This window comes from Nocardia sp. NPDC056100 (genome assembly GCF_042266325.1).
GTDB lineage: Bacteria > Actinomycetota > Actinomycetes > Mycobacteriales > Mycobacteriaceae > Nocardia.
The window spans coordinates 1,750,583-1,973,539 of the sequence record NZ_JBHJVY010000002.1 but is presented as its reverse complement, the minus strand read 5'-3'; the positions used below and the strand labels follow the sequence as shown (position 1 = coordinate 1,973,539).

At 65.5% G+C, this 222,957-nt stretch carries 230 protein-coding genes and 1 pseudogene (2 of these 231 only partly in view); 115 read left to right on the top strand and 116 right to left on the bottom strand.

Annotated elements, in window-relative coordinates:
* Positions 1-375, top strand: the 3' portion of a protein-coding gene (locus tag ACFC0O_RS21635; RefSeq protein ID WP_375960475.1) for an aldehyde dehydrogenase family protein. It extends 978 nt beyond the left edge of the window; the window shows 375 of its 1,353 coding nt (coding positions 979-1,353); its start codon lies beyond the left edge, outside the window; its stop codon occupies positions 373-375.
* 35 nt (positions 376-410) lie between these two features.
* The gene (locus ACFC0O_RS21630; protein WP_375960473.1) at positions 411-764 is read left to right on the top strand and encodes a VOC family protein; all 354 of its coding nucleotides are present in this window, start codon (positions 411-413) and stop codon (positions 762-764) included.
* A 20-nt stretch (positions 765-784) separates the two neighbouring features.
* On the opposite strand, the gene ACFC0O_RS21625 is transcribed toward ACFC0O_RS21630, so the two are convergent.
* Genes ACFC0O_RS21625 through ACFC0O_RS21615 form a run of 3 tightly spaced genes read right to left on the bottom strand, consistent with a single transcriptional unit; the run spans position 785 to position 1,777 of the window.
* A complete protein-coding gene (locus ACFC0O_RS21625; protein WP_364647547.1) occupies positions 785-1,150 on the bottom strand; it encodes a VOC family protein in 366 nt (121 codons plus the stop codon).
* Positions 1,101-1,469, bottom strand: a complete 369-nt coding sequence (locus tag ACFC0O_RS21620) for a hypothetical protein (RefSeq protein WP_375960471.1) — start codon at positions 1,467-1,469, stop codon at positions 1,101-1,103. Before ACFC0O_RS21620 ends, ACFC0O_RS21625 begins: the two co-directional genes overlap by 50 nt.
* Before the next feature lie 26 nt (positions 1,470-1,495).
* Positions 1,496-1,777, bottom strand: coding sequence for a DUF4242 domain-containing protein (locus ACFC0O_RS21615; RefSeq protein ID WP_375960469.1), 282 nt, complete (start codon positions 1,775-1,777; stop codon positions 1,496-1,498).
* A gap of 116 nt (positions 1,778-1,893) precedes the next feature.
* Between ACFC0O_RS21615 and ACFC0O_RS21610 the strand changes: the two genes are divergently transcribed.
* Positions 1,894-4,470, top strand: coding sequence for an AAA family ATPase (locus ACFC0O_RS21610; protein ID WP_375960467.1), 2,577 nt, complete (start codon positions 1,894-1,896; stop codon positions 4,468-4,470).
* A gap of 9 nt (positions 4,471-4,479) precedes the next feature.
* Here ACFC0O_RS21610 and ACFC0O_RS21605 read toward each other — a convergent pair whose 3' ends face one another.
* Positions 4,480-4,728, bottom strand: a complete 249-nt coding sequence (locus ACFC0O_RS21605; RefSeq protein WP_375960465.1) for a hypothetical protein — start codon at positions 4,726-4,728, stop codon at positions 4,480-4,482.
* A gap of 179 nt (positions 4,729-4,907) precedes the next feature.
* On the opposite strand from ACFC0O_RS21605, the gene ACFC0O_RS21600 reads away from it, so the two are divergent.
* Positions 4,908-5,669, top strand: coding sequence for a trypsin-like serine peptidase (locus ACFC0O_RS21600; protein ID WP_375960463.1), 762 nt, complete (start codon positions 4,908-4,910; stop codon positions 5,667-5,669).
* 17 nt (positions 5,670-5,686) lie between these two features.
* Here the strand turns inward: ACFC0O_RS21600 and ACFC0O_RS21595 are convergent, their stop codons facing one another.
* The gene (locus ACFC0O_RS21595; protein ID WP_375960461.1) at positions 5,687-6,313 is read right to left on the bottom strand and encodes an isochorismatase family protein; all 627 of its coding nucleotides are present in this window, start codon (positions 6,311-6,313) and stop codon (positions 5,687-5,689) included.
* 42 nt (positions 6,314-6,355) lie between these two features.
* Here ACFC0O_RS21595 and ACFC0O_RS21590 point away from each other — a divergent pair, with 42 nt between their 5' ends.
* The gene (locus tag ACFC0O_RS21590; protein ID WP_375960459.1) at positions 6,356-7,555 is read left to right on the top strand and encodes a hypothetical protein; all 1,200 of its coding nucleotides are present in this window, start codon (positions 6,356-6,358) and stop codon (positions 7,553-7,555) included.
* Positions 7,539-8,306 carry a hypothetical protein gene (locus ACFC0O_RS21585; RefSeq protein WP_375960457.1) on the top strand — a complete coding sequence of 256 codons (768 nt, stop codon included), beginning with the start codon at positions 7,539-7,541 and terminating at the stop codon, positions 8,304-8,306. Before ACFC0O_RS21590 ends, ACFC0O_RS21585 begins: the two co-directional genes overlap by 17 nt.
* Before the next feature lie 26 nt (positions 8,307-8,332).
* Here the strand turns inward: ACFC0O_RS21585 and ACFC0O_RS21580 are convergent, their stop codons facing one another.
* The 5 genes from ACFC0O_RS21580 to ACFC0O_RS21560 form a co-directional block, all read right to left on the bottom strand.
* The gene (locus tag ACFC0O_RS21580) at positions 8,333-8,992 is read right to left on the bottom strand and encodes a hypothetical protein (RefSeq protein WP_375960455.1); all 660 of its coding nucleotides are present in this window, start codon (positions 8,990-8,992) and stop codon (positions 8,333-8,335) included.
* An 8-nt stretch (positions 8,993-9,000) separates the two neighbouring features.
* The gene (locus ACFC0O_RS21575) at positions 9,001-10,038 is read right to left on the bottom strand and encodes a hypothetical protein (RefSeq protein ID WP_375960453.1); all 1,038 of its coding nucleotides are present in this window, start codon (positions 10,036-10,038) and stop codon (positions 9,001-9,003) included.
* Between the two features lie 87 nt (positions 10,039-10,125).
* Complete coding sequence (locus tag ACFC0O_RS21570) at positions 10,126-10,995, bottom strand: polysaccharide deacetylase (protein WP_375960451.1); 870 nt, start codon at positions 10,993-10,995, stop codon at positions 10,126-10,128.
* Positions 10,992-12,113 (bottom strand): NADH:flavin oxidoreductase, encoded by a 1,122-nt coding sequence (locus tag ACFC0O_RS21565; protein ID WP_375960449.1) that lies wholly within the window; start codon positions 12,111-12,113, stop codon positions 10,992-10,994. The genes ACFC0O_RS21570 and ACFC0O_RS21565 overlap by 4 nt, the downstream gene beginning before the upstream one ends.
* Entirely contained in the window at positions 12,110-12,739 is a 630-nt protein-coding gene (locus tag ACFC0O_RS21560) for an urea carboxylase-associated family protein (RefSeq protein WP_364647515.1), read from the bottom strand. Before ACFC0O_RS21560 ends, ACFC0O_RS21565 begins: the two co-directional genes overlap by 4 nt.
* A 119-nt stretch (positions 12,740-12,858) precedes the next feature.
* Between ACFC0O_RS21560 and ACFC0O_RS21555 the strand changes: the two genes are divergently transcribed.
* From ACFC0O_RS21555 to ACFC0O_RS21545, 3 genes are all read left to right on the top strand, one after another.
* Positions 12,859-14,184: an amidase family protein gene (locus ACFC0O_RS21555; RefSeq protein ID WP_375960447.1), complete on the top strand. Its 1,326-nt coding sequence runs from the start codon at positions 12,859-12,861 to the stop codon at positions 14,182-14,184.
* A gap of 221 nt (positions 14,185-14,405) precedes the next feature.
* Positions 14,406-16,583, top strand: coding sequence for a hypothetical protein (locus ACFC0O_RS21550; protein WP_375960788.1), 2,178 nt, complete (start codon positions 14,406-14,408; stop codon positions 16,581-16,583).
* Between the two features lie 26 nt (positions 16,584-16,609).
* Positions 16,610-17,053 carry a VOC family protein gene (locus ACFC0O_RS21545; protein ID WP_375960445.1) on the top strand — a complete coding sequence of 148 codons (444 nt, stop codon included), beginning with the start codon at positions 16,610-16,612 and terminating at the stop codon, positions 17,051-17,053.
* 10 nt (positions 17,054-17,063) lie between these two features.
* On the opposite strand, the gene ACFC0O_RS21540 is transcribed toward ACFC0O_RS21545, so the two are convergent.
* A complete protein-coding gene (locus ACFC0O_RS21540; RefSeq protein WP_375960443.1) occupies positions 17,064-17,696 on the bottom strand; it encodes a DUF3558 domain-containing protein in 633 nt (210 codons plus the stop codon).
* A 179-nt stretch (positions 17,697-17,875) separates the two neighbouring features.
* On the opposite strand from ACFC0O_RS21540, the gene ACFC0O_RS21535 reads away from it, so the two are divergent.
* From ACFC0O_RS21535 to ACFC0O_RS21525, 3 genes are all read left to right on the top strand, one after another.
* A complete protein-coding gene (locus ACFC0O_RS21535) occupies positions 17,876-18,622 on the top strand; it encodes a hypothetical protein (protein ID WP_375960441.1) in 747 nt (248 codons plus the stop codon).
* Between the two features lie 49 nt (positions 18,623-18,671).
* Positions 18,672-19,433, top strand: a complete 762-nt coding sequence (locus tag ACFC0O_RS21530) for a class I SAM-dependent methyltransferase (protein WP_375960439.1) — start codon at positions 18,672-18,674, stop codon at positions 19,431-19,433.
* An 87-nt stretch (positions 19,434-19,520) separates the two neighbouring features.
* Complete coding sequence (locus ACFC0O_RS21525; protein ID WP_375960437.1) at positions 19,521-20,414, top strand: alpha/beta fold hydrolase; 894 nt, start codon at positions 19,521-19,523, stop codon at positions 20,412-20,414.
* On the opposite strand, the gene ACFC0O_RS21520 is transcribed toward ACFC0O_RS21525, so the two are convergent.
* The 11 genes from ACFC0O_RS21520 to ACFC0O_RS21470 all read right to left on the bottom strand — a co-directional run bounded on the left by ACFC0O_RS21520 (position 20,407) and on the right by ACFC0O_RS21470 (position 34,892).
* Complete coding sequence (locus ACFC0O_RS21520; RefSeq protein ID WP_375960435.1) at positions 20,407-21,594, bottom strand: Cmx/CmrA family chloramphenicol efflux MFS transporter; 1,188 nt, start codon at positions 21,592-21,594, stop codon at positions 20,407-20,409. The genes ACFC0O_RS21525 and ACFC0O_RS21520 overlap by 8 nt on opposite strands.
* A gap of 319 nt (positions 21,595-21,913) precedes the next feature.
* The gene (locus ACFC0O_RS21515; RefSeq protein WP_375960433.1) at positions 21,914-23,413 is read right to left on the bottom strand and encodes a CoA transferase; all 1,500 of its coding nucleotides are present in this window, start codon (positions 23,411-23,413) and stop codon (positions 21,914-21,916) included.
* Positions 23,414-23,436: 23 nt separating this feature from the next.
* Positions 23,437-24,531 (bottom strand): hypothetical protein, encoded by a 1,095-nt coding sequence (locus ACFC0O_RS21510; protein WP_375960431.1) that lies wholly within the window; start codon positions 24,529-24,531, stop codon positions 23,437-23,439.
* Positions 24,532-24,577: 46 nt separating this feature from the next.
* A complete protein-coding gene (locus tag ACFC0O_RS21505; RefSeq protein ID WP_375960429.1) occupies positions 24,578-25,624 on the bottom strand; it encodes a phosphotransferase family protein in 1,047 nt (348 codons plus the stop codon).
* Entirely contained in the window at positions 25,624-27,399 is a 1,776-nt protein-coding gene (locus tag ACFC0O_RS21500) for an acyclic terpene utilization AtuA family protein (RefSeq protein WP_375960427.1), read from the bottom strand. The genes ACFC0O_RS21505 and ACFC0O_RS21500 overlap by 1 nt, the downstream gene beginning before the upstream one ends.
* Positions 27,389-28,567, bottom strand: coding sequence for an acyl-CoA dehydrogenase family protein (locus ACFC0O_RS21495; RefSeq protein WP_375960425.1), 1,179 nt, complete (start codon positions 28,565-28,567; stop codon positions 27,389-27,391). Before ACFC0O_RS21495 ends, ACFC0O_RS21500 begins: the two co-directional genes overlap by 11 nt.
* Positions 28,568-28,600: 33 nt before the next feature.
* The gene (locus ACFC0O_RS21490) at positions 28,601-30,775 is read right to left on the bottom strand and encodes an acyl-CoA dehydrogenase (protein ID WP_375960423.1); all 2,175 of its coding nucleotides are present in this window, start codon (positions 30,773-30,775) and stop codon (positions 28,601-28,603) included.
* A 27-nt stretch (positions 30,776-30,802) separates the two neighbouring features.
* Positions 30,803-31,975 carry a thiolase family protein gene (locus tag ACFC0O_RS21485; RefSeq protein ID WP_375960421.1) on the bottom strand — a complete coding sequence of 391 codons (1,173 nt, stop codon included), beginning with the start codon at positions 31,973-31,975 and terminating at the stop codon, positions 30,803-30,805.
* Positions 31,976-32,009: 34 nt separating this feature from the next.
* Positions 32,010-32,786, bottom strand: a complete 777-nt coding sequence (locus ACFC0O_RS21480; protein WP_375960419.1) for an SDR family NAD(P)-dependent oxidoreductase — start codon at positions 32,784-32,786, stop codon at positions 32,010-32,012.
* A gap of 38 nt (positions 32,787-32,824) precedes the next feature.
* Entirely contained in the window at positions 32,825-33,616 is a 792-nt protein-coding gene (locus ACFC0O_RS21475) for a crotonase/enoyl-CoA hydratase family protein (RefSeq protein WP_375960417.1), read from the bottom strand.
* 58 nt (positions 33,617-33,674) lie between these two features.
* Positions 33,675-34,892 (bottom strand): oxygenase MpaB family protein, encoded by a 1,218-nt coding sequence (locus tag ACFC0O_RS21470; protein WP_375960415.1) that lies wholly within the window; start codon positions 34,890-34,892, stop codon positions 33,675-33,677.
* A gap of 153 nt (positions 34,893-35,045) precedes the next feature.
* On the opposite strand from ACFC0O_RS21470, the gene ACFC0O_RS21465 reads away from it, so the two are divergent.
* The 10 genes from ACFC0O_RS21465 to ACFC0O_RS21420 all read left to right on the top strand — a co-directional run bounded on the left by ACFC0O_RS21465 (position 35,046) and on the right by ACFC0O_RS21420 (position 44,362).
* On the top strand, positions 35,046-36,782 hold the full coding sequence (locus ACFC0O_RS21465; RefSeq protein ID WP_375960413.1) for a class I adenylate-forming enzyme family protein: 1,737 nt from the start codon (positions 35,046-35,048) through the stop codon (positions 36,780-36,782).
* Positions 36,779-36,925 (top strand): hypothetical protein, encoded by a 147-nt coding sequence (locus ACFC0O_RS21460; RefSeq protein ID WP_375960411.1) that lies wholly within the window; start codon positions 36,779-36,781, stop codon positions 36,923-36,925. The genes ACFC0O_RS21465 and ACFC0O_RS21460 overlap by 4 nt, the downstream gene beginning before the upstream one ends.
* Complete coding sequence (locus ACFC0O_RS21455; protein ID WP_375960409.1) at positions 36,894-37,883, top strand: phosphotransferase family protein; 990 nt, start codon at positions 36,894-36,896, stop codon at positions 37,881-37,883. Before ACFC0O_RS21460 ends, ACFC0O_RS21455 begins: the two co-directional genes overlap by 32 nt.
* Entirely contained in the window at positions 37,883-38,281 is a 399-nt protein-coding gene (locus tag ACFC0O_RS21450; protein ID WP_375960407.1) for a DUF6285 domain-containing protein, read from the top strand. Before ACFC0O_RS21455 ends, ACFC0O_RS21450 begins: the two co-directional genes overlap by 1 nt.
* On the top strand, positions 38,278-39,465 hold the full coding sequence (locus ACFC0O_RS21445; protein WP_375960405.1) for a cytochrome P450: 1,188 nt from the start codon (positions 38,278-38,280) through the stop codon (positions 39,463-39,465). The genes ACFC0O_RS21450 and ACFC0O_RS21445 overlap by 4 nt, the downstream gene beginning before the upstream one ends.
* Positions 39,466-40,182 carry a TetR/AcrR family transcriptional regulator gene (locus ACFC0O_RS21440; protein WP_375960403.1) on the top strand — a complete coding sequence of 239 codons (717 nt, stop codon included), beginning with the start codon at positions 39,466-39,468 and terminating at the stop codon, positions 40,180-40,182.
* A 252-nt stretch (positions 40,183-40,434) separates the two neighbouring features.
* Positions 40,435-42,120, top strand: coding sequence for an MFS transporter (locus ACFC0O_RS21435; protein ID WP_375960401.1), 1,686 nt, complete (start codon positions 40,435-40,437; stop codon positions 42,118-42,120).
* A 136-nt stretch (positions 42,121-42,256) separates the two neighbouring features.
* Positions 42,257-42,940, top strand: a complete 684-nt coding sequence (locus ACFC0O_RS21430; protein ID WP_375960399.1) for a TetR/AcrR family transcriptional regulator — start codon at positions 42,257-42,259, stop codon at positions 42,938-42,940.
* 138 nt (positions 42,941-43,078) lie between these two features.
* Positions 43,079-43,579: a hypothetical protein gene (locus ACFC0O_RS21425; protein WP_375960397.1), complete on the top strand. Its 501-nt coding sequence runs from the start codon at positions 43,079-43,081 to the stop codon at positions 43,577-43,579.
* 48 nt (positions 43,580-43,627) lie between these two features.
* Positions 43,628-44,362: a hypothetical protein gene (locus ACFC0O_RS21420; protein ID WP_375960395.1), complete on the top strand. Its 735-nt coding sequence runs from the start codon at positions 43,628-43,630 to the stop codon at positions 44,360-44,362.
* Positions 44,363-44,482: 120 nt separating this feature from the next.
* Here ACFC0O_RS21420 and ACFC0O_RS21415 read toward each other — a convergent pair whose 3' ends face one another.
* Positions 44,483-45,601, bottom strand: a complete 1,119-nt coding sequence (locus ACFC0O_RS21415; RefSeq protein WP_375960393.1) for an NAD(P)-dependent alcohol dehydrogenase — start codon at positions 45,599-45,601, stop codon at positions 44,483-44,485.
* Between the two features lie 167 nt (positions 45,602-45,768).
* Between ACFC0O_RS21415 and ACFC0O_RS21410 the strand changes: the two genes are divergently transcribed.
* Together ACFC0O_RS21410 and ACFC0O_RS21405 are read left to right on the top strand one after the other, a co-directional pair.
* Positions 45,769-47,220: an aldehyde dehydrogenase gene (locus ACFC0O_RS21410; RefSeq protein WP_375960391.1), complete on the top strand. Its 1,452-nt coding sequence runs from the start codon at positions 45,769-45,771 to the stop codon at positions 47,218-47,220.
* Between the two features lie 421 nt (positions 47,221-47,641).
* Positions 47,642-48,481 carry a PucR family transcriptional regulator gene (locus ACFC0O_RS21405; protein WP_375960389.1) on the top strand — a complete coding sequence of 280 codons (840 nt, stop codon included), beginning with the start codon at positions 47,642-47,644 and terminating at the stop codon, positions 48,479-48,481.
* Positions 48,482-48,500: 19 nt separating this feature from the next.
* Here the strand turns inward: ACFC0O_RS21405 and ACFC0O_RS21400 are convergent, their stop codons facing one another.
* The 3 genes from ACFC0O_RS21400 to ACFC0O_RS21390 all read right to left on the bottom strand — a co-directional run bounded on the left by ACFC0O_RS21400 (position 48,501) and on the right by ACFC0O_RS21390 (position 52,242).
* On the bottom strand, positions 48,501-50,387 hold the full coding sequence (locus tag ACFC0O_RS21400) for a YhgE/Pip domain-containing protein (protein WP_375960387.1): 1,887 nt from the start codon (positions 50,385-50,387) through the stop codon (positions 48,501-48,503).
* Between the two features lie 191 nt (positions 50,388-50,578).
* Positions 50,579-51,634, bottom strand: coding sequence for an alpha/beta hydrolase (locus ACFC0O_RS21395; RefSeq protein ID WP_375960385.1), 1,056 nt, complete (start codon positions 51,632-51,634; stop codon positions 50,579-50,581).
* Positions 51,635-51,726: 92 nt separating this feature from the next.
* Complete coding sequence (locus tag ACFC0O_RS21390; protein WP_375960383.1) at positions 51,727-52,242, bottom strand: GNAT family N-acetyltransferase; 516 nt, start codon at positions 52,240-52,242, stop codon at positions 51,727-51,729.
* A 183-nt stretch (positions 52,243-52,425) separates the two neighbouring features.
* Here ACFC0O_RS21390 and ACFC0O_RS21385 point away from each other — a divergent pair, with 183 nt between their 5' ends.
* Together ACFC0O_RS21385 and ACFC0O_RS21380 are read left to right on the top strand one after the other, a co-directional pair.
* Positions 52,426-52,848 carry a hypothetical protein gene (locus ACFC0O_RS21385; RefSeq protein WP_375960381.1) on the top strand — a complete coding sequence of 141 codons (423 nt, stop codon included), beginning with the start codon at positions 52,426-52,428 and terminating at the stop codon, positions 52,846-52,848.
* An 87-nt stretch (positions 52,849-52,935) separates the two neighbouring features.
* Entirely contained in the window at positions 52,936-53,124 is a 189-nt protein-coding gene (locus ACFC0O_RS21380; RefSeq protein ID WP_375960379.1) for a hypothetical protein, read from the top strand.
* 38 nt (positions 53,125-53,162) lie between these two features.
* Here ACFC0O_RS21380 and ACFC0O_RS21375 read toward each other — a convergent pair whose 3' ends face one another.
* Positions 53,163-53,906, bottom strand: coding sequence for an aminoglycoside adenylyltransferase domain-containing protein (locus ACFC0O_RS21375; protein WP_375960377.1), 744 nt, complete (start codon positions 53,904-53,906; stop codon positions 53,163-53,165).
* A 217-nt stretch (positions 53,907-54,123) separates the two neighbouring features.
* On the opposite strand from ACFC0O_RS21375, the gene ACFC0O_RS21370 reads away from it, so the two are divergent.
* Both ACFC0O_RS21370 and mug read left to right on the top strand, forming a co-directional pair.
* Positions 54,124-54,984: an SGNH/GDSL hydrolase family protein gene (locus tag ACFC0O_RS21370; RefSeq protein ID WP_375960375.1), complete on the top strand. Its 861-nt coding sequence runs from the start codon at positions 54,124-54,126 to the stop codon at positions 54,982-54,984.
* A 76-nt stretch (positions 54,985-55,060) separates the two neighbouring features.
* Entirely contained in the window at positions 55,061-55,624 is a 564-nt protein-coding gene (gene mug / locus ACFC0O_RS21365) for a G/U mismatch-specific DNA glycosylase (RefSeq protein WP_375960373.1), read from the top strand.
* Here mug and ACFC0O_RS21360 read toward each other — a convergent pair.
* From ACFC0O_RS21360 to ACFC0O_RS21350, 3 genes are all read right to left on the bottom strand, one after another.
* The gene (locus ACFC0O_RS21360; protein ID WP_375960371.1) at positions 55,561-56,874 is read right to left on the bottom strand and encodes a lipase family alpha/beta hydrolase; all 1,314 of its coding nucleotides are present in this window, start codon (positions 56,872-56,874) and stop codon (positions 55,561-55,563) included. The two genes, mug and ACFC0O_RS21360, sit on opposite strands and share 64 nt — an antisense overlap.
* Before the next feature lie 120 nt (positions 56,875-56,994).
* Positions 56,995-57,315 carry an NIPSNAP family protein gene (locus tag ACFC0O_RS21355; RefSeq protein WP_364647468.1) on the bottom strand — a complete coding sequence of 107 codons (321 nt, stop codon included), beginning with the start codon at positions 57,313-57,315 and terminating at the stop codon, positions 56,995-56,997.
* Positions 57,316-57,927: 612 nt separating this feature from the next.
* Positions 57,928-58,746 (bottom strand): MBL fold metallo-hydrolase, encoded by an 819-nt coding sequence (locus tag ACFC0O_RS21350; protein WP_375960369.1) that lies wholly within the window; start codon positions 58,744-58,746, stop codon positions 57,928-57,930.
* A gap of 111 nt (positions 58,747-58,857) precedes the next feature.
* On the opposite strand from ACFC0O_RS21350, the gene ACFC0O_RS21345 reads away from it, so the two are divergent.
* Positions 58,858-59,463, top strand: coding sequence for a helix-turn-helix domain-containing protein (locus tag ACFC0O_RS21345; RefSeq protein WP_375960367.1), 606 nt, complete (start codon positions 58,858-58,860; stop codon positions 59,461-59,463).
* Between the two features lie 21 nt (positions 59,464-59,484).
* On the opposite strand, the gene ACFC0O_RS21340 is transcribed toward ACFC0O_RS21345, so the two are convergent.
* Together ACFC0O_RS21340 and ACFC0O_RS21335 are read right to left on the bottom strand one after the other, a co-directional pair.
* Positions 59,485-59,820 carry a hypothetical protein gene (locus tag ACFC0O_RS21340; RefSeq protein WP_375960365.1) on the bottom strand — a complete coding sequence of 112 codons (336 nt, stop codon included), beginning with the start codon at positions 59,818-59,820 and terminating at the stop codon, positions 59,485-59,487.
* 69 nt (positions 59,821-59,889) lie between these two features.
* Positions 59,890-60,543 carry a hypothetical protein gene (locus ACFC0O_RS21335; RefSeq protein ID WP_375960363.1) on the bottom strand — a complete coding sequence of 218 codons (654 nt, stop codon included), beginning with the start codon at positions 60,541-60,543 and terminating at the stop codon, positions 59,890-59,892.
* 139 nt (positions 60,544-60,682) lie between these two features.
* Between ACFC0O_RS21335 and ACFC0O_RS21330 the strand changes: the two genes are divergently transcribed.
* Genes ACFC0O_RS21330 through ACFC0O_RS21320 form a run of 3 tightly spaced genes read left to right on the top strand, consistent with a single transcriptional unit; the run spans position 60,683 to position 62,002 of the window.
* Entirely contained in the window at positions 60,683-61,105 is a 423-nt protein-coding gene (locus ACFC0O_RS21330) for a MarR family winged helix-turn-helix transcriptional regulator (RefSeq protein ID WP_375960361.1), read from the top strand.
* 53 nt (positions 61,106-61,158) lie between these two features.
* On the top strand, positions 61,159-61,518 hold the full coding sequence (locus ACFC0O_RS21325; RefSeq protein WP_375960786.1) for a hypothetical protein: 360 nt from the start codon (positions 61,159-61,161) through the stop codon (positions 61,516-61,518).
* A gap of 40 nt (positions 61,519-61,558) precedes the next feature.
* Complete coding sequence (locus ACFC0O_RS21320) at positions 61,559-62,002, top strand: PaaI family thioesterase (RefSeq protein ID WP_375960359.1); 444 nt, start codon at positions 61,559-61,561, stop codon at positions 62,000-62,002.
* On the opposite strand, the gene ACFC0O_RS21315 is transcribed toward ACFC0O_RS21320, so the two are convergent.
* From ACFC0O_RS21315 to ACFC0O_RS21300, 4 genes are all read right to left on the bottom strand, one after another.
* Positions 61,999-62,811 (bottom strand): hypothetical protein, encoded by an 813-nt coding sequence (locus ACFC0O_RS21315; RefSeq protein WP_375960357.1) that lies wholly within the window; start codon positions 62,809-62,811, stop codon positions 61,999-62,001. The genes ACFC0O_RS21320 and ACFC0O_RS21315 overlap by 4 nt on opposite strands.
* On the bottom strand, positions 62,808-63,764 hold the full coding sequence (locus tag ACFC0O_RS21310) for an undecaprenyl-diphosphate phosphatase (RefSeq protein WP_375960784.1): 957 nt from the start codon (positions 63,762-63,764) through the stop codon (positions 62,808-62,810). Before ACFC0O_RS21310 ends, ACFC0O_RS21315 begins: the two co-directional genes overlap by 4 nt.
* A gap of 89 nt (positions 63,765-63,853) precedes the next feature.
* Positions 63,854-65,092, bottom strand: coding sequence for a hypothetical protein (locus tag ACFC0O_RS21305; protein ID WP_375960782.1), 1,239 nt, complete (start codon positions 65,090-65,092; stop codon positions 63,854-63,856).
* 90 nt (positions 65,093-65,182) lie between these two features.
* On the bottom strand, positions 65,183-66,577 hold the full coding sequence (locus tag ACFC0O_RS21300; RefSeq protein ID WP_375960355.1) for a sensor histidine kinase: 1,395 nt from the start codon (positions 66,575-66,577) through the stop codon (positions 65,183-65,185).
* A 109-nt stretch (positions 66,578-66,686) separates the two neighbouring features.
* Here ACFC0O_RS21300 and ACFC0O_RS21295 point away from each other — a divergent pair, with 109 nt between their 5' ends.
* Complete coding sequence (locus tag ACFC0O_RS21295) at positions 66,687-67,133, top strand: DUF4279 domain-containing protein (RefSeq protein WP_375960353.1); 447 nt, start codon at positions 66,687-66,689, stop codon at positions 67,131-67,133.
* Between the two features lies 1 nt (position 67,134).
* Here ACFC0O_RS21295 and ACFC0O_RS21290 read toward each other — a convergent pair whose 3' ends face one another.
* Both ACFC0O_RS21290 and ACFC0O_RS21285 read right to left on the bottom strand, forming a co-directional pair.
* Complete coding sequence (locus tag ACFC0O_RS21290) at positions 67,135-68,400, bottom strand: alpha-hydroxy-acid oxidizing protein (protein WP_375960351.1); 1,266 nt, start codon at positions 68,398-68,400, stop codon at positions 67,135-67,137.
* 28 nt (positions 68,401-68,428) lie between these two features.
* A complete protein-coding gene (locus tag ACFC0O_RS21285) occupies positions 68,429-69,769 on the bottom strand; it encodes a M20/M25/M40 family metallo-hydrolase (RefSeq protein ID WP_375960349.1) in 1,341 nt (446 codons plus the stop codon).
* A 118-nt stretch (positions 69,770-69,887) separates the two neighbouring features.
* Here ACFC0O_RS21285 and ACFC0O_RS21280 point away from each other — a divergent pair, with 118 nt between their 5' ends.
* From ACFC0O_RS21280 to add, 6 genes are all read left to right on the top strand, one after another.
* Positions 69,888-70,499, top strand: a complete 612-nt coding sequence (locus ACFC0O_RS21280) for a TetR/AcrR family transcriptional regulator (RefSeq protein ID WP_375960347.1) — start codon at positions 69,888-69,890, stop codon at positions 70,497-70,499.
* Positions 70,500-70,503: 4 nt separating this feature from the next.
* Positions 70,504-71,358 carry an alpha/beta fold hydrolase gene (locus ACFC0O_RS21275; protein ID WP_375960345.1) on the top strand — a complete coding sequence of 285 codons (855 nt, stop codon included), beginning with the start codon at positions 70,504-70,506 and terminating at the stop codon, positions 71,356-71,358.
* A 14-nt stretch (positions 71,359-71,372) separates the two neighbouring features.
* Complete coding sequence (locus ACFC0O_RS21270; RefSeq protein WP_375960343.1) at positions 71,373-72,164, top strand: alpha/beta fold hydrolase; 792 nt, start codon at positions 71,373-71,375, stop codon at positions 72,162-72,164.
* 75 nt (positions 72,165-72,239) lie between these two features.
* On the top strand, positions 72,240-73,064 hold the full coding sequence (locus tag ACFC0O_RS21265; protein WP_375960341.1) for a hypothetical protein: 825 nt from the start codon (positions 72,240-72,242) through the stop codon (positions 73,062-73,064).
* A gap of 66 nt (positions 73,065-73,130) precedes the next feature.
* Positions 73,131-73,886: an ABC transporter permease gene (locus ACFC0O_RS21260; RefSeq protein WP_375960780.1), complete on the top strand. Its 756-nt coding sequence runs from the start codon at positions 73,131-73,133 to the stop codon at positions 73,884-73,886.
* 42 nt (positions 73,887-73,928) lie between these two features.
* Positions 73,929-74,957: an adenosine deaminase gene (add, locus tag ACFC0O_RS21255; RefSeq protein WP_375960339.1), complete on the top strand. Its 1,029-nt coding sequence runs from the start codon at positions 73,929-73,931 to the stop codon at positions 74,955-74,957.
* 12 nt (positions 74,958-74,969) lie between these two features.
* On the opposite strand, the gene ACFC0O_RS21250 is transcribed toward add, so the two are convergent.
* Entirely contained in the window at positions 74,970-75,917 is a 948-nt protein-coding gene (locus ACFC0O_RS21250; RefSeq protein ID WP_375960337.1) for an SDR family NAD(P)-dependent oxidoreductase, read from the bottom strand.
* A gap of 139 nt (positions 75,918-76,056) precedes the next feature.
* On the opposite strand from ACFC0O_RS21250, the gene ACFC0O_RS21245 reads away from it, so the two are divergent.
* Positions 76,057-76,635 (top strand): TetR/AcrR family transcriptional regulator, encoded by a 579-nt coding sequence (locus ACFC0O_RS21245; RefSeq protein WP_375960335.1) that lies wholly within the window; start codon positions 76,057-76,059, stop codon positions 76,633-76,635.
* Between the two features lie 63 nt (positions 76,636-76,698).
* Here the strand turns inward: ACFC0O_RS21245 and ACFC0O_RS21240 are convergent, their stop codons facing one another.
* Positions 76,699-77,505, bottom strand: a complete 807-nt coding sequence (locus ACFC0O_RS21240) for a LysR family transcriptional regulator (protein WP_375960333.1) — start codon at positions 77,503-77,505, stop codon at positions 76,699-76,701.
* 70 nt (positions 77,506-77,575) lie between these two features.
* Here ACFC0O_RS21240 and ACFC0O_RS21235 point away from each other — a divergent pair, with 70 nt between their 5' ends.
* Together ACFC0O_RS21235 and ACFC0O_RS21230 are read left to right on the top strand one after the other, a co-directional pair.
* Positions 77,576-78,106, top strand: coding sequence for a nuclear transport factor 2 family protein (locus ACFC0O_RS21235; protein ID WP_375960331.1), 531 nt, complete (start codon positions 77,576-77,578; stop codon positions 78,104-78,106).
* A gap of 155 nt (positions 78,107-78,261) precedes the next feature.
* Entirely contained in the window at positions 78,262-79,500 is a 1,239-nt protein-coding gene (locus tag ACFC0O_RS21230; protein WP_375960329.1) for a DUF1254 domain-containing protein, read from the top strand.
* A 19-nt stretch (positions 79,501-79,519) separates the two neighbouring features.
* Here the strand turns inward: ACFC0O_RS21230 and ACFC0O_RS21225 are convergent, their stop codons facing one another.
* On the bottom strand, positions 79,520-80,404 hold the full coding sequence (locus tag ACFC0O_RS21225) for a helix-turn-helix domain-containing protein (RefSeq protein ID WP_375960327.1): 885 nt from the start codon (positions 80,402-80,404) through the stop codon (positions 79,520-79,522).
* 230 nt (positions 80,405-80,634) lie between these two features.
* Between ACFC0O_RS21225 and ACFC0O_RS21220 the strand changes: the two genes are divergently transcribed.
* Positions 80,635-81,621: an aldo/keto reductase gene (locus ACFC0O_RS21220; protein WP_375960325.1), complete on the top strand. Its 987-nt coding sequence runs from the start codon at positions 80,635-80,637 to the stop codon at positions 81,619-81,621.
* Positions 81,622-81,626: 5 nt separating this feature from the next.
* Here the strand turns inward: ACFC0O_RS21220 and ACFC0O_RS21215 are convergent, their stop codons facing one another.
* Positions 81,627-82,553, bottom strand: a complete 927-nt coding sequence (locus ACFC0O_RS21215; RefSeq protein WP_375960323.1) for a LysR family transcriptional regulator — start codon at positions 82,551-82,553, stop codon at positions 81,627-81,629.
* A 137-nt stretch (positions 82,554-82,690) separates the two neighbouring features.
* Between ACFC0O_RS21215 and ACFC0O_RS21210 the strand changes: the two genes are divergently transcribed.
* The 7 genes from ACFC0O_RS21210 to ACFC0O_RS21180 all read left to right on the top strand — a co-directional run bounded on the left by ACFC0O_RS21210 (position 82,691) and on the right by ACFC0O_RS21180 (position 88,380).
* The gene (locus ACFC0O_RS21210) at positions 82,691-83,524 is read left to right on the top strand and encodes an inositol monophosphatase family protein (RefSeq protein ID WP_375960321.1); all 834 of its coding nucleotides are present in this window, start codon (positions 82,691-82,693) and stop codon (positions 83,522-83,524) included.
* 32 nt (positions 83,525-83,556) lie between these two features.
* Positions 83,557-84,153 (top strand): NADPH-dependent F420 reductase, encoded by a 597-nt coding sequence (locus ACFC0O_RS21205; RefSeq protein WP_375960319.1) that lies wholly within the window; start codon positions 83,557-83,559, stop codon positions 84,151-84,153.
* Between the two features lie 106 nt (positions 84,154-84,259).
* Positions 84,260-85,186: a CPBP family intramembrane glutamic endopeptidase gene (locus ACFC0O_RS21200; RefSeq protein WP_375960317.1), complete on the top strand. Its 927-nt coding sequence runs from the start codon at positions 84,260-84,262 to the stop codon at positions 85,184-85,186.
* A complete protein-coding gene (locus tag ACFC0O_RS21195; protein ID WP_375960315.1) occupies positions 85,183-86,418 on the top strand; it encodes a sensor histidine kinase in 1,236 nt (411 codons plus the stop codon). The genes ACFC0O_RS21200 and ACFC0O_RS21195 overlap by 4 nt, the downstream gene beginning before the upstream one ends.
* A complete protein-coding gene (locus tag ACFC0O_RS21190) occupies positions 86,400-87,086 on the top strand; it encodes a LuxR C-terminal-related transcriptional regulator (RefSeq protein WP_375960313.1) in 687 nt (228 codons plus the stop codon). Before ACFC0O_RS21195 ends, ACFC0O_RS21190 begins: the two co-directional genes overlap by 19 nt.
* A gap of 401 nt (positions 87,087-87,487) precedes the next feature.
* Positions 87,488-88,051: a hypothetical protein gene (locus ACFC0O_RS21185; RefSeq protein WP_375960311.1), complete on the top strand. Its 564-nt coding sequence runs from the start codon at positions 87,488-87,490 to the stop codon at positions 88,049-88,051.
* A gap of 20 nt (positions 88,052-88,071) precedes the next feature.
* Positions 88,072-88,380: a hypothetical protein gene (locus ACFC0O_RS21180; protein ID WP_375960309.1), complete on the top strand. Its 309-nt coding sequence runs from the start codon at positions 88,072-88,074 to the stop codon at positions 88,378-88,380.
* 72 nt (positions 88,381-88,452) lie between these two features.
* On the opposite strand, the gene ACFC0O_RS21175 is transcribed toward ACFC0O_RS21180, so the two are convergent.
* The 6 genes from ACFC0O_RS21175 to ACFC0O_RS21150 all read right to left on the bottom strand — a co-directional run bounded on the left by ACFC0O_RS21175 (position 88,453) and on the right by ACFC0O_RS21150 (position 95,818).
* Positions 88,453-89,475, bottom strand: a complete 1,023-nt coding sequence (locus ACFC0O_RS21175) for a CobW family GTP-binding protein (RefSeq protein WP_375960307.1) — start codon at positions 89,473-89,475, stop codon at positions 88,453-88,455.
* Positions 89,468-90,868 carry a UbiD family decarboxylase gene (locus ACFC0O_RS21170; protein WP_375960305.1) on the bottom strand — a complete coding sequence of 467 codons (1,401 nt, stop codon included), beginning with the start codon at positions 90,866-90,868 and terminating at the stop codon, positions 89,468-89,470. Before ACFC0O_RS21170 ends, ACFC0O_RS21175 begins: the two co-directional genes overlap by 8 nt.
* Positions 90,865-91,500, bottom strand: a complete 636-nt coding sequence (locus ACFC0O_RS21165) for a UbiX family flavin prenyltransferase (RefSeq protein WP_375960303.1) — start codon at positions 91,498-91,500, stop codon at positions 90,865-90,867. The genes ACFC0O_RS21170 and ACFC0O_RS21165 overlap by 4 nt, the downstream gene beginning before the upstream one ends.
* The gene (locus ACFC0O_RS21160) at positions 91,490-92,851 is read right to left on the bottom strand and encodes a nucleobase:cation symporter-2 family protein (protein ID WP_375960301.1); all 1,362 of its coding nucleotides are present in this window, start codon (positions 92,849-92,851) and stop codon (positions 91,490-91,492) included. Before ACFC0O_RS21160 ends, ACFC0O_RS21165 begins: the two co-directional genes overlap by 11 nt.
* Positions 92,852-92,858: 7 nt before the next feature.
* The gene (locus tag ACFC0O_RS21155; protein WP_375960299.1) at positions 92,859-94,346 is read right to left on the bottom strand and encodes a nucleobase:cation symporter-2 family protein; all 1,488 of its coding nucleotides are present in this window, start codon (positions 94,344-94,346) and stop codon (positions 92,859-92,861) included.
* A gap of 65 nt (positions 94,347-94,411) precedes the next feature.
* Positions 94,412-95,818, bottom strand: coding sequence for an amidohydrolase family protein (locus tag ACFC0O_RS21150; protein WP_375960297.1), 1,407 nt, complete (start codon positions 95,816-95,818; stop codon positions 94,412-94,414).
* 449 nt (positions 95,819-96,267) lie between these two features.
* Here ACFC0O_RS21150 and ACFC0O_RS21145 point away from each other — a divergent pair, with 449 nt between their 5' ends.
* Positions 96,268-97,254, top strand: coding sequence for an amidohydrolase family protein (locus tag ACFC0O_RS21145; protein WP_375960295.1), 987 nt, complete (start codon positions 96,268-96,270; stop codon positions 97,252-97,254).
* Positions 97,255-97,265: 11 nt separating this feature from the next.
* Here the strand turns inward: ACFC0O_RS21145 and ACFC0O_RS21140 are convergent, their stop codons facing one another.
* Positions 97,266-98,048: a GntR family transcriptional regulator gene (locus ACFC0O_RS21140; protein WP_375960293.1), complete on the bottom strand. Its 783-nt coding sequence runs from the start codon at positions 98,046-98,048 to the stop codon at positions 97,266-97,268.
* Between the two features lie 191 nt (positions 98,049-98,239).
* Here ACFC0O_RS21140 and pucD point away from each other — a divergent pair, with 191 nt between their 5' ends.
* Positions 98,240-100,621, top strand: coding sequence for a xanthine dehydrogenase subunit D (gene pucD / locus ACFC0O_RS21135; protein WP_375960291.1), 2,382 nt, complete (start codon positions 98,240-98,242; stop codon positions 100,619-100,621).
* Here pucD and ACFC0O_RS21130 read toward each other — a convergent pair.
* The 5 genes from ACFC0O_RS21130 to ACFC0O_RS21110 form a co-directional block, all read right to left on the bottom strand.
* Positions 100,597-102,084 carry a PucR family transcriptional regulator gene (locus ACFC0O_RS21130; RefSeq protein WP_375960289.1) on the bottom strand — a complete coding sequence of 496 codons (1,488 nt, stop codon included), beginning with the start codon at positions 102,082-102,084 and terminating at the stop codon, positions 100,597-100,599. The genes pucD and ACFC0O_RS21130 overlap by 25 nt on opposite strands.
* A 73-nt stretch (positions 102,085-102,157) precedes the next feature.
* Entirely contained in the window at positions 102,158-103,069 is a 912-nt protein-coding gene (gene xdhC / locus ACFC0O_RS21125; protein WP_375960287.1) for a xanthine dehydrogenase accessory protein XdhC, read from the bottom strand.
* Between the two features lies 1 nt (position 103,070).
* The gene (gene xdhB / locus ACFC0O_RS21120; protein WP_375960285.1) at positions 103,071-105,581 is read right to left on the bottom strand and encodes a xanthine dehydrogenase molybdopterin binding subunit; all 2,511 of its coding nucleotides are present in this window, start codon (positions 105,579-105,581) and stop codon (positions 103,071-103,073) included.
* Positions 105,578-107,014, bottom strand: a complete 1,437-nt coding sequence (locus ACFC0O_RS21115; RefSeq protein ID WP_375960283.1) for a xanthine dehydrogenase small subunit — start codon at positions 107,012-107,014, stop codon at positions 105,578-105,580. Before ACFC0O_RS21115 ends, xdhB begins: the two co-directional genes overlap by 4 nt.
* A gap of 342 nt (positions 107,015-107,356) precedes the next feature.
* Positions 107,357-108,805, bottom strand: coding sequence for an MFS transporter (locus ACFC0O_RS21110; RefSeq protein ID WP_375960281.1), 1,449 nt, complete (start codon positions 108,803-108,805; stop codon positions 107,357-107,359).
* A 79-nt stretch (positions 108,806-108,884) separates the two neighbouring features.
* Between ACFC0O_RS21110 and ACFC0O_RS21105 the strand changes: the two genes are divergently transcribed.
* From ACFC0O_RS21105 to ACFC0O_RS21095, 3 genes are all read left to right on the top strand, one after another.
* A complete protein-coding gene (locus ACFC0O_RS21105) occupies positions 108,885-109,919 on the top strand; it encodes a sigma-70 family RNA polymerase sigma factor (RefSeq protein WP_375960279.1) in 1,035 nt (344 codons plus the stop codon).
* A gap of 132 nt (positions 109,920-110,051) precedes the next feature.
* Positions 110,052-111,350 carry a TerD family protein gene (locus ACFC0O_RS21100; RefSeq protein WP_375960277.1) on the top strand — a complete coding sequence of 433 codons (1,299 nt, stop codon included), beginning with the start codon at positions 110,052-110,054 and terminating at the stop codon, positions 111,348-111,350.
* A 98-nt stretch (positions 111,351-111,448) separates the two neighbouring features.
* Positions 111,449-111,940, top strand: a complete 492-nt coding sequence (locus ACFC0O_RS21095) for a nitroreductase family deazaflavin-dependent oxidoreductase (RefSeq protein WP_375960275.1) — start codon at positions 111,449-111,451, stop codon at positions 111,938-111,940.
* Here ACFC0O_RS21095 and ACFC0O_RS21090 read toward each other — a convergent pair.
* The 4 genes from ACFC0O_RS21090 to ACFC0O_RS21075 all read right to left on the bottom strand — a co-directional run bounded on the left by ACFC0O_RS21090 (position 111,905) and on the right by ACFC0O_RS21075 (position 114,659).
* Positions 111,905-112,882, bottom strand: a complete 978-nt coding sequence (locus ACFC0O_RS21090) for a zinc-binding dehydrogenase (RefSeq protein ID WP_375960273.1) — start codon at positions 112,880-112,882, stop codon at positions 111,905-111,907. The genes ACFC0O_RS21095 and ACFC0O_RS21090 overlap by 36 nt on opposite strands.
* Before the next feature lie 91 nt (positions 112,883-112,973).
* Positions 112,974-113,564, bottom strand: coding sequence for a TetR/AcrR family transcriptional regulator (locus ACFC0O_RS21085; protein ID WP_375960271.1), 591 nt, complete (start codon positions 113,562-113,564; stop codon positions 112,974-112,976).
* 79 nt (positions 113,565-113,643) lie between these two features.
* The gene (locus ACFC0O_RS21080; protein WP_375960269.1) at positions 113,644-114,069 is read right to left on the bottom strand and encodes a DUF6640 family protein; all 426 of its coding nucleotides are present in this window, start codon (positions 114,067-114,069) and stop codon (positions 113,644-113,646) included.
* Entirely contained in the window at positions 114,066-114,659 is a 594-nt protein-coding gene (locus tag ACFC0O_RS21075; RefSeq protein WP_375960267.1) for a TetR/AcrR family transcriptional regulator, read from the bottom strand. Before ACFC0O_RS21075 ends, ACFC0O_RS21080 begins: the two co-directional genes overlap by 4 nt.
* 89 nt (positions 114,660-114,748) lie before the next feature.
* Between ACFC0O_RS21075 and ACFC0O_RS21070 the strand changes: the two genes are divergently transcribed.
* Both ACFC0O_RS21070 and ACFC0O_RS21065 read left to right on the top strand, forming a co-directional pair.
* The gene (locus ACFC0O_RS21070) at positions 114,749-115,195 is read left to right on the top strand and encodes a hypothetical protein (RefSeq protein WP_375960265.1); all 447 of its coding nucleotides are present in this window, start codon (positions 114,749-114,751) and stop codon (positions 115,193-115,195) included.
* Entirely contained in the window at positions 115,195-118,023 is a 2,829-nt protein-coding gene (locus ACFC0O_RS21065) for a CHAT domain-containing protein (protein ID WP_375960263.1), read from the top strand. The genes ACFC0O_RS21070 and ACFC0O_RS21065 overlap by 1 nt, the downstream gene beginning before the upstream one ends.
* A 17-nt stretch (positions 118,024-118,040) precedes the next feature.
* Here ACFC0O_RS21065 and ACFC0O_RS21060 read toward each other — a convergent pair whose 3' ends face one another.
* The 8 genes from ACFC0O_RS21060 to ACFC0O_RS21025 all read right to left on the bottom strand — a co-directional run bounded on the left by ACFC0O_RS21060 (position 118,041) and on the right by ACFC0O_RS21025 (position 126,902).
* On the bottom strand, positions 118,041-118,865 hold the full coding sequence (locus tag ACFC0O_RS21060) for an alpha/beta fold hydrolase (protein WP_375960261.1): 825 nt from the start codon (positions 118,863-118,865) through the stop codon (positions 118,041-118,043).
* A gap of 174 nt (positions 118,866-119,039) precedes the next feature.
* Entirely contained in the window at positions 119,040-119,822 is a 783-nt protein-coding gene (locus tag ACFC0O_RS21055) for an alpha/beta fold hydrolase (RefSeq protein ID WP_375960259.1), read from the bottom strand.
* A gap of 65 nt (positions 119,823-119,887) precedes the next feature.
* Positions 119,888-120,679, bottom strand: a complete 792-nt coding sequence (locus tag ACFC0O_RS21050) for an SDR family NAD(P)-dependent oxidoreductase (protein ID WP_375960257.1) — start codon at positions 120,677-120,679, stop codon at positions 119,888-119,890.
* An 8-nt stretch (positions 120,680-120,687) separates the two neighbouring features.
* Positions 120,688-121,476 carry an alpha/beta hydrolase gene (locus ACFC0O_RS21045; RefSeq protein ID WP_375960255.1) on the bottom strand — a complete coding sequence of 263 codons (789 nt, stop codon included), beginning with the start codon at positions 121,474-121,476 and terminating at the stop codon, positions 120,688-120,690.
* Between the two features lie 90 nt (positions 121,477-121,566).
* Positions 121,567-124,338 carry a LuxR C-terminal-related transcriptional regulator gene (locus ACFC0O_RS21040; RefSeq protein WP_375960253.1) on the bottom strand — a complete coding sequence of 924 codons (2,772 nt, stop codon included), beginning with the start codon at positions 124,336-124,338 and terminating at the stop codon, positions 121,567-121,569.
* A gap of 212 nt (positions 124,339-124,550) precedes the next feature.
* Positions 124,551-125,492, bottom strand: coding sequence for a helix-turn-helix domain-containing protein (locus ACFC0O_RS21035; RefSeq protein WP_375960251.1), 942 nt, complete (start codon positions 125,490-125,492; stop codon positions 124,551-124,553).
* Between the two features lie 66 nt (positions 125,493-125,558).
* A complete protein-coding gene (locus ACFC0O_RS21030) occupies positions 125,559-126,062 on the bottom strand; it encodes a cupin domain-containing protein (RefSeq protein WP_375960249.1) in 504 nt (167 codons plus the stop codon).
* A gap of 63 nt (positions 126,063-126,125) precedes the next feature.
* Positions 126,126-126,902: an SDR family NAD(P)-dependent oxidoreductase gene (locus ACFC0O_RS21025; RefSeq protein WP_375960247.1), complete on the bottom strand. Its 777-nt coding sequence runs from the start codon at positions 126,900-126,902 to the stop codon at positions 126,126-126,128.
* Positions 126,903-127,210: 308 nt separating this feature from the next.
* On the opposite strand from ACFC0O_RS21025, the gene ACFC0O_RS21020 reads away from it, so the two are divergent.
* Positions 127,211-128,272 carry an alpha/beta hydrolase gene (locus ACFC0O_RS21020; RefSeq protein ID WP_375960245.1) on the top strand — a complete coding sequence of 354 codons (1,062 nt, stop codon included), beginning with the start codon at positions 127,211-127,213 and terminating at the stop codon, positions 128,270-128,272.
* A gap of 122 nt (positions 128,273-128,394) precedes the next feature.
* Complete coding sequence (locus tag ACFC0O_RS21015) at positions 128,395-128,781, top strand: hypothetical protein (RefSeq protein ID WP_375960243.1); 387 nt, start codon at positions 128,395-128,397, stop codon at positions 128,779-128,781.
* Positions 128,782-128,868: 87 nt separating this feature from the next.
* On the opposite strand, the gene ACFC0O_RS21010 is transcribed toward ACFC0O_RS21015, so the two are convergent.
* From ACFC0O_RS21010 to ACFC0O_RS20980, 7 genes and pseudogenes are all read right to left on the bottom strand, one after another.
* Positions 128,869-129,264 (bottom strand): TetR family transcriptional regulator C-terminal domain-containing protein, encoded by a 396-nt coding sequence (locus ACFC0O_RS21010; protein WP_375960778.1) that lies wholly within the window; start codon positions 129,262-129,264, stop codon positions 128,869-128,871.
* A 27-nt stretch (positions 129,265-129,291) separates the two neighbouring features.
* A pseudogene (locus ACFC0O_RS21005) lies at positions 129,292-129,543 on the bottom strand (helix-turn-helix domain-containing protein); the annotation flags it as partial.
* Positions 129,544-129,635: 92 nt separating this feature from the next.
* Entirely contained in the window at positions 129,636-130,553 is a 918-nt protein-coding gene (locus ACFC0O_RS21000; protein ID WP_375960241.1) for an SDR family NAD(P)-dependent oxidoreductase, read from the bottom strand.
* 1 nt (position 130,554) lies between these two features.
* Complete coding sequence (locus ACFC0O_RS20995; protein WP_375960239.1) at positions 130,555-131,352, bottom strand: crotonase/enoyl-CoA hydratase family protein; 798 nt, start codon at positions 131,350-131,352, stop codon at positions 130,555-130,557.
* Positions 131,345-132,886 (bottom strand): class I adenylate-forming enzyme family protein, encoded by a 1,542-nt coding sequence (locus tag ACFC0O_RS20990; protein WP_375960237.1) that lies wholly within the window; start codon positions 132,884-132,886, stop codon positions 131,345-131,347. Before ACFC0O_RS20990 ends, ACFC0O_RS20995 begins: the two co-directional genes overlap by 8 nt.
* A gap of 34 nt (positions 132,887-132,920) precedes the next feature.
* Entirely contained in the window at positions 132,921-134,063 is a 1,143-nt protein-coding gene (locus ACFC0O_RS20985; protein ID WP_375960235.1) for a thiolase family protein, read from the bottom strand.
* Positions 134,060-134,476: a Zn-ribbon domain-containing OB-fold protein gene (locus ACFC0O_RS20980; RefSeq protein WP_375960233.1), complete on the bottom strand. Its 417-nt coding sequence runs from the start codon at positions 134,474-134,476 to the stop codon at positions 134,060-134,062. Before ACFC0O_RS20980 ends, ACFC0O_RS20985 begins: the two co-directional genes overlap by 4 nt.
* A gap of 241 nt (positions 134,477-134,717) precedes the next feature.
* On the opposite strand from ACFC0O_RS20980, the gene ACFC0O_RS20975 reads away from it, so the two are divergent.
* A complete protein-coding gene (locus ACFC0O_RS20975; RefSeq protein WP_375960231.1) occupies positions 134,718-135,542 on the top strand; it encodes a thioesterase family protein in 825 nt (274 codons plus the stop codon).
* Here ACFC0O_RS20975 and ACFC0O_RS20970 read toward each other — a convergent pair.
* Positions 135,503-136,132, bottom strand: a complete 630-nt coding sequence (locus ACFC0O_RS20970; RefSeq protein ID WP_375960229.1) for a TetR/AcrR family transcriptional regulator — start codon at positions 136,130-136,132, stop codon at positions 135,503-135,505. The genes ACFC0O_RS20975 and ACFC0O_RS20970 overlap by 40 nt on opposite strands.
* Before the next feature lie 198 nt (positions 136,133-136,330).
* Between ACFC0O_RS20970 and aroQ the strand changes: the two genes are divergently transcribed.
* Positions 136,331-136,900, top strand: a complete 570-nt coding sequence (gene aroQ / locus ACFC0O_RS20965; protein ID WP_375960227.1) for a gamma subclass chorismate mutase AroQ — start codon at positions 136,331-136,333, stop codon at positions 136,898-136,900.
* On the opposite strand, the gene ACFC0O_RS20960 is transcribed toward aroQ, so the two are convergent.
* Positions 136,812-137,309 carry a hypothetical protein gene (locus ACFC0O_RS20960; RefSeq protein ID WP_375960225.1) on the bottom strand — a complete coding sequence of 166 codons (498 nt, stop codon included), beginning with the start codon at positions 137,307-137,309 and terminating at the stop codon, positions 136,812-136,814. The genes aroQ and ACFC0O_RS20960 overlap by 89 nt on opposite strands.
* Before the next feature lie 265 nt (positions 137,310-137,574).
* Here ACFC0O_RS20960 and ACFC0O_RS20955 point away from each other — a divergent pair, with 265 nt between their 5' ends.
* From ACFC0O_RS20955 to ACFC0O_RS20940, 4 genes are all read left to right on the top strand, one after another.
* Positions 137,575-138,507, top strand: coding sequence for an Ig-like domain-containing protein (locus ACFC0O_RS20955; RefSeq protein ID WP_375960223.1), 933 nt, complete (start codon positions 137,575-137,577; stop codon positions 138,505-138,507).
* Positions 138,508-138,695: 188 nt separating this feature from the next.
* Positions 138,696-139,505 (top strand): class I SAM-dependent methyltransferase, encoded by an 810-nt coding sequence (locus ACFC0O_RS20950; protein ID WP_375960221.1) that lies wholly within the window; start codon positions 138,696-138,698, stop codon positions 139,503-139,505.
* 47 nt (positions 139,506-139,552) lie between these two features.
* On the top strand, positions 139,553-140,041 hold the full coding sequence (locus tag ACFC0O_RS20945) for a nitroreductase/quinone reductase family protein (protein ID WP_375960219.1): 489 nt from the start codon (positions 139,553-139,555) through the stop codon (positions 140,039-140,041).
* 115 nt (positions 140,042-140,156) lie between these two features.
* Positions 140,157-140,504 carry an Lsr2 family protein gene (locus ACFC0O_RS20940; RefSeq protein WP_375960217.1) on the top strand — a complete coding sequence of 116 codons (348 nt, stop codon included), beginning with the start codon at positions 140,157-140,159 and terminating at the stop codon, positions 140,502-140,504.
* A gap of 33 nt (positions 140,505-140,537) precedes the next feature.
* Here the strand turns inward: ACFC0O_RS20940 and ACFC0O_RS20935 are convergent, their stop codons facing one another.
* The 6 genes from ACFC0O_RS20935 to ACFC0O_RS20910 form a co-directional block, all read right to left on the bottom strand.
* Complete coding sequence (locus ACFC0O_RS20935; protein WP_375960215.1) at positions 140,538-140,957, bottom strand: hypothetical protein; 420 nt, start codon at positions 140,955-140,957, stop codon at positions 140,538-140,540.
* Between the two features lie 89 nt (positions 140,958-141,046).
* On the bottom strand, positions 141,047-141,253 hold the full coding sequence (locus tag ACFC0O_RS20930; protein ID WP_375960213.1) for a hypothetical protein: 207 nt from the start codon (positions 141,251-141,253) through the stop codon (positions 141,047-141,049).
* A 148-nt stretch (positions 141,254-141,401) separates the two neighbouring features.
* Positions 141,402-142,436, bottom strand: coding sequence for a YdcF family protein (locus ACFC0O_RS20925; RefSeq protein ID WP_375960211.1), 1,035 nt, complete (start codon positions 142,434-142,436; stop codon positions 141,402-141,404).
* 131 nt (positions 142,437-142,567) lie between these two features.
* Entirely contained in the window at positions 142,568-143,293 is a 726-nt protein-coding gene (locus ACFC0O_RS20920) for a tetratricopeptide repeat protein (protein WP_375960209.1), read from the bottom strand.
* A gap of 57 nt (positions 143,294-143,350) precedes the next feature.
* Complete coding sequence (locus tag ACFC0O_RS20915; protein WP_375960207.1) at positions 143,351-143,554, bottom strand: hypothetical protein; 204 nt, start codon at positions 143,552-143,554, stop codon at positions 143,351-143,353.
* A 145-nt stretch (positions 143,555-143,699) separates the two neighbouring features.
* A complete protein-coding gene (locus ACFC0O_RS20910; RefSeq protein ID WP_375960205.1) occupies positions 143,700-144,305 on the bottom strand; it encodes a TenA family protein in 606 nt (201 codons plus the stop codon).
* Positions 144,306-144,602: 297 nt separating this feature from the next.
* Between ACFC0O_RS20910 and erm the strand changes: the two genes are divergently transcribed.
* Positions 144,603-145,454: an ErmE/ErmH/ErmO/ErmR family 23S rRNA (adenine(2058)-N(6))-methyltransferase gene (gene erm, locus ACFC0O_RS20905; protein WP_375960203.1), complete on the top strand. Its 852-nt coding sequence runs from the start codon at positions 144,603-144,605 to the stop codon at positions 145,452-145,454.
* A gap of 12 nt (positions 145,455-145,466) precedes the next feature.
* Here erm and ACFC0O_RS20900 read toward each other — a convergent pair whose 3' ends face one another.
* A complete protein-coding gene (locus tag ACFC0O_RS20900; protein ID WP_375960201.1) occupies positions 145,467-146,102 on the bottom strand; it encodes a DinB family protein in 636 nt (211 codons plus the stop codon).
* 175 nt (positions 146,103-146,277) lie between these two features.
* Here ACFC0O_RS20900 and ACFC0O_RS20895 point away from each other — a divergent pair, with 175 nt between their 5' ends.
* The 3 genes from ACFC0O_RS20895 (at position 146,278) to ACFC0O_RS20885 (ending at position 148,208) form a co-directional block, all read left to right on the top strand.
* Positions 146,278-146,757, top strand: a complete 480-nt coding sequence (locus tag ACFC0O_RS20895; protein ID WP_375960199.1) for a DUF2975 domain-containing protein — start codon at positions 146,278-146,280, stop codon at positions 146,755-146,757.
* Positions 146,758-146,766: 9 nt separating this feature from the next.
* Entirely contained in the window at positions 146,767-146,973 is a 207-nt protein-coding gene (locus ACFC0O_RS20890) for a helix-turn-helix domain-containing protein (RefSeq protein ID WP_375960197.1), read from the top strand.
* 407 nt (positions 146,974-147,380) lie between these two features.
* Positions 147,381-148,208, top strand: coding sequence for a hypothetical protein (locus ACFC0O_RS20885; protein ID WP_375960195.1), 828 nt, complete (start codon positions 147,381-147,383; stop codon positions 148,206-148,208).
* Positions 148,209-148,330: 122 nt separating this feature from the next.
* Here ACFC0O_RS20885 and ACFC0O_RS20880 read toward each other — a convergent pair whose 3' ends face one another.
* Positions 148,331-149,206 carry a sigma-70 family RNA polymerase sigma factor gene (locus ACFC0O_RS20880; protein WP_375960193.1) on the bottom strand — a complete coding sequence of 292 codons (876 nt, stop codon included), beginning with the start codon at positions 149,204-149,206 and terminating at the stop codon, positions 148,331-148,333.
* On the bottom strand, positions 149,203-149,595 hold the full coding sequence (locus ACFC0O_RS20875; protein ID WP_375960191.1) for a VOC family protein: 393 nt from the start codon (positions 149,593-149,595) through the stop codon (positions 149,203-149,205). Before ACFC0O_RS20875 ends, ACFC0O_RS20880 begins: the two co-directional genes overlap by 4 nt.
* A gap of 170 nt (positions 149,596-149,765) precedes the next feature.
* Here ACFC0O_RS20875 and pip point away from each other — a divergent pair, with 170 nt between their 5' ends.
* Together pip and ACFC0O_RS20865 are read left to right on the top strand one after the other, a co-directional pair.
* Positions 149,766-150,752: a prolyl aminopeptidase gene (pip, locus tag ACFC0O_RS20870; RefSeq protein WP_375960189.1), complete on the top strand. Its 987-nt coding sequence runs from the start codon at positions 149,766-149,768 to the stop codon at positions 150,750-150,752.
* Positions 150,753-150,975: 223 nt separating this feature from the next.
* Entirely contained in the window at positions 150,976-151,812 is an 837-nt protein-coding gene (locus ACFC0O_RS20865; RefSeq protein ID WP_375960188.1) for an SAM-dependent methyltransferase, read from the top strand.
* A 27-nt stretch (positions 151,813-151,839) separates the two neighbouring features.
* Here the strand turns inward: ACFC0O_RS20865 and ACFC0O_RS20860 are convergent, their stop codons facing one another.
* Entirely contained in the window at positions 151,840-152,316 is a 477-nt protein-coding gene (locus ACFC0O_RS20860; protein ID WP_375960186.1) for a MarR family winged helix-turn-helix transcriptional regulator, read from the bottom strand.
* 41 nt (positions 152,317-152,357) lie between these two features.
* Here ACFC0O_RS20860 and ACFC0O_RS20855 point away from each other — a divergent pair, with 41 nt between their 5' ends.
* Positions 152,358-153,254 carry an alpha/beta hydrolase gene (locus ACFC0O_RS20855; RefSeq protein ID WP_375960184.1) on the top strand — a complete coding sequence of 299 codons (897 nt, stop codon included), beginning with the start codon at positions 152,358-152,360 and terminating at the stop codon, positions 153,252-153,254.
* Here ACFC0O_RS20855 and ACFC0O_RS20850 read toward each other — a convergent pair.
* The 5 genes from ACFC0O_RS20850 to ACFC0O_RS20830 form a co-directional block, all read right to left on the bottom strand.
* A complete protein-coding gene (locus tag ACFC0O_RS20850; RefSeq protein ID WP_375960182.1) occupies positions 153,251-153,931 on the bottom strand; it encodes an alpha/beta fold hydrolase in 681 nt (226 codons plus the stop codon). The genes ACFC0O_RS20855 and ACFC0O_RS20850 overlap by 4 nt on opposite strands.
* A gap of 54 nt (positions 153,932-153,985) precedes the next feature.
* On the bottom strand, positions 153,986-154,798 hold the full coding sequence (locus ACFC0O_RS20845; protein WP_375960180.1) for a hypothetical protein: 813 nt from the start codon (positions 154,796-154,798) through the stop codon (positions 153,986-153,988).
* Positions 154,799-154,803: 5 nt separating this feature from the next.
* The gene (locus tag ACFC0O_RS20840; RefSeq protein ID WP_375960178.1) at positions 154,804-155,958 is read right to left on the bottom strand and encodes an SMI1/KNR4 family protein; all 1,155 of its coding nucleotides are present in this window, start codon (positions 155,956-155,958) and stop codon (positions 154,804-154,806) included.
* Positions 155,959-156,293: 335 nt separating this feature from the next.
* On the bottom strand, positions 156,294-157,244 hold the full coding sequence (locus ACFC0O_RS20835) for an NADP-dependent oxidoreductase (RefSeq protein ID WP_375960176.1): 951 nt from the start codon (positions 157,242-157,244) through the stop codon (positions 156,294-156,296).
* A 189-nt stretch (positions 157,245-157,433) separates the two neighbouring features.
* Positions 157,434-158,030, bottom strand: a complete 597-nt coding sequence (locus ACFC0O_RS20830) for a TetR/AcrR family transcriptional regulator (RefSeq protein ID WP_375960174.1) — start codon at positions 158,028-158,030, stop codon at positions 157,434-157,436.
* A gap of 65 nt (positions 158,031-158,095) precedes the next feature.
* Between ACFC0O_RS20830 and ACFC0O_RS20825 the strand changes: the two genes are divergently transcribed.
* Positions 158,096-158,989, top strand: coding sequence for an oxidoreductase (locus ACFC0O_RS20825; RefSeq protein ID WP_375960172.1), 894 nt, complete (start codon positions 158,096-158,098; stop codon positions 158,987-158,989).
* A gap of 22 nt (positions 158,990-159,011) precedes the next feature.
* Here ACFC0O_RS20825 and ACFC0O_RS20820 read toward each other — a convergent pair whose 3' ends face one another.
* A complete protein-coding gene (locus ACFC0O_RS20820; RefSeq protein ID WP_375960170.1) occupies positions 159,012-159,542 on the bottom strand; it encodes a GNAT family N-acetyltransferase in 531 nt (176 codons plus the stop codon).
* Positions 159,543-159,561: 19 nt separating this feature from the next.
* Positions 159,562-159,996, bottom strand: a complete 435-nt coding sequence (locus tag ACFC0O_RS20815) for a MerR family transcriptional regulator (protein ID WP_375960168.1) — start codon at positions 159,994-159,996, stop codon at positions 159,562-159,564.
* 41 nt (positions 159,997-160,037) lie between these two features.
* Between ACFC0O_RS20815 and ACFC0O_RS20810 the strand changes: the two genes are divergently transcribed.
* Positions 160,038-160,997, top strand: coding sequence for an oxidoreductase (locus tag ACFC0O_RS20810; RefSeq protein ID WP_375960166.1), 960 nt, complete (start codon positions 160,038-160,040; stop codon positions 160,995-160,997).
* A gap of 66 nt (positions 160,998-161,063) precedes the next feature.
* Positions 161,064-161,870, top strand: a complete 807-nt coding sequence (locus tag ACFC0O_RS20805; protein WP_375960164.1) for an LLM class flavin-dependent oxidoreductase — start codon at positions 161,064-161,066, stop codon at positions 161,868-161,870.
* 47 nt (positions 161,871-161,917) lie between these two features.
* Here ACFC0O_RS20805 and ACFC0O_RS20800 read toward each other — a convergent pair whose 3' ends face one another.
* The 3 genes from ACFC0O_RS20800 to ACFC0O_RS20790 form a co-directional block, all read right to left on the bottom strand.
* Positions 161,918-163,156, bottom strand: coding sequence for a thiolase family protein (locus ACFC0O_RS20800; protein WP_375960162.1), 1,239 nt, complete (start codon positions 163,154-163,156; stop codon positions 161,918-161,920).
* Positions 163,157-163,244: 88 nt separating this feature from the next.
* A complete protein-coding gene (locus ACFC0O_RS20795; protein ID WP_375960160.1) occupies positions 163,245-164,174 on the bottom strand; it encodes a hypothetical protein in 930 nt (309 codons plus the stop codon).
* 71 nt (positions 164,175-164,245) lie between these two features.
* Entirely contained in the window at positions 164,246-164,644 is a 399-nt protein-coding gene (locus ACFC0O_RS20790) for a DUF4259 domain-containing protein (protein ID WP_375960158.1), read from the bottom strand.
* A 96-nt stretch (positions 164,645-164,740) separates the two neighbouring features.
* Between ACFC0O_RS20790 and ACFC0O_RS20785 the strand changes: the two genes are divergently transcribed.
* Positions 164,741-165,181: a YybH family protein gene (locus ACFC0O_RS20785; RefSeq protein ID WP_375960156.1), complete on the top strand. Its 441-nt coding sequence runs from the start codon at positions 164,741-164,743 to the stop codon at positions 165,179-165,181.
* Between the two features lie 5 nt (positions 165,182-165,186).
* Here the strand turns inward: ACFC0O_RS20785 and ACFC0O_RS20780 are convergent, their stop codons facing one another.
* Positions 165,187-166,296 (bottom strand): protein kinase family protein, encoded by a 1,110-nt coding sequence (locus ACFC0O_RS20780; protein WP_375960154.1) that lies wholly within the window; start codon positions 166,294-166,296, stop codon positions 165,187-165,189.
* A gap of 169 nt (positions 166,297-166,465) precedes the next feature.
* Between ACFC0O_RS20780 and ACFC0O_RS20775 the strand changes: the two genes are divergently transcribed.
* Together ACFC0O_RS20775 and aat are read left to right on the top strand one after the other, a co-directional pair.
* Positions 166,466-167,170 (top strand): hypothetical protein, encoded by a 705-nt coding sequence (locus ACFC0O_RS20775; protein ID WP_375960152.1) that lies wholly within the window; start codon positions 166,466-166,468, stop codon positions 167,168-167,170.
* A 32-nt stretch (positions 167,171-167,202) separates the two neighbouring features.
* Positions 167,203-167,940, top strand: coding sequence for a leucyl/phenylalanyl-tRNA--protein transferase (gene aat, locus ACFC0O_RS20770; protein ID WP_375960150.1), 738 nt, complete (start codon positions 167,203-167,205; stop codon positions 167,938-167,940).
* A gap of 78 nt (positions 167,941-168,018) precedes the next feature.
* Here aat and ACFC0O_RS20765 read toward each other — a convergent pair whose 3' ends face one another.
* Positions 168,019-168,849 carry an SDR family oxidoreductase gene (locus ACFC0O_RS20765; protein WP_375960148.1) on the bottom strand — a complete coding sequence of 277 codons (831 nt, stop codon included), beginning with the start codon at positions 168,847-168,849 and terminating at the stop codon, positions 168,019-168,021.
* Positions 168,850-169,077: 228 nt separating this feature from the next.
* On the opposite strand from ACFC0O_RS20765, the gene ACFC0O_RS20760 reads away from it, so the two are divergent.
* The 3 genes from ACFC0O_RS20760 to ACFC0O_RS20750 all read left to right on the top strand — a co-directional run bounded on the left by ACFC0O_RS20760 (position 169,078) and on the right by ACFC0O_RS20750 (position 170,969).
* Positions 169,078-169,821, top strand: a complete 744-nt coding sequence (locus ACFC0O_RS20760) for a MerR family transcriptional regulator (RefSeq protein ID WP_375960146.1) — start codon at positions 169,078-169,080, stop codon at positions 169,819-169,821.
* Between the two features lie 123 nt (positions 169,822-169,944).
* Complete coding sequence (locus ACFC0O_RS20755) at positions 169,945-170,379, top strand: YdeI/OmpD-associated family protein (protein WP_375960144.1); 435 nt, start codon at positions 169,945-169,947, stop codon at positions 170,377-170,379.
* A gap of 47 nt (positions 170,380-170,426) precedes the next feature.
* Positions 170,427-170,969: a hypothetical protein gene (locus ACFC0O_RS20750; protein WP_375960142.1), complete on the top strand. Its 543-nt coding sequence runs from the start codon at positions 170,427-170,429 to the stop codon at positions 170,967-170,969.
* Between the two features lie 57 nt (positions 170,970-171,026).
* Here the strand turns inward: ACFC0O_RS20750 and ACFC0O_RS20745 are convergent, their stop codons facing one another.
* Positions 171,027-171,722 carry a cysteine hydrolase family protein gene (locus ACFC0O_RS20745; protein WP_375960140.1) on the bottom strand — a complete coding sequence of 232 codons (696 nt, stop codon included), beginning with the start codon at positions 171,720-171,722 and terminating at the stop codon, positions 171,027-171,029.
* Between the two features lie 137 nt (positions 171,723-171,859).
* Between ACFC0O_RS20745 and ACFC0O_RS20740 the strand changes: the two genes are divergently transcribed.
* Positions 171,860-172,198, top strand: coding sequence for a PCC domain-containing protein (locus ACFC0O_RS20740; RefSeq protein WP_375960138.1), 339 nt, complete (start codon positions 171,860-171,862; stop codon positions 172,196-172,198).
* On the top strand, positions 172,198-172,599 hold the full coding sequence (locus tag ACFC0O_RS20735; protein ID WP_375960136.1) for a VOC family protein: 402 nt from the start codon (positions 172,198-172,200) through the stop codon (positions 172,597-172,599). Before ACFC0O_RS20740 ends, ACFC0O_RS20735 begins: the two co-directional genes overlap by 1 nt.
* Positions 172,600-172,731: 132 nt before the next feature.
* Here the strand turns inward: ACFC0O_RS20735 and ACFC0O_RS20730 are convergent, their stop codons facing one another.
* A complete protein-coding gene (locus tag ACFC0O_RS20730; RefSeq protein ID WP_375960795.1) occupies positions 172,732-173,148 on the bottom strand; it encodes a PASTA domain-containing protein in 417 nt (138 codons plus the stop codon).
* Here ACFC0O_RS20730 and ACFC0O_RS20725 point away from each other — a divergent pair.
* Complete coding sequence (locus ACFC0O_RS20725) at positions 173,130-173,699, top strand: GFA family protein (protein WP_375960776.1); 570 nt, start codon at positions 173,130-173,132, stop codon at positions 173,697-173,699. The genes ACFC0O_RS20730 and ACFC0O_RS20725 overlap by 19 nt on opposite strands.
* An 18-nt stretch (positions 173,700-173,717) precedes the next feature.
* Here the strand turns inward: ACFC0O_RS20725 and ACFC0O_RS20720 are convergent, their stop codons facing one another.
* A complete protein-coding gene (locus ACFC0O_RS20720; protein WP_375960134.1) occupies positions 173,718-174,359 on the bottom strand; it encodes a TetR/AcrR family transcriptional regulator C-terminal domain-containing protein in 642 nt (213 codons plus the stop codon).
* A 169-nt stretch (positions 174,360-174,528) separates the two neighbouring features.
* On the opposite strand from ACFC0O_RS20720, the gene ACFC0O_RS20715 reads away from it, so the two are divergent.
* The gene (locus ACFC0O_RS20715; RefSeq protein ID WP_375960132.1) at positions 174,529-176,007 is read left to right on the top strand and encodes an APC family permease; all 1,479 of its coding nucleotides are present in this window, start codon (positions 174,529-174,531) and stop codon (positions 176,005-176,007) included.
* Complete coding sequence (locus ACFC0O_RS20710; RefSeq protein ID WP_375960130.1) at positions 176,004-177,623, top strand: amidohydrolase; 1,620 nt, start codon at positions 176,004-176,006, stop codon at positions 177,621-177,623. The genes ACFC0O_RS20715 and ACFC0O_RS20710 overlap by 4 nt, the downstream gene beginning before the upstream one ends.
* An 11-nt stretch (positions 177,624-177,634) precedes the next feature.
* Here the strand turns inward: ACFC0O_RS20710 and ACFC0O_RS20705 are convergent, their stop codons facing one another.
* Together ACFC0O_RS20705 and ACFC0O_RS20700 are read right to left on the bottom strand one after the other, a co-directional pair.
* Positions 177,635-179,356: a hypothetical protein gene (locus ACFC0O_RS20705; protein WP_375960128.1), complete on the bottom strand. Its 1,722-nt coding sequence runs from the start codon at positions 179,354-179,356 to the stop codon at positions 177,635-177,637.
* Positions 179,357-179,553: 197 nt separating this feature from the next.
* Complete coding sequence (locus ACFC0O_RS20700) at positions 179,554-180,255, bottom strand: hypothetical protein (protein WP_375960126.1); 702 nt, start codon at positions 180,253-180,255, stop codon at positions 179,554-179,556.
* 201 nt (positions 180,256-180,456) lie between these two features.
* On the opposite strand from ACFC0O_RS20700, the gene ACFC0O_RS20695 reads away from it, so the two are divergent.
* Positions 180,457-181,494: a zinc-binding dehydrogenase gene (locus ACFC0O_RS20695; RefSeq protein WP_375960124.1), complete on the top strand. Its 1,038-nt coding sequence runs from the start codon at positions 180,457-180,459 to the stop codon at positions 181,492-181,494.
* Between the two features lie 26 nt (positions 181,495-181,520).
* On the opposite strand, the gene ACFC0O_RS20690 is transcribed toward ACFC0O_RS20695, so the two are convergent.
* Genes ACFC0O_RS20690 through ACFC0O_RS20680 form a run of 3 tightly spaced genes read right to left on the bottom strand, consistent with a single transcriptional unit; the run spans position 181,521 to position 185,268 of the window.
* Positions 181,521-183,353 (bottom strand): glycoside hydrolase family 15 protein, encoded by a 1,833-nt coding sequence (locus tag ACFC0O_RS20690; RefSeq protein ID WP_375960122.1) that lies wholly within the window; start codon positions 183,351-183,353, stop codon positions 181,521-181,523.
* 20 nt (positions 183,354-183,373) lie between these two features.
* On the bottom strand, positions 183,374-184,696 hold the full coding sequence (locus tag ACFC0O_RS20685) for a hypothetical protein (RefSeq protein WP_375960121.1): 1,323 nt from the start codon (positions 184,694-184,696) through the stop codon (positions 183,374-183,376).
* Positions 184,696-185,268 (bottom strand): SHOCT domain-containing protein, encoded by a 573-nt coding sequence (locus tag ACFC0O_RS20680; RefSeq protein WP_375960119.1) that lies wholly within the window; start codon positions 185,266-185,268, stop codon positions 184,696-184,698. Before ACFC0O_RS20680 ends, ACFC0O_RS20685 begins: the two co-directional genes overlap by 1 nt.
* A gap of 26 nt (positions 185,269-185,294) precedes the next feature.
* Between ACFC0O_RS20680 and ACFC0O_RS20675 the strand changes: the two genes are divergently transcribed.
* Both ACFC0O_RS20675 and ACFC0O_RS20670 read left to right on the top strand, forming a co-directional pair.
* Complete coding sequence (locus ACFC0O_RS20675) at positions 185,295-185,705, top strand: hypothetical protein (protein ID WP_375960117.1); 411 nt, start codon at positions 185,295-185,297, stop codon at positions 185,703-185,705.
* A gap of 41 nt (positions 185,706-185,746) precedes the next feature.
* The gene (locus ACFC0O_RS20670; protein WP_375960115.1) at positions 185,747-186,082 is read left to right on the top strand and encodes a hypothetical protein; all 336 of its coding nucleotides are present in this window, start codon (positions 185,747-185,749) and stop codon (positions 186,080-186,082) included.
* A 9-nt stretch (positions 186,083-186,091) separates the two neighbouring features.
* Here ACFC0O_RS20670 and ACFC0O_RS20665 read toward each other — a convergent pair whose 3' ends face one another.
* The gene (locus ACFC0O_RS20665; protein ID WP_375960113.1) at positions 186,092-188,608 is read right to left on the bottom strand and encodes a LuxR C-terminal-related transcriptional regulator; all 2,517 of its coding nucleotides are present in this window, start codon (positions 188,606-188,608) and stop codon (positions 186,092-186,094) included.
* Between the two features lie 46 nt (positions 188,609-188,654).
* A complete protein-coding gene (locus ACFC0O_RS20660) occupies positions 188,655-189,026 on the bottom strand; it encodes a hypothetical protein (RefSeq protein ID WP_375960111.1) in 372 nt (123 codons plus the stop codon).
* Positions 189,027-189,403: 377 nt separating this feature from the next.
* On the opposite strand from ACFC0O_RS20660, the gene ACFC0O_RS20655 reads away from it, so the two are divergent.
* The 4 genes from ACFC0O_RS20655 (at position 189,404) to ACFC0O_RS20640 (ending at position 194,441) form a co-directional block, all read left to right on the top strand.
* On the top strand, positions 189,404-192,775 hold the full coding sequence (locus ACFC0O_RS20655) for a BTAD domain-containing putative transcriptional regulator (RefSeq protein ID WP_375960109.1): 3,372 nt from the start codon (positions 189,404-189,406) through the stop codon (positions 192,773-192,775).
* A 433-nt stretch (positions 192,776-193,208) separates the two neighbouring features.
* Positions 193,209-193,709 (top strand): HIT family protein, encoded by a 501-nt coding sequence (locus ACFC0O_RS20650; protein WP_375960107.1) that lies wholly within the window; start codon positions 193,209-193,211, stop codon positions 193,707-193,709.
* A gap of 77 nt (positions 193,710-193,786) precedes the next feature.
* Positions 193,787-194,092, top strand: coding sequence for a hypothetical protein (locus tag ACFC0O_RS20645; protein WP_375960105.1), 306 nt, complete (start codon positions 193,787-193,789; stop codon positions 194,090-194,092).
* Positions 194,085-194,441, top strand: a complete 357-nt coding sequence (locus tag ACFC0O_RS20640) for a hypothetical protein (protein WP_375960103.1) — start codon at positions 194,085-194,087, stop codon at positions 194,439-194,441. Before ACFC0O_RS20645 ends, ACFC0O_RS20640 begins: the two co-directional genes overlap by 8 nt.
* 591 nt (positions 194,442-195,032) lie before the next feature.
* Here the strand turns inward: ACFC0O_RS20640 and ACFC0O_RS20635 are convergent.
* From ACFC0O_RS20635 to ACFC0O_RS20625, 3 genes are all read right to left on the bottom strand, one after another.
* Entirely contained in the window at positions 195,033-195,530 is a 498-nt protein-coding gene (locus ACFC0O_RS20635; protein WP_375960101.1) for a hypothetical protein, read from the bottom strand.
* 113 nt (positions 195,531-195,643) lie between these two features.
* A complete protein-coding gene (locus tag ACFC0O_RS20630; RefSeq protein WP_375960099.1) occupies positions 195,644-195,919 on the bottom strand; it encodes a GlsB/YeaQ/YmgE family stress response membrane protein in 276 nt (91 codons plus the stop codon).
* A 75-nt stretch (positions 195,920-195,994) separates the two neighbouring features.
* A complete protein-coding gene (locus ACFC0O_RS20625) occupies positions 195,995-196,633 on the bottom strand; it encodes a TetR/AcrR family transcriptional regulator (protein WP_375960097.1) in 639 nt (212 codons plus the stop codon).
* 123 nt (positions 196,634-196,756) lie between these two features.
* On the opposite strand from ACFC0O_RS20625, the gene ACFC0O_RS20620 reads away from it, so the two are divergent.
* From ACFC0O_RS20620 to ACFC0O_RS20595, 6 genes are read left to right on the top strand one after another with little or no spacing between them, the layout of a single operon-like run.
* Positions 196,757-198,127, top strand: a complete 1,371-nt coding sequence (locus ACFC0O_RS20620; protein WP_375960095.1) for a flavin-containing monooxygenase — start codon at positions 196,757-196,759, stop codon at positions 198,125-198,127.
* Between the two features lie 29 nt (positions 198,128-198,156).
* Positions 198,157-199,389, top strand: coding sequence for an NADH:flavin oxidoreductase/NADH oxidase family protein (locus ACFC0O_RS20615; protein ID WP_375960093.1), 1,233 nt, complete (start codon positions 198,157-198,159; stop codon positions 199,387-199,389).
* Positions 199,390-199,405: 16 nt separating this feature from the next.
* The gene (locus tag ACFC0O_RS20610) at positions 199,406-200,206 is read left to right on the top strand and encodes an SDR family NAD(P)-dependent oxidoreductase (protein ID WP_375960091.1); all 801 of its coding nucleotides are present in this window, start codon (positions 199,406-199,408) and stop codon (positions 200,204-200,206) included.
* A 2-nt stretch (positions 200,207-200,208) separates the two neighbouring features.
* On the top strand, positions 200,209-200,988 hold the full coding sequence (locus ACFC0O_RS20605) for an acetoacetate decarboxylase family protein (protein ID WP_375960089.1): 780 nt from the start codon (positions 200,209-200,211) through the stop codon (positions 200,986-200,988).
* Between the two features lie 31 nt (positions 200,989-201,019).
* A complete protein-coding gene (locus tag ACFC0O_RS20600) occupies positions 201,020-202,144 on the top strand; it encodes a hypothetical protein (protein WP_375960087.1) in 1,125 nt (374 codons plus the stop codon).
* Positions 202,145-202,160: 16 nt separating this feature from the next.
* Positions 202,161-203,438, top strand: a complete 1,278-nt coding sequence (locus ACFC0O_RS20595; RefSeq protein WP_375960085.1) for a cytochrome P450 — start codon at positions 202,161-202,163, stop codon at positions 203,436-203,438.
* 237 nt (positions 203,439-203,675) lie between these two features.
* On the opposite strand, the gene ACFC0O_RS20590 is transcribed toward ACFC0O_RS20595, so the two are convergent.
* Both ACFC0O_RS20590 and ACFC0O_RS20585 read right to left on the bottom strand, forming a co-directional pair.
* On the bottom strand, positions 203,676-205,136 hold the full coding sequence (locus ACFC0O_RS20590) for an aldehyde dehydrogenase family protein (RefSeq protein ID WP_375960083.1): 1,461 nt from the start codon (positions 205,134-205,136) through the stop codon (positions 203,676-203,678).
* A gap of 28 nt (positions 205,137-205,164) precedes the next feature.
* On the bottom strand, positions 205,165-206,670 hold the full coding sequence (locus ACFC0O_RS20585; RefSeq protein ID WP_375960081.1) for a GMC family oxidoreductase: 1,506 nt from the start codon (positions 206,668-206,670) through the stop codon (positions 205,165-205,167).
* Positions 206,671-207,062: 392 nt separating this feature from the next.
* Here ACFC0O_RS20585 and ACFC0O_RS20580 point away from each other — a divergent pair, with 392 nt between their 5' ends.
* Complete coding sequence (locus tag ACFC0O_RS20580; RefSeq protein WP_375960079.1) at positions 207,063-208,859, top strand: thiamine pyrophosphate-requiring protein; 1,797 nt, start codon at positions 207,063-207,065, stop codon at positions 208,857-208,859.
* A gap of 56 nt (positions 208,860-208,915) precedes the next feature.
* Here ACFC0O_RS20580 and ACFC0O_RS20575 read toward each other — a convergent pair whose 3' ends face one another.
* The 3 genes from ACFC0O_RS20575 to ACFC0O_RS20565 all read right to left on the bottom strand — a co-directional run bounded on the left by ACFC0O_RS20575 (position 208,916) and on the right by ACFC0O_RS20565 (position 210,867).
* Entirely contained in the window at positions 208,916-209,260 is a 345-nt protein-coding gene (locus tag ACFC0O_RS20575; protein WP_375960077.1) for an STAS domain-containing protein, read from the bottom strand.
* A gap of 347 nt (positions 209,261-209,607) precedes the next feature.
* Positions 209,608-210,564, bottom strand: coding sequence for a YihY/virulence factor BrkB family protein (locus ACFC0O_RS20570; protein ID WP_375960075.1), 957 nt, complete (start codon positions 210,562-210,564; stop codon positions 209,608-209,610).
* A 27-nt stretch (positions 210,565-210,591) separates the two neighbouring features.
* Complete coding sequence (locus ACFC0O_RS20565; protein WP_375960073.1) at positions 210,592-210,867, bottom strand: cold-shock protein; 276 nt, start codon at positions 210,865-210,867, stop codon at positions 210,592-210,594.
* Positions 210,868-211,029: 162 nt separating this feature from the next.
* Here ACFC0O_RS20565 and ACFC0O_RS20560 point away from each other — a divergent pair, with 162 nt between their 5' ends.
* From ACFC0O_RS20560 to ACFC0O_RS20510, 11 genes are all read left to right on the top strand, one after another.
* Positions 211,030-212,157 carry a YbdK family carboxylate-amine ligase gene (locus ACFC0O_RS20560; protein WP_375960071.1) on the top strand — a complete coding sequence of 376 codons (1,128 nt, stop codon included), beginning with the start codon at positions 211,030-211,032 and terminating at the stop codon, positions 212,155-212,157.
* A gap of 65 nt (positions 212,158-212,222) precedes the next feature.
* Positions 212,223-213,302, top strand: coding sequence for an iron-containing redox enzyme family protein (locus ACFC0O_RS20555; RefSeq protein WP_375960069.1), 1,080 nt, complete (start codon positions 212,223-212,225; stop codon positions 213,300-213,302).
* A gap of 17 nt (positions 213,303-213,319) precedes the next feature.
* The gene (locus tag ACFC0O_RS20550) at positions 213,320-213,472 is read left to right on the top strand and encodes a CDGSH iron-sulfur domain-containing protein (protein ID WP_364644286.1); all 153 of its coding nucleotides are present in this window, start codon (positions 213,320-213,322) and stop codon (positions 213,470-213,472) included.
* A gap of 39 nt (positions 213,473-213,511) precedes the next feature.
* Complete coding sequence (locus ACFC0O_RS20545; protein WP_375960066.1) at positions 213,512-214,012, top strand: flavin reductase family protein; 501 nt, start codon at positions 213,512-213,514, stop codon at positions 214,010-214,012.
* A 112-nt stretch (positions 214,013-214,124) separates the two neighbouring features.
* The gene (locus ACFC0O_RS20540) at positions 214,125-214,853 is read left to right on the top strand and encodes a glycosyltransferase (RefSeq protein ID WP_375960064.1); all 729 of its coding nucleotides are present in this window, start codon (positions 214,125-214,127) and stop codon (positions 214,851-214,853) included.
* A complete protein-coding gene (locus ACFC0O_RS20535; protein ID WP_375960062.1) occupies positions 214,828-215,820 on the top strand; it encodes an acyl-CoA dehydrogenase family protein in 993 nt (330 codons plus the stop codon). Before ACFC0O_RS20540 ends, ACFC0O_RS20535 begins: the two co-directional genes overlap by 26 nt.
* Entirely contained in the window at positions 215,805-216,554 is a 750-nt protein-coding gene (locus ACFC0O_RS20530) for a PIG-L deacetylase family protein (protein ID WP_375960060.1), read from the top strand. Before ACFC0O_RS20535 ends, ACFC0O_RS20530 begins: the two co-directional genes overlap by 16 nt.
* Positions 216,551-217,171: a class I SAM-dependent DNA methyltransferase gene (locus ACFC0O_RS20525; RefSeq protein ID WP_375960058.1), complete on the top strand. Its 621-nt coding sequence runs from the start codon at positions 216,551-216,553 to the stop codon at positions 217,169-217,171. Before ACFC0O_RS20530 ends, ACFC0O_RS20525 begins: the two co-directional genes overlap by 4 nt.
* Positions 217,172-217,370: 199 nt before the next feature.
* A complete protein-coding gene (locus ACFC0O_RS20520; protein WP_375960056.1) occupies positions 217,371-217,670 on the top strand; it encodes a hypothetical protein in 300 nt (99 codons plus the stop codon).
* 57 nt (positions 217,671-217,727) lie between these two features.
* A complete protein-coding gene (locus ACFC0O_RS20515; protein ID WP_375960054.1) occupies positions 217,728-218,195 on the top strand; it encodes a response regulator in 468 nt (155 codons plus the stop codon).
* A gap of 86 nt (positions 218,196-218,281) precedes the next feature.
* Positions 218,282-218,575, top strand: coding sequence for a hypothetical protein (locus tag ACFC0O_RS20510; protein ID WP_375960052.1), 294 nt, complete (start codon positions 218,282-218,284; stop codon positions 218,573-218,575).
* 24 nt (positions 218,576-218,599) lie between these two features.
* Here ACFC0O_RS20510 and ACFC0O_RS20505 read toward each other — a convergent pair whose 3' ends face one another.
* Entirely contained in the window at positions 218,600-219,592 is a 993-nt protein-coding gene (locus ACFC0O_RS20505; protein WP_375960050.1) for a TIGR03557 family F420-dependent LLM class oxidoreductase, read from the bottom strand.
* Between the two features lie 199 nt (positions 219,593-219,791).
* Here ACFC0O_RS20505 and ACFC0O_RS20500 point away from each other — a divergent pair, with 199 nt between their 5' ends.
* The 4 genes from ACFC0O_RS20500 to ACFC0O_RS20485 all read left to right on the top strand — a co-directional run.
* On the top strand, positions 219,792-220,340 hold the full coding sequence (locus ACFC0O_RS20500) for a hemerythrin domain-containing protein (protein ID WP_375960048.1): 549 nt from the start codon (positions 219,792-219,794) through the stop codon (positions 220,338-220,340).
* Between the two features lie 40 nt (positions 220,341-220,380).
* Entirely contained in the window at positions 220,381-221,049 is a 669-nt protein-coding gene (locus tag ACFC0O_RS20495) for a hypothetical protein (protein WP_375960046.1), read from the top strand.
* 61 nt (positions 221,050-221,110) lie between these two features.
* Positions 221,111-221,911, top strand: a complete 801-nt coding sequence (locus ACFC0O_RS20490) for an alpha/beta fold hydrolase (protein ID WP_375960044.1) — start codon at positions 221,111-221,113, stop codon at positions 221,909-221,911.
* Positions 221,911-222,957: the 5' portion of a PP2C family protein-serine/threonine phosphatase gene (locus tag ACFC0O_RS20485; RefSeq protein ID WP_375960042.1), read on the top strand. The gene runs 219 nt beyond the window's last position; only the first 1,047 of its 1,266 coding nucleotides appear in the window; the start codon lies at positions 221,911-221,913; its stop codon lies off the right edge, out of view. The genes ACFC0O_RS20490 and ACFC0O_RS20485 overlap by 1 nt, the downstream gene beginning before the upstream one ends.

The following is a 222,957-nucleotide window of genomic DNA, read 5'->3' as shown; positions in this document are numbered from 1 at the left end:
GTGCACGGCGGCCAACCCACCGATCATCTCGTCGACCTCGCCGACGGCTCCGCCGCATTGCGCCCGGTGATCTCGATCGCGACCCCCGAAGAGCCCTTGCGCACAACGGAACTCCCATTCCCCGCACTCCGCCTCCACCCCGCGGTCCCCGACCTCGATCCCGCGCGCCTCGGCCGCACCCTCTCACTCGCCATCCTCGGCGGCACCCCCGACCAGACCACCGCCTACCTGGCCGCGAACAACATCCGCAACGTCTTCACCCACGGAACCCCCACCACCCACTTCACACCCGGCGCGCCTCACGACGGCTCGATCATCGACCACCTCACCGAGCGAAAGACCTCGAATCATCTACCGGCCGAAAGGAGTTCATAGCAGCCACCGACGGCTTACCGCGCAATACTTGCGGGATGGGGAACCGCTGGGTTGGAGTGACCATCGACTGCATCGACGTGGAACGAGTCGCCGACTTCTGGAGCACACTGCTCGATCGCGAACGTGGACCATCCGAGCCCGGGTGGGTCTACCTCGGCAGCGCAGGCGATCAGTTGCCGCGTCTGGTCTTTCAACCGGTGACCGAACCCAACCACGGCAAGGTGCGGATCCACCTCGATATCGCCGTCGACGATATCGAGGAAGGGATCGCACAGGTGATCGCGCTCGGCGGCCGGTTCACCAGTGAGCGGCATGACTACGACGCTGGGGTGGTGGTCGTGATGGCCGACCCCGAGGATCACGAGTTCTGCCTGGTCCAGTACTACTGACCCGCGACGCATCGGGGTAGTCAGTCGAGGCAGAACTCGTTGCCCTCGATGTCCTGCATCACCAGGCAAGATTCATTGACGCCATCGGCGCGCAGCAACTCCACCCGCACCGCACCGAGTGCGACCAGCCGCGCGCATTCGGCCTCGAGCGCGTCCACCCGCTCGTCACCAACCAGCCCCGTCCCGACGCGCACATCGACATGCACCCGGTTCTTGACCACCTTGCTCTCCGGAACCCGCTGGAAGTACAGGCGCGGACCCACACCCGAGGGATCGACGCACGACACACCCTGGTGCTCGTATCCCAATACCTCGCTCCAGAACCGAGCGACCCGCTCAGGATCCGCGCAGTCGAAGGTGATCTGAACCTGTTTGACCGATGGCATTGGTCAAACCTAAAGGCACAGCCGGGTTCTCTCCAGAATTCGACTCGTCCGGTGTCGAAGCGAACACCACGTAGCGCAGATACCAGACCAGCATCAGACCCGAACTGATCGTGTGGAACAGGTGCAGCGCCCAGATCGGCCCCGGGGGCAGGTCCAGCACGTACACCATGTAGACCAGGTTGCCGATGTTGGCCAGCGCGATATTCGCCGGGCTGTACGAGCGCACATCCCTGGTGCGTCGCGCTTTGGCCAGCATCGGCAGCGTGCTGGAGGCGAAAACCGCGCTCGCGACCGCACCCGCGATGACGGGAACCTCCATGGTCGAACTCTCCTGATGAATAGTGGTCAGTGAACGTTGGCGGCGGTATGCGGGCCGAACTCGCCGGCGATCGTCGTGACGAGGTTCGCGGGGAAACCGCCGCGGCGAGCATGCTCGCGAATGGCGTCCTCGTCCTCGGCCTCGTGCAGGCAGTAGAGCTTGTCGCCCGCGACGTAGGTGGTGATCCAGCGATACGGCACACCGAGCGAAGACATTGCGGCATTGGACTTTTCGGCGATCACCGCGAGTTCGGCGGGGGTGAGGTCTTCCGCTCCGGGGATCTCTCGTTCGATGAGAAAGCGCTTCATGATGTGTACTCCTGTCCGGTCCGGCGCTGTCGCGTCCGGTGACCTCTACGCTCGGCCATTCGGGAACGGAATTCATGGGGATCGATTCCCCATCTTGGGCCGGTAACATCCCCCAGGTGAGGCTGACCGAGCGGGAAAACGAGCTGGCAGAGCTCAGCGCTCGAGCGGACCGGGCCCGTACCGGGCAGGGCGGGGCCGTGCTGGTGCGCGGTGAATCCGGTGCGGGAAAGACCGCGTTCGTGGAGACCTTTCTCGACAGCTGGTGTGCGGACGAGCGGGTGCTGTGGGGAGCCTGCGATCCGCTGTCCACACCCCGGCCGCTGGGACCGCTGCACGATCTCGCGGATCGCTTCGATGACCGCACCCGCACGCTCTTGCGCAACGGGGACCAGTCGTACGACATCTTCGCCGCGGTCTTCGACGCATTGCGTGAGGCTCCCTCGGTGCTGGTGGTGGATGATCTGCAGTGGGCCGATCAGGGCACCATCGATCTGTTCCGATTCCTGTTGCGCCGCATAGCGAATACCCGACTGCTGCTGATCGGTATCGCGCGTGATGACGAAGTCGGCGTCGTTCATCCGCTGCGCGGACTGCTCGGCGATATCGCGCGCTCCCCGCACGCCTGCCCGCTCACCGTGCCACCGCTGAGCCTGGCGGCGGTGACGACGCTGGCGGGGGATCGGCCCGTGGATCCGCACTGGTTGTATCGGGTGACCGGCGGCAACGCCTTCTTCGTCTGCGAAATGCTCGATCACCGCACCGGTGAGCTGCCCACCACCGTGCGCGATGCCATTCTGGCCCGCACGGCCGGATTGGACACTGCCGCTTGGGATCTGTTGCATTTGCTGACCTGCGCACCCGGTGCCATCGCCGATCATCTGCTCACCGATCTGGGCGTCACGCTGCCCGCGCTGCGCGCACTCGATGACGCCAAACTCATCAAGCGCGACAACCGAGGTGTGGCCTTCCGGCATGACCTGTGCCGCCTGGCCATCACCAGCGTCATCCCGCCCGGTGCCGAGCCGAGCCTGCACCGCCGTTTCATCGAAGCCCATTACGCGACAGCACAACCCGATCCCGCCGTGATCACCCATCACGCGGTGGGAGCCGGTGATCGTGCGCTTATCACCAAGGCTGCCGCGCAGGCGGGGCACACCGCGGCGCGCTCGGGCGCGCACACCCAGTCGACCGAATTCTTCCGTCTCGCACTGGAAGACCGTGATCTGCCGCCTACGACGGAAGCGGAATTGCTCGAATCGCTAGCTGACGAGTATTACCTGACCGACCGTCTCGATGACGCGATCACCGTGTGCCGCAACGCCATGCGCCTGCGCGAGGCAATGCTGTCGAACGCCGCGGTGAGCGCCGACCATCACGCCCTCGCGGTCTACGAGTGGTACAACGCGAACCGCGTGGTGGCGGACACCCATGCGGCCGCCGCGCTCGCGGTCCTCGACGGCGATGCCGAATCTGCCACCCGAGCTCGCGCCGGGTACGCGTTCGCGTTGCAAGCCTTCCTGGCCGTCCAGTCCAGCGAACTTGGCACGGCCACGCGACTGCTCGCGCGCGCCCGCGAAATCGCAAGCACCGCAGGCGATCCCCTGCTGAGCGTACGAGTGGAGGTCATCGAGGGCATCTGTGGAGTCCTCGCGGGAGTGCCGGTCGCCCGCGAGGACCTGCTGCGCCTGCTTGCCACCGGCCCGAAGCACATCGACGAAATCTATTCCAGCGGTTACACGAACCTGTCGTACTTCGACGTCGAACAGCGCCGACTCGGAGCCGCCACCGAGCTGCTCGACACCTGCCTGCCCCTGATGATCGAGCACGATCTACCCGTATGCCATGTCGTGCAACTGGGTTCGCGCAGCCGACTCAAACTGCTCACCGGCGATTGGCAGGGTGCGCTGACCGATGCCGACTCGGTGCTGGACAGTCCCGGTGCACCCCTGGCCAGGGTCTGGCCGCTGCTGATTCGTGCCATGGTCGCACTGCGCCGCGACGGAAACGACGACGGCGGCATCGATCGCGCCTGGCAGCTCGCCAGCCGTTACGGCGAGCCGGTGCGCATGCTGCCGGTGGCCTCGGCGATCGTCGAGAAGTGCTGGCTGACAGGGGTTCCCGACGACCGTCTCGATCAATGCCGGGCACTGCTCGACACCGTACCCACCCTCGGATTGGAATGGGCACGTGGCGATTTGGCCATCTGGCTCCGCCGAATCGGCACGCGAGTCGACACTGAATCCGTAGCCGAACCCTATCGGTTGCTCGCGGCCGGGCAGTACGAATCTGCCGCCGCGGCCTTCGAAACCCTCACCACCCCTTACGATCTCGCGCTGGCGCTGGCAGACTCCGGCGAAACCGCCCCCGCCCGTCGCGCCCTGGACATCCTCGATCGTCTCGGCGCGCACGCGGTCGCCGCCAAGGTCCGCTACGACCTGCGCGCGAACGGTGCCCGCGATATCCCCGCACCCCGCCGCGCCACCACCCTCGCCAACCCGATGGGTTTGACCACCCGTCAGATCGAAGTGCTGCGCCTACTCGAAACCAGCCTCACCAACGCCGAACTGGCTGAGCGACTGTACCTTTCGGTAAAGACCGTGGATCACCACGTCTCCGCCATCCTGACCAAACTCCAGGTCGCCAATCGCCGCGACGCGGTACGCCGGGCCAGGGAATCCGGACTACTGCCTTGATCGCGAGCGCTAAAGCCCTTGGTTCGAGGTGGCGCAGGCGCTCGCGCTCGCGGGAATCCCGTTTCCGAAGGCGCACCACAGGTCGTGGAACAGCTTGTTGGTGCCCGACCCGGCATCGAGGATGCTGCTCCCGGTAGCGGTGCTTCCGGTTGGGGAGCTTCCGGTTTCGGCGAAGCCGGCCGTGGCGGGACCGGCCAGCGCGGTCAGCGCGGCGGTGACGGCAATGGCGGCGAAAGCGGTGCGCAAAGGTGTTCTCATGCGCGGGAATCCTACTGAAATGAATTGATTTCAGATTGTCGAATCGTTGCCCCCGAAATCGGGGGCAACCGAGCAGAACGCCGCGTGTGCGGAGTTTTGCTCGCCTCCACGGTGTTTCGGGAGGCTGACGCAGCAGTCAAATACCGCGTATTCGCGTGCGGTTCGCTACCGTGCTTGGGGTGCAACGGATAACGGCTCTGGTGTGTGGGGTTCTGCTCGGTTTCGCGGTGCCGCAGGCGGCACACGCGGAGACACCGGCGGCCTATGAGGTCGAGACGGTGCCTTCGGCCGGGGCGCTGTTCTATCCCAGTGTCTCGGGTGTGGGACCGCGTATCGGTGCCCCGCATTTCTGCTCGGCCAGTGTCGTCGCTTCGCCGTCGCATGATCTGCTGGCGACCGCCGCGCACTGCGTCCTCGGACCCGGTGCCCTCATCGAATTCGCGCCACTGATGCACGATGCCGAACTCCCGCAGGGGGTTTGGACGGTGACCAGCATGTACATCGACCCCGCGTGGCAGGAGTCTTTCGACCCGCGCCATGACCTCGCGATTCTGCGGGTCGCCCCGCGCGACGGCAAGCGGATCGAAGATGTGGTGCCGGGACTGCCGCTCGGCACACCGCAGTCCGGCGCACCGGTCACGGTCAGCGGCTACCCGATGGGCAGCCGTGGCCGTCCACTCACCTGCACAGCGCCTCTGGAGACGACCGCGGACGGTTCCGCGCTGCACTGCACCGGTTTCGGTGAGGGCACCAGCGGCGGCCCCTGGGTCCAGAACGGTCAGCTCGTCGGCGTTATCGGCGGACCCGAACAGGGCGGCTGCACCCCCGACGTCGAGTACAGCTCACCCTTCGGCCCCGACACCCAAGCCCTGCTCGCCCGCGCCGCCGCAGGCGGGAAAGGCGACGTGCTCCCGGTCGGCTTCACCGCGAACCGCTGCTGACACCCACTGCGTCTTGCTCAACGCGGCGATGCGAAGTCAGCAGTGGGGATGGCTTGTCCGGTAGATCGGGTGATTTGCGCCAGTGCCAGCTCGTGCAGGGTGGAGTTGTAGTCGGCGACGGCATCGGAAACGACGAACAGTTCGATATCTCGTGCCAGGGCGTCGAAGCTCGTCGCGATGATTCCCTGGGATGCGAAAACCCCGCAGACGACGAGCTGGCTCCTGCCCTGCCGACGCAGCTCCACCTCGAGGTCGGTGGCATAGAACGCGCTGAGGGATCGCTTGCGGACCCAGGGCACCCCGGGCTCGTCCATCCCGCTCAAACATGACCGGGCCGCCTCGCTCGCGTCCGGACCCTGCCCCCACAGCAGTCCGCCCAGACCGCGCTGCCGTGTCTCGGTGGCGGGGCGCGGTGCCGAGGCGATAACCGGCACATTCTGGCTGACAGCCCAATCCACGATCGTTCGACATCGCTCGACCACCACGGTCCTGGTCTGCGGGGCAAGCACGTTCACGTAGTACGGGAGCAGATCGTGCACCAGGACCGCGCAGCTGTCGCCCTCGAGCTCCCAGCCCACTCCGCCACGAAAGTCGGCGAACAGCGTCGGCTCGTACGGCTGAATATCAGCGGCGAAGGTGACCATGCTGTTGATATTTTCAGAGTCGTTCCAGGGGAGGATGACCGTATGCACACAGGCGAAGCCCACATCGACGACGCGGGCAATATCTTGGTTGCGCCCGAGGTGTCGCGGATCGAGGACTTCTTCGGGTCCACGATCACGCCCGAGGAGTTTGCGCGCGGTTCAGACGATCTCGCGCGCACGAGCGTGTATCTGTGCGGTGATGTTTCGGAGATCAACGCTGGCAGATTGCGAACGGCGGGGCGGGTATTCGTCATCCGGGAGCTGTCGCGCGGGTTTCGCGAGGACAGCGACGTGTGGACGCCGATCAACCTCGGCCAGGTTCCGGTTCGTGTTCATAACGCCGGTGTTCTCTACCGCCGTTTCTTCGAGCTCGGCGACGATCACTTCGGGCGGATCCAAGCCGAGCATGAGTTCCAGTCTCTGACGGAGTCGACCAAACCCGGAACGGCTCACCGCAGCGGCATCTACCTGACTCCGGTCACCCGCAATGGTGCGGACCTGCGTTTTCGGCTGCTCCGCTGCTCGACGAATCTGTCGGGCCCGACCGAGACGTTCCGCGCGACCGATACGAGTATCGTCGAGGCCCTGAATCGCGAGGCCGCCACTATCTTTGACGGTCATGCCCCGCTCAATCACGTGCTCGCGCAGATCTATCACAACACCCGTGCCACGGCTGAGCGTAAGCAATCCAAGGCCAAGATCTCGGCGCACGCGGATAAGACCAAGGACATGCCCGGCAACGGCATCATGGCCTTCTGCACGTTCTATGACGGGCTCGACAACCTGCGGCCCATGGCCGACGATGCGTTCGACTTCGGGGTGAAGAATGCCAGCGGGCTGACGAGTCTTCGTTTCCGCCTGAAGGATTCGGTCGAAGCGAGTGACGGGTTGCCTGCGCAGTTCACCGTGACCCTGTACCCCGGGTCGGTGTTCTTCATGCCGCTGTCCACCAATCGTCTGTACACCCATGAAATCCGGCCCTCGATGCTGGACGCGGAGGTGCTGCCGACCCGCTTGGGATATGTGGTGCGCTGTTCGAATACCGAAGCCGTGCACAAGGATGGCCGGACCTTCCTCGACCGGGACGGCGAGCTGGTCGAGCTCGGTCCACCCACCGAGGAGGGTATGGACGAGTTGCGCAGGCTGTACGCCGAGGAAAATCGCACCGCATCCTTCATCGACTACGGCGACCGTTTTCTCTTCAGCATGAATACGGGGGATTACGTTGCTCCCCGAGCCTAGAGTTCTCGACGAGATCGCTTCGTACACACTGACTTCCGAGCAAGACCTATTCTCGGAACTCTCCGAGTCGGTCCAGTGGGAGGAACTGGGAAAAGGTCGCAGAGGAGCCACGCTCGTCAAACCTGATGCGGCGGAGGGTGTTCCGCTGGTCCGCACCACAACCCGATACGGCGCACCCGCACAACGCTTCCGGGCGGTTCATGACTCTCTGGCACAACAGATTCAGGCATGCGCGGAACTCCCGATCGCTTTCAACAACGCTCTCATCGAGACCTACACCAACACCTACGCCACCATGGGCAGCCATTCGGACCAAGCCCTCGACCTGGCCGACGACTCCTTCATCGCCGTCTTCTCCTGCTACCGAAACCCCGAACCGGTCCCGCCGAGAAAACTGATCGTCGAACCGAAGGGATCCACCGACAAGTTCGAAATCCCCTTGGCTCACAACGGAATCGTCGTGTTCTCGGTCGCCTCGAACCGCCGACTCAAACACAAGATCGTGCTGGACGCGCCCGCCCGCGCCATGGAAAACGAATGGTTGGGCGTGACCTTCCGAACCTCGAAGACCCTCATCGCCTTCCGCGAGGGTCAGCCGTACCTCCCAACGGGCGTACCCCTCACCCAGGCCGACGATGATCAGCAACGCGAGTTCTTCCAATTCCGCCGCCGAGAGAACAACGAAACCGATTTCACCTACCCGCCGCTGACATACACCGTCAGCGCGAGCGACCTGATCTCGCCCATTTGATCTGCGCCGCAGCGCAATTCACCGCCCTAGCGGAGCTCGTTCGCAAGTCGCCGAGCTCGCTCACAATTTTCCCCATCCGTCCGGGTGCTGACGCTGGGAACCTCGGCGTACACCACCTTGTCGCCGAATCGCACCACCACGCCGTGAGCGGGGTTGCGGGGGCTCTTGGTGACGGTGCAGAACGCTTCGTCGCCGAACCGGATGTCGTTCAGGAAAAAGGTTCTCAGTGCTTGTGTCTCCTGGGCATCACGGGCGCGGGCCTTGTCCCGCTCGAGTCGGAATACCGCCGCCGCATCGTTCGCTGAATACGTTCTGGTGAACAGCATGCGGCTGCCACCGCGGTCGCCGTCCCCCCATCCGCTGATATCCCGAGTGCAAAGATCCCCATCCGCCAGCACACTCTTGCCGAGCGCCGAATACGAACCCGGCCCGTCGTAATCGAACCTGTCGACCGTCGTTCCCGCACCCAGCACCCGGACGACATCCCTGTCCGAAAGCTTCTGACACCCATCGCTGAATTCGTTGAGCAGCGGAAGCGCGTAGTAGGTAGCCACGATCGACCCGGCCAGCGCAACCGCCGCCGTCACCATGAGCGCCACCGTCGCCAGTGCTTTCCGGGGCGTCAGCGTCCGCTTGCGGGTGACCGGGGCCTGGAAACGCCCGAGCAGCCACTCATTGGACTCCATCGATACCCCTAGCAGCGTTCATACTGACGGACATACGGCTGCGACTCCGGTGCGACTTCGACCCCGGCGCTCTGGCAACCGCCGACCATGACCGCGAAGTTGAGGGCCTGGCGAAGATGAATCGTGTAGTCGACGACGGCACCGGGCCGGGCCAGGTATCGAAGATGCCGATCGGCGAGTTGCGTGACCTGTGCCGCGCTGAATTGCCTTCCGGCAGGCGGAAATATCGAAACCTCGAGCGTGCGGCCGGCTTCGCCGATCGGATCGTATACCGACACCTCGACGAAGAACGGGGTGGGTTTATCGGTCAGCAACCATTCCCACAGTTCGAGTTCGCCATCGGACGGAAAGCGGGGGCGGCGATCCGACTGGTCCAGAGCCGGTCCCAGTTCGGAGTGCATCGGCACTGTCCGATCCTCATGAACGGGCGACACTTTCCAGTCGTTGGACGCCAATTCGGGAAACTCCCGAATGATTCGCCGCATCGCCGCCGTCGCCCGGTGCGGTTCCGAGTCGGAGCCCGCACGGACGCTGATGGATTCGGTCAGACCGTCCGGGTCGCCGGTGGGTTTGAAGCCGCTGGTGGACCAGTGAATCTCCGCGCCGGTTCCGGCCGCTGATACTCGAACCCAGGTGGACGCCGAATTCGCCTGCACATCCACCTGTTTGCCGAATCGCCACGAACCGGAATAGACGTCCGCTCCCCGGTTGAGATAGAGCAGTGTCGAATCGCCCTGGTAATGCTCCGGAAGCTGCTGAGCACCCATCGCGCGCACCACGGCCGCGGCCTCGTCCGGTGTGGCCTCATCCTCGAGCTCCACGTCGAGCCGGGAGGTGTAATACGGGTGACCGTAGACCGTGTGGTACTGGAAACCATGTGACGCGTCGGCCACCCCGGGAAGGCCCCGGATGGCGGTCGCGATCACGCGTGACCAGCTCTCCCGCTCGGCTTGATCGGGTCCCTGTGCCACGCATCCCGTCAGCAGGACCGCCGCCAAAACCATGACGGCCGTGCGCATTCTGAAAGCCCTCACTTCGATGATCATGATCGAAGTGAACGCTGACAGCTCGCTGCGGTGTGCCGATAGACCCCGATTCCAGGGGCAGAACCGCTGCGAGTCAGCAGGATTCGGTTAGTGCGGATAGACGGAGGTGTCGATGTCGTAGGCCGGTAGGGGGCGAGTCGGCGTATCGGCGTCCTCACGCGCCCATTCCGCCACATCTCGACAGCGCGCGAAGGTGACATCACCGCACTCCTGCGCGTATGCGATCAGGTTGCGCAGAGCCAGCATTCGCCCCGGGCGGCCGGTGAGGAACGGGTGCATGCACACGTTGAACAGGCAGCGATAGTGACGCATCCCGTCGAGTTCGGCGCGCCACATTTCCTCGACCTTGACCGGGGATTCGATGACCGAGCCGATGCTCGGTTCGGGCAGGTAGGCGTACTGCTCCCAATCGTCGAGGGACCAGTGCACGGGCAGCTCCACGACCGGGCCGTGCGGGGTCTCCACGTGGTACGGACGGTCATCACCCATCAGCGACGAGTCGTAGCTGAGGCCGTATTCCCTTACCAGGGAGTGAGTTTCGAGGCTGGCGCTCCACATGGCGGCACGATGCCCGGTGATTTCGATGCCCTGTGCGGTGAACACATCCATCGCGCGTTCGAAATCGGCGCGCTCGGCCCCCGGCGGCAGCGAAGTAGGCGCGTGGTGACTGTAGGAATGATGCGCGACCTCATGCCCGCGCTCGACGATCGAGGCGGCCAGGCCGGGCCGGTGTTCGGCGACCCATCCGGGGACGAAAAACGTTGCGGGGATGCTCATCTCGTCGAGCAGGTCGAGAATGCGCGGCACGCCCACATCGGGTCCGTAGGACTGATGCGACATCACCATCGGCTGTTCGGCGAAGCGCCGGCCCTCGGCGAGGATGGGGGTTTCCGCATCCACGTCGAAGGTCAGCGTCGCCACCGCGGCCGCGCCACGGGTCCAGGTCGGGTTGCTCATTCGCCGACGCGTTCCCGCCACGCCGCGGTGGAGTCCAGGTTTGCCATGGGATGCAGCATCTCATGATCGAATGCGGCCAATTCGGACCCGGTCTCGACCCGACGCGGCAGATCCGGATTCGCGAGCGCGCCGGTGCCCAGCGACAGCACATCCGCGTGCCCGCCATTGAGCACATCGGCGGCCTGCGGCAGATTGTGCATGCCGCCATTGGCGATGACCGGGCGGCCGGACACTTCGCGCGCCAGCTTGGTCACGGTGGTGCCGCTGGCGAGTGTGGCGGTCTCGAGGAAATTGCGGCCCTCGCTGGCGATATGCAGGTAGCTCGCATCCCGCAAGGCGGAGAAGATAATGCGCGCGTCATCCTCGCCGCCGGGCCAGCGGTAGACGAAATCGTTGACCTTGGTCTGCGACAGCCGCACTCCGACAGGGAAGTCGCCGAGCTCCTCGCGGATCGCGTGCAGCACCCGCACGGTGAGCCGAATGCGGTTCTCGACCGAACCGCCGTACTCATCGGTGCGCTCATTGGTGTAGTCGGTGAGGAACTGATCGAGCAGATAGCCGTTGGCGCCGTGGATTTCGACGCCGTCGAATCCGGCCGCACGGGCGTTGCGCGCCGCGGTGACGAATCCGGCGATGACCTGCTCGATATCCGCGGCGGTCATCTCCCGGGGTGCGCCCCACGCACCGCCGACACCGCCGTAGTCGACCATCATCTGCCCGCGCGGTGCCACTGCGGACGGGCCGATGGTCTCGAATCCCCGCTCATTGCCCTGGGAGATCGCCCCGGCGTGCATGAGCTGGGCGACTATCGGCGACCCTTCGGCGTGCACGGCATCGACCACCGCGCGCCAGCCGGCGATGTGCTCCTCGGTGACCAGGCCGGGCTGATTGAAGTAGCCCTGGCTGTGGGTGGCGTCGGGATAGATCCCCTCGGTGATGATCAGCCCGAATCCGCCTGCGGCGTAGGCGCGGTAGTACTCGGCCATCTGCTCGGTGGGCGTGCCGTCGGGGGTCGCGGAGATCCGGCTCATCGGCGCGACGGCGAAGCGGTTGCGCAGGTCCAGCGTGTCCAGGCCGGTCGGCGCGAGTGCGGGGTGGGTGAGTTCGGTGGTGGTCATCGCTTCTCCTCGGTATCGGTGGGCAGCACGGTCATCGCCAGTGGTGTGGGTCGAGCGCCGTTGATGGGGTTGTGGTCTTGGGGGCATGCGGAAACCACCACCAGGCAATCCATTTCGGCGCGGAAGGTGATGGCGTCGCCGGGCGCGGTGGCGGCCTCGAGCCAGGTCAGGCTCTCGTCCGCGGCGACCGGAATGCGCATGAAGACATTGATCGGCTGCGGAATGACCGGCGGCGCCGCGTATCCCAGTTCGATGAGCGCCCGCGTCAGGTTGTCCGCACAGCTGGCGTGATCCGGATCCCCGTATGCCGCATAGCGTTCCGGATCGCACGCGGCGATCAGCATGTCGTGCACACCGGGGGAGGTGTCATCGATATAGGTCAGGATCGGCCGCCGCCGATTGGTCACGAACGATTCCCCGAGTGCGGGAAACAGCCGCGCCGTATGCGTACGGGTATGCGAGGCGCTGTGGTATTCGGTGAGATCGTCCGCGTTGTAGGCGAACACATCACCCACCTGGCCGCCGTCGATATCGGTGATCCGCACGCGTTGCCCGGCCCGCACGACCACCGATCGGGCTCGCCCGGCCGGTATGGTCACCGGCTCCGGATAGCTCAGCAATGTCATGGGACTCAGTCAACCGAATCCGAGGCTGCTCGGATATGGATGAGTACACAGTGTCTGGCTTGGAGGGTGGATGTTTCACCATCCCGCGCCGGGAATAATGCTCAGTATGGTTCCGCTGTATGACCACCGCCACATCCATGACCCGGGCGCTCGCAGCGGGTGACACAACCTCGGCTCAGCTGGCAGCCGCGGCCATCGACCGTGCGCGGCAACCGGAATCGACCGCAGTCCTGCTTGCCCTCACCGCGGACCGCGCCCGCTACCAGGCCGAAGCCGCCGATCGCCGCCGCGCCCGCGGCGCAGCACGCGGTGATCTCGACGGAATCCCGATCGCCTGGAAAGACGTCTTCGACATTCAGGGCACCGTCACCACCGCCGGCTCGGCCAGTCACCTGCACGACGCTCCGGCGGCCGTCGACAGTCACCTGGTCCGCCGTGCGCACGACAGTGGCCTGATCACCCTCGGCAAAACCAACCTCAGCGAATTCGCCTTCTCCGGTCTCGGGGTGAATCGGTACTTCGGCACTCCGATCAATCCCGTTGCACCGGAACGGGTTCCGGGTGGCTCCTCGTCGGGCTCGGCAGTCGCGGTAGCGCGCGGCATCGTCCCCCTCGCGGTTGGCACCGACACCTCCGGATCGGTCCGAGTCCCCGCGGCCTACTGCGGCATCATCGGTTACCGCGCCACCCCGGGCCGCTACGGCCCCAACGACTTCGCCCCGCTATCGGCCACCCTGGACAGCATCGGGCTGTTCGCCACCACCGTGGACGACATCATCGCCTTGGACCGAGTCCTCGCCCCCGGTGAGCACGACGACCCACCGCGATCCCGCCGATTCGTCATCCCGGCCGGAGAATGGACCGAGGACCTCACTCCCGAGATCGCCGCCGACTTCCAAGCCGTCATCGCCGAAATGCGTTGCGCCGAAACGGATATCCGCATCCGCTCTATCCCGTCGTTGGACACCGCCCAGAAACTGATGGACAGCCACGGCACCATCGTCGGCGCGGAAGCGCACCGCCTGCATCGCCATCGCCTCGACTCCACCCTGCCGATCGAGCCAGCCACCCGCCGCCGCCTCGAAGACAACGCGCACACAGCCGATTCCCTCGCCCCGGTCTATGCCGCCATGCGCGCATTATGTGCCGACTTCGCCGCCGAACTCGACGGTGCGACCTTGCTGTGCCCGACCGTGCGCCACGCACCCCCGCGCCTGTCCGAGCTGAGCGACCCGGCCCACTATGACAACCTCAACGCCTCCACCCTGCGCACCACCATGGCACTGAGCTATTTGGGCGCGTGCGGAATCACCCTCCCAATCCGGGCCTCCGCCTCCCGCCCTCCCTCCGGCCTGTTGCTCTCCCGCCCGTCCGGCCACGATGCCGAACTCCTCGCGCACGCGGCTGCCATCGGTCCGCAACGACGGATTCTCACCTATCCGTGATGATCGCCGAAAAGCAAGACGCGGTGCTCGAGGCGAATGTGAAGTAGCGAATCCTCCCGCCGTTCACCCGATTCGAATGCGGCCGGAGTAGCTGAGTGGTGATCAGGTGTGCATCGGGCGATCGCGTTCCGTTCACCGAAATGCCTTAGCGTCCCGGGCTCGTGAGGTTTGGCGCGGAGATCGAGCCGCGAAGAGATGTTCGGGTGTGGGGAATCGTCACCATGCTGGGGGTGGTGGCGGGTTATGTAGCGGTGCTGTTGGCGGATGCGCGGCACTACTACACCGATGACACCGAGGCGCAGTACGCGCCGATGTGGGTGCTGCTGGGAAATGAATTGCGGGCGGGCCGGTTTCCGGGACTGGTGCCCTGGGAGTGGATGGCGGGGAACTACTCCCTGGAAGAGGCGGCGCTGTTCAATCCGCCGCAGTTGCTGGTGTATCTGATAGCGCCGTCGGTGGACAATCTCGCGGTGTACGCCACCGCGGTGAAACTGGTGTTCTCGATCATCGCCGGGTTGGGTGTCTATCGAGTCTGTCTCGCGTACGGGGCCGCACCGAGGTGGGGTGCGGTCGCGGGCATCGCGTTTCCGCTGAGCGGGTGGTTCCTGTTCTTCGATCAGGCCAGCTGGTTCACCTCGCAGACGGGCACGACCTGGCTACTGCACGCCTGGGCGTCGGCGGTGTTGTACGCGCGCGGCCGGAGCGGGCCGATTCCGGTGTTCGTCTTCCTCTGGCTGACCTTGACGATTCAGTACGTGTTTCCGGGAGTCGAAGCGGCACTGATGATTTTGGCGGTGGTGGCCGGTGAGCTGATTTACCAACGCAATTGGGCGGGGCCGGGACGGCTGGCGATGGCGGCGGCGTGTGCGGGGCTGGCCGGACTGATCGCGAACCTGCCACTGCTGCTGTCCTCGCAGGTGACCTGGCGCGGGGATGCGCGGATTCGCAACGAATCACTGCTGACGGTGCCGTGGTCGGAGTCGCTGAACGCCAGTTTGCCCAGCACCACACCGGCTTTCGAGGGGTGGTGGGGCTTCGTGCAACCGCTGCCGATGGTGTACATCGCATGGTTCCTGATTCCCGCGCTGGCGTTCATCGATTGGCGGCAGGTGTGGCCGAATGCGCGCGCGTACAGCGGAATCGCGCTGTTCGCGGGCGGCATGCTGATGTGGACGGCCGGTCCCGGCGCGATCGGCCCGCTGCGCTGGCCCGCCCGGGTCTTGCCACTGGTGGCGGCCGGACTGCTGGTGCTGGTGTGTGTATTGCTCAGCCGCCATGGTGTTTTCGCGTCCGTCCGGCGTCGGGGAATCGCCGCGGCCGTGCTGATCGGCCTGTTGTTCGTCCGATCCCTTTCTGCCGCACCGGATTTGTGGTTTCGGCATTTGCTCGCCGTGGCGACGGTGGCCGCGCTCGGCGCGGCCGTGGTGTGGACGGCCAAGACCAAGGGGACCGCGGTGGCCTGCGCACTGACCATACTTGCGATGTTCCCGATAGCCTTCGCGCAGGTGGAAGCCGCGCCGACTACTCCGATGTCCTACAACTTCCCAGCCAAGCGCTCGGACATGGCCGCGGCTTTCCCCGAATTCCCCGGACTCACACTGCAACTCGCGGACCGCGCCCTCATCGCACCCGCGGACCGGAGCCTGGATCGCGCCTACGGTTCCCTGTCGATCGGCAGCTACGCCAAGGCAGTCGGCCCGCGCTACGTGAACGCCTACACCCCGGTCGGGCACGCCGCCTTCAGCGCACTGCTGTGCATGGCATGGGACGGCAGCACCTGCCCCGATGCCGCGCGCCGCGCCTTCGATATCGAATCATCCACGGGCGCACGCATTGTCGATCTGATGAAGGTCGATCGCGTTGTCCTGCACCGCGCCCAGTATCCGAACGCGGGCCAGGACAGTCCGGTGCCGGGCTGGAAATGGGTGCCCTACCCGGGCCACGAACAATTCATCGCGGTCCTCGAACGCGAGAACGGCCCGATCTCCGCGATCGGCGGCGATATCGCCCATACCGAGAACGTGACCATCGGCGCGGCCACGGTCGACGGCGTCACCTCGCACACCCGGGTCAGCTCGTCCACCGGCGGCCGCGTCGTCTTCTCTCGCCTGGCTTGGCCCGGACATCGAGTCACGCTGAACGGCAAACAGATCGTGCACACCACTATCGCGGGCACCTTCTTGGCGGTCGACATCCCCGCGGGCACCGATCGAGCCGATCTGACATTGAGCTGGATGCCCCCGGGGTGGCAGATCGGCTTGTCCACCGCGACGGCCGGTGTCGCCGGGGTGGGTCTGCTGCATTGGGCTCACCTGCGCCCGAGACGCCGCTCACCCAACCTCCCGTCAACCGAGTCGGCTGTGCACGACGTCGCCCGGCCCAGTTTACAGTTCCCTTAGGGAACTCAAAGTGCTACCGTCTGCTGATGAGCTTCATTCAGCGCTTCGACCACATCGGCATCACCGTCGCCGACATCGATGCCGTGACGGCGTTCTTCGTCGGCCTCGGCCTCGAGGCGGACGGCAAAATGGCCGTCGAAGGTGAGTTCCTGGATACCGTGATCGGCACCACCGGCGCCGCCACCGAGATCGTCATGTTGCGAGCGCCCGGCGGTGGAACAACCCTGGAGCTGTCCAGTTTCACACGCCCGCAACACCTTCCGGGCTCCGCCGCGGCCCCCGCCAACGAGCTGGGCCTGCGCAACGTCGCCTTCGAGGTCAAGGATTTGCAGGCCGCGGTGGAACATGTCACCGCGGACGGCTACTCCCTGGTCGGCGGCATCGGCGAATTCGAAGGCAGCTGGCGCATGGCCTACGTGCGCGGCCCCGAAGGCATTATCGTCTCGCTGGCGCAGCGCCTCGGAAACTGAACCGTCGGGCTCAGTTCAGATACCCGGTCAGCCCGTCCACGACCTGCACCGTCGCCGCGCACGGCTCGGTCGCATCCGACTTCAGGTTCCGCGTCACGAACATGGCCTGACCACTCGCTACCGCGAAACTGACGTAGCACCCGGTCTTATTCGTGTCCTGTGCCGCGCGGTACTGGTAGGCATCGTGACCGGCCGCCCGCACCGGAGTGAAACCCGTGTAGCGCCCGGAGTTCTGCAGGTCCTGCAATGTCTGCCGACTGGACACGATGGTCACCTCCGACTTGCCCGAAGTCGACTGCCAGCGGCAACTCGGTTCACCGGCGGACCCTTCTACCACCTGCTTGCTGTCTGCCCGGAACCCCAGCCGCGCGATATCGGCATCGGTGATCCCACACGGATTCCACATCACGGCAGGCGTTTCCGCCTTCGCCGTAGTCGTCACAGGCGTGGCCTTGGCGGATTCCGATGCCGCCGTGGGCACTCCGCCCCCGGTCTCCGCTCCTGCCGCAGAAGTGGTTGTGGCAGAGGCTGTCACCACCTCGCTACTGCTTCCCGCGCTCGTCCCCTTGTCCCCGGAGGTCGTAGAGCATCCGGTGAGTACAAGGGCCACTCCCGCGATGGAGACCAAGAACCCCTTGGACATTGTTGCACCCATAACTCTGAAACCCCTTCCACTGCTGCATATTTCCCAAGCAGTCCATCGCTGTTGCCACCATCCCGTTACGCAACCTAACGAAATCGCTGGTCGGTACAGTGGGCAGCTGTCGGTGAGCTGGCGTGAACCGGCCAGGGTCGGCGTCACACGGAAAAGGTTTGGGCACAGTGGGGTTTTACGACTGCAATTGCATGGTTACCGGTGTCAGCTTGGGGCCGGTCGACGCCACGGCGGTGGTGTTGCGGCGGCAAGGGGCGGAGTACCGGCCGATTGCGCTGGGGATCGCGGGCACCTATGACCGGCTCGGTGGGATCGACGGGGTGGAGGAGGATCTCAATACCGAGCTGATCGTGCGGTATTTCGTCGAGCGGCATCGTGCGGGCAGGTTCTTCGCCGAGAATCAGGTCAACGATGGCGAGGAGTTCGGCGCGGAGGTCGATATCGAGGGGTTGTTGCAGCTCATCGAACGCACGCATCTGAGCTTTGTGGATGACTTCTATGCCGCGTCAACGGTTTTGGACGGTGATGTCATTGCCTTTGCGTTGATAGCTCAGCCCGTGTGGGATGCCATTGTCGACGGCGCACCGGCGTCGGATCAGTCGCCGGAGCAACGGTTTCACGGAGTGTTCGGTCAGGCTTCGGCGGCCGCTGAAATCTATGCGGACCGGCTGACGGAATTGGCTGTGCCCCTGCATCAGCTCACCGCGATCAATGATTTCGTCGTCGCGCACGGACTGCGCTGGGCTCCACCGTCCGAACCCGCGCAACGGTATCCCGGGGACTATGGCAGCCAGCATTTCGAGGAGGTCAGGGAATTCCTGGATCAAGCCAAAAAGGACTACCGGGACGATCCGGTTGCCTTGACCGGCTTGGCCGCGTATGAACGGCTGATCGACTGGGATGACTACGAATAGGCCGTGACCTCCGCGCTCCCCGGTGCGGACCAATGAGGGGAGTGGAATCGTGCTCGGCGATGAACTGGTTTCGCGAGCGTACGCGCGGAACGCGGACTTCTGGATCGGTATCGTTCGCGATGGGCTCGATCCTTTCCAAACCAAACTCACCGATCCCGCCCTGCTCGAGGTGATCGGTGATCCGAGCGGGCAGCGGATTCTCGATGCCGGGTGTGGGGAAGGGCAATTGGCGCGGGCGTTGACCGCGCGCGGTGCGCGGCATGTGCACGGGGTGGACACCTGCGCCGAATTCATCACTGCCGCAAGGGAACATCCCGAGCATCAGGAGGAATCGGCGACATTCCATCACGCCGATGTGGCAGCACTTCCACTGCCCGACGACAGTGTCGATCTCGTCGTGGCGAATCGGCTTCCGCACGGAATCGCGTTCCCACAGCGGCGTTTTCACGAATTCGCCCGAGTGCTGACCCCGACGGGGCGGCTGATCCTGCTGAGTATGCACCCGTGCTTCTACGCCGCGCGTTCCGAGCGTTCTGCCGCGAACGCGGGTGCGTTCGACCTCGACGAGTATTTCGGCGTTCGCACCGTCGAACAGCATTTTCAGGTCGCGGACCGCCGTTCACCGGCGGCGTCGGTACAACAGTTCCACTCGCTCGAGGATTACATCGCCATGGTCACCGGTGCCGGTTTCGTAGTGACTGGACTGCGGGAGCCGCATCCGAGTCCGGCGCAACGCGAGGAAAACCCTTGGTGGAATGAGCATTTCACTCGACCGCTGTTCCTGCTGCTCGAATGTGCACCCCGCCCGTGACGGTAAGTGTCGACTTCCCTTAAGTGGTACATACATACCACTTAACGTGATACGGTCGTACCGTAAAGTGGAGGAAGGGGAGATACGATGCCGAAGATCGGGCGATTCACCAGCGAGGAAGCCAAGGCGACCTTCCTGGGCCTCTATGAGCGCGCCGAAGCGAAGTGGCCGGTGGACTCGACAGCGATCGACGTCGAAACATCGTTCGGCAAGACGCGCGTGCGCAAATCCGGCACCGGGGACGGCGTGCCGATAATGCTGCTGCCGGGTATCGGCGGCAACGGTCTGGTGTGGTCGCGGTTCATCGCGGACCTGGCACGGGACCACGTCGTGTACACCCCGGATGTCATCGGCTGGGCGGGGCGGTGGGAGCAGACCGCGCCACTGCGCACGGCGGAAGATATCGCGACCTGGATGGGGGAGGTGCTCGACGGACTAGGCGAGGAGCGCGTGCACCTGGTCGGAAATTCCTTGGGCGCGTGGGTATCCGGAACGATCGCGAGTTATCGCTGTGAGCGGCTGGCCACCCTGACCATGCTCGAGCCCAGCGCCGCGACCTTCGCCAAACCGCGCTGGAGCCTGCTGTTCAAGTTCATCGTTATGGGCATGCGCCCGACACCGGAACGCATGCGCAAACTCAACAAATGGCTGATGCCCGGCTACGAGCCCTCCGAGGAGGAATTCGCGGCCGCCATGGCAATCATGAAGTTCCGCATGGGAACCCCGTGGGACCGCCAGTTCACCGACGCCCAGTTGGCGGCGATCACTGTCCCGACCCTGGTGCTGTTCGGAGCGGAGACCGTCGTCAACGATCTGGAGGTCGCGGTCCCACGCGCCCGCACCGGCCTCCCGCGAGCGGAGGTCGAGATCTGCCCCGGTATCGGGCATGACCTGCTGTGGGCGAACCCGGAGGAGATCATCCCGCGGTTGCTGAGCTTCACCGACAGCCACGACCCCGCTCGCGCGAGCAGCACTAGATAGATCGGTCGGCACGCACCCGTTCGACCGGGCGGGAGTCACGCCGCTGATGACCCAGCAGCGCGACACCCGCCGCGACGGCGGTGAATACCGCCCCGCACCACAGGGCCGTGGTCGGATAACCGGTCCGGTCGACGAGCGGACCGGCGGCGACCGGCCCCAGCACCGCGCCGATGTTCAACGCGGTGGTCGCCAGCGCCCCGGCGATACGCGGAGCGACAGGCGCGGCGGTCCGCACAATCGTCGCGATCAATGCCGAGCCCACACCGAATGCGAACGCGCCCAGCACAATCGACATGACCGATACCCCGGTCAGCGTGTGCGAGAGAACGGCGGCCAGCATCCAGACCCCGGTGAGCGTGATCGTTCCGGTGCGGATGATCCGAGGCTGATGACCGTCGCCGAAGCGACCCGTGACCATCACCCCGAGGAATGAGCCGACGCCGAACAAGGCCAGTACCAACGGAACCCACCGATCACCCCCGGCGATGCCGTTCGTGATAGTGCCCAGATACGTGAATCCGGCGAAGGTCGCGGCATTCACCAGAATCCCGGCCACGACAGGAATCAGAACCGGCCATTGTCCGAGCACCAACCATTCACGCCGTATCGGCTGCTCCGGCGAATCACTGTGGTGCACAACATGACCAAACATCATCCACACCGAAGCCAGCGCCGCCGCACTCAATATGGCAACCGCCCAGAACGCCGACCGCCAACCCCAAACCTGCCCCAGCAGCGCCCCCGCGGGCACACCTGCGATGCACGCGACCGTCACCCCGGACACCACCACCGAGGTCGCCCGCCCCACCATCGCCGACCCCACCAGCCCCGGCAACGCCGCCAGCACGACCGCCAAGAATCCCGCATTGGCGACCGCCGCGACCACCCTGCTCACCAACAGCACCGCGAACTCGTCCGTCACCGCACCCACCACATGCGCGAGACAGAACAGCCCCAAAAACGCTGTAACCGAATACCTTACGGACAACCGCCCCGTAACCATCGCCATCACCGGCGCACCCACAACCATGCCGCCCGCGAACAGCGAAGTCAGCAACCCGGCCGCCCCGATCGATACCCCCACATCCGCCGCGATCAACTCCAGCAACCCCGACACCATGAACTCGGACGTACCCTGCGCGAAAACCGCAGCAGCCAAAACGAACACCACAATGGGCATAGAGGAACTCCCCGGACACAGAGCACCGCAACATTTTTCGCGGCACTTCAGATGAGCGCGGATCAGATGAACGATCACCTAACCGCGAGAACGGCATCCGGCATCGTGAGACACCCACCAGCACAGTCGATCACCGACAGGGTGGGGAACACACTCACAACGCCGCCCAGCCCACAGGCCGAGCGGCTACCTTCTGGATGCCTCCGGAGAATTCACCCCGCCACCATAACAACTCGCGCACGCGTGCCGGAAACGGCTGCGGTGCAGCCGGGCACACGGCGATCAGGCGGGGGCGGTGGCCGCTGTGCACCGGGCATCGTCAGCTCGGATCGTTTGCGCGAGCAGGTTTCGCTCGCCAGACCGGAGCGCATGAGCCGCGGGGCACGAGGATCGGGGAGTACGCGCCCGGCGTGCGTGACATATAGACCTGGTCGGTGACACCCTGATATCGGCCCAAAGGTGTTTCCGCGGTGAATGTTTCGGGATCACGGTAAACGTGATCGGTGCCGACGCCCGCGGTGGTGCGGGCATAGTCCTTGTCGAAGATCCCCAGTGCCAGGATCCACAGGGCCGCACGGGTCAAGGAAACGTGGACTCGGTAGCTGCCGCCGACCAGAGCCCGGCGGGACAGTGCTTCGACTATGCCGACGGTGGTCAACCAGGACACGATGTAGTCGTTGACGACCAGAATCGGTGGCAGCGCGGGCCGGTCGCCGCCGCCTTCGAGCAGCATCATTCCCGTGAGACTGCCTGCGGTCTGGTCGAATCCGACGTTGCTAGCCCACGGCCCGTGCTCACCATTCAGAGAGGCGGTGGCGTGAATGATGCCCGGTCGCAACTCTGCGGCCTCGGTGGCGGACAGGCCGATCTGTTCGAGGTAGCCCGGTCTGCGGTTGGCGAAGAAGATATCGGCGTCGGTGAGCAGTGCTCGGATCAGTAGTGCGCCGTCCGGATCGCAGGGGTCGATCGTCGCCGAGCGTACGCCGACATTGGCGCTGGCATAGGCCGAGTCATGCTCGAATTCGCTGGGCCGCCACAGATTCAGGACATCGGCGCCGTGCAAGGCCAGTGCACGGCCGATGCCGGCTCCCGCGATGACATGCCCCATTCCCAGCGCTCGGACTCCGGCCAGCGGTGCGGCCGCGAACGGCAGTGGTTCGGGATCGCTGTCACCGATACGTGTTACCTCGATCAGCGGCATATCGGCCAGCGCCAGCCGATAGTGCGGTTCCCGCAGTAGTTCGGCCGTCGTGCGCAGCATCGGCATGACCACACCGGCCTCGGATCCCGCCTCCTCGAGCTCGGCGCTGTCCCATCGGCTGATGGCATGGGCCACGGCGGTTTCGGTGTCCGGCACCCCCAATAGACTCTGGGCGCGGACCTTGATCTTGGGATACAGGTTCAGCGGCATCATCCAGCGGTCGTCGGCGGTCCGATAGAAGCGGAACCCGAAGGCATTGGTCGGATTGGCCGGAGCCGCAGGGGGATAGCCGTTCAGCAGTTCCCAGCGCCGATCGTAAAACGGGCACAGACGGTGCGGCGCGGTGCGCAGATCGACGGCGATGTCCTGGCCCGGGCCGCCGCGCACCCGCCACAGTTTCGCGATCGCGGCGGATTTGGCTGCCAGCGCGATCGCCGCCGCGCCACCGAGCCGCAGAGTGCTGGGCACAATGGGGTCCGCGCCGTGGAAGGTGATCGTTCCCCCGGTGTCGGCGGTATCGATTCCCGCCTCGCCCAGCACCGACGCGAGTTCGGTATCCGGGTCGAAGCCGTCGTGGGTGGCCGGTCGTGCGAGCGCCGTCTCGATCCGTGCGGTCAATGTGGGTATGGTCGGGCGGTCGCTCATCGCGGGGACCCCGCGCCGTCGAGGAATTCCCGGAAGCCATATCGATCGTGCGGTCCGAGAATCACCTGCTCGAGAACACCGAGGCCGGTCTTTCCGCGCCAGGTCGCTCGAACCAGTTGCTGCGTGTGCAGATTCTCGGGCGCGAGCGGATCGAGCGAGGCGGTATCGAACCTGTCCAGGCCGACAGCGAGCTCGTCATGCCACTGTCCGTGGCCCCAGTGCGGATGGCCGTAGCCCAAACCCTTCATCTGGAATCGCATGAGGGGCGTCAAGGCCATCGACTCAACCATGCCATCGAATCGATGCAGGCGCAATGTCGCCGATCGCGTCCAGCGCCCGCCCGGTGTCCACTCGAGATCGTGCTCGACGCGCGCCAATCGGGTAGGTGCTCCCGGACTTCCGTTCTTCGGGACGATGACCGCATCGTGTGCCCACTGTGAACCGTCCGGATTCTCGAACACGAGGAAGTGGAAGCACTGGTCGTCGAAATGAATGGGCGTCCAGAGAAACAGGAACGGTTGCGGCTCCATCGGAGCCCCCGCCGGAGCGCCTCCGGCGGTGCGCTGTCCCCATGATCTGTCTTTGGTGGCCAAGGTGTCGTCTCCGAGAGCGATTGTCTCGCCGTCGATTTCGATCGTTCCGGTCCATTTTCCCCATTGCGTCGCCCGGGTGGAGTCCATGATCGTGCGCCCTCCGACCCGCCAGGTCTGGCGCGCTTCCTCGATCGGCGGTGTGCTCGCGGTGTACGTGATGTCGGCGTGGATCCCGCGTTCCGGGTCATCGACCAGAACGCGGTTGATCCGCATAGGCTCGACGATCTCGATTCGTATCGGCCCCATTCGAGTGTCGACCGGGTTCGGGTTCGCGCGCCCACTGACGAAGAGTGATGTCTGTCGCCCATTTCGAAGGACCGAGAAGGCGCCGTCGGTGAGTGCGCGGTTGGGGTAGTTGCAGAACGCGACGCCGAACATGAGGTCTTCGCGAAAGCCGTTGAACCAGAAGCGGTCGTAGTGGTCCGAGCTACCGGATCCGCCGTGCGCCAGCGGCAGCGCGGTCTGATGCACCGGATAGTCGTCGAACGGAATCAGCATGGATCGCTCTCCTGCGAGGTAACGAGATCGGTGGTGCCGGAACAACTCAGCGCAGCAGGCCGATGGCATCGAGATCGGTGATGTGGCGGGCGGCCCGGCGCACCATATGGGTGAACATTCGGTCTCCGCGCTCGGTTCGTTCGACGAACATTGCCGAGAAGACGCCGCTGAAATAGCCGTGGAACGAGAACCGGATGTAGTCGCGCCAGCAGTCCTCGAACGAATAGTCGTGCACCCCCAGCGTTCGCAGTCGGTCGAGGTAGTGCTCGATCAGCTCGCGCTCGGCGCCCCGGCGTTCCGCGGGCGCGAGACTGCCGCCGAGGAAGTACGACACGTCCAGCATTCCCGGACCGCGCTGTACCGTCTGCCAGTCCACGACCACTACCGGCCGGGTACCGCCCGCCGCATCGAACAGCAGATTGTCCGGCCGGAAATCACCGTGCTGGACCGTCGACGGCGGTTCCGCGTGCCACGCGAAATACTGCGGCAGCCGATCGAATAGCGTTCTCCCGATATCGAGGGTTTCCTGATCGAGAGCGTCCACGTACCGCAGGCAGAAGCCGTCGAATGCTTCGCGCAACGCCTGGATGACGTCGGGGGCGAGGTCGAGAAATGGTTGTGGGAGCCACGCGAAGTTGTCGAGGCCATCCTGATTCCACCAGGGGGCATGGAGTTTGGCGGCCTCGGTCAGCGCCAGCGCGGCTTCCTCGACCGTGCAGCCCACCAACTGGTCACCCGGTCGGCAAGGTGCGAGGTCCTCCAGTAGCAACGCGAAATCGGCACCCGCGCTGTCGATCTCGGCGTGCAGACACCCGGGCACGCTTACACCGAGATCAGGTGCAAGCACCTGGTAGTACCGCACCTCGCGAAGATAGATGCCTTGTCTCGCACCCGTGGCGGCGCTGACGGAGTCCGATGCGGTCACCTTCAGCACCGCCGAATCGCCCGCGGTTCCGTCGGTCGCGAAACGCACGCGATAGGTGTCGGCAACCTGGCCGGTGCCGAGCGGGCTGTATCGGATATCGCGGATTCGGTCCGTGTCCGTTCCCAGCGCATCGGCCAGCCACTGTGCAGTCAAATCTTCGATTCGCATCAGTTCTCTCCGTCGGGCATGAGATCGGCAGGAATCGGGACCTGCTTCGCCCGTAGATATTCACCGACCGCCTTACCGACCTGGTCGATGCGCGTATTCGAGGAGCCACCGGTGCCCAGCAACCCGCGCAGCACGAAATGCACCGCGCGCAGGTGCGGGAATTCATGGCGTTCGATATCGAGCCCGGCTGTTTCCGGTAGCAGCCGCCGGATCTCGGCGGTGGTCAGGAAGCGACGCAGCCACGGCCACGCCTGTTCATGCGGGGTCCAGACGCCGACATTGCTGTTCCCGCCCTTGTCGCCGCTGCGCGCATAGGCGACCTTTCCGAGCGGCGCTCGCCGCGAATTGATCAATGCAGGAAGGGGTTCCGGGTCGGACTCGGCCGGAGGTATTGCCGTTCGGGTGATCTCGGCGGGCGCGATCGTGGAGACCTGCCCGTCGGCCAGCGTCACGCGGTGCTCGATGTCGGACAGTGGCAGCAGTCCCGGCCAGTAGTCGACTCGCGGCGTGGGCGCGATGTTCAGTACGCTCCCGCCGTCGTGGAAGAACCCGGGGATGGTCTGCAAGTAGAGACCGCCGATTCGGCGCGCGAGACCATATCGCGCCAAAGCCTTTTCGGTATCGGCGGTGGCCATGACGCGTACCGCGATCGTCCCCTCCCACTGCGATCGCGGATCATCCGCGACGACACCGATCGGGGTGAGATCGATCTCGACACCGGCGGGCATATCCCGGCCCAGCTGCGCCCGCAGCAGCGAAAGTTTTTGTGTCACATCCAAACCCGTGACGAATACGGTGTTGACGACGCTGTAGCCGAGCAGGCCGAACATCGCGACCTTGGTTGTCGGCGGGGGCGGCGAGCCGCGTGTGCCACGCACTTCGACGCGATCGGGACCGATCGGGGTGAGTTCGATGTGCTCGAGATGTGCGGTCACATCGGGGCTCAGATACCGCGGTCCCTGGATTTCGTACACCAGTTGCGCGGTGACGGTATCGACCGTCACGGCCCCGTCGTCGCGGGCATGCTTGGTGATGACACAGCTTCCGTCGGAAGCGATTTCGGCAATCGGGAAGCCCGGTACGAGCATCTTCCCGATACCGGTGAAACCGGAGAAGTTGCCGCCGACGGCGTGGGCTCCGCATTCGATGATGTGCCCCGCGACGACCCCACCGGCGAGCGCGTCCCAGTCCTGTCGCCCCCAGTCGTGCCACCATGCCGCCGGACCCGAGGTCAGGGCGGCATCGGTGACGCGCCCGCACACCACGATGTCCGCACCCGCGGCCAGCGCCGCGGTGATACCCCAGCCACCGAGATAGGCGTTCGCGGCGATGGGTGTGGCGGGCCATGACGCCAGCGGCGCACCGGAATCCAGGTTGCGGAGGTCACGATCGGCGTCCCGCAACGTCGGCAATCTGGAGAGAATATTGTCGCCGTCCACGTACGCGACCGTCAGATCCGCACCGGCGGAAGCGATGTCATTGCGGAGTTCTGCCGCCAGTCCCGCCGGATTGAATCCACCGGCGTTGGTGACCACTTTGATTCCGCGAGCGGCGATCGTGGTCAAATGCGGGCGTATCTGATCGCGAAAGTATTCCACGAAGCCGCGGCGGGGATCGGCATGATGGCGCGCCGACAACGCGGCCATGGTGATCTCGGCGAGGTAGTCGCCCACCAGCACATCGATCGGATCGCCCGCGATCACCTCGTCGACCGCGGTGTACCGATCCCCGAGATATCCGCTGAAGTTGCCGATCCGAATCGCTCTATTTCGCAACGGTTTTGTCCCACGGAGTGCGACCGCTCAACAGGCCGCGAGCCACCACCATGCGATGGACCTCGTCGGGACCGTCGTAGATGCGCGCGTATCGAGCGTGCCGGTACATGCTCGCCAACGGAGTGTCCTCGCTGACGCCGAGCGCGCCGTGCACCTGAATGGCTCGGTCGATGACGTTGTGCAACATGCGCGCGCCGTAGAACTTCACCAGGCTGATCTCCATGCCCGCATGCCCGTCCTGGTCGTAGCGGCGTGCGGCGTCGAGGGTGAGCAGCCGGGAGGCCTGGATCTCGGCTGCCGATTCGGCGAGGTAGCGGCGGATCTCGCCCTTGTCCGAGAGCGGAGAGCCATGCGCTTCACGGGTTTTCGCGCGTTCGATCATCAGTTCCAGCGCTCGCTGCGCCTGGCCCAGCCAGCGCATGGCGTGGAAGATCCGCCCGGGACCGACGCGATCCTGGAAGATACGGAAGCCCGCGCCGCGCTCGCCCAGCACATGGTCGGCTGGGACACGGACGTCGGTGAAGCGCATCTCGCAGTGGTCACCCTGCTCGGACCCCATCGTCTTGATGACCCGGACGATCTCCATCCCGGGGGTGCCCTTGGGGACCACGATTGCCGATATGCGGCGATGCGGGCTGCTCGCATCCGGATCGGTGACAGCGAACACCGTGGTGAACGCCGAGCCGCTCGCCCCGGTGGTGAACCACTTGTGGCCGTTGATGATCCAGTGACCGTCCTCGAGACGTGCGGTGGTCAGGATCCTGGTGGGATCCGAACCCGCGACTTCCGGTTCGGTCATGGCCACGCTCGGGTAGATGTCTCCGTCGACCATCGGTTGCAGCCAGTCACGCCGCTGCTGTTCGGTGCCGTGCAGGTCGAGCATGATCGCGTCCTGCATGGTGATGCTGCCGACCGCCTGCTGCCCGAATTCCGAGCGGCCGATGATCTCGTTGATGAGTGCGAAGTCGTAGAGCGGAAGACCGCCGCCGCCGAGTCGTTCCGGATGACCCAGGGCCCACAGCCCTTCGGCTTTGGCTTGCTTCTTGAGCGCGTCGACCGTGCGTAGTGCGTCGAGCCCGCCCGCTTCGATCGTGGCTTCGGCGGGGATCACGCGGTCGTCGATGAACGCCCGGGTCCTGGCGCGCAGGTCTTCGATGTCGTAGGTCATGGATGCTTCCTTGGGAGTGCGAAAGGTCGGCTGCTACTTCACGAGTGGATCGCGGGGCAGGCCGAGGATGCGTTCGGCAATTTGGTTGCGGGTGATCTCGGAGGTGCCGCCGGCGATCGTCATCCCGCGCGCGCTCAGCGCCGACAGCACTGCCGGGTAGGAGGACTCGGTCAGGAACGCGCCGTCCGATCCGAGCAGTGTCATCGCGAATGCCGCTCTGTCGACTAGGAATTCGGCGAGCACGAGTTTGGTGATATTGCCCTCGGGGCCGGGAGCGCCGCCGGTCAGCGCGCGTTCCGCGGCGCGGAGGTTGAGCAGGGTCAGCGACTGCTGGCGGGCCAGGAGCGCACCTATCTCGGGCGCGACTTCGGCCAGCGGGGTGTCGGTCCGGCGCGCCAATTCGATCAGGTCCACATCGAGGGTTCCGCCGCCACCCTGTCCGCTGCCGATGCTGACCCGTTCGTTGCCCATGGTGGCCCGCGCGACGGTCCAGCCGTCATTCACCTCGCCCAGCACATCCGCATCGGGCACGAACACCTCGGTGAGGAAGACCTCGTTGAACTCGCTGTGCCCGGTCACCATTTTCAGCGGGCGCACCTCTACGCCGGGCGCGCTCATATCGATGATCATCATGGTGACGCCCCGGTGTTTGGGGGCGGAGGGATCGGTGCGCACGGTGGCCAAGCCACGTCCGGCCTGATGTGCGCCGCTGGTCCACACCTTCTGACCGTCGATGATCCATCCGCCGTCGGTCCGGCGCGCGCGGGTGCGGATACCTGCGGCATCCGAGCCCGCCGCCGGTTCGCTGAACAGCTGGCACCAGATCGACTCACCGCGCAGCGCCGGGCGCACGAATCGCTCGATCTGATCGGGGGTTCCGTGTTGGATCACCGTCAGGATCACCCAGCCGGTGATGCCGAGAATCGGTCGTTCGACCCCGGCGGCCGCGAACTCCTCATCGATGATCAGCTGCTCGGCCGCCGCGGCTCCGATGCCGAATGGCTTGGGCCAGTGCGGCATCAGATAACCGGACTCCACGAGCGCGGTCCGCAGTTCGGCTTCGGGACGGGCGGCCAGGCGGGCGGCCAGCGCCCGGATCGCGGGGCGATGTCGTTCGGCTTCCTCCGGCAGTTCGACCTGGAAGGTGCGGGTCACACCGTCCGCGGCGAACATCGCGACATCGGTGGCGGCTGTCTCGGGTTCGAGGAACGCCGCCAGCGCAAGTGCGCGCCGCTGAAACAGGTGGGCGTCGTGTTCCCAGGTGAAGCCGATCCCGCCGTGCACCTGAATGTTCATGCTGGATTCGGCGGCGAACGCCGGAATCGCCTGCCGCGCGGCGACCGCCGCGGCCTGCGCGAATTGCACCGGTCGCTCGGCATGAGCCCGCGCCGCGTCCCATACCGCGGCGGTGGCGAGTTCGGTGGCCACGAGCATGTTCGCGCAGTGGTGTTTGACGGCTTGGAAAGTGCCGATCGTTCGACCGAACTGCTCGCGGGTCTGTGCGTACGAGACCGCCATTTCCGTGCACGCCGCCGCACCACCGACCGCTTCGGCGGCGGCCAGCAGGCGATAGATCGCCAGCGCGCGTGTGCGGCCATCCACGATCACCTCCTGCGGGCGCACCTGCACCGCGTCCAGCACGATGGTGGCCGACGGCCGGGAGGGATCGATGTTGGCCGGAACCTCGACCGAGACGCCCGCACGGGCGGTCTCGATCACCAGCAGATCCGCGCCCGAGGCGACGATCAGGACATCCGCTCCCGCCGCGCCGAGCACCGACACACGGCCGGAAATCCGCTCGTGATCCCCGGCCGGTTCCATCGTGATCGATCCGCCGAATCCCACCGCCGCGGTGAGGCTTCCGTCGACGAGCCGGGGGAGCAGCGCTGTCGCCAGGCTAGGCCCGCCGAGCTCGCTCACGATCGCCGAGGCGGTGACTGTCGGCAGCAGCGCCCCGGGCGCGATATGGCGACCGAACTGTTCGACGACGATGATCAGTTCGGACATTCCGTAGCCGGTGCCACCGTACACATCGGGAATGTGGATTCCGAGCAATCCCAGCTCGGCTGCCGCGGTCCAGTAGTCCGGTCGGCGAACCGCGTTTGTTTCCAACAGCTCTCGCGCCGCGGCACGGGCCTTGTGGGTGCTCAGGAAGGCGTCCACGGTCTGTGCCAGCAACCGATGATCTTCACTGATGGCGATGGCCATAGTCGGTCCTTTTCGAATGGGTAGAGCTCAGAGCAGTTCGAGGATGGTGGCGTTGGCCTGGCCGCCGCCCTCGCACATGGCCTGAAGTCCGTAGCGAATGTTGTTGTCGCGCATGTGATGCAGCAGAGTCGTCATCAGCCGCGCCCCCGAAGCGCCGAGGGGATGGCCCAGCGCGATCGCGCCGCCGTTGGGGTTGAGCAACTCGGATTCGACTCCCGTCTCGCGCAGCCAGGCCAGGGTCACCGAGGCGAACGCCTCGTTGATCTCGAACGCGCCGATATCGGAGATCTGGAGTCCGGCTCGTCGCAGCACCTTCGCGGTGGCCGGGATGGGGCCTTTGAGCATGGTTATCGGATCCACGCCCACCACCGAGCCGGTGTGGAAGCGCGCGATCGGCGTCCACCCGTTGGCGGCGGCGATCTCGCCGGTGGTGACCAGGATCGCGGACGCTCCGTCGGAGATCTGCGAGGCGTTGGCGGCGGTGACGACACCGTCGTCGGCGAACGAAGTACGCAGCCGGGCAAGGGATTCGGGTGTGCCGTCGCGGCGCACACCCTCGTCGAGGGTTACTTCCCGCTGGCTGCCGTCCTCGTTCCGCACGACCACCGGCGCGATCTGAGCGGTGAAACGTCCCTTGTCGATCGCTGCGGCGGCACGAGCATGCGATTCGAGCGCGTGTGCGTCGACTTCGCCACGGCTGAAACCGTATTCGGCGGCGATGAGCTCCGCGGCCGTGCCCTGGTTGAACACGACGCCCGGATAGCGGTTGGTGATCCCGTCGCTGAACGGGATGCCGAACCGGCCTTCGGCGAAGGCCGCTCCCATCGGAATCCGCGACATCGATTCGACGCCGCCCGCGACGACGATGTCGTACTGCCCGGCGATCACCCCGGCAGCCGCCTGATGCACCGCCTGCTGCGAGGAGCCGCACTGCCGGTCCACGGTGACACCGGGCACCGATTCGGGCCAGCCCGCCGCCAGCACCGCATAGCGCGCGATATCGGCTGTCTGCTCGCCGACCTGGGATACGCAGCCCCAGATCACATCGTCCACGCGGGCGGTGTCGAGACCGGTGCGGGCCTCGAGGTCTTGCAGCAGCTGTGCGGAAAGGTCCACCGGGTGGATCCCCGACAGTGCGCCGCCGGGCTTTCCCCGTCCGATGGGGGTGCGAATCGCTTCGACGATCACAGCATCACGCATGAGGTAACTTCCTTGCTCGATAAGAGGATTCGGCTTACTTGGGGCCCAGGCGCAGCGCGCCGTCGATGCGGATGACTTCGCCGTTGAGGTAGTCGTTCTCGACGATCGACTCCACGAGATGTGCGAATTCGTCGGGGCGACCCAGGCGCGCCGGATTGGGCACCACGCTGCCGATCGCGTCGAGCACATCGCTGGAATCCGTACCGAGAATGGGCGTCTGCATCAACCCCGGCGCGATGGTGAGCACCCGAATGCCCCAGACCGCCAGGTCGCGGGCGACCGGAACGGTCAGGCCGACCACACCGCCCTTGGAGGCCGAATAGGCGGCCTGCCCGATCTGCCCTTCGAAGGCCGCTACCGAGGCGGTGTTCACGATGACACCGCGCATACCGTCGAGGGTGTCGTTCTTGGTCATCTCGGCCGCTGCCAGGCGCAGCACATTGAAGGTGCCGAACAGATTGATGGTGACAATGCGCTCGAAATCGGCCTGCGGGAATGGCTTTCCGTCCCTGTTGACGGTGCGAATCCCATTGCCGGTACCCGCGCAGTTCACCGCGATCCGCAGCGGGGCGAGCTCGGCGGCGCGGGCGACGGCGGTCTGTGCGGCGGATTCCTCCCGCACATCGCCGGGTACGAAATGCACTGTGCCCGAAGTCTGTTCGGCGAGTTCCTGGACGACGGCGGCCCCGTTCGAGCTGGGCAGGTCCAGCAGGACCACGCTTGCGCCGCGGCTGAGCAGGCGCTGTGCGGTGGCCAGTCCGAGGCCGGAGGCGCCACCGGTCACGACGGCAGAGGTACCTTTGATATCCATTGTTCTCCTTGGTGTTTCGAGTCTTCGAGGGTGGCGGGTCAGCGCCCGGTCCACCGGGGTTCGCGCTTCTCGGCGAACGCGGCCGCTCCCTCACGGGCGTCGTCGGAGACGAATACGGGTGTGGTCAAGGCGGCCTGGCGCTCCCACATGTGCTGTTGCGACCATTCGGACGCCTGTCCCAGAACCTGTTTGGTGACCTGCACCGCGAGCGGTCCATTGGCCGCTATCTCCCGCGCCAGCTCGCAGGCGGCTTCGAGGGCTCGGCCCGGGGTGGTGAGCCGGTTGACCAACCCCAGCGCGTGCGCGCGGGATGCGGGCAGGCCGTTGCCGGTCAGCGCCGCTTCCATCGCGACCTGATAGGGAATTCGCCTGGGCAACCGCAGCAGTCCGCCGCCGGCGGCCACAAGCCCGCGCTTGACCTCGGGCAGCCCGAAGCCCGCGGTATCGGAGGCGACGATCAGATCGCAGGCCAGTGCGATCTCGAAACCACCCGCCAGCACATGTCCCTCCACGGCGGCGATGAGTGGTTTGGCGGGCGGCGCTTCGACCAGACCGGCCAGGCCGCGACCGGGCAGGGTGGGAATCTCACCTGACAGGAACGCCTTGAGATCCATTCCGGCACAGAATGTTCCGCCCGCGCCGGTGATGACGATGACGCGTACATCCGCGCGGGCGTCGAACTCGTCCATCGCCGCGGCCACCTGGACCGCCATCGCGTAGTTGACCGCATTGCGGGCCTGAGGGCGGTTCAGGGTTACGACGGCGACGCCGTCGCGGACTTCGGTCAGCACGACCTTGTCGAGTGTGTCGCAGGTGGTGGTATCGGTCATGGTGATGTCTCCGAGCAATGCGGGGGCGGACGAGTGGGATCTATGGCGCACAGCACGCTCAATTGCCGTGGCGCAGTTCGCCGATGGCGGCCGCGCTGTCGGGGAACAACCGCGACAGGGCTGTGTCGAGCTGGCGTTCGCCACGGGCGAGCACCAGGGCGCGACCGCCCGGCAGGCGCGCGATGAGCCCGTGGATCAGCAGATTCGCCGGAACGCGCAGCAGGAAATACCAGGGCCAGGACGCAGTCAGCCCGAGATCGTCATGCATGGCCTGCCGGCCGATGAGCACGCTGAAGATGCTGCGCGTCTTGGCCGTGTGATATCGATGCCGCAGCTGCTGTAGCCGCCCGTATCGAATGTGCGCCCGTGCGGTTTCGAAAGTCGTTGCGAGCAGCCGTGAATTCTCGTCGGGACCGGGCGCGGTCATCGACAGGTGGTAGAACTTGCGGCGACCGTCCATCTCGTCCAGGGGCAGCCAGTAGTCCTGAACCCCGAGCAGCCAGCCGACATAGCGCCAGAAATGCATGACGGCGGTGGAGTCCCGCTTGGTGATCGGCATTCCCAGCAGGCGCGCGCCGAGCAGGTAGTAGCTGCTGTGCAGTCCGAGTGTCGCGCCCTGATCGGCCTGGTTGATCGGCATTCCGTAGGTGGCGAAATCCCATTCGGTATTGCGGGCGTAGTGCCGGTTGATCAGGGCGTGCATGAGTCGCACGTGCAGGGTGAGCTGCCAGCCCTGGTTGTTTCGGTCGAGTCCGCCCGCGCGCACACATTCCACGGTCCACTTGAGCGTTTCGCCCAGGCGCCGAATGGTGCCGCTGGACAGACCGCCGGTCAGGTTCAGCAGCAAGGTGTTCGCCGAGCTGCGATAGCCGTTTACCAGCGCGCTGTCGAGCACGTCGACCATGGTGTTCCCGGCTTGACGCATGACCTCGGCGCCTCGCACGACGAGTCGGTCGTCGACCCAGTCCGGGCGATCCTGCACCGCTTCGAAGAAGGCGCGCAAGGGTTCCGGGCTCTGCGGGTCGAGCCCGTGCGCCAGGACGTTGCGGAACTGCTTGAGCGTCACCTGACGTTCGGCGATCGCCTCGGCGAGCGCCGCACCCAGCGGATCACTGGTGGTCAGTCCCCGCACGATGCGATCGCGTTCGATCGGGGTGGGGTCGGGATCGGGACCGACCAGCTTGCGGATGCCCACGCTGGAGGAGTGGGCCCATTCGGGATCCGCGCAGAAGCGCGAGGGGATGTACACGTCGCCGGTGATGGATGCCGCTTCCATGATGGTCCTCTTCGATGAGTGAATGCAGGTTCTCGTGCTGGGCGATCGCCGCGATGAGTCTTGTTTCTGAACCTGACGTCAGATTACGATAGTGCGCACGGCACCTGCCGTCAATCACCCCCTAACGCAATGCAGCGGAAAGCAGGGCGCTCCATGTCAATCGAGGAATCGGCCGCCACACGCGTGGCCGGCGAGCTCATCGCGGCCGGTCAGCCGTTCGAGATAGTCGAGGAGGTGGTGCGCGGACGCCGAATGCGGGTGTGGCGCAATGCCCCTCGCGCGCTGGCCGACCTGCTCACGAACTCGCTCGCATGGGGCGAGCTGGACTATCTGGTGCACGGCGAGCAGCGCTGGACCTATGCCGCTCATGCGCGGGCGGCGGCCTCGGTGGCCCGATACCTGGTCGACGAGCTGGCGGTCGGTCCCGGAAACCGGATCGCGATCGCCGCCAGCAACAGGATCGAGTGGAGTATCGCGTTCTGGGGCGCCGCGTCCGCCGGGGCGATTGTCGTTCCACTCAACAGCTGGGGCGCGGGCGAGGAGCTCGACTACGCCATTCGCGACAGCGGGGCCACGGTCCTGTTCGCGGACGCGGCCCGGCTGGCCAGACTGGCGGGCCGACTTGCGGGCATCGACGTCATCACCCTCGACGGTCCGGGCCTGGCCCCCGGTGCGTCGAGCGTGCGGGAACTGGCCGCCGCGATCGACCTCGACGCCGAATTCTCCTTACCGGCAATCGAACTCGACACCGATGACGATGCGACCATCTTCTACACCTCCGGCACCACCGGACGTCCCAAGGGTGCGATCGGCACCCACCGCAATATGACCACCAACGTGATGAATCTGCTGTACTGGGGCGCTGCGGCCGCGAGGCTCAGCGATGCATCGGATTCGACTGCCGCGCAACAGGAATCGACGCAGCAGAGCGTCCTGGTGACCGTCCCGCTGTTCCACGCGACCGGATGTCACGCGACCCTGGTCGCCGCCGCGGCACAGGGCTCGAAGCTGGTGTTGTTGAACAAGTTCGACGCGGCCGTTGCCGTAGACCTGATCGAACGCGAGCGGCTGACCCGAATCATGGGTGTGCCGACCACGATTCAGGCGATCGTGGCGGCGGGTGCGGGCCGCGACCTTTCCAGCATCACCTATGTCGGATACGGTGGCGCGCCTTCCTCGCCGAGCTTGCCCGCCGCGATCCGGCGAGCCATGCCCAACGCGACCCTCGGCGTCGGATACGGACTCACCGAGAGTTCGGCCAATGCCACCACCAATATCGGGGATTCCTACGAAGCGAATCCCACCAGCGTGGGCCGTCCGTGCCCGGTCGTCGAGGTCGGCATCGTCGATGAGGACGGCCAATCGGTCGCACCGGGAATCATCGGCGAAGTCGTGCTCTCGGGTCCCAATATCGTTCGCGGATACTGGAAACGGCCCATCGACTCGGCCGCCGCCTTCGTCAACGGCGCGCTGCGCACCGGCGATCTCGGATATGTCGACGAACTCGGCAACCTCTACATCACCGACCGCAGCAAAGACATCGTCATCCGAGGTGGCGAGAATGTCTACTGCGCCGAAATCGAGCACATTCTCGCCGACGATCCGCAGATCACCGAGGCCGCCGTCATAGGCAGGCCGCACCCCCGACTGGGTGAGGAAGTCCTGGCGATCGTCCGGCTCGCCGCACCGTTCACGCCGCAAACCTTCGACGAGCGCGCGGCTCGAGCGCGGATCGGCGAGCGGCTCGCGGCATTCAAAGTGCCCAGCACCATCGCCGTGCACGGTGAGCCATTGCCTCGCACCATCACCGGCAAACTCCGCAAGGACCTGCTGCGGCAGCACTACACGAGCGCGGCGGCGTCGACCGATCACGAGGTGTCGTCCCGATGACGCCGCTGGCCGCATCGATCATCGCGGAGGCCGTCCTCATGGCACTGCGCCGAGATCGGGATTGCCGCATCCACCGCCACCTGCCACCCGTATCGATGAAAGAGCCCACCAATGACAACACCCGTGCTGTCGGCCTTCGCTGAATCCGTCACCGCCGCTCTCCGCGACAGTGCAGACGCTTGCTTCGAGCTGACCGATCTGCGACCACTGACCGGAGGCGCATCCCTCGAGACCTGGCGCGGCGAGATCCGCACCGCCGACCGGGCCACCCCCATCATCATTCGGCGCGATCGGCCGGGCACCCCGACCAGCAGTCGCCGTGATGAGGCCGAACTATTGCGCGTTGTACACGCGGCCGGGGTCCCTGTGCCGCGCGTGCTTGCCGAACACGCTGCGACCGAGGACAGCCCCGCCTTTTTCATCATGGAATTCCTCGAGGGCGAGACTATTCCACGAAAGCTTCTGCGCGATAAGCAATTCGAGGACGCACGCCCGCGGCTGGGTGAACAGGTCGCACACGCGCTCGCGCGCATGCACCGGGTCGATGCCGATCGCATCGAGTTCCTCGGACCGGCGATGAACGCCGAATCCGCACTGGCAGGATTGGTTTCACTGATGCGTGCGTCGGATGTGCGATCACCGGTGCTGGAAGCCGCGGTCCGATGGCTCGAATCGAATCTGCCCGAACCGGTCACGCCGGTACTGGTCCACGGTGACGTCCGCACCGGCAACCTCATGGTCGATCGGGACGGGCTCGTAGCGATTCTGGACTGGGAACTGGCCCACGCCGGTCAGCCCGCCGAAGACCTGGGCTGGTTCTGCGTGCGCGCCTGGCGATTCGGGGGCGATGACAAACCTGCCGGGGGATTCACCGGACGAGAGGAATTGCTGCGGGCCTACGTGCGTGGGGGAGGGGTCCCGATCAGCACGGCCGAGCTTCGATTCTGGGAGACCTACGGCAACCTCAAATGGGCGCTGACGTGTGTGTCCCAGTACGAGATTCACCGACGCGGCGATGTGCGCAGCGTCGAACTCGCCGCCATCGGCCGCCGATTGGTCGAGGCCGAATATGACCTGCTCCTGCTACTGCGAGGACTGTGATGCACATACTCCCCGATTCCGCCGACATGGTCGAAGCGGTCGCGGAATGGCTCGAAGGCGCTGCCGGACAAGCGCTATCGGGAGCCGAACGCTACAACGCCCTGGTCGCTGCCCGCGCTCTGCGAGGCGTCGAACGTGAATTGCGTATCGGACCACAGTATTTCGATGCCGATAGAGCCGAACTGCTTGCACTGCTGCCGGACGCACGGGGCGTCGAGTCCGACGAACACTTGCTATCCGCGCTCGCTCTCGCGATCCGAGACGGCCGGTGCGACCATCGCTCCCCGGATCTGCTCGATGCCCTGCACGCCTACACATTACGACGACTGCGCCTGATCAACCCGGGTTACCCGGCGGCGTGCGATCAGCGCGAGAACACCAAGGAGACCCGGCCATGAATACCTTCGGCGCACCGGTAGTCGATCTGTGGGATCACGCTTTCCAGCGCGATCCCTACCCCACCTTCGCCCGCTGGCACACCGAGGCCCCGCTGATGCGGCTCCGGTATCCCGACGTCTGGGTGATGACCCGGCACGCCGATGTCGCCCAGGCGCTGCGCACCCCGACGGTGTACTCCTCCGCCCAGGGAATCGCCTACCGAGCGGGCGGTGGCGGTTCGTCGATGGTCGCCACCGACGATCCGGCGCACAAACGCCTGCGGTCGATTCTGAGTAAGGAGTTCACGCCCGGAACGGTGAAGTCGCTGAACACGCGCCTCGAAAACGTCACCGGACAGCTCGTCGACCAGCTCGAGGCCACCCGAAGCAGCGGCGGTTTCGATTTCGCCATGCTGTTCGCCGAACAACTGCCGACCCGGGTGATCGGCGAATACCTGGGCATCGATCCCGAACGCTGGAACGACTATCGGCGCTGGAGCGAGGTGTTCAATGCCGCCGCCTGGGTCGAGGAACCCGATGTGCAGGCTCTCACGGTCGCCATCGAGGAGGCGGTGCACTGCTTCGGCGCGGCGATCCAGCAGCGGCGTGAACTCGGACAGGATGATCTGATCAGCCGGATGGTCGTCGCGATGGACCAGCAGTCGGCATTGAGCGAGGTCGAGATCATCGACTTCTGCAGTCTGCTCATGCTCGCCGGGAATGCCACCACCTCTTCGGTGCTCAATCACGCCGTGCTGCTGTTGCTGGCGCATCCCGAACAGCTCGACGAATTGCGAAGGGACAGTTCGCTCATCCCCGCCGCCATCGAGGAGATCATCCGATTCGAGTCGCCCGTACAGGGTTTCGCGCGGCGGCTCACCGTCGATGTCGAAATGCACGGGAGCACCATGAAAGCCGGAGATACCGTGGTGCTGATGTTCGGCGCCGCCAACCGAGACCCGGAAGTGTTCGAGGATCCAGGCCGCTTCGACATCCACCGCGACACCCGTCGGCATATCGGGTTCGGCAGCGGACCACACGTCTGCCTGGGCTCATGGCTGGCCCGAGCCGAAATCCGTTGTGCCCTGGAGAAATTGATTCCTCTCATGGGTGAGTGGTCGATCGATCCGGCCACCGTTGAGCGGCGTCTGGACCTGCCCGCGTTCCGGGACCTGATCTCGGTTCCCGTGCGCTGGACGTCCTGAATGACGGGTGGGCTGGACCACTCGCTCGGCGGTCCGGAAGAGAGGTTCGCGCTGGACGCCGCGGCCATGAACGTATTGCTCTCGGTCTCCGAGCCGATCGCTCGGGGACGGCAGCAACCGGGCAAGCTGGGTCCCCGGGGCGCACTCACTCGGCAACGGTTGTTGTCCTCTGCGCGAACCCTTTTCGAGGTGCACGGGTACGGCAGGGTGAGTGTGTTGCAGATCAGCGAGCACGCCGGCATGAGCCAGGGCACCTTCTATCAGTACTTCAACGACCGCGCGCACATCATGTCCACGCTCGTGGTCGGGTATGTGGCCGCACTGGTCTCCAACGCCGCGCTGGCCTGGAGTGTCGACGACGGCCGCGAGGGCGTCGCGCAATTGCTCCGGTTCTACGTTCGTGACTACGTCGACAACGCGGCCTTCGCCAGTGTGTGGGAGGAGGTCTGCCAGATCGACCCGGCCTTCGCCGACTCCCGTCGCCGGCTCACCCGGTTCATTGAACACGGTGTCGAACAACAGATTCGGCGCGGTATCGCACACGGGCTGCTGGATCCACCCGGAGATATCGGCGCGATCGCGCGCGCACTGACGGCCATGGCGGATCGATTCTGTTTCCTGACCTACAGTTTCGATCGCGGTCGAGTCGAGACGGATTGGCGCGACGGTGCGGAACTGCTGACCGAGATGTGGTGGCGCATGCTCCGGTCCAGTTGAGACCGATCGCGCGGTCCGGAGTGGCCCTTGACACATGCCACGCACTCCGCCAAGATCTGAGACTGACGTCACATACTAATTCGAGGGTGCTGCCGCCTTCGGTCGCCAAACGATCCACCTGCGCGGTCTGCGCATCGGAACTCGTGACGTCATCGCGGCAGGGGCGCATCCGCCCCGGCCCGCCCACCTTCGCCCGATCTCCCCGTACCCCACAGTGGCGTGCGCCGATTCATCGTTGAACCCGGAGTTCCCATGACCATCGCACCACCCGTCCCCCGGCCGCACCGAGAACGTGTTGCCGCTCAACTGTTCCGGCGCGAACTCGAGCACTACCCCGGCAACGGGGTGCGGTATCGAAACCTCGCGCTCGTCGTGCTGGCGACAGTCTCGTTGTACTTCATGGTCTACGTGGTGCCCGCCATCGCGGTTTCGATGATGAAGGACCTGCACATGTCCTTCGCCTTCCTCGCCGGGTCATCGCTGCTCGCGAGTCTGGTGGGCGCGTTCGCGGCGATGGCGGCGGGCATTTCCGATCGGTGGGGGAGGGCCAATATCGTCGCCTTCGGACTGCTCATCGTCGGACTGCTCACCACATTCGGTGTCCCGTACGCGGCGAACAAGGAAATCTTCCTCGTGCTCGTCGTGCTGTCCGGATTCATAGAGGGGCTCGTTTTGGTCGCCTCCCCGGCGATCGTTCGCGACTTCTCACCTCAGCTCGGGCGGGCCACCGCCATGGGAATGTGGAACACCGGGCCGGTGCTGGGCAGCCTGGTCGTCGCGGTGGTCGCCAGCCTTACCCTGGACACCTCGTCGTGGCAGGACATGGTCCGCTATGCGGGCATAGCCGGAATCGTGGTGGCGCTCATCGCGATTGCCGGACTGCGCGATCTCGCGGCGGCGGTCCGCAATCAAGTCATCGTGTCCGCGCGGGACCGCGAACTGATCGATGCCCGCAGTGAGCAGGTCCCCGCCGAACTCGAACGTCCCGGCCTGCGCACGGTCCTGCGCGCGGATGTGGTGCTGCCCGCGCTCGGCGTGGGGTTCTCCCTGCTCTTCTACCTGACCATGGTCGGCAATAGCGTGATCTTCTTCGTGGTCGTGCACGACTGGCCCGAACAGCGCGCGAACTCGCTGAACAACTGGACCTACGCGGTGCAGGCGCTCGCGCTGATAGCGGTGGGCGTCCTGTCCGATCGGCTGCGAGTTCGTAAGCCCTTCATCCTGTTCGGCACCCTCACCTCGATCGTCGTGATGGGTCTGTTCGCGACCATCGCCACCGATAAGGACACCACCTACGGAACATTCGTCGTGCTGCTGGTTGTCCTCGGTGTCTCCGGCTCCGTGGCATACGCACCGTGGCTGGCCGGGTACACCGAGAACATCGAGCGCCACGGGCCCGCCGCAACCGTTGTGGGACTGGCGATCTGGGGCTGGACGACCAGGCTCATCACCGTGTTCGCCGCGGTCGCCATCGCGGTGGTCGTCAGCGGGATCACCCCGCTGGTGGAACATCATCAGGAGGTCACCGATGCGCAGAACCGCGCGGCACCGGCCTTGGCTGTCATCGGTGCGCACCCCGGCCTTTTCGAAGAACTGGGCCGATACCCCGCCGATCGGATTCCGCCGGAGCTGGCCGCACGAGCGATGACCGAGGTCGGCCCGCGGGATTTGGCAACGGTCACAACCGCTTCCGCGGACCTCGAGACATTGACCCGCTTCGGTCCTGACGTGCGCGACGCCGAAGCGGAACTGCCCGGACAGTGGAAATCGTGGTTCTGGGTTTGTGTTATCGGGCAATTGGTGTTCCTGCCGACCCTGTTCCTGATTCGTGGCCGATGGAATCCGCGGCGTGCGCGAGAGGATTTCGATCGCCACGAGCGTGCGGTATCGGCGGAACTCGGCCAGCTCGAGCAGGTGAGAGAGGATCAGATGTCGTAGCGCCGCCTCGGAAATGTCGTAGACCGCGTGCGGTAATCTGAAGCTGACATCAGGTTAGGCAGCGGTATTCAGGCGAAAACCTTCGACTTTCCCGGGAGTGTGCATGGCGGCGAGGCCGAGCAGGACGCGAGTTGCGGTGGGGCGCAAGAGCTCCGAGAGCTCCGAGACGCCGGTCGCGGACAAGGAGCAGTTGCCATTGCGCCGCCAGGACGGCAAACTGCTGGCTCCGGGCAGTAAAGGCGCCGCGACCAGGCAGCGACTGCTGGAAGCCGCTCGTGAACTCTTCGAACGCCAAGGGTTCAGTGCCACCTCGGTGGCGCAGATCAGTCAGCTCGCCGAGGTGAGCCTGGGGACGTACTACCAGTATTTCCAGGACCGCTCGGATGTCATGTCGGCACTGGTGCATCAGTACGTCAACGATGCGCTCAACGGCGGCAGTGTCATGTGGACCGGTCAGGGCGGTATGGCCCTACTGGAGGAAGCGCTCACCGAATACACCACGACCTATGCCGAACACGCGGCATTCAATCAGGTGTGGGAAGAGGTGTGCCAAACCGAGCCTGCCCTGGCGTCGGTGCGGCGCGAGCTCACCCGGACGATCGAAGCCGGGGTCGCCGCCGCGTTGGTGCAGGGCCAGAAAGCGAAACACTTTCCGCCGGTGTCCAATCCGGCCGCGACCGCCCGCGCACTGTGCGCGATGGCGGACAGATTCTGCTATTTGACCTTCGCTTTCGATCCGGCGCCGACACCGATGACTCCGGTCGAGGCCGGGCGGCTGCTCGCCGAATTGTGGGGCAAGGCCATCGGACTCGCCGAGTAGGTTCCCGGTCCGATCGTTTCATCGCTGACGCGTGTACAAAGTGCCGCGAATATCGCGAAACGCGTTGAATCTGAATATGACGTCAGATATACATCTACGATCCGGATCGTTCGACCATCGCTCAGAAAGAAATCGTGAATGAAACAGCTCACCCGGGTGTCCGCGCTGACCGCGCTGGCCTTGACCGCAGTGACAGCTCTCGCCTCGGGAGTCGCTACCGCTGAGGCCGACCCTTCGCCCATCGCGCAGATTCAGCCCATCGATGAACCCGTACCGGCCGCACCCGCGACGGTGGATCCCGCTGTCGAGTACATGAACTCGCTGGCCGCACTGAACACCGCATTCGCGGTCGACTCCAGCCTCGGACGCGTCATCGGAGCCACCGCGGGCGTCGTCGTCGGCTGCCCGCTCGGCGCGCTCACCGGCGGCACCCTGACCCTCCCGATGCCCGTCCTGACTCCCATCGGCTTGATCGGCGGATGCATCATCGGCGCGGGAACACTCGGATTCCTGGCCGGCACCGCGGGAGCCGTACTGTCCGGCTCCCCCGCCGTGGCCGCCGAACTGGGACGCCAATACGACACCTTGCACTCCAAAGGGCTTGTCGCACAACAACTACCGATCAGTGCTCAGGAATAGACACGTACCGCGCCCGCTCGCGGGCATATGCAGAAAATGAGAACAACAATGAAGTTCACATCTCATGGCTCGGCTCTGACCGCGCTCACCGCGGTGGCGTTGGGGTTGGCTGCGGGGACGGCCACGGCCGATCCGGGCGCATTGCCCACTGAATCACCACGCTCCGATTCGATGTCGATCACGCTGGCGCCGGGAGTTCAATTCCAGGACGGCGGCGCGGGAGGCACGGCGTTGCTCACGACCCCGATCGGGTCCGTCGCAATGCGGGCCGGACAGTTCGACCTGCGGGACGTCACCGGGCAGACTCTGGCCGGAACCTCGATCGACACATCTGAATTGGGCGATATCGCGGGCGTGCCGGACCCTCTTGTCGGCGATGGCGTGAATCCGGCGGCCGTCGAACCGGCCGTGGCGTCGGTCGCTGATGACAATGGCACCGCCGTGGATCTCGTGGTGGCCATCAAGACCGCGAACGCGCATATGGCGAGCGCGCTGGCTGTCGGAGGGGTCGCGGGATCGGTGCTGGGCGCGATTGTCGGATGCCCGTTCGGGGTGCTGACCGGAGGCACACTGCTCACCGCCGCGTCCGCGGGCACCATGATCCTTCCGGTGATGGCCGCGACGTGCCTGGTGGGTGCGGTGGCTGTCGGCGGGTTGGGAGCTACCGTAGGTGGTCTGGCCGTCGCGATACCCGTTGGACTCGCGGCGGGGACGGCCACCTTCAACCATATGCAGGCCGAGCGTGCCGCAGGACGAGACCCCTTGCTGACGCTGCAGAAGTAGTGCTGTCGCAGTAGCGGATTCGAGGCGACCACCCGGTCGTCCACGACGTGGCGCGGCAGTATTCCGGCCCCTTTGAAATCCCGGTTGCCGCGTCCGCCGAAGGCCACGCCTCACACGTTGTCAGGTGCGTGTGGGGCGTGGCTGTTCGGAATCCGGCATCAGGAGAACCGGTTTGATCACCGCGCCTCGCAATGCGGCTTCCTCGGCTTCATTGATCTGTTCGAAAGCGTATGTCGTGACGAGCTTGTCGAAAGGAAAGCGACCCTGTCGCCAGAGTTCGATCAGCCGGGGGATGAGTACGCGCGGGACGGCATTGCCCTCCAGGATTCCGGTGAGGGTGCGCCCGACCGCGAGGGTGGCCGGTGCCAGCACCAGATCGCCGTGCTGAGCGCCGACCAGTCCGCAGGTGCCGGTCGCGCGCAGTACCTCGAGCGCGACCGTGATCACCGCCGGCACCCCGGTGGTATCCAGGCAGGTGTGCGCGCCGCCGGTGGCACGGATGATCTGGGCGGCCAAATCCGTTGCGGCGCCGTCGATCGCGTGGGTAGCGCCAACCTCTCGCGCCAGCGCCAGCCGTGCGGGATTGAGATCGACCGCCACAATCGTGTTCGCTCCGGCGACCCGCGCCGCCATGACGGCACTGAGTCCGACCGCGCCCGCACCGAATATCACCACCTCGGTACCCGCCCGCACGTTCAGCGCGATGAGGATGGATCCGGCGCCGGTCTGAACGCTACATCCCAGGGGCGCAAGCATTTCCAGGGGCAGATCGCGAGCCACCACCACCGCATTGCGTGCGTCGACGACCGTGTGCGTGGCGAATGAGGACTGTCCGAACCAGCGCGCCGCGATCGAGGTGCCGTCCGATGCGCTCACGGGCCCCGGTTCGCCGAGCCCGGTACCGCCCAGATTGCGCGGGAAGAAGGTGTCGCAGTACGCCGGGCTGCCGCCCGTGCACGCGGTGCATTCGTGGCACGCGTCGTAGGACAGCACGACGTGATCGCCGACCATCGGGGAATCGACTCCGGTGCCCACCGCCTCGACGATTCCGGCGCCTTCGTGGCCGGTGATGATCGGCGTCGGTGCGAAGCCCGGGGTTCGCACCAGCACATCGGTGTGGCAGTACCCGGTCGCCACTATTCGCACGAGAATCTGACCCGGTCCGGGGGCGGCCAGTTCGAGCTCCCGCAGGTGGTATCGATCGTCGGGGCTATGGAGTACGGCGGCGGTGATCCGCATTCGTCTGTCTCTTCTCTCGGTGCAGGTTGACGGTTGTTGGCACGGTGTTCCCGCTGTAATGTTGTACCTGACGTCAGTCTCAGATTCAATGACGAGGCAGTGCCCGCCGAGCCGGAGCGCGCCCGTCGGTCCGGCCTCCTTTCGGCCCGGACCCGGAGGAGGAATTCATGACCTATGAACGAACCGAGCTGTTCATCGACGGTCGATGGCGAACCCCTGCGGGCGGTGTCACGATTCCGGTGATTTCGCCGAGCACCGGTCAACCCGTCGGATCGATTCCGCTGGGCGGTGCGGCCGATGTCGATGCCGCCGTCGATGCCGCGGGTCGAGCGCTACGGTCGCCGGAGTGGGGTGCGATCACAATCGACCAGCGCGTGGAGTTGTTGTCCAGGCTCGCAGGCGAATTGGAAAAGACCGTTGCCGCCCGCGCCGAACTCACCAGCGTCCAGAACGGAATGCCGATCACCCTCGCGGTGAATGCGGAGGGTGCGGGACCGCCTGCGCTGCTTCGGTATTACGCGGAACTGGCTCGTGCGCTCCCGGCCGAGGAGCGGCGTCCGCGCCTGGACGGTATGGGTGTGACGATCGTGCGCCGCGAGCCGGTCGGAGTCGTCGCGGCGATCGTGCCGTGGAACTATCCCCAATTGCTGACCATGTTCAAACTGGCGCCGGCACTCGCGGCCGGTTGCACCGTAGTTCTGAAACCTGCGCCTGAAACAACTTTGGACGCTTTGGAACTGGCCGCGGCCGCCGAGCGCGCGGGTCTACCACGCGGGGTACTCAATGTCGTGAGTGGCGGAGTCGATGTCGGCACCCACCTGGTGGCGCATCCCGGCGTGCACAAGGTCGCGTTCACCGGGTCCACGAGTGCGGGGCGCGCGATCGGGGAGACCTGCGGCCGCCTGCTGCGACCGGTGACTCTCGAACTCGGCGGGAAATCCGCGGCCATTGTGCTCGACGACGCTGATCTCAGCACGGTCGCACAGGGTTTGGCATCGAGCTCGCTGTTGAACAACGGTCAGACCTGCCACCTGTCCACTCGGATTCTCGCGCCGCGGCGGCGCGAGCACGAGGTCCTGGATGTGGTCGCCGGCGTGGCCGCGGGTCTGCGCATCGGAGATCCGCTCGACCCCGCCACCGAGGTCGGTCCGATGGTCAGCGAACGGCAGCGCCGGCGGGTGGAGGACTACATCGAGCTCGGTAAAGCCAGCGGTACCTTGGCCGCCGGTGGCGGTCGACCCGATCGCGAGCACGGCTGGTTCGTCGAACCGACCGTGTTCGGCGGCATCGGCAACGAGAGCCGGATCGCGCGCGAGGAGATCTTCGGGCCCGTACTGACGGTCATCGGATACGACGATCTGGACGAAGCTGTCGCGATCGCCAACGATTCGGAGTACGGGTTGGGCGGCACGGTCTGGACGACCGATATCGAGCGCGGGCTGGATATCGCCCGCCGGGTCGAGACCGGCACCATCGGCGTCAACTTCTACAACTTGGACCTGGGTGCGCCGTTCGGTGGCGTCAAATCCAGTGGTTTGGGTCGTGAGCTCGGTCCCGAGGGCTTGGCGGCGTATCAGCAGACCAAGTCGATCTATCTGCTCTCCCCGCAGACGACGTAATGAGTGGTGAACCGTGACGGAACTGGCTGCGGCACCGGATGTTTGGTCGGCGAGTTGCTGGCCGCATCCGTCGGCGGACACCGAACGGCACATTCGAGACGCCGCGTCGCGAGTGTTGGGGCAGCCTGGTCGGCTGATCGACACCCTCGACGTTCGCACGTGGCGTCCCGGAGCTGACCGATCCGAGGTCGACCCGGCACTGCAGGACGCGGTACACGAAGTGATGGCCGACGTTCTTCGGTGGTGGGTCGAGGCCAATCTGCGTCGGCCCGGGCAGCGTGTCGAGGTGCGCTTGTCACCGCGACTCTGCGCGGTCGCCGGGGTACTCGTACGGCGCGGGCTGCCGAGCAGCCTTCGCGACACGTTCAGGTTCGGCAGGATGGCCGTATGGCAGCTGTGGGCTGCCATCTGCACCGAGATGGTGACCGATGCCGAGCAGCGCTATCGGCTGCTCGATCTGTCCTCGGTGTCGATGCACACGTTCATCGACGATGTCCTGGCGGCGATTTCGATCCGGGTGGACAGCACCGGGGCGGACCTGGCCGGGGATGCGACCGCTACCCGCCACGCTGCGATCACCGGTCTGCTCGAGGAGGGTCCGGCAGAACGCGGGCTCGTCGAGGCGCAATTGGGCTACAGCCTCAGCGGTCCGCACACCGCAGCGATCATCTGGCGTGAAGGGACAAGGGACACTGCGGATTTCCGCACCGTGGTGGAGGTAATCGCCCGGGGTTCGCACCCGCTGACCGTGTCAGCCGATCCGTCGGCGCTGTGGATGTGGCTGCCGGTCGAACTGTCCCCGGAAGCAACCGAACCTCTGCGCGCGGAACTGTCGCGGTTTCCCGGCCTTCGGGTCGGGATCGGCCGCGCCGGTCGCGATCTCGACGGATTCCGTGCGAGCCATCGCGATGCGCTCGCTACTCGGCAGGTGCTGGCCCGGCTCGGCTCTTCGCGACCGGTGACTCACTTTCGTGATGTTCAGCTCGTGTCCTTGCTGGCGACGGACCTTGCCCGTGCCTCGAGCTTCCTGCGAGACACGCTCGGCGCGCTCCTCGATGCCGATGTCGAGATCCAGCGAACCGTGGATACCTATATCGCGGAGCACTTCAACACCTCGCGCACCGCGGCGCGGTTGTATACGCACCGCAATACGGTGGTGCGGCGTCTTGCCCGTGCGGACGAGTTGCTGCCCCGCCCACTGAGCCGCAACCATGTGGAGGTTGCGGCTGCCTTAGCGATCGTGCGTTTGTCCCGCGAGTAGAGAACGCCGGGTCACCCGGTCACTCGACTGCGCGAGATAGCTCGGCGGCCAAGGGGATCGGGTAGCGGGCCGTCGACGTCCGGGTTGTCGCCAGGCAGATTGCCATGGCGACGAGGGTAATCGCGGCCATGATCGCCATGGCGAGGCCGAATCCCGGAGCGCCGTTGAAGGCTGACAGCAGTCCATCGCGGACATATGTCATCGGCACGACCGGATGTGCCCACCGCATCCAGGCGGGGAGCGTTTCGATCATCCAAATCCCGCCGAAGCAGAAGTACTGCACCATCAGTGCCGCGAGCCCGGCCAGAATTCCTGCGGGATAACCGAATACGGACATCAGCGCTGCCGTGATCGCGCTGTTCATGATCGTCGCCAATGCGATGACCGCGATGACCCTGATGGTCGAATCCGGATGTGGGACGGGGGTGTAACTCGACCACTGCAACAGCGCGACGGCCGCGACCGCGATCGAACTGACCACGGCGACCGCCGCGAAGCGCCGCAACAATTCACGTGCCGCACTGCCGGGGGTGCCGCGGCCTGTACCCCGATGCGGGCGGATGCACATGAACACCACAACCGGAAGCAATGTCGCACAAAGGATCAGGAACAGGGGAGCGCCACCGGGGCCGCCGAATTTGGCGGGCGCCAGATTGTGGGGATCGGTCCCCACCGGTGTGCCGAGTAGCTGCGCGAGGCTGGTGCGATGACCTGCGTCATCGTTGACAGGGACGGCTTGTGCCCCCTGTGCGAGTCCGTTCGCGAGTGCTCCGGCGCCATCGTCGATCTGATGTCCGGCCGCGCTCAACTGTTGTGCGCCATCGCTGAGAGTGACACCGCCGGCTTGCATTCGAGCCATTCCGGTGGATAGGTCCGTGGCGCCGGACGCGAGCTGCTGACTGCCGTCGACGAGTTGGTCGAGGCCGCCTCGATAACCCGCGTCGGGGCTCGTCAACTGCTCGGCGAGCTGGCGCGTACCGGTGCGCAGATCGAGCAGCCCCTTCAGCAGTGCGCCGATCTGGTCGATTCCCTTGCGCAGCTCATCGAGGGAAGGGTCTGCGGGCAGCTGAGTTTTTGCCGAGTCGGCCAGTGCGGCAAGGGAATCCACATTGACCGATTGCACCAATTGGTCGACGCCGTCGCTGATCTGCCGTGCTCCGCCACCGAGTTGATCGGTTCCATTGCGCAGCGCGATCAAACCCGTCGACAGGGCGTGGGCTCCGTCGGCGAGCTGACCGCTGCCGTGGGTCGTCGCGGACAGCGCCGGTACCAGTTGGGTGGTGATCCCCGCGGTCAATTGATCGAGACCGTCGGTCAATTGGCTTGTGCCGCCGTGTAATTGCGCGGATCCGTCGGCTGCCGATCGCAGTCCGCCACCGAGTCCGCGCAGTCCGTCCAAGAGTGTGCCGATCGCGGTCGCCGAGGTGGCCGCACGCACCGCGTTGCCGATCTCGGTCATCGCTTGCGCGCCGATGGTCGAAGCCAGCACGTTGTTGTTGTCGTTATAGGTCACCCCGATCAGCGCGGGCGCGATGGTCGTGGTGCCCATGTCGGCCAGGGTGGCACTGAATCCCGCCGGTATTTCGATGACGAAATAGTAGTCGCCGCGGGCGAGTCCGCTCATCGCTTCGTCATGATCGACGACCTCGAAATCCAGCGCATGCGAGTCGAGGAGATTAGCGGTGACAGTGGCACCCGACGACAAAGTGAGATCACCTTTATGGACCGGCTGATCGGCGTTCACCAACGCGACAGGCATTCGGTTCACACTATGCGTCGGATCCCATCCGGCCCACATATACAGCGCAAGATTGGTCAGCGGTAGCACTACGAGCAGCGCCACGATCAACCGTGCCACTCGCGAATGGAACCAGGGTCTGGCCTCGAAGTTCGGTCGGATTTTCATATGGCCGCCGCGCTGCGGTAAATAGACATCTGTGGAACTCCAGAATGTGTTCGAAATAACAGATGCCGATCATCTCCAACGGTGTGTCACCTCGTCCACAGCACAATGCACCACGATTCTCGGGACAAACGCAGCAAAACGCACCATCGCGAAATAGGTCTATTCGACAGCTATTTCCACGGCAATACTCGTCAGCTCAGCGACAGTCGTCGCCGGTTCAAGAGCAGTCGGATACCGAGCCGCAGTTTCGTCCATGCGGTCGGCGCCTGGAGCAGCGGTCGAGTGGTCGTTGCCGAGAGGTCGAGCGCCGTGCGGAGGTGGGTGAGCCAGAGGCCGATGCTCTGCAATGCCAAAGGTGATGCGGGAGCGTTGATTTCGAAGATATGCCAGGCCCCCGGTACATGGTGGACGGTGACGGGAACGCCGGCGTCCATGAGGCGGCGGGCGTAGTCGAGCCCCTCGTCGCGCAGGGGATCCAGCTCGCAAACCAGGACGAAAGCCGGTGGGAGCCCGGACAAATCGGTGGCGCGAGCGGGTGCGGCGTACACGGGAACCTGGTTGCGGTCGGGCAGGTAATGGTCGTAGATATCGGCGAGGTCATAGGTATTGAGGACCCTGCGGTCGGCGATGCGGCCTGCGGAGACGGTGACTCGGCGGTCATCGAGTGTCGGCGCGTACAGCGATTGGTAAGCGATGGATGGCCCGCCACGATCGCGAGCCATGAGTGCGACCGCGGCAGTCAGCCCGCCGCCCGCGGATTGACCGGTGACCGCGATGCGATCCGCGTCGATTCCGAGTTCTGCCGCATGCGCCGCGGTCCATGTGAGCGCCCGGTAGCAGTCCTCGATTCCGGCGGGGTATGGGTCTTCCGGAGCCAGTCGATACGACACCGAAACCACCACCGCCCCAACCTGTTCGGCGATGCCGATGGCGACATGATCACCACCGGGTTTGCTACGGCCGAACGCGAAGGCTCCGCCGTGCAGATACAGAATGGCGGGTAGTGACCCGGTCACCTCCCGGGGTCGGTAGATGCCGATGGGAATGCGATTGCCATCGGGGCCATCGATATCCAGCGTTCGAACCTCGACCCCCGAGGTATCGAGCGGTACGGCGGTGAGAATGGCATCGAAGATGAAGCGGGTGGCATTCAGATCCTCGAAGAACCCGGGGCGCTGCGGCATTGTGGTCAATGTGGCGGCGAGATCCGCATGAGTGTGGTCGTAGATGTCAGCGATCGAGTCCACGGCGGGACTCCTTTCGGGCTATAGGCCAAGGTGGCGATTCCCACCCTAACTTAAATCTGACGTCAGACTCATAAATGACTGGGAACGGGAGATCAGCTGATCCAGTACCGGCGAATGAGGGTCCCGTCGCTCCAGGTCGGAGTCGATTCCAGCCGACCTCCGCAGGATTCGATGATGCGTTGCGACCCGGTGTTGGTGTCGTCGCAGGTGACGAGGATGTCGCCGATACCGACCTCTCGCGCAATGGGTATCGAGCGCCGCAGGATCTGTGTGCCGTAACCGCAGCGCCGATACTGCCTCAGCACCGCATAGCCGATGTGCCCGCCGCGCCTGCGTAGATAGTCATTGAGGGTGTGACGAATCGATACCCGCCCGATGACCTCGTCCCCGGCGGTTGCCAGGAGGAACGTCTCGGGGACGATGCCGGCTGGCAGGTTGATGCCCCGTCGCAGGTTCTCCAGAGTCGCAAGGTATTCCGGCCACGACATCGCGGGCGCGAGCCCCAGGGCGAAGTCGAATCCATCATCCCGGGCCATCTCCCGATGTGCGGCACGAACAATCCGCTCATCCGACGCCCGTGGCGGACGCAGACGCACGCCCGCGGTCAACGGTTCATATGACTCGTTTGTCACCGACACTGGTGGACCATATGCGCGGACCGCTACCTCGTCGACCGAATATTGGGTGCGCAGCGCCGGGCGTCCGAGTTATCGGAGGATGGCCCTGAATAGGAGACCCAACCCCGGGTACTCGACCGGTGTTCATCGAATGAACCAGGTCAGGAGCACACCATGAGCGCGAGCGGACTCACCGGCGAGATCAACCATCCATTCACGATCAATCCCAGCTCGGACCAGATCACGGTGGTGCCGGGCGGGGAATCGGTCCGTGCGGGTGTGAGCGTGACACCCATCGGCGACGCCGGGACCGGCACGGCGCGCGTCGTCGTCGGGGTCGGTCCCGAATCAGGTCTGACCTTCAGTCGCAGCGAGCTGACGGACAACACCGGGGCCAGCTACCCGGCAGGCACCGACTCCCGAGACGACACCCTCTCCTTCGATGCCGTCACCATCGACTCCGCATCGAACCAGGAGCTGTACATCGAACTGAAGGCCGACGAAAACGCCTCACCGGAACCGTCCACCGTCACCTTCGCCGTCGGCTCCGCCACCTGCTCGGTACCGGTCAAGATCGAGACCCCCGACTCCGACTAGCCGGGCCAGCGGGTTCGAGCGAACCCGAGGCGCAGCCCGGTTCGGTCAGTCTTTCCCAAAGGTGTTTCGCACCACTAGGATTCGAACATGGCTCGACGACGGTACGTCGCGCGCGGCGTGCCAGGGGGCTACCGCGTGTGGGACAACAAGGCCCTCCGGTGGTGGGGTGACCTATACGAGTTGTGCCCCGACGAGCTGGTGGCAGAACTGAACGATTCTCACCGCCCGACGCGGATCACCGAACTCACCCGGCAGGCTCGGGCCCGCAAACGCTGACTCTTGCTCGCCAGCGGCGGGCTACAGCGACGATGTGGTCAGGACCGCTCGAAGATGTGGTGAGCGTCGGCGATTGCCATGTGGCCGAAGGCGATCACATCACGTCTGCGGGTGAATGGGTTGCGGTAGAGGGATATCCGGGAGCTGTTGCGGCGCAGTCGGAGTGCTTCGTTGATGATGCGGTGCCAGCGGTCGGGGAAGGTGTTCAGGGCGTGGCGGCCTGCGCCGTCTTTTGACGTGATTCTGCCGGTGGCGAGGGTGTAATGGAGTCGGGCGATGCCGGTGACCGTCCAGACCGTGCCGAAGTCGGTGAGTAGGCCGAGTCCGGGTTTGCTGATGAGCCGAGCCGCACGAGATAGACCGTTCGCCCAGTAGTCATCGAGGTTGCGGTTCTGCCAGACGGCTAGCGCGGCAGGATCGGTCCATACATCGAGATCGTCGATACCCGGACCGCGTAATGCCACGCCGTGCTCGGCGAGGGTATGCCAGCTGACCGGAGTGTGTCGGCCTGCAATAGATTTCGGTTGCATCAGTCCTTGGAGGACGGTCGGACGGCCGATGGCCGACGCCGGGCCCGCGGTGAGGTCATTCCAGGTGAGGTAGGTGCCGTCGAAGTACGGTCGACGACTCTGCTGACGCAGCCTTGTGTGAACGCGTTGCAGCGCAGCGTTATCCGCAGCGTCCGGCGGATTCGTAGTCACGGCGACGAAATCGATGTCGCTCGCTCTGGGGCGGAAATCTCCGAGCGCCACAGACCCTTCGAGGTAGAGACCTTCGATCAAACCGGGGGATTCAGCGTCGGTCAGCGCGAGATAGGACTCGACGATCTCCGTGACGATCGAGGGTATCGGCATGGCTTCGAGTTTGCCCGAACACGTCCCGTAGGATCAGCCTCCGCACCTGACTGTTCGACGCTCGCGCGCAAGTTTGTCCTGTTCACCGGGCTCGGCTGTGTGGCATCGTGAACCGACGAAGGAGACTGCCGTGCTCTCACGCACGATGCTGACCGCTGGCGCTGCGGTCGCCATGGTGGTGATGTGGTGCCCCGGATATGCGGGTGCACGAGAGTTTCCCGGGGGTGCGCAGTACGTTGCGCTTGGTAGTTCCTATGCCTCGGGGCCGGGGCTGCCTGACATGGTGGATGTTGGTTGTGCGCGGTCGGGGCATAACTATCCGCATCAGGTGGCGGCTGCGGTGGGGCTGGAGTTGGTTGATGTCACCTGTGCCGGTGCGACCACGGCGAATATTTTGCGTACGCCGCAGTCGTTGGCCGGCGGTAGGGCCGCACCCGTGCAGGTGGAGGCCGTCACCGAACGCACACAGCTGGTGAGCGTCACCATCGGTGGGAACGATCTCGGGCTGGCGGGGTCGATGATCAAGGCGAGTGCGTGTGCGCGATTGCTCGAGAGCGTTCCGGCGTTTTGCGAAACAGCGGCCGGTACGAAGCCGCATACGCAGGGCGACTTCGATGCTGTCGAGAGTTCCATCGTCGCCGTGGTGCGCGCCATCGAAGAGCGGGCGCCGCAGGCGACCGTGATGCTGGTGCAGTACTTGCCCGCGCTTAATCCCAGTGGCGCAACATGTTCGGCGCTGACGATGTCCGCCTCGCAGGCCGCCAACATCCGGCGAACCTACGACGGGCTCGTGAGCGCGACCGAACGTGCGGCCCGCCGGACCGGTGCGACAGCGATCGCTGTGCCCGACGCCGACGCGCATTCCGCGTGTGCAGACACTCCGTGGGTCAACGGCCTGCTCGATCCGCTGACCGCACCGGGAGGTTTGGCCGGTGTCGCGGGCAGCGTCCACCCGAATCTCGCGGGCGCCACGGCTGTTGCACACGAGATCATCGCCAGACTTTAAAGCCCGCTGAATGGTCAGCCCGCGAACGACGCCCCCTGGGGCAGGTGCTCAGCCGGGCACCCGGCAGACTGGGCGAATGGGTTCTGGTTCGTCAGCTCGGCCGTCGCCCGCGGATCTGGCCGCGGCGCAGGACAAGACGATTCCCGATGTGATCGGGCCCGGCTTGCGGGTGTTGTTCTGCGGCATCAATCCGGGTCTGTGGTCCGGGGCCACCGGAATTCACTTCGCTCGTCCGGGGAATCGGTTCTGGCCCGCACTACATCGGTCCGGCTTCACGCCACGGCTGTTGCAGCCGAGCGAACAGCATGAGCTGCTCGGGCTGGGCTTGGGAATCACGAATGTGGCCCCACGCGCGACCGCCAAGGCGGACGAGCTGACCGCCGAAGAGTTGCGGGTCGGCGGACGTGCTCTGGTCGAGCGGGTCGAGCGGTATCAGCCCCGGGTACTGGCTGTGCTCGGGATCGGCGCTTACCGAACGGCTTTCGGTCGTCCGCGCACCACTGTCGGCCCCCAAACCGAGCGGATCGGTGAGACCGCGGTGTGGGTGCTGCCCAACCCGAGCGGGCTCAATGCCCACTACACGCTCGACGCTCTCGCGGCAGAATTCCGCGCACTGCGCGAGGCGGTCGGCACCGAGTGACCGAAGGTGGGCGCGGTCTCGGACGTCGGCTTGCCATCGAGCCAGTTCAGGAGCGCGTCGTAGACGCTCTCATGGTTGAGCAGGCTGAAATGGTTTGCGCCGGGCAAATGTAGGCCGTTGGCGTCGTCGAATCCGATGCGGCGGGCACGGTTTCGTCCGGAGCCGCTGCTGGGTAGCACCAATCCGTCGCCGATGATGCGGCCCAGCGGGTGCCGTGGACTGCGGGTGATGGACGCCGTGACGAAGTAGTGGTCGGCGCCGGGCAGCAGCGGAACCTCTTGAATAGCCTTGAGCCGCAGCGCATCCGCGTCGAGGTCCTGCCAGTCCTCATCCACCAGCGAGCCCTGCCGCAGATCGCGGATTCCGGCACTGCGCCGACGCAGCAGCCGCGCGAACGGGCGCGTCTCGGGCACCTGGTTCAGGGCTGCGGAAAGATGGTGTGCCATCTGTTCCAGCGGCGCGCCCAGATGTGGTGAACCCAGGCAGACGATCTGGCGGACTCGCCGTACCCAGCCCCGCTGTTCGGAGTCGGCTCGGTGGCACGCGCCGCGTGCGATCAGACCGCCCATCGAATGACAGACCAGGGCGATCTCCTCGACCTCGACCGGCCAGTTCGCGACAAGTTCGTGTAGGAGCGTGTCGAGTTGGCGGGCGTTGTCGGCGATGTGCAAGCCGCTGTTGTAGCGCACCATGAGGGTCGTGCGGTCGAGATCGGAGTCTAGTCGCTCGGCGTAACTCGGTCTCCCACCGAGCCGCCATGCATGCTCGGTCTCTACCAGCCCGTGGAGGAAAACCACGATCCGCGGGCGCGGATTCCCCACTACCGCGCCGATTTCATCGGCGCCGACAGGCTCGCCGTCAACGCGAAAAGTCATGGGCGAGGCCAGGATCGGCCGCTCCTGCTCGAGACTGTCGCCGATCAGACCCTGAAGCGCGGCGATCAGGCCGGAGCCATATACGGTGCGCGAGGGTGTGGGAAGCGCGGAAACCTCCGCCGCGAGTTCGGCCACTGATCCGGCCGCGACCGCGCCACCACTGACCGTTCGATATACCCCGAAGGTGATGGCGTCGTGCACCACCTTGAACGGCTTCGCGGCCGGGCCGACACCCCACGACACGGCCGCGAAGACATGATCGCTGACGGCGCGGTGCGTGGTCGCGATCCCGTCGATCGCACCGCCCAGTTCATCGCCCGCTAGACGCGCGAGCGCCCGGATCTCAGCCCGCCGCTGGCTCATCGACTCCACCATCAATTCAGTGTACAAGTGTGCACTGAATTGTGCGTGTTGAAGACTGGACTGACATTGCTAACCCCGGGAAGACCGCATGCCTGCGGACCGTGCCAATGGTCGGCTGATGCCGCGGGTCGCTCAACCGCCAGTGTTTCCGGGGAGCAGCGGGCGCATAAAGGTTCGCTCGTAACGAAGCACACAGCCGCTTTCATCTCTGATGCGATCGGCTTCGACGAAGTCGGGGTCGATGCCGAAATTCGCACGGTAGGTCTCGTAAGCGGCGAGGCTGGAGAAGCTGAACAGCGCCAGGGCTTTGTCGCTCGCACCCTCGGCGGGAAGGAAGTAGCCGTGGTGTGTGCCACCATGGCGCTCGACCAATTCCATCCACCGTTTCGCGAAGCATTCGAAGGCATCGATCTTCCCGGCGTCTATGACGTACTCGACGACACAAGTGATCACGTCTCAACATAGCAACGCTCGCGCATCCGCGGCATGAATGTTCTTGGGCCACAGTCGCCGTCGTCCCGCTGGTTCAGCGTTAGCTATCCGCTCACGTAACGCGCGGTTGACGCGAGATTGGGCGGACTTCCGTGTTGCTGTCGAACCAGCTGCCTTGATAGAGGCCAACCTTCCCGTCGTTCCGCCATTCGATTGTGAAGCTGATGGTTGCCTCGAATGACGCCGTGTGTGATATCTCCGCGCTGGGTCAGGGTGCGGGCGGGTCCGGAGAATGTGTTGCCACCGTCGTCCGAGGACACCAGTACGTGGAATCCGAGCGGGTTATCGGTTGTGCCGGAGGGGCGCTGATTCACGTCCCAACCGGTCAGCAGGATGGATCGAGCCGGGTGGGATCGCCGGTGCGGTCGCCATCCCGGAGATGGTGAGGATGGCGATGGTGCCGAGCATGAAGAGTCCTGCGCACAGTAGCCGTTTCAACCGGAGGTGACACCGTGATGTGGGTGCTGCCCAACCCGAGTGGACTGAGCGCCCACTGCACACTCGGCGCTATCGCTATGGAATTTCGCCTACGGCGTGAGGAAGTCGAAAGTGACTTCGGTGCAATATAGGTGGTCATTCGATCCGGGGCGCGAGGTATTGCAGGGTATAGCTTGTGCCGGAAGGGGCTACGCGGGCGATGCCGGGAGAGTCGAGATGCGCACCGGCCACGAAATGATTTGGTAGGGAAAGCCGTTCGAGCAGGGCTGCTCGCGCGACTCGGGCTTTGGCTTGGTCGCTGTCGAATTCCCAGGACACCTCCGGCTGGTCGAACTGGAGCGTCGGAACGTGCACGGTGTCGCCCCAGATAAGGAGATGGCCCGCGCTGCTGGTGATTTCGTAGACCGTGTGACCGGGCGTGTGACCCGGTGTCGGGACAGCTGTGGTCCAGTCGTTGATCGCGATCCGCTGCGAGACGGGTACGACTCGGTCCCGAAGCGGCTCGAGGCGTCCGGTGAATACCCCGGCATCGCCCTGGCCGATCCACACGCGCTCGAGTTTGGCGAACGCCTCCGAACCGTCCGGTGTGATCAGCCCGCTCACATGGTCTTCGTGGTTGTGGGTTATGGCCACATCGGTGATCTGGGCGCTATCGATGCCCGCTTCGTCGAGCGCGGCGTAGATCAATCCCATGGTGGGGTCGTGCCAATTGTCGGACGCACCGGTATCGATGAGAACCGACCGCGTGCCGTCGGTGACGTAGAAGGCGTTGACCGAAAGCCGCAGGTTGTCGCCCACCAGCGGCACGGCGACCGGCAACACGGGGAGTGTGCGCCCTTGCTCGTCGCGGAGCCGGGTCGGCGGCATATCGATGTACCCGTCTCGCAACGAGATCACCTGCAGCTCACCGAATTCGAATCGGGCATGGTGCCGGCCACTCGAGATCAAACGCATGGAAACTCCGTCAGGTTGGCGCATATCGCGTGTCTTCAATAGAAGACTGTATCTTCTTTAGAAGAAATCTACACTGTGGGCGGCGAACGCACCCATCGATCGAGGAGCACGGTGAGCGAGCGAGACGACAACGCGGCCGAACCCCCGCACGATGACGAGCGGGCCGACGTGTTCGGCGGCAATGTGCGGCGACGTCGTGAGGCGGCGGGCCTGACCCTGGAACAGCTGTCCACTCGGTCATCGGTCAGCAGGGCGATGCTGTCCAAAGTCGAACGCGGAGAGAAGAGTCCGACGATCGGCGTCGCGTCGAAGATCGCCCAGGCGCTCGACGCGTCACTCTCGGCCCTGATCGGCGGTCCGGCAGCAGCACCCGGGGTAGCGGTCGTCATGCGCAAGCATGAACGCGCCGTATTCCGTGATCCGGAAACAGGTTTCGAGCGGCATATGGTCTCGGCGGCTCCCGGTGCGGCCGGAGCCGAGATGATCGTCCACTACCTCCCCGCGCAGATCTCCACCGGACTGCTGCCCGCGAATCCGGCGGGCACGGAAAAGCAGCTCATGGTGCTCGACGGCACCCTCACAGTCTTGATCGGCGGAATCACCGAAACCCTGAATGCCGGTGACTCGCTGTTCCTTCAGGCGGACACCGCCCACAGCTTCGCCAACCACACCGGCACGCCCTGCCGATACATCATGTTCATCTCCCGCAGGTCCTGACTTTGCCGAGGCGCGCCGCCGTCAGTGTTCGAAGTAGTCCTGAACTCCGTTGTGGGGAAGCGGTTCCGAGGGCGGCGGGGGAGTGGGTGCATCCTGTACAGGCGCTGCCGTTCGGGTGACCGTCATGGCAAGCAGCGCCAGGACCGTCACGATCAGCACGTGCGCGGTGAGCATGACCAGCATGGGGAGCACGAACCCCTCGTTGGTGAGAGCGCCATGGTCGCCGAGGCAGTACAGGGTGTAGTTGGTCGAGGTGCCTTCGGAATCATGGAAGGTATCCGAGACAACCATGGGCTCGGTGCCGGAGGAACAGAACAGCGGTGCGGTGAGCTTTGCCTCGCCGGGCCAGATCGCCACGGGCACAACGGTGCTCAGGGTACCGACGAATAACCCGGTCGAAAGGGCTGCGAGTACACGTGGCATCGGCTATACCTGCTGGACTCGGAGGAAAGCGCCGGTGTGGTCGAATTCCGCGACCGCTTCCGAACGGGCGGAGACGATATTGGCCACGATGCGGATATCGCGGCCGAAGCGGCTGACCACCAGCGCGGTGACCTGGCCGTCGGGGATACCACTGTGGGAACGGGCGGCGTCGACGATATCTTCGATTCGGGACAGACCGGGAACCTCGCCGATGGTGAAATTCTCGGCGTCGAGGTCATCGAAAGCTGATACCCGTGCCGGAGTCGGGGCACTGAGATCGCCGAGGGTGAACGAGTAGTCGTCCATCGTGCGCGCCGGCCCGGGTGGGCGGACGCGCAAGCGAACGGTGGGCTCGCGCGCCGTGAAATCGCCTCCGGACAGGAACCTGGTCACCTGGGCGGGCTGATTGTTCAGGACGAGCCGGAACCCGCTGGAGTTCGGCGCGGTGAGCAGCATGACGTTCACGGTGGGGTCGGTCACCCCGAGTTCCCGACCCAATGCGGCAACCGCGGCTTCGGGCAGCGCGCTGACCAATCCGCCACCGCGCGTACGAATCCGGTCCTCGAAGTCCGCGCGGTCCACCGCCCCGATGCACGCGCTGGTACCGCAGAGCACGGCCGCGCAGAGCAGGATGCGGAACCAGTTGCCACGGTGCATGTCCCGAATGCTAAGCGTTGCGAGCCGATTGCGCCGGGGAGGAGATCGCTCCGCCGCCCGCATCTCTCGACAAGCCCGAACTAGCGTCTCTTGAAACAGATACCACGATCTCGTATAGTACGAAATCGTGGTATCTGAGATGAACTCATCCGACTGGTCGGCGGTGCTGGCGGTGCAGCGGGCGACTCACGCCACCCTGCAAGTGCTCTCGGCGCAGCTGGTCGACCTGGATTTGACCCCGTCCGAGATCAACGCGTTGGCAAATCTCGCCGACGGCCGCGGGCGCACCGTGTCCGAATTGGGCGCCGCCGTGGGTTCGCGACCCACCACGCTTACCAGCGTGCTGGATCGTCTCGAGCGGCGTGGCCACGTCACTCGGGGGAACCGCCCGGGAGATCGCCGGGCGGTTCTGATCGAGCTCACCTCGTCCGGACTGGAAACAGCCGCCATCATCCGGAAAGCCATCGCCGATCTGGAGCGCCGCGCGCTCGCGGGACTGTCCGCGGAGGCGGTCGCGGGTCTGCGCGCCGCATTACAAGCCCTCACAGAGGTGTCCCCATGATCTCGCCACACTCCGAAGCACCCACCGAATTCGATGATTTGATGGCCGAAGTGATGACCACCGCCGAGCGGTTCGGCCACCGCGAACACGTGCATCTGACGTGGCTCGCCGTTCGCCGCCGCGGCGTGCCCGCGGCAATCGACTTGATCAGCAACGGTATTCAGCGAACCGCACGCTATGCGGGCGCGCCGCAGAAGTACAACGTGACGGTCAGCCGCGCCTGGGTGGAACTGGTCGGGCACCACGCGATCGATTCCGGTGAAGCCGATTTCACCGCGTTCGCCGATCACCATCGCGTTCTGCTCGACAAGCGCCTGCTGACCCGCTTCTACCGACCGGGAACCCTGGCTTTGCCTCGGGCAAAGCGTGATTGGGTCGAACCGGACCTGCGGCCCTTCCCCTGGCACGAATAACAGTCTGCGCCAGGGATGTTCACCTTCGCGGAGGGAATCGATGTCAACCGATAACGCGGGCACCTTGAGCCCTTCCCAAGAAGCGCGACTGCGCGAAAGCATCGGTCGCCAAACCCTGCTCGGCACACTGGGAATCGGCATCACGAGCCTGGCCCCCGGTCGCGTCGTCCTCGAACTACCGTTTCGCGAGGACCTGTGCCAGCAGAACGGTTTCGTGCACGCCGGTGCCATCACCACCCTGGCCGACTCGGCATGCGGTTACGCCGCCATGTCATTGCAACCGCCCGACCGTGACATCCTCACCGTGGAGTTCAAGGTCAACCTCATGAGTCCCGCTGTAGGACAACGGTTTCTGGCGACCGCGACGGTGGTGAAGTCCGGCCGCACCCTCACCGTCTGCACGGCCGAGGTCGTATCCGACACCAACGGCGCAGGCCCGGTCGCTCTCATGCAGGCCACTCTCATGGCGTTGCCGACCTCCTAATGGATTCCCGTACTGGTCTTCTGCGGGGCTGTGGAAGCGGCGCGGATGGAGCTGTGGTGGAGTCTGACCCCCACCACGAGCACAAGGAGCAGCACCGCACTCGTGCCCCAGGTTCCGAAGGCCAGTCCGCCCTTGTCGTGCGGTTTGGACAGCAGATCGCCGACGGTCGCGCCGAGGGGACGAGTGAGGATGAATGCTGTCCAGAACAGCAGCACGCCGGAGATCGGGGTGAGGTAGTGCGCCGCGAGAATGAGAGCCATGATCAGGGCGATGAGCGCGGCGCTGCCCCAGTAGCCGAGGTCGGAGCTGTCGGACAGATAGTCACCGACCGAGGTGCCGAGCGTGTTGGACAGCAGAATCGCTGACCAGTAGAGGATTTCGCCGCGCCGGGTGGTGATCGCGGAAACGTCGTAGGTCTGCCCGCTCAGCTTCCAGATGGTGAAAACGATTGTGAGACCGGTGATCAGGACGACCGCGCCGCCGCCGTAGCCGAGTCCGCCGTCGGTGGAGGTGTCCGAGCCGGGCCCGCGATTGAGCAGATCGGAGATCGTCGTGCCCGCCGTGCTGGTGGCGGCGATGACCGTCCAATACAGGGCGGGGTGAAAGCGGTTCGCACGCAATTGGATCAGCAGACTGATCGCGAAGATCGCCAGGAACAGCACCGAGGCGGCGGCGTAGCCGAGGTTCAGGGTTTGCGCGAGCAGATCGCCGCCGGTCTCACCGAGGGTGGTGGCGGCGATCTTCAGAATCCAGAATCCGGCGGTGACCTGTGGGAGCTTGTAATCGCCCCGGATTGCGGTGGCCATCATCCGTGCAGTCCGAAGTACGCCAGGCTGCCCACGCCCGCGATGAGGCTGTAGATCGCGAACGGGGTCAGGGTCTTGGTTTCGAAGTACGCGGTCAGGAATTTCACCGAAATGTAGGACAGCACACCGGCTACCACCGAGCCCGCCAGTGCGGGGCCGAGGATGTCGTGGTTCTCGGGCTTGAACAGTTCCGGTGTCTTGAGGACACCGGCGGCCAGGATGACCGGGGTCGCGAGCAGGAACGCGAAGCGGGCTGCGTCCTCGTGTCGCAGGCCCTTGAACAGTCCGGCGGCGATGGTCGAGCCGGAGCGGCTGATTCCCGGGCACAGTGCGGCGATCTGCGCGGAACCGATGAGTACGGCGTCCCGCATCCCGAGCTTGGACAGCTGGGTATCGGAGGCTTGGTCGTGATCGACGATCGGCAATACCGTGGTCTCCAGAGTGGACAGATCCGCTGAATACCCTGTCGGAGTGGCTATTTCGGTGACTTTCGGTTCACGCCTGCGCAGCTTCTCGGCGGACAGCAGAACAATTCCGTTGATCGCCAAGAAGATCGATGTCGGAATCGGGGTGCCGAGATGGTTGCGCACGGTCTTCTCGAGTGCCAATCCGGCCAGCCCCACCGGGATCGTGGCGACGATGAGCAGCACGCCCAGCCGTGCCTCGGGTGTGCGAATCCGGCGCGTACGCACGGCATCCCAGAGTCCGCCCAGGATCCGTACCCAGTCGCGCCAGAAGAAGATCACCAGGGCGAGTGCGGTGGCCACATGCATGGCTACCAGCAAGGCCAGGTAGGGAGAGTTCTTGGCGGACATATCCAAATCCTTCGCCCATTGCCCGCCGATCCAGGCGGGCAGCAGAATGCTGTGCCCGAGACTGGAAATGGGGAACAGTTCGCTCACCCCCTGGAGCGCGCCGACGACGATGGATTCCAGATAGCTGATGGCCATGCACAGTCCTATTCGGTGAGTATGAGCGTGCTCGACGACCCGCAGTGGGTTGAAACCGTCTGCGGGCCAAAGTGATTAGTGGAGGTGCGGTGCTGCTATCCCAAGGTGGTGAGCAAAGTGGTCAGCGCCTGGGATTCGGTGATCGGGTCCGGCTTGCTCGCCCGCACAGCCTTCAATGCCGCATCGATCTGGCCATCGATCACAGTCCAGGATTTGCCGTCGATGGCCTGCAACGTGTCCTGGTCACGGTCCCAGGCGGTTTCGAGATCCTTGATTCGAGACTTGGCGTCATTCTGTTGTCCCGCTTGCACTTTGCTGAGGGTGTCCTGGGTGATGGCGCGAAAGTTCGCGATATCGCTCGACGGGAAGTGCGCCCCCGCCTGCCCCGGCGCGAGATCGGACGCGGATGCCGTGGCACCGGGTTCGTCGTCTCCGCCGACCGAAGCGTGCGGTTGCGCCGCGGCCCAGGCCACCAGAGCACCGGCTACGACGGCGACCACCGCGTAGTACCCGAGCATGAGTCGTTCTCGTTCTGGTGTGAAATCACGTGCGGCGGAGGTGTTTTGAGCGGAGATGACGTCGGCGCGGGTGCGGGTGAGGTACACGACGGTGGCCAGGATCGCGGCCAGGAACAGCACGCTGGTGAGCGCGGTGCCCAGCCCGAGTCCGTGGTCCGCGGTGGGTGAGGCGAGCCAGTCACCGAGATTGGCGCCGAGTGGTCGGGTGAGGATGTAGGCGAGCCAGAAGGCCAGTACGGCATTGGCCCCCAGCCGCCAGCCGAGCACGACCGCGGCGATGAGCCCGGCGGGCAGCAGCACCGAAACACCGGGACCCCATCCGGTCACCGACAGCGTCCAGTCGCCCGCGGCGGTCCCGAGGGCGAAGGTGACCAGCACCGCCAGCCAGTAGAACACCTCGCGCGGTGTGGTGACGATCGAGTGGATCGACAGCGTGCGTTCGCGCACGAACCACACGGCGAACACCACGGCCAGCACCGCGGCGAACACGCTGGTGCTCACCACGAGTGGGACCGAGAGGCTGTCGGTGAGGATATCGGTGTAGAGGGTTCCGGTGACGCTGAGCACGACCACCGTCAGCCAGTACGCGAACGGCACGTACCGGCTCAGCCGCAGCTGCCAGCCCAGCACCCCGGCCAGAATCACGGTGAACAGCACCGCCGTCAGCCCGAGGCCGACCCCGAGGGTCATATTGATCCAGTCGGCGAAACTCTCCCCGACCGTGGTGCACAGGATCTTGATGACCCAGAACCACACGGTCACTTCCGGCACCTTGCTCAGCATCCGGCGACCGGTGCCGACCTGCGAATTCGTCATCTCCGTCACGGCTGGTGACCGTAGTCAGCAACCGCTGTGACAACGCTGAGAAGGATCCGACGCCCATCTGTCCGGCCGATGGACAGTGAGCTATTCGTTCGATGACCCGGGCCGATCGACCGGCGCGGCCGGGAGCTCGACAGCCAGCCGGGCACCGCCCTGTGGCGAATCCTCGATCGTGATCGAACCCTGGTGCGCGCGAACGATTTCCGCGACAATCGCCAACCCGAGACCGGTCCCGCCGGAGGTGCGGGCGCGATCGTCTTCGAGCCGGACGAACCGCTCGAAGACCCGCTCGCGCTCGGCGACCGGAATGCCCGGCCCGTCGTCGTCGACGATCACTCGCGCTGTGCCGGAACCGGATTCGACCGTGACGGCGATCCCGGTGCGAGCGTGGGCGGCGGCATTATCGGTCAGATTCCGGATCACGCGGTGCAGCGCACTCGGATCGCCGACGACCCGGGCGGGATGCAGCTGCGCCTCCACCGCCAGCCCGGGGTGGTCGTGGCGCAGTGTCGCGACGGTGTTGGCGGCGAGATCATCGAGGTCGACATCGACTGTGGCCAGCCGCATTCCGTTCTCATCCGCCCCGGCCAGCGTGAGCATGTCCTCGACGAGCTGCTTGATCCGCTCGGCCTCGGGCAACGCGGTCGCGTTGATCATCTCCGCGTCGAGCATCCCGGGATGATCGCGACCGAGCTCGAGCGCGGCGATCACGGTCGCCAGCGGACTGCGCAGCTCATGCGAGGCATCGGCGATGAACCGGCGTCGCGCGGCATCCGATTCCTGAATCCGGTCGAGCATGGCGTTCATCGTCACCGCCAGCTGCGCGATCTCATCGGTGGTCTGCGGCACCGGAACTCGATCCCCCAGCCGCCCGGCATCGATCGCGGCGACCTGACGGCGGATCGCTTCCACCGAGGTCAGCGACCGCCCGACCAGAGCGTATGTCGCCGTGGCGGACGCCAATAGCACCAGGGGAGCCAGCACCGCCACCACGAGCCCGACATTGCGGACGGTCTCCTCGGCCTCCTCATTGCTGACCGCGACCAGCACCGTGAAAACGCCGTCGGGCCCGGAGACGGTGCGGGTGGCCGCCCGCACATCATCGAGTTCGGGCACCTCGACACCGGGCGAGGAGTCCGGCACCGGGGTTATCAGCGGCTTGGACATCTCAGCCTCCGACGAGGCCCGCACCACAGCGCCTTCGGCGTTGATCACCTGCACCGCGACAATCGTCCGATCCCGGGCGAACAGACCCTCATCGGCCTGGGCGGGCGCGCGATGCGCGAGCTGCCCGGCCAACTCACTGGCCCGCCCCGACGCGGTGGAATCCACCGATTCGAGCAGTGACTGATACATCAGCCACAGGCCCGCGAGCGCGCCGAGGGCGAACACCACCGCGAGCACCGCGGTGCTCAGCACCGCCGACCGCACGCGCAATCCCCACCGGGCGGGCCGCAGCAGTACTGACACATCAACCATGTCCGCCATCATGCAGCCCGTTCCGCCCCGAGCGCTGTTCACTCTCAGCGTGTTCACAGCGGTCCGCTGCCAACGTGGTGACCATGACAGCGCCGCTTGCCGAGGGTTCGTGAGAATCCATCAGTACTGCTGCTTCGCCCTCGAGAGCACGACAGTGCCCGCGTCGGACCTCACCGCGTGGCTCGGGGTGCCACCCGATGAGACCCATGAGCTGGGCAGCTGGACAGCGGCGGCGAACGTTCCGCCCTGCCACGCCTGGCTTCTCATCGAGCGCGGTGCGGACCCCGTGGACCGGCAGATCCACGCGCTGATCCGACGGATGAATCCGATCCGTTCCCAGCTGATTTCGCTGTGCTCGGATCATGCCGTCCTACCGGTGCTGCGGATCGTGCGCTATTTCCAGGGCGATCCGGCGGGCATCGCGCCCCGTGGGTTCGACGAGCCGCTGCCGAAGGCATGGCATCTGTCGACGCCTGTGCTCGAGTTCCTGGTATCGACAGGAACCGAGCTCGAGGTGGAGGAATATGCCGTCACCGATCAGGACTTCGCGCGCTGACCTATTCGCGCAGCCTGACATGGGCGGGCGTGAGCTCGGAGAGTCGTTCGACCCCGAGGAGCTGCATCGTCCGCGTCGCCTGTGTTTCGAGGATGGTCAGCGCCCGGGCGACACCCCGGCTGCCGCCCGCCATCAGCCCGTAAAGGTATGCGCGCCCGACCATTCCGGCGGATGCACCCAGCGCGACCGCCATGACAAGGTCGGCGCCATTCATGATGCCGGTGTCGATGATGATTTCGGTGCGATCGCCGACCGTGGCCACGACGTCCGGCAGCAGCCGCAGCGGGGTCACCGCGCGATCCAGTTGCCGCCCACCGTGATTGGACAGCACGATCGCATCCGCTCCGAGATCGGTGACCACCCGGGCATCCGCGACGCTCTGAATGCCTTTGACTATCAGCTTTCCCTTCCACTGCGAACGCAGCCAGGCCAGATCCTGTGGTCCCACACTCGGATCGAACATGTGATTGACCAGCTCTCCGACGGTCCCACCCCATGAGGACAATGACGCGAACTCGAGCGGACGCGTGGTGAGCAGGTTGAACCACCACGCGGGATGCAGCGAGATATCGGCCACCGTGCGCGCGGTCAGCGTGGGCGGAATCGTGAATCCATTGCGGACATCGCGCATGCGCGCACCGGCGACCGGGGTGTCCACGGTGAGCACCAGGGCATCGAAGCCCGCCGCGCGTGCGCGTTCGATCAACCCGAGACTCGCGTCGCGGTCCTTCCACAGGTACAGCTGAAACCAGTTGCGCGCACCGGGCAAGTGCAGCTGTGCGAGTTCTTCGATCGATGTCGTGCCCATGGTCGACAACGTGTACGGGATTCCGGCGGCGGCGGCCGCACTCGCCACGGCCAGCTCGCCTTCGTGATGCATGAGCCGGGTGAAGCCGGTCGGCGCCAGCACCAGCGGCAGGGCGCTGTGCGCGCCGAGGACGGTCGTCTCCGGCGTCGCCGACGACACGTCCCGAAGGATGCGCGGATGGAAGGTGCTGTCCCGGAACGCCTGTCGCGCGGCGCCGATGCTCACTTCGCCCTCGGCGGCACCGTCGACGTAGTCGAACACCGATCGCGGTGTCCGACGGCGGGCTATCGCGCGCAGATCCTCGATCGTGTGGGCGCGCGCCAGTCGCCTGTCGGTGGGATCGGCGATGAAGGGCCGTCTGCGCATGAGCGGGCGGAGTTCGGACCAGCGCGGCAGCTGGCGACCGTGGAGAAGGGTGCCCGTCGCGGTGGGGGCGGACGTGGAGGTCAACGCTGACATGTGCAAGCCGATCTGTGGGTAGTCGAAATCATTGGGTCACAGCCGCTTTGGTGGTCTGATACCGAGCGCCGAGGCGGCGGAGCAATTCGATCTGGGCATGGGTCGCCGAAATCAGCGCCGACTGCGCCACCGATTCGTCCGGTGCGTGAGCCCGGGTATAGGGATCCTGTACGGCGGTCACCAGGACATCGATCTCGGGCATTGTCTCGAGCAGAGCGGCGATGAACGGAATTCCACCCCCGACTCCCAGCGTGACCGCTGAATTGCCGAAAGCGTTGGCGAGCACATCCTGTGCGACGGCGGTCAGCGGGCTTTCCGGATCGGCACGCCAGCCGGACCCCATGGCGACCGGCTCGATATCCACCCGAATTCCTTTGGGCGCGTTAGCGCGGATGTGGTTTTCGACCGCCTGAAGTGCCTCGGTGGGATCCTGTTCCGGAGCCAAGCGAATACTGACCGCGGCGCGAGCGGCCGGGCTAAGAATATTGGCGGCACCGGCGGCCGGTGGCGCGTCGATGCCGGTGACCGTCAACGCCGGTCCATCCCAAAGTCGTTGAGACATGGACCCTTTCCCGACGAACTCGACATCCGGCAGCATGGTGGACTGCGTACGTATATCGGCGGGATCCGGTCCGGCGGTGGACACGCAATGGCCGGGGTGGATACCCGCGATCGACACCGCACCGGTCTCATCGGTCATCGAGGCCAGCAGCCGGCACAGTGTGGTCACCGCGTCGGGCACCGCACCGCCGAAAACGCCCGAGTGCACCGGGGTTTCGGCCGTGCGAACCGTGATCAGGATGTTCAGCAGCCCGCGCAGCGAGACGGTCAGCGACGGAATGCCGACATCCGCGTTGACCGCGTCCGGCGCTATGACAACGTCGGCGCGCAGCGTGTCGGCTTGTTCGAGGAGGAGCGACTGCAATGTGGGTGAACCGATCTCCTCTTCGCCCTCGATCAGCACGGTCACCGTGACCGGAAGATCTGGACCGAGGCAGCGCAGCGTCTCGAGGTGCACCGCGATCGCCCCTTTGTCATCGGCGGTACCGCGCCCGTAGAGCCGTCCCTCGCGGCGGGTCAGCGTGAAAGGATCCGACTGCCAAGCCTGCCGATCTCCGACCGGCTGCACATCATGGTGTGCGTAGAGCAGGACCGTCGGCGCTCCGGGCGGACCTTCACGCCGCCCGATCACCGCGGGCAGCCCGCCGGGCCGGGTCACCACCCGCGCCTGAACACCGACCGATCCGAACGCCTGGGCCACGAGTTGCGCGGACCGTTGTACATCCTGCTCGCGGCTCGGATCCGCGCTCACCGACGGCACCGCGACGAAGCCGGTCAGATCCTCGAGCAGGCGATTCTCGTCAACCATTGCCGAACTTCCTTCGTAGCTGTGAACGCGGTGCGCCGATGATTCGATGGGCCACGATGCCCTCCTGAAATACTGGTGGTACTTGACATACCGTTGGTACGAGTGTTGCCTAGGTTACATGGAAGCAAAGGTTCGTCAACCCCGGGAATCGAGCCGTGACCGGCGCAGTCGCGAAACCCGGCAGGCCCTGCTGGACGCCGCCTACGCGCTGTTCTGCGAGCACGGCTACGCGGGAACATCGCTGGATCGGATCGCCGAGCAGGCCGGATACACCAAAGGCGCGGTGTACCCGCACTTCGCGAGCAAAGAGGAACTGTTCCTGGCGCTGATGGAGAGCAAGGCCGCCTCGCTGACCGCGCGCTGGACCGATGCGGAGCCCGACGACGCACCGAAGTCGATGGGGGAGTGGCTTTCCCAGGCCATGAGCGAGCGCCGCGAATGGTTCCTGGTCTCCGCGGAATTCACGGTCCTCGCCGCGCGCAAGCCCACGCTGGCCGAACGGCATCGCGCGTCGATCACGCAGGTGTGCGATGAACTCGCCGCGCAATTGCGCGAAATCGGCGGTGACATCACCGAATCCGATGCCGCGACCCTCAGCCGTGTGGTGATGGCGATGATGAACGGCCTGGTCCTGCACGCCGCGATCGACCCCGGCCTGGACCTCGCCGCCGACTTCGACTTCGGGCTGCATCGACTCGCCGGCATTCCCGCCGGACCCCGGAAAGGCTGATCCGATGGATGAATTGCGCACGTGCACAGTCGAAAACGGCCGGAGAGTGGCCTGGGCCGAATACGGCGATCCGAACGGGGTCCCCATCGTCTTCAGTCACGGCACACCCGGTGGCCGACTCGGTGTCGCCCACCACCACGATGGATACCTCCGCCAAGGTCTGCGAGTGATCTCCCCCGATCGTCCGGGCTATGGCGCGACCGGCCCCCTACCCGGTCGATCGGTCTATGATGCTGCTCGGGACACCCTCGCGATTCTGGATGTCTGCGGCCTGGACCGGGTTTTCGCGGTCGGCGGATCCGGCGGCGGCCCGCACGCGCTCGCGCTGGCGGTGGCCGCGCCCGAGCGGATCCGGTCGGTCGGTGTGTTCGTGGGAGCGGCACCGCTGCTCGCTGAGGAGATCGACGGTCAGGTCGCGATCAACCAGGCGGTCATGGCGCGGCTGGACGAACCGGCGGCCTTGCGCGAGTTGCTGAATCAGGTGCGGACGTCACTGCTCGAGCAGGGACTCGCCGCGGTCCTGGCGGACGCACCGGACATCGACAAACTCCGGTGGGCTGAACATGCCGAGTCCCGACAGCGGTCCATCGATGACGCGCTCGCCCCCGGCGTTCAGGGCATGGCCGACGATTACCGCGCGATCTTCGGCGGGGCATGGGGATTCGAGCCGTCACAGGTCGCGGTCCCCGTCGTGTGGGCGCACGGCGACCAGGATCGCAACGTACCCGTATCGGCGGCACGCAGGATCGCCGAACAACTCCCGGACTGCCGCTTCGTCAACTGGACGGAGGTCGGGCATTCACCCGGACCCGACCTGCTGGCCGAGTTCTACACGGCCGTGCTGGCCAGCGCGCGGTGAGGACGAACCGAATCATGCGCAACGATGTTCAAATCCACGGCAGCACAGGGACTCCCGTGTTGCTACTGCCCGGCGGCGCGGAATCGAGCGCCGGATTCTTCCCGGGGCTCGTCGAAGGGCTGCTCGCAGCTCCCGGCTGTCGAATCATCGAACATGATCGACCGGGCACCGGCAGTTCGACCGAACCGGGTTCGCTGGCCACCGCCGCATCCCATCTGGCCGGGGTCATCACCGCACTCGAGTGCGGGCCGGTCGTGGTCGTCGGGCAGAGCCTGGGTGGCGCGGTGGCAGTGCTACTCGCGACCGAGTATCCCGAAATAGTCTCGGGCATGGTGCTTTTGGATCCCACGCCGATCACCGACGGCCGCGGCTGCGCCCGCCTCGAGCGATCGATGGGCCTGGTCGAGAAGCTGGGTTCGATCCCGCTGCTGCGTCGCGCCCTACAGCTCCTGGTGCGCTCGGGTATCCGCCGCAGCGTACGAGGAAGCGAGTTGCGACCCGACTGCCAGGCCGCGTTCGACAAACTGGAAGCCCTCGACGTCATCAAGTTGGCGCAGGCCGTGCGCGGAATCGGCCAGATTTCAGCCGAACTCGACAAGGCCGCCCTTCCGCGGGTGCCCGCGGTCTTGGTAACCGCAGACCGTAAACAGGGCCATGAGGTAGCGCAGGCTCACGCCCGTCTCGCCGAACGCCTGGGGGCACCGCTGATCCGCTGGCCCGGCGCGGCGCACAATCTGCACCTCGATCATCCGGACGAAACCTTGGCTACCGTGCGCGATCTGCTGGAACGCACGCGCGAATCCTGAAGGCAGCGGGCATAGTCGAACCGCACGCCCAAGCGGCTCAGCGTCCTCTCAGCGCCAGGTCTCGATACTGAGCCGGTGTCGGAAGTCCTCGAAATGGTCGGAGCTGTGTGTTCGGAAGCCTGGAGCCACGCGGACAGCGTCCATGCCGTGATCGGCACGGTGGCCGTCTCTGCCGGATTGTTCGCAGTGTCGGTGTTCCGCCCGATCGCGGTGGTGCCCGAGGAGTTCTATGCGCCCGGGCGGCGAGCGGGATTGCGGACGATCGCGGTCGCGATGCTGTTCGCACTGGTGACGGTGCAGATCGAACGCGGTGGATGGCTCACGCGCGCTGACCCGTTCGTGAGCAGTTGGTTCGCCCGGCACCGCACCGGCACGTCGACAGCGGTCGCGGGGACGGTCAACAGGCTCAGCGATCCGCGGATCGTCATCGCGGAAACAGTGGTTGTCGCAACGATATTGGTGTGCACGCGTCGTCGGAGCGCGGCAGCGCTGATCACCGCTCCGGTTGTTCTGGTGTTCGTCACCGGGTGGTGCGTGAAACTGCTCGCCGATCACGAGCAACCCGGGGGGACATGGCTGGGGGTGCTGAACGCCGGCACGTTTCCCGGCGCGCCCATCGGTGGCGTGACCGCGCTTGTAGGAGCTTTGGCAATGATGTGCGCGGGAGTCGACGGGCGCTCGTCGCGGCAGGCAGCGGTGATCTGGTCGCTGGTGGTCGCGTCGGTAGGAGTCGTGGGTGTGGCAGCGCTGTCCGCCGGGACGCATCGAGCCACCGATGCCGCCGCCGGTGCGTTGGCCGGGGTTGCTGCGGTGAGCGTTATCGCGATCGTTCGCGCATCCGGCGTGAACCGTGCCCTGCCTGATCACGCCGATACGGTTGCCCAATCGGTGAGTCGGTAGCGGAGTCGAACCGCGCTACCTGTTCACTGGTGATGCACTCGACCGCAGCGCGCTAGGAGGTACGGGATCAGCACAGTAGCGACTCCGGGAGTCGGGCTTGCGATCGTCTGCGTCGTTCTGGTCGCCGGCGCGGCGGTGGTGTACCGGGTGGCGCGCCTCGGACCGATGATCACCGCGCCCGCCGCGGCCGTGCGGGCGGTGGTCCAACTCGCCGCTGTCGCATCGGTGTTGGCGGTTGCGCTCGCGCATCTGTGGTCCTCGCTGCTGGTGCTGCTGGTGATGTTCGGGGCGGCGGTCGTCACGGCCACACGACGCAGTGACGCGGGATGGTCGGGGGCGTGGCTGGTGCTGTCGTTGAGTGCGGGAGCGGTCGCCGCGCTGTTGCCGATGCTGGTCAGCGGGGTGGTTCCGATGACAGGTATTGCGGTGGTACCGGTCGGCGGAATTGTTCTCGGCGGTGCCATGACCGCGACATCGCTGGCGGCCCGTCGTGCCCTGGACGCGCTGATCGTCGGGCACGGGGAGTTCGAGGCCGCGCTGAGTCTGGGGTTCACCGATCGGGATGCCCGGTGGGAAGTCGTCATTCGCACCGCGAGTGACGCGCTGCTGCCCGGTGTCGATCAGACTCGCACCGTCGGATTGGTCACGCTGCCAGGCGCTTTCGTGGGTGTGCTGCTCGCCAGCGGTTCCGCGGTGCAGGCGGCGGCGGTACAGGTGCTGGTGCTGCTGGGGCTGTTGCTCGCGCAATCGGTAGCGGTCGCGGTTACCGTCGAGTTGATCTCACGCGGCTGGATTCAACGGCGCGCGCACGAAAGCAACTGAATCGCACCAGTCCTATCCACCGACCGGAAGGTGATAGCCGTAATGGCCACAGCAACAACAGATCTCGCGGCATTCATTCGAGGACTTCCGAAAGCCGAGCTGCACCTGCACCTGGAAGGGACGCTCGAACCGGCATTGAAGTTCGCGCTGGCCAGCCGAAATGGCATCGAGTTGGCCGAATCCACCGTCGCCGAGGTCGAAGCGACGTACCAATTCCACGATCTGACCTCGTTCCTGCAGGTCTACTACCCGGCGATGCGGGTGCTGCAGCAGGCGCAGGACTTCCACGACCTGGCCTTCGCCTATCTGACCAGGGCACACGCGGACGGTGTACGGCATGTCGAGATGTTCTTCGACCCGCAGGCGCACACCAGCCGCGGGGTGCGATTCGATACCGTGATCTCGGGGTACCGGTCGGCAATTGTGCAGGCGCGCAGGGAGTTCGGCATCTCCGCCGAGCTGATCATGTGTTTCCTGCGCGATCAGTCCGCGGAATACGCGATGGCGACACTGATGGAAGCGCTGCCCTACAAGGAGTGGATCATCGGGGTCGGCCTCGATTCCGACGAGCGGGGCAATCCGCCGAGCAAATTCGCGGAGGTATTCGCGCGCGCCCGCCGCGAGGGTTTCCTGCTCACGATGCACTGTGATATCGACCAGGACAACTCGATCGAGCACATCCGCCAGGCGTTGGAAGATATCGGTGTGGACCGAATCGACCACGGCACCAACATTATCGAGAACGATGCGCTGGTGGAGCTCGCTCGATCCCGGGGAATCGCGTTCACCTGCTGCCCGGTATCGAACTCGTTCGTCACCCAGAGCGGCAAGTCCGAAGAGATCCTCACCCTACTGAACCGCGGAATCCTGGTAACGGTGAACAGCGACGACCCATCGTACTTCGGTGCATACGCCGCGGATAACTATGTGGCCCTGACCAATTCGGCCGAAGTGACGATCGATCAGGTCGTGGCATTGGCCAAGAACTCATTCCAGGCATCATGGATTTCCACTGCCCGACGCGAGCACTTCCTGCTTGAAGTCGACCGATACGTCGGCGATAACACCTGATCGGTGAGGCGCTCAGGCGGAAGCCAGGGTGTCGAGCGAAACTTGCCATAGCCGTGCGGAATTGGCGGGGTCGAGGGCGTATGCGGCGACGCCGCGGCGGACGCCCGGGCGGTGTGGTTCCGCCTCGCTGCAGTCTTCGAAGTAGCGGCCGGTGACGCCCTCGAGCAGCGGTGAGGCGGCCAGCAGGACCGAGGTGGCGGCGCCCTGGGCGGGGGTTTTCCATGACACCGCCGTGCTGTCGGGTTCGAACGATGCGGGTGCGTTCCCCGCGTCGCCGATATGCCTGCTCAGGTTGGTGTCGGGGATGCGTCCCGGGTTCAGGGCGTTGGCGGTGATCCCGTCGGCTGCCCAGCGCTTGCTCGCCTCGACCGCGAACAGGATATTGGCGGTTTTGGACTGCCCGTAGGCTTCCCACGCGTCATAGGGACGGTGCCGGAAGTGGATGTCGTCGAACACCACCTCGCCGTTCACGTGCCCCACCGAACTCACGGCGACGATTCGCGCGTTGCCCGCCGAAGCGAGCGAGTCGTGCAGGCCGGTCGTCAGTGCGAAATGTCCGAGATGGTTGGTGGCGAACTGCATTTCCCAGCCCTGTGGGGTCCGCATTTCCGGCGTGGCCATGATTCCCGCGTTGTTGACCAGAATGTGCAGCGGCCCTTGCCAATCGGCGACGAACCGCGCGATCGAGGATTGGTCGGCGAGGTCGAGTGGAGCGACGAACACCTGCTTGTTGCCGGTCTCGGCGACGAGGTCGCGCGCGACGAGTTCACCCGCGGCGAGATTGCGCACGGCCAGGGTCACTTCGGCATTCGCGCTCGCGAGGGCGCGGGCGGTTTCGGTGCCGATCCCGGACGCGCCGCCGGTGACGATGGCGCGCCGACCGGTGCAGTCGACTCCGGCGATGACCTCGGCGGCGGTCGACTGCGCGCCGAACGGGGTGGTGATGCGATTGCTGCTCATGACAACGCTGCTTTCTGATTCCGGAGAATTCGGATCGAGCGGACCGTCCCCTACACTCATAAACGGAGCCGCGTCCGCTTAACGAGGATAAGCGGAGCCGACTCCGCTTGGCAAGACCGTCCCCGACCGATGAGAGACCATGGCACCCGACAACGCCCGCCCACTCCGCGCCGACGCCCAGGTCAACCACGACCGTCTCCTCGAGGCCGCAGCGCGCGCATTCGCTGCCGACGGGACCGGCGCATCGCTCAAGGCGATCGCCAAGGACGCCGGTGTCGGAATCGGCACCCTCTACCGCCGGTTCCCCACCCGCGAAACCCTCGTCGAGGCGACCTATCGCAATGAGGTCGCCCGGCTGTGCGACTCAGCGCCGGACCTGCTCACCACAATGCCTGCGACACAGGCGCTTCGCGTCTGGATGGACCACTTCGTCGACTTCATGGCGACGAAGAACGCGATGATCGAGGCCCTGCGCACGGTGCTCATGTCCGAAGCCGACATCATGAATACCCGTGCGCTGCTGGCGAGTTCGCTGTCCCTGCTCATGACCGCGGGTGCGGCGGATCACACGATTCGCACCGACGTCGACCCGAGCGATGTATTGATGGGCCTGGGTGGAATAACCCTGATCGCAGGGGAACCCGAACAGCGAGACCTGGCCGGCCGATTGCTGGATCTGCTCGTGGACGGCTTGCGCGACCATAGCTCTTCCGTGTGAGTTGCCACTGATCGACAAGCGGCTCCGCCGGGGCGATATCGGTTGGTGCAGAGCATCATTGGGCTATGCGACGTACGCGGCCCGGCGTGCCTGAGTGATGAGGTCGGCCAAGCGGGGGTGTGTTCTTTCGGGGTGATGTACGAGACCGAGTGTGGTTCCCGGGGCGTCGATGACGGGGACCGCCCGCACGTGCTCACCGAGCCGGGGGATGACATCGTGGCTGGCGAGCGCGGAGGCATTGCGCAGATGGATGTGGTCGATGATCTCATCCAGGTCGAGATCCGGGCATGTATGCAGATGGCCGGGCAGCGCGGTGACCTCATCGAGCTGTAGCGAATAACGTTGCGCGAGTGGATGATTCCTCGGCAGCAGCGCGACGGTTGGCTGTTCGATCAATTCCTCGGTGTGCAGCGGCGCGGGCGCGGTGGTGAGGCAGCTGAGTGCGGCGTCGGCATCACCGTTGAGCACGGCCCGGGCGGGACTGCGGGTGAGGTGCACGCGGATCGGAATCGGGAGCGCCAAGCCTTCGGTGCGAGCCAGAATGTCATGCAGCAGACCGGATCCGATCGCCGGGCGGACCGCAAGACTCAGCGGGCGCGACGCGTCGCTGGACCGTACCCGTTCGACGGCGGCACGGGTGGCGGCGAGGATCGCCCGCCCATCGGCGGCGAAGGTGAACCCGGCGTCGGTGGGCGTGACCGCGCGGCTGGTGCGTTCGAAAAGCCTTACTCCCAGCCGTCTTTCGAGCTTGGCGATGGCCCGCGACAGTGGTGGCTGGGTAATACCCAAGCGCGCAGCGGCCCGAGTGAAGCTGAGTTCATCGGCGACCGCGACGACGTATTCGAGGTCCGCGAAGTCCACCTGATCCATACCCACAGGGTATGGGTAACAGTCGATATCGTGCATAGCTCATCGGCGCGCACGCGGATGTACTCGAGTCATGACCGCAGCACAGATATCAGCACACACCGCCGCCGATCCGGCCGCACAGGACCCTTACCGGCTGATTCCCGAGGTATTCGCCCACTACGTCCGAGCAGCCGACCATCGCGATCCGCAGCGCATGTCGGCACTGTTCGCCCCCGAGGCGACGGTGCGGATTTACTATCGCGGCGCGGGCGAGCCGGAACTGCTCGCGGAACTGACCGGCGCTGCCACTATCGGCGCGGCGGTGGCAGCGGGCATGGCACCGCACCCACCGCTGGGCTGGAGCCACCACACCCTCCTCAACCCGATCATCACCGTCGAGGGCGACCAAGGCGCATTCGACGCGCAGTTCATCGTCTACAACGCCCACGGCCTGGCCCGCCCGGCCGAGGGCTGGCCGCCGACCGCGTTCGGTGCCCAGGGCACGATCGTCCCCATCGAGTCCGGATACGCGCGGGCCCAACTGCAACGCGACCGAACACGCTGGCTGATAACAGAATTGGTGATCGAACACGATCTGCCCTACGCAATCCCCGCCTCGTGACCGTGCCCGCCTGTCGACGATCCTGCTCGCGGTGATCGGCGGGGCCGACTGACGGCCGACTCTCCGCTCGCCTGGCATACTGGGTGCGCAGCTCCGATTGCTGGAGGTGTGCTGGGTCCGTTGACGCTGTTCGATGTGAACTCGGAGGTGATCGTGTGGTGATTCCCGACGATCTGGCCAGGGATGCCTATCTGTACGGGTATTCGATCGACGAGGCGTACAAGTTCCTCTACGAGACGACCATCGAGCCGGGCATCGAGCTCAATCGTTTCCAGCTGTTGCGCGACCTCGCCGATGACACCTACACCGCGCACCCCACCATCAATAACGACACCCTGCACCTGCAGGGCTGGTTCGATGTGGGAGCCGAACCGGTGGTGGTCACCATCCCCGATTTCGATCCCGGCCGCTACTGGATCCTGCACACCATGGACCTGGGCCACTACACCAACGCCATGATCGGCTCGCGTACCCGCGGCACCGCGGGCGGGCGGTTCCTGTTCGCGGGAAGTACATGGACGGGTGTGGTGCCGCCCGGCATCGACGAGGTCATCCGCTCGGAATCGGATCTGATCAAGGTCATGGGCCGAATAATGACCACGGGCGGTGACGACTTGGCCGCGGCCCGTGACCTACAGGATCGGTGGGTTCTGCAAACCCTCTCGGAATTCCTGGATGTGCCCGGACCGGAACCGATCCCGCGCGACTACCCGGATCCGGCATCGACGAACTGGCTCGAACGCGTTGATTTCGTGCTCGCGCTCGGCTCCATGGCCACCGCCGACGCCGACTGGCTCGCACGGTACCGCGAGATCGGATTGGGTTCCGGCACAACAGAGTTCACGGATGGGCAGCGGGAGGCCGCTGATCGCGGACAGCGCCTGGGAATGGCTCGCATCCACGAACTCGCCCCGCAAATGACCAATTCCGAGGAATTGCTGGGCACCCGCGCCGACCTGCAGAACACACCCCGGGAAACCTTCGCGATCGGAACCTTCCTCGGCCAGTGGGGCCTGCCCCCGGTCGAATCGGTGTACCTGAAGATCGAGACCGGTACCGACGGACTGCCGATCAACGGGTCCGGCGGAAAAACCTATCGTGCCCGCTTTCTGCCCCCGCCGGTCAGTGAGTTCTGGTCATTCACCGTGTACGGCAGCGACAACCGGCTCATGGCGCACAACGCCATCAACCGCCACAGTCGCGGCGACCGCACCCTCGCCGCCGATTCCGACGGGTACTACACACTCGAACTCGGCTCCGACGTCACCGCACACGCCGACGACCCGAACTATCTGCCCATCCCTGACAAGGACAGCTACCTCATCCTGCGGATGTACGGCCCGAACCGAGACATCCGAGACGGGAAATACCCGACACCCGACTTCGAGGTCTAGGGCGCAACGCCGGACGACGCTATTCGGGGCGACTTTCCATGGGCCGCTCGCGGCTGGCCGCCCACGATGCCAACAGCGCCAGGCCGTCCGCGGTCGGCGTGCCGGCGGCAGCGGTGTAGACGATCAGGAGTAGACCCGGTTCGGCGGGCAACTCCATCGACTCGACATCCAGGTCGAGTTGACCTACTGCCGGATGGTGCACGCGCTTGCGTCCGGACCGATGCAGCCGGACGTCCCGAGATGCCCACCGCTGCCGGAATAGTTCACTGCGCGTTGATAATTCACCGATCAGGGCGATCAGCTCCCGGTCGTGTGGGTCGCGGCCCGCCTCCATGCGTAGCTTCGCGGCGACATCGCGGGCGATTCGGTCGTAGTCGACGAAGAACGTTTGTGCCGCTTCGGGATTCAGATAGACGAACCGGGCGGTGTTCGCCGGTCGTTGTGTGTCAGCCAGCACCGGTGAAAACAGCGCGCCGGCAAGATGATTCATGGCCAGTACGTCATATCGGCCGTTGCAGATCCACGCCGGTGCGTCGGTGATGGCGTCCAGCACCTGCCGCAGCGCCGGGCGCACCGCTCCGGCCGGGCGTCGACGGCGTATATCGCTGGGCGTCTTGGACTGTCGTGCGAGGTGGAACAGGTGGTCGCGCTCGGCCTCGTCGAGTTGTAAGGCCGCCGCCAAGGCGTCGAGCACCCCTTCGGAGGCGCCACCGAGGCTGCCGCGCTCCATGCGCACGTAATAGTCGACCGATACTCCCGCCAGCAGAGCGACCTCTTCGCGCCGCAGACCTTCGACCCGGCGATTGCCGCCATACGCGGGCAGCCCGGCCCGCTCGGGCGCGATTCGCGCGCGACGCGAGCTCAGGAATTCCTTTATCTCAGTGCGCAGATCGATCACCGTCACCTCCTCACCGTAGGTCCTGTTCGCGGGCCGAGGGAGGTTCTGCCGGTACCCCCGACGCGCTCCGCATCGCCGCCGCGCACCCGGTTACCTCCGGACGAGGGGCACCGGCAGTACCTGTGCCACCAGGGTCTCCCCGCGCCCGCAAAGCGTTCCTAACCTGCTGTTACCGGTTGCGGCCGAAGCGGGAGCAACCGGCCGGATCACTCCTGTTATCGAAGGAGCACTCTGCAATGCGGACACGCAAACTTGGACAGCACCTCGAAGTCTCAGCCCTGGGCCTGGGTTGCATGGGTATGAGCTTCTTCTACGGTTCGCCCCCGGACCCGGCCGAGATGACGACGCTGCTACGGACCGCGGTCGACCGCGGCGTGACACTCTTCGACACCGCCGAAGTCTATGGCCCGTTCACCAATGAAGAACTGGTCGGCCGGGCTCTGGCACCGATCCGCGACCAGGTGGTAATCGCCACCAAATTCGGTATCGCACACGGCGAGCACGGGCCGACCCCGGCGTCCGGGCTCGATAGCCGACCCGAGCAGATCCGTCGAGTGACCGAGGCTTCGCTGCGGCGGCTGCGAACGGATCACATCGACCTGCTGTACCAACACCGCGTCGATCCCGACGTGCCCATCGAAGAGGTGGCGGGCACGGTCAAGGAGTTGATCGCCGAGGGCAAGGTCAAGCATTTCGGTCTGTCGGAGGCAGGTGCGACGACGATCAGCCGTGCCCACGCCGTGCAGCCGGTGGCGGCGCTGCAAAGTGAATACTCGCTCTGGACAAGAGAACTCGACGCCGAGATCGTTCCGACCCTGGAGCAGTTGGGCATCGGCCTGGTGGCGTACAGCCCGCTGGGCAAGGGCTATCTGACCGGCACCATCGACTCACGTACATCGCTGGCCGACAACGACCTTCGCCGTATGCTGCCGCGCTTCACTCCGGAAGCACGCCGGGCCAATCACGCCCTGATCGACCTGCTGCGGCAGATCGCCGACGACAGGGCGGCCACACCTGCCCAGATCGCGCTCGCCTGGGTGCTGGCGCGGCGGCCATGGTTCGTGCCGATCCCGGGCACCACCAAAGCACATCGGCTGGACGAGAATCTGGGAGCGCTCGATATCGAATTGACCTCCGGTGACCTGGGACGCATCGAGGCGGCCGCGAACGATATCCACGGTGAACGCGTCCCCGAGCGGTTGAAGTCGATGTTCGGCCGCTGAGCCCGTTAGGTGCTACGGCTTCGATCCTGTCCCGTCATCGCATTGACCAAAGCGGTTCGCGCCAGATCACGCAACCAGATGTGCGCGGGGTCGGTGTCATAACGCTGATGCCAGGACAGGTACGCCCGGGCCGGGGGCAGGTCGAACGGGAGCGGGAGCATTGCCAGGCCCAAATCCGCGGCGACCGAACGCGTCGTGGATTCGGGGGCGGTGACGACGAGGTCGGAGCCGCGCACGAACTCGAACGCGGCGCGTTCGGTGGGCGCGGTCGCCACCACGCGTCGAGTCAGGTCCAGACGCGCGAGCTCCTCATCGAGGATGTTGCCCAGCTTGCCGCGCCGCGAGACGGTGATGTGCTCGGCGGCGGCATACCGTGCGGCGGTGACGGTCTCGACCAGGGTCAGTGGATGCCCGCGCCGCACGACGATGACCTGCTTGGTCTCGGCCACCCGATGGGAACGAATCTCGGGTGCGGTCGGGCGGTCCCCGTTCGCGGCGAGGTCGACCTCGCCGCGCCGCAACTCGGGGGTGTCGATGCTCGATTCCGCGATGAAACGCAGTCGCACGCCCGGGGCTTGCTCGCGCACGGCAGTCATCAGGGCCGGACCGCTGAGGGAGACAAGTGCGTCGTGCCAGCGCAGCGTGAAGGTGCGGTCCAGCGTCGCCAGGTCGAGTTCCCGGCTCGGCGCGAGCACGCCCTGGACCTGTTGCAACAGGTCGTGCACCTGTTCCCGGACCGCGAGCGCATAGGGCGTCGGGGTCATCGTGCGCCCGGTCCGCACGAGGATCTGATCACCGGTCGTACGGCGAATCCGGCCGAGGCTGCGGCTCATCGCGGGGGCAGTGACATGCAGGCGGTCCGCCGCACCGGCCACACTGCCTTCCTCGAGCAGAGCGTCGAGCGCCGCGAGCAGGTTCAAATCCAATTGCATGAGAGTAATGCTAGCCGTGCTTTACATGCACTTGCTGTTAATGATGAGTGCTTCTAATGTTCGAGGTGCGGGCGTGAGAATCCACGATTCCTCGCCCGGTTGGTCACATTTCCCTTGCTCGGATTGGAGCATTCGCTATGCCTGAAACACTTCGGAACGCCAGTGTCGCAACGACTTCCGCTGCCGACGCCGAGCTGCTCGCACGGACCGCCGTCGCCGTGCGCGAAGCGAGTTCGGTCCTGCGGGAGCGGTTCGGCGACGTGGTCGAATACCGGACCCGGGACGAGCTGATGCGTGCGCTCGCCGCCAACGACGATGCGGTGCTGGACATCCTGCGCCCGCGCCTCGAAGCCTTGCGCCCGGACGCCCAGTGGGTCGGGGAGGAGCAGGAATTGGACGGCGGCGCGCTGCCGTCCGGCGAATGGTGGGTCGTGGATCCGGTCGAAGGCAACGTCAACCACCTGCACGGCCTGTCCGAGTGGGCGGTGACGGCCACCCTCGTGCGCGATAACCAGCCCGTGCTCACCGCGGTCCACCTGCCGCTGACCGGCGAGACCTATACCGCGCTCGCCGGCGGCGGCGCCTACCTCGACGGCCGGCCGCTGCGTGTGTCAGGAACCGCGGATCTGGGGCTGAGCATCGCGGCCACCAGTCAGGCCAGGCCGGATGAGGACGAGAAGGTCGTGCGGCGGGTCGGCGCGTCGATCACCGAGATGCTCATCGACGCACTCGTGGTGCGGATAGCGGTGCCCGCCACCCTGCATCTGCTGAATGTGGCCGCCGGTCGGATCGACGTCTTCTGGCAGTTCTCCGGCGGCCGTGCGGATTTGCTGCCCGGGGCCCTGCTCGTCTCCGAGGCAGGCGGACGGATCTCCGACACCCAAGGCCGCCCATGGACATTGGCGAGCGAGAGCTTCCTGGCGGCGGCACCCGGCGTGCACGCCGATGCGGTCGCCACACTCTCCCGCTGACCGAAAAACCCACAACCAGAAGGACTTTCAGCATGAGCACAATCGCGATCCTCGGAAACGGCCGTGTCGGCGGCGGTCTGGCCACCGCCTTCGCCAAGGCCGGGCACACCGTGACGGTGGCGGACAGCTCGCCGGGCGCTGCCGCCGACGCTGTCCGCACGGCGCAGATCGTCATCAACGCCACGCCGGGCGACAGTTCGTTGCAGCGGCTCGCGGCACTGCGCGAGCAACTGCGCGGCAAGATCCTCGTCGACGTCTCCAACGCCACCATCGACGGACCGGACGGACTGCCCGCCGATCTGCTCTACCCCGGCGCGAGCCTCGCCGAGCAACTCCAGCAGGCGCTGCCCGAGACGCACGTGGTCAAAACGCTCAACACCATGCTGTACTCGGTGATGACCGCACCCGCCACCCTCACCCAGCCGCCGACCGTCTTCCTGTCCGGTGCGGACGCTGACGCCAAGCAGGTCGTCCGAGGCTTGCTCGAGGACCTCGGCTGGCACCCGGAGTGGATCACCGACCTCGGTGGCATCGAGACCGCACGAGCCGCCGAAGCCGCGATCCTGTTCGTACCGCACGTAATTCGATCCACCGGATTCGCGCCCTTCGCGATCTCGATCGCTCGCTGACACCATCGGCCCGTCATGGGTGATCGTTCTCAGGTAGCGCACGCGCTACCCGAGAACGGGCGCGCGGGGTAGGGTCCAGCGCCGAATCAGCGATGAAGCTCGAAGCATGATGAAGCATTCACCGATCGCGGATATTCACCCCGCCTCCGCTCGAACCATCCATCCTGGAGCGGCGGCAGCCGCGGAGCCGTCGGCGTTGCGTCGCCGTGGTGTGATGTGGTTCTTGTTCGTGGCGTTCGCGGGGGCGTGGTTGCCGTGGCTGGGTGTGCATTTGGCGGGTGGATCACTGGATGATCCGCTGACCCAACTCGCCACCGCCGCGTTTGTTCCGGCACTGGCGGCGTGTGTGGTTAGGCAATGGATCACTCGTCAGGGATTCGCGAACTCCGGTCTGCGGCTTGATCTTCGGGAGACATGGCGACACGTGCTGATGGCGGTGACGCTGCCGTGGGGTGCGCTGGCCGTGGCGGTGGGCGTGGCGATCACCGTGGGATGGTCACCGGCCGATCTGGATATGGACGGTGCGGCCTGGTTGTATCTGCTCGCCGGTCCGCTGATCTGTGTTGTGATGGCTCCCTTCTTCTGGGGCGAAGAGTATGGCTGGACCGCGTATCTGCGTGATCGGCTGGTCCCGGGACGGCCGGTGGCGACGACATTTCTGACCGGACTGATCTGGGGGGTCTGGCACTGGCCGCTCCCGTGGGTGGGGTACTTCGGCGGCGGCACCGGCGTTCTGGACGCGGTGTGGGCCATGCTGCTGTGGTTGCCGCTGAGTGTCCTGCTCGAGTTCATCATCGGATGGTTGTGGTCCGAGACGCGATCGGTGTGGCCCGGAGCGATGCTGCACGCGGGTAGCAATTTCATTGTCTCGCAGGGCCTGCACCTGATCGTCGGTGATTCGTTCGGTGTCAATGCGGCGATGTTGTTGCTGTGCGCCGGACTGACCCCGTTTGTTATCGCGATCATTGCCGGCGGGCACACTGGTCGAGTGACCAATGGACAGCGCTATATGGACCGGGGTCACCGATCGTGACCGCTCCCGCACGCGATGGGATCGCTTCGGTGGGTGCTGCCATGCTCACCGGACCGCGCTACCTGCTCACGGCCTGGCCGGTGCGGGCGGTCATTGGCAACATTCTCGCGACAGTCGTCGCGGCGGTGCTCGCGGTCGCGCTGATCCCGCTTCTGCTCCTGGGCATCACAGGAAACCTTCGGACCGCGATCTGGACGCCGGTGATGGAGTTGGAAGCGGCACGCCTGGCGCTGATCGACCCCGAGATGTCCGACCGTGTGCGTCACGATGCGCGTGCCGCCGCCGCCCGGGGCACGCTTCCCGCGCTGCGTCACCTCGCCTACATCACGCTCCTGACGGTTCTGATCGGTCCCGCCGCGTTCTGCGTGACCGTACTCATGCTGGGCCTGGACACAGTGCTGATCGGCGCTCCGTGGCTGCTCGATGACAGGCCGATCAGCGTGCTGTGGTGGCATATCGAGACGCCGTCGCAAGCGTGGATCGCGATGGCCATCGGCGTTCTCGCCGTGGCACTTACGGCCTATCTGCACGGCCTGCTCGCCGCCGCCGGTTCAGGATTGGCAGGGCTCACGGTCGCCGGAGATTCCGAACTGCGGCGCGAGGTGGTTCGGCTCACCGATTCGCGCGCGGCACTTCTCGAGGCTGTCGAGCAGGAACGCCGCCGGATCGAGGCCGAACTGCACGACCGCGTCCAGCATCGGCTGGTCGCCCTCGCGGTAACCCTCGGGCTCGCCGAAGCCACCCATGGTGATGACGACACCGGCAAGCTGGCATCGCTGGCTCACCAGCAGCTCGACGCCGCGCAGGCTGAACTACGCGCGGTCATCCTCGGCGTTCAGCCGCGCGCACTCAGCGAGCACGGCTTGGCCGCCGCGGTCGCCGATCTGGTCGGGCACTACCCACTACCCGTGCACGTCGACCTCCGGAACACGCAGTCCCCCAGTCGATTACCTGCTGCGATCGAGCAGATCGGCTACCTCGTGATCACCGAGTCGCTGACCAACATCATGAAGCACTCCGGCGCTCATACGGCCACCATCTCCGCCGAACGCACCCGTTCCGCGTGGCGCTTGACCATCGCTGACGATGGCCGAGGCGGCGCCGAATCGGTGCCGGGCCACGGTCTCGACTCGCTGGGCAGCCAGGTCGCGGCGGTCGACGGCACGCTTACAATTACCAGCCCACCCGGAGGACGGACCGAAATAACCATGCGATGCCCACTGCCGAACTAACCTCCGCCGGATTGCGAATCGTTCTGGCGGAAGACAGTCCGCTCCTACGAGCCGGAATCGCCGCCGTCGTCGAAACCGACGGGCACACCGTGTGCGCCGCGGTAGCGACCGGAACCGGCCTTCTCGACGCCACCGAAGCGCACAATCCGGACCTTGTCATCACGGATGTCCGCATGCCCCCGACCCATACGGATGAAGGAATCCGTGCTGCCTTGCAACTGCGGACAATTCGGCCCGAGCTGCCGGTGCTCATCCTGTCCCAGTACACGACGGTCGCCTCCCTGGATCAGCTCATCGACAAGAACGCTCGAACCGGTCAGGGCGGCCTCGGGTACATCCTCAAGGACCGGGTCGCTCACGTACGCCACTTCCTGGACACCATGAACGCCATCGCGCACGGTGCGACCGTGATCGACCCCGACGTCATCACCGCGCTCATCGGAAAGTCACGACACCAGGGGGCGTTGTCAGCTCTGTCGCCGCGCGAACAACAGGTGCTCGCCCTCATCGCGCAGGGAATGACCAACAACCAGATCGCCCGAGAACTCGTCGTCTCCGAGGCCGCGGTCCGCAAACACGTCGGAAGCATCTTCGCGAAACTCCCGCTCGACGGATCCGGAGACCGCCGAGTCCTCGCGACAATCGCATACCTCAACAGCCGCCAATGAATGGTTACGCATGACCAACCTCGTCGACATCCGGTAGGAACGCGGACCATCTCCCGGTGCGTGGCCCGCACAATCCGCTGGCGGACTGATTGCCGTCGCGTAACTCGATGAGCGAGATCGTGCCCGAACGGGGACCGCTCTGGGAAGAGCGGCCCCCGATGACGGCAAGGAGAACCCGTCATGGGGATCCGGCATGCGGTTGCGTGACCCCCGGTTTAACAGTAGCCAGAAATATGCCAGCGGCACACCCATGTGGGGGTTTGTGGCACTGGTGGTCGGTCATTGCGCACGTGAGGTCACCGAGCATCGAGAACGGTGGGGTGCGAGACCTCTTGCCCCGTATGGCAGGATCGGGCGGGTGCCGGGCGGAAACCCGGCGGGGAGATTCAACGGGGGAGTTCATGAAGCGTTCTGTTCTATTCGCGTGTGCGGTGGCGGGTGTCGTCGCTGCGGTATCCGGCTGCGGCTCACAGTCTTCGGGGTCGACGACGCCGGTGACCACCAGCGTCACGGTGCCGACGACGACACCCGATCGCGCTGCCGGCTTGGGCATTGCCTCCAAGACCGCATGCTCGGCGTTCTTGGCCAAGAGTCAATCCGAGAAAGAGGCGCTGCTCGAGCAGATCGCCGCCGAGAATCCCGGCTGGCATCGGTCCAGCGACGGTGAGCTCGGCGTCGTTTGGGCGGAAATGAACTGTAAAGGCAAGGGCGAGCAAGCAATTGGTGTCGCCCTGGATGTCAATCCGTCGACCGAGGTGCACGCCGACCACGTCGCCGATATGACCTGTCACGACTTTCTGATCCAGGACACCGACGACGACACCGGTATCGCGTTGATGCAGAAGCTGGCTGCGGAAAAGCCGGGCATCGGCGCTGTCGGCCCGTTCGGGACGCTGATCGAAGTCCGTCTCGAGTGCAAGAAGCCGGGCGCGGACAACAAACCGCTGTCCGCGGTCGCGAAATAGACGATCAAGGGAGACATGGCATGGGCGCGTTGGTAGCGCGAAAGGCCGCCGCATTGCTCGCCGTAGCGGCGGTATTCGGCATTGTGGGGTTCTGCATCGGGATCAAGACACTCGCCAGCTCCGAGGTCAAATGCAACGGAATCGTCATGCACGACGGCGGAAAACCGTGCGGCACAGCAGGACTCGATCGCGATGCCAAACGCGATGAGGATGTCGACAAGGCGTGGAAGGCAGTCGCCGCCGGACTGGGCGCGACCGTAGTGTGTGGTGGCGCCGCAATATCGTTGGCGGTCTACTCGATTCGCCGCGACCGACAGCCGACGCACTGATCGGTCCGTACTTCGCTCGGATGACATTTTGCCGACCGCCGGGGCCGAGGCTCACCGGCGGCCGGTCGAATGTCACCGCGCGCTGCTCCGTGCGGCGGGTGTGAGCGCTCGATCCGCCAGGCAGGAGAGCAGTCCACGCGTGAGTTCGGCACGGTCGAGATCGCGGCCGATGAAGACCACCTTGCCGGTGCGGTCCTGGTCGAGCCACGGGGTCGAGGGGCGGAGTTCGAATACCTCGTGCACGCCCTGCAATACGAAGCGGCGCGGGTCCTGCTCGACCGCGAACAACCCTTTCATGCGGTAGACCTCGGCACCGTGATCGCGCAGGTGCGCGGTCAGCCACTCCTGTAGTGCATGCTGGTCGAGGGCTCCGTCCAGCTCGATGCCGACCGAGGTGAGGGTCGGATCGTGTTGGTGCCCATCATCTTCGAGCCAGTGCGGATCGCCCGCCATGGGGCGCGACAGATCAAAGGCCGCGATGCCGAGCACGTCGGCCAGGTCCACGTCCGCGTAGCGAGAGGCGATGATGTCGGCGGTGGCGTTGATCGCCCGCACTTCGCGTTCGACCGCCGCCAGCTCGGGGGCGTCGACCAGATCGACCTTGTTGATCACGATGCGGTCGGCGAAGGCGATCTGGTCGACCACCGTGGATCCCAGTCCGTCGTGGCCGGTTTCGGCGAGGTGGCCGCGAATGTGCTTGGCGTCCACCAGCGTGACGATGGCGTCCAGGGTGAAGTTCGCGGTGATCTCCTCATCGACGAAGAAGGTCTGCGCCACCGGATTGGGGTCGGCGAGCCCGCTGGTCTCGATGAGGATGCGATCGAAGCGGTCGCTGCGTTCGAGCAGCGAGCGCAGGATCTCGATCAGATCGGTGCGTGCGGTGCAGCACAGGCAGCATCCGTTGCTCATCTCGATGATCTTCTCGTCGGCGTTGAGCACGAGATCGTTGTCGATCGGGATCTCCCCGAACTCGTTCTCTATCACCGCGATTCGATGCCCGTGCTGGGCGGTCAGAATGTGATTGACCAGCGTCGTCTTACCGGATCCGAGGAATCCGGTCAGGACCGTCACCGGGATCTTGTTGTGCTCAGCCATGATTCGCTCCTGTCATGAGGGTGGTGAGGAGGGCGCGCGCACGAGACATCGCTTCGTCGGATATCTCGATGCGCCTGCCCTCGAATTCGGGTCCGCGGGTGGCGTCCAAGCCCATGCGCGAGGTGGTGCCGTCACTGGTGGAGGACGGATCCAGCGGCGATCCGGGCAACCCGTCCACGGTGAGAATGTCGCGGTGCGGCTGGAAATGCGTGGCCAGCGCCCACAGCACCGCCGCGTCATCGGTGAGGTCGATATCGCTGTCGACCGCGATGACGGTCTTGAGGTACGGATCCCAGCCCAGCAATCCGAGCATGATCTGCCGGGCCTGCCCCGGACGGGACTGGCGCACCGCCACATAGCAGTGGAAGTGCGTGCCCGAGGTCGGATAGTGCACCGCGGTCACATCCGGAAAGCGGGCCTTGAGTTTCTCCGCCATCTCCGATTCCCGCGGCACGCGAGCGAGATTCAGATGTTCGGCGGTATTGCCGCCCTCGACGTCGAACAGCATCGGCTGCCGTCGCCGCAGGATGGTCTCGACCCGCAGCACGTTGTTGGTGGAGCGGTTGGACGAGTAGCCGGAGAACTCGCCGAACGGTCCCTCCTGCGCGTGCGCGGCGGGATCGATCACGCCCTCCAGGACGAAATCCGACCACGCCGGAACGCCGATACCGTAGGCGGGGGTCGCCACCACATCCAGCGGTTCGCCGAACAGACCGCCCGCGACCGCCCGCTCATCGACGTCGTACCCCACCCGCGCGGACGCGGCGAGCATGAACAGCGGATGCCCGCCGATCACCATGGCTACCGGCATCGGCTCATCGCGTTCGGCATAGCGTGCCAGCATGCGCCACAGGTCGCCCCGCGAATGCAGGCTGGTCGCCAACTCGGTCGGCGAGTGCACCATGGCCCGGTGGTAACTCATATTGCCCACGCCGGTGTCCGGATCGGTGGCCACGATCACGCCGCTGGTGATGTACGGCGCGCGGTCGGAGGCGAAGTGGCGCAACATCGGTAGCGAACCCAGGTCCACCTCCGCGCCCGAGCGGACATCCTCGAGGATCGGCCCGGAATCGACGTACCGGGGTGGCACCGGCGCGGCCGCGCGTGCGGCGAAGGTCTCATGCAGCTGCTCCGGACGCGTTCCCAACATGCGCGCGATACGGGTGCGGGAGGCGAACATATTGCTCACCACCGGCACCTCGATGCCATTCACCTTGCGGCACAACAGCATTTCCTCGCGGCCGCGCGCGGCGAGTTCGTAGATCAATCCCGTGACGCCCTGATCGGCGGCCACGACATCATCGATCACCAGCACGTCCTCGGGATACTCGGCCCGGTATCGGTCGACGAAGGCGTGCGAATCCTGGTGTGGGGTAAGGGCTTCATAGATCATCGGGCGGCTCCGGTCAGTCGGTCGGCGGGCAGCGGACCCTGCCAGCGGGGAAACAGGTCGTGCTCGATGCCGAACTGGTCGAGGATCTTCCCGCTCAGATGCGCGAGCAACTCCTCGATCGAATCGGGCCGCTGATAGAACGCGGGCACCGGAGGCAGGACGATCGCTCCGGCCTCGGTCACGGCGGTCATGTTGCGCAAATGCACCAGACTCAAAGGGGTTTCGCGGGTCACCAGCACCAGGCGGCGGCGCTCCTTGAGACAGACATCAGCCGCTCGGCCCAGCAGATCATCGGAGTAGCCGTGCGCGATGCCCGCCAGCGTCTTCATCGAACACGGCACCACCACCATCCCCATGGTGAGAAATGACCCCGAGGCGATGGGCGCGGCGATATCGCCGCGCTGATGCGTCACGTCGGCGAGTGCGCCGAGCTCCTCCGGCCGCAGACCTGTTTCGAGTTCGAGGGTGCGATGGGCCGCCCGCGAAATCACCAAATGTGTTTCCACGACCTGCAATCGGCGCAATGCGGTAAGCAGATGGATTGCCAGCTGGGGTGCGCTCGCACCGGTGACGCCTACGATGAGTCGTGGCTTGGCGGGGGCGAATCCGCCATTACGATATTCAGCAGACATGACGATCTTTCTCGGGGGAATGGAAGAGCGCGTTGAGCCCGATCGCGAGGATGGTTCCCGTCGCGACGCCGCTCTTGCAGAACATTTCGGCGAAATCGGGTAGCTGCCTGTAGAAGTTCGGCGCGAACGCGGGCACCAGCCCGACCGCCAGCGACAGCATGACGATGGTCAGATTGGCGGATCGGTCGAAATCCACCCGCGACAGAATCTGGATACCGGAGACGGTGAGCGCGCCGAAGGTCACGATGGCGGCCGCGCCGATCACCGGTTCCGGAATGGCCGCGGCCACCCGCCCGATCGGCTGGAACACTCCGAACAGAATCAACAGCACACCGACCACGACCACCGGATAGCGGCTGCGCACCTTGGTCAGCGCGATGAGGCCGATGTTCTGACCGAATGTGGTGTACAGGAACCCATTACAGAATCCGCTGCACAGCGTCATCAGCCCGTCCACGCGCAGCAGCCGCGCGATATCGTCGGGCCCCACCGGCTTGCCGACCACCTCTCCGACCGCGAGCCCCTGCCCCGAACCCTCGACCATCAGCACGAACACGATCACCAGAAACAGCAGGATCGACGGAATATCGAAGCGCAGCGCGCCGAAATGCATCGGGCCGATGATTCCGATGACGGGTCCGTGTGCGACCTGGGAGAGCGAACCGATCCCGACCGACCAGCCGATGATCGCGCCGACCACCAGCGCCAGCAGGATCGACAACTGTCCGAGCAGTCCCCGAAACAGCCGCCGGAACACCACCATCAACGCCACGGTGCCCGCCGCGAGACCGATATGGCTGAGCCGCCCGTAGTCGCGCGAGCCCGGATCGGAACCGGCGATGAGCCGGATGCCGACCGGAATGAGGGTCAGCCCGATCAGGGTGATCACCGTGCCGGTCACCACGGCGGGAAACAGTCGCAGAAACAGGCTGAAGTACGGTGCGGCCAGCACCCAGATCAGCCCAGCGATCAACAGCGAACCGTAAACCGTTGGTAGTCCGTGACTTTGGCCGACCAAGACCATCGGCACGATCCCGCTGGAGGCGGCTCCCACCACCAGTGGCATGCGAATGCCGAACTTCCACACCCCCGCCGCCTGGATGAGCGTGCCCACTCCGGCGAGGATCAGGTCGATGCTGATCAAGTCCGCGATCTGCGAGCCGGTCAGGCCGAGTGCGGCGCCGACGACAATGGGGACCACGACCGCACCCGCGTACATCACCAGGGTGTGCTGCAGGCCGAGTAATACCATGTGCCAGAACGGTGGTCGCTGATCTACCGCGTGGATTTCGCCGCTGGTCTCCGCTGTATCCCGTTCGGGTACATCGCGTTCGGGCTGTTCCAGTGCCATGACGTGCTCAGATCGCCGGTCGCGGGTGGGCTTGAACGGATCCGTCCACCGCCGGACGCGCATCGGTGGACACCTCCGCGGCGGTGTCGTCGTGCGCATCGGTGCCGGTGTCGTCGTGCGAACTCGTTGGAATGGCTTCGCGCACAGTATGTTCCGCGTCCTGCGAACCTTCCCCGCCAACCCCGTTGAGCAGCAGGTTCAGCAGAAACGCCGCGATACCCCCGGCCGCGATTCCGCTCGACAGCACGGTCTGCATGGGCACCGGCAAATGGCTGTAGAAATCGGGCGCGCCCACCGGCATGAGTCCGAAACCGAAGGCGATGGCGACGATCAGATGATTGCGTGGCCGACTGAAATCCGCTGCGAGCATGAACTTCACACCGATCGCGCCGAGGGTGCCGAACATGACTATCCCGATACCGCCGAGCACCGGCCCCGGCAGCGAGGCGACCACCGCACCGAGCTTGGGCATCAATCCGATGATCACCAGGATCACCCCCGCCCCGGCGACGACATAGCGGCTCATCACCCGGGTGATGCTGACCAATCCGACGTTCCCGCCGAAGGTGACGAAGGTGAAGGAGCTGAACACCCCGGCCAGCGCCGTGCCGAGTCCATCGGCGCGCAATGCCCGGGCGATATCACGCGGTCCGAGCTCACGTCCCACGATCTCCCCGGTGGCGAAGGTATCGCCGGTCGACTCGACCATATTCACCACCTGCACCACCAGCATGGGCAGGATGGCGGCCACCACGAAGACCGGCGCACCGAACGAAAAGGGATGTGCCAGACCGAAAATCGGCGCGGCGGAGGTGGCGGAGAAGTCGGTGAGACCCAGTGGCCACGCCGCCAGCGTGCCCACCGCGAGCGCGATGAGAATGGCGAAGCGGCCGACGGCGGGGCGGGCGAGCCGTTCGATCACCACGACGAGCACCACGGTGCCGAGTGCGAGCAGAAGTCGTTTGGGCGCACCGTGATCCGCGGCCGTCATCGGCCCCGAGATCAGTCGCGAGGTCGACGGCAGCAGCGAGAATCCGATGATCGCGATGGTCGTACCGGTCACGATGGGCGGAAAGTAGCGCGCCAATTTGGCGAACCACGGTGCGACGATCCAGGTGAGAATGCCGACCACGATGGTCGCCCCGAAGACTGCGGGCAGTCCGGCGTTATTGCCGACGATGATGGCCGGGGTGATGCCGGTGAAGGTGGAACCCATCACAATGGGCAGTCGCACACCGACATTGAAGATCCCGATCGTCTGCAGCAGTGTCGCGACACCGCTGACCAGAACGTTCGCGGTGACCAGCGTGGTGACCTGGGCGGGGGACAGACCCAGGCCCGCACCGATGACCAGCGGCACGGTGACCATGCCGGAGTAGGCGACGATCACGTGTTGCAGGGCGAGGGGGATCAGGTGCCGGATCGGCGGGACGGTGTCGACGGGATGGCGGGGTGCGGTGGACCGGTTGCGTTTGAGGGGGAAACGGGTATTCATGGGTGACTCCTGGACGAGCGGTGCGACGCGGGGGACGGCGTCGAAAGAGGTTGGGCGGCAAACACTCAGCGCGATAGCGGCTGACGTAGTGCTTGCATGCCGGCCCGCGCGACCAGTTGCTGTGCCCGCTCCCGGGCCTCGTCGATGGCCGCGTCCTCGTCGATGAGCAGGCAGCGGCCGTGCTGATAGACGATGCGGCCGCCGACGATGGTGACCTCCACATCCGCACCGCGCGCGGAGTAGACCAGCGAACTCACCGGATTGTGGACCGGCTGAATATGCGGCCGGTCGAGGCCGACGACGATGATGTCGGCGAGCTTTCCGGGTGCGAGTACGCCGGCATCGATTCCGGCGTACTTCGCGCCCTCGCGGGTGGCCAGTTCGAGTGCTTCCTCGGCGCGGCACGCGGTGGGGTCCCCGGTGGCGAGCCGCTGCGCGTAGACCGTGAGTTTCATTGCCTCGAACAGGTCTTGGCGATGTCCGCAGCTGGGCCCGTCACTGCCCAGGGCGACGGTGGCACCGAGCGCACGCAGGTCGCGCAGCCGTAGCGTGCCCGACGCGAGATAGGCGTTGGAGGAAGGATTGTGGGCGATCTTGGCACCCGCGATCGCGACCTGTTCGATCTCCTCGGCGTCGAGCCAGATGGCGTGTGCGAGCGTCGCGCGCTCGTCGAGCAGTCCGGCCTTGGCCAGCCATTGCACCGGCCGCACCCCGTAGGCGTCGAGGTAGCTGGTGGGATCACCGCTGCTCTCACAGCAGTGGGTGTGCCAGTGGGTGTCGAATTCGGTGGCCAGGTCCACACACCCGCGCACCACCCGCTGGTCCACATAGGCGAGATTGAGTGCGGCGGGCCAGATTTCGACCATCGAACCGCGCGGCCGCTGCTGCATGGCCTCGCGCGTCATGGCCACTTCGCTGGCGGTGTCGTAGCGGAACAAGCCGTCTGGCTGCCCGCGCCGAGCCGCGATCTCGGTGCGATCACCGAGCATGCCGCGCGCCACCGCACCGCGCAGTCCGGCCTGTTCCATGACCTGCGCGACCGCCATCGTTGTCGTTAGATCACTTGGCGCGTAATGGTTTTCGATGATCGTGGTGGTGCCCGCGCGCAGTGCCTCCACCACGCCGAGCCGCGCGGCCGCTATCGCGTCCTGCGAGGACATCGCGATCGAGTAGGGCCACATGAACTCGCACAGCCACGGCACGATGGACATGCCTTCGCCGAGTCCGCGGGCCAGGGCCTGGGCCAGATGGTTGTGCCCGTCGACCAGGCCGGGCAGTACCGCTTTGCCGCGGCAGTCGATCACCGAATCGGTTCGCCAGTCGGCGAATTCGTGGTCCGGGCCGACCGCGACGATGCGTGATCCGCGGACCGCGACGGTCGCGTGTTCGTGGATGGTGCGGGCGTCGTCGACCGTGATCACGGTCCCGCCGGTCAGGAGTAGGTCGCAATGGGGGGTGGTTGGAGGGGTCATAGCCGCCTGTGCCTTCCCTGGCGGCGCGGCTGTACCGAGCCGGGCCGCCTCAATCCGTGGCGTGGGAGCTGTACTCCCACCAGAACGCGGAGTTCTGGTGTGCGCCGAACGGTTTAACCCAAGTCGGGAGGTCACCGGCAATGCCGTCCGGTTTCGTTGTACCGGAGGCACATACATGTAAACCGGGCGCAAAGTCATTTGTCAACGGCGAATTTTGACCAAGATCACACCTTCGTCGCGAGATGCCATGTGCTGAACTGGCTTTATGCGAAAGCCATGCGATCACGGATTACATGTAATCCGTTGACGCGCTCGCCGTAGCTGTGGTCCACTCGTGCTATCGAGCCCGCCGGTCGGGCCAGGCTCGACCACCGTGGGAGGCGGTGGCCCGAAGGTGCGTGTGATTCGCGGCCGGGGATCTCATCCCGACCTGATCAGGAGAAATCATTGTGATCATCGATACCCACGTACATCCGACCAACCTCGTGGACGAAGCGTGGCGTCACACCGGTGAACCATTCACCGGTGAACGCGTGCTGAAGATGATGGACGGCCCGTTCTGGATCAACGGAAAACCCCGCCGGGTCGACGTCAGTTGCATTATGCCGCCGCCGGGCAATACGGCCTGGCGGGAAGGCAATCGCAGTGGCCGTGAAGGCATTCGCGATTACCAGGCCTATATCACCCGGCTGGTGCAGGAGTATCCGGACCGCTTCGTCGGAAACTTCATCTACAACCCGCGATTCGGCCCGGAGAACGGCGCCGCCGAGCTGGCCTTCCATGTGCGCGAGCACGGCTACAAGATGATGAAACTGCACGCGAACATGCACTCCTACCGCCCGGACCGGGCGCTGGACTGGCTGCGCCCGGCCCTGCGGGTCTGCGACGAACTGGGCGTGACCGTGCTGATTCACACCGGCGACGGCCCGTATTCCATTCCCACCCAGTTCTATCCGATCATCCGCGAGTTCCCGAATGTGAACTTCATTCTGGGGCACTTCGGGGTGCAGACCGGTGGCGTCTACTGTTTCGAGGCGTTCTGGATGATTCAGGATTCGAAGAACGTCATCGGTGAATCCGGATGGCTGCTGCAATCTCGCATCGTGGAATTCGCGAAGGAGATGAAGAAGAGCAAGATGGTCTTCGGCACCGATTCCCCGCCCAACGAACCCGGTATGTGGGCACGGGAACTCGAGGTGCTGTGCCACGAGCCGCCGCAGGGCCTGAACCTGTCCGAGGACGACCTCGAGGGGTATCTCGGAAACAATATGGCCAAACTGCTCGGACTGGCTCCGACACCGCCGCCGAAGGATCAGGCCGAGGCGGAGGCGTATCTGCGCGGTGAGGTGCCGCAGGCCTCGGCCGCCAATACCCACGCCGACCACTACAGCGGGTACACCCCGTCGGCGTGGGCGGAAGAGGCAGCGCTCGGCTGAGATTCAGCGCTTCACCCCGGCGACCCGGCACCCTCGCGTGCCGGGTCGCCGGACGCGCTGGAGGCGTCCGCGCCGGACAGCGAGGGCTTGCGCCGGCGCGGTGCGTCCGGGGTCGTCTCATCGCGGAACTTGGCCTGCGAGAGCCGGATTCGCAGCCGGGAGATATGCCGCCGCGCCGCCGCCTCGGCCAATTCCGGATCACCCGTTGCCATGGCGGCCACGACCTCCGCGTGCTCGTCCAGGGCCAGCCGTGGTGCGTCGGCATTGCGCCACAGCGAATGCAGGGCGATGTGCGAGCGCCCGGCGATCGGCTCCAATGCCGCGTTCAGATGCGGATTTCCCGCCACCTCGCGCACCAGCCGATGGAACCGCACATCCAATTCGATATGGGTGGCCTGGTCCGCACCGGCGGTCAGCGCGCGCTCATGCTCGGCGACCGTGTCCCGCAGCGCGATCAGCCCCGCGCCGTCCAGGCGCTCGGTGGCAAGGCGAGCGGCCAAGCCCTCCAGCACTTCCCGCACCACATACAGTTCCCGCAGGTCGTTCAGGTCGACCTGACTGACCTGAGCGCCGCGGTGCGGTGCGTGCACCGCCAGCCCCTCGTAGATCAGTCGCTGCACCGCCTCGCGCACCGGGGTCCGGCTCACCTCGAGCTGGCGGGCCAGTTCGGGCACGCTCAATGCCGTTCCGGGGGTGAGTTGATTGCGGAAGATGGCGGTCTTGAGCGCCTCGTAGGTGCTCTCGGTGAGCGACGCGGTGGCGGAAATGGCCGCCAGGTCAGGCGAATCCGTCATCACGGCGGCCTTTCTTCGATGCGGTCGGCATATTACATGCAATCATAAGGACCGCCGGTATAGACTGCCCCGAGGGGTCCGGTAGGGATGCACCGCAGGCTGTGGTGGGTGAGTTTTCACGGGGATGGACCGGAACCTTCCGCTCGATTTTCCGGCGTCCAGTACGCCGCACAGCCGCAGGAGCCAGGTCAATGCCCGAAATTATTGGCACACAACCCATCCCGACCGCCCACAGCGGAACACCCACGCTGGTGCGCGAAGCTCGGACCAGCGCCGGTCTCGGAGTCGGGGCCAGTGCCCGGCGTCCGGACGGATTGCTCAAGGTGACCGGCGAATTCGCGTACTCCTCCGATCTATGGATGGAGGGCATGGTGTGGGGGAGTACGGTCCGCAGCCCACACGCCTCGGCGCGTATCCGGTCCATCGATGTGAGTGCGGCGCTGGCGGTCGAGGGTGTCTGCGCCGTGCTGACCCACGAGGACGTGCCCGGCGCGAAGACGTACGGAATGAAGATCGCCGACCAGCCGGTGCTGGCCATGGACCGGGTGCGCTATCAGGGTGAGCCGGTGGCGCTGGTGGCTGCGGACCATCCCGAAACCGCCCGGCGGGCAGCGAAATTGGTGATCGTCGAGTACGAGGAGTTGACCCCGCTCACCGATCCCGAACGCGCGCTGGACCCGGACGCCTCCCCGATTCACGACGGCTCGAACCTGGTGCGGCACGTGAAGATTCGGCACGGCGATATGGAAAAGACCCGTGCTGAAGCCGAAGTCGTCGTCACCGGCGACTACGAGGTCCGCATGCAGGACCAGGCTTTCCTCGGACCCGAATCCGGCCTGGCCGTGCCCAGCCCCGACGGCGGCGTGGAACTGTACGTGTCCTCCCAATGGCTGCACAAGGATCTCGAACAGCTCGCACCGTGCCTGGCCCTGCCGCCGGAGCAGGTGCGCCTGACCATGGCGGGGGTGGGCGGAGCCTTCGGCGGGCGCGAGGATCTCTCGGTGCATGTGCACGCCTGCATGCTCGCCTTGCGACTCGGCAAACCGGTGAAGATGGTCTACAACCGGTACGAATCCTTCTTCGGGCATGTGCACCGGCATCCGGCGAAGATGTACTACGAGCACGGTGCGACGCGCGAGGGCAAGCTCGTCTACGTCAAGGCGCGCCTGGTGCTCGACGGTGGCGCGTATACCTCGACCTCGCCGGTGGTGATCGCGAACGCCTCGTATTTCGTCGCCGGTGCGTACGAGGTCCCGCATGCGGAAATCGATGGCCTCGCGGTGTACAGCAATAACCCGCCCTGCGGCGCCATGCGCGGTTTCGGTGCGGTCCAGTCGGCGTACGCGTGCGAATCCAATATGGACAAGCTCGCCCGCGCGCTGGACATGGATCCGCTCGAGCTGCGCCTGAAGAACGCCATGGTGACCGGTACCGTGCTGCCCACCGGGCAGCCGATCGACGGTCCCGCGCCGGTGCGGGAACTGCTGGAATCGCTGCGGGACCGCCCGCTCCCGCCCGCGGAGACGAGCTGGGATGTGCGGCTACTGCCCGGCGGCGTCGGCAATGTGACCCACGGCGAAGGAATTCGGCGCGGCATCGGCTACGCGGTGGGCGTCAAGGCGATCGGCTACTCCGGTGGGGTCGACGACTATTCGACCGCCCGGGTGACGCTGTCGGTCGCCGCCGGGGAGCCGGTGGTGTCCATCCACACCGCGGCCGCGGAATGCGGTCAGGGCATCACCACCGTCCAATCCCAGATCGCCACAACGGAATTGGGAGTGACCAATGTGGTGGTGCTGCCCGCCGACACCCAAATCGGTGATGCCGGTTCCGCGTCGGCGTCCCGCATGACCTGGATGTCCAGCGGTGCGGTGCAGGGTGCGTGCAAGCAGATCGCGGCCGAGGTGCTTCGGCGCGCGGCCGCCGCGTCCGGGCGCGGTGCGTCCGGACTTGCGCTGCGGGACAACGTCATCGCCGATGTGCTGACGGGGGCGACGGTGGCGACCATCGCCGACACGGTCGGTGCGGACACCCTCGAGCGGATCTTCGAATACCATCATCGCCCGACCGAGGGGATCGATCCCGAAACCGGCCAGGGCAATGCGCACATCGCCTTCGCCTTCTGCGCACACCGTGCCGTGGTCGATGTCGATGTGGACCTTGGTTTGGTGCGGGTGGTGGAGCTGGCCGCGGCGCAGGATGTCGGCAAGGCGATGAATCCGATGGCCGTCGAGGGCCAGATCGAGGGCGGCAGCGCACAGGGGCTCGGGCTCGCGTTGATGGAGGAGATTCTCCTGGATGATCAAGGGCGGGTGCGCAATCCGTCGTTCACCGATTATCTGATCCCCACCATTGCCGATGTGCCGTCGATGCCGATCACGCTGTTCGAATTCCCGCATCCGGACGCGCCCTACGGTCTCAACGGTGTCGGTGAACCGCCGACGCTGTCCTCCACCCCGGCCATTCTGAACGCGCTGCGGGATGCGACGGGTTTGGATCTGCCTCGGGTTCCGGTGCGACCGGAGGATATTGCGCTGGGCGTGCCCGCTCAGCTCAGCGACAGCGCCAGATAGAAGTCGACTCGGTCTTCGAAGCGGGACAGGTCGCGACCGGTGAGCTCCTCGATGCGCGCGATGCGGTAGCGCAGCGTATTCACATGGACGAACATCAGATTCGCGCACCTGGCCCAGGACCCGGACTCATCGAGGAATGTCCGCAGGGTGAGCACCAGATCGGCGTGATGCTCGCGGTCATAGGTGAGCAGCGGTTCCAGCAGGCGCGTGCGGAATTTGCGGCCGATCAGCTCGGGAACGCCCGCGAGCAGCATTGTCCTGGTGGCCAATTCGTGCTGACCGATGATGCAGCTCACCGCCGCGCGGGCGGCCAACCCGCAGGCATAGCGGGCTTCCTCGACCGCGGCGCGCAATCCGGTCCGATCCGTCTCCGCGCTGATACCGACGCAGATCCGATCCTCGCCCAGCCCGGGCGCCAGGGCGGTGACGGCGCGGCGGATATCGGCGTCGACCTCGCCAGCCGGAATCAATGCGATTGCGGTGCCGTCGATTACGCCCGCGACCGCGTGCTGGCCGTCGAGCAGGTCGATCAACAATGCCAGTGTGTGGTCCTCGCGCAGGGTGCCTGCGGTCAGGGCGACCGCGACGTAGCTGCCGCCCGGGCGCAGGCCGGTCAGCTCCAATGCCGAAATGAGCTGTCCGGGTTCGGTATCGGCCACGATCAGTTGGATGAGTCGCTGCGCGACCCTGTTCTCCGCGCCGAGCCGCTCGTCCTGGCGGTCGCGCTCGGAGGCGACCAGTGCGCACAATTCACCTGCCAGAGCGCGCCTTTCAGCGGACCAGTCACTGAGATCGGCCGCGAACACCAGCAGCCAGTCCAGCACCCGAGGTGTGTGCTTTTCGTCGGCGGCCACGATCGAATAGCTGATCTCGTCCTCCCGCAATACCACCGGAAAGCTGCGCGCAGTGAGGAAGGCGGCCGCCGCACCGTGCGGGGGCGGCTGCGGTCCGGCCACGACGCGTCCGGTCGCGGACATGATCCAGCAGCGGATTCCGAGGTCGCGGTGCAGCAGATCCAGTACTGGAGTCAGTCCGTTGCCCGCGATATGGCGGCGGTGCCGATCCAGCATGGCGGTCAAACCCCCGGCATGGCCGGTGGAGAGCTCGCGGTTGAGCTGTTCGACCACGACCGAGAAGCTCACCCGCTCCGGCACGCGCAGCAGCGGTACCCCATGCCTGCGGCACGCGCGCACCACATCGTCCGGAATCCCGCCGTATCGGGCCTGGCCCGCCAGCATGCCCGTGACCCCGGCCGTGGCCAACGCGTGCACGAAGGTGTCGCTGTCCGACGGTTCGTGTCGCCAATGCATTCCGGTGACGACCAGCTCGCCGCCGGACAGGTAGCGGCTCGGATCGATCAGGTCGGTGGTGACCACCCAGCGCACTTCGCGATCGAGATCCGCCTCGCCGGTGACCAATTCGAACCCCAGGTCAGAGAAGGTGAGAACGGATCGCAAACGCATACATCACGCTAACAGCTCGATCGTGAATGCATGACAGAACGGGATAGGTTGTGGTGGAACATGATTCGAGGTTTCAGCGGTCGGTGACAGCCGGGTGCGCCAAGATCGGCGCCGACCGCGCCGACGGTGCCGAACACCGAGGTGACGGCGGCGCGGCGACAGGATCCCGCGTCGGCGCGGTGGCATTCGCCATGGTGCGCAGCAGATCCGCCGCAACACTGACCGCGATGATCGCCGGTTCCTTACCGGTGATCTCCGGCAACCCGATCGGGGTCTTGATGCGGGCGAGCGCCTCCGGTGCGTGCTTGCCCTCGGTGATGAGCCGATGCCGGAATCGGGACCATTTCGCGGAGGATCCGATCAGACCTATGGAGCCGAGTTGATCACGACGCAGCGCCGCGTCGCAGAGCGCGGCGTCCTCGGCGTGATCGTGGGTCATGATCAGCACATGCGTACCGGGCGGGAGCTGGGCGAGGATCTCCTCCGGCAGTAGCGGTGTGTGATGTACGTGCACCCGCGCCACCGCATCGGAGAGCACCCCAAGTCGTTCCGGCTCGAGCATGTCCGGGCGGGAATCGATCAGGTGCAGGTCCAGATCGTGGCGGGCCAGAATGCGCGCCAATTCCAAGCCGACATGGCCGATTCCGAAGATGGCCACCGCGGGCACCACCGTCAGCGGTTCCAACAGGATGGTGACCTCGCCGCCACAGCATTGCACGCCGTGCCGGTTCAGCACCTTGTCGTTGAGGGCGAATTCCATCAGTTCGGGCTCCGGATCATCGGTGCGGCACAGCAGTTCGCGGGCGCGATCGACGGCGACGGCCTCGACATTGCCGCCGCCGATCGAACCCCACGTCCGTTCGACGCCGACAACGAGTTTCGCGCCGGGTCGCCGGGGTGCGTGACCGCGCACGGCGGCCACGGTGACCAGCACACCGGGTTCGCGGCGGTCGCGCAGGTGCGCGACCGCCGTTACCCACGTCATCTCAGACACCGGCCCGGCTCGCGTCGGCGGTGAGTTCGCCGTCGCCTTCGGCCTTGGCGGTTGGTTCGCCCCTGCCGTTGCCGTTGCTGTTGGGGTCGTCTTTGCCGTTGGCGGCGGTCCCGTTGCGGGCCGCTTCGACTGCCCAGTACACCGCCTCGGGGGTGGCCGGGGCGGCGAGTTCGACGCTCGCACCCGCGGGGCCGAATGCCGCCGCGGCCTGGCGCAGCGCCTCGCGCACCGAGAACGCGAGCATGAAAGGCGGTTCGCCGACGGCCTTTCCGCCGAATACCGCGCCCTCTTCGGTGGCGTTCGCCAGCAGCGTCACGTTGAAGGTCTCGGGCATCTCGGAGAAGCTCGGCAGCTTGTAGGTGCTGGCCGCCTGCGTCAGCAGCCGTCCCTGTCCGGGTCCGGCCGTGGTGTCCCAGCGCGGATCCTCGAGGGTGAGCCAGCCCGCGCCCTGCACGAATCCGCCCTCGACCTGGCCGATATCGATGAGCGGGGAGAGACTGTCGCCGACATCGTGCACGATATCGACGCGGCGGATGCGGTACGCGCCGGTGAAGCCGTCGACCTCCACCTCGGTGGCCGCCGCACCGTAGGCGAAGTATTTGAACGGCGAACCGTGCATGGTCGCCGAATCCCAGTGCAGGCCCTCGGTGCGGTAGAAACCGGTCGCGGACAACTGAACTCGTCGCCAGTAGGCGCTGTTCACCAGGTCGTCCCAGTCGATGCCGGTCTCGCCCGCGTCGGCTGCCTCACCGTCCTCAACTCTCTTACCCGCTTCGCCCGCGTCGGCCGCCTCGCCCGCCGCGAATGGCCGAGCCACCCCGTCGACGATCCGCACCTGGGCGGGCTCGAGTCCGAATCGCGACGCGGCGACTTCCACCAGCCGCCCGCGCAGTTGCTCGCACGCGTCCTTCACCGCCGCGCCATTGAGATCCGCGCCGGAGCTGGCGGCCGTCGCGGATGTGTTGGGCACCTTGTCCGTTCGAGTGGGCGCGAGCCGAACCTTGTGCAGCGGAATGCCGAGCGTGGTCGCGGCCACCTGCAACATTTTGGTGTGCAGGCCCTGACCCATCTCGGTGCCGCCGTGGTTGATCAGTACCGAGCCGTCCTTGTAGATCAGCACCAGCGCACCGGCCTGATTGAACGCGGTCAGGTTGAAGGAGATACCGAACTTCACACCGGTGAGCGCGAGTCCCCGTTTGGTATGGGGGTGCGCGGCGTTGAATGCCGCGATCTCGCGCTGCCGCTCGCGAACATCGCCGTTCTCGATCACCTGATCCCAGGTCGCGGCAATGCGTTCGGGATGGCGCACCGGCTGGCCGTACGGGGTGTGCTGTCCCGCCCGATAGAAGTTGCGCTGCCGCAACTCCAATGGATCCAGACCCAGCAGGGGAGCGCAGCGTCCGAGAATGTCCTCCATGACGATCATGCCCTGCGGGCCGCCGAAACCGCGGAAGGCGGTATTGGAGGTCTTGTTCGTCTTGGCGATGCGACCGCCTATGCGCGCGTTGGGAATCCAGTAGATGTTGTCGATATGGCAGAGCGCGCGGGCCAGCACCGGTTCGGACAGATCCAGGCTCCAGCCGCCGTCGGCGGTCAGCGTGGCATCGAGCGCGAGCAGATGCCCGTCGGCGTCGAAGCCGACGCGCCACGCGGCGTGGAAGCCATGCCGTTTACCGGACATGGTCATATCCTGAGTTCGGTTGAGCCGCACTCGAACCGGCCGTCCGGTGAGCCGCGCGCCCAATGCGGCGACGGCCGCGAAACCGTGCGGTTGCATCTCCTTACCGCCGAAACCGCCACCCATGCGCAGACATTGCACGGTCACCTCGGAACTGCGCAGTCCGAGCACATGCGCCACGATCTCCTGGGTCTCGGACGGATGCTGGGTGCTGCTCTGCACGAACACCTGCCCGCCCTCGTCGATATGGGCAAGTGCCGCATGGGTTTCCAGGTAGAAGTGCTCCTGATCGGCGAACTGGAATTCGCCGCTGAACACGTGCGCGGACGCGGCGAATCCGGCCTCGGTGTCCCCGGTTCGCACCACCGGCCGCGCGCCCTGGAAGCTGTCGGCCGCCACCGCCTCGGCGATGGTGATGAGGGCGGGCAGGGGATCGAGATCGACCTCGACGGCCGCCGCGCCGCGTCGGGCGGCCTCCAGCGTCTCACCGAGTACCCAGCACACCGCGTGCCCGTAGAAGCAGATCTCATCGGTGGGGAACAGCGGCTCGTCGTGCTTGACGCCCGCGTCGTTGACGCCGGGGACATCTGCTGCGGTGAGGACCCGGATCACGCCCGGGACGGTCAGCGCGGGTTCGGTGCGCAGTGCGCGGATGCGCGCGTGCGCCCGCATGACCTGTACCGGATACGCGTGCAGCACATCCTTGGTCCGATACACCAGATCGTCTGTGTAGAGCGCTGTTCCGGTGACGTGCAGTGCGGCGGCCTCGTGCGGTATGGCCGCGCCGACGCTCGGATTCTCGGGTCGCTGTGACAGCGTGCTCATGACGGCACCGCCTCGGTGGATTCGGCGAACAGTTTGCGCAGGCTCTGACCGAGCATCGCGGTGCGGTAGTTCGCGCTGGCGCGGTGATCGTCCTGCGGGGTGCCCTCGGTGCACAGCACCCGCGCCGCGGCGGTCACGGTCGCTTCGGTCCACGGCTGATCGGTAAGCGCCGCTTCGGTTTTCAGCGCACGCAACGGTGTCGCGGCCACTCCGCCGAGGCCGATGCGTGCGGTGCGGACCACGCCGTCGTCGATATCGAGGGCGAAAGCGACCGCGACACTGGAGATATCGTCGAAGCGCCGTTTGGCGATCTTATGGAAAGCAGTCAGCGGTGACAGCGGCAGCGGGATGCGGATACCGCGGATCAACTCGTCCGGTCGCCGGAGTGTCTGCCGGTAGCCGGTGAAGTAATCAGCCAGTGCCACTTCACGTTCGGCGTCCGAATCGACCAATACCAGGGTCGCGTTCAAGGCCAGCAGCACCGGCGGGGCGTCGCCGATCGGCGACCCGGTGCCCAGATTGCCGCCCAGGGTGGCGCTGTTGCGGATGAGCCGGGAGGCGAACTGCGGGAACAGCGCCGCGAGCAGCGGGACCCGCCCCGCCAGGCGGCGTTCGATTTCGGTGAGCGTGAGCGCGGCTCCGATATCGATGTGATCGGATTCGATACGCAGACCACGTAGTTCGGGTAGTCGGTCGACCGCGAGCACGTATTCCGCACGGCGCGCACGGATATTGACCTCCACACCCCAGTCGGTGCATCCCGCCACGACCACCGCCTCCGGATGTTCGCGCAGCAGCCGCAGGGCCTCGGTCAGATTCGCCGGGCGCACGAAGGTGTTTCCGTGCTCGTGCAGCACGGTCGGGACGGGCTCCGGGGACGGTTCGGTGCGGCGATGCGCGAGCGGGTCGTCGGCAGCGGGTGTGCCAACGGCGTATGCGGCGTCGCGAATGGGCCGGTAACCGGTACAGCGGCACAGGTTTCCGCTCAGCGCGTGCAGGTCGAAACCGTTCGGCCCATGCTCACCGTGCCCGTCGCAGGACTCGGGCGTCCGGTCGGGCCGGTAATACTCCGCGGCCATACTGCAGACGAATCCCGGAGTGCAATAACCACATTGGGATCCACCGCGCACCGCCATCTCGCGCTGCACCGGATGCGGTGCGGACACCGATCCGAGCCCCTCCGCGGTGACGACCTCCTGACCGTCGAGGGCCGCCGCGGGAATCAGGCACGCATTGACCGCGACCCACTCGGTGAGCTCGGCGACACCCGGCCGGGCAACCAGCACCGAGCACGCACCACATTCCCCCTCCGCACAGCCCTCTTTGGCTCCGGTGAGCCCGCGATCACGCAGAAAATCCAACAGGCTGGTGTGCGCTGTCGCAGCCGAAAGCGATGCGCCGACACCGTTGATGATGATGTGTGCGGCTACCATCTCACGCCGCCCCTGCCGTACCCGGACGTGTGCATATCTGGATTCGCCATTCTAGGCCGCTTTCTATTTCGAGTGCGCGATCGCGAGGCGAGCGCGAATCAGAACAGGACGAAAGCGGTTATCAGATCCCGTGCGCGACGCGACCGGGCACCCAGGCGTCCCGATGAGCAAGGCGACGAAGATCGGAACGAGCAACCATCCTCGCCTCCTCTCGGGCTTTGGCGCCGGTTATGCAGTGAAATTACGTCGGACCAGCGTGTCGGTCAACGCGAAACACCCTGTCGCCACCTGATTTATCGGGGAACTACAGACTTCGGGTTCGCCGGAAACGCTCCGGCTGGATCATCGTACGAACGTCGCCTCCGAAAGGGGCAGGTCGCGGTTGCGGCGTCCGGGTAATGCGAGCGCGGTGAGCGCACCGAGCAGTGCCAGCGCGGCTCCGACGGTCACCGCGGGCTTGAAGCCGGTCACGAACTCATCGGGGGATTCGTAGCCTCCGAATCCCGCGAATACGGCGGCGGCGATGGCGATTCCGAAGACCCCGCCCAGTTCACGCATCATGCTGTTGGCACCCGCGGCCTTGCCGATCGCCGATTGCGGGACCGCTCCCACCACCGAGCTCTGTGCGGAAGGTATTGCCAGCGAGGTCCCGATGCCCGAGAGGATCAAGGGGATGACGAGCGATTGATAAGCCATCCGCGCCTCGGCTACCGATGCGATCCACAGCATTCCGATCGCCATCGATACCAGGCCGATTCCGAGAATTGTCCGCTCGCCGAAGCGGTCGGCCAGTACGCCGGCGATGGGCGCGCAGAAGAAGAGAATCATCGTCCAGGGCAATAGTCGCAATCCCGTGGCCAGCGGGTCGTATCCCAGCACCGTTTGCAGGAATTGGGCATAGAAGAACACCGAGGTGAACAGCGCGGCGAAGGCGAGAAAGATAGCGCCGTTGCCCACCGAGAAACCTCGGGAGGTGAACAGCGCCAACGGCAGCATGGGTTCCGGACACCTCGCCTCCCACCAGCCGAAAGTGATGAGCAACGCGAGCCCGGCGATGGCGCTGACCACCACCTCGATGCTCGCCCATCCGGTGATATTGCCGCACACCAGCGCCCATACGATCCCCGTCGCCCCGCCCGTGATCAAGGCCAGGCCGGGCAGATCGAGTGCGGAGTCCGGACCGCGACTATCGGGAATCCTGGTCAGCACCAATGGAATCGCGATCAACCCGATCGGCACGTTGATCCAGAAGATCCACTGCCACGCCATGCCTTGCGCCACCGCGCCGCCGATCAGCGGACCGCATGCCGTCGCGAGTCCGGTAGCACCCTGCACGATGCCCATCGCCCTGCCACGGCCCTCCTCGGGGAAGGCCGCGCCGACCAAGGCCAGTGCCAGGCTCATGAGTAGGGCCGCGCCCGCGCCCTGCACCGCCCGGGCGGCGATCAGCATCGCCACCGAGGTCGACAGTGCGCACGCGGCTGATGCGACGGCGAAAATTCCGAGACCCAGCGCGAACATTCGGGTGCGCCCGAACCGGTCGCCGAGCGCGGCGGCGGTCATGAGAAGTACCGCGAAGCTCAGGTTGTACGCATTGACAGTCCACTCCAGCGTGTCGATCGTCGCGCCCAGGTCGCGGCGGATGGTGCTCAGCGCGGTCGCGACGACGAGCGTGTCCAGCGCCGCCATGCATGAGGCGATGGCGCCCAGCACGAGTACCCAACGCTGGGTCGCCGGGGTGGGGGAGGTATCGGACCGTGCGGCCCGGTATGGGTACTGCTTCGAACTCATGCGGGGGTGTCCTCGGTGATGTGTGATCGGTGATTTCCGTCCGTAGGTATGACCTCGGCCCTGCGGCAGAATCGTCGCCATGGGCGAAACCTCTTGCGAACCCACCGCTCAGGACGCGGACCTGGCCCGTGCCCGGGCGGGCGATGACGCGGCCTTCACGCGGTTGGTGGCACCGCTACGCCGCGAACTGCATGCCCATTGCTATCGGATGCTCGGGTCGGCGCACGATGCCGATGACGCTGTGCAGGAGGCCATGGTGCGCGCATGGCGCGGGGTGGCGCGCTTCGAGGGCCGCAGCTCGCTGCGCTCCTGGCTGTACACCGTGGCCACCCGCGTCTGCCTGACCGCACTAGAGGCCAGCGGAAAACGGGCGCTGCCAATGGATCTCGGTCCGTCCAGCGCGCACGCCGTGCTCGATCAGCGGCTACGGACCGATATCTCCTGGCTCGGACCGTATCCCGATGCCGATCTCGCACACGATGCCGCAGCACCCGAAGCCCGCTACGCGCAGCGTGAGGCGGTGGAGCTGGCCTTCGTGGCCGCCTGCCAGCATCTGCCAGGCAATCAGCGGGCGGCGCTACTGCTGTTCGACGTCCTCGGATTCAGCGCCGCCGAGATCGCCGCGATGATGGACACCACCACGACGTCGGTGAACTCCGCACTCGCGCGTGCTCGTCGCGTCCTCGCGAAAACACTCCCCGTGCGGAGTCAACAGCAGACGGTGCGCGCCATCGGCGACTCGACAGCGCGGACCCTGGCGCTCGAATTCGCCGGGGCGTTGGAACGCGGCGACGCCGACGCCTTGGTCGCATTGCTCACCGAGGATGTCACCTGGTCGATGCCACCGCTGCCACACTGGTATTCGGGTGTCGACGCGGTCCGTGATTTCGCCGTTCAGGTGCCGATGACTCGTTGTCCGAACTGGCGGCACCGGCTTATCAGCTCGAATGGTCAAGTGGCCGTTGCCTTCTACGCCGGCGCGGATGCCGTGCAGGTGCACAGCGCGTGGGCGATCGCGGTGCTGACCCTGCGTGATCACCGGATCGCCGAGATCACCTCATTCCTCGACCCCGGCTGTTTCGAACTGTTCGGCCTTCCTACGGTGCTCGCCTGACCGGTGAAGCCGACGGAACGTCACAGTGCGGCACATTGTGTGCCGAAACTCGGCCCGTGGGTGCACAGCGCGGTCGGCCGAGGGTGTTTCTCCTACAGTGGCAGTAGCAGCACAACGAGCGAAGGGGCGACCGTGTCCACATCCCTCGTCAAGGGTCAGAACGGGCCGTTGACCGTCGACAATCTGGTGATTTCCGTACAGGTGGCCGCGCCGGCGGATCTGTCGGCACTATTGGTGACCGAGCAGGGGCGTGTGCGCTCGGACGCGGATTTCGTCTTCTTCAACCAGCCCGTCGGACCCGGTGTTCGATTGCGGCCTTCGGCGCCCGGACAGCCTGCGGCACTGGCGGTTTCGCTGGCGGAGGTGCCGCCCGATATCGCCCAGATACGGGCGGTGATCACCCTCGATCAGCCGGGCGCCACCTTCGGAGGTATGCCGGCGCCCATCGCCGTGGTGGCCGAGGCCACGGGAAACCCGTTGTACGACTATCGCATCGGGGATTTGAGCACCGAATCGATCGTCATCGCGCTGGAGTTGTATCGGCGCGCGAACGCCTGGAAGGTGCGCGCGGTCGGACAAGGCTACGCGGGCGGATTCGCCGCGCTGGTCACCGACCACGGCGTCACCGTGGACGATGCGACACATGCCGCGCCCGCGCGCGTCTCGCCTGCGCCCCCGCCCGCCGCGACGGGAACCCGGCCACCATCGCCTCCGGCTTATCCGCCGACCTCACCGCCGCAGTATTCGCCTGGCGCGGCATACCCACCACCTCCTGCGTACCCACCGCAGCCCGGTAACCGGCCGCCCGCCGCACCGGATTCGGCGAATGAGGTGAGTTTGGCCAAGGGTCGTCCGGTCAGTCTCAGCAAGGGGCAGCGCGTCACACTGCGCAAGGAGGGTGGTGTCGAGCTGACAGCGATTCGCATGGGGCTGGGATGGGACCCGGTGAAAAAGGGCGGATTGTTCGGCGGCCGAACCGTCGATATCGATTTGGACGCTTGGGTGGCGATGTTCGCCGGTGCCCATCTGACCGACGTCGCCTACTACGGTGAACTCGTCTCCAAGGACGGATCCATCCGGCACCAGGGCGATAATCTGACCGGCGCGGGCGAGGGCGATGACGAGGTGATCCTGGTCGACCTCACCCGTGTCCCGGCCGGTATCACCACCTTGCTGTTCGTGGTGACCTCCTATCAGGGCCAGACGTTCGAGCAGGTCAGCAATGCCTACTGCCGACTCGTGGACGGCACGACCAATGCGGAGCTGGCTCGGTACAGCCTCACCGGCGGAATGCCGTTCACCGCGTTGGCGATGGCCAAGGTCTTCCGGTTCGGCGGCGACTGGAAGTTGCAGGCCATCGGCGAGGGCTTCCAAGCCAAACACCCGGGCGAAGCGGTGCCACAGCTCGGGCGGTTCGTGAGCAATTCCTGACCGTGGCTCGCGGCCACCCCTGAGGACTCACCATCAGCCCAGCATCGGGGCCGGTTGGCGGCCCAGCTCAGCAGCACGATCACCACGGAGGTCACATTATGGCTGCATCGACGGGAGCGCGCCTGGGAGCGAAAATGCTCCGCACCCGATGGCTCGTGCGAGCGCCGATCCGACTGTACCGAGCCGGGTTCGGCTTCCTGTTCGGGAGCCGAATGCTCATGCTCTCCCACACCGGACGCCGCAGTGGCGCAACACGATTCGTCGTTCTCGAAGTGGTCGATCGCCCGACGCCCGATCAACTGATCATCGTCTCCGGGTTCGGCGCGGATGCGCAGTGGTATCGCAACATCCAGGCCGATCCACACGTCCGGGTCTGGATCGGAACGCGCCGTGGAATACCCGCGATCGCGACTCCGATGAGCAGCGGAGAATCGGCGGCCGCATTGGCCCGCTATGCCGAAAAACACCCGGTCGCGTGGAATCGCTTGCGCGCCACAATCGAAGAGGCCACCCGTGCACCGGTGGACAGCCTGCCGATGGTTCATCTGCAATCGCTATCCGATCGCGACGGTCATCTTGCCTCCGGCTGAACCGGATTCCATGAGCTCGTGTGCGCGGACGATGTCCTCGAAAGCGAAGGTGCGAAACGGTTTTGCGTGATAGGTCCCCGAGGCGGCCTTGGCGATGAAATCGGTGAATGGTACGGCCGAGAGCGGATATTCGGGTGTGCCGAAGTTGAAGCTGCCGAAGAACGACAGTTGAATTCCGCTGGGCAGGTCCGCGATTGGTGCGAAATCGGCGACGGGGCCCAGTCCGCCGAGGAAGCCGGCCTGGCAGACGCGACCCCGCGGGCGAACCGTGGCCACCGAATCTCGCAGCACCGAGTTGCCTACCAGATCCAGCAGTGAGTCGACGGTGATGCCGCGTTCTCGGACCTGGGTGACGAGCTGACCATCATCGATGAGAACTCTTGTAGCGCCGATGCTTTCGAGGAAAACTGCGTTCTTGGCAGCTCGCGTGGTGGCGATGACGGTGGCACCTGAATCCGCGGCGATGTTGACTGCGGCCTGTCCCAGCGCGGAGGTCGCGCCGCGCACCAGCACCGTATGCTCGCGCTCGATCGCGAGGTTGTCGTTCAGGGCTGTCCACGCGGTCGCGTAGACCTCCGGGATCGCGGCAAGGTCGGTCCACTCGAGCGTGGTGTCGACCGGCACCACGTTGTCCGCCGGGACGGTGACCAGCTCGGCGTAGGAGCCGTTGCGGGTACGCCCCATACCGCCCATGATCGCGATGACCGGTGTTCCGGCCGGTAGTCGCCCCGATGGATCCTCGGCCACCACGCCCGCCGCCTCGATTCCGGTAACCTGCGCGACCTCGCCCCACTGCCCCGAGCGCATGTACGTCTCGGCGTGGTTCAGTCCGAAAGCCTTGACCTGCACCAGGATTTCACCCGCACCTGCCACCGGATCGGGCAGCTCGCGAACCGTGAGTACCTCGGGCGCACCGTAGTGAGAGATGGTTATCGCCTTCATGACATTCCTCATTCTTGAGTGTTCATTCAACTATTTGGGCTGAAGAAGGGCCGCCCTGAAAATGGCGGCCTTGGAGCGTTTTTCGTGCGGCTTAGGGTGTTCGCAACCCCGCAAAAGCGGAATCGACAATCGCGCGCAGTAGCGCCTCGTCCGGATTGGCCTTGCCGACCACCATCAGTCCCTGCGAGGTGGCCACCAGCCCTTTCGCGGTGCCGACGGGATCGATGTCCGCTCGAATCTCGCTGCGCCGCAACGCGTTGCCGAGCGCCGCCCGGATTCGATCCTCCAGTCGCGCGTGATGTCCCCGCACCACCGCGGCGGCCGCGTCATCGGTGGCCGCATTCTCGATCGCCGTATTCACCAGCAGGCATCCCTGCCGCCCCTCGGGGGAGAGCAGGTCGGCCACCAGTCCGTCGAAGTACCCTCGAATCTGCGGCACCGAGGCATTCGGGTCATCGAGCTCCCCGAGCTTCTGTGGCACAACGAGATCCGAATACCTGCGCAGCGACGCCAGGAACAGCGCGTGCTTCCCGCCGGGAAACGCACTGTAGAGACTCCCCGGCTTCACCCCGGTGGCTTTGACCAACTCCTCTACCGAGGTGGCCCGATACCCGCGCTCCCAGAACCGATGCATCGCGGCGTCCACCACGTCATCAGGTTCGAACTCTCGGTACCGGGCCATGCGGCCAACTTACTTGAATGACCCTTCAAAAAACAACCGTCTATCGCGGTTGTAGCCCTTGCCGGGCCTGGCGGTGCTGTCAGGAGAGGGCGGTGAGCAGCGCGGCGATGAGTAGTACCGCCAGCAGGATTAGAGCCAGGAACACCTGGGGGTGCAGCCCGGCGACGGGCCTGTTATGGAATTCGGGGTCGTGGATGGCGGTGCCGGGGAACAACAGCGCGCCGAGTAGGCCCAGCCATGGCGTGGCCAGGATCGCGCCGGCGGTGAACACCGCGAATTGTTCGCTGTCCCAGGGTGTTACGAGCAGGGCCAGTGCGATGACACCGAGCAGGATCGACATGACGATGTATTGGGCGTCGTGGAATTTCGCGTGCGGCGGCCATCTGTCGTTGCGCATGTGCTGGGCGGCGGTGGCGGGGATGACGAAGTCGGCGAGCAGTGCGCCGAACGTGGTGACGACTGCGACGAGGGTGGCGAGGACGCGGGCGACGGTGAGAGTTGTCACGGGATTCCTTGTGAGTGCGGTGTTTTCGCGTGGTGACAGCGCAGGAAGTCCTCGACGACCGTGTGTACGTAGTCGAGGTCGAAGGTTCGGTTGGCGACGAGCCTGCGGAAGAAGAGTGGACCGTGCAGTTGATCGACGGCGAGGTCGATATCGAGGTCGTGCGGCAGTTCGGCGCGGGCGATGGCATCGGCCAGGATCGTGCGCACCATGTGGGTGCCCGAGCGGTACAGCGCCTCCTTGACCTCCGCGAATTTCGGGTCGGCACCGGACCTTTCGATCATTACGCGCATCGCCTGCTCGCTGGCCGGTTCGTGCAGCATCTCCCGGGCTGTGGCCAGCGCGGTCAGCAGGTCGGCGCGCAGGTCACCGGTCGGCTGAGACTGGGCGAGGGTGATGTGCAGGGTGATGGTGGCGCGCACCAGATCGGTCGGCTCCGGCCACAGCCGGTACAGCGTGGCGCGGCTGATCCCGCTGCGTGCCGCGACGGCGGCATGAGTCAGACCGGCCGCACCCTGCTCGATCAACAGGTCCCGGGCCGATGCGAGCGCGGCATCGCGACTGCGCACCGTACGTGGATCCGGTGGTCGCACCACACCTCCTGTGAGACAGTTTGTTTCGAAGTTACGAGACAAACTGTATCGAAGTGCGGTGGATGTGGAAAGGGCGATCCGTGGGTCCGATGTCGTCCCTGGTCGGCGGCGCGGCGGTACGCTGCCCCTTATCGCAAGCCGGACTGTATTCGGAGGGGCGTATGGACAGCGCGGGCGCGACGATTGTGGTGGAGTCCGGGTGGATGCCCGTCAATGAGCTACTGCGGCTGTTGAATTCGGGTGCCTCCGATGGTGGCGTCACGGTGTCGGGGGAGGTGCCGGAGCATCGGGGAATTGATCCGGCCGTTGCGGTGGCGTTGATTTCGGGTGGGTTCGGGACGTTGGCACCGTTTCTCATCGAGTTCGCCAAGCGGCTGTTCCGGGCTGAGCCCGATGCGGTGGTGAATGTGGAGACCGAAGCGGGACCGGTGGTTTTGTTGTCGTCGCTGCCGGAGGCGGTGCGAACCGAGCTGGTCAATTCCGCGATCGCGTCCGGGGCGCTGCGGGTGCGGATCACTCTCGAACCGGACGAGTGATGGCCGCCGAGTGGGCGGCTCGGCTCGATGAGTTGGTTGAGCGGGCGCTCGGCTCGGACCCGCCCGATGTGGATGCGCTCAACGCCGCGATCGAACATGCCGAAGAGGTGGATCTCTCCGAGACGCCGGATGTCATGCGCGCTCGGGAGCAAATGCTGTTGCTGGCAAGCACTCTCGGCCGGCAGTACGGCGTCGAGGCGGCTGATCCGCCGTTGATCGTGGCGATGAACGTATCCCTGTCGATCTTCGCCTACTCCGGAGATCCGGATCCGGTGCTGGAATTGGCGCGGTGGCTGCGGGACCGGGGACTGACGACGCGGGCGATCGCGCTGCTCGATCATGCGTTGCAGGTCGAGACACTCACTCTTGCGGACGGACCGCCGCCGAATGCGCGAGTGCATGCGCTGCGCGGTGAAATACTCCGCCGCCACAGGGATTTGGATGGTGCGGACGCATCGCTGAACGCGGCCGTCGAGCAGTTGACGGCCGATGATCTCGAGACGTTGCGGCTGCGCGCCGACGTGCTCAACAATCTCGGGCTGCTGTACTGCGATCGCGGTGATCTGACCGGCGGTAAGCAATTCCTCATCGCCGCACTGGAACTCGGCGAACGGGTCGATCCCGATCCGGTGCACACGGCCATCACCCTGGATAATCTCGGCACGGTCGAAGCGGCCATGGCCGCGGCCTCGGGACCGCTATGGATCGACGAGACGCTGGTGAACGCGGTGACGGCCGAACATCTGCGCGATGCGGAGTATTTCCACGCCCGCGCGGCCGAACAGTTCGAAATCGCGCTGCCCGCGGCGGCGGACGACTACATGGTCTCGCTGCTCAATCGTGTCGATGTCGCCGGGCAACAGCGCGAACACGAGCTGGAGGACGAGTACAGCTTGCGCGCGGTCGAACTCGTCGCGGAGTACGAGATATCGACCGCCACAGCAATATTCGCACTGGGAGTCCGGGGGGAGGTGCTCAATCGCCTGGGTCGCCAGCGTGAGGTTGTCGAGCTACTCGCTCCGCACCTGTCCGAGTGGATGGGCGTCCCGGCCGAGGACCGCTCGATACCCGGCTTGCGCGCATTGATGTCAGCGGCCTACTTCGAGGGTGACCCCGCACTGACGGAACGGGCGGGCCGGGCCCTCGCCGACACCGACGACATCCTGATGGCTCGCAGACTGGCGGGTGCGCCGGAGTCGACCGCCCGCACCATATTCGCCGAATACATGACCCGCACTGCGGCCGTCATCGGTCATTGCCTCCCGCCCGAGCAGTCGGGCGACGCGCCCGAGTGGGTGTACGAGCTGCTGCTCAATCGCAAGGGTGTGCTCGCCGAACGTCAAGGCAGGGCTTGGCTGCGAGCGCGGTCCGAGGCGGGCGAGCTACTCGAGCAGGTGCGCGAGCTGCGAGCCGAGGTCGCCCGGACCGATCTCGAATGGACCGGCGAAAGCACGATCACCGCGGCTCGTAGACGGCAGGATGAGGCAGCGCGTCGGCTCGGAATCGTTGAGACGCAACTGTTTCGGGCAGTCGGCGAGGATTGGCGGTCATTGGTCTCTATCGACGATGTGCGGTCCGCGCTCGGCGCGGACCGCACACTCCTCGATATCGCGACCGAGGTCACCCCGACCGGGGAACGCAATTACGTGGTCTTCCTCGTGGATTCCGACGGGCCGATCCGCTACCGCAGACTGGGCGATGCCCTCGAAACCGATGTTCAGATCGAGCGTGTCTGCTGGGAATTGGGCGCGGTGCCCGAGCCGGGCCTCGAATCGGACTGGAAAGCGCGTGTCACACAGCGTATTCCCGCCGTGGTCGACACCACCACCGAGCTCGCCGATCAGGTCGTGATCTCGCCGACCGGTGCGTGGGGCGAAATGCCGGTCTGGGGGCTGGTGGACTCCGAGGATGTATTCCTCGCAGAGGATCACCTACTGTCCCTGGTGCCCAGCGCCCGCCTCCTTGCTCGGGACTCCGAAACACCCTCGGACACTGGGCCTCCGGTCGTATTCGGTGCACCCGATTTCGATCTGGAGGTCGCCGACGACGAGCCGCTCATCTTCTCCCTGCGACTGGATGCGCTCGAGCATGCCCGCACCGAAGCCATTGATGTCGCAACACAACTCGGCGTTTCTCCGGTTCTCGGTGCGAAGGCCGACCGCGCCCGGCTGCTCGCGGTGCACCGTCCCCGCATCCTGCATATCGCCACCCACGGCATGTTCCTCGATGCCATCGGCCACCGCGCCGAACTCAACGAACCCCGGGGCTACACCATGCGTTCGGTCGGCGGCGTCCCGGTCAAAACCGAGGGCAACGAGCTCCTCGGCGACCGAATCGACAAGGCGCACAACGCCAGAACCCGCCACCGCGCCCGCGTCCGCTGGTTGCAGAAGATCGGCCCGGCCGGGCAACTATCGCGCTCGGCCCTCATGCTCAGCGGCTTCAACGCCTGGCTGGCCGGTGTCGAAACCACCCCCGGCGTGAACGCGGGCATCGTCTCGGCCGGTGAATTCGCACTGCTGGACCTCGCCGGAACCGAACTGGTGGTCCTCTCGGCCTGCGAAACCGGCGTCGGCGCAGTCGATTACGCCGACGGCAGCCTGCTCGGCCTACGGACCGCAGCCCTGGCCGCCGGAGCCCAATGCTGCATCAGCACGCTCTGGAGCGTCGACGACGCCTGCACCGCGCTCTTGATATCGGCGTTCTACCAACATCTTTCAGCCGGTTCGACTCCTGCGGCCGCCATGGATGCCGCCCAGCGCGAGATCCGCCAAACCCACCCCGCCCCCTACTACTGGGCGGGCTGGGCGGTGGAGGGCATCGACTGAGTCGATGCTCGAGCCACTCAGGATTGGATGAAGGCGAGCAGGTCGGCGTTGATGGTCGCGGCCTCGGTGGTGGGCATGCCGTGCGGGAAGCCCGGGTAGGTCTTCAACGTGCTGTTGGGCAGCAGTTCGGCCGAGCGGATGGCGGCGTCCTGGATCGGGACCACCTGATCGTCCTCACCGTGCAGCACCAGGGTGGGAATGGTGATCTTGGTGAGTTCTTCGGTGAAGTCGGTCTGGGAGAACGCGACGACACCGTCGTAGTGCGCCTTGGCTCCGCCGGCCATGCCCTGACGCCACCAGTTGGCGATGATGCCCTCCGAGGGCTGCGCGCCGGGGCGGTTGTAGCCGTAGAACGGGCCTTCGGCGAAGGTGCGGAAGAAGTCCGAGCGGTTGGTGGCGACCTGCTCCTGGATGCCGTCGAACACCGACTTATCCAGTCCGCCCGGGTTGTCGGCGGTCTTGACCATGATCGGAGGGACCGCGCTGATCAGCACGGCCTTGGCTGCCCGGTCCTGGCCGTGCCTGGACAGGTAGCGCACGACCTCGCCGCCACCGGTGGAGTGGCCGATATGCACCGCGTTGGTCAGGTCGAGGTGGTTGACGACTGCGGCCAGGTCGTCGGCGTAGTGGTCCATATCGTGGCCATCCGCGACCTGCGCCGAGCGACCGTGTCCGCGCCGGTCGTGGGCGACCACCCGGAAACCGTGGGACAGGAAGAACATCAGCTGGGCGTCCCAGTCGTCCGAGGACAGTGGCCAGCCGTGGCTGAAGACGATGGGCTGACCGGTGCCCCAGTCCTTGTAGAAGATATCGACGCCATCCGGCGTAGTGATGACAGGCATGTGAAACTCCTTCTGGTCGGATACTCGATGTCGCTTTACAGCTGGAACCTGTTGCAGCACAGAGCTTCTGAACTATTGATCGGCGCGTTGAATGAGTCTGCGCGTTTCGAGGAGCGTGCGCCCCACTTTACGCGCCACGAAAACCGCACTTTCCGCCATGGCCCGGCGTGGTGCCTACCGGGCGGCCTGCTCGATGAAGGCGGCGACCACGCCCGGCTGGGAGACCAGTGACGCGTGTGAGGCGTCGACCTCGGCGGTGTGCGCACCCATGCGCTGGGCGAAGAAGCGCTCCGCAGCTGGCGGGATCACCCGATCCGCGGCCGAGACCAGATACCAGGTCGGCGTCGTGGCCCAGGAAGCCGGACCGCTGGGCTCCAACAGCGCGGTCGCGGCAATGGAATGCTGATGGGTGATCATATTCGCGGCGGTGGCCGACGAAACATCCTGCGCGAAAACGGTATTGAAGGAATCGGGCGCGACCGATCCTTCGATTCCCGACCCCGAGGGCGTCAATGCCAGTGCGGGAGGCTGCAATTGACTGCCGGGGAACCGGAACGGGTCCATGGCGATCGCGATCGGTTCGCCCTGCTGTGGCGCGAACGCCGCGATATAGACCATGGCCTTGACATCGGTGTCGTGGACATTGGTGATGACCGCGCCGCCGTAGGAATGCCCGGCCAGCACGATCGGCCCGTCGATTCCGGCGAGTACCTGTTCGATCGCGGCGGCGTCGTTGGCGGGACCGCGTAATGGGTTGTCCGGCACCACGACTCGATAGCCGTCCGCGCGTAGTGCGGCTGCGACGCCGTCCCAGCTGCTGGCGTCGGCGAAGGCCCCGTGTACCAGCACGATGGTGGGGCGTGGTGCGTCGGCGTGCGCGGGCGCGACGGATACGGTCAGCGCACCGGCCAGGGCAGCCGCGGCAAACGGGATCCGCAGGATTCGTCGAATATGCATGAGGCTCTTATCTGTTCATGTGGGGTCGGCGACGATTCGTCGGTCGACACGGGTAGGCAACGGATTCACAGGGTTTCGATGAGTCCGCCGTCGATCCGGAAGTCCGCGCCGGTGACATTGGCGGTTCGGTCGCTGGCCAGCAGCAGCACAAGGTCGGCGACCTCCTGAGGATGGGTGAAGCGGCCTGTGACGCTCTTGGCTGCGGCTTGGCGGACCACCTCGTCGGGATCGGCTGCGGCTGCGGCGCTGACTACGGCGGCGACGCCCTGATCGCCGAGCCACAGCGCCGTGGTGACCGGTCCGGGTGAGATGGTGTTCGCGCGAACACCTTGGGGTCCAAACTCTTTCGACAACGATTTGCTGAAGTTCGACAAGGCGGCTTTGGCGGCGGAGTAGTCGATGACGCCGGGATCGGGCAGTGTCGCGTTGACCGAACTGATCGTCACGATGGACGTGCTATCGCGCTGGATCAGATACGGCAGTGCGGCGCGGGCCGTGCGCACCGCTACGAGCAGGTTCGTGGTCAGGGACCACAGCCAGTCCTCATCGGTCACCGCGAGGAAACCCTGTACGCGGGGGATGACAGCGCCGACATTGTTGACCACGATGTCTATTCCGCCGAATGCGCTCATTGCCTCATCGATCAGTCGCTGGGGCCCGTCGGCGGTGCTGAGATCGATCAACGGTGTTCGCACGCCCTCGCGGGTGGCCAGTTCGGTCAGGTCGGGGCTCCCGGTGCGTGATCCTGCGACTACTGAAACACCTTCGGCGGCAAGTGCTTTCACTACGCTCAGGCCGATACCCCGGCCTGCTCCGGTCACGACGGCGACTTTGCCCGCGAGGTTCAGGTCGAACATCGCGGTGCTCAGAGCTCCTGGGTCTTCAACCAGGACAGGCAGGCGTCGGCGACTTCGCGCCATCCGTGATCGACGACCAGCGAATGCCCGCGGTCCGGGAACTCCAGGAAGTCGGTGACCGCGTCGGAATGGCGGTACTGCTTCAGGGTTGCCCTGGTGACGGCTTCGGGAACGGTGTGGTCCTTGCCGCCGGTGATCAGCAGCAGTGGGCCGCGCGCTTCGTTGGCGGTGTCGACCTTCGCCGCGGAATGCGGGTTGAAATTGGCTGCCGCCGCTTCGAAGAGCGGTTTGCCCGGGGCGGGCACCGTCCACCGCTCGTACAGCTCATCGGATTCCTCGGCCGGAATCGCGTTTCCGAACGCGTACCGGAACTCTTCGGAGGTGAGCGATACCGCCCGGTTACGGTTGGCGGGGTTCTTGAACACCGGTGTGGTCGAGCGCAGCGCCGAAAGCGGCAGCGGCAGTACGCCTTTGATCTGTGCGGCGTCGATGGCGATGGCGGCTCGGGCACGGTCCTGCCCGAGCAGTTTCTGGGCGACCATGCCGCCGAAGGAGTGCCCTATCAGGATCGGCAGCTCGGGAAGCTCGGCGATGATCGCGGCATAGTGCTCGACTACGTCATCGATGCCATGACCCGCCACGCCCTCGGGTGTGGCCCGGGCCGCCTCGACGGTGTCGAGTTCACCGGGCCAACCGGGCGCGGAGACCTGGTACCCCTGTTCGCCGAAGAGGCCGAGCCAGGGTTGCCACGATGTCGAGTGCAGCCAGAGTCCGTGGATGAAAAGAACCGGAGTCACGATGTCTCCCTGCGATGTCGGTGGAGTTGACCCGTTCATGAGACCTCGTGCGCACCACCCGGCGAATCGGAGAAACCTCCCAGTGTTTTTCTAGTCTCCCGACCCCAGCGTCGTACGAAGTTGCCTGCGGGAGGTCACCGAGAGCTTCCGGAAGATCTTGGTGAGGTGGTATTCGACGGTGGAGGTGCTGATATAGAGCCGCGCCGCGATCTCGGTATTGGTCGCGCCTTCGGCCGCCAACGCGACGATCTGGGTTTCCTGCGGGGTGAGCTGTGGGTCGGGTGCCAGCGTTCTTCGGTGCACGCGTTCACCGGTGGCGGCGAGCTCTGCACGTGCACGTTCGGCGAAGAGCGGTGCGCGTGCCGCGCAGAACATGTCGTAGGCGAGCCGCAGCTGGACCCGGGCTTCGAGTCGCTGTTTGCGCCGGCGCAGCCACTCGCCGTACAGCAGATGGGTGCGGGCCAGATCGACGACGACTGTGGTCTGCCCGAGCCGATCGATCGCTTCCCGATACAGCGCCGCCGCGGTGTCATCGTTCGCGAGCAATGCCTGCGCCCGTGCCAAAGACCCCAGCGCCCAGGGGGTTCCGCTGGCCCGCGCCTGCGCATCGAGTCTGGCCAGGGCAAGCGCCGCGAGCGCGGTCTCCTGCGCGCGAACCCCCGCCTCGACCATATCCGCGAGCACCAGATTGCTGTGACCGGGCACATCATCGTCATAGAGACACCGCGCCCGCTCCAGCGCCGCGCGATAGTTCCCCAGACTCAACTCGAGCACGATCATGCCGCGCGCGGCCACCGCCGCCTGCATGGCCCGCGACGGGAAATCCGCACCCTCCACACTCGCCGCCAGCGCGCGGGCCTGCGCTTCCGCGCCACTCCACACCAGCAGCTCCAGCCGCTGCATGTAGTTCTCCTCCGGCAGCCCGATCACCGTGAGCAACTCATGGGACTCGGTCAGATAGCTCGCGGCCTCCTCGCGCCGACCCGCTCGCAGCGCGTCGGTCGCCTGGCATTCCAGCACGACTCGCAGTCCGACGAGTGCGCCGTTGTCCCGGTCGAAGTTCCGCAGCCGGGCGAACAGGGTCAGCCTGGCGTTGTCGTCCCACAGCTCATCGCTCGCGAAATGGGCGAAAACCGCCAATGGCATGCCTTGTTCGCCGAGCTCCCCGTCGCGCAGGGCCGCCAGCGCGGTACGCCACCGGGGGACGGCGGCGGCATACCCCTCGCTGATCCGGGTGGCCAGCGCGACGATGCACAGGTCGTGCGCCGATGACGCGGCTCGCCCTTCGAATACATCCAGCGTCGCGCGCGCGACCTCCGCCAAAGTGGTGCCCACTGTGTCTTCCCTGGACAGCATTGCCGCGCTCAACGCCTGGGACAGCATGAGCCAGGCCAGATCACCGTCGCCGGGATCCAACTCCGCCGCGGCGGCCAGCAGCAGCGCGGGCTGGTCTTCGAAACGGCAGAAGTAGGTCTCGATCGCCGCTTCGAGCCAGCGCGCCCGTCCTCGTATCGCGGGCACCCGGCTGTCCGGGTGCGATTCGCGCAGCAGCCGCTGAGCCGATTGCGGATCACCGCACATCAGATACACCTGGGCCGCAACCAATCTCCGCTCATCGCGCCGCGATACCGCGGGAGTCAACTCGGCCGCGCGCGCCAGTAACACCGCCTCGGCAGCATAGCCGCCGCGGGCTCGGGCGCGCTGCGCGGCATTCTCCAGATCGCGTGCGACCGCCTCATCGGCACCCGCCGTGGCCGCGGCCAGATGCCAGGCGCGTAGGTCGGGGTCGTGGTCCGGATCGCAGGCCGCGGAGATCGCCTGATGCGCGCGCCGCAAACCACCCGGATGCGCGGCCGCGTGCACGGCGGAACGAATCAGTGGATGGGAGAACGCGAAACCGTTGCCGCGCACCAGCACTCCGGCCTCGACGGCGGGGTCGGCGTCGTCCTCGGACAGTCCGAGCAACGCCGCCGCACGCCACAGCAGCGCCTCATCGCGGATCGGGCTGATCGAGGCGAGCAGCAGCAGATCCCGGGTGCGTTTGCCGAGCGCCTCGATGCGCTCGAGGAAACAGGCGGCCAGGCGCGAGCCGATGGGCAGCGGTTCGGGCAATGCCGCTGTGCCGCCCAATTGTTCGGTGGTCAGCGACGACACCAGGGTCATCAGGGCGAGCGGGTTGCCATCGGTTTGTTCGGTCAGCGTGCGGGCGACGTCGTCATTGAGGAAGCGCTGCGCGGTGCGGGCCAGCAATTCCCGGGCGGCCGGGCCGGGGAGTCCGGCCAGAATGTGCCCCGGCAACCCTTCGAAAAGCGCGCTGTCCGAAGCCAATTCGCGCACCGCGAACAGCATTCCGACACCTTCGGCGTGCAGTCTGCGTGCGACGAAGGTCAATGCCTCACGGGATTCACGATCGAGCCACTGCGCATCATCGATCAGGCAGACCAGGGGACGCTCGCCCGCCAGTTCCGCGAACAGGCTCAGCGTCGCCAGACCCACCAGGAAGCGGTCGGGCGCGGGGCCCGCGACGAGTCCGAAAGCCGCACCCAGCGCGGCTTTTTGCGGCTCGGGCAGGCGTTCGCGGCGATCGAGGAACGGTCGCACCAGGCGGTGCAGCGCCGCGAATCCCAGGGGCGATTCGGACTCGATGCCCGAGGTTCGCAACACCAGCAGGTCGTCGGTGGTATCGGCGATATGGTCGAGCAACCGGGTCTTGCCGATTCCGGGCGCTCCGGCCAGCACCAGCGCTTCGCTCAGCCCCGCCCGCACCTTGTTCGTGAAGGCTTCCAGCACAAGGCATTCCGCCGCTCTTCCGACCAGCGGCGCGCGGGTAGGCGCGGGCGCGTGGTCCACGATATCGGTCATCAGCGCCGCCTAAGCTCGAGAGTCGATCCACCCGAGTCCGGTTCGGCGATGCTTCCGCGTGTGCCGGACTGTCCTCGTACTTCCAACACGTCGTGTCGTCCGGATGTCACGCTAGGGCGGCGCGATGGCGAGGTGAATCATCGGCGCGCCAATCGTGCACGCACAGAACAGTGCCGTGCCGAATCAGGCAGGTCCGTCAAGGGGCCTGCCGGTCATTGGCTCTGCTGCCACTCCCGTGGTGACATGCCGTAGGCGTCGCGGAAGCGGCGAGCGAAATGCGCCGGGTTGGTGAAGCCCCATCTGCGCCCTACCACCGCGATCGGTACGGTACGGCCCTGCCGAGCGAGATCGGCCCGCGCGCCCTCGAGCCGGGCGCCGATGATCCACTGGCTCAACGGGATTCCCCGTGCGGACCAGACATTGTACAAATGCCGGACCGAGATATTGTGGGCCCGCGCGATCTGCTCGGCATTCAGGCCGGGGTCACCGAGATGCTGTTCCACATACGCGGCTATCCGCAAATACAGGGTGTCATGCAGGTCCGCATGCCGGCGCGGGTCGGCGGCCGCGGTGGTGATCAGCGCCCGAACCAATTGGGTGGTCGCCGATTTGAGCATGATTCGGGCGGGCCCGGGTTCGATATCACCCTCTTCGCCGAGTGCGGCGATATGGGCGGAGACCAATCCGTACAGCGGACTCGATTTGAGTCGGGGAGCCGCGCTGCGGACGGTTTCGATGGGCAGCGCGAGCTGGTCGTAATCGAAGATCAGCACCTTGGAGCCGCCGATACCGCTCGACGAATAGTCCGAGACGCTGGTGCCGTCGGTGAGCGAGAGTTCACCGACCTCGATGACCTGATCCGCGCCGCAGTGCGAAAAAGTGCCGGACCCGGTCAATTGCACCCCGAGCCCGACGCGTTCGGGTGCGGCCACGCGCAGCTGTTTATCGCCGCGCAGCACACTCAGACCGGTACCGACCACCTGTGTGGCGTGCACGCCCTCGCCCAGATCCCACACGGTGAACCGGTGCCACAGCTGACCGGCCACCGACCCGAGCCGATTGATCGACGGAATCTCAGTGTCGGACAAAAGGTCCTGCGCCGCCTCGATCCGCTCACTCGCCGGAAGTAGACCGGTATCCAACACAACGACCACGCCGTACCTCCCGCGGACCCGCAGTAGAGATGCGAGTCCGTGGGACAGCCTAGCCAGGATTCGGGCTCAACCTCCACTTATCGGGGATTGATGGATGGGATCCACCCAGAGCACGGTGCTCGGCTGCTCCGCCGCGTCGATATCGAGATTGACCACGACCGCTTCGCTATCGCTGCGCACCAGCACGCATTCCAGCGGTTCATCGGAGCTGGCATTGATTTCCTGATGCGGGACAAATGGCGGAACGAAGATGAAATCGCCGGGCTCGGCTTCGGCGACGAATTCGAGGTGCTCACCCCAGCGCATCCGGGCGCGCCCGCGCACGATATAGATGACGCTTTCCAATTCGCCATGGTGATGCGCGCCGGTCTTGGCATCGGGGTGGATGGTGACTGTACCCGCCCAGAGCTTCTGCGCGCCGACGCGAGCGGCATCGATCGCGGCCGCGCGGTTCATGCCCGGAGTCTGCGGTGTGTTCGTATCGAGTTGATTCGATTTGACCACACGTACCCCGTTGTCCCGCCAGTTACCTTCATCGGGTGAATTCGGCTGCGGTGCATCCACTGTCACGTCCATGCCCCTCTGATCGGTTGGTATCGAAGTCTATTCGACGCTTTCGTATGCCCACGCCGGTCAGAACGACTGGCCGGGTAGCGGCAGGATGCCGAGGTTGGCGTCGAGCCCGCCGTCGACCACGAGGGTGGTGCCGGTGATGTAGCCGGCGGCGGGGGAGGCCAGGAACCAGATCGCCTCGGCCTGCTCGCGTGGTTCGGCGAATCGCCCGAGCGGGATCCGGCGTTCGATCGCGGCCAGCAGGGCCGGATCCTGATGCACGTTGGCGGTGATGCCGGTGCGAGTGAGTCCGGGAGCGAGGGCGTTGACCCGAATCCCCTGTGCCGCATAGTCGATCGCGAATGCCCGGACCAGATTGATCAGTGCCGCTTTGGACGCGTTGTAGGCCCAGTTCCCGGGATCACCGCGCAGCCCGGCGACCGATGCGGTGAACACGGCCGATCCCCGAGATCTGCGCAGTGCCGGAATCGCAGCGCGCAGACCGAGTATCGGCCCGCGCAGGTTGACCCCGAAGATGTGATCGGCTCGATCAATCGCACCGGGTGACTCCAGCGGCGGGGTGCCGCCCGTTCCGGCATTGAGCACGACGGTATCGATTCGGCCGAAGCGGTCGAGCGCTGTCTCGACCGCCGCCCGGTTCACCTCCTCGCCTGAGACGTCGCCGGACAGGGTCACGATGTTCTTGCCCAAGTCATTCAATCCCTGCGGCGAAATATCCACGGCGACAACATGTTCCCCGCGCTCAGCGAACAACTGAGCGGTGGCGCGGCCGATGCCGGACGCGGCACCGGTGACGATCGCGACGCGGCGGTCACCGGTGGGGGAGGGCTCGGTCATGGATGCCTTTCGGACGTCGGCTGCCGGGTTCGCCGGACGACTTCAACACGCACTATTTGCCCGGTCAATGATTTCGACACAGGCGATTTCGAATCGCCGCCCCTGACGGTAGTCGCGGGATAATGCCCGCCACGACCCATTGGGAGACCATCCGGTCACCGGTGCGCGGACTTGGGAATGATCACAGACTTTCGCGGCCGTGCTGGTCAGAGGGCTATCGCATGTCGTTCACTCGAAATCCTGATATAGCCCGGCGTCTTGGTGCGGCGCGGGCGCAGGGTGCTCGGCGGTAGGAATCGAGGTCAGTCATGGTCGCGTCCGGCGTTCTCATCGATACGGGGTATTCGATCGAATCCCGCTGGCGCACAATCAGATACCGAACGCTCGCGGCGTGCTTGGCGTTGCTGCTGTGTGTGCTCAGCGCGGCGATCGGTCATGCCGAGCCCTCGGAACCGGTGCGCGCGCCCGATGGTTCGCGATTGGACCGCATCCAACCGGTGCACGACCGCGTCAGCGATATGTTCGTGTACTCCGCCGCCATGAACACCGTCATCCGCAGCCGCGTGTTGCGCGCGGCCGACCCGAACGCTCCCGCGCCGACCCTGTACCTGCTCAACGGGGCCAACGGCGGTACCGAGGGCAGTTGGTACGACGAAACCGATGTGGCCGAGTTCTTCCATGGCAAACAGGTCAACGTTGTGATCCCGATCGGCGGTGGCGGAAGCTACTTCACCGACTGGGCATTCGATGACCCGATGCTCGGACGCCCCCGCTGGACGACCTTCCTCACCGCGGAGCTGCCACCGATCATCGACCTGGCATTGAATGGCAACGGCGCCAACGCGATTGCCGGTATCTCAATGGCCGGAACATCGGTCTTCCAACTCGCCCTGGCCGCACCCGGCCGATTCCGAGCCATCGGCTCTTACAGCGGCTGCGTGCGCACCAGCGATCCCATGGGCCAAGCCTTCGTCACCGCGGTGGTTGCCCGCCAGCGCGGCAACGCCCTCAACATGTGGGGCCCGCCCGACGATACGAGGTGGGCGGCCAACGACGCCTACCTGCACGCAGACCGCCTGCGCGGCACCGCGATCTATGTCTCCAGCGGCAGCGGCGTCCCCGGGGATCTGGACACCCCCGAGGGCACCCACGGCGACGTGTTGCACCTGACCTGGCAACTCCTGTTCGGCGCACCACTCGAGGCGATCATGAACATGTGCACCAGGGAACTGCGAGAACGATTCTCCCAGCTAGGAATTCCCGCCACCTTCGATATGCGCACCACCGGCACCCACTCCTGGGGCTACTGGCAGGAGGACCTGCACCGCTCCTGGCCGGTCTTCGACAAGGCTCTGACTGCGGTCGGGTGATCGAAACCGACGCGTGCAACCACATCTCCGCCGGATCTCGGGAATAGCGGGTTTCGCCGGGGCCATTGATGGAAAATCTCTTAGGGTAGCCACATCTGTGGTGGCTCGTCGAAAGAGGCACCATGCCAGACCGATTCGCAACGCAGCGACACCCGCGTCCGGAGCTGGACCGGTCCAGCCTTCGGATCGCCGAATTCGTCGATCAGCTCGCCCGCGCCGGAATCCGGCCCGCCGAGCATTCCCGGCCGAGCACACCCGATGGGGCGCAATCGGTCTCGGTGATCGGATGGGGACTGGAGGGCTGCCGTGGCCGTCGACAGGGCTGCGGTCCAGACTGCGTCACCGTGCTGACCACCAACGGGCACCTCGCCCTCACGAGTGAACAACCCGCACGCTCACGCTGGCGGCATATTCGGCCCCGGTACCTGGTCCTGCCTGAACACTCTGTCCTGCACGTGATGCTGGTGCGAGCGGGCGCACTGCTGCTGCCGCGCCCGATGACAGCCTGAGGTGTGGCCGGTCCACTCTGAGGTGGCCGATGATGACGTAGGCGGGAGGATTCACACCGCCCCCGGCCGATCGTCGACAATGCCGCCCTATGGCGCTGTGAGCGTTCGCTTCACGAAGGTTCGGCAGGCGTGCGCCGCCGCGGGCAAATCGAATGCGTCAGGGGCGATGAGGTATTGGGCCGCGATGCCGCGGACCATGCCGATGACCGCGACGGCCGCGGCGGCGGGGTCGATGTCCGGGGCGACGGTGCCATTGGTTCGGCCCGCGCGCAGCAGGGTTTCGGCGCCGTGGCGGAAGCGGGCGTCGTCGGCGGCGAAGATGGGGCCCAGGGCGGCTTCGGAGGGGATGGCTGCTCCCCACATGACGAAGAAGGCGCGGCTGGTGTCGGCATATCGGACAATGGCTTCGAGGTAGTCCTGGACCAGGTCGGCGAGGATTTCGACCATATCGGCATCGGACTGCTCGACGGTGGTGAAGTCGATGTCGGCGACGAAACGCGATTGGATCCGTTCGGCGAGGGCGTCGACGAGGGCGGCCTTGGTACCGAAGTGGTGGTTGGCCAGGCCGCGGCTATAACCCGCGAGTTGGCCGACATCGGCCAGGGAGGTTTGGTCGACTCCGCGTTGGGAAAAAAGGGTTTCGGCGGCGTCGAGCAGGGCCTGCCCGGCTTGGGCGGTGCGTTCCTGCTGGGTGCGGCGTGCCGGTGTGGCGGTGGGTTCGCCGGAGATCTCCTCTGGCGAACGTCGTGAGCGACCCGGCATGCAGCACCCCTTCTCTTGTTGAACGTTCGGCAAGAATAGATGACCTGCGGGCGCACGCTTCGCGATACCCCGTGCGAGCCCGCAGGTCTCGATCACGCCAGGCGGGTGCCGCCGTTCACGGGTACGACCTGTCCGGTCACATAGTTCGACAGCGGTGAGCAGAGCCAGAAAATGGCATCGGCGGCTTCGGAGATCGTTCCGGTGCGACCCAGTGACACGAACGGCATGGGTTTGGCGGCGTAGATCTCCGCCTCGGTGGGCGGGGAATCCGGGTCGACGGTGATGCCCATCCGCTGCGCCTGTTTGGCGGGCATGCCTACCTGGATGGTGCGCCCGCCGGTGTGGATCACCTCGCGCTCGGATTGCGGTAGCCCGAAACGGGTTTGGATGACACCGAACGCCACGGCATTCACATTCACCCGCATCGCGCCCCACTCCTGCGCGAGAGTGCGCACCAGGCCGAGCATTCCGGCCTTGGCGGCGGCGTAGTTGGCCGCACCGTCCAAGCCGATCAGACCGGCCATGGAGGAGACCATCACCGTCTTGCGATGCCGCACAACGCCATTGGCACTATCGGCTTGCGCGGCCGCGCGGAACACCGGCGCGCAGGCTCGCGCCAGTCGGAACGGGACGACCAGGTGGATGTCGAGCATCGCCTGGAACTGCTCATCGGTCATGGCGTGCACGCGGCTGTCCCAGGCGTAGCCCGCGTTGTTGACCACGATGTCGAGGTCGCCGTAGTAGTGCAGGGCATGGTCGACCAGGTCGTCGCAGGCGCCCGGGGACACCAGATCCGCGACGAACGCGGTGGCGCGATCGGAGCCGTACCGCTCGTTGATCGCGGCGACCGTGGCATCGGCCTTGGATTTGTCCACATCGGCGATGACGACCTTGGCCCCGTTGGCGGCCAGCTGTATCGCGGTGGCCCCGCCGATGCCGCGCGATCCGCCGGTGACGATGGCGACCTGCCCATCGAGCAGGCTGCTGGTGAGAGTGGGTTCCACGAACATGTCAGCGTCCTTTCCATACCGGCGGACGCTTCTGCGCGAAGGCGAGCAACCCCTCGCGCAGGTCCTCGGAATCATGCAGGGTGGCAACGTATTTCAACTGTTGATCCCAGGCTTGCGCATCGGTCCAGTCCTGTGAGCGCACGGCGATCTGCTTGCTCGCACGCACCGCGAGCGGACCGGCGGCGCAGATCTCGCGTGCGAGCTCCAGTGCGCCCGCCAGTGCCCGGCCGGGCTCGGTGATCCGGTTGATCAGTCCCAGCTCGGCGAATCGCGTTGCGGGCCAGAGCTTTCCGGTGAGAATCAGTTCCATGGCGAGGTGATAGGGGATGCGTCGGGGGAGCCGGAAGCAGCCCCCGCCCAGGGCTACCAGCGATCGGGCGGCCTCGGGCAAGCCCATGGTGGCGGTGCGGGAGGAGACGATCAGATCGCATGCCAGGCAGAGTTCGAGCCCACCGGCGAGCGCGTGACCTTCCACCGCGGCGATGATGGGTTTGGCCGGCGGCTGCGCCATGATTCCGAACGGGCCGCGTCGTTCGGTCACGCCCATATCGCCCTCCGCGGCGGCGATGAGATCCTGCCCCGCGGAAAAGACGATGTCCGAACCGGTCAGGACCGCACAGCGCAGCGAGTCATCGGCGTCGTACTCGTCGATAACCGTTTCGAGGGCGTGGGCGGTGGCTCCGTCGAAAGCATTGCGGCGGTGCGGCCGATCGATGGTGATGACCAGAATGTGTTGGTCGACGACTTCGGTCACGATGAGCTCCGAGGTCACTGACCCGCTGGTCGGGGTATCAGACATTGCGGTGGCGTCCTTCCCAATATGGTTGCCGCAGTTCATTTTTGAGCACTTTTCCGACCGGATTGCGCGGCAGATCATCGACCATGACGAACTCGCGGGGCCGTTTGTAGCGCGCGAGCTGACCTGCCAGGTGTTCGAGGAGTTCGTCCTCGGTCGGCTTCGTCCCGGGCGTGGTGATGATGTAGGCCAGGGGTTTCTCTCCGAAGTCGTCGTCGGGAATGCCGATGACCGCGGCCTCCACGATCTCCGGATGCGAGGCGAGGGCCTTCTCGATTTCGGCCGGATAGATATTGACCCCGCCCGCCACGATCATGTCCTTGATCCGGTCGGTGACGTACACGAAGCCGTCCTCGTCGAGGTAGCCCACATCGCCGGTGCGATAGAAGCCGTCCTTGATCACGTCCTGCCCGAGATCGGGTCCACCGAGGTAGTGGCGCAACACGATTGGAGTGCTGACGGCGATCTCGCCGACCTGCCCGGTGGGCAGCCGTGCCCAGTTCCGGTCCACAATCGCGATCTCGACCCCGTCGTAGGGTCGACCGCTCGTACCGGGTTTGCTCAGCTGGAATTCCGGTGGCGTGTAGCTGATCATTCCGGGCTCACTGGCCCCGTAGCTCTCCCACAGCACTTCGTCGCCGAACCGCTCGACGACCCACCGTTTGAGCGATTGTGGAACGGGCGCCGCGCCCACGCCGATTTGGCGCAGGCAGGTCAGGTCGTATTGTGCGAACACCCGCTCGGGCAGCTTCTGAACCCGCTGGAGCATGGTGGGAACACCGACCCACGACTCGATTCGATGCTCGTGGATCAGGCGCAGGGCCTGTTCGGCGTCGAAGGGGTCCAGGCTCACGATCGTGCCGCCGTGGGCGGCGGTGCGCGCCGAAATCTGCGGTCCCGCACCATGATGCACGGGCATGGTCAGCAAGGCGATGACACCATCGTGCTGCGGCGGGGTTCCGGCCACCGAGAGCGCGTATCGGAAGAGGCGCTCCGGATCGGGCGATTCGGCGGGATTCGTCGGCGGCACCCCGCGCGGTCGTCCGGTGGTGCCCGAGGTGTACATCACCAGCAGTGGCTGGCCCGGACCGAAACGCGCTGGGGCATTATCGGTTTCGAGCAGATCCTCATATCGCACCCCGGCGGCCTCGGAGGTCTGTGCAACGGTGATCAGCAGTCCGATATCGCTACCGGCCCACCCGGTGACGTCGATGTCGTTGCATGCCAATCCTTTCGCGTCACTGTCGCGCAGGATGTACAGCGTTTCCTCGGGGGTCAGTCGCCAATTGACCGCCACCTGGGCTACGCCGAGCTTTTGCAGAGCCCGCTGGATCACGAACCATTCGGGTGCCAGCCGGAACCGCATGCCGAGCCGGTCGCCGGGACAAAGCCCTTGGCGGGCAAGCCCTTCCGCGACGCGATCGGCGGCCTCGTTCCATTGTCGATAGGTCAGGACGGTGGAGCCGCTGATCACCGCGGGCTGATCCGGTCGGTGCGCGGCCCAGTATTCGGGAGTGCCATGGTCGGGTTGGGTCATCGTTGTCCCCTGTGTGATGGATATGCCGCGCGCATCAATCGCGCGAGAGAATGTGCACCGCGCAAACCGCGCCCAGACCCACCATGTGGGCCAGACCGATACGGGCATCGCGATGTTGGCGCAGACCGGCTTCGCCGCGGAGTTGGGTGGTCAACTCCGCGATCTGACCGATGCCGGTCGGTCCGATCGGGTGGCCCATGGACAGCAGCCCGCCCGAGCTGTTGACCGCTACGCGGCCGCCGATATCGAACTCACCCGCCGCCAAAGCGGGCCCGGCGTGCCCCCGCGGGCAGATACCCATCGCCTCCAGGTACACCAATTCCTCGATGGTGAAGGCGTCGTGCAGTTCGACCAGATCCACGTTCTCGACCGCCACACCGGCGGTGGACAGTGCTTCGGCAGTGGTCTCGGCGGTCAGTGCGGCATCGAAATTAGCTGTGCCATAGTAGGTTTCGGACCTCAGTGTCGATGCTCTGATTCGGACGGCGCGATCGCGATCCAGGCCGAGTTCATCGATCGCGCGATCGGAGACTATGAGCGCGGCCGCCGCGCCTTCCCCGACCGGGCAGCACTGCAACCGAGTCAGCACACCGCTGAGCGCGGGCGGTGTCAGGACTTCCTCGAGCGTGCGGGCTCGTGGTCGCTGGGCATTCGGATTGTGAACGGCGTTGCGGCTGTTCTTGACCGCCACCCGTGCCAGGTGTTCCGGCGTTGCACCGGTCTCGTGCATATAGCGCGAGGCCAGCAGGGCGAAATGCGTGACCGGCAGAATCCGGCTGCCCACCAGATCGTCGACGCCCGCCACGCGCGCCGGAGACGAGAAACTCAACGGTTTGTCCACCCCGACCGCGATCGCGACATCGTGCACGCCGTAGGCGATATCGAGATACGCCTGCCGGAACGCACTGGATCCGGACGCGGAGGCATTCTCGATCTGAACCATCGGGATCCCGGTCGCGCCCAGATGCCGATACATCAAGCGCGACAACGCCATCGAGGTGGTAGCCGTTCCGGTGTATGCGGTCTGCACCCGATTCCACTCGATGCCCGCATCTGCCAGCGCCGCGCGAATCGCGGTGACCCCCAATTCGGTATAGGGCGTGCCACCGAGCTTCTGGTAGGGATGCAGGCCCACCCCTACCACCCAGGCTGGGCGCAGTGCGTCGTCGGTGCTCACCTCGAATCTCCAAATGCGGACGCGGACTTGATGAATGCCGGTTCCACCAGATCCGCTCCGGCATCGTTCCGCTTGACGACGTGCCACCTCGCCCGCGCCTGGTCGCCGATATGCAGCGGTGGTGACGCGGGATGCACAACCGCCCGGATCAGCGGTCCGGCGGCCAGCACGACCTCCGCGACCGAAAAGGGCTTCGTGCCCTGTGTGTTCACGTTCACCTCGGCGACGGCGAAGACGACCCCGGCGGTGGGCAACGCCCTGGGTACGAGCGATTCCGCAGGCGCGCCGCAGTTTTCGCAACCGATCCCGATCGGCGGGAAGTACACGCGACCGCAGCGAGCGCACTGCCCGCAATTGAGCACGGGATCATCCGGTGCGGGGTCATAGAGCCGGGGATGGATAGCGGTGCGCATCGCAACCTCCAAGTTACTTGTTAAGCGTTCAGCAAATAGAAGCTAGCACCGGGTCCGTGAAATGAACAGATGCCCCGACCTCGGTTGACGCGATCCAGGGTGGCTCGTAAGGTCTGATAACTAACGTTCGTTAGTTAGGGAGCGGGCCGGATTCGAGCCGACCCGCACGTCACGGCAGCGGAGAGTTCATGAGAATGCGGAATGCCCCGGTCGCGCCGTCAGCGACCGTGCGAGGCGACCGATGACGCGCGCGTTCTTCCGGCGATTGGGGCCGCATCGGTTCGAGCCGACCCCGCATACCGGTGGGGCCTGGTCGGCCACCGAACAGCATGTAAGCCCGCTCGCCGGGCTGCTGGTGCACGAGATCGAGGCCGAACGGTCCAGGCGGGATCGGCCCACGCTGCTGGCCAGTCGGATCAGCGTCGATATCCTCGGCCCGATCGCGTTCTCGCCCTTCGAGATTCGGGTCGACATCCTCCGGCCGGGCCGCACGATCGAATTGGTGCAGGCCACCGCCATGATCGACGGCCGCGATACGGTGACCGCACGCGCCTGGTTCGCCTGTGTCGAGGACACCGATGCGGCCGCCGGTGGTGAACCCGAACGCCTCCCGGCACCGGACGCGCTGGCCGAATGGCCGCTGTCCCAGGTGTGGGAGGGCGGATACATCGCATCGATCGATATGCGTCCGATCGGAATTCCGCAACCGGGCCGCACGACCGCGTGGGTGTCCACGGACGTCGAGTTGCTCGCGGGCGAACCGGTGTCGGAGCTGGCGGCCTACATCGGACTGGTCGATACGGCCAACGGCATCGCCGTACGGCAGGAACCCGCGAAATGGCTGTTCCCGAACCTGGATCTGACGATTCACCTCTACCGGCAGCCGGTCGGGGAATGGGTCGGGCTCGACACCACCGTCGTGTTCGGACGCGACGGCCAAGGCGTGACCAGCTCGGTTCTGCACGATCTCGATGGACCGGTGGGCATCGCCCAGCAGACCCTGACCGTGCGCCCCCGTGAGGTCGGTCAGCTCACCACGGAAGCGCCGACCAGCGCGAGCGCGTAGTCCGAATACTGTTCCGCCACAGCGTCGGCGGTGACCTCACCGTCGTCGTTGAACCAGCGCGCGATGGACACGCACATCTCCAGGATCGCGAAGGACGCGAGCTTGGGGGAGGCAACGGTGAACACCCCGGCGCTCTTACCGTCGGCGATCACCTGCCGGAAAGCATGCTCGTGATCGCGCCGCATCTGTTGTGCCACAGTGAGATCGGGCTCCTCCAGATGCACGGTCTCGTGGTTCACCACCAACGCCTCCCGCCGATGGGTCGCATGGTGCGCGGCATACACCCGCGTCGCGGCTCGCACTCGCTCGACCGGATCCCGTTCCGCGGCAAGCACTTCCTCGAAATCGGCGACCACCTGCTCGATGGTGTGCAGCACGATGTCGACAAGCAGCGACTGCTTGGAATCGATATGCGCGTACAAACTCGGGGTCCGCAGTCCCAGTGCGCCGGCCACATCCTTGAGCGATGTCCCGTGATAGCCGCGCTCGGCGAACAACGTCAACGCGGCATCGCGCACATCGTCTTTGGTCACCGCGGGCACCGCCGCCGACCGCCTGTCGACATGCGGCGGCATCACAGACCTTCGCACTCGATCACCTGGCACAGCACCCACCATAATTGGTGCTGAGCGGGCTTCGGTCAGGTCTGTCCATCGGTCCCGTGTCGGCCGCTGATTACTATCGAGCAGGCCATTCGGACACACTTTGCATGCCCCATAGCGATTCCGTGCGGGCGATACCCCCGATCGATCAGGCTTAGGAGAGATATGCGGTTCAGGAGTGCGGTGATGACGGTTCTCTTTCTCGGGATCCCGGTGATCCTGGCTCCGGTCAGCGTCGCCGCACCTCCCGAACCTGGTTCGCTGGATGCTCTCGTGACGGCCATCGCCGATCGCATCGAACTGGCAGATGCCGTCGCCGCGGCGAAATGGGAGACGGCCAGGGCGACGCGTCAGGAACCGGTCATCGACGATCCTGACCGCGAAGCGGTGGTCTACAGCGGGATGGCTGCGCTGGGTGCGAAGTCCGGGTTGTCCGAGCGGTGGGTTGATCAGGTGTTCGCCGGGCAGATCGATGCCAGCAAGATTGTGCAGCGCGGGCTCATTCTGCGGTGGAATCTCGATCAGGGGTCGGCGCCGACCGTCGCGGTCGACCTGACCGCGGTCCGGCCCGAGATCGACCGGACGAATGTCGAGATCATCGATCAGATGGCCGATCGCCGTCCCGCGTTGACCGGGCCGGGCTGTGGTGCGCTCGTAATCCGCAGTGTCATGGCGACGTTGGCTGTTCGACCAATGGATCCACTGCATCAGGCGGCTCTATTTCGTGCCACGCTGCCGCTGTGTCCGGTGGGGTGAAGCTCTGACGTTTTGGACGTTGATCCTGACCATCAGTGCCACGGGTTGAATCGGTCGCATGCGCTGACATCGATCGAAAGGTGTTGGCGGACAGGGTCATGAGTTTGCCGGAGACCATGGTCAGGATGCCGGGGATCTGAGCGGTGGTCGTGTGGCCGCGGAACCCGGCGACGATCGATCCGTCTGCGCGGGACACCAGGCAGCAGCACCAGCGGTATTCGCTATCGGAGCTGTTCGCGCCGGTTTCGAGGTCGCGCGCAACGCGGGTGGTGAGCTCGGTCAGCGCGGCCGCGATCTGATCGAGGGTGCCGGTATTGGTGGCCTGCCACCACGCCTGTTCGATTGATCCCGCACGTGGGATCTCGACGTCGCACCTCAGTTCTTCGCCCACTGCCACGGGGTCGGCCATAGTGGCACAGAATGTCAGAGGTCGAATCTGAAATTCGGACGAAACGCGAGCAACCTCGCAATTCGGAATCCCGCTGTGTCTGGGGCGTGTTCAATGCGTGATCGGTGGGTCCGAATCGGCGGTGGTGTGTGGCTGCGCGGTAGCGGGCGACGAATCCTAATTTGAATCACGATCATTTCAAAACCACGTTCCGGGAGGGCTCGGCCGTGATCTAATCTCGCCAACTCGGGTGCATTGAGGCACCTGACGTGCGTGGGAGTACATGATGGTGGATAAGAGAATGAAGCAGGTGGGCGGGTCGCTCGCGGCGTTCGCGGTGGCAGCCGGGTTCGCGGTCGCGTTGATGCCCGGTACGGCCTCGGCGGCGCCGGGGACGATCACCTGGAGTGACGGCAACAGCAAGTTCACCCGCACGGTGTCCAACACCAACCCGGTCCCGGGCGACACCGTCACCGTCACAACCAAATTCGAGCGTACCGGGATTCCGGTGGAGTACATCTACAACATCAAGGACCTGCACCCCGCCTGCCTGACCCCCGTCGCGGGCTCGGCGAAGATGGGCGGAGACCAAGTCTCCCTGGACACCTCGTCCCCGGACTGGGTGCGTGCGGAATTCGGCATCACCAAGTACCCGGTGTACCCGAACATCAACCCGAAATCGCAGACCTTCGAGGTGCAGTACACCGTCGGTGCCAACTGCGCCCGCGCCACCCCGCTGTCGACCTCGATGAACTACGGCGGCTCCCTCGGTAGCGGCACCTACGCCGACAAGGGACCGAGCATCACCGTTGCCGCCGATGCCGTCTCGACCACCACGATCACCGATGTCAGTGGCGCGAAGACCGGTAAGCCCGTGACCCTCGAGGCGAGCGTATCCCCGGCCGCGCCGGGCGGCACCATCCAGTTCAAGGTCGGCGACACCGTCGTCGCCGACGCTCCGGTCGGTGCGGACGGCAAGGCGGCAACCGTGTGGACCCCGAATGCGGCGGGCTCGTACACGATTGGCGCAACCTTCTCCGGTCGCACCAATGTCGCGGGTTCGACCACCACCAAGGTGATCACCGTCATCGATGAGCCGGTCCCGACCACGACACCGCCTCCGACCACCACCACGGCCCCGCCGACGACCACAACCACCCCGCCGACCACGACCACAACCCCGCCGACCACTCAGAAGCCGAGCACCGGCTCGTTCTGATTCCGCTCCCCCCTGCGGATTCGGGTCTCTCGTCTCGGCGATCACCTGCGAAGTGGTCGCCGAGACGGCCGGGGCGAACCGGAGAGGCAGACGAATCGCCCTGAACGCCAGTACCGTTGGGATCATTGGCCATGGCCGGTCATGTGCCCGAGGGAATAGGCGGCGTTGTTCAGGAGGGGGAGGTTGCCATGACCGACCGTCCCGGTAACTCGACCGATGGCCTATTCGCTGGGACGGCATGGCATTACGCGCGGTTCCGGCCGGGCTATCCGCAGATCTTTCTCGACGAGGTGATCCGGCGGGCGAATCTCGACGGTACCGGCCGCCTACTCGACCTGGGCTGCGGCACCGGCCAGCTGACCCTCGCGCTTGCGGCCCACGTCGCCGAAGCCGTCGGCGTGGACCCCGAACCCGAAATGCTCACCGAGGCTGCGCGACAGGCACACGCACGCGGGATCTCGAATGTCACCTGGGCACACGGCTCCTCAGCAGACCTCCCCGGCCAACTCGGCCGCTTCCGACTGGTCACCATGGGCCGCTCATTCCATTGGATGGATCGCGCGCGCGTCCTGACCGCCCTCGACGAGATGGTCGAGGACAACGGCATTCTGGTCATCGCCAGCGACGCCTTTCTGATTCGCCCGATCACCACCTGGCAGCGCACCATCGCCGATATCCAACGCCGCTTCCTTCCCAACGGCCAAGACGAGCGCCCCGTCCCGATGGCCAATCTGTTCGTTCGCCATGAACAGATACTGGCCAATTCGCCCTTCCCGCACGTGAATCGCCACGTCTACGACTTCCCGCGGCCATGGACCATAGAACAGGTCATCGGCTATCTGTACTCAACTTCCCTGCCGCTTCGCCACCTGCTCGGTGACCGTCAGACCGCGTTCGAAGACGCACTCACCACCGCCCTGCTCGATTTGGAGCCCACCGGGGAGTTCATCGAACCCGTCACTTTGGAACTCTTGACCGCCACCCGCACCGGCGATTAGGCGGAACATTGGTTGGCACGCATTGCCGAACCAATCGAGGTGCACCGATGGCCACCAACGCGAAACCATCTCGCCGACTGGCGCTCTACAAATACGTCAACCCCGTCATCCGTTTTCTGGTCCGGCGTGGAGTCGGCATCGGGGGCAGTGATATGGATCTGCTGCGCACCCTGCGGGTACCGGGTCGAAGTTCCGGGCGGATCTTCGAGATTCCCGTCCGAGTGGCGGTGATCGACGGCAACCGCTACATCATGACCATGGGTGGCGACACCCAATGGGCGCGAAACCTCCGCGCGAGCGGCACCGCCCAGCTCCTGTATCGAAACCGATCCGAGGACATCACCGCCCGCGAGCTCACCGGTGACGAGAAAACCCAATTCCTCACCGCCGTATGCCAGGATCCGCAATTCGCCGCCCGTGCCCGCAGCACACTCCAAAGCGCCCTCGGCACCCAGATCACCGACCTCGGCGAATCCGACATCCGCCACCTCGGCGACCTCTGGTATCCATTCCAACTCACACCGGCTGCCACCTGACCCGCGCTCATGGCCATGCGACTCGGTACCGTTCACCCGACGGGCGAACCAACACCCCGACTCCATTAGGATTTGCCTCTACTGCATCGGGTTCGACACGAAGGGCTGGTTGTTCATGGCACGCAAGGTGATCGTCGAAATGGTGGATGATTTCGACGGCGACTCCATCGCGGAGGAGACGGTGTTGTTCGCCGTTGAGGGCGTCGATTTCGAGATCGACCTGTCGGCGGCCAACGCTGCCAAGCTGCGCGAGGTCTTCGAGCAGTGGACTCCGTACGCGCGCAAGCTCGGCCGGGGCCGCGCGAAGAGCACCGCTGCGGCTGCTCCGAAGGCGCGCCCCGCGATCGATCGCGAGCAGAGCCGGGCGATCCGAGATTGGGCTCGCCAGAACGGTTTCGAGGTGTCCACGCGCGGTCGCGTCTCGACCGAGATCCTCGACGCGTACAACAAGGTCGAGAAGTAGTTCGACCACTGGTGATTCACGGAGGCAGCGCCATCACGCCGTCATCTTGCTCAGCTCTTGCGAGAGTGCGGCGGTGATGGTGGCCAGTGCTTGGGCCGCGATCGCGCTGTCCTTCAACGACACCTGGCCGTAGGCCCGATCCAGCGCAGGCGCGATGCCTGCGCGGATATCGGCCACCAGGGCTCGGCCGGCCGCGGTCGGCTTGGCATCATCCAGTAGGGCGCGTTCGTTCAAACGCGTTATGGCCGAGTCGATTTCGGCAGGGGTGCGCTTTGTCGCGGTGACGACGCGGGTGCGGAGTTCGGCGGTATCGACCGGGTCGATGGCAATGGCCTGATTGAGAGTGATCCACTGCTTCTCATCCAGCCCGGTGTTCGCAAGAGCGACCTCGAGGATCGCGGTGTGCACCTTCTCGGCCTGGCCGATGATCGATGGATTCAACGTGACTGACATGTGGTCAACGCTAGGAGAATCCAACCGCGGCCGACATCGGGCAAATGCCCTAGGGGATGCCTGTATTTCGAAGCGCCTCTGCGGCGGAGTTACATCGAATCGTTCGGCAGGGCCATCATTTTCATCGCCAGGACGAACGCGCCACACAACCCGATGGCGCCGGTCGCGGCGGTGGAGAAGGAGCCGGTGAGCGCGGTCAACCCGAGGAAGAAGACCGCGCAGGTGAGCATGGTGAGGGTAACCGAGGCCAGATCTGTCCTCGTAGTCGTTGTTCGATTACGCGGGGTGATGATCATGCCTTGGGGGTGCCCAAAAGTGCTGGATATCAAACCGTGATCGCGTGATCGATACGTTGTGAACGGGGGAGATGAAGCCGAGTCGGTGGCGTCCACCGACGGCACGCCACCGTAGGCACGCAACTCGGCTCCGGGTGGAAATCGCGGGTCAGTGCGGTGGAAGTGCGGCCTCGGCCGCGACCGCGGTGACGGCAACGAGGGTGAGGGCCGCGGTGGTGAGGTGGGTGCGCCGGTAGTGGGTGGTCAGTACGGCGACGAACTCACGAAGGAACGCGGCCGGGATGAAATATCCGGCGGTGCGGGCACCGACCACCTGAGCGTTGATACCGACGCGCCGGGTGAGCGCCGCGGTTCGGAGAACATGGAAACTGCTGGTGACGACCGTCATTCGGATCCGATCGGCGGGGATTCCACGAATATCGAGTTGCCGCAGGCAGTTCTGGATGTTCTCCGCGGTATTGCGTGAATAGCGTTCGCGGACAATGGCATGCGCGGGAATATCGCGCGCGACGAGATACCTGGCCATGGCATCGGCTTCGCAGGTGCCCTCATCTCCACCCTGCCCACCGCAGGTGACGATCACCGGTTGCGGGCACTCCGTCGCGGCGGCGTGATAGGCGGTGATACCCCTGTCGAGGCGCGCGGCGAGCAGGGGAGTGACCTCCCGGCCGTTGAGCCCGCACCCGAGGATCACGATCGCGTCGGCCTCCGATCGTGTGGGGAGAGTGCCGTAGAGCAGTGCGTGCCCGCCGAATGCGGCGAGGTGCAGCACAAGGTAACCGCCTGTGGCGCAAGCCAGCACGGCCAACTCGGTCATTGTCGTCGGAACCGGAACGGCGATCGCGATCGCGGTGATCAGTATCGCCATCACCACCAGTCCCGAACCGACAACCGCCGGAGAGAGCGTGGTCAGCGACCGCCCTTCGCGCCGCACCACGATGACCGCGTTGGCGATCAGCGCGATACCGATGCAGCTCAACGCGAATGCGGCCGCATATGCCGCCTGCGGCACCGTCACCGAAATCGCCGCGACGTCGACCAACAGCGCCACCGATCCGGCCACGAGTAGCAGTGCCCCGGCCAGCAGCACACCGCCCGTCGACAGTCGGCGCGGTTCACGCCGCATCCGAAAAACCCCGAGGGCCAACAAGATCAAGCCGATGGACAGCAACGCCGCGGTCATCATCAGTCCTCCCTGCTCGTCGCCAATACGGAACCACAGCATCGGTGCCGGTCACCGACACACAGTCCATTCCCGGTACCTCGATCACGTAAACCCACGTGCCGTCGGCGGGCAATAACCCGGCAAAGCTGTCAGCCCTGCTGGTTCACCAAATCCAGCAGAATGTCCCGATTGTGGGTTGCCAAATCCACCTGGAGTGCAAAGGAATCCGGTTGCTTGGCGTCGAGACGTCGGTACAGCTGGCGGGATTCGTTAGCCGCGCGCAGTGCGCCGGTCAGTTCCCCGGTGTGGGAGAGGTAGACACCGAGTTGATGCAGGGCTGCGGCCAATTGGGGTTCGTAGCGCGGTCGGCGGGGAGCGAGTCGGCGCAGGGTGTGGATGAGTTCCTCGGCGGGCGGGAGCGCTTGCGCGGGCTCGCCGGACTTGTCCAGAGCGCGGGCCAATTCGTCCAGAGCGCCCAGGAGTAAGGGGCCGAACCGATGCGGGGCGTGCGGGAATCGCGCTCGGCACAGGTCGAGTGACTGCCGTGCGTCCTCCACCGCCTCCTGCTCCCGGCTCGAGCACCGCAGCAGGTTCGCGCGCACGCTCAGGGCCGCGGCAAGCTGAACATCGGCATTCGTGCGCCGAATGATCGTCGTGCGGCGGCTGATTCGCAGCGCCTCCTCGACGTCGATCAGAGCGTCGTCATACCAGCCATCGGCGGCCAGTGCCGACGCCCGCAACCGCAGCACGCAGGCGAGCTCCAGACCGAGACCGGGCACAATCGCGGCCGAGGGCCGAAACATCATGACGAGTGCGTCCAGTATTTGAGGGTCCCGCACCGCCTGCTGGATCGTGTCAGCGACACGGTCGCCCATCTGGCCACCTCGATGATCGGAAAAATGAAGGATCCACGCCCGAATGGTCGTGATGCGTCAGAACGAGCAGTCGGTGGCGCGTCCCGCCCAACCACCCTTGAGGAACCGCACCACGGCGCAGAACACATCCTCCGACGAAGAACCCGCCGGCGCGGCGACCGATGTCGTACCACCGGGTGCGGCAACGGATTCCGCGGCCGCCGATGCCATCGGAACGACGAGTCCCGCGGTCACTGCGGCAACGATAAGAAGATTCTTCATCAGGTGTCCTTGTCAGTGTGCGGATATGGCACCTTCGAATCTATTCCCCGGGCCGGTTCGGCACTATCGGGCAAGTGCCCTACGCCCGCACGCGCATGGTCCTGCGGCGCAACAGTTCTCCCGCGGAAAGTCATTGACCTTGCAGTCAGTTGACAGGCACATCCCAGAACGCGAGTTCATGGCGCATGCCGGTCAGGAACAGCTCCTCGGCATTGTCGCCGCCCGCTTCGTCGAGCATCTGGGCGCAGCGGGCGGTGAGCGCCGCGAAGCCGGGATCGGCGTAGGTGTCGATCCAGCGCCGGTAGCGCGGATCGGGGGGTGGATTCGTCGCCAGGATGGCGCCGAGCGTCGAATAGCCCCACATGCAGGGGTATAGCGCGGCCAGGCCGTCTGCGTAGTTCGCGGCCGAATCCAACAGGAACGCGGTGTATTTCGTACACGGTTCACCCTTGACCGCGCCGTCGAGATCGGCTCCGAACTCCGCGGCCAATCCGCGGTGCAGGGTGAGTTCGTCGTGGAAGGTGGCGTGCGCGAGGTCGACCAGATCGCCCAGGTGTGCTGCGGGCGCCTGCCAGGCCAAGCGTGAGAAGACGCGGACATAGTCGAGCAGGAACAGATAGTCCTGCTCCAGCCAGGACCGGAACACCGGTTCGGCGAGCGTGCCTTTCGCGATCCCCGCCACGGTCGGGTGCGCCAGTTGCTCCTCGACCAGTGGTCGGCCGAGCTGCTCCAGATGAGCGGCAAAACTCATGCGCGAATTCACTCCTGCTCTCCCGACTGCGATGGGTGGTGTCCGCGCATACGGCGGAAGATCAACGACCCTAGCCGATCAGACGACGGTCGACCACGCGCCGAAAATCGTTTGCGTCGCCGACCGGCTATTTCTAGGGTGGGCAGCCATGTGCAGCTTCCAATTCTTCGTGCGGGTGCGTTCCAGCCGGGCTCTGGCCCGCTAGTCGTCGCAGGTAGACACGTACCCGCGTCGGCAGGCGCGCCCAGGGCCCTTCGAGAGCCGTCTATTTCTCGAGGACCCGAAAGGGCATGTGCTGTGGCGCAACGCTTTTCTTCCCGCAATTCCGGATATCAGGACTACTCGCACACTCAGGGCAAGGTCGGCACCGGTGGTGGGCATACACCGCGAGACCGGGCTCGCCGTGAGCTCTCGCAGAACTTCCTGGTGAACCGGCAGGCCGTCGAATCGATTATGGAGGTGGCGAATCCGCGTGGACTCGTACTCGAACCCGGTGCGGGCGAGGGTGCGCTGACCCTCGCGCTGGCAGACCGCGCCGCAGAGGTGATCGCGTACGAGCTCGATCCGCTCCCTGCGGCGAAACTCTCCGCGCGCACTCGCACGCGACCCGAAATCCGCGTGGTGCGAGGCGATTTCCTCCGTGCCCGAGCACCGCGTACCCCGTTCGCGGTGGTCGGCAATATCCCGTTCTCGGCGACCGCCGAGATCGTGGATTGGTGCCTGAACGCACCGGCGCTCACCTCGGCGACCCTGCTCACGCAACTGGAATACGCCCGCAAACGCACCGGTGACTACGGCCGCTGGAGCCTGCGCACGGTGTCGACCTGGCCGTGGTTCACCTGGGAACTGCGGCATCGGGTGTCGCGCAACGCTTTTCGCCCGGTGCCTGCGGTCGATGCGGCGATCCTGCGCATCGACCGCCGACCACGACCGCTGGTGGCCGATCGCGCATCCTTCGAGCAGCTCGTCCGATTGGGCTTCTCCGGGGTCGGCGGTTCGATCGACGCGTCGCTGAAAACCCGCCATTCACGGGTGGATTCGGCCCTGGCCGCCGCGGGCATCGCGCCCGGCACGGTGGTGGCATACGTCCATCCGGACCAATGGGTAGCCCTGCACGCGGCCCTCACCGGACCACCGCCCCGGGCGTAGCGCAGCGCCAGTTCATAGTCGATGCGGTCGGGGTGCGTCGCGGCATTCGATGGCTGGATGCGTAATACGCCGGGCCGATGTGCGTCTGCGGCTGGTTTGGCCCATTGCTAAGTTGCGGACTCGGGTTTTCCAGCAGCGCGCAGGAGGCGCAGCTGCCCGATTTCGGCGGCGTTTTTCATCAGCTCGATGTTGGCCCACGCGATCGCGTCGATAACGGACTTTTCCCGAGTCAATCGGCCAGGGAAACCCGATCGGCGCTTCGAGGTCGGAGTCGGTGAGATCATCGAGGATCTCCAGCCATTGCGAACGCAGCTCTCGTAACCAGTCGGCGACCGCAGCGCTGGGTCCCGGCCACAGTATGGCGTCCCGGTCACGCGGGATGTGGTGTCGCACATGATCGATGGTGACAGTCCACCACCAGCCGATATGCCAGGTGATCCACCCGATGGTCGGCACCGGGATCGGGTCCGGTTCGGAGTCCTCCCAGTCGGGAACCCAGTGGCCGAGGTAGTCGTGACGAAGAGTCCATGAAAGCTGCACGGGTGCCCACAGGAAGTCGTCAACTGCGAGTCGTTCCAGGTGGTAGTCCAGCAACGACCATACGACGTCGAATTGCGAGCGGAGTACCGCGGAGCGCGAGGTGTCCATATCGGGGCATATTGCCTAGTGATCTTGAAGTCCCACAACCCGATTTCACACGTGACATCCCGTCCACGAAGCGCACTGAACTGCTGCGCTATCGGGGCGGGTTCGTGTGGACGATATATCGATTAACGATATATATGTATTGACAAACGATATTCCCTGACCGTACGTTGGGTGCGTGAACCGAGGCTCAGCGGTTTTTCTGCAGGTGGTCATCGCCCTGGTTGGGCTCGCGGCCCTCGCGATCCTGCTCGGAGAACCTCATCTCGAGGGTAGGAACGCGCACGCCACGCTCACCGAGATCTACTTCCACGATCCGTTCCTGGTGTGCGCGTACATCGCATCCATTCCGGTCTTCGTTGCGCTGTATCACACGGCGAAGTTCACCGGATACGCCGGGAGGAATCGCGTTTTCGCGCCCGCGGCGGTGAAATCCCTACGGGCCATTCGCCGTTGCGCGATCGCCGTCATCGGATGTGCGGTGGGATTCGAAATCTATCTTGTCGCTTCCAACGGCTCCGACGATCGGGCGGGAGGCGTCGCGATCGGTCTGCTGATCATGTTCATCGCATCGGTGATCGCCGCGGGCGCGGCCTTGTTCACGCGGATCGTGCAGCACGGCGTGGACCTGCAAACCGAGAACGATCTGACGGTGTGACGAGACGATATGGCAATCGTAGTCAACATCGACGTCATGCTCGCGAAGCGAAAGATGACCGTCACCGAACTGGCCGAGCGAGTCGGAATCACGATGGCCAACGTGTCCGTGCTGAAAAACGGTAAGGCGCGGGCTATTCGGTTCTCCACATTGGACGCGATCTGCGAAGCACTGGAGTGTCAGCCGGGCGACATCCTGGAATACAAGAAGACCTGATCCCTTCGAAAGGTCAGCGGGTCGAACATCGCTCGGCTTGCGCCGCTTGACCCTGACGTGGCGTGAGGGCGCATGGTGAGGAAGTGACTGGATGCGGTGCGGCGGAACACTATCTGTTGGAGATCGAATGGCCCGAGCGCCGATAGGACTGGGTGTTCTCATCTGCTGTCTGCTGGTCGCCGCGGGAACAGCACCCGCTGGTGTGGTGTCGGCGCTGGCAATCGCCGTCGTGATTATGGGCGTCCTCACCTATTTTCGGTTACGCCGGACAACGCCCACTCGACGTGGGCGAACCAGCGCCGAGAACAGCAATCCGTGAAAAGACGTACCGGTCAAAGTGCCTGTATCGGTTCGGATGCCGGCGCAAACTGGTTGTGTCCCTTCATGAATCGGCACTGGAGTACGCCATGCTCGTTCTTACCGATCACAGCAAATCCGGCAGCACGGAGACCTTTCCGCAGAAGGACTTCATCGAGGGGGCGAAGATGCTGGCGGACAGGGTCGATCCGCCCACCAAATCGGCTGGGACGCTACACAAGTTGCTCACCGTCGTGGTCCAGGTCGCCATCGAGGACACCGAGAACACCTACACCGAACAAGACGTCGCCTACGCATACCGCAAACTGGTCCGGCTGGCCAAGGCGCGGGTGACGAAATGGCAATCCGATTCCGCCGCATGTGATTTGTTCTTGGCGGACAAGGAAGAGAACGGTCGGCGTGCCGGCTGGCTGAGCAAGGTCCAGCGGGAGCAGGACAAGCGGCTCGACAAACTCGAGCAGAGCGATTTCGTGGTGTTCACCCGCGGCACCGATCCGACGCAGGCGCTCAACATCATGACCTACGAGACCTTCGGCGGTGTATGGCCCGGTCCGCAGCGCACCGATAAGCCGACCGAGGAGCAAGCGGGCGTGCAGACCGGTTTCGGCATCAAGTCGACGAGTCAGGGGCGGCTGGAGGAGTGGTCGCTAGGCACCCTGGATGGTTTCTCGACCGGCGGATACATGCTCATCGCGGCGGCGAAACCGACCTCGGTGCGGTTGCCTCCGGTGAAGGTGCGCGGCGCGGGGGAGAGCGGTGTCACCGGGTTCGCCGATCAACGCCTGCTCGGTGTCGCGATCCTGAAGGCCGGTCCCAAATCCACCGCCGATCCGCTGGAACGGGCGATCGAGGGCGTGATGAAGCAGGGGCAGGATAACGCGGCAAGCGCCTTGCGCGACGCCATCCTGCATCGCTGACGGTCCGGCACACCGACTGAGCCCATCTGTAACTGCCTACTGTCCCGCTGTCCAACCGGCCGCTGTGTTGCCGGTTGGACAGGCGACTATCTCAGGCGCAGACCGATGTCGGCGACACACACTCAGGCCGGGTCGGGCAGGTGGATCGAGGCGAGTTTGGCCGGATCGACCACGATATGAATCGTGGTGATCCGCCCCGCGGTGACGCCAAAGGCGATGACCGACAAGACAGTTCCGTCGGAACGCCAGGACATGTGCCCGGGAATGCCGTTGACCAGCACGGGCCGGTGACGGGCGACCTCCCCGGAGAACATCCGGGCACCAGCGGCAACCTTGGTCGCACCGAGTGTGACCACCACTCCATCGGCAGTGTCCACGGTCAACTTCACGTTCGGATCGAGCACGCGAAGTAGTGCCTCGAAATCCCCACCCCGGACAGCGGCCTGGAAGGCGTGGACGACCTCTCGGTGTTCCCGACCGCTACCCGTCTGCCGATCTCCGGCGTGGACTTTGCGGCGCGCGCGACTCGCGATCATCTTGGCGGCGTCGGTGGATTTGCCCAGGATCTGGCCGATTTCGTGGAAAGGGATTGCGAACATGTCATGCAGCACGAACGCCAGCCGCTCACTCGGGGTGAGCGAATCGAGCACGACGAGCAGCGCGAAGCCGACCGAATCAGCCAGCGCCACTTGCTCATCCGGCGTGAGGTCGTCGTCGGGCGTCACCACGAAGTCCGAAAACTCCTGCCCGTAGGTGGTTTCCGGGCGGGCCTGACGCGACCGCAGCAGGTCCAGGCTGATCCGGCCGACGACGGTGGTCAGCCAGCCTGCCAGGTTGTCGATGCTCGCTGTGTCCTGACGGGCGAGACGCATCCAGGTCTCCTGCACCACGTCCTCGCTGTCGACGTGCGAACCCAGCACGCGGTACGCGACCGCGCGCAGCCGATCGCGCTGGGCTTCGAACGTCTCGGTGACGACGTCGGAGGGACGGGTGGTCACGGCTTGCGCTGCTGACGAAGCGAGATCCGATTGCCGTCCGGGTCCGTCGCCTCGGCGCGAACCCCGAAGGGATAGTCCTCGGGTTCGGACGTATCGAAGGCGACGCCGCGTGCGCGCAGGATCTCGAAATCCTTTCGCAGATCATCGGATTCGAGGATGAGCGGACCGGGCGCGGCCTGCCGACCCAACGCGGCCGGCTGTCCTGCGGCCGCCGCGTGCGGCCACAGGATGATCTGCACCGGACTGTCCGCAACACCGACGGTGAGGAAACGCCCGTCCGGCCCGGCGACGTCGATCCGCTTGTCCAGGCCGAGTCGCTCGGTGTAGAACTCCAGCGCGCGGTCCTGATCGGTGACGTAGATCGTCACGTACATGATGTTGGTCAGCATCTCGTTCTCCATGTGCTCGTCGAGGTGACGACCGTCGAATTCTGTCGTCGCACCTATGACGAGGGCTCGCCGGGGAAGGTAACAGGACCGTTCGCTGACGTGGTTTGCTCATCCCGTGCTCGACACGCCACCGCTGTCGATCTCGGTTGCCTTCGCTAGCCTCGGTGATTGTGCCGACGTCATTTCCCCTGATCGATCCGTATGCTGACGGTCTGCTCGAAGTCGGTGACGGTAATCGCGTGTACTGGTGCACCAGCGGCGATTCCGCCGGTCGACCGGTGCTGGTGGTGCATGGCGGCCCGGGCAGCGGCAGTAGCGCGCGGGCGCGGAAGTCGTTCGACCCGAACATCTTTCGGATCGTGCAGTTCGATCAGCGCGGATGCGGGCGCAGCGTTCCGAACGCCGCCGATCCGGACACGGATATGGCGGTGAACACCACCGAGCACCTGATCGGCGATATGGAGCTGCTGCGCATCCATCTCGGCATCGACCGCTGGTTGCTGTACGGCGGCTCCTGGGGTTCGACGCTCGCCCTCGCATACGCCCAGCGATATCCGGAGCGAGTCACCGGCATGGTGCTGATCGGTGTCACCACCACGCGCCGCCGCGAGATCGATTGGCTGTACCGAGGTCTGGCGCGGCTGCTGCCCGCGCAGTGGGAGCGATTCCGCGCCATGGTCCCCGGTGACGGTGACCCGGTCGAGGGCTACCGTCAGCTGCTCGAACACCCGGACCCTGCCGTGCGCCGCACTGCCGCGGTCGAGTGGTGTCGCTGGGAGGACGCTGCCATCGCACACGAATCCCAAGGCAGCCCAGGCCAATACAGCGCCAAACCCGACGCCGAGATGCTCACCTTTGTCCGGATCTGCACCCACTACTTCGCGCACGCGGCCTGGCTCGAAGAAGGAGTCCTGCTCCGCGAAGCCCATCGGCTGACCGGGATCCCCGCCGAACTCATCCACGGCCGCCTCGACCTGAGCGCCCCACTCGAAACCGCCTGGGACCTCGCTCGGGCCTGGCCGGACGCCCGCCTGCACATCATCGACGGTTCCGGCCACACCGGCAGCCCCGCGATGGGCGAAGCACTCGCCCGCGCCATCGCCCGCTTCGCCGAGCCCAGTACCGACCGGTCACCCTTGAATTCGAAGCCCGAATGACAACGGGCAGAGATCATCTCGGCACGCCGAAGATACTGACGTCGGCGTAAGACATTTTGTGCCAGGCGATTGTCCAGGAATTGGCTTTTACCAGGTCAGATGCGCTGACAGTGATCGCACGGCATATCCAAAGCTATTGGCGATCAACGCATTCGCGCGAAATTCGCCGCTCGGCTGTTACATACTTGTGGCGAACTGGACACATGACACTCAGGAGTCTGCGATGCCCGAGTCCGACTACCCGAGCTCGGTGCCGGTAGGGGTGGACACCACCCGTGCCAGCATCGCCCGGGTTTACGATGCCTTCCTCCACGGGAAGGACAACTTCGAGGTGGATCGGGAGGTGCTGGCGCGAGTGCAATCCGTTGCGCCCCAGGCCACCGACCTGGCCTGGGCCAATCGTGACTTCTTGATTCGGGTGTGCCGCTTCCTGGTTCGCAATGCGGGGATCGACCAGTTCCTCGATCTCGGGTCGGGGTTGCCGACGGCGGAGAACACCCATCAGGTGGTGCAGCGCGTCGATCCCGATGCGCGCGTGGTGTACGTGGACAACGATCCGATGGTGCTCGCGCACGGTCGGGCGTTGCTGGCCGAGAACAACAAGGCCACCATCTCCACCGCGGATATCTTCCAGCCGCTGGAAGTGCTGAAGCACCCATCGGTTACCGAGCATCTGGATTTTACTCGGCCGCTGGCGCTGCTGCAGGTCGGGACGCTGCACCATTACCTCGGTACGGACGCGCCCGAGATCATGCAGACCTATATCGACGCACTGCCGTCCGGATCGTTCGTGGCGATCTCGCACTTCTTCGATCCGAAGGATCCCGAGGAGCCCGAGCTCAGCGAACTGGCGGTGAACATGGAGGACAAGTTCATTCACAGTCCGATGGGCAGCGGGCGTTTCCGCACCCGCGAGGAAATTCAGGCCATGTTCGGTGATCTGGAGATGATCGAACCCGGACTGGTGCTGTGCGATGACTGGTGGCAGGACGGTCCGCGGCTGACCAATCTCAGCGCGGTGCGGCATTGCATCGTCGGCGGCGTCGGCCGCAAGCGGTAGCCCGAAGGTATCGGGCCGGGGGATCGGTCAGCCTGCGGGCGTACCGATCCCGGCCTGCTCGAGGATGCCGCGCAGTTGCGAAAACGCCTGCGCGACAGTCGATAACGATGAGCTCGGCAGGTTGCTGCCGAGCAATTCGGTCAGGCATTCGGTGAAGGTGTCGTCCGTCGCTCGCACCAGGCGCATGCCGTCCTGGGTCAGTGCCAGCAGCGACGATCTGCGATCCGCGGGATTAGGTTGTCGCGCAACCCATCCCTGCTGCTCCAAGCGATCGATGCCCTTGCTGATCGCTCCCACGCCCGCGGCGAATTCGCTCGCGAGGTCGGCCACCCGCGCGCCCGGATGATCGCGTAGGAACCGCAGGAATTCCAGCTGAGAGGTGACGATCCCGTGCCGTTCGCGAAGGCGATCGTTGAGCGCGTTGTACAGCCGAGTCTCGCACCGGACCAGATCGGAGAACAATCTCGGCAGGTCAACGGCCTCGCTCGCTGATATATATTCCATGGCATATAGTGTATTGGAAGATACTTCTTAGGAAGGTGCATATGAGCAGGGAGCAACGCGCGCAGATCGACACACTGCTACGTCAGCCTCGACCGGCCGGACCTCGATCGGTCGAGGAGATCCGCACGGGATTCCGGGCGCTGATGGCCCAGATGAACGTGCCGAGCGAGATACGCACTCGGCCCACCACCCTCGGCACCCGGCCCGCCGTGCTCGTCGAACCGACGAAAAGCGTGCGCCCCGGGACGATCCTGTATTTCCACGGCGGTGGTTTCGTCAGCGGCTCACCCGAGACCGCGATGTCGCTGACCGCGAACCTGGTGACCCGCACCGGATTTCGAGCCGTATCGGTGGATTACCGGCTCGCACCCGAACATCCGTTCCCGGCCGCGATCGAGGACACCCTCGATGCCTACCGAGCCCTGCTCGACAGTGGCGAAGACCCCTCGGCCATCGCCTTCGCCGGTGACTCCGCGGGTGGGGGACTGACCATCACCACCTGCCTGGCCGCTCGCGATGCCGGATTGCCTGTGCCCGCCGCGATCGTGGCGTTCTCACCCGGCCTCGACGCGACGCGCACCGGCGACAGTATGCGCACCAAAGCGGGCATCGATCCACTGTTCACCCGCGAAAGCCTCGACCACAACGGCGCGATGTACGCCGCGGGCCAGGACCCGCATCAGCCGCTGCTCAGCCCGGCTGTGCTCGCCGACCTCAGCGGCTTTCCGCCGCTGCTGCTCCAGGCGGGTAGCAATGAAATGCTGCTGGACGATTCCACCCGCTTGGCCGAGCGCGCCCGCGCCGCCGGGGTGGATGTCATCCTCGACATCACCGCCGACGTACCGCACGTCTTCCAATCCTTCACCGGCACACTGGATGAAGCCGACCAGGCACTGGACCGCGCGGCGCTCTTCCTCGTCCAGCACCTCGGCAGTTAGTCGAACGCGTCGGGGACGGTGGACAACAGCAGTTCGAGGAACTGCTCGGGACCATCGGCGAGCACATTGTGCCGAGCCGCCATCACATGTACATGCCACTCCGAATCCTCTTGCAGCCGTTGATAAGTCGAGGTGAACGGACTGTGGTCGAACTGCGCCGCGTACACGTAATCCTTGCGCCGGAAGGTGCGCTCGGGTCCGATCAGCCGCAGGCGCTGAACCACCGACGCCAGTGGATGCGGTGTGGCGCGGGGGTCGAAGAACGGCAGCGGTGCGATCCCGATTCCATCATCCGAGGCCCCGTCGATGTACCAGGCGCGTTGTTCATCGTTGGTGAGATTCCATGCGGCGTCACCATTTCCGGGAACGAAGGCGTCGACGTACATCAGAGCGTCGATCCGCTCACCCACCCGATCGGCCACACCAGTCACGACCATGCCCGCATAGCTGTGTCCAACCAGGATGACATCGTCCAAGCGCTCATTCTCCAACAGCGCCAGCACATCACGGATGTGCGTATCCAGATTCACCGAGGCGTTGAGCAGATGCGCCCGGTCCCCGAGCCCGGTCAACGTCACCGCGTATGCGGTATGCCCCAACTCGCGCAGCCGCTGAGCGACCGGCTCGAACCACCAGCCACCATGACATGCGCCAGGAATCAGAACGAACGTGCTCATCGCGCCCACTCCTCTGTCGTCTTCGGACCGATGGTGACTATTCTCGGCTATCGATCAGACGCCCTGCATCGGCTGGTGCGCAAAGGGTTTTGCGCGGGGGTGGCTGAAGATCTGTAGCAGGCAACCGGAATCGCTCGTATGCAAACGCAGCCGATAGTCGCCGTAGCCTGCGGGCAGCGGCGGCAGCTCGTGGCGGGCTCCGGCTAGTTCGCACAGATACACCCCGCCCGCGTGGAATCGAGAGCTCAGCTCGGCGATGTGAGGGTAGGAGCGATCGGGCCCGGGATCGTCGAGTGCGGTGACCACCGTAACCGCGATCTCGCCGTCGTCGATCGGCGACCAGCACAGCGCCGCACCGGGGACGGCGTCGATCGGACCGGCGGAAGTGGCGTAGGGCGGGATCGGGAGAATCTCGCCGATCTTGTTCGGCCATTCGAGCAGGAAGAACTGCCCGGCGCGGATGCGCAGCACGAATTCGTGTTGCTCGGTACCTTCGCGCCGATCCGGAGCATAGTAAGCGGGAATATCGCTGATGCCTCGTGTGGCAAGGTATTTCGTGTATTCGGCGTCGGTGATCCGTCGCGTGCGATCGACGATGCCGGGAACGTCTCCCGGCTCGGGGTACTCCTGTTGGCCCATCACGGCGAAACCGCGCGCCGGTTCGACGCGGTCGGGTTTGTGCCACCTGGACACCTTGAGCATGCCGCAGGACCGGCAGGCGATCCGGCTGATGTTGATCGTGTGCCCGGACTCGTCGATCTCGGTATCGGTCACCACGAGTCTGTCGCGGTCGGGAAAGTCATGGCGGTCGCCGCATTCGTCGAAGATCAACGCCATCGCCATATCGTGACGACTGGGGAATTGCACGCCGATCACCCTCTCGGTCGGGACAGTAGTGCGCGGCCGCGCTCGGGAGTCAGCGTCGCGGCCAGGATCGGATCTGCCAGCAGCGCGATCGGCGCGATGTGGTCGGGCGTTCGCGGCCGCCACCGCACCAGCGCCGCGCCCACCGCTTCCCACAGCGCATCCGGATCGTCGGCATGCTCACGCAAAGCCTGCCGGATCAGCGCATTGAATTCCGGATTCCCGAACTCGAGTTCGGCACCGCCGCGCCGCAGCCGGGCCTGATACTCACCGATGACCAGATGCATCCGCTCGTCGAGCATCGCCGTCTGCAGGACCGTGCTCTGGTACGGGCGCGCGTTCGCGGCGTGATCGGCGAACAGCATCGGCAACAGTTCCGCGGTGAACAGCGGATCGTCGCGAAAATTGGCGAATCCCGGTGCCGCGGCGACCCATCGGCGCAGCGACTGCGTGGTGTCCATGCGTTCGCGATTGAGGAACATCTGGAGTTGCGCCCGCAGTACGGTGGCGCGGTCACGCCCGAACTTCTCGGCCTCCTCCAGCAGCTGTGCCGCCGCGTCGACCGCACCGGCGAGCGCGGCGGCGCGGGCCTGCTCGACCGCCGTATCCCAGTCATCGCGAGTTTGGCCCTCGGGCTGGTCGATATTGTGGAATGTGGCGTAGAGGTCTTCCATCAGCGCGGTGAACGACGCGAACCTCCGGGGACCATCGCTCCAGGAGGACAGGATGTAGGCGGCCCATTCCCCCTCGGCGTCGACATCACCCGGATCGAGGAACAGGATCTGCGCGTCGCCCTCCCGCGAGATCAGCAGTCCACGGCCCAGCGGATTGCCGTCCTCGGCAGCCGGATTCTCATCGAAGAGGTCCTTCCACGACTCTTCCCAGAACGGTTCGATATCCCGCAACCACCCGATATCGGACGTGTCCCGCATCTGGTCGACGAAAACCCCCGCATGCCGCCAGCCATCGGTCGTCAACAAAAATTCGCGATACGACGGCGGCAATGTCCGCCCGATCCGCCCCTCGGCCGCCGCGATCGCCTCCTCACTCGCCGGTGCGAACCCGAGCCACCCCTCGCGCAGGATCTCCGGATCCTCCTGCCCGGGTTCGCGGCTGCGAATCCACTCCTGACTCCAGCGCGACAACCACGGTCTCCAACTCATGGTCGAGCACTGTGCCAGAAGGGTCCGACATGCTTGCTTCGAATTGCTGCCCCGCATCTGACAATAGGCACCGACGCCCTGTCGGAGGCCCCTGACACGATGGCCGAATGCGGGATGAGATGGAACGACCGCCTTCAACCATGGTTTAAGTCGAACCGATCAGTGACTGCCGTTAGCTGGACCCGCCGGTGAGCTTGCAGACCTGCGCGGTGGCCGACCCGGACAGTACTACCGATTCTTTACAGTGGTTCGCGCGCACCTGAAACCCGGGTCTGGTGCTCCGGGCGGGGATGGCCGATTCGCTTGGGGGATAGGCGGATCGGCCACCTCCGGGATCAGAGATCGATCACGACCTTGCCCCGGACATGTCGGTCCGCCTGGAGTTCGACGGCCGTGCGGATGTCGTCGACGGGGAAGGTCGCGGCGATGGGTACACGCAGACGGCCGGCGGCGATCAGTCGCGCTATGTTGTCGAGCGCATCGGGTGCGGCGTTGGCTCCGTTGGCAGCCGGGATCCCCTCGATGACGGTCGCGATGGTGCAGATGCGATTGTCCGGAACTCCGAGTTCGCGAGCCGCGTGCACGGTGTCGGTGCCGTGCAGATCCAATGCCGCTGTGACGGTGCCCATTTCGCGGACCCGGTCGGTGAGGCCGTCGCCGTATGCGACCGGTTCCGCGCCGAGGTCGCGCAGGTACTCCGCCGTCGACGGCGAACCGGTCCCGATGACTCGCGCGCCCGCGATTCGTGCCAACTGCACAGCGAACACCCCGACTCCGCCGCCTGCGCCGCCGATCAGCACCGTGTCCTGCGGACCGAGGTCGAGCACATCGAGAGCGGCGGACGCGGTACTGCCCGCGATCGAGAGCGTGGCGGCGGTGCGATCATCGACCCCGTCCGGGGTGTGATGAGCGACCCCGCTCACGATGTTCCCGTCCGCGTCCACCACGACGAAATCGGCGATCGCCCGGGACAGCGCCGTCCCGAACACCCGGTCACCCACCGCGTAACCACTTACCCCCGTACCGATTTGATCGACAACACCCGCGTAATCGGTCCCGAACCCGACGGGCAAGCTCAATCCGAACCGAGCCGCAGTCTCGGCATCCGCGGTCATCACCCAGTCCATCGGATTCAACCCGGCCGCCGTGACCCGAACCCGGAGCTGCCCATCTCCCGCCTGAGGTTCAGGCACATCCTGAACGGTCAATACCTCAGGGCCACCGAATGATTCGAGCCGAACGGCCCGACTCGCGTCAGCCCGCCGTCCACCATTGTGCTGTTGCATTTTCGCCGTCTCCTCGCGTTCGTGGAGCAATCGGACCAAGCCATTCTCGCCGCCATCGATCATTGCAGGATCGACAACCCGTGAACGAACGACACGACAAATCGGTCAGCAGACCGAGTGCCATGCCGCAGTCGGCGGTGAGCTGGGTAATGGCCGGCCGCCGAGATCGACTTCACGAGGTGTATCGGGTCAGGCTTCGCGGGGGAGCAGGCCCTGGGTCAGGTTGGTGACGACCTCGTCGAGCAGTTGCTCGGCGGCGTCCGGGGTGACCATTCCGGAGATGACGAAGCTGGCCAGGCCCTGGAGCGATACCGCGACGGACATTCCGATGCGCAGGGGATCGCCCGCGACGATCTCGGCGCGTGCCTGTGCCTCGGCGGTCAAGGCCACGGGTACCGCGAAGGCGTGTTGTACGGCGGTCGCCATTTCCGTGCCCGCGGTGGGGCTGTGTTTGCGGGTGAACATCAGCGTCAGCAATGCCGGATTGTCCACGGCGAAGCGCAGATACGCGCGTGCGAGGCGGTGGAAGCGTTGCACGAACGGGCCGTCGGCGTCGGAGGCGCGAAAGGCTGCCCCGAGTCGTTCGAAACCCGACTGCGCCAGCGCGTCCAGCAGCGCCTGTTTGTCCCGGAAGTGGCGACTGGGCGCGTTGTGGGTGACGCCCACATCGCGGGCGAGCTGCCGTAGTGAGAGCTGGTCCGCGCCGGTTTCGCGCAGCGTCTGCTCGGCACGCTGGAGCAACTGCTCGCGCAGGTCGCCGTGGTGATACGAACGGGAGGTTGTCATGACGGTTGCAGCGTATCAGCAATGTGGGCATTGACCACTTTGTGGGCAGTGTCTACATTGGCGGTATGTCGAAAAACAACTGGACTGCACAGGATCTACCGCGCATGGACGGCCGTACCGTCGTCGTCACCGGGGCCAACAGCGGGCTCGGACTGGTGACCAGTAGGGAACTGGCCAGAGCTGGTGCACGGGTTGTGCTCGCCGTGCGCGATACCGAACGCGGGGCCGCCGCGGCACGCGAGATCGGTGGTGTCACCGAGGTTCGCGAGCTCGATCTCGCCGATCTCGGCTCGATCCGGGAATTCGCCCGGCGCTGGTCCGAGCCGATCGATGTGCTGATCAACAACGCCGGAATCATGATGGTCCCCGAGGGCCGCACCGCCGACGGTTTCGAGCGCCAGTTCGGCACCAACCACCTGGGCCACTTCGCCCTCACCGCGCTGCTGCTCCCGCACCTCACCGATCGCGTGGTCACGGTCTCCTCGCAGGCGCACCGCCGCGGCCACATCGACCTGGCCGACCTGAACTGGAAGACGCGGCCCTACAGCCCAAGTGGTGCCTACGGTCAGTCGAAACTCGCCAATCTGCTGTTCACCCTCGAATTGCAGCGCCGCCTCACCGCGGCGGGCTCCTCGCTGCGCGCGGTTGCCGCTCACCCCGGCTGGGCGGCGACGAATCTGCAGAACCACACCCAGAACCCGATCGCGGACTTCGCAATGTCCGTGGGCAACAAGCTGATCGCTCAAAACGCCACCGCCGGTGCCCTGCCGACCTTGTTCGCCGCCACCCAGGACCTGCCGCCCGCTGCCTACATCGGCCCCGACGGCTTCTACGAATACCGCGGCTACCCCACCCTGGTGGGACGCTCCCATGCCGCATCGAATCCCGAACTCGCACAGCAACTCTGGCAGCAGTCGGAGAAACTCACCGGCATCACCCTCTCATCGCTCGCCACGTAGCCGCTCGCCACAGAGACGCACATCATGCTCGAGGCTGCGGGCTCAGCGACTTGCCGTACCAGATCTCGGCGTAGTCGCCGGTGTTGTACGCCGGGATCTCCGCGTAGCCATGGCGGCGGTAGAGGGCGCGGGCTTCGACCAGATCCAGTCGGGTATCGAGGACGACCCGGGTGGCACCGAGGGCGGTGGCGGCGGTTTCCGCCGCGATCAGCAGATGTTGTCCCCCACCGGTTCCGCGCCATTGCGGCCGTACGAACACCCGGGTCAGTTCGACGACATCGTCGCCGAGCGCTCGGAGACCGGCGCACGCGGCAGGTTCGCCGTCGTATCGGCCGAGCAGGAACAGGCCGCGGGGTGGAATCAGATCGTCGGCCGAGTCGGCGGCGAGTTCCCGTTCGAGTTCGGTCGGTGTCGATCGGCGGCCCAGATGTAGCAGGCGATAGCGGTCGGCGACCTCGACGTAGTACTCCCGCAGCAGAGCGGCGGCTTCGGAGCGTCGCACCGGGGTCGGGGCAACGACCCAGCCTGGATGTCCCTCCGAGTTATGGGTCACGGTCGCAACACCTTTCGAGCTAGTCGACCACCGGCAGTGTGGGCGACCAGATTCCGGTGGCAGTGCCGTTCTCGACATGTTCACGGTAGGTGGCGACCTTGCCTCTGATGATGTCGAGGCTTTCGGTCAGGTGGCTGATTTTCTCCCGTACCGCCTTTTCGTGGGATTCCAACAGCGCGAGGCGTTCTCGCTCGTTACCCGGCCCTGACCGGACCAGCTGAGCGAACTCCCGCAATGTCGCGATGGGCATGCCGGAACCGCGTAAACGATTGCATAGCAACAACCATTCGACATCGAGCGAGTCGAAGGTTCGTTGTCCGCCGGTGGTGCGGGGGATCGGGCGTAGGAAGAGTTCCTCGCGTTCGAAGAACCGTAGTGCGTGTACGCCCAGACCGGTGGCCTTCGCTACGTCGCCAATTGACAGACCGTTCGTGTGACCCATCGGCGCTCCCATAGCTTGACCTAGATTGCACTCTAGATTTTAGTTTGGGCCGCATGACTCTCACACGGCAGTCGCCGATCGGCTCGGGCCTGGGCGCGCACAGCACGGCTGACGATGTACTCACCGGTATCGACCTGACTGGCAAAACCATCTTGATCACCGGTGGATATTCGGGACTGGGCAAGGAAGCCACGATGGCACTCGCGCGCGCCGGAGCGCGAGTGATCGTGCCTGCCCGCCGCCCGGATGCCGCACGCGATGCGCTCGGCGGCATCGCCCGAGCGGAGATCCATGAACTCGACCTCGCCGACCTCGACAGCATCCGGATCTTCAGTGAGAGGGTGCTCGCGGCCGGTACGACGCTCGACGTCATCATCAACAACGCGGGCGTCATGGCCTACCCGCGGCGGCATCTTCCTTCCGGGTGGGAAGCGCACCTGGCCATCAACCACCTCGGACACTTCGCGCTGGTCAACCGACTGCGGCCCGCACTGGCCGACACCGGAGCGCGAGTGGTGTCGGTGGCCTCGTCGGGCCACTTCCTCAGCGATATCCTTTGGGACGAACCGCATTTCGAGCATGGCTACGATCACTGGCTCGCGTACGGTCAGTCCAAGACCGCGAACTCACTCTTCGCCACCCACCTCGACTCCCTCGGTGCGGGAATCGGCCTGCACGCCTTCGCGGTTCATCCGGGCAGTATCCTGACTCCCTTGCAGCGCAACATCTCCCACGACGAACACCTCGCCCAGGGCTGGATCACCGCCGAGGGCCGTCACGCCGAGGGCTTCAAAACTCGAGCCCAGGGTGCGGCAACGGCGGTGTGGGCGGCCACTTCTCCGCAATTGGACAACCATGGCGGCGCCTACTGCCAGGACTGCGATATCGCGAATCCGGCGACGACCGACGACATGCTCATCGGTGGTGTCAAACCCTGGGCCGTCGATCCCGAATCCGCCGCCCGCCTGTGGGATCTGTCGAGCGAACTCACTGGTCTCGACGGTTTTTCCTAACCACCGATGAGTTTCGGGTGGTTACATCGTCAAATCCTCTGAGTTGATCGAGAGAAGGAGTTCGATGTGACCAGGCCATTTCGATTCGGAGTTGTCGCGCCGATCATGACCGATCTGCCGACGTGGCGAGATGGCGTGCGCCGCATCGCCGACCATGGCTATTCGACGCTGCTGGTGCCGGACTTCCCGCTGACGCAGCCCGCGCCCGCCGCCACGCTCGCCACCGTCGCGGCCATGACCGATATCCGGGTGGGCACCTGGGTGTACGCCTCCCCGTTCCGCGCACCCTGGCTGACCGCGTGGGAAGCGCACTCGCTGTCGCTGTTGACCGAGGGGCGCTTCGAAATGGGTATCGGTACCGGGCGGCCGGGCATCGAGGATGAGTTGCGGGACAAGGGAATAGCCGATGTTCCGTCGCCGTCCGGGCGGCTGGCGCAGATTCGTGAGACCGTCGCGAGACTGCGCGAGCTCGACGGCCCGGAGCTGCGTACGCCGGTCGCCATGGCGGTATTCGGTCCGAAGGCGCGGGCGCTGGCGGCCGAGGTCGCCGATACTGTCACCTTCGTGCTGGGCGGCCATCCCCGTGACGAAGTCGCAAGGCTCGCAGCTGATTTCCGCGCTACCGCCGATGTCGAGCTCGCTTTAGCGGTGCCGGTGGTCGGTGACACGGTTGCGCCGCATATGGCGGGTCCCGGCACCGACCCCGCCGAGTGGCGCGCGGCGGACGCGATGACCGTGCTCCCCGAGGACCCGGCGGCCGCCATCGAGGAGATCCAGCGCCGGCGCGAGGAGAACGGCTTCTCCTACTTCGTCATCGGCGCGCACGTCGCCGACAAATTCGCACCGGTCGTCGCCAAGCTCGCCGGACAGTGATCAGTAGGCAGGGTAGCCCTGCCTACTCGCGGATCCTCATCGAGTTCTCATGCGGCAGCAGGGTTTTCGAGGACGATGGCGACGCCCTGGCCCGAGCCGATGCAGACCCCGATCGCCCCGTACCGCGCATTGCGTTCGCGCAGTTCGGTGGCCAGGGTCAGGACGTAGCGCGCGCCGGTGGCGCCGAACGGGTGACCGATCGCCACCGCGCCGCCGTTCGGTGTGAGCTTCTCATCGGGAATGACGAAGCCGCCCAGCTGATTCGGCAGTTCTCGCAGTACGCCGAGCGCTTGAGCGCTGAACGCCTCGTGCACTTCCCAGATGTCGATCTGCTCGGGTGTCAGTCCGGCTCGTTTGAGCGCCAAGGGCAGCGCCCATGCCGGAGCCAGACCCATGTAGAGCGGGTCGATCCCGTACACCGCGGACGACACCACCCGCGCCAGCGGTTCGACCCCGAGCTCAGCGGCCCGTTCGCCCGAGGCCAGCACCAGCGCGCTGGCCCCGTCGGTCAGCGGCGTCGAGTTCCCGGCGGTCATCTGCGTCGTCCCCGGCTGCGGGGGCAGCGCGGCGAGGCGTTCGGCCGTGGTGTCGTCCCGGATGAACTCATCGTGTTCGAACAGCCGCGCGGGCGTCTTGCGGGTTCCCGGAATCTCGACCGGCATGATCTCCTTGGCGAGCCGTCCGGAATCCCTGGCCGCCTTGGCATTTCGCTGCGTGCGGAGCGCGAACGCGTCGATCTCCTCGCGGGTCAGCCCATAGCGGTTGGCCACGTTCTGGGCCGTCTCGATCATTCCGATGTAGGCATTGCGCGCCAGCAGCGCCGGATTGGCCGGACCGCCCGCGCCCGCCCACATGGTGTCGAGCAGGATGACCGGCCCGCGCGGACCGAACGGGGTGTCGCCCTTCATGTACGCCCAGCCCGACCGCGACATCGATTCGACACCGCAGGCGATCCCGACGCCAAGGTCTCCGGCCTTGATCGCGTGCGCGATATTGACCGTCGCGCTCAATGACGATCCGCAGAATCGGTTGATCGTCGCACCCGCGACCGTGTCCGGGAAGCCCGCCGCCAGTGCGGCCCACCGCGCGACATCGCCCATGCCCTCGTGGGCCGGATTCACGCATCCCGCGACAATGTCCTCGATCTGATCGAGTCCCACGCCGACTCGCTCGCACGCGCCCTTCATGGTCATCCCGAGCAGGTCATCGGCCCGAATATGCGAGAGTGAACCCCCGTATTTGGCGAACGGGGTCCTGACTCCACCGAGCACGAACGCATCCGTCATCACGATCTCCTTCGACAGGGTCCTGCGTGTCCGCCAGGATCGATCTTGGCGCTATCGATCTTGCCAGTTCCGCCGACGCGCGGTGCGGTCAGTCTTCGATGCCGAGGATCGTGGCCGCGTCCGCATCGGCGCCGTCGGTGACCTCGAGCCTCAGGTGGGCGAAGGCCGGGGCCAAGGCCGCGAGCTCGGTGGGCCGGTCGCCCTCGATGTCGTGCTTGTGGATGTACACGCTGCGCAGGGTCAACGATTCGAGCTGAGGCAGCAGCGGGGACTCGGCGAGAGTCACGAGGGTGTCGTAGTCGTCGGTGTCGAACTCCGCGGCACCCAGGTCGAGATGGCGCAGCGCGGGGAACCCGGCCGGATCCAGGCCGCCCAATTGCTCACCGGGACAGACGGTGCCGAAGACGTCCGGACCGATCTCCAGCGTCAACGTCCGAAGGCTCGCCAGCTTGGCGGGGAAAACCGCGCCGTCCGCGAAAACCGCACCGCGCATGCGCAATTCGGTGAGCTCGGGCAGTGCATCGCCATTGATGTCGTCGAAGAGCAGGCCACCTTCGGCGGTGAGTTCGCGCAGTGCGGGCACCGCAGCCCAGAGGTTGTTCGCGATGTCATCCACGAATCCCTCGTGCAACCACTCCAGCGGATCGATCCGGCCACCGGTGGAGGTGGTGGCGGGCTCGAACAGGTCCTCGAAGTCGTGGCCGAAGTACAGGGCGGTCAGCTGTTGGCGGCGGAGCCCGGCCAGCGCCCGCGCGGCCCGGCGCGCGGAGTGGTGAAAGTCGGTCAGGTGCAACTCGAGTCGGCGCAGTTCGGCCGAGGCGGGGTCGGTGAGCAGCGCCTCGATCAGCGCGGCCTCCCACTGCTCCGGGTCGCTCGCGTCCGCGTCGAGCTGTTCCACCAGCGTGCCGCGCACAGCGGTGGTGTGCGGTGATAGCCGGAATACGGCCTCCTGCAACCGGTTCCCGGACCAGGTGAGCTGCCAGGAGCTGTCGGCAGCCAAAGCTTCGAAGTCGATCACGGCGGCATAATAGTTGGCGCATACGACATTTCACGCACACGAGCCTTCGTGCACGGCAATCGATGTGTGGGCTAGAGCTCTTCCGCCAGCTCTTGCTCCCGGATCGTGGCCAAAGCTATGGCTTTGTCGAACGTCCCGGTGAGTACCGCGCGCCGCTGGGCCTTGAATTCCTCACTGGGCCCGAGTTCATCGATATACCCGTCCCACACCCGCAAATACCGCTCACGCCATTCGCTGAGCACCGCCACCGACGGAATGTTCGCACCAACCCGCGCGGGTTCGACCAGCTGAACAAGGATTTCGAGCCATGCGGGCACCATGTCCCCGCCCCACTCATCGGGCTCCAGTGCGGTGTCATCGGACGGGTCCTGGAACTGTTCGGCGATATTGCCGATGATGTGATCGGTCAACTCCCCGAGACCGTCCGCGGCGGTATCGCTGTCGAAATTCCCCGGACCCCATACACCCATGACAACCTCTCCGGCCGAACGCTTTTGGCGCAGGCAGCGTATCAACACCTCGATTCACCGCCGCGCGCCGCATCCGGACGGTCGTACGGTGGAACGATGACTGTCGATATGCACGGCCAGCGCCCGACAGCGGCCACTGCCGCAACCGATCAGGATTCCGTTCCAGCAGAGATCGCGAAGGTGTTCAGCGATCTCGAAGCCGCGCTTGTGGCAAAGGATGCCGAGGCGTTCGACAGTGTGTTCACCGATGACGTCGTTTTCATCAATCCGGCGGGTGCGATCTATTCGAACTGGGATGAATTGCACGCCTATCACTCGGCCGCGCTACGGAACAGCCCGGATGCCGAGGCGCACTACACGATTCTGGCACTGCGATCTCTTCCCGGTGGACACGCGATCGTCAATGTCGAACAGACCCTGCGCACTCCGGATTTCACGGTAACCAACCGTGGGACATGGGTTTTCACCGAACGAGATGACCGCTGGTGGGTCTGTTCGGTGCACAATACGAATGTGGCCGGCAGCGCCCGAGCCTGAAGCTACTACCTGTGCAGTAGTCGGCGGATCTCCTTATCCGGATACGGGGTCTTCCTGCTCGTTTGCTGAAACGCACGCGTGAACACCGACATTGCTGCGGCGACCGGCGCGTGGCGGGTCAGGACTTGGGCGGCGCCCTCGGGGATGCCCTCTGGCTCCTTACCCTCGGCGATGGCGCGTGCCATCGCGGCGCGTGCCTCCCGGTCCTGCGGGCCGTACAGGGCGTACAGCAGCCAGTTCACCAGATAGGTGGCCGTGAAGCCGCGGTCATAGCTTCGGTTCTGCTCGAAGAACACCGTCTCCCGCGGCGAGAGGTCGAACCCTTCGGAGAGCGCGAGGCCGTAGTCGGCGAAATAGAGCCGTCGGCCGTCGGTCAGGACGTTCCAGAAATGCGCGTCCATGTGCAAAAGCCCGCGGCTGTTCATGAACGAGACTCCCTCGGCCAGTTCTCGTTCCACCATGGCGCAGGCTCGATCGGTGGCCGCAGCACCGGACTCGATCTGTTCGTTCAGCCACTCGTGCAGGGTCTGCGGGATGTACTCCAGGAACAGCGCGATACTCGCCGACGAATCCCGCAGGGCCTCGATCCGATGGCGTATCTGAGGTCGGTCGTTCCAGTAGGCGACGGCGCGATCGATATCGGCGAGTTCGGTCGGCAGCGGTGTCGTGTCCGGCAGTACCCGCCAGTGGTACATGAGCGGAAATCCCTCATGTTCGCCCGCGAGCACCCAATCGGTCGTCATGGTGTGCACGGCGAGTTCGCGCCACGCGCCGAAGCCCGCCCCACCGATGAGGCCGACGCCGTAGTGATGGAACATCGGCAGCTCGAACAGGTTCGCCGTGGACCGGACATGCTCGGGTCGGCGTTCGAGATCGGTGAGCGGCACACGCTTCACGAAGACCGGGGTTCCGGCGATATCCAGCAGCGCTGACTTCCCACCGATACCGGCACCGAGCGGTGCGGCCGCATCCACGAGTTCACGCAACGCGTCATCGCTGTGCAGCGCAAGAGCCGTGGAGACAGCGCTATGGGTGCGCAGTCGCGCCGAGGGCCTAGGCAACGGGCGGGGATCGGTCCGGGCCTGCACCCGGCGGCCATCGTGGCTTGTCCCCATAATCGCACTCTAGTTTGCGAATTCCGAGGATTGCCGTTCGTCCGGAGCGAGCGATGACCGCTGAGGCAGGATCGGCAGGGGTTGATACCTTCACTCGGCGTGGATGATTCGCTGAATCGTCCCTGCCGTCACCGAGCTGTCCGCTGTCTCGAACTGGAAACCACAAGGCATGTTGGATCGTCCCGCCCATATCCCCGCCGCCATTACCCAAGTCCCGCTCACCTTCCCGTGGACCAATCAGATCTCGATGCGCCTCGACGACTTCGACGGTGTACCAGCACATCTGGGGGTCGCGCTGGCGAAGATCAGTTACAAAGGCAGACTGGCTCTCGCGCTGGCCAGTCTGGAATGGGTGGTGTGGCGGCTGTCCGGCTGGATCGATGTGCGGGACGCGTTCGAGCGACTCGAGGCCGCCTGGGCGTTGCAGGTGTCGGTGTCCGAGGTACGCGATCTGGGTCTCGAGAGTGTGCGTGATGACCTCGGTGTGCGCGGCAACCCTGCGGGCCCGTTGCAGGAAGCGTTGATGCGTCTGGAGATCCTGGATTTGATGTTCCGGAAAGGCAAGCCGCAGTTGAGCACCAAGTCCGGCTTGTGCGCGGTGCTCGCATTGCATGTGCTGCCCGCCGACAGCGGATTCGAGGACTGGCTGGAGAAGGCACTGGTGGCGCTGGCGGTCACCGATCCATGCGCACCCGACTTCGATCGGCGTGCCCTGCGCTTCGATTACAGTGGCGAGGCCGCGGTACCGCGTGCGTGGTTCGAGGATCCGACCACCCCGCGTGATTCGGAATCCGCTGCGGCCCAGTGGGATTCCTTCTTCGCCACCGCCCATGCCGGGAACAACCCGTATCTCGTGCCCGTCGTCCTAGCCTGAGTTTGTCCGCCCGGATCGGTAATGTCTGCCCGGTGACCGACGCTACCGACCTGATGCGGATGTATCTGGCTGACCCGGACCAGCCGTTCCCGCCTGTCGAGCTCGCGGACCCGTCCGGACTGATCGCTTTCGGCGGTGACCTGTCGCCCAAGCGGCTGCTGGACGCCTATTCCGCGGGCATCTTTCCCTGGTACAACCCCGGCGAAACGATCCACTGGTACTGCCCGGACCCGAGGAGCATTCTCATTCCGACCGATTTGCGGGTGAGCAAATCCTTTCGGAAGTCCGTCGCGGCAGCCGATTACGCGGTGACGATGGATCGCGCGTTCGCCGACGTGATGTCGAATTGCGCCGGACCGCGGGCCAAAGAGGCCGGGACCTGGATCGGCTCCGATATGCAGGCGGCCTACCTGGAGCTGCATCACCTCGGCCATGTCCACTCGGTCGAGGTGTGGCGCGACGGTGAGCTGGTCGGCGGCCTCTACGGTGTCGCGCGCGGGCGCTCGTTCGCCGGTGAGTCCATGTTCTCCCGCGCCCGCGACACCTCCAAGGTCGCGCTGTATTGGCTCTGTGCCCAATTGGCCGCGTGGGAATTCGCGCTGATCGATTGCCAGGTGACTACGAGTCACCTCGGTTCGCTCGGCGCGGTCGACGTGCCCCGCGCGGACTATCTTCGCCTGCACGCCGAGGCCGCCGCCCGTCCGGCCCTCCCTGGCCCCTGGCAGTTCGAGATCTCAGTTCCCAACTCTCCCAACCATTTACCAGGGTAGGGGACTCCCTTCCGCGTCCTTGCGAGGAGCGGAGCTGGGATGAGCGTGGATCGGACAGGGCGGCGAATCGGCTGGGGCTCAACGGAAATCGGCAAGGTGGTCGTTGACCCACTCTCGATAGGTGTGTGCGGGTGCGCCGGTGACCTCGGTGACGGTGGACAACACCGGTTCCGGCCGCGCGGTCATCTCGTCCATCTCGCGCAGCGCCTTGTCCACATCGTCGACCGGCATCCACTCAGCAGTCACCGCACGCATCTGATCCCTGGACATCTTCTCGAACCGCACCGGCACTCCGAGCGCGTCGGCGATAACCCGGGCCCGCTGTGGGGCGGTGAGTGACTCGGGGCCGGTCACCTCATAGACCGTCCCGGTACTACCCTCGAGCAGTGCCGCGACGCCCACCGCGGCGATATCCCGCTCGTGGATCATCGACCTGGCCCATTGGTCGTAGTGTTCGCGCACAACACCTTCCGTGCGAATCGACTCCGCCCAGCCGAGGTCGTTGCCCGCGAAACCGCCTGCACGCACGAAGGTCCAATCCGCCCCCGATTCCTCGATGAGCCGTTCGAGATAGCCGTGCGAACCGAGCACCGCACCAGCCCGCTCATCAGCGCCCCTGGCGGACAGGTACACAATGTGGCGGGCCTGCTCGGCCAGCCGCCCGATCACCGCGGGCGCGACCGCGTCCGCTGCCAGCGTCGGCCACACCAGGAACACACCATGCACTCCCTCCAGCGCGGCATCGAGACTGCCCGGGTCCGACAGATCGCCGCGAACGACCTCGACGCCCGGCGGAAGATCCGCCGCCTCCGGGCGGCGGACCAGCGCACGAACATCGACGCCCGCCTCATGTAGTTGGTTGACGGCCGCACGGCCGACCTTGCCTGTTGCACCGGTTACCAAGATCATGGACTCGATCCTGCTACCTCAACTAATGTTCAGGTCAAGACGTGCGGTCGATCATGGCTGAACGACTCGTGTACCTCAGGCCGGATGCCGCGGGATCGATTCGGAATGGGAAGTCTGAGGTCGACCGCCTGGGTTCCGGGCGGATTCGGGCTTGCTCCTGACGTAACGTCAGGTTTTAGCGTCGTCGATGCCGGCGCGAGGTGCGTCGGTGGAAGCGAGTGGAAGCGGATGAAGGTGCGGGGCAAGGTGTGGAAGGTCGGTGAGCTCGCGACCGAGGCCGGATTGACGGTTCGGACGCTGCATCACTACGACCGCATCGGACTGGTATGTCCGGCCGAGCGCAGCGGCACCGGGCATCGGTTGTACACCGAGGCCGATGTCGAGCGGCTGTATCAGGTGCTGGCACTGCGCCAGCTGGGTCTGAGCCTGGATCGGATCGCCGAGGTGCTCACGGGCGCGGTGGCGATGCCGCAGGTGCTGGCGACGCACCGCGATTACCTTGCCGCCCAGTTGGCCGCGACACAGGAGCTGCATGCCCTGGTGGCAAGGCTGGCCGCGACCGCGCAGAACCGCCCGCACATCTCCGCGGATCGCTTCCTGGAATTGATCAGGAGGACCGTCATGGTCGACGACATTCTCGAGCAGTACTTCACCCCGGAGCAGTTGGCGCAGCTCGCCCAGCGCCGGGAGGATCTCGGTGAACAGCAGATCCAGCGCGCCGAATCCACGTGGAGCGAGCTGATTCCGCAGGTCGATGCCGCGATCGAGGCGGGCATGGACCCGACCTCGGAGCGCGCTCAGCAGCTGGCGGCACAGTGGATGGGCTTGCTGGAGGAATTCCACGGCGGTGACGCCGGGCTGCGCGAGAGCATGAACCGGATGTACACCGGCGATGCGACCCAGGGCGAGGTCTGTGGCCCATCATCCGCGCAGCTCGCGTTCATCACGGCCGCGAATTCCGCACGCGGATAACCGATTTCGCAGGGCTGACCGGCGCGCGCTGCGTGCCGGTCAGCCCTGTCTGAAATGTCCGGAACTTCGGCGCATATAGTGCCGAACACGGCGATGGTCCCGGCGGAACAACAGGAGACGATGATGAAGTTCAAGACCGAGGTCGAGCCACCCGAGCCCATGCGCGGCCTGGAAGTCCCGCCCGAGGTGGTGGAAGCGCTCGGCGAGGGCGCACGACCACCGGTGACGATCACGATCAATGGCCACTCCTGGAAGAGCCGGATCGCCCTCATGCGCGGCCGCCACCTGATCGGCCTCAGCCACGCCAACCGCCAAGCCGCGGGCGTCGACATCGGCGAGCAGATCGAGGTCGAGGTGGAACTCGACACCGAGCCCCGAGTCGTCGTCGAGCCCGAGGATTTCACCGCGGCCTTGGACGCCGACCCCGTCGCCCGCGCCGCCTACGACAGCCTCTCCCACAGTCGCAAGCGCGAGCACGTCCACTCCATCGAAAGCGCGAAGAAGCCCGAAACCCGCCAACGCCGCATCGAGAAAGCCATCACCACCCTGCGGGGCTGACCCGCGCGCGGATCGGTGAAACAGCCTGGGCCGGTTACTGTTCGCGAATGAAGTTCGATACCGAACTGTTCATCGTCCGGACCGCACATGGCCGGGCGACCGTGGTGGAAGCGCGTCGGCAACTCCGGTCCAGGAGTTGGGTTCCCTCCGCAGTCGAACAGCGCGTGGCCTACCTGCTGTGCCATGGCTCGTCGCCCATGGAGAATCTGGATCCGTACCCGCTACCGGCGGCTCTCTGGGATCGCCTGTGCAAAGTAACGGCATGGTCGTCGCGTCTGCGGTTGGCCGTGCTGGCAGGCGGTTGGACCGAACCGGGCGAGGAGACAATCGACCTGGTTCCCGACCAGGTACGCCTGATAGATGTGCTGACGGCGATTCTGCAGATCACCACGATGATCGAGCCGTGGGAAGAGGAATTCCGCGCGCACTATCAGCAAGCCGGCGGGCCGACCGGATTTCAAACCGATCATCCAGGGGCGTTCGCGGCCATCGAAGATGCGGAAGAGGTGCTGTTCGAGCCCTCGCACATCATGGATCTGTTGGACGAGATCTGGACGGGCCTTCTTCGTCGGGAATCGGCGTGCTGGTAGGACACGATGGGTTAACCCAGTCGTTCGGAACGCCATATGTGGTTGAGACACAGCCGATTACGTTGCCGCCGCCTTTGCCGCGACGGTTCTCTCGTCCCAGTAGGCCGGATCGCGGCCGTAGTTGGGTGTGGTGAACGCGCGATCCCATTGCGCGCCTTCGGTAATGAGTTCACGCCAGGGTGCGACTTCGACGTAGAGGACGCGCATCGAATTGAGGGCGCCGTGGTGCAGCGCGGGCCCGTCGGTGGAAACCGCGTCCTCGGCGACGGCCATCTCATAATTGCGTTCGAGACCGCTGCGCACGGTTGCTTCGACGCAGACGTTGGTCTGCAGGCCCGCCACCAGAAGGCGTTGTACGCCAAGGCTTCTCAAGATCGGATCGAGTTCGGTGTAGGTGAAGAAGCTGTGCCGGGTCTTGTCGAGCACCAATTCTCCCGGCGCGGGCGCGACCACATCCATGATCTGGGTGCGCCATTCGCGCTCGGCGGCGGCCAACGTCGGAAGTCGTTCTGCTCGAACCTTCTGATGATGGGCCGCACGCGGATTGGCGGCCAATAGCCCGGCCGGACTGGCCGTTTGCCGTGAGTACACGATCGGCACGTCCGCCGCCGGCGCCGCAGCCAGCAGTTCCGCGCATTCGCCGACAACCTCGTTCAACCGCCAGATCGGCGGCCAGCCCAACATATCCCGGACATGATCCTCGGCGATGTACCCGTTCTGTACATCGATCATCAACACTGCGAGATCGGCCATGACCCACCTTTCCGCACCCGAATACCGACCGGCGTCGCCCTATCGATCATCCGCTGTCCGCGTCATAAGTGCGCCGAATCGGCATTTCAAGCCGAAGTCACACACCGTGACGCTGCCTGCTGGCTAGCATGCCGAGCATGCTGATCTTCACGGTCGACGCCGGCGAGATGATCGAATCCATTGAGCACCAGGCGAACTCCGCCGGCATCACCCAAGCTGCGATCGTGTCGCTGATCGGCGGCGTCGATGAGTTCACCGTCTCCACGATGCCCGCCGACGACCCGACCAAGGACATCGTCTCCACCTATCGACTGCCAGGCGAAATGCACGGCAGTGGAGAGATCCGAGACGGCAAAGTCCACGTGCACGCCACCTTCGCGATCCAGGGCGATCGAGCCGTGGCCGGTCACGTGCATGCGGCCACAATTGGGGCCTGGTTCGCCCGCGCCTATGTGCTGCCGGTGGGGGGTAGCTGATGGGCCACCGCAGTCGCCTGTGCCACTTTGTAATTGACGTCAGCGACCTCGACCGTGCTACCGATTTTTGGGGCAGTGCCCTCGACGCGGTCGAAGAACCGGTCAATCCGCAGAGTCGCCATGTCTACCGGCGCTTGCGCTTGCCTGACTCGCAGATCTGGGTGCTGCTACAGGCGACTTCGGAAGAAAAGCGGATGAAAGAACGGATGCATCTCGATATCGAGACCGACGACGTTGAGGCCGAGGTCTGTCGCCTCGAGGCGCTCGGGGCCGAACGTTTCGATCATCAGTGCGAACGAGGCTATGACTTCTGGGTGCTTCGCGATCCGTGGGGCAATGAATTTTGTGTGCTGCAAACTGAATTCCCCAACCTGTTGGCTCACAGACCCGTGTGGGACTGAGATCCGCTCTTCAAGTCTGTCTGCGGCAGCAGGCCGATCACATACGCAGGTGTATGCGGTCATCCGATCGGAGCTCTGATCGTGGTGTTCTCACGATCCGGAACCGGTGTGAATTGGCCGACTGGCGCTGTCCTAGTTGGGCTTACTCTCTGCGACGCTCAGAGTTATCGACTGTTGTTCCCCGACCAGCGTGCCCGGCGCTGGAGATTGATCGATGACGAGATAGATCGGGCTATTGGATTTGTCTAGTACGTTGGTGCCGTCAGGGCCGATCGCTGAATCAATCGCGAAGCAGACGCCATCCCCAAGTTCTGCGTCAACCAGTCGCTCACCTCGCAGATCAGGAAGGGCTTGCGGCCAAACCTTCGCGTGGCATCTCTCGGCGATGGTCGATGCCGACGTGGGCGAGGCTTGTGCTTCTCTCGGGGAGTTGTCGCACGCGGTCGCGCCAATGGTGAACACGCCAAGCAACACTCCAACGATGGCAAGCCTTGCAGGCATTAAGTCCCCCTTGGGAATTGGATCCTGGAATGCAAGCATATTTTCCACGAGAACACTCGGTAGTGTCAGCGGATCGTCAAGGGTCCGCTCAGTGGCTAGCGCACCGGAGGATCTGTCGGTCCACCTTGCTAGGGTTCGGCCGTACCTCGTCATCGAATCTCTTCCGGATCAGAAGAACCAGCGTCTGCCTCGGGACGATCATGCGAAAGGGTGTGTGTGCCATGCATTCCGGTGGTTGCTTGTGCGGGAATATCAGGTACCGGGCAGTGGGGGAGTTGTCGTTTCCGCATCTGTGCAGTTGCCCGCATTGTCAGCGGCTGTCCGGCGCTCCGGTGATGTCGTGGGTGGACTTTCCTCGTGACGGGTTCGAGTGGACCGGGCCCGGTGGTGAGCCGGTGTGGTACAACACCTTCCCTGATTCTCAGCGCGGGTTCTGCGGGGTGTGTGGGAGTTCGGTTGCCGCGCAGGATGACAGCGATGCGGAGTTGGTCGGTGTCACGATGATGAGTCTCGATGACCACGGTGGGCTGGTGCCCGAGCGGCAGAGTTTTCGGCCCAATGCCGTCCCGTGGCTGCCGATTGTCGGCGCGCGGGACTGACCTGTCACGAGTGGCGGTTCACGAATTCGAGCTGTGTGTGGCGGAGGGTGTTTCCCCGAGTCGGAGCGCCAATCCGTCGAGCAGGCAACGTAATCCGTATTCGAAGGCGGCGTCCGCGCGTGCCACCACTTCGGTGGGTGCGGCGGCGATGGCGGTGGTCATGTTGGGGTGATTGGTGGCGTCGGTCGCCCAGATCACGTCCGGTGCGGACAGATCGAGTGCCGAGCCCAGGGCGAAGCTGTCGAACACCATGATCACCGGGAGTGCTTCTTCGCGGGGGAAACCGGCGTCGATGATGACTCCGGCGATGTACTCGTACTGTGCGAGCACCTCCGGCGCGGAGACTGTCTGCCCGATCAACAATCGCACCAGTTCGGGATAGGCGCTGAACGCGGAGCGATATTCGCGCAGCCAGGTGGCAAGGACCGTGCGCCACGGGCCGTTTCGATCGACGTTCACGAATTCGCGTCCCGCGATGCGGCCGCGGATCAGTTCCACCAGCTCGGTCCGATTGCGGACATGGTGGTAGACCGAGGACACCGATACCCCGAGTGTGTCCGCCAGCCCGGGCATGGTCAGCCCCTTGGATGAGGTGACCAGTTCCAGCGCCGCGTCGACGATCATCGCCCGGTTCAGGCGCGGGGTCTTCGGTCTGGCCATGCCTCGGGTCCACCTTTCTGTTTTCCACGAAGTTACCGCGACACCTTGACGGGACCGTTGTCGTCCCTCAGCATAGTTAATCGAATCACATTCGATTAATCTTCGTGCCGGTGTCCGCGCCCGGAGAACTCTGGAAGGCCGCCCGCCTATGTCTTCACTCGATCAGTCGATGGCTGCCGACCGTCCCGGTGACGGTCTCAAACGAAATGCCCTGGGGGCCCGTGGAATTGCCTTCATGGTGATTGCCGCGGCAGCGCCGCTGACCGTCATGGCGGGGGTGGCCCCGCTGGCCTTGGCCGTTGCCGGGCCCGGCGCGCCCATCGCCTATCTGGCCGCCGGGGTCATCTACGCGGTATTCGCGGTCGGATTTCTGGCCATGACCCGCCATATCGGGGGAGCAGGGGCGTTCTACAGCTACATCACGCTCGGCCTCGGGAAGACCGTCGGTCTGGCCTCCGGTGTGCTGGCGGTGGTGTCCTACAACGCGCTTCAGATCGGCGTATACGGGCTGATGGCGGTGCAAACCCAAGCGGCCATCGACCGGCTGTTCGGCGTCCATGTCGACTGGCCGATATTGGCCTTGAGCGCAATAGCGATCGTCTGGTTCGTCGGCCGTCGCGGTGTCGATGTCGGCGCGAAATTCCTGGGCGTGCTGCTGATCGCCGAAACCGCGATCCTGCTGGTGCTGGCGGTATCGGTGGTCGTCAAGGGCGGCGCGAACGGCATCACCTTCACCTCATTCACCCCCGATGCGGCCTTCGCGCCCGGTATGGCCGGGGTGCTGTCCTTCACGTTCGCGGCGTTCATGGGATTCGAATCGACCGCCGTCTACCGCGCCGAAGCCCGTGATCCCGACCGAACCATCCCGCGCGCAACGTATTTCGCGGTCGCGTTCATGGCGCTGTTCTACTGCTTCATCGTGTGGTCGATCGTGCAGGCGTTCGGCGATGCGAATGTCCAAGCGGCGGCGCAACAGGACACGGCCGGGCTGTTCTTCACCGCGATCGAACAGTATGTCGGAGTGTGGTCATCGGATGTGATGTCCGTGCTGATCGTGACCAGTGCGCTGGCCTCGCAGATCGCCTTCCACAATGCGATCAACAGGTACACGCTGTCGCTGGCACGCGATGGCGTGCTGCCGAAATGGCTCGACCGGACCCATCCCACGCTCAAGTCGCCCAGCCGGGCTGGTGCCCTACAAAGCGTGCTGGCGGCGGTCATCGTGATCGGCTTCGCGGTCGCCAAGGCTGACCCGTACCGTCGCCTGCTGATCTTCGTCAATACCCCGGGGATCGTGGGAGTCATTGCCCTGCAAGCGCTTACGGCCATTGCCGTGGTGGCGTACTTCGTCAAGAAGAAGGCCGTCTCGGTCGAGCGCGCCGGGGTTATCGCCGCCTCACTAGGGGCGATAGCTCTCGGTATCGCTCTGTTCCTGGTGATCTGGTACATCAACCTGCCGACCGCCACGACCGGCACCACCAACGCCATTCTCATCGGCGTCGTCCCCTTCGTCATGATCCTGGGCGCGGCTGCCGCCGTCTGGTTCCGCAGATACCGCCCCACCGCCTACGCCGCCATCGGCGGTTTCGGCGAGGACCGCGACACCACGACCCCAACCAACCTCGAAAGCAAGGAGACAGCCCTATGACAACGGCCGATATGATCATCACCGCCGCAACAGTTCACACCCTCGACGGCGCAAGTCCCGTCGTGCGGTCGGTGGCCATCTCCGATGGATATATCGTCGCCGTCGGCGATCAGGCCGACACCCGATCCTGGCGTGGCAGCTCCACCGAAGTCATTGACCTCGGAAACGCCACTCTCACACCGGGACTCATCGACGGCCACATCCATCCTGTCACCGGCCTGAACCTGACCTACGGCACCGACCTGTCCGGGGTTCGCGACCTCGATGCCCTGCGTGAAACACTCAGCAGGGCAAGCGAATCCATCGACAGCGATGGCTGGCTGCGCGGCTGGGGCTTGGACCCCAACGTATTCGGCGACCTCCCGGTCACCCACGCCCCCATCGTGGAGACGATCGGATCATCGATCCCCGTATTCATCGAAATGTTCGACGCCCATTCGGCATTGGTGAGCCCTGAAGCCCTGCGCCGCGCGGGCATCACCGGCCCGCGAGAGTTCGTACAACACTCCCGCATCATCTGTGACGACACCGGCGCCCCCACCGGACATCTGCTCGAACCCGCCGCCATGGCCCTGGTTCGCGAGATCCTGCCCCGCGAATCCACCCAATCGCGCCGAATTCGCTTGCGCGCCATCCTCGATGGCATGGCCGCGGTAGGCATCACCGCCGCCAACGCCATGGATTTCGAAGGCGACAGCAGCGACCTGATGTTCGACCTCGAATCCGACCGCGACCTCCCCATCCACCTGCGCTTCGCCCCCTTCTGCCTCCCCGGAAGCGACCGCGCGACCCTGGATCACATCATCGAACTCCAATCCACCCGCGGCCGCCGCTGGCGCGTCGACGGCGTGAAATTCATGATGGACGGCACCATCGACGGCGGCACCGCCTGGCTCGACGAGCCCGACACCCACGGCGAATCCACCGCCCCCTTCTGGCCCGACCCGGCCGAATACCGCCGCGCCGCAATGTATCTGGCCCAACACGGCGTCCCCATCGTCACCCACGCCATCGGCGACGCCGGAGTCCGCTACGCCCTCGACACCCTCTCCCGCGCGGCCCTCCCGCCCAACGGTGCCCGGCACCGCATCGAACACATCGAAACCCTCCCCGACGACCTGGTCCACCGCTTCGCCGAACACGGCGTCGTAGCCAGCATGCAACCCACCCACTGCACCCATTACACCCGAGCCGACCACACCGACAACTGGTCCACTCGCCTGGGCCCCGAACGCGCCGCCCGCGCCTTCCGCACCCGCGACATCCGAGACAACGGCGGCACCCTGGCCCTCGGCTCGGATTGGCCTGTGGCCCCGTACGATCCGCGCGCCATCCTCGCCGACGCCCAACTCCGCCGCCCCGCAGGCCACCCCGATATAGAACCGGTCTGCCCCAAACAATCCCTCTCCGCCCTGATGGCCCTCGAGGGCTACACCACCCACGCCGCCACCGCCGCAGGCCAATCCGCCCTGACCGGCCGCATCGCAGTAGGCATGCGCGCCGACCTCACCGCCTTCACCGTCGACCCCCTCCAGGCCCCACCGGACGAACTCGCCGATGCCCCCATCGCCCTGACCCTCAACACCGGCCGAATCACATACCGCCACAACGGGTGAACCGACGTCGGCTAGCGCTGTTGCGGTGTGCAATCGTATTTCGCAGGGCCCCAGTTGTTCTGGCTGAAGTCGGCCGGGCGGTAGAGCGCCTGGATCAAGGTCGCGCGGTCGGGGATGGTCACGCACAGGCTCGGGCCGGCGGGGCCGTCCGGGGAGTATTCGGTGGCGAAGGCTCGGGACATTCCGGCGATCGGCTCGCGCAGGGCCGCGCACGCACCCTCGTCGGTGTCGGCGCGGCCGTAGCACTGGAACCAATTGATCGCCGAGGTGGTCGACAGGTAAGCCGATTTCACGTTGTAGGGGATGCCGAACAGGTTGAACGAGTCGGTGTGGGTGCCGCCCTCATAGGTCAGGAACATCAACGGACTGTTCCCGTGTGCCTCCCGGCGCAGGTTGTCGTAGTACTCCTTGACCCCGATCGGGCCGTCGGTGACATCGGCGAGGCCGTTGGGCTGGGGTGTGATCAGGTAGCCGTTGGGCACCGGGATGTCGAAGTCGGCGGTCTGCAACTGGATCGGGATATCGGCTGTGGTGTAGGAGAATCCGGACAATCCCACGATCGAACTCACCTTGGGCAGGGGATTGCCATCGAACCCCTGCCCGAGGCCCTGCCAAAAGCCGTAGCTGGTGATACCTCCCGAGCCGAAGGACTGACCCCACAGATTGACGTGGTCGAGGTCCATCCGGTCGGCCCACGGGTTGAGTTCGTTGTCCCCAGCTGGAGCGTAGGCGGGGTTGTAGCGCTGAAGTCGCGGTATCTCACCGCGTGCCAGATTGCCGAGCTCGTCACCGTTCAGATCGACGATCGGCGCGATCGGGGCGCGGTTGAGCCAGCGCATGAAATCCTGGATGTCGCGGGCCGAGCCGGGGAAGTTCAGGTGCGGATTCTTCAGCTGGGGGAAGTAGACATCGGCGATGGTGCCGCCGGTCCCCGCGGCATTGCCCGAGTACGCGAGTGAGATTCCGATGAAGCCTTTGCGCACCGCGCTGAGCGTGTATCTGTTGACGTCGGACTGCTTTTCGGCCGCGCCCGGGAGCATGACGGTCACCGGGAATTTCTCCGAGGAGTCCTCGGCGCCCTCAGGGAAGAAGATCTTCGCGCCGAGTTTGATCCCGCGATTGTTGACGACCTGGAATTTCTTGACGGTTCCGAGTTTGAATACCTCGCCGGCTGCGGTGCCCGGGACGCATACTCCGTCGGCGTTCTCGAACAGGACATCAGCGTTGGGCTGGACGCACGGATAGCGGAACTTCGCCTCCTGTGCGGCGGGATTCTCGTAGTCGTCCTCGAGGACCGCGTCGGTGACGTTGTTGGTGAAATTCCCGTCGTGGCTCCAGTTCGGGACATACGCCGGGTTCACCGGCGCGGCCAGCCCGAGAGGTGGCAAGTGCAGCACCCCGTCGATGATCTTTTGCGCCGCCACCAATTGCCGTTGCGCGGCATCGGGTCCCGACCACGTTTCCGGTCGCAGCAGATCCTGGAACGGCAGCCCGGCATTGGCCAGATTCACGAGTGCGGCCGAACGAAGCCAATAGTCCAATGCCCCCGGCATCGACAGGTCATGCTCGGTGCCGGTCAGCAACTGTAGGACCTCGGCGAACGGATAGGTGGGATCGGGTGGTTGCGGAGCCGGATACGGCTCGGCCGCAGCGGGATTCGCCCCACCGAACACCACAACCACCGTCACCGCGGCGATAGCCATCCGGGTGAATACGCGGCGCGTACGCGTCATGTCCATCCCCTGCCGATCTGGAATCAGCCGAACGCTCGATCACCCATGCCGAGCCGTATGGATTCCTTCATCAACCGTATGGACCGAGAGCGGACCGGCCTGCGACCCGAGCCGCCAGGATGTTGACGATTCGCGACACCGCAACGGCCACAACGGATATACGGCCCTGAGGACGGGATCGAACTCAGGGCATTGGTCTATTTCGCCGGGTAAGGGGAATTGATCGTGGTGAAGTATTGCGCGGCGGCGAGGATCGCGGTGGGGGCGGTGACGAAGAGTTGGCCGGCGAGGGTGCCGAGGAAGCCGATGGCGGCGGTGCCCGCGATGCAGCCGACGAGAGCGCCGGGGAGCGCACCGAACATGGCGGTGAGAGCGCCGGTGAGGGTGGCTCCCGCCGCGCCGCCGATGAGGCAGCCGATGGCGGCGCCGCCGATGCCGCCCACCAGAGTGCCGATGGTGGCGCCCATACCGATGGTGCTGGTCATCCGGCTCCAGGCGGCCTGTTCGCGATCGTATTCGGATTTCCAGGGCGCGGAGTTCTCGAAGGGCAAAGCGACCGGACGGTAGACCGCGTGTGTCAGGTCGAACTGTGGTGTCAGGGTGGCGGTGCGGTCGGTGACCTGCGCGGCGATGGGGAAGACGAAATCGTCTACGCGGAAGGCGAGTTCGGTGCCGCCCAGTACGGTGCCGTCGGTCGCTCTGATCGTGAAGGTGCCGTTGTCGGCGCTCAATGAACCGCCGTCGGTGCGAATGATCGTGCTCGTGTCGCTGACGGTCGCGGTGTAGTTCACCGGCGATTCGACGGCCGCGGGGTTGGCATTGACCGTCGCGGCGGTGACGCAGGCCGCGGTCAGCATCAGTGCTGTGGACAGCATGGGACGGTGGGCGGAATACCCCATCGATGTACCTCGAATTCCTCATCGGGTCTTGTGGATTGCGCCGGGGCGACGGCATCGGTGTTGGCCCGCTGGCCATTCGGTCGAACCCCGGCGGTGGGCGAGCCTACGTGTTTGCGAGCATAACGACAATCATTATCATTAGAAGCGTGAGGATAGGGTGAGGGGGACTGTGCGTGACCGAATCGACAGTGAGGAATTCGCATGCGCGCGACCTATATGTACGGTGCCGGTGATGTTCGAGTCATCGACGCTCCGGATCCGGCCATCGAACACTCCACCGATGCGATCGTTCGGGTGGTGCGCAGCTGCGTATGCGGCTCGGACCTGCATCCGTATCACAACATGCGAGAAGTGCCCGCCGGCAGATCCATGGGTCATGAATTCGTCGGCGTGGTCGAGGAGCTCGGTTCGGACGTGCGAACGGTGCGCCGGGGTGACTTCGTGATCGCGCCGTTCGCGTGGTCGGACGGCACGTGCGAGTTCTGCCTCGAAGGGTTGCAGACTTCCTGTAGGCACGGGGGTGTCTGGAATGCCGGTGATGTGAGGGGCGGGCAAGCAGAGGCGGTGCGGGTGCCGCTTGCCGACGGCACGCTCGTCGCGGTTCCGGTCGAGGAGGACTCGCCGTTGATCCCTTCGCTGCTGACGCTGTCCGATGTGTACGGCACCGGCTATCACGCGGCCGTCAAAGCCCGCGTCACCGCAGACACTTCGGTCACCGTCATCGGCGACGGCGCGGTCGGCTTGATGACGGTGCTCTCCGCGAAACAGCTTGGTGCACAGCAGATCATCCTGATGGGGCGGCATAAGGACCGCACCGATCTGGGCCGCGAATTCGGTGCCACCGACGTGGTGTCCGCGCGCGGTGAGGAAGGGGTCGCCCTGGTTCGCGAGCTGACCCGCGGCGATGGCAGCCACGTTGTCATCGAGGCCGTGGGCCACATGCCCGCCTACGAACAGGCCATCGGAGTCGTGCGGCCGGGCGGAGTTATCAGCCGTGTCGGCGTCCCTCAATATGGTTCCGCCCCGGTCGGATTCGGAAGCCTGTTCGGCCCAAACGTCACTCTCACCGGTGGACTGGCTCCCGCTCGCGCCTACATCGACACCTTGTTGCCGGGAGTCATGGACGGCAGTGTGAATCCCGGCAAGGTGTTCGACCGTGAAATTCCGCTCGACGCGATCGCAGACGGTTACCGTGCGATGGATGAGCGCCAGGCCCTCAAAGTGCTTGTGCGCCCGTGACAGTCCCGTGGCGCAGCCCAGTGTCCTCAGCCCACCGGTTGCGGGCTGGCGTCCATGGCGCGGTCCAGGGTCAGGGCCGCGTCGATGAGGGACAGGTGGGTGAAGGCCTGGGGGAAATTGCCCAATTGCTCACCGGTGAGGGCGATTTCCTCCGCGTACAGCCCGAGGTGGTTGGCGTAGGTGAGCATTTTCTCGAAGACCACGCGGGCTTGGATGAGGTTGCCTGCCCGGGCCAGGGCGTTGACGTAGTCGAAGGTGCACAGCGAGAAGGTGCCTTCCGAGCCCGCGAGCCCGTCGGGGGAGGCGCTGGGGTCGTAGCGGTGCACGAGGCTGTCGGTGACGAGTTCGCGGCGGATGCCCGAGAGAGTGGACAGCCACATGGGGTCGCGGGGTGCGATGAAACCGACCTGGGCCATGCGCAAGAGCGCGGCGTCGAGGACCTCGGAGTCGTAGCGTTGGACGAAGGCGTGGCGGTGTTCGTTCCACCCGCGATCCCAGATCTGTTCGTCGATGCGGTTGCGCTGCTCGCGCCAGGAGTCGATGGGACCGGGCAGGCTGTGGCGTTCGGCCAGGCGGATGCCGCGGTCGAAGGCCACCCAGCTCATCAGGCGGCCGTAGGTGAAATCGGCTCTGCCACCGCGGGTTTCCCAGATGCCTTCCTCGGGTTGGTCCCAGTTGTCGACCAGCCAATCCAGTAGTTCGGTGACGCGCTGCCAGCCCTGATGGCCGATGCGCAACCCGCGCCGGTCGGCGGCGTCGATGCTGTCCAGGAGCTCGCCGTAGATATCGAGTTGGAGCTGTCCCGAGGCGTCGTTGCCGATACGGACCGGGCGGGAGCCGCGATAGCCCTCCCAATGCGCGAGGGTTTCCTCTTTCAGATCCGCCGAACCATCGACCCGGTACATGATTTCCAGGCGGCTGTCCTTGTTCTGGTAGCGCCCGCGCAGCCAGGTGGCGTAGTCGGTGGCCTCAACGGTGAAGCCCAGCCCCAGCAGTGCCGAGACCGAGAATGAGGCATCTCGAATCCAGGTGTAGCGGTAGTCCCAATTGCGTTCACCGCCAAGCTGTTCCGGTAGCCCGGCGGTCGGGGCTGCGACGATCGCACCGGTCGGGGCGTAGGTCAGCAGTTTGAGCGTGATCGCGGAGCGGTGCACGATCTCGCGCCACCGGCCGCGATAGGTCGAATGCGATACCCAGGTGTGCCAGAAGCGGACCACATCGTCGAACATGCGCTCCACCTCCGCTACTCGAATCGGTTGTGGTCTGCGCGCGACTCCGGATTCGAGCACGAACCCGCGCACCTGCCCGGCCCGCAATGGCAGCAGACCGTGCAGCGCGTTGTCCTCGGAGATCTGCACCTGCGCCAGCCGCGGGTCCTCGGGTTCGCGCACCGCGTGCAGGGTCAGGGCGGTGTCACCGGCGTCGAAAACCGCTCCGTCCGGGGTGATCTGGGTGGCGTGGGAGCGCCGTCCGTAGTCGAAGCGTGGGGCGATGTCGATCTCGAAGGTGATGCGTCCGCGCACGCAGCGCAGCATCCGGACGATGCGATGGGTCTCGGTGCTGTCGCGGCCCGCGGGCGGCATGAAGTCGATCACCTCGCCGGTGCCGATATCGGTCATGAATCGGGTGATCAGAATGGCGGTGTCCGGGAAGTACATCTGCTGGGTGCGAAAGGGCCGCTGTGCGGGCCGGATTCGGCAGTGGCCGCCGCGCTGCTGATCCAGCAGCGATCCGAACACGCTCGGGGAATCGAAACGGGGGCAGCAGAACCAGTCGATGGTGCCGTCGGTGGAAACCAGCGCGGCGGTGTGCAGATCGCCGATCAGGCCGTGGTCGGCGATGGCGGGGTAGCGGGTCATGATTCGGCTCCTCGGGTGAATTATGTTGTCGATACCGGGTTTCGATCAGTCGGTACGGATTGCGCGAGGGTCTCCAGGACCATGAGCGAGAGTCCCGCGATCGCCGCTATCCCCACCACGACCATGGCGGTGGGATAAGGCCAGAACAGCACTGCCAGCGCCGCGACGGTGAGCACTCCGATGCGCAGGGGGATCCGCCGGCGTTCGGCGAATCGCGCTGCGGCGGTGGGCTTGCGGTCTTGTCCGCGTCTCGTCAGCGCGGTGACGAGGCGCCGGAAGTCGGCGCGGGCCGTGCGCGCCGATGGTGATGGACCGGCCAGATAGGCACCCAGCGCGGTGCACAGGCACAGGGTCGCGACCGCGCGCATGCCGGCGCGCAGCGGAGCGACCACGGTGTCGAACATGGCGCGGGCCGCATCGGGGGAGACGGTGTCCGGCGGTATCGCCTCGAGGTACAGGCCCCGGACGATGACCAGCCCGATCCCGAGCATCACCATGGAAAATGCGCCCGTGAGCCCGGCCAAGGCGAGCCCCCGGAGGCGAAATCCCCTCGGCGACAGCCAGATAGCGCCGATGAGGCCGCCCGCGGCGATCAACGGCAGGATGGTCGCTGCGCGGTCGAGGAAGCGCACAATGCGCTGCGCCTTGGGCAACTGGGTGTCCTCGAAGAGCACGAACCGCGCATCGACATCGGGAATGCGATCGGCGAAAGTGAACCCGCGCTCATCGAGCCGCTCGCGCACCGTCGCCAGAATCGGTTGCAGCGCAATGCTTACCGTGCCGTCCGCATCGACCTGCACCCCCGGTCGGGTATCTCCGGTGACGATGCCGACCAGCGCCTCATGTGCCAGCCGATTCGCCGCGGTCCATGCCTGCGCGAATTCGTCGCTGCCGACCACCGAGGCGGCGGTCTGGTGAATGAACGACTGGGCCTGCGAGGCCACCAGCGTCGGCAGATTGTTCAACGCCGCGGCGATGCGCGGGCGATCGGTCACCTGTCCGGCGTTGTCGGTCAACGCCGTGATCGCCTGAGTGGTCATCCCCGCGATATCCACATGCGTCACAATCGATTCCGTGAGCCGGTCCGCCAGCTCATGCTGAATCGCCGGATCCGAGGCCAACGGTGCGACGGTGGCGACATAGCGATCGGTATCGAAGATCTCGCTGCGAGCGAAACGCGCGGTCACGGTGCCCAGCAGCACGATCGCGGTGAGCGTCAACAGGATTCCGACCGCGCTCCAGCGCAGCAGCTGCCCGCCGCTGTGCGATTCGGCGGCGACCGCGGCGCGCAATCGATCCAGTTCGGCGCGTTCCTCACCCGAGAGTGGGCCGTCGGCGTCCATCAGCCGATGACCATTCGTTTGATGTGGGCGAATTCCTCCGCGCTGATCGCGCCTTCATCGAGCAGCTTCTTCGCATCGGACAGCTGCGCGGTGGTGTCCGCGCGGGCGACCTGCCGGATGTAATCGTTCTGCTGTTCCTGGCGTCGAAGGCCCTCCGCGGCCGTCCGCGCCGCCATCGAATTCCCCCGAGTGATCAGGTAGATCAGCGCGGATACGAAGGGGAAGAACAGCAGGAAGAGCACCCAGATGGCTTTCACCCAGCCCGAGACGCTGCTGTCGCGGAACAGGTCCGCCAGGATCGAGAACAGCAGCATGAGATAGGCGAAGAACAGAAAGCTCAGAACGATGAACCACACTATGTCCCAGAACGACATTGCGAAAACCCTTCTGTGCGGCGGACTTTCCCGCGACGGGTGATACAGGTTCGACCCTGCGGCGACCGCCGCGGCATCTCCTCCTACGCAGCGGATGAACTCCGCTGCGGTCGCCGGATCGATATCGGCGGCGGGTCCGGGCTCATCCGAATCGGAGGAGGCGCGCCGGATCGGTGGCGGTGCAGGTTCGAGGTGCACCCATCACAGTCGAGAAGGGGTAGACCATGACACTCAGTGCAGACAGCGATCAGGTGGTGCGCGAGCAGCGCACGCCCGGGGGAGCCGTCGCCGCGGCGATACTGCTGGTGACCGTCGGGGTGCTCGATATGTTGCAGGGCATCTCGGCGGTCGCCGCCGACCAGCTGTACGTCGCAGGGCTCGAATACATCTACAAGTTCGACACCACCGCGTGGGGGTGGATCCACATCGTGACCGGAATCGTGCTGGTACTCACCGGAATCGGGCTGATGAGCGGGACCGCGTGGGGCAGGGTCGCGGCCATGGCGGTGGCGTCGCTGTCGATCATCGCCAACTTCATGTCCCTGCCGTACTACCCGGCATGGTCGATTCTGGTGATCGTGCTGGACGTGGTGGTCATCTGGGCGGTCGCGACATGGCATACCCAGGCGGCCTGACGGAAGCGCCGGGCACTCGGCGCTCCCGTGCGGATACTGTTGTGCGCCTGGTGCTCTGGGCAACTGTGATCTTGCAGGCGCTGCGATTGACCGGCACTCTCGAAGGCGTGCACGCGCTCATCGCGATCACCGTGGTGATCGAGGTGCTGGATATGGCGGCGCGCCGCTGGGCTCGATCACCGCGTGCACAGCAGCGCAGAGCCGCAAGCGATTTCGGCCCTGCGCGACCCGGGATGACTTGGCGTGGAGCGCTATTGCGGGCGGTGGCCGTGGTAATCCGCATTGTCGGAACATCGAGGCCCGTGCGAGATCCTCGCCATGCGGTGCGTCCACTGGGTACTGGCCAAAATGTGTTGTACATCAATCATATTCGCTAGCGCGGATGCTCAGAGCAGTCCGGTGCGCCGCGCCAGATCGAGCGCACCCGCGCGGGAATTGGCGCCGAGTTTGGCGTAGATCCCGCGCAGGTGCGTTTTCACGGTGGTGATCGACACCCCCAGCATTTCGGCGATCTGCTGGGCGGTCCGGCCCGAGGGCAATTGATGCAGCACCGTCAATTCGGTCGCGGTCAGATTCGCGACGGTGTGTTCGCGACCGATGCCCGGGTGTGCGCGCACGGCCTCGGCGAAGTCACTGTCGTGCCCGAAGGTTCGCGAATGGGTATCCAGCAGCGCACCGGCCCCGGGAACATCGAGAAACGGCCGGACCAGATGTTCGGGAGCGGCGCGATGCACGGCGGCCGCGATCGCCGTGCGCGCCTTGGGCGGATTCGCCAGCGCCGCCTGCGCGCTCGCCTCCACCACCCACGCGGTGATCATGCTGACCGGATGGCGGGGATGGTCGGTATCGAGCAGTGGTTCCACCTGCGCGCGGGCCGATGCGGGGTGATCCCGCACCAGGCTCAGCGCGCGCGCCAGCACGATATCGACGGTATCGCCGAGCACCGCGCCCGCCTGTTCGACGATCAGCCGCGCGGAGTGGGCGGCCTCGACCTCGAGCAGCACCCGGACCACATGCGGCACCAGCCGCCCTACCGCGGCGGGCAGCGAGGGCGGCCGGTGCAGCAGGACCGACAACCCGCGCCGCAGTTCTTCGGCCGCATCGTATTTGTCCTCGGCCTCATCGAAGGCGATCAATCCCCACATCAGCTCCGCGTACCGCCCGCCACCGGGTTCTTCGCCGATGACCGGGCGCGGTCCGGTGTAATCGCGGGTCGACGCTGTGGCACCGCAGAGATATTCGGCGAATGCCGATAATGCCGCGGCCTGGCGTGCGTCGCGTGAGTCGAGGAGATCGTGTGCGACGGCCACCTCGGTAGCGGCGTCGGCATGTCGGCGCATGCGCCCGTTCGCGCCGCCGAGTCCAGCCGCGATGGCGCGCCGGGTGCCCGCGCGCACGGTCAGTCGTGCGTTGCCGCAGGAGTCCGCGAGCGCGAGCGCGCGCCGGAAATGCTGATCGCCGGAAGTGATATCGCCGCGCGCCATCATGATGGTGCCGAGCTCGATGGCGGCGTAGCTGTCGATATCGGACTGCCCGGTGGTCGGAAGCCGTTGCGGGATACGGAATTCGGTCAGTCTGGCACCGGTCGCCACGGCGATCGAGGCGGTGGTGGCCAGGGCCAGCGGCGTGAGCCACGGGTCGGGGACGAGTGTGGCGGGCCCGCCGGGGCGGCGGCGCAGCAGCAGGTCCAGCTGAACCGTCGCGGTGGCGATATTGTGCCCTTCGAGTGCCGCCACCGCGCGCATCGCCCGCAGATAAGGGTCGCCTGCCAGCTCCGGCCTGCTGTGCTCGATCTGCTGGAAAAGGCCGGGACCGTTGCCGTCGAGCACCACGCCGAGCGCTCGGTCACGCAGGAATCGACGCAGCGGCGCGGGTTCGCCGGTGCGCAACAGATGCGGCAGTGCCGACATCGGCAACCCGTGCGTCAGGTACCACTCCGCGGTGCGCGCATGTAGTTCGGCGAAGGAATGCGAACCGCCGCGCCGGAATTCGGCCAGCAGATGCGCGCGCAGCAGCGGGTGATAGCTGCACCACAGCTCACCGGCGCGGGCCGCGCGGTGCATCGGGAATCCGCCGCGCACGAGTTCGTCGAGAATCGGCTGTGCCGTTGTGCCGGTGAGGTATTCGGCCTGGGCGGCGGTGTAGCGATCGGGCACGCTCATCACGGTCACGAACCGGCGCACGTGGTCGGGCAGTGGTTCGAGCACGTCCTGGGTGAACAGGTCCGCGATCGCCGGCGGGACCAGGGCCAGTTCGGCGAGCGCGGTCGGGCGGTCGTGGTGTGCGGCCAGATGCCGCACGGCGATGCGGACCAGTGCGGCCCAGCCGCGAGTCAGGCGCATGAGGGTGGCGAGTTCGGCGTCATCGGGCAGGTAGCCGTGATGTTCGCACAGCTGTCGTACATGCGCGGAGTTGAGCGCGAGATCTGTTGCGTGCAAGCGGGTTACGCCTCCGCGCAGTTCCATGGTGTGCCAGCGCAACGGCGGTTCCCCCCGCGCGGCCACGATCGTGGTCCGCGTGGACGGCGCGTTGTTGAGTACATCCTCGAGGATCGTGATCGCTTTCGGATCGGTCACCTCGTGCGCGTCGTCGATGACGAGTACGGTGCGCCGATCGGCCTCCTCGACCGAGTCGCACCCGTGCGGATCGGGACCGAGGGCTTGGCGCAGTGCGTCTCGCAGCGTGCTCGGCGCACGGTTCGCGTCGGCGATCGTGAGCCAGGCGATATGCGCGCCGGGGTGGGATCGGCGGAATCGATTGTCCAGCCAGTCGGCGATCAGCAGGGTCTTACCGGCCCCGGCCGGGGCGCAGATCCGCAGCACATGCGCGGCGGGGGATCGCACCGCCGCGTCGAATGCGCCGTAGAGCTCGGGGCGTGCGATGGGGGTGAATGCATCGGTCATCGTCCCTGCCTCGATTCGATCGGAAAACTCGGCGTGGAAGCGGAATTCAGTACGAGGACATGAAGGTGAAAGGCCCGTACTCGTGGACGTGACCGTCGATCCAATGCCACGGGGAAGCCTCATTGAGCTCGATACCCTGCTGAATGCGCAGGCGCCAGCCGCCCGCGGTCCGCTCCCAGACATCCCCGTCCCGGTCTCGATATAGGCCGGGCAGAATGGGTTCCGAGAGATCGGAGTCGGGCAGGTCCGGGCTGGAATCGTCGGCAGGGGTGAGCAGGTAGCCGCTCAGTTCCATCGCCCGTTCGGCGACGCCGAGTAATCCGGTCAGCACCGCTTGCCGATGCGAATCTGAAAGCTGTCGCAGCGAGTCTTTCACGCGAACATCCCGCTCGAATTCGCTGCTCACCGATATATTCATGCTGTTCAACTCCTGATGTGTGGCAATACGATTGGCCGATTGTCCATCAGGGCACTTTGCGATCGCTTCCTCGTGACTTCCTCGTGACTTCCGATTCGATTCGATGCGATCTCGTAATTCTGTCGCGTCGCGATGGCGTCGGATTCCGCGAATACAGTTGCGGTAGAGCCGGTGTGATTCTGCCGGTCGTGGCGTGTCGGGAAGCCGCGCGGACTCGCTGAGATACGAGCGTGATACGCCAATTAGGTTGGCGGTCAATGGCTTTGATGACACATCAATATGCGGTGATGATTTGTCAAGGCTGTTTTCCGGAGGTAATTTACCGTCGACTGTCTGAGAAAGCGTGACTGAAAGCGTCGAGATCGAAGGGAACGCAGGTGATTACAGAACCGAAGGTGCGGGTGTTCGGTCCGCTGCAAGTCGTACTCGGCGACCAGACCGCGCGGATAGGGGCGGGACGGCAGCAGGCGATCCTGGGTCGTTTGGTATTGGCCGGGGGACGAACGCTGGGTGTCGATCGATTGGTCGAAGACGTGTGGGAGGGCCGCCCGCCGCCGCATGCGCCGTCGGCGCTGCAGGTCCAGATCCATAATCTGCGGCGGGTGCTCGAACCGAACCGAAGACCCCGGACGCCGGCTCGGATTCTGGTTTCCGAAGGCAGTGGATACGCACTGCGACTGGACTCGGGAAATGTCGATGCCTGGCAGTTCGAGACACTGATGCGGCAATACGAAGAGCGCGTTCATGATTCGGTCGATCGACCCGGTCCCGTCGAACGATATCGAATTCTCGGTGAGGCGCTGGCGTGCTGGCACGGCGCCGCTTTCGAATCCTTCGCCGACGCCTCGTGGGCGGCGTCGGAGGTATCACGACTTACCGATCTGCACGCCAGTGCGATGGAGATGCGCGCGCAAGCCGCACTCGAACTCGACCGGTTCGGGGAGGTGGTCACCACGCTGCGCCGGCAGATCGAGGAATTCCCGGGGCGAGAGGAAACCGCGCGCCTGCTCGCACTGGCGCAATACCAGCTCGGGCAGCAGATCGAGGCGCTGGAGACGGTGCGCCGCACCCGGGAGTTTCTGCGGACCGAGTACGGCATCGATGCCGGTGCGAAACTGAACGAACTCGAATTCGCGATTCTGGGTCACACCATTCCTACCGATCAGCGATCTGAATCCGTGCCCGCGCTCCAGTCCCGTCAACAGTTTCCGGCCTTCGAACGTGCGAATCTCGAACCAGTCGAACCTCGCATGCCGCCGCCACAGGAGACCAGTTGCTATCCGCAGCATTTCGCCGCCATCATCGATTCCGCGCAGCAGGCCCGGACCGCGGGAGTGCGCCTGATCTGGCTGACCGGTGACATCGGGACCGGAAAGACGACCCTCGCGGCCGCGGCATCGACCGCTCTCGCCGCCGAGGGCTGGGCGACAGCGGGCGGGCGATGCCCCGACGTCGATGGAGCACCGCCCGCGTGGCCGTGGTCCGAATTGCTCAGCGGTCTGGGCGGCGAGCCGGTCGATCGGCTCGAATCAGTCGACCCCTTCACCATCGCGCGGGCGGTGAGCCTGCGCTGCCGAGAGCTCGCGCGCGGCGGTCCGGTCGCCCTGGTACTCGAAGATGTGCATCGGGCTGATCCGGCGACGCTGCAGGTGCTGCGCCAGCTGGTGACCTGGTTACAGGACGAGCCGGTGCTGATCATCGTCACCGCACGCGATTGCGAACTCTCCTCGGCGGTCCGAGCCACCGAGGCGGTGCTGGCGGACCGGGTCAGTGAACGCCTGGAGCTGACCGGGTCGGACCTGTCCGGAACGCGGCAGATCGCTCGGGACGCCGGTCTGGTGTCGGTGGATTGCGACACTGTGCGGTCGCTGCACGAGAGGACCGGCGGTAATCCGCTGTTCATTCGCGAGATGTCCAAATTGATTGCGGTGCAGGGGGATCGGCGGTCGATGCCGACCAGTATTCGTGCGGTGCTGGTCGAGCGGATCGAGCAGCTGGAGCCGGATGTGCGGTCGGTGCTGCAATATATCGCGGTGTGGGGCCGGGCGATTGATGCCGAGGCGCTGGCCGCGCTGTGCGGTACGTCGGAGGAGCTGATCGTCGATCATGTCGAGGCTGCGGCGGCGGTGGGACTGGTACGGTTCAACGCCGACGGGCGGATCGAGCTGTGCCAGGTGCTCGCTCTTGAGGCTTTGTACGACAGTCTATCTCCGCTGCGACGGCATCGAATGCATTGTGCAGCACTGGAATTGCTGCGAAAGCAAAAGCCGGGACAGCCCTTGGAGGGTGATGATCCGCGATTGCGCGCACGGCACGCCTTCCGTGGAGCCACTCGTGCGACCGCCGCGGACGCGCTCGACAGCGTCACGGTGGCCGCCCGCCTGTGCGATCAGCAGGGCGCATGGCATGAGTCCGCTGAATTATGGCGCGCTGCAATCGAATTGCACGAGCTCGCCGGTGGATCACAGCGCCGCGATGACACCGAGCTGCTCGAGGCGCTGTGCGCGCTGACCGATGCGCTCGCGCGGGACGGCCAGATCTCCGCCGCCCGCGCCGCCCGGGAGCGGGCCCTCGATTTCGCCGAGACGCTGAGCGATCCGGCGAGGGTGATCGAGGCGCTCACCTGCTGGCGATCCCCGGGGATCTGGTCGATCAGGGATTGGCGGCACCCCGATGCCCGAATCCGGATCGCCCTGGAATCGGCCCTGGCCCGGTCGACCGACGCATCCGAGCGCTGCCGACTGCTGATCGCGCTGGTGCACGAGTCCGAGGTCGAGGGTGATGTGCGCCGAATGCATGAACGTGCCTGCACGGCAGTCGATCTGGCACGTGGGACTGGGGATGGGGGACTGCTCTGCGCGGCGTTGTCCGCGCTGGCGTTCACCGTGACCGGACCCGCCATGCTCGACGACTGGCATGCGGTCGCCGACGAGCTGTTGCGGGCAGCGCACACCGCGCTCTCGTTCGAATATCAAGCGCTGGCACACTATCTGCGCTTCCGTGCCGCCTGCCGTGCCGCCGATGTGGCCGCCGCCCGCCTGCACGCGGCCTGCGCCTTCGAATGCGCCTCGACCGCACAACTGCGCCCCTTGCTGGACGCCCTCGCGGCGTTCTCACCCGTCACCGCCGTGCTCCGTGACGATCTGGACGCGGCCGAAGCGGGCTATCGGCAATTCGGCGTCCGCATCGCCGGATCCGGCATAGCCAACGAGAGCGAACTACTGCTGCTCGGCGAACTGGTGGTGGCCTGGGCGCGCGGCGATATCTCCCCGCTGGCAGAGCAACTCGATGCGCTGTACCGCGTGGAGCCCGACCTGGTGGCGCAGGTGTATGTACTCGCCCTACTGCACGCGGGCGACTGGGAGCGCGCGCGAACACTATTCGACCGGCACCCGCACATCCGCACCGACTTCTATCCGCAACTCATGACAGCATTCCGAGCCCAAGCCGCAGTCGAACTCGGCGCGCTCGAGTCCGCTCCTGAACTCTACGCCGCCCTCACACCGCATTCGGGGACCCTGATCGGATTAGACAGCGGCGCGGCGATATTCGGCCCCATGGACGCATTACTTGCCGACCTGGCCGACCTGATGGGCGATAGGAAGAGCGCCGCCAAACTACGCGCCCGCGCGAAAACCCAACTCACCCGCGCCCACCGCGAACTCGACACCGGGGAATCACCAGCACGATCGACCTGGCGCTCGACCCGCGAGACCTGCATCGACCCACCATGCGAACGCCCCGCCTGACCCCGACCACGTAACCCGCTCCGCGCACGCATATCTCACCGACCACCGGTTGCGATCGCGTAAGCAGGTCCGAGCACGCATATCTCGCCGACCATCGGTGCTTGCCGCACGATAGGGGGCTTCGAAATCTGCGCACCGACGCCGTGTTGCGGGCGGAATCTCCTGGTGTTCAGCATGTTTTGCGAATCGCCGGGTCGTATGACACGAAACTACGGGTGATCGCGCCGCCGAGCGGGAGCTCGAAAGTCGACGGTGACACCGCCGTCACCTGTGCAAGGCATGCGCATCTGCCCCTCGGTGAGGTCGGCACGATATGCGCAGCGGATTCTCCGCTCGGAGAAGGCTTTCGCGCCGATCAGGGTGCCGATCGAGTCGATACCCACGACTTCGTACGGCATCGGCGGGCGGCGCTGCGCGAAGGCATCGTGAAATGATGAGCGGTGCAGTACTTTTGGTCGACGTGCACAACCATGAGCCGACCGGCTATCAGTGCCCATTCTGTTTTTTGCTCGATGGTGGCGAGACCCCACTCGACGGTCCGCGTGACATCGTGCTGCGCACCCGGCTCGCCACCGCGTTCACAGCGTCGCGGTGGTGGCCCAACAATCGCGGGCACGTGCTGGTGATCCCCAACGCGCACCACGAGAACCTCTACGACCTGCCGCCCGAATTCGGACATGCCGTGCACGATGTGGTCCGTGAGATCGCCATCGCCATGCGGGCCGCCTACGACTGCGACGGCGTCTCCACGCGTCAGCACAACGAACCCGACGGCGGCCAAGACGTATGGCACTACCACGTGCACGTCTTCCCGCGATACCGCGACGACAACCTCTACGGTTCGAAACCGCTGCCGGACATGGCAACCGCGGACGCGCGGTCGCCCTACGCCGAACGGCTGCGCAACCACCTCGAGTCGCCGGCGGACATATGACGCCTCGCGTCGCTCGGAGCATTTCGGACAATGAGCCACCGTGGTAGTCTCATTGTGTTCTTGGGTAGTCTCAGCCAGTGGCTATCCACCTGTACTACGCGCTTGCGCAGATGATGAGGAATGCCGGCGTCGATCTCACGCCAGAGCAGGCCAAAGATCTGATGCGTCGATGGCTCGCCGGTCAAGCCAAGGCATGGGGCGAGCCCGCACATGACCCCGCGACCGGGTGGGTGATGTACCAGCTGTGGATGCGTACCGACGACGGACAAGCCGTCCAGGTCACCGGCCGAATCACCCCGCCCGACTTCTATATCGTCGATGTCCGTCCGTTGACCAGCACCGAAATCGCCGAACTCGCCAAGTGGGAGGCCAGCAATGATTGACAACACCACCCACACCGATGACGTCACTCCCGAGCAGATGGCGCAGTTGCTGGCGCGCGTGCAGCGCGGTGCTGCTCCCGCGGCAGCCCCCGAGCCGGGCAACGAGGATCGCATGCAACCGCGATCGGTGAAGTTGACCAAGGATCTGGACCTGCGGGTGGGGATCCGCGCTGCCGAACTCGGTATGACCAAGAGCCAGTATTTCCGTTGGCTGGCGGAGAAGGATCTCGAGAACGCCTACGGTGACAAACCGGAAATGGTGTCGCTCAAGCAGGTTCGTACCATCGCGACCCAGGCCATCGACGAGGCGCTGGCACGGTTGTCGCACCGCCCCGGCGACGCCGCCTGAGCGTCCGGGAATCCCAGGGACAGCGGGTTGGACAAGGGCCCCGCCCCGCGTCCCAGGAGTACACGCAGAGCGGAACCCTCGTATCGGCTCGGACACATGGGTCGCGGCTGCGCCGACAATCACCGCATACCAAGATCGGCGCGTTTTAAACCGCGAACGGATCGGGAAATCAGGTGGTGGTCGCGGGCGGCTGCGTGTGGTGCATGATCGCGTCCCACCACGATTCCAGACGACTCGGCTCGGGCCACCGGACTACCGGTGCCTCATCCTCGGGCTCGATAGCAGGCGTACGCCGACGTTGTGCGGCCCGGGCATCGGGAGCTGTATCGCGCGAATGTGCCGGATGTGTTGCCATGACGAAATCGGTCTCCGATCGATTGCTTGCCCGATGCACATCTCACCGAGCAGGCTGGGAGTTCAACCAGCCACGGCAGCGACATCGAGGCCAACCATGCGCGGGAGCACCGACAACGTTGTGGGCGACACCGCGAGAGCGGTCACCGTTCTCATCGTAGGCATCCAAGGTCACCGCTAGGCCAACGTCGGTTTACATCATTCCCACGCAAGCTGGCTGTTCCGAGGTCGGAGCGGTCACGATCTGCTGTCGGCGGTGTCGGATTCACTGTGGTCGTGAGTGGTCGCCGAGCCGCGGTGGGTCAGGGCGATTCCGGAACCGACCAGGCCGATCAGGGTCAGGGCGATGGCGATGCTGGGCCAGCCCGCGGTCTGCCAGTACACATCTTTCAGGGTGATGAGCAGTGCTGCTTCATCGACGATCAGTCCCAGAGCGATACCCAGGGCGAGGCCCATCCAGGTGCGGGCGCGTGGGCTGCGGTCGACCATGCCGAAGATGGCGACACCCGCGAGCAGCAGGATTCCCCAGAGGTAGTGGTGCAGGTGGGTGCCTCCTGCGGAGACGTTGCCGACATTCTTCGGATCGATCTGGATCAGCCAGGTCACCAGTCGTGCCCCGCCGAAGGTGATGGTGAACGCCACCCAGGCCAGCACTATGCCGCGACGAGATTCGTCGATGTCTCCCCATCGACGAGGTACCCGGAAACCAGACCGATCGTGCGCGGAGTTGATCATGCATCCGGTCTACTCCCTCTGCTCGGCAGCAATCGGTGCGGGTCGGCCGATGGGTCTCACCTGCGGGATGTGCCTGCCCACATCGTGTGCGGTCAGCTATCGAGTGCCTGATTTCATCGTGCGCCAGAGGTTTTCCGGGTGATCAGCTTGAGGATTCCCAGCAGGATTACCGCGCCGATGAGACAGGTCAGCAGGCTGAACAGCAATCCGCCGCCGGAGACGTCCACCCCGAATCCGCGCAGCAGGAACCCGCCGATCAGGCCGCCGACGATCCCCACCACGATATTGAGCAGAATCCCCATCTGCGCGTCCGTCTTCATGAGCTTGCTGGCAAGCCATCCCGCCAGCCCGCCGATAATGATCCAGCCGATCACACCGAGTGTGAGCATGTGTCCTCCTAGGGGCATCGCGTCCGTGCTTACCGAACTGCCCGCCACAGCGCCCGTCTAACCGATACGGCGCGATTACTTCTCTAGAGCGCTCGAGGTGGCGAAGTGATCGGCGACGATCGTGCGCGCGAAGGTGAGAAGGCGCTCGCGGGTGAAGATTTCGGGTTCGGACAGCAGCATGCGGCCCGCTTCCCAGGCGAGGGTGAAGATGACGCGGGCGGTCATCTCGATATCCATGGCCGGTATGCCGGGGGTGTCGCGCAGGTAGTTCTCGAGGAGTTCGGTGATGGCCTTGCGCTGTCGTTCGATGCGACGGCGGAATTTGGGGGTGGTGCTGTCGACCAGGCTGAAGGCCGCGCGCCAGCGGTCGGGGGCGGCCAGGACCTCGGTGAGGAAACCGTCGAGGTAGGCGATGATCGCGGGGCCGGGATCGGTGGATTCGCGCAGGGCGGTCAGCAGCGGATGCACTTGCGCGAGAGCTGCATTGGTTTCGCGGTCGAGCGAGGCGCGCAGTAGGTCGTCGGTATCGGAGAAGACGCCGTAGACGACCGGGCGGGTGACGCCGACCTCGCGGGCGACCGTATCCATCGAGACCTTGTGGATGCCCTGTTCGACGATGATCTTCAGGACCGCGTCCAGCAGTTGCTCGCGGCGTTCCTCGGGGGACATGCGCGGGGCGTATGTCCTGCTCCGTCGTGCCGGGGCGCTGGTCACGCCGGCTCCTTCCATTCGTGTCGCTACCTCGCGAAACACCTTACGGCCTTGACATCGGGCACCGTCGCCGCAAATACTACACTCACTGTAGCTACATTGGCTGTAGCTTTTGAGGAGGTCGCAATGACGCGCCGATACTGCATCATCGGGGCCGGATACACCGGGTTGGCGGTGGCGAAGGCGTATACGGATCTGGGTCTGGACTACGACCACATCGAGGCCACCGACGCGATCGGTGGCAACTGGTCGCACGGGGTGTACGACTCGACGTACCTGATCAGTTCCAAGGACATCACCGGTTATCCGGACTATCCGATGCCCGAGCACTATCCGGACTTTCCCAGCGCCGCACAGATGCGCGACTACCTGCGCGGCTTCGCCGCCGAATTCGGGTTGGACCGCCGCATCGAGTTCGACACGCTGGTGACCGATATTGCGCCGCTCGATGATTCGGGTCTGGCCGGGTGGCGGGTGACCGTGGCGGACGGCACCGTGCGCGAATACGCCGGTGTCGTGATCGCCAACGGCCACTACTGGGATGTCAATATCCCGTCGTACCCGGGCGAATTCACCGGTCAGCAGATCCACTCCAAGAACTACAAGCGTCCCAGCGACTTTCAAGGCTCACGCGTGCTGGTGGTCGGGGCCGGAAACTCCGGATGCGACCTTGCCGTGGAAGCCGCCACCACCTTCGGCGCCTCGGAGATCTCACTGCGCCGGGGCTACTGGTTCATTCCCAAGTACGTGCTCGGCGTGCCCAGCGGCAAGTTCGATATCGGTTCGGTGCCGGTGCCGAAGGTGGTGCAGGAGGCGGTGTTTCGATCGATCATCGCGATCGGCATGGGCAGCTTCGCCAGCTTCGGCCTGGACAAGCCCCAGCACGGGATCTTCGATCAGGATCTGGTGGTCAACCAGCAGCTGCCGTACTTCCTCAAGCACGGCCGCATCGCGGTCCGGCCCGAGATCGCGCGATTCGACGGGCACACCGTGCATTTCGTCGACGGCACCAGCGGTGAGTACGACACCATCGTGTGGGCGACCGGATTCCGGACCACCTTCCCCTTCCTGCGCGACGGACTGCTCGAGTGGGAACAGGGCCAACCGAAGTTGGTGGCGCACACCTTCGCGCCGGGCCTGGCCAATCTGAGCTTCGCCGGACTGGTCGCGCCGCGCTCGGGCGCGGGCATGCTGCTGATGAACAGCGCGCGACTGCTCGCCGAGGCCGCGCTGCTGCAACAGCGGTTGCGCACCCCGGTCGGCGATCTCTACACCCTCGTCTCCAAACCGTCGGCACGCATCCTGGCGGGCGGACCGGAATTGCGCTGGGAGGCACGGCGCGGCAGATGGCTGCTCCGCGCGATGGCCGAACTGTTGATCCTTCGCGGTCTTGTCACCGGATCATCGGCTGCCGCGCAGGCGAATTCGGTCGAGACGCCCGGTCTACCCGTCAGCGTGCTGCGCCCGATCCTCGCCCTCTCCCGCCGGATCGCCTGAAATCTCTTCCCAGACAAGGAGTCTGACCCATGCCACCCAAAAGCCGTGTTATCGCCGTCGGCAGCCCACTGACCCTGCCGTGCGGGGTGAGCCTGCCCAATCGCCTCGCCAAGGCCGCCATGAGCGAACAGCTCGGCGAGATCGACGGCGCTCCGAGCCAGACCCTGACCCGGCTCTACAGCGCCTGGGGTCGCGGCGGCGCGGGCCTGTTGATCACCGGCAATGTCATGATCGACCGCCGCGCCTACGTCGAACCACGCAATGTGACCCTCGAAGACGATCGGCATCTCGAGGCCGTGAGCAATTGGGCGCGTGCGGGATCACGCGACGGCGCGGTCATGCTCATGCAGATCAATCACCCCGGACGAGTGGCGGTCGGTCCGCTGCTGCGCCGGCCCGTCGGCCCGTCGCCGCTGCGGCCGCAGGTGATCGGCTACAACCTGCGCAAGCCGCGAGAACTCTCGCTCGATGACATCGCCGATCTGCGCCGCCGCTACGCACGGACCGCGGAGCTCGCGGTGGCCGCCGGATTCGCGGGTGTGCAGGTCCACGCCGCGCACGGGTATCTGCTCTCACAGTTCCTGTCCCCGTTGGCCAATCAGCGCGAGGACCGGTACGGCGGCAGCGCGGTCAATCGTCGTCGCCTGCTGCTCGAGGTGATCGCCGATGTGCGCGCGGCCATCGGCTCCCATGCGGTGCTGTCGGTGAAGCTCAATTCTGCCGACTTCCAGGACAAGGGGCTCGAGGAAAGCGAATCACTCGATATCGCACTGGCTTTGGAGCAGGCCGGGATCGATCTACTGGAGATCTCCGGCGGCAATTACGAGGCTCCGGCCATGACCGGTGTGGTGGCCGATTCCACCCGCGAACGCGAAGCGTATTTCCTGCGCTACGCCCAGAACCTGCGTGCCCGCTCGACCATGCCGCTCATGCTCACCGGCGGCATCCGCACCCTCGACTTCATGAATGAGGTGCTCGCTCAGGGCGCTGTCGACGTGATCGGATTGGGCCGCCCGTTCGCGGTGCGCCCGGATATCGCGGCCGAACTGCTGGCCGGTACCGCCGAACCACAGGTGCTACCCACCGCACCGCGCATCCCGCTGCCCATCGCCCCGCTCAATTCCTATCTCCAACTCGCCTGGCACGCAGCCAATTTCCGTCGTATCGCCGCAGGAGACAAGCAGGTGAGCGGCCCGGGCGCGGTCCGCACCCTGGCCGCGGCCGGGGCCACCGTGACCGTGCGCGCCCTGACCCAGTTCTGAACCGAGGAGTCCCCTGATGAGCCTGCCCAAACCCACCCCCGCGATGCGGGCCGTCGTGACCGGAGCCTCCTCCGGCATCGGCGTCGCCCTCGCCGAAGGTCTTGCCCGGCAAGGATATTCGCTGATCCTGGTGGCCCGGCGCGAAGACCGGCTGCGCGCACTGGCCGATCGCCTGGGTGACCACTACGGCATCGAGACCGAGATCCGGGCGATCGACCTCTCCGATCGCGGCGAACGCGCGAAACTGTGCGCCGAACTCGCCGAACGTGAGATCGCCGTACTGTGCAATAACGCCGGTTTCGCCACCTACGGCGAGCTGGCGACCTCCAACCCGGCCCGGGAACGACAGCAGGTCGAACTCAATACCGTTGCGGTACACGACCTCACCCTGGCGGTCCTGCCGTCCATGGTCGAGCGCGGGGCGGGAGCGATCCTGATCACCGGCTCCACCGCGGGCAATCAGCCCGGCCCCAACAACGCCACCTACGCCGCGTCCAAGGCGTTCGCCAATACCCTGGCCGAATCGCTGCACAGCGAACTCGTCGGAACCGGGGTGCAGTGCACGCTGCTCGCGCCCGGCCCGGTGCGCACCGAATACGCCGAGGTCGCACAAGCCCCGAACCTGGACCGCATGGTGCCCGGCCCGCTGTGGGTGAGCGCGGAACAGGCTGCCGAGCAAGCGATCTCGGGCATGGCCGCCGGGCGTCGCCGGGTCGTGCCAGGAGTGTTCGCCAAGGTGCAGACCCTGGGCGGCCAGTACACCCCACGCGCGCTGGTCGGGCCGATCCTGCGCACCGTCTATCGAAAGGTCAACTGATCATGGGCTGGGAACCCGCCATCCGCAGCATGGGCCGCACCCTCGGGGGCGATCTGCGCCGCGTGCTCGCCCTGGGCGATCCGCGCAAGAGCCTGTACCGCGATGCCCACTACTTCAGTGCCACAGTAGAAATCGACCCCGACCGTATGAACCAGTGGCTGCCAGCCGGCGTGCGGCTGACCGAACCGGCTCGCGCGGACCTGTTCACCGCCTGGTTTCCCGACAATAACTTCGAATCGCCGGGCTATCACGAAGCCGGGATCTTCGTGCACGTGAAGACGGTGCAGGGCACCGGAATCCATTGTCCGTGGATGATTCTCGACGATGACGTGGCATTGATCATCGGCCGCGAACTGCTGGGCTACCCGAAGAAACTCGGCGAGATCGACTGGACGGTCACCGATACCGAGATCCGCGCCGAGGCCACCCGCCGCGGGCACAAGTTGCTCAATATGGGCGGCCGACTCGGCGAAGTGATCGCGGACCCGCCGCCGATCCTGGGCCGACCGCACCGCAATGTCGTGGGTTCGGCGGGACTGTTCCCCTCCTGGCTGGTGGGGTTCACCCCGCGCGAGAGCGTGGTCGAAGTCCGCAAGGTCGAGGACTTCCACCTGGAAGTCCTCGGCTCCGAACGTGATCCGCTGGACCAGTTGGGTATCGGCCGGGTCATCGAAGCGCGCCTGCACCGCGTCGACCTGCTCGGGGTGTGGGTGCCGCCCCTGCCGATCCGGCCACTGACCCCGCTGTTCTCGATGGCCCATATGCGGCCCCGAACCCTGTGACCGCCTCACTCACCGCCGCCAGGAGGCTCGCATGAGCATCGCCGAACGCCTCGCCACCGAACCGCTCGCCATTCCGCGACCGGCCACCACCGCACCGTTCGCCCGCATCGACACCTTCGACAAGGCGCTCACCGCACCCGGTGGCTTCGGCCCGCGCTTGCGCGCATCCCGCACGGCCGCACTGGATTTCCGCGGTGAGTTCGCCGCCACCGGCACACCGGATTCGGTGCGCACCCACGATCTGATCTCACTGCCGTACCCCACCGGGTACGGGCTGTTCCGCGCCGCGATCAGCCCGACGCCGTTCCTCACCATTGTCAATCGCATGCTCATCGTGCGCTGGACCGACACCGACGGCACCCGCCGCACCCTGCTGTTCGAACCGAGCGATCACGAACTCGACTCCTACACACCGTATTTCGCCGAGCTCCAGCGATATACGCCGGGCCCGCTGCGTAACCTGTTCGTCCATGAGTACACCGATGTGCTCAGCGCCTGCCGCACAGCCGGGATCGATCCGGCCGAGGTGGACTACCTGGCGTTCGATCATCTGCATACCCAGGACGTGCGGCGCTGGCTCGGCACCACCCGCCCGCAAGCCGATATCAGCCCGAACGCGCCCGTGGCGGCGGCATTTCCGAACGCCACCCTGCTCGCTCAGCGCGATGAGCTTGAGGCGATGGCGGATCTGCACCCGTTCCAGCGGCCCTGGTACCAGCCCGCCACCTTCGTCGACGTACCGCCGGAGAAGATCACTCCTCTGGACGGCAGCGTGCTGCTCGGTCCCGGCGTCGCGCTGCTGGCCACGCCCGGGCATGCCATGGGCAATCAATCCCTCGTCCTGAACACCGACACCGGAATCTGGGCGATCAGCGAAAATGCCATCGCCGCAGAGTGTCTCACCCCCGAGCACTCCCGTATCCCGGGTGTGTCCCGCGCGGCCCGCTCGTGGGGCCACGAGGTGATCCTCAACGCCAACACCATCGAGACCACCTACGAGCAGTACAACTCGCTGGTGATCGAGAAGACCATTGCCGATGTGTCCCAGCGGGATTCACGCTTTCGGCAATTCTTCCCCTCCAGTGAGCTGACCGGCGCACGCTTGAACCCCGGCACCACACCGACCTTCACCCACCGTGCCATCGGGCACGGCTGACCTCATCGGCGGAACCATGACCAGCACACCACCGGACCCCGGGTTCTTTGCCGGACTCCTGGACCCTGCCCAGCGCGCGGACCCCTACCCGCTCTACGACCGGATTCGGGAGCAGGGGCCGATCCGGCTCGGTAAGACTCCGGTGGTCGTGCTGTCCTCGCATCGGGACTGCACGACCATCCTGCGCCATAGGGCGGCCGTCGTGGAGCGGCATCACGCCTCGATCCCATTGGGCTCCACACCTGTCCACGACCTGGCGGGGGACCGGGCCGGTGAGTTGTCCGGGACGGCGTCGATGCTGTTCCGCGATGCCCCCGACCACACTCGCCTGCGCAAACTGGTGGCCAAGGCGTTCAGCCCCGCGGTCGTGCGCGGTCTCGAGCCGCGCATCACCGCGATCGCCGATGCGGCGCTGGACCGCGCGGCCGAACGCGAGGAATTCGACCTCGTCGCCGATCTCGCCTACCCGCTGCCGATCACGGTGATCTGCGAACTGCTCGGTGTCCCCCTCGAGGATGAGCCCCGGTTGCGCGCCTGGTCGATGCAGTTGGCTCGGGCGCTGGACCCGATCTCGGCCACCGGTGCGGGCCGCCCGGATCCGGGTGAGATGGTCCGTGCGAACAATGAATTGCACGACTATTTCGAAGAACTCGTGCGTCATCGCCGCACCCGGCCGGGGGAGGATCTGCTGTCGGCGCTGATCGCCGCCGAAGAATCCGGGGACGCGCTCACCCATGGCGAGCTGATCGCGACCTGTGCCCTGCTACTGATCGCGGGACACGAAACCACCGTCAACCTCATTGCCAACACCGCGCTCACCCTGCTCCGGCACCGCCACCATCTGGCCATCCTGCGCACCGCACCAGCCTTCGTCACCTCGGTGATCGAGGAGAGCCTGCGTTATGACCCTCCGGTTCAGCTGGTTCCGCGCATCGCCCGCGAGGCCATCGCGTTGCCCGACATCGATATCGCCGCCGGGGATCTCGTGGTGCTGCTGCTGGCTGCCGCCAACCGCGATCCGGAAGTGTTCCCCGACCCGCACCGGTTCGATCCCGCACGCGGGGACCGGCATCTGGCTTTCGGTCTGGGACAGCACTTCTGCCTCGGCGCTCCACTGGCCCGCCTCGAAGCCGCTGTCGCGCTGCGGTGTTTCGCCCGCCGTGTCCGCGACCCGCGCCTGATCGATGAGCAGCCGCCGTATCGCGAACATGTCACCCTGCGCGGCCCCTCTCGGCTACCGCTGTCCTTCGCCTCGATCGTCGAATCGCGCGCACTCGCGCGGGGCGAGCGGTGAGGTGCGGGTGCAGCCAGGAACGCAGCAGTCGGTTGACCGCCGGGACGGCGAAATAGGTCATGGCCGTGCTGAACACGCACACGAACAGGATCGTGCGCACCACGACCGGTAGATCGCCGAGCAGCCGGATCAGAATTGTGTTGCCGAACAAGGCGATCGGGAAGATCGCGAATCCGGAGGCGACCGCTTGTTTCCAGCGCGGCACGCGAGTTGGTGGCTGTCCGCAGAGCTGGGCGTTCATGCCGAACGCGGGGCGGCGTGCACGAGGTGTTTGATCTCCTGGAATTCCTCGAGTGCCCGCAGGCCATTGAGGCGGCCGACGCCGCTCTGTTTAAAGCCGCCCTCTTCAAACTGGTCGTGCACGATGGCCCAGGTGTTGGTCCAGACGGTGCCCGCCTGTAGTTCGCGGCCGACGCGCAGTGGCCGGTCCACGTCGCGGGTCCAAATGCTCGCGGCCAGGCCGTATTCGGTGGCGTTGGCCATGGTGACGGCGGTGTGCTCATCGTCGAAGAGCTCGAACGTCGCGACCGGGCCGAAGACCTCCTGCTGCACGATCGGCGCGGTGGTGTCGTCGACCTCCACCAGGCTGGGGCGGTAGTAGGCGTCGAGGGCATCGGAATGCGGGTTCACCAGACCGCCGCGCTCGATGACGCTCGCGTAGCGGGCCGCCTCGGCGACCATGCGATCCACGCGTTCGGCATTGGGGCGATCGATCATCGGACCCATATCGCTGGCGGGATCCTCACCCGGGCCGACCCGAACCGCCGAGAGGGATTTGGCCATGCGCTCACGCAATTCATCGGCGATACCGTGCTGGGCCAGGATGCGGCTGCCCGTCATACAGAACTGGCCGGTGAACGTGGTGACGGCTTTGGTCAGCGCGGGGACGACCGCGTCGAGATCGGCGTCGTCGAAGACGAGCATGGGGCTCTTGCCGCCCAATTCCAGTGAGAGCGTTTTCAATTGGGCCGCGGCCTGGGCCATGATCATGCGGCCGACCTGGGTACTGCCGGTGTAGCTGACCACCTCCACATGCGGTGAGGAGACCAGCAGGGGCGCAGCGGCATTGCCGGATTCGGTGAAGCTGTTCATCACGCCCGGCGGCAATGCCGCTGTGGCTGCGAAGATTTCGTTGAGCAGGCCATTGACCAAACCGGTCTGGCCGGGAAGTTTCATGACCACGGGGCAGCCCGCGGCCAGGGCTGGTGCGAATGAGCGCACCGACAACACGATCGGGGAATTCCAGGGCGCGATCACCCCGGCGATTCCGGCGGGTTCGGTGAGGGTCATCGAATACAGCCCGGGTTTGACCTCGGCGGCGCGCCCGCCTTCGACCAGTGCCAGCGCCCCGTAATAACGCAACTTGGGAATGGCCAGATCGATCTCGAATGCGGCCTCGGCGAGGATCTTCCCGTTCTCCCGAGCCAGCAGGTCGATGAGTTCCGCACGCCGCGTGGACATTTCATCGGCCAACTGGAACAGCGCACGTGAGCGCAGTTCCCGGTCCCGGGTCCAGTCCGACTCGGTGAACGCCCGGCGCGCGGCATCGATCGCGGTCTGCGCGGTGGTTTCGTCGGCGTCGGCGAAATGGCCGAGCACGGTCCCGGACGCGGGGGCGAACGATAACGTCGTGGCGGGGCCGTCGACCAGGTGTCCGTCAATGAAGTGGCGTCCGGGAGATAATCGGTTGTCTGCCATGGTTTCTCCTGTTCGAAGCGGACTCCGGTCAGAGTTGGGCGGCGATGTGTTCGGCGGCCATGATCACCGTGGTGTTGGTGGCCGCGGACGGGACGTCGGGGAAGATCGAGGCATCGACCACCCGCAATCCGGAAACCACACGTACGCGGCCGAGGTGGTCCACGACCGCATCGGGATCGTCGGGGCCGCCCATGGGAATCGTCGAGGTGGGGTGGTGGTAGGTATCGAGCGTCTCGCGCATCGAAGCCTCGATGTCATCGGTGCTCGCATTCGCCCCGGGCGCGATCTCGTGATCGATGAGATCGGCCAACGGTGACTGTGCGGCGATGTTGCGAGCCAATTCGATGCCATCGCGCATGCGAGACCGATCATGGGGATCGGCAAGGAAATTCAGATCGATGCGCGGCGCGACCGTCGGATCGCGGCTGACCAGGGTGAGCGTGCCGCGCGACACCGGGCGGGTGAGCGCGACCGCGAGCACGAATGCCGATCCGGTGGAGCTCAGTGCCTGATCGACCAGATGCGTTGCGGTGATATGGATATCGAGCTCACCCGGAGTCGCGGAGGAGCTGGCCGTCCACACCTTGGCCCCGATCACCGGATACGGATCCCCTATCCGCTCCGGGTCAGCGGCATAGGCGTTGTAGTAGAACGGATGGTCGTACAACCGCACCCCGACCGGCAGATCGGCCACCGCCCGAATTCCCAGCACCCCAAGCTGTTCGGACGGCCCGATACCCGAACGCATCAGAATCGCGGGACTGCCGTACGCACCGGCGGACACGATCACCTCACCCGCGCCGATCTCGCTACCGTCGGCCAACTTGACCCCCACGGCCTGTTCGCCGTCGAACAGCACGCGATCGACCAGCGCGTTGTCCCGGATCGTCAGATTGGGCCGCGCGCGAACCGCCTCGGTCAAGTAGGCCATCCCGGTATTGACCCGCACCCCGTCGATCACGTTCATCGCATACGGTCCGACCCCGTGCGCGTCGCGACCGTTGAAATCGTCAACCGCGAGAAGCCCGATCGCCAAGGCGGATTCGACGAACGCCCGCTGCATCGCGCTCACCTCGTCCAATCCGAGCTGCCGCACCGGGAACGGCCCGCTGCGCCCATGCCATTCGTCCTCCCCGGCGGTAGTGGATTCCAGCGCTCGAAACGTGGGCAGCACCTCCTCGAACGACCAGCCCTTCAAACCCGCTGCGGCCCAACGATCGAAGTCGGCGGGCCGCGCCCGCGCCACCACCGACCCGTTCACCGCCGAACACCCACCGAGCACTTTGCCGCGCCACGTCTCGATCGGACGCCCGATGTATCCCGGTTCGGAGTGGTACCCCCAGTCGTGCCCGGTGAACACCCCCAAATTGGCTGGGGACGAAACACTTTCGGGATACCCGTCCGGCGGATAAGCGGGCCCGGCCTCGAGGAGCAGCACCGACCGTGCCGGATCCTCACTCAATCGGGCGGCAAGTACGGCACCTGCCGAGCCGCCCCCGACAACGACGACATCATTGGTTTCGCTGATGGACACGGCATTTCTCCTCACGCGTCGGTGAATCGACTCCTCGGTTCCGCATCGGTTGTCCCGGCGGTTCGGTGAATCCGGATCCAAATCCTTCGCCAGTGAAGGTTCCGATCCAGAGTTCAAGGACAACATCACAGCTACCTGATGGCAACCGTCATGGGTGGGCCGTTATGGGCCGTTAACTGCCGATCGGGCCAATTCGATGCCGGTCATCGCGGGTGTGAGCGCGACACGGTGTTACACAAGTGATCTGTGGCACATGCCGATCGTTATCTGAAAACATCGACGTTTTTCACTAGCGGCGATTCGGACCGGAGTCGAGATACGCGGTGATTGCCGCGTAGCGATGCGGGTATCACGCCGCTGATGGGTGCCGGGCACGAAGGACGGGAGAGATCATGACGCGACAGGTTGGCGATCATGTGGTCGAGCGGCTGCGTGAATGGGGGGTCGAGCAGGTATTCGGGTATCCGGGGGATGGGATCAACGGGTTGATTGCCGCATTCGGGCGCGCAGACGGGGATCCCGCGTTCATTCAGGTGCGCCATGAGGAGATGGCGGCCTTCGCGGCGGCCGGGTATGCCAAGTTCAGTGGGAAGGTGGGCGTGTGTGTCGCCACGTCCGGGCCGGGGGCGATTCATCTGCTCAATGGGCTCTATGACGCCAAGCTCGACCATGTGCCGGTGGTGGCGATTGTCGGGCAGACCGCGCGCAGCGCGATGGGCGGGAGCTATCAGCAGGAGGTGGATTTGCAGAACCTCTACAAGGATGTCGCCTCGGATTATCTGGTGGAGGTGAATGTTTCGAGCCAGCTGCCCAATGCCTTGGATCGCGCGTTCCGGACCGCCGCCGCACGGCGTGCGCCGACCGCGGTGATCATCCCGTCCGATGTGCAGGAAGAGCCGTATGAGCCGCCAACCCATGACTTCAAACAGGTGCCGTCGAGTTCTCCGGACCCGTTCTCCACGTCCGTGATTCGTGCGCCGCAGGATCAGATCGAGCGTGCCGCGGAGATTCTGAACGCTGGCTCTCGCGTGGCGATCCTGATCGGTCAGGGCGCGCGCGGCGCTGCCGAGGAGGTCAAGCGCATCGCGGATCTGACCGGGGCAGGGGTGGCCAAGGCGCTGCTGGGCAAGGACGTACTCTCGGACGAATTGCCCTATGTCACAGGCTCTATCGGACTGTTGGGCACTCGGCCCAGCTATGAGCTCATGCGTGACTGTGACACCTTGCTGATCATCGGATCGAACTTTCCCTACACCCAGTTCATGCCGGACTTCGGTCAGGCGCGGGCCGTCCAAATCGATATCGACGGCGCGATGATCGGAATGCGGTATCCCACCGAGGTGAATCTGGTCGGTGACGCCAAAGCCACACTGGCGGAGCTGATTCCGCTGGTGCACGCGAAACCCGATCGGGCCTGGTCACTGGAAATCGAGCAGAATGTCGTGCGCTGGTGGCAGACGATCGAACGCCAATCCATGCTCGACGCCAAGCCGGTCAATCCCATGCGCGTGGTGTGGGAGCTGTCGCAACGGATACCCGAAAACGCCATCGTCACAGCGGATTCGGGCTCATCCACGAACTGGTACGCGCGGTGTCTGCGAATGCGCGGCGATATCCGCGGCTCACTGTCCGGAACGCTGGCCACCATGGGACCGGCCGTACCCTACGCCCTCGGCGCGAAGTTCGCCCACCCTGACCGCCCGGCCGTCGCCCTGGTCGGCGACGGTGCGATGCAGATGAACGGACTGGCCGAACTGCTCACCGTCGCCCGCTATCAGGATCGCTGGAGCGACCCGCGCCTGATCGTGTGCGTCTTCCACAACAACGACCTCAACCAGGTCACCTGGGAATTGCGCTCCATGGGCGGCGCACCGAAATTCGAAGAGTCGCAAACTCTTCCGGATATCTCCTACGCCGACGTAGCCCGTAGCGCCGGTCTGGCCGCCATCGAAATCGACTCCGCCGATGAGGTCGGCCCGGCGTGGGAGACCGCCCTGGCGGCCGATCGCCCCATCCTGCTCGACTTCCGCACCGATCCCGAGGTACCGCCGATTCCCCCGCACGCCACCTGGGAGCAGATGAAGGACACCGCCGAAGCGATCCTGCGCGGCGACCCCGGCGGCTGGCACCTCATCGCCCAGGGAGTCAAAACCAAAGCACAGGAAATGTTTCCCGCGCGCGACAAATAGCCCACGTATGTGGTTTGTCCATTTTCGCTGGGAAAGGTTTTTCGAGCTCGAATCGGTCAGGCGTCCGAGAGGGCCTGGTCGAGGCTGTCGTAGACATCGAGCGCGATATCGAGCCCGGTGATCTCTATGGGCCGTCGGACCTGCGGGGACGCCACCACTTTCATAGTGCGGTTCGAGGCCGATTCCCGTGCTTCGAGCAGCACACTCAATCCGACCGAACCGATGAATCGCACCTGCGCGAGATCGACGACCAGCACCGGCGATTCCGAAGCCGCCGCTTCGGCCAATGCCGCGGACAGTTTCGGCGCCGAGACGACATCGATCTCGCCGGACGCGGACAACACCAGTGCGGCCCCGACATTGCGGGTGCCGAGGGTCAACTCCGCCGCCTCGCCGCTCATCGCGCATCCCCGGTGCCCGGGAGTGAACTCCGATCGGGAATCGTGCCACGGCAGATGATCAACTCGAACATATCCTTCCTCCGGGTATCGGTATCAGATCCGGCCCATCCAATCATCTTGGAGCGTGCCGTCGGTGGATTTCGTGCGGCCGTCGAAACGCCCCCTGCGGTTGCCCGCAAGGGGCGCTCGGCCAGCCATTCGCGGGGGCTCGCTTCCCACTGCCGCGCCGGCCAGACGTGCCCCGCCGCTCGCCATTGAGTCGCCGGGCAAAACAGCCGAGCCCGCGTAGCAATTCACATTTTACGCCCCGACGGATCTGATTGTGCAGGTCCAAGCGTTTTTCGGACTCAGGAGTCTGGTTCGGGGCCGGGTTCGTCCCTGGGCGGCAGGATGGGGTCGGCGTGTTCTGGGCGGCCCTGTTCCATGCGGCGACCGCGGGCGAGTTCGGCGTCGAACTGTGCGCCGAGCAGGACCGCGAGGTTGGTGAGCCAGAGCCAGACCAGGAAGATCACCGCTCCGGCGAGTGAGCCGTACACCTTGTTGTAGGAGCCGAAAAAGCTGATGTAGAGGGTGAATCCGGCCGATGCGGCGATCCAGATCAGCACCGCCAGCGCACTACCCGGGGTCAGCCAGCGGAAGCCGTATTGGCGAGCGTTCGGGGCGGCCCAGTAGAGCAGCGCGATGACCAGGGTCACCAGCACGACCAGCACCGGCCATTTGCCGATTTCCCAGACCCGCACGCCCGCCGACCCCCAGCCCAGCCAGCGCCCGGCTCGTTCGGCGAGCGAGCCGGTGAAGACGGTCCCGATCGCGCAGACCGCGATCAGGCCCACCATCAGCGCGGTCAAGCCCAGACGCAGCGGCACCGTCTTCCACAGCGGGCGGCCTTCGGGGGTGTGGTAGATCGAATTCGTTGCTCGGATAAAGGCTCCCAGGTATCCCGACGCGGTCCACAGTGCGGTCGCCAGGCCAATGATGGCCAGACCGCTGGAGAGCGAGCGTGAGCCCTGGAGTTGCTCGATGGCATCGACCAGCAGCGCGGTGCCGCTCCCGGGGCCGATGGCGCGAACGGTGTCGATCAGCGATTGCGTCGATGCCGGGCCGAGCAGCCCGAGCACGGCAGTCACCACGATCAGGGCCGGAAAGATGGACAGCACACTGTAATAGGTCAATGCCGCCGCCCAATCGGTGAGCTTATTGGCATCGAATTCTCGGATGGTGCGCCGCAGCACACCCCACCACGAGTGTCCGGTCAAATCGGTGGGATCGTCCGGAACCTGGTCGGCATCAATACTTTTCGTCATCTGTGGCGTGGATCTGCGAGCGAGGAACTAGCGGGGGAGCACCCACGTAGCGCGTGCGCCTCGTGCGTCCCGTTCGAAGCGGAACAGGACCGCTTGCCCTTCGGACAGCGTGCGGTATCCCGGTTGATCGATGCAGGAATGCTCGACGAATATGTTCCGGTCCGGTTGATCATCGGAGGCGAGGAAGCCGAATCCCTTCGCGGAGTCGAACCACAGCACGGTTCCGTGAATACGGTCGTCCGGTCCGGCATCGTCGCGGCGCGCGAGCTGCGGTGCGGGCGTGGGCACGGCTAGTAGAGGCACGGCAACTCCTGGGCGTCGGCTCAACTGGGTTCACTCGCTATACCCGGCTCGTCCCGGCCGAATCATGCTCGAGAACACACGATGTGCGAGCGTGCGACTGTTTCCAAGATCGCTGTCGGGGTATGGCCAGGTCATCAACCCTGCGGCGAAAGAGCGGTCCCGATGCGAGCGACGCGCACAATGGGTTTCGAAGAAGAGTTCCTGCTCCTGGACGCGGACGGGGCGGCGCAGCCGAAAGCCGAGGCCGTTCTCGGCTGGTTGCGCGCCAACCCCGCGCCCGGGGCGCTGCGGTTCGAACCCGAACTGCAACCGATCCAAGTCGAAGCCGTCAGCGCGGTCCATACCGATATGGCCGGGTTGCGCGCCGAACTGGTCGGTGCACGGGAGCGATTGGCGGCGGCGGCGAGCGAGTGCGGGGTGGCGGTGGTGCCGATCGGGACCGCGCCGCGACGCTGGGAGCTCGCGCCCGACGCGGCGATGGCCGAGCGCTACGCGTGTATCCAGGATCGATTCGAGGGTGCGATGCGGAGCTATACCGCGTGCGGCGCGCACGTGCATGTCGGGGTCGAGTCGCGCGATCTCGCTGTCGCGGTGATCAATCACCTGCGGCCGTGGCTGCCGACTTTGATTGCGGCGGGAGCCAATTCACCGTTTCACGGCGGCCGCGACTCCGGATACGACTCTTGGCGGATCGCCGAACAGAGCCGATTTCCCGGCTTCGGCCTGCCGCCGTACACGGGCTCGGCCGCGGACTACGACGAGCGAATCGCCACGCTGATCGACTGCGGTGTGCTGGTCGATGACCATATGTCGTTCTGGCTGGCCAGGCCCTCGGATGCCTATCCGACCGTCGAGATTCGCGCCGTCGACACCGCCGCGACGGTCGATGACGCGATCCTGCAAGCCGTGCTGTCGCGCGGGTTGGTGCACAAGGCCGTTCACGAACTGGCCGCCGGAATCGAGGGTCCGCGATTCGATGCCCAGCTGGGTGCGGCCGCGGTATGGTCGGCGGCCCGGTTCGGGCTCGCCGGTCGCGCGGTCGATCCGGTCGAGGGGGTTCGTGTCCCCGCGATACACCTGCTCGATCGCATGGTCGAGTGGATCTCCGAGGAACTCGAGGAGCTCGGCGATCTCGATCTGGCGCATCGGTTGCTGCGCACACTGCGATTCGCGGGCACCGGTGCCGATCGCCAACGCGCCGCCGCGCGTTCGGGCCTGGCCGGGCTGGTGGATTCGTTCCGCCTCGGCTGTGCGAGCGTGCCCGAACCGATGCCGGCCCTCGGCCCATGATTCATACCGTTCGAGCCGGGGTAGAGCGGCAAGACCCGCAGCCCGCGGAACCAACAGGAGTGTTTATGTACGAGACCCCATCCGAGATATCGGTATTGCCTTCGCCCCGTGGGCCACTGTCGCAGGGAGTCATCGGCGTGCTTCGCGGCGACGCCGAGCTCGACGGCGACGTGGTCGAGGAACTGCTTCGAATCGCCTCCACGGCAGCGCCTTACGGTGACGACCTGCATCTGACGTTGCACACCTGCTACGAATTGCATTATCGCGGTGTCGAATTCGTCGATCCTCGCTGGGAATGGGATCCGGACCTGCTGCGGGTGCGCGCGGGTCTCGAGCAGCGGTTCCTGACCACGTTGCGGCAGGACGTCACCGGCGGGGTCGACCTCGAGGGCGAGATCGCCGCATTGTTGATCGAGCCCGAAGACGGGATCGCCCGCTATCTCGCCGAGCAAGGCGAATGGCCGGAACTGCGCGAATTCTTGATTCACCGCTCGATCTATCACCACAAGGAAGCCGATCCGCACGCCTGGGTGATCCCGCGCCTGCACGGGGCGGCCAAAGCCGCGCTGGTGGCGCTCGAATTCGACGAGTTCGGCAGCGGCCATGCCGACCGCATGCATGCGCGGCTGTACGCCGATCTGCTCACCGGAGCCGGACTGAACCCGGGCTATCTGCACTACCTCGATGACGTGCCCGCGCCCATGCTCGCGCTGGTGAACCTGATGTCGCTGTTCGGATTACATCGCGATCTGCGTGGTGCGCTGATCGGGCAGCTCACCGCCGCGGAGATCACCTCCTCCCCGTCGGCGCGCCGAATGCTCGCGGCGCTGCGCCGGCTCGAGGCCGATCCGGCGTGTGAGCGGTTCTACGCCGAGCATGTCGAGGCGGACGCGGTCCACGAACAGGTCATGCGCCGCGAAGTCGTCGGCAACCTGCTCGCGGCCGAGCCGGAGTTGACCGAGTCGGTGGTGTTCGGAATCCAGGCTTCGAACCTGCTGGAGGACCATTTCAACGAACTTGTGCTGCACCATCATTGGCGCGCCGGCCAGAGTTCGCTGCTCCCATCGTTTTCATCGGAGGAAAGGATCGGTGATGCGCTGTGCCCGCCGAATCAGAGGCTACTGAATACCGCCGCGTCACACTGACCCGTGAGGGGCCCGCATTGATCGCGGGCCCGGTGGAACTGGTCACCGATGACGGCACCGTCATCCGCTCGGACCGCTTCGTCGTGGCGCTGTGCCTGTGCAAGCGGTCCCGCACCTACCCGCTGTGCGACACCAGCCACCGAAAACTTCGCAGGCCCGCTCGCTCGTGATTGAGTGTCATCGGACTTGTCGAACAGCGGGAGGTGCCGATGTCACAGGATCTTTCGAGGATCGCACGCAATTTCGATGCCGTCCTGGCCCAGGCCGACGGCCCGATGTGGGTGGTCACCGCGGTCGCCGGTGATCAGCGCGCGGGCTGTCTGGTCGGCTTCGCCTCGCAGGTCAGCATCGAACCGCGTCGTTTCCTGGTCTGCGTGTCCAAGGTCAACCACACCTATCGCATCGCCGAGGCAGCCAGGCATCTGGCCGTCCATCTGCTCGGCGCGGACGCCACCGCGCTGGCCGAGCTCTTCGGCGCCGAAACCGGTTCGGAAATAGACAAATTCGAGCATTGCGAATGGCAGCAGGGGCCGCACCGGCTACCGATTCTGGCGGGCGCGGCGGGCTGGTTCACCGGTGAGATCGTGCAGACCTCCGACTTCGGCGACCACGTCGGGTTCGTGCTGTCGCCCACCGCGGCGGAGCCCGCGACGACTACGAGTCTTCGATTCCACGCGGTCGCGGATCTGACACCTGGCCACCCGGCGTAGTCCTGACCATCTCCGAATACACCGTTGAGTCGGGAACGCCGTCGAAGTCGGCGGCGCGGCAATCTCCCCCCGTGGATCGTTTGTCGACGGACCTCGCGGGTAGACCGCAAGCATGATCATCCCGGAGGTCGCCGTGCCCGGCCCGCGCGCGATAGACGATGTCGTGATCGTGGTCCCGGCCCGTGATGAACAGCAACTGCTGCCGGATTGCCTCGATGCCCTGCATCGGTGCGCGGAGCAGGTGAGTGTCCCGGTCCGCATTCAGGTGGTGCTCGATGCGTGCACCGACGACTCCGCATCGATCGCCGAGGCCGCTGGGGCGAAGGTCAGCACCGTGACCGCGCACAATGTCGGGATCGCCCGTGCCGCCGGGTTCGCCGCGGCGGGCGCCGATCGCGGTGCCCGCACCTGGTTCGCCACCACCGACGCGGATTCCCGTGTCGATCGCTATTGGCTGGATCGTCAGCTGCGGTACGCCGATGCCGGTGCGGAGGTCGTGGCCGGGGTTGTCACGGTGACCGAGTGGGATCAGTACACCCCGCAGGTGCGCGCTCGCTACGAGCGGGCGTACCGGATGGGACGCGCGGCCGGTCATGTGCATGGTGCGAGTCTCGGTTTCCGAGCCGATACCTATTGGCGCACAGGAGGATTCGAACCGCGAAGCTCCGGCGAGGACGTGGAGTTCGTGCGCCGGGCGACCGCCTTGGGCGCGCGAGTGGCCTGGGCGGAGGATGTCGTGGCGGCGACGTCGGGGCGGCGATTCGGCCGCGCGCCCGGCGGGTTCGCCGCACATCTGCGGCGACTGGAGTCCTCGTATGCACCGGGAGCCGAAAGTGCGTGAGCGCTCCCGTGACCTCCGTGAGCGGCTGCGCCAGCTGTCGAGTTCGGGCTGCCTGGACCTCCCTTTCCCCGGCAGCGGGATGACGCTGCAGCGGTTTCGTGCACTCGCGGCAGCGAGTGCCGAGGACACCGTGCTGGGGCGCATGGTCGAGGCGCACGCCGACGCGGCCGCGATCCTGCACGAACTGGGTGGGCGGCCACCGGTGACCGGGCAGCTCTGGGGGGTCTGGGCGGCCGAGCCGCCCGAGCCGGTACTGCGCGCTCGCACGGGCTCCGCGGGCTGGGTGCTCGAAGGGCGCAAGCCGTGGTGCTCGGGTGCGAGCATCTGCAGCCACGCACTGGTCACCGCCCGTGATGGACAGCAGCGCCGCCTTTTCGCGGTGTCATTGTCCCAGCCCGCGATCCGACCGGTGCCCGATAGTTGGCACGCGGTGGGAATGCGCGAATCCGATTCCGGCGCGGTGGATTTCAACGGCGCTACGGCTACGGAGGTGGGTGCGCCGGGCGCCTATCTGGACCGCCCCGGGTTCTGGCACGGCGCGATCGGGGTGGCGGCGTGCTGGTACGGCAGTGCCTGCCAAGTGGCCCGGCCATTGCACGAGCGTGCGGCCAAGGGCAGGGCCGATGAGCACGCACTGGCGCATCTGGGCGCGGTGACCGCTGCCCTGTGTGCCGCGCGACTGGCGTTGGCCGCGGCGGCGGCGGACATCGACGCCGATCCCCGCGGCGACAGCCGACCCGCGCGTATCCGCGCCCGGACCGTTCGTGCCCTGGTCGAGGACGCGGCAACCACGACGGTGGATCGTGTCGGTCGCGCTGTGGGTGCCGGGCCGTTGTGCATGGATGCCGAGCATGCGAGGCGGGTCGCCGACCTCACGGTGTATGTGCGTCAAAGTCACGCGGAAGTCGATCTGGCCGACCTCGGCCGCGACGTCGCGGGAGAGGAATTCCCATGGCCGGACCTGTGATCGACGTGCGGGCCACCGGTGTTCCCGAGGAGCGGTGGGAGCAGTGGCGGCGCGACCGCGCACCCCTGCCGCTTCCGGGGGCGCCGCATCTGGTCGTCGTGGCCGCGCATCCCGATGACGAAACGCTCGGTGCGGGTGGACTTGTGGCGATGGCGCACGCGGCCGGCACGGCGATCACCATCGTCAATGTCACCGACGGCGAGGCGTCCCATCCGAATTCCCCCTCGCACAGCCCTTCCCGACTGGCCGCGATTCGCATCGACGAAGCCCGCAGTGCCGCAAGGGAGCTGGGTGCCGGTGCGCCCGTTCGCCTCGGCCTGCCCGATGGCGAGATCGCCGCGCACGAAGACGCGTTGACCGACGAACTGCGTGCGCTGCTCGATGGTTTCGGCGCGGGCGGGGCGGTCTGTGCGGCGACCTGGCGATACGACGGTCACCCGGACCACGAGGCGGTCGGGCGTGCTGCCGCCACGGCCTGTGGGGACACGAATACCGAACTGCTGCAGTACCCGGTGTGGATGTGGCAGTGGGCCAGCCCGGACGATGTGCGGCTGCGGTCGTGCACACCGGCGGTGCTGACATTGCCCCCGGCCGTGCAGGCCGCGAAATGTCGTGCCATATCGCACTTTCGCAGTCAGCTGCTGCCGTTGTCCGAGGACCCGGCCGACGCCGCGATCGTGCCGACCCACGTCCTGCGCCGATTCACCGGCCCGACCGAAACCTACTTCCGATGAGCCCGGCTCGGCTGCCGAACTCCTACTTCGAGCAGATGTACGCCGCCAGCACCGACCCCTGGCAGTTCACCACTCGCTGGTACGAGAAGCGCAAACGCGCACTCACCCTGGCGGCGCTACCGCGCCCGCGCTACCGGTCTGCGTTCGAACCCGGTTGCGGTATAGGCGTTCTGACCGTTGAGCTGGCCGGGCGCTGCGATCGGATCCTGGCCACCGACATCGTGGACGATGCCCTGCGCCGTGCGGCGGACAGGCTGGCCGGGGTGGCGGCAGCCGTTGACCTGCGGCGTTGGGGACTCGGGGATGACTGGCCCGCAGAGCATTTCGACCTCATCGTGCTGAGCGAGGTGTGCTACTACCTCGAAGCTCCTGCCCTGCGCACGGTCGTGGACGAGCTACTGGACCACCTCGAGTCCGACGGGGTCGTGCTCTGTGTGCACTGGCGTCACCCCGTGCCCGAGTATCCGCTGACAGGTGATGAGGTTCACGCCATCCTCGGGGGCCATCGCGGCCTGGCCGCCGTGGGGTCCTACCGCGACGACGACTTCCTGCTCGAGGTGTTCACGCCGGCGCGGTCCCCGCGTCATTCCGTGGCACAGCAGGAGGGCCTGGTCTGACGTCGGCGCGGTGGCCCGGGAACGGTTTGGTTCGCGTCGACGGGGTATGGCGACAGTGTCGGACTGTTCGGCCTGGTTTCGAGCTCGGTTCAGGTCGCGGCCGATGCTCACGGCGTACGCACCGTCACCGATGACTGCACCCTCAACGCGGAGGCACAGCGTCCAACGCCGTGAGCTCATCTACGAAGGGAGATTGCTCATGATGGTCGATCGACGAACGTCCGGAGAATCGTCGCCGCAGCCGCGCCCCACGCTTCATCACGCCGGGGAAGGCATCGAGGATGGCGTCAACGTCATCGGCATCGTGCTGGGCGGGTTGGGAATTGTCGCCCTGGGGTTGACGCTCGTCGCTGCCGGATACGGCTTCGCCGGGTGGGCGACGGTGGCGGGAATCGCCTGTGTCGTGCTGTTCTTGTCCAGCGCGGGAGTGATTTACGCTGAATGGCGCCGCCGCAGTGGTGACGAGCAGCCGGATCCCGAAGTCCGGCAGGGGCATTGAGTCGATACCTTGCCGACCGGTGTGGCCGGTCGTTTACGCCGTGCCTAGTATGCAGGGGTGCTTACTCGCGGTGAACCCATCGATATCCTGTTGGTCGAGGACGATGCCGGTGATGAGCTGATAACGCGAGAAGCGCTCCAGCACAATAAAGTCGGCAATGTCCTGCACGTGGTCCGTGATGGCCAGGAGGCGCTGGATTTTCTCTATCGTGCGGGCGAGTTCGCCGATGCTCCGCGCCCGGGCCTGATCCTGCTGGATCTGAATCTGCCCAAGTACGACGGTCGTGAGGTGTTGCAGCGCATCAAGTCCGATCCCGAGCTGTGCGCGATACCGGTGGTCGTGCTCACCACCTCCGCCGCGCAGGCCGATGTGCTGAACAGTTATCGCCATCACGCCAGCGCGTATATCACCAAGCCCGTGGACCTCGATCAATTCCTCGAGGCGGTCAGGAAGATCGACCACTTCTTCCTGCAGTTCGTCCGTTTGCCCGCACGCGAGCATCCTGCATTGCAAGCAAAATACTAATTCCGGCCACTGTGCCCGGCGGCGAAACTCCGCCCTGACCGGCCCGTCGCCCGAGAATCGGCGCACGTCGCGCCATGATGAATCGCATGACCGAACCCGTACGCGGATCCTCGGCACCCCTGCCCCTGCAGCAACAATTACGAGGCACCGCGGCCGCCGCACAGCACGCCGCCTGCGCCGTCATCGGCCGAGACGTCGACCTCTACTCCGAACTCGAATTGCAGATCGTGCTGTTCGACGAACTCGATCTGCCTCCCACCCCTGATTCGGCTACCGATACAGCGTCCCTGCGCGAGCTCTATGACAATGACCCGCACCCGTTTCTCGAGCATCTATTGGCCTATCGCGACACCATGGGCAGACTCGGCGATCTCGGGTGAATAGCCGATAGACGCTCGCTGGTGTCAGGAATCACCGTCCGCGGCACGTAGTTTCGCCAGCAGCGGGCCGGCGGCCTCTGCTAGGAACCGGTCCTGCTGTTCGTCACCGATCTGGACCAGAGCCAGATCGGTGAATCCGGCGTCCTGATACGGGCGCACCGCGGCGACGACGGCATCGAGGTCGGGACCGCAGGCGATGGTGTCGGCCACGTCCTGCGGGCGCACGAACTGGGTCGCGGCGGCGAACGCGGCCGGTGTCGGCAGATTCGAGTTCACGTCCCAACCGCCGGCGAACCATCGGAACTGCTCGTGCGCGCGGGCTATCGCCTTGTCGCGGTCGGTATCCCAGCTGATCGGCAGCTGGCCCGTCACCCTCGTCGTGGGCGCACCGGAACCGGCCACTCGCGCGCCGTGCCAGGCTCGGACCAGGTCCGCGTCGGGATCGGTGGTGATCATCTCATCGGCCAGGTCGGCGAAGCGTCGCACCGATCGGTCCCCGGACACCGCGACCGCGATCGGCACCGGTTCACGCGGCACATCCCAGAGCTTGGCCGCGTCGACCCGATACCAATTCCCGTGGCGGCTCACCGTATTACCGGAGAACAGATCGCGGATGATGCCGATGGCCTCCTCCAACCGGTCCTGGCGTTCGTCCAGGCCCGGCCAGCCCGCGCCGACGACATGCTCGTTGAGGCTTTCGCCGCTGCCCAGCCCGAGGGTGAACCGGCCGTCGGCGAGGATCTGCAAGGTCGCGGCCTGCTGAGCCACGACGGCGGGGTGATAGCGCAGGGTCGGACACGTCACGTACGTCATGAACGGGATGCGCTCGGTCGCCTGCGCGACCGCTCCGAGCATGGTCCACGCGTGCGGCGCATGGCCTTGTTCGGCGAGCCAGGGCGAATAATGATCGCTGCTGACCAGGAAGTCGAATCCGGCCTGTTCGGCGGCGACGGCATAGCGCACCAGTTCGCGCGGCCCGCTCTGCTCCGTCATCAAGGTGTATCCGAATCGGGTCATGGCCCGGCCCCTCTCACTCGATTGATGGATATCGACTGGCTACCCGCTACCGATCGGATGTATCGGGCGAACGAAAGGCAAAGCGCAGGACGGTTTTCCGCCGCGGCATGCCGCTACCGGCCGGTACGAAGGGTGTTTCGGTGTCGATCGAATGGGTAGCGCGATGGATATCCCTGCATTCGATACCGAAGGATGTTCGATGTCCGAAACGAATCACGAGGCAATCGACCTGCTATTGGCCCAGCACCGGCAGATCAGAGTCGCGTTGGATGAGGTGCGGTCCTCGTCCGGGAGTGAGAAGCGCGCGCGATTCGCCGACCTGGTGCGATTGCTCGCGGTGCACGAAACCGCCGAGGAACAGGTGGTGCACCCCGCGGTACGCCGCGTTCTGGACGATCCCGAGCTTGTCGCCGACCGGCTGCACGAAGAGCACGAGGCGAAGTACCTGCTGAACGGGCTGTACAAGATCGGTGCCGAGCACAAGGGTTTCGATACCGAGTTCGAGGTGTTCGCGGACAAGGTGATCGCGCACCTCGAGCTCGAGGAGACCGAGGAATTCGGGCTGGTGCTGGATTTGGTTCCGGCCGATGTGCGCGACCGGATGGCAGGTGCCATCGCCTTCGCCGAATTTCTCGCCCCACCCCTGGACCATTCCGGGGCCGAGGTAGTCGCCGAGCCGCCCCTGGAGGTCTTCGACCGGTTGCGCAACGGTTTGCGGGAATGGCGTCGCCAAGCCAGCATCGCCTGACCGCGCGATTGTTGTCGGACGGTTCGGGTTTGATGAGCCCGTGACCGTAAATGATGTGGCGCAACGCCTTCCGGCGATCGCCGAACTTCGGGACCTGTGCCGTTCGATGGCGATGCTCGAGGCGATCTTGAGCCCGGACTGGGTTGACCGGTACTACTCCTTCAACGCCGCGTGGGATGAAGGCCAGGAAATGGCGTCGATGCGCAACGGGTCGGGGGACGAGTACTCCATCGTGTTCTCCGCGGCCGGGGCGTATATCCGCGGGTTCGCCCATGAATCGCCGATGAGCCCGTATGCCAATGACGGTGAGCCCTGGCCCGGGGTGATCGACGAGGTTCCCGATGCCTTCACGCCTTTCGTGACCGAGCCCGCGTTCTCCGACCAGAACAAGGTGCCCGTGCTGACCGTCTGTCTGTGGCGTGCCGCGACCGATGATCGATGGCAGCACGGGGTGATCGAATTCCCTTTGGGTAGTGGTGATCTCGATGGATCGGCGGAGCTGTTCCAGCTATTGGTAGACCGATCGCCCGAAGCGTTCCAGCGCTTCGCCGAGGACTATTACGAGGTCGACGTGGACCTGAACGTGGTGCGCGCGGTCTATGACCTGCGTCCGCTGGATCAGGGGCTCGTATCGTCGTTGAACGCCGAGTTGACCCTGGCGGATCTGGCGGACGATCTCGCCGCGATCGGGTACCCGCACGCCGACTGAGATGCGGCCCGCGTCGTCGGTGGCGGCGAAGCGACCGCCGAAAGGTGGCAGGATGAGGTGAATGAGCGCGCGTAGCAGGAACAATGTGGTCGTCACGGGCGCTCTGGACGGTCCGACGGTGCTGTTGGCACACGGGTTCGGCTGCGATCAGCACATGTGGCGGTTGATCGTTCCGGCACTGGCTGAGCAATTCCGGGTGGTGCTGTTCGACCACGTGGGGGCCGGGCGATCGGATACCTCCGCGTGGACCGCGGATCGATACGCGAGTTTGGACGCGTATGCGCAGGACGTCGTCGAGATCTGCACCGAAATGGATTTGCGGGACGTTGTTCTCGTCGGGCATTCGGTGTCGGCGATGATCGCGGTGCTGGCCGCGAATCGAGCACCGGACAGGTTCGCGAAGCTGGTGCTGCTGACCCCCTCACCGCGCTACATCGACGACGGAGACTATCGCGGCGGATTCAGCGACGCCGATATCGCCGAACTGCTCGACTCACTCGATGCGAATTATCTGGGCTGGTCCAACGCCATGGCCCCGGTGATCATGGGCAATCCCGAGCGCCCCGAACTCGGGCAGGAGCTGACCGAGAGCTTCTGCCGCACCGATCCGAAGATCGCGCAGGTATTCGCCAAAGCCACCTTCCTGTCGGACAATCGCGCCGACCTGCCGAAGGTCAGCGTCGAAACCCTCGTGATCGAGACCGCGCAGGATGCCATCGCGCCGCGCGGGGTCGGCCGCTACGTGCACGAGAACATCTCCGGCAGTGTGCTTCTCACCCTCGACGCGACCGGTCACTGCCCGCAATTGAGCGCACCCGAGGCCACCGCGGCGGCCATCGTCGCCTTCGTGGGCACGAGATGATGTCCCGGACCGGCGACAGCACCAGCGGCCCGCACCTGCCGGGCGACGATAACGCCGATACCGTGTTCTCGGCCCTGCTCGAGGACAGCGCCGAGGATCTGTACGAGAACGCGCCCTGCGGATATCTGTCCACGCTGATGGACGGCACGATCGCGAAAATCAACGGCACGCTGCTGGGCTGGCTCGGTTACGAGCGCGAAAACCTAGTCGGGCGAAAGCATTTCGCCGATCTGCTCACCGTGGGCGGGCGCATCTACTACGAAACCCATATCTGGCCGATGCTGTCGATGCACGGTGAGGCGGGCGGGCTGGCGCTGGAGCTGGTGCGCGCGGACCGCTCGCGGCTCTCGATCCTGGTGACCTCGGTGGTCAAGGCCGGACCGGACGGCACTCCGCAGCTGATTCGCACCACGATCTTCGACGCCACCGATCGCCGCGCGTACGAGCAGGAATTGCAGCGCGCCCGCTATGCCGCGGATCTCGAACGTGAGAAGGCCGAGCGCGAACATCAGCGGGTCCAGAAGCTGGTCACCACCCTGCAACGCTCACTGTTGCCACCGGTGCTGCCGCAGGTGCCCGGGATGGAGGTCGCGGCCTACTATCATCCCGCCTCGGCCGAGAACGTGGGCGGCGATTTCTACGATCTGTTCCCTCTCGCCGGTGATCGCTGGGGATTCTTCCTCGGGGACGTCTCGGGTAAAGGCGCGTCCGCGGCGGCGGTGACATCTCTGACCCGCTACACACTGCGCGCGGCCGCGGTCTATGACCCGGACCCGATCGCGGTACTGGAGAACCTCAATACCGTTCTGCACCACCGCTATCGCAATGACGAACCCCGCTTCTGCACCGTCGTGTTCGGCTCTCTCACGCCCGGAATGGACGGCGCGGAACTGGTGCTGAGCACCGGGGGCCACACCCCCGCGGTCCTGGTTCGCGCCGACGGCACCACCACCCTGATCGAATATCGCGGCGGAATGCTCGTCGGCGCGGTCCGCAAGGCCAAGTTCACCAGCGTCGAAATCCGGCTGCTCCCAGGCGATACCGTG

What these genes read in the sequence shown, in the direction of transcription:
- ACFC0O_RS21325 (WP_375960786.1), top strand. Translation starts at nt 61,159, where the DNA reads ATGACCACCGCCGAGCGGTTCGGCCACCGCGAACACGTGCATCTGACG.
- ACFC0O_RS20595 (WP_375960085.1), top strand. Translation starts at nt 202,161, where the DNA reads ATGACCAGCACACCACCGGACCCCGGGTTCTTTGCCGGACTCCTGGAC.
- ACFC0O_RS20830 (WP_375960174.1), bottom strand. Translation starts at nt 158,030, where the DNA reads ATGACAACCTCCCGTTCGTATCACCACGGCGACCTGCGCGAGCAGTTG.
- ACFC0O_RS21490 (WP_375960423.1), bottom strand. Translation starts at nt 30,775, where the DNA reads ATGGCCATCGCCATCAGTGAAGATCATCGGTTGCTGGCACAGACCGTG.
- ACFC0O_RS21605 (WP_375960465.1), bottom strand. Translation starts at nt 4,728, where the DNA reads ATGAGAACACCTTTGCGCACCGCTTTCGCCGCCATTGCCGTCACCGCC.
- ACFC0O_RS21615 (WP_375960469.1), bottom strand. Translation starts at nt 1,777, where the DNA reads ATGAAGCGCTTTCTCATCGAACGAGAGATCCCCGGAGCGGAAGACCTC.
- ACFC0O_RS21525 (WP_375960437.1), top strand. Translation starts at nt 19,521, where the DNA reads ATGCCGAAGATCGGGCGATTCACCAGCGAGGAAGCCAAGGCGACCTTC.
- ACFC0O_RS21210 (WP_375960321.1), top strand. Translation starts at nt 82,691, where the DNA reads ATGCCTGAAACACTTCGGAACGCCAGTGTCGCAACGACTTCCGCTGCC.
- ACFC0O_RS20945 (WP_375960219.1), top strand. Translation starts at nt 139,553, where the DNA reads ATGGCCACCAACGCGAAACCATCTCGCCGACTGGCGCTCTACAAATAC.
- ACFC0O_RS21155 (WP_375960299.1), bottom strand. Translation starts at nt 94,346, where the DNA reads ATGAATACCCGTTTCCCCCTCAAACGCAACCGGTCCACCGCACCCCGC.
- ACFC0O_RS21630 (WP_375960473.1), top strand. Translation starts at nt 411, where the DNA reads ATGGGGAACCGCTGGGTTGGAGTGACCATCGACTGCATCGACGTGGAA.
- ACFC0O_RS20840 (WP_375960178.1), bottom strand. Translation starts at nt 155,958, where the DNA reads ATGAGTTGGAGACCGTGGTTGTCGCGCTGGAGTCAGGAGTGGATTCGC.
- ACFC0O_RS20875 (WP_375960191.1), bottom strand. Translation starts at nt 149,595, where the DNA reads ATGCTGACCAACATCATGTACGTGACGATCTACGTCACCGATCAGGAC.
- ACFC0O_RS20605 (WP_375960089.1), top strand. Translation starts at nt 200,209, where the DNA reads ATGGGCTGGGAACCCGCCATCCGCAGCATGGGCCGCACCCTCGGGGGC.
- ACFC0O_RS21520 (WP_375960435.1), bottom strand. Translation starts at nt 21,594, where the DNA reads ATGCCCATTGTGGTGTTCGTTTTGGCTGCTGCGGTTTTCGCGCAGGGT.
- ACFC0O_RS21540 (WP_375960443.1), bottom strand. Translation starts at nt 17,696, where the DNA reads ATGTCCAAGGGGTTCTTGGTCTCCATCGCGGGAGTGGCCCTTGTACTC.
- ACFC0O_RS21575 (WP_375960453.1), bottom strand. Translation starts at nt 10,038, where the DNA reads ATGATCATCGAAGTGAGGGCTTTCAGAATGCGCACGGCCGTCATGGTT.
- ACFC0O_RS20690 (WP_375960122.1), bottom strand. Translation starts at nt 183,353, where the DNA reads ATGACCCGCTACCCCGCCATCGCCGACCACGGCCTGATCGGCGATCTG.
- ACFC0O_RS21320 (WP_375960359.1), top strand. Translation starts at nt 61,559, where the DNA reads ATGTCAACCGATAACGCGGGCACCTTGAGCCCTTCCCAAGAAGCGCGA.
- ACFC0O_RS21435 (WP_375960401.1), top strand. Translation starts at nt 40,435, where the DNA reads ATGACCATCGCACCACCCGTCCCCCGGCCGCACCGAGAACGTGTTGCC.
- ACFC0O_RS20590 (WP_375960083.1), bottom strand. Translation starts at nt 205,136, where the DNA reads ATGGCAGACAACCGATTATCTCCCGGACGCCACTTCATTGACGGACAC.
- ACFC0O_RS20910 (WP_375960205.1), bottom strand. Translation starts at nt 144,305, where the DNA reads ATGAGTTTTGCCGCTCATCTGGAGCAGCTCGGCCGACCACTGGTCGAG.
- ACFC0O_RS20720 (WP_375960134.1), bottom strand. Translation starts at nt 174,359, where the DNA reads ATGGCCAGACCGAAGACCCCGCGCCTGAACCGGGCGATGATCGTCGAC.
- ACFC0O_RS21170 (WP_375960305.1), bottom strand. Translation starts at nt 90,868, where the DNA reads ATGATCTATGAAGCCCTTACCCCACACCAGGATTCGCACGCCTTCGTC.
- ACFC0O_RS21595 (WP_375960461.1), bottom strand. Translation starts at nt 6,313, where the DNA reads ATGGTCACCTTCGCCGCTGATATTCAGCCGTACGAGCCGACGCTGTTC.
- ACFC0O_RS21625 (WP_364647547.1), bottom strand. Translation starts at nt 1,150, where the DNA reads ATGCCATCGGTCAAACAGGTTCAGATCACCTTCGACTGCGCGGATCCT.
- ACFC0O_RS21480 (WP_375960419.1), bottom strand. Translation starts at nt 32,786, where the DNA reads ATGGATATCAAAGGTACCTCTGCCGTCGTGACCGGTGGCGCCTCCGGC.
- ACFC0O_RS21470 (WP_375960415.1), bottom strand. Translation starts at nt 34,892, where the DNA reads ATGGAAGCGGCATCCATCACCGGCGACGTGTACATCCCCTCGCGCTTC.
- ACFC0O_RS20660 (WP_375960111.1), bottom strand. Translation starts at nt 189,026, where the DNA reads ATGAATATATCGGTGAGCAGCGAATTCGAGCGGGATGTTCGCGTGAAA.
- ACFC0O_RS20715 (WP_375960132.1), top strand. Translation starts at nt 174,529, where the DNA reads ATGGCTGCCGACCGTCCCGGTGACGGTCTCAAACGAAATGCCCTGGGG.
- ACFC0O_RS21620 (WP_375960471.1), bottom strand. Translation starts at nt 1,469, where the DNA reads ATGGAGGTTCCCGTCATCGCGGGTGCGGTCGCGAGCGCGGTTTTCGCC.
- pucD (WP_375960291.1), top strand. Translation starts at nt 98,240, where the DNA reads ATGCCCGAAATTATTGGCACACAACCCATCCCGACCGCCCACAGCGGA.
- ACFC0O_RS21180 (WP_375960309.1), top strand. Translation starts at nt 88,072, where the DNA reads ATGGGCGCGTTGGTAGCGCGAAAGGCCGCCGCATTGCTCGCCGTAGCG.
- ACFC0O_RS20800 (WP_375960162.1), bottom strand. Translation starts at nt 163,156, where the DNA reads ATGACGGATGCGTTCGTGCTCGGTGGAGTCAGGACCCCGTTCGCCAAA.
- ACFC0O_RS20650 (WP_375960107.1), top strand. Translation starts at nt 193,209, where the DNA reads ATGAGCGGTGCAGTACTTTTGGTCGACGTGCACAACCATGAGCCGACC.
- ACFC0O_RS20500 (WP_375960048.1), top strand. Translation starts at nt 219,792, where the DNA reads ATGTCCGAAACGAATCACGAGGCAATCGACCTGCTATTGGCCCAGCAC.
- ACFC0O_RS20740 (WP_375960138.1), top strand. Translation starts at nt 171,860, where the DNA reads ATGCTGATCTTCACGGTCGACGCCGGCGAGATGATCGAATCCATTGAG.
- ACFC0O_RS20700 (WP_375960126.1), bottom strand. Translation starts at nt 180,255, where the DNA reads ATGGGGTATTCCGCCCACCGTCCCATGCTGTCCACAGCACTGATGCTG.
- ACFC0O_RS20765 (WP_375960148.1), bottom strand. Translation starts at nt 168,849, where the DNA reads ATGATCTTGGTAACCGGTGCAACAGGCAAGGTCGGCCGTGCGGCCGTC.
- ACFC0O_RS20710 (WP_375960130.1), top strand. Translation starts at nt 176,004, where the DNA reads ATGACAACGGCCGATATGATCATCACCGCCGCAACAGTTCACACCCTC.
- ACFC0O_RS21280 (WP_375960347.1), top strand. Translation starts at nt 69,888, where the DNA reads ATGGAAGCAAAGGTTCGTCAACCCCGGGAATCGAGCCGTGACCGGCGC.
- ACFC0O_RS20580 (WP_375960079.1), top strand. Translation starts at nt 207,063, where the DNA reads ATGACGCGACAGGTTGGCGATCATGTGGTCGAGCGGCTGCGTGAATGG.
- ACFC0O_RS21185 (WP_375960311.1), top strand. Translation starts at nt 87,488, where the DNA reads ATGAAGCGTTCTGTTCTATTCGCGTGTGCGGTGGCGGGTGTCGTCGCT.
- ACFC0O_RS20850 (WP_375960182.1), bottom strand. Translation starts at nt 153,931, where the DNA reads ATGAGCACGTTCGTTCTGATTCCTGGCGCATGTCATGGTGGCTGGTGG.
- ACFC0O_RS21545 (WP_375960445.1), top strand. Translation starts at nt 16,610, where the DNA reads ATGAGCTTCATTCAGCGCTTCGACCACATCGGCATCACCGTCGCCGAC.
- ACFC0O_RS21290 (WP_375960351.1), bottom strand. Translation starts at nt 68,400, where the DNA reads ATGTCAGCGTTGACCTCCACGTCCGCCCCCACCGCGACGGGCACCCTT.
- ACFC0O_RS20560 (WP_375960071.1), top strand. Translation starts at nt 211,030, where the DNA reads ATGCGAGCGACGCGCACAATGGGTTTCGAAGAAGAGTTCCTGCTCCTG.
- ACFC0O_RS21190 (WP_375960313.1), top strand. Translation starts at nt 86,400, where the DNA reads ATGCCCACTGCCGAACTAACCTCCGCCGGATTGCGAATCGTTCTGGCG.
- ACFC0O_RS21275 (WP_375960345.1), top strand. Translation starts at nt 70,504, where the DNA reads ATGGATGAATTGCGCACGTGCACAGTCGAAAACGGCCGGAGAGTGGCC.
- ACFC0O_RS21200 (WP_375960317.1), top strand. Translation starts at nt 84,260, where the DNA reads ATGATGAAGCATTCACCGATCGCGGATATTCACCCCGCCTCCGCTCGA.
- ACFC0O_RS21250 (WP_375960337.1), bottom strand. Translation starts at nt 75,917, where the DNA reads ATGAGCAGCAATCGCATCACCACCCCGTTCGGCGCGCAGTCGACCGCC.
- ACFC0O_RS20935 (WP_375960215.1), bottom strand. Translation starts at nt 140,957, where the DNA reads ATGTCAGTCACGTTGAATCCATCGATCATCGGCCAGGCCGAGAAGGTG.
- ACFC0O_RS21485 (WP_375960421.1), bottom strand. Translation starts at nt 31,975, where the DNA reads ATGCGTGATGCTGTGATCGTCGAAGCGATTCGCACCCCCATCGGACGG.
- ACFC0O_RS20955 (WP_375960223.1), top strand. Translation starts at nt 137,575, where the DNA reads ATGGTGGATAAGAGAATGAAGCAGGTGGGCGGGTCGCTCGCGGCGTTC.
- ACFC0O_RS20520 (WP_375960056.1), top strand. Translation starts at nt 217,371, where the DNA reads ATGATGGTCGATCGACGAACGTCCGGAGAATCGTCGCCGCAGCCGCGC.
- ACFC0O_RS20760 (WP_375960146.1), top strand. Translation starts at nt 169,078, where the DNA reads ATGAAGGTGCGGGGCAAGGTGTGGAAGGTCGGTGAGCTCGCGACCGAG.
- ACFC0O_RS20790 (WP_375960158.1), bottom strand. Translation starts at nt 164,644, where the DNA reads ATGGGTGTATGGGGTCCGGGGAATTTCGACAGCGATACCGCCGCGGAC.
- ACFC0O_RS21215 (WP_375960323.1), bottom strand. Translation starts at nt 82,553, where the DNA reads ATGCAATTGGATTTGAACCTGCTCGCGGCGCTCGACGCTCTGCTCGAG.
- ACFC0O_RS20620 (WP_375960095.1), top strand. Translation starts at nt 196,757, where the DNA reads ATGACGCGCCGATACTGCATCATCGGGGCCGGATACACCGGGTTGGCG.
- ACFC0O_RS20980 (WP_375960233.1), bottom strand. Translation starts at nt 134,476, where the DNA reads ATGCGCACCGCTATCCATCCCCGGCTCTATGACCCCGCACCGGATGAT.
- ACFC0O_RS21425 (WP_375960397.1), top strand. Translation starts at nt 43,079, where the DNA reads ATGAAACAGCTCACCCGGGTGTCCGCGCTGACCGCGCTGGCCTTGACC.
- ACFC0O_RS21560 (WP_364647515.1), bottom strand. Translation starts at nt 12,739, where the DNA reads ATGACATTGCTGAGCTATCCGGAGCCGGTGACCATACCGGCCGGGCGA.
- ACFC0O_RS21065 (WP_375960263.1), top strand. Translation starts at nt 115,195, where the DNA reads ATGGCCGCCGAGTGGGCGGCTCGGCTCGATGAGTTGGTTGAGCGGGCG.
- ACFC0O_RS20940 (WP_375960217.1), top strand. Translation starts at nt 140,157, where the DNA reads ATGGCACGCAAGGTGATCGTCGAAATGGTGGATGATTTCGACGGCGAC.
- ACFC0O_RS21450 (WP_375960407.1), top strand. Translation starts at nt 37,883, where the DNA reads ATGCACATACTCCCCGATTCCGCCGACATGGTCGAAGCGGTCGCGGAA.
- ACFC0O_RS21160 (WP_375960301.1), bottom strand. Translation starts at nt 92,851, where the DNA reads ATGGCACTGGAACAGCCCGAACGCGATGTACCCGAACGGGATACAGCG.
- ACFC0O_RS21580 (WP_375960455.1), bottom strand. Translation starts at nt 8,992, where the DNA reads ATGGAGTCCAATGAGTGGCTGCTCGGGCGTTTCCAGGCCCCGGTCACC.
- ACFC0O_RS20545 (WP_375960066.1), top strand. Translation starts at nt 213,512, where the DNA reads ATGTCACAGGATCTTTCGAGGATCGCACGCAATTTCGATGCCGTCCTG.
- ACFC0O_RS21510 (WP_375960431.1), bottom strand. Translation starts at nt 24,531, where the DNA reads ATGCTGATTCCGTTCGACGACTATCCGGTGCATCAGACCGCGCTGCCG.
- ACFC0O_RS21040 (WP_375960253.1), bottom strand. Translation starts at nt 124,338, where the DNA reads ATGACCGATATCGTGGACCACGCGCCCGCGCCTACCCGCGCGCCGCTG.
- ACFC0O_RS20890 (WP_375960197.1), top strand. Translation starts at nt 146,767, where the DNA reads ATGGCAATCGTAGTCAACATCGACGTCATGCTCGCGAAGCGAAAGATG.
- ACFC0O_RS20705 (WP_375960128.1), bottom strand. Translation starts at nt 179,356, where the DNA reads ATGACGCGTACGCGCCGCGTATTCACCCGGATGGCTATCGCCGCGGTG.
- ACFC0O_RS21590 (WP_375960459.1), top strand. Translation starts at nt 6,356, where the DNA reads ATGCACACAGGCGAAGCCCACATCGACGACGCGGGCAATATCTTGGTT.
- ACFC0O_RS20665 (WP_375960113.1), bottom strand. Translation starts at nt 188,608, where the DNA reads ATGACCGATGCATTCACCCCCATCGCACGCCCCGAGCTCTACGGCGCA.
- ACFC0O_RS21505 (WP_375960429.1), bottom strand. Translation starts at nt 25,624, where the DNA reads ATGCGAATCGAAGATTTGACTGCACAGTGGCTGGCCGATGCGCTGGGA.
- ACFC0O_RS20825 (WP_375960172.1), top strand. Translation starts at nt 158,096, where the DNA reads ATGTCGAAAAACAACTGGACTGCACAGGATCTACCGCGCATGGACGGC.
- ACFC0O_RS20920 (WP_375960209.1), bottom strand. Translation starts at nt 143,293, where the DNA reads ATGGGCGACCGTGTCGCTGACACGATCCAGCAGGCGGTGCGGGACCCT.
- ACFC0O_RS21555 (WP_375960447.1), top strand. Translation starts at nt 12,859, where the DNA reads ATGACCACCGCCACATCCATGACCCGGGCGCTCGCAGCGGGTGACACA.
- ACFC0O_RS21420 (WP_375960395.1), top strand. Translation starts at nt 43,628, where the DNA reads ATGAAGTTCACATCTCATGGCTCGGCTCTGACCGCGCTCACCGCGGTG.
- ACFC0O_RS21445 (WP_375960405.1), top strand. Translation starts at nt 38,278, where the DNA reads ATGAATACCTTCGGCGCACCGGTAGTCGATCTGTGGGATCACGCTTTC.
- ACFC0O_RS21475 (WP_375960417.1), bottom strand. Translation starts at nt 33,616, where the DNA reads ATGACCGATACCACCACCTGCGACACACTCGACAAGGTCGTGCTGACC.
- xdhB (WP_375960285.1), bottom strand. Translation starts at nt 105,581, where the DNA reads ATGAGCACGCTGTCACAGCGACCCGAGAATCCGAGCGTCGGCGCGGCC.
- ACFC0O_RS21415 (WP_375960393.1), bottom strand. Translation starts at nt 45,601, where the DNA reads ATGCGGATCACCGCCGCCGTACTCCATAGCCCCGACGATCGATACCAC.
- ACFC0O_RS20780 (WP_375960154.1), bottom strand. Translation starts at nt 166,296, where the DNA reads ATGGGGACAAGCCACGATGGCCGCCGGGTGCAGGCCCGGACCGATCCC.
- ACFC0O_RS21105 (WP_375960279.1), top strand. Translation starts at nt 108,885, where the DNA reads ATGGGCGAAACCTCTTGCGAACCCACCGCTCAGGACGCGGACCTGGCC.
- ACFC0O_RS20575 (WP_375960077.1), bottom strand. Translation starts at nt 209,260, where the DNA reads ATGAGCGGCGAGGCGGCGGAGTTGACCCTCGGCACCCGCAATGTCGGG.
- ACFC0O_RS20600 (WP_375960087.1), top strand. Translation starts at nt 201,020, where the DNA reads ATGAGCATCGCCGAACGCCTCGCCACCGAACCGCTCGCCATTCCGCGA.
- ACFC0O_RS21570 (WP_375960451.1), bottom strand. Translation starts at nt 10,995, where the DNA reads ATGAGCAACCCGACCTGGACCCGTGGCGCGGCCGCGGTGGCGACGCTG.
- ACFC0O_RS20530 (WP_375960060.1), top strand. Translation starts at nt 215,805, where the DNA reads ATGGCCGGACCTGTGATCGACGTGCGGGCCACCGGTGTTCCCGAGGAG.
- ACFC0O_RS20865 (WP_375960188.1), top strand. Translation starts at nt 150,976, where the DNA reads ATGCCCGAGTCCGACTACCCGAGCTCGGTGCCGGTAGGGGTGGACACC.
- ACFC0O_RS20695 (WP_375960124.1), top strand. Translation starts at nt 180,457, where the DNA reads ATGCGCGCGACCTATATGTACGGTGCCGGTGATGTTCGAGTCATCGAC.
- ACFC0O_RS21440 (WP_375960403.1), top strand. Translation starts at nt 39,466, where the DNA reads ATGACGGGTGGGCTGGACCACTCGCTCGGCGGTCCGGAAGAGAGGTTC.
- ACFC0O_RS21050 (WP_375960257.1), bottom strand. Translation starts at nt 120,679, where the DNA reads ATGTTCGACCTGAACCTCGCGGGCAAAGTCGCCGTCGTGACCGGAGCA.
- ACFC0O_RS21455 (WP_375960409.1), top strand. Translation starts at nt 36,894, where the DNA reads ATGACAACACCCGTGCTGTCGGCCTTCGCTGAATCCGTCACCGCCGCT.
- ACFC0O_RS20930 (WP_375960213.1), bottom strand. Translation starts at nt 141,253, where the DNA reads ATGATCATCACCCCGCGTAATCGAACAACGACTACGAGGACAGATCTG.
- ACFC0O_RS20725 (WP_375960776.1), top strand. Translation starts at nt 173,130, where the DNA reads ATGCAAGCATATTTTCCACGAGAACACTCGGTAGTGTCAGCGGATCGT.
- ACFC0O_RS21060 (WP_375960261.1), bottom strand. Translation starts at nt 118,865, where the DNA reads ATGCCTGTCATCACTACGCCGGATGGCGTCGATATCTTCTACAAGGAC.
- ACFC0O_RS20885 (WP_375960195.1), top strand. Translation starts at nt 147,381, where the DNA reads ATGCTCGTTCTTACCGATCACAGCAAATCCGGCAGCACGGAGACCTTT.
- ACFC0O_RS21220 (WP_375960325.1), top strand. Translation starts at nt 80,635, where the DNA reads ATGCGGACACGCAAACTTGGACAGCACCTCGAAGTCTCAGCCCTGGGC.
- ACFC0O_RS20675 (WP_375960117.1), top strand. Translation starts at nt 185,295, where the DNA reads ATGACACTCAGTGCAGACAGCGATCAGGTGGTGCGCGAGCAGCGCACG.
- ACFC0O_RS21020 (WP_375960245.1), top strand. Translation starts at nt 127,211, where the DNA reads ATGGTCGCGTCCGGCGTTCTCATCGATACGGGGTATTCGATCGAATCC.
- ACFC0O_RS20755 (WP_375960144.1), top strand. Translation starts at nt 169,945, where the DNA reads ATGAAGTTCAAGACCGAGGTCGAGCCACCCGAGCCCATGCGCGGCCTG.
- ACFC0O_RS21460 (WP_375960411.1), top strand. Translation starts at nt 36,779, where the DNA reads ATGACGCCGCTGGCCGCATCGATCATCGCGGAGGCCGTCCTCATGGCA.
- aroQ (WP_375960227.1), top strand. Translation starts at nt 136,331, where the DNA reads ATGACGGTTCTCTTTCTCGGGATCCCGGTGATCCTGGCTCCGGTCAGC.
- ACFC0O_RS21070 (WP_375960265.1), top strand. Translation starts at nt 114,749, where the DNA reads ATGTCGTCCCTGGTCGGCGGCGCGGCGGTACGCTGCCCCTTATCGCAA.
- ACFC0O_RS21300 (WP_375960355.1), bottom strand. Translation starts at nt 66,577, where the DNA reads ATGGTTGATGTGTCAGTACTGCTGCGGCCCGCCCGGTGGGGATTGCGC.
- ACFC0O_RS20900 (WP_375960201.1), bottom strand. Translation starts at nt 146,102, where the DNA reads ATGGACACCTCGCGCTCCGCGGTACTCCGCTCGCAATTCGACGTCGTA.
- ACFC0O_RS20735 (WP_375960136.1), top strand. Translation starts at nt 172,198, where the DNA reads ATGGGCCACCGCAGTCGCCTGTGCCACTTTGTAATTGACGTCAGCGAC.
- ACFC0O_RS21315 (WP_375960357.1), bottom strand. Translation starts at nt 62,811, where the DNA reads ATGATGGCCACCGCAATCCGGGGCGATTACAAGCTCCCACAGGTCACC.
- ACFC0O_RS21235 (WP_375960331.1), top strand. Translation starts at nt 77,576, where the DNA reads ATGACCGCAGCACAGATATCAGCACACACCGCCGCCGATCCGGCCGCA.
- ACFC0O_RS20785 (WP_375960156.1), top strand. Translation starts at nt 164,741, where the DNA reads ATGACTGTCGATATGCACGGCCAGCGCCCGACAGCGGCCACTGCCGCA.
- ACFC0O_RS21385 (WP_375960381.1), top strand. Translation starts at nt 52,426, where the DNA reads ATGAGCGCGAGCGGACTCACCGGCGAGATCAACCATCCATTCACGATC.
- mug (WP_375960373.1), top strand. Translation starts at nt 55,061, where the DNA reads ATGGGTTCTGGTTCGTCAGCTCGGCCGTCGCCCGCGGATCTGGCCGCG.
- ACFC0O_RS20745 (WP_375960140.1), bottom strand. Translation starts at nt 171,722, where the DNA reads ATGGCCGATCTCGCAGTGTTGATGATCGATGTACAGAACGGGTACATC.
- ACFC0O_RS21025 (WP_375960247.1), bottom strand. Translation starts at nt 126,902, where the DNA reads ATGACCGAGCCCTCCCCCACCGGTGACCGCCGCGTCGCGATCGTCACC.
- ACFC0O_RS21400 (WP_375960387.1), bottom strand. Translation starts at nt 50,387, where the DNA reads ATGAAAATCCGACCGAACTTCGAGGCCAGACCCTGGTTCCATTCGCGA.
- ACFC0O_RS20810 (WP_375960166.1), top strand. Translation starts at nt 160,038, where the DNA reads ATGACTCTCACACGGCAGTCGCCGATCGGCTCGGGCCTGGGCGCGCAC.
- ACFC0O_RS20540 (WP_375960064.1), top strand. Translation starts at nt 214,125, where the DNA reads ATGATCATCCCGGAGGTCGCCGTGCCCGGCCCGCGCGCGATAGACGAT.
- ACFC0O_RS21550 (WP_375960788.1), top strand. Translation starts at nt 14,406, where the DNA reads ATGCTGGGGGTGGTGGCGGGTTATGTAGCGGTGCTGTTGGCGGATGCG.
- ACFC0O_RS20685 (WP_375960121.1), bottom strand. Translation starts at nt 184,696, where the DNA reads ATGGACGCCGACGGCCCACTCTCGGGTGAGGAACGCGCCGAACTGGAT.
- add (WP_375960339.1), top strand. Translation starts at nt 73,929, where the DNA reads ATGGCCACAGCAACAACAGATCTCGCGGCATTCATTCGAGGACTTCCG.
- ACFC0O_RS20855 (WP_375960184.1), top strand. Translation starts at nt 152,358, where the DNA reads ATGAGCAGGGAGCAACGCGCGCAGATCGACACACTGCTACGTCAGCCT.
- ACFC0O_RS21205 (WP_375960319.1), top strand. Translation starts at nt 83,557, where the DNA reads ATGAGCACAATCGCGATCCTCGGAAACGGCCGTGTCGGCGGCGGTCTG.
- ACFC0O_RS20505 (WP_375960050.1), bottom strand. Translation starts at nt 219,592, where the DNA reads ATGACCCGATTCGGATACACCTTGATGACGGAGCAGAGCGGGCCGCGC.
- ACFC0O_RS21330 (WP_375960361.1), top strand. Translation starts at nt 60,683, where the DNA reads ATGAACTCATCCGACTGGTCGGCGGTGCTGGCGGTGCAGCGGGCGACT.
- ACFC0O_RS21150 (WP_375960297.1), bottom strand. Translation starts at nt 95,818, where the DNA reads ATGACCCCTCCAACCACCCCCCATTGCGACCTACTCCTGACCGGCGGG.
- ACFC0O_RS20750 (WP_375960142.1), top strand. Translation starts at nt 170,427, where the DNA reads ATGAAGTTCGATACCGAACTGTTCATCGTCCGGACCGCACATGGCCGG.
- ACFC0O_RS21095 (WP_375960275.1), top strand. Translation starts at nt 111,449, where the DNA reads ATGGCTGCATCGACGGGAGCGCGCCTGGGAGCGAAAATGCTCCGCACC.
- ACFC0O_RS20995 (WP_375960239.1), bottom strand. Translation starts at nt 131,352, where the DNA reads ATGTCTGATACCCCGACCAGCGGGTCAGTGACCTCGGAGCTCATCGTG.
- ACFC0O_RS20915 (WP_375960207.1), bottom strand. Translation starts at nt 143,554, where the DNA reads ATGAAGAATCTTCTTATCGTTGCCGCAGTGACCGCGGGACTCGTCGTT.
- ACFC0O_RS21380 (WP_375960379.1), top strand. Translation starts at nt 52,936, where the DNA reads ATGGCTCGACGACGGTACGTCGCGCGCGGCGTGCCAGGGGGCTACCGC.
- ACFC0O_RS20860 (WP_375960186.1), bottom strand. Translation starts at nt 152,316, where the DNA reads ATGGAATATATATCAGCGAGCGAGGCCGTTGACCTGCCGAGATTGTTC.
- ACFC0O_RS21285 (WP_375960349.1), bottom strand. Translation starts at nt 69,769, where the DNA reads ATGGTTGACGAGAATCGCCTGCTCGAGGATCTGACCGGCTTCGTCGCG.
- ACFC0O_RS21305 (WP_375960782.1), bottom strand. Translation starts at nt 65,092, where the DNA reads ATGACGAATTCGCAGGTCGGCACCGGTCGCCGGATGCTGAGCAAGGTG.
- ACFC0O_RS21370 (WP_375960375.1), top strand. Translation starts at nt 54,124, where the DNA reads ATGCTGACCGCTGGCGCTGCGGTCGCCATGGTGGTGATGTGGTGCCCC.
- ACFC0O_RS21175 (WP_375960307.1), bottom strand. Translation starts at nt 89,475, where the DNA reads ATGGCTGAGCACAACAAGATCCCGGTGACGGTCCTGACCGGATTCCTC.
- ACFC0O_RS20775 (WP_375960152.1), top strand. Translation starts at nt 166,466, where the DNA reads ATGTTGGATCGTCCCGCCCATATCCCCGCCGCCATTACCCAAGTCCCG.
- ACFC0O_RS20925 (WP_375960211.1), bottom strand. Translation starts at nt 142,436, where the DNA reads ATGACCGCGGCGTTGCTGTCCATCGGCTTGATCTTGTTGGCCCTCGGG.
- ACFC0O_RS20615 (WP_375960093.1), top strand. Translation starts at nt 198,157, where the DNA reads ATGCCACCCAAAAGCCGTGTTATCGCCGTCGGCAGCCCACTGACCCTG.
- ACFC0O_RS20815 (WP_375960168.1), bottom strand. Translation starts at nt 159,996, where the DNA reads ATGGGAGCGCCGATGGGTCACACGAACGGTCTGTCAATTGGCGACGTA.
- ACFC0O_RS21085 (WP_375960271.1), bottom strand. Translation starts at nt 113,564, where the DNA reads ATGGCCCGGTACCGAGAGTTCGAACCTGATGACGTGGTGGACGCCGCG.
- ACFC0O_RS20635 (WP_375960101.1), bottom strand. Translation starts at nt 195,530, where the DNA reads ATGATCAACTCCGCGCACGATCGGTCTGGTTTCCGGGTACCTCGTCGA.
- ACFC0O_RS21115 (WP_375960283.1), bottom strand. Translation starts at nt 107,014, where the DNA reads ATGGTAGCCGCACACATCATCATCAACGGTGTCGGCGCATCGCTTTCG.
- ACFC0O_RS21140 (WP_375960293.1), bottom strand. Translation starts at nt 98,048, where the DNA reads ATGACGGATTCGCCTGACCTGGCGGCCATTTCCGCCACCGCGTCGCTC.
- ACFC0O_RS21465 (WP_375960413.1), top strand. Translation starts at nt 35,046, where the DNA reads ATGTCAATCGAGGAATCGGCCGCCACACGCGTGGCCGGCGAGCTCATC.
- ACFC0O_RS21055 (WP_375960259.1), bottom strand. Translation starts at nt 119,822, where the DNA reads ATGCATATTCGACGAATCCTGCGGATCCCGTTTGCCGCGGCTGCCCTG.
- ACFC0O_RS21565 (WP_375960449.1), bottom strand. Translation starts at nt 12,113, where the DNA reads ATGACCACCACCGAACTCACCCACCCCGCACTCGCGCCGACCGGCCTG.
- ACFC0O_RS21350 (WP_375960369.1), bottom strand. Translation starts at nt 58,746, where the DNA reads ATGCGTTTGATCTCGAGTGGCCGGCACCATGCCCGATTCGAATTCGGT.
- ACFC0O_RS21165 (WP_375960303.1), bottom strand. Translation starts at nt 91,500, where the DNA reads ATGTCTGCTGAATATCGTAATGGCGGATTCGCCCCCGCCAAGCCACGA.
- ACFC0O_RS20535 (WP_375960062.1), top strand. Translation starts at nt 214,828, where the DNA reads ATGCACCGGGAGCCGAAAGTGCGTGAGCGCTCCCGTGACCTCCGTGAG.
- ACFC0O_RS21245 (WP_375960335.1), top strand. Translation starts at nt 76,057, where the DNA reads ATGGCACCCGACAACGCCCGCCCACTCCGCGCCGACGCCCAGGTCAAC.
- ACFC0O_RS20975 (WP_375960231.1), top strand. Translation starts at nt 134,718, where the DNA reads ATGACGCGCGCGTTCTTCCGGCGATTGGGGCCGCATCGGTTCGAGCCG.
- ACFC0O_RS20960 (WP_375960225.1), bottom strand. Translation starts at nt 137,309, where the DNA reads ATGGCCGACCCCGTGGCAGTGGGCGAAGAACTGAGGTGCGACGTCGAG.
- ACFC0O_RS20640 (WP_375960103.1), top strand. Translation starts at nt 194,085, where the DNA reads ATGATTGACAACACCACCCACACCGATGACGTCACTCCCGAGCAGATG.
- ACFC0O_RS21360 (WP_375960371.1), bottom strand. Translation starts at nt 56,874, where the DNA reads ATGGTGGAGTCGATGAGCCAGCGGCGGGCTGAGATCCGGGCGCTCGCG.
- ACFC0O_RS21000 (WP_375960241.1), bottom strand. Translation starts at nt 130,553, where the DNA reads ATGTTCGTGGAACCCACTCTCACCAGCAGCCTGCTCGATGGGCAGGTC.
- ACFC0O_RS20990 (WP_375960237.1), bottom strand. Translation starts at nt 132,886, where the DNA reads ATGACCCAACCCGACCATGGCACTCCCGAATACTGGGCCGCGCACCGA.
- ACFC0O_RS20490 (WP_375960044.1), top strand. Translation starts at nt 221,111, where the DNA reads ATGAGCGCGCGTAGCAGGAACAATGTGGTCGTCACGGGCGCTCTGGAC.
- ACFC0O_RS21240 (WP_375960333.1), bottom strand. Translation starts at nt 77,505, where the DNA reads ATGGATCAGGTGGACTTCGCGGACCTCGAATACGTCGTCGCGGTCGCC.
- ACFC0O_RS21130 (WP_375960289.1), bottom strand. Translation starts at nt 102,084, where the DNA reads ATGCGTTTGCGATCCGTTCTCACCTTCTCTGACCTGGGGTTCGAATTG.
- ACFC0O_RS20835 (WP_375960176.1), bottom strand. Translation starts at nt 157,244, where the DNA reads ATGCAACAGCACAATGGTGGACGGCGGGCTGACGCGAGTCGGGCCGTT.
- ACFC0O_RS21270 (WP_375960343.1), top strand. Translation starts at nt 71,373, where the DNA reads ATGCGCAACGATGTTCAAATCCACGGCAGCACAGGGACTCCCGTGTTG.
- ACFC0O_RS20610 (WP_375960091.1), top strand. Translation starts at nt 199,406, where the DNA reads ATGAGCCTGCCCAAACCCACCCCCGCGATGCGGGCCGTCGTGACCGGA.
- ACFC0O_RS20950 (WP_375960221.1), top strand. Translation starts at nt 138,696, where the DNA reads ATGACCGACCGTCCCGGTAACTCGACCGATGGCCTATTCGCTGGGACG.
- ACFC0O_RS21110 (WP_375960281.1), bottom strand. Translation starts at nt 108,805, where the DNA reads ATGAGTTCGAAGCAGTACCCATACCGGGCCGCACGGTCCGATACCTCC.
- ACFC0O_RS21410 (WP_375960391.1), top strand. Translation starts at nt 45,769, where the DNA reads ATGACCTATGAACGAACCGAGCTGTTCATCGACGGTCGATGGCGAACC.
- xdhC (WP_375960287.1), bottom strand. Translation starts at nt 103,069, where the DNA reads ATGACGTGGGTAACGGCGGTCGCGCACCTGCGCGACCGCCGCGAACCC.
- ACFC0O_RS20570 (WP_375960075.1), bottom strand. Translation starts at nt 210,564, where the DNA reads ATGACGAAAAGTATTGATGCCGACCAGGTTCCGGACGATCCCACCGAT.
- ACFC0O_RS20555 (WP_375960069.1), top strand. Translation starts at nt 212,223, where the DNA reads ATGTACGAGACCCCATCCGAGATATCGGTATTGCCTTCGCCCCGTGGG.
- ACFC0O_RS20630 (WP_375960099.1), bottom strand. Translation starts at nt 195,919, where the DNA reads ATGCTCACACTCGGTGTGATCGGCTGGATCATTATCGGCGGGCTGGCG.
- ACFC0O_RS21090 (WP_375960273.1), bottom strand. Translation starts at nt 112,882, where the DNA reads ATGAAGGCGATAACCATCTCTCACTACGGTGCGCCCGAGGTACTCACG.
- ACFC0O_RS20525 (WP_375960058.1), top strand. Translation starts at nt 216,551, where the DNA reads ATGAGCCCGGCTCGGCTGCCGAACTCCTACTTCGAGCAGATGTACGCC.
- ACFC0O_RS21335 (WP_375960363.1), bottom strand. Translation starts at nt 60,543, where the DNA reads ATGCACCGTGGCAACTGGTTCCGCATCCTGCTCTGCGCGGCCGTGCTC.
- ACFC0O_RS21015 (WP_375960243.1), top strand. Translation starts at nt 128,395, where the DNA reads ATGCCAGACCGATTCGCAACGCAGCGACACCCGCGTCCGGAGCTGGAC.
- ACFC0O_RS20510 (WP_375960052.1), top strand. Translation starts at nt 218,282, where the DNA reads ATGACCGAACCCGTACGCGGATCCTCGGCACCCCTGCCCCTGCAGCAA.
- ACFC0O_RS21495 (WP_375960425.1), bottom strand. Translation starts at nt 28,567, where the DNA reads ATGACCTACGACATCGAAGACCTGCGCGCCAGGACCCGGGCGTTCATC.